This window comes from Streptomyces mobaraensis NBRC 13819 = DSM 40847, assembly GCF_017916255.1.
GTDB lineage: Bacteria > Actinomycetota > Actinomycetes > Streptomycetales > Streptomycetaceae > Streptomyces > Streptomyces mobaraensis.
The window spans coordinates 1,594,452-1,822,879 of record NZ_CP072827.1; the positions used below are offsets into that span (position 1 = coordinate 1,594,452).

Annotated in this window: 201 protein-coding genes, 3 rRNA genes, 3 pseudogenes and 1 riboswitch (2 of these 208 cut by a window edge); of the genes and pseudogenes, 90 read left to right on the forward strand and 117 right to left on the reverse strand. The window is 72.9% G+C overall.

What is annotated here, in order from left to right; genetic code table 11:
* Together J7W19_RS06345 and J7W19_RS06350 are read left to right on the forward strand one after the other, a co-directional pair.
* Positions 1–186 carry the 3' end of a hypothetical protein gene (locus tag J7W19_RS06345; RefSeq protein WP_004945997.1) on the forward strand. Its footprint begins 1,146 nt before the window's first position, so only the last 186 of its 1,332 coding nucleotides appear in the window; its start codon lies off the left edge, out of view; it ends in the stop codon at positions 184–186.
* 131 nt (positions 187–317) lie between these two features.
* Positions 318–935: a hypothetical protein gene (locus J7W19_RS06350; protein ID WP_040890078.1), complete on the forward strand. Its 618-nt coding sequence runs from the start codon at positions 318–320 to the stop codon at positions 933–935.
* A gap of 125 nt (positions 936–1,060) precedes the next feature.
* Here J7W19_RS06350 and soxR read toward each other — a convergent pair whose 3' ends face one another.
* Entirely contained in the window at positions 1,061–1,507 is a 447-nt protein-coding gene (gene soxR / locus J7W19_RS06355) for a redox-sensitive transcriptional activator SoxR (RefSeq protein WP_004945993.1), read from the reverse strand.
* A gap of 10 nt (positions 1,508–1,517) precedes the next feature.
* Entirely contained in the window at positions 1,518–2,156 is a 639-nt protein-coding gene (locus J7W19_RS06360; protein ID WP_004945991.1) for a TetR/AcrR family transcriptional regulator, read from the reverse strand.
* Positions 2,157–2,347: 191 nt separating this feature from the next.
* Between J7W19_RS06360 and J7W19_RS06365 the strand changes: the two genes are divergently transcribed.
* Positions 2,348–2,902 (forward strand): DUF2165 domain-containing protein, encoded by a 555-nt coding sequence (locus J7W19_RS06365; RefSeq protein WP_004945990.1) that lies wholly within the window; start codon positions 2,348–2,350, stop codon positions 2,900–2,902.
* A gap of 29 nt (positions 2,903–2,931) precedes the next feature.
* On the opposite strand, the gene J7W19_RS06370 is transcribed toward J7W19_RS06365, so the two are convergent.
* The 3 genes from J7W19_RS06370 to J7W19_RS06380 form a co-directional block, all read right to left on the reverse strand.
* Positions 2,932–4,011 carry a Zn-dependent alcohol dehydrogenase gene (locus J7W19_RS06370; protein WP_004945988.1) on the reverse strand — a complete coding sequence of 360 codons (1,080 nt, stop codon included), beginning with the start codon at positions 4,009–4,011 and terminating at the stop codon, positions 2,932–2,934.
* Between the two features lie 323 nt (positions 4,012–4,334).
* Positions 4,335–6,029, reverse strand: coding sequence for an aa3-type cytochrome oxidase subunit I (gene ctaD / locus J7W19_RS06375; protein WP_004945986.1), 1,695 nt, complete (start codon positions 6,027–6,029; stop codon positions 4,335–4,337).
* A 166-nt stretch (positions 6,030–6,195) separates the two neighbouring features.
* Positions 6,196–7,614 (reverse strand): aldehyde dehydrogenase family protein, encoded by a 1,419-nt coding sequence (locus J7W19_RS06380; RefSeq protein ID WP_004945985.1) that lies wholly within the window; start codon positions 7,612–7,614, stop codon positions 6,196–6,198.
* A gap of 218 nt (positions 7,615–7,832) precedes the next feature.
* Between J7W19_RS06380 and hmgA the strand changes: the two genes are divergently transcribed.
* On the forward strand, positions 7,833–9,158 hold the full coding sequence (hmgA, locus tag J7W19_RS06385) for a homogentisate 1,2-dioxygenase (protein ID WP_004945983.1): 1,326 nt from the start codon (positions 7,833–7,835) through the stop codon (positions 9,156–9,158).
* A 65-nt stretch (positions 9,159–9,223) separates the two neighbouring features.
* Positions 9,224–9,973 carry a GntR family transcriptional regulator gene (locus J7W19_RS06390; protein ID WP_004945982.1) on the forward strand — a complete coding sequence of 250 codons (750 nt, stop codon included), beginning with the start codon at positions 9,224–9,226 and terminating at the stop codon, positions 9,971–9,973.
* A gap of 180 nt (positions 9,974–10,153) precedes the next feature.
* Here the strand turns inward: J7W19_RS06390 and J7W19_RS06395 are convergent, their stop codons facing one another.
* Both J7W19_RS06395 and J7W19_RS06400 read right to left on the reverse strand, forming a co-directional pair.
* Positions 10,154–10,420 carry a hypothetical protein gene (locus J7W19_RS06395; protein WP_004945980.1) on the reverse strand — a complete coding sequence of 89 codons (267 nt, stop codon included), beginning with the start codon at positions 10,418–10,420 and terminating at the stop codon, positions 10,154–10,156.
* A gap of 368 nt (positions 10,421–10,788) precedes the next feature.
* A complete protein-coding gene (locus J7W19_RS06400; protein WP_004945977.1) occupies positions 10,789–11,604 on the reverse strand; it encodes an SGNH/GDSL hydrolase family protein in 816 nt (271 codons plus the stop codon).
* Between the two features lie 384 nt (positions 11,605–11,988).
* On the opposite strand from J7W19_RS06400, the gene J7W19_RS32770 reads away from it, so the two are divergent.
* From J7W19_RS32770 to J7W19_RS06430, 6 genes are all read left to right on the forward strand, one after another.
* Positions 11,989–12,531: a hypothetical protein gene (locus J7W19_RS32770; RefSeq protein ID WP_004945973.1), complete on the forward strand. Its 543-nt coding sequence runs from the start codon at positions 11,989–11,991 to the stop codon at positions 12,529–12,531.
* A 1-nt stretch (position 12,532) separates the two neighbouring features.
* A complete protein-coding gene (locus J7W19_RS06410) occupies positions 12,533–13,627 on the forward strand; it encodes a GNAT family N-acetyltransferase (protein WP_004945970.1) in 1,095 nt (364 codons plus the stop codon).
* 416 nt (positions 13,628–14,043) lie between these two features.
* Positions 14,044–14,913, forward strand: coding sequence for a glycosyltransferase family 2 protein (locus tag J7W19_RS06415; protein WP_004945965.1), 870 nt, complete (start codon positions 14,044–14,046; stop codon positions 14,911–14,913).
* Positions 14,910–15,959 carry a glycosyltransferase family 2 protein gene (locus J7W19_RS06420; protein WP_004945962.1) on the forward strand — a complete coding sequence of 350 codons (1,050 nt, stop codon included), beginning with the start codon at positions 14,910–14,912 and terminating at the stop codon, positions 15,957–15,959. The genes J7W19_RS06415 and J7W19_RS06420 overlap by 4 nt, the downstream gene beginning before the upstream one ends.
* Positions 15,956–16,762: a polysaccharide deacetylase family protein gene (locus J7W19_RS06425; RefSeq protein WP_004945959.1), complete on the forward strand. Its 807-nt coding sequence runs from the start codon at positions 15,956–15,958 to the stop codon at positions 16,760–16,762. The genes J7W19_RS06420 and J7W19_RS06425 overlap by 4 nt, the downstream gene beginning before the upstream one ends.
* A 208-nt stretch (positions 16,763–16,970) precedes the next feature.
* Complete coding sequence (locus tag J7W19_RS06430; RefSeq protein WP_233478234.1) at positions 16,971–21,107, forward strand: lipopolysaccharide biosynthesis protein; 4,137 nt, start codon at positions 16,971–16,973, stop codon at positions 21,105–21,107.
* Between the two features lie 291 nt (positions 21,108–21,398).
* On the opposite strand, the gene J7W19_RS06435 is transcribed toward J7W19_RS06430, so the two are convergent.
* Positions 21,399–22,766: a glycoside hydrolase family protein gene (locus J7W19_RS06435; protein WP_040891471.1), complete on the reverse strand. Its 1,368-nt coding sequence runs from the start codon at positions 22,764–22,766 to the stop codon at positions 21,399–21,401.
* 208 nt (positions 22,767–22,974) lie between these two features.
* On the opposite strand from J7W19_RS06435, the gene J7W19_RS06440 reads away from it, so the two are divergent.
* The gene (locus tag J7W19_RS06440; RefSeq protein WP_004950318.1) at positions 22,975–24,060 is read left to right on the forward strand and encodes a hypothetical protein; all 1,086 of its coding nucleotides are present in this window, start codon (positions 22,975–22,977) and stop codon (positions 24,058–24,060) included.
* Between the two features lie 66 nt (positions 24,061–24,126).
* On the opposite strand, the gene J7W19_RS06445 is transcribed toward J7W19_RS06440, so the two are convergent.
* Together J7W19_RS06445 and asnB are read right to left on the reverse strand one after the other, a co-directional pair.
* On the reverse strand, positions 24,127–24,501 hold the full coding sequence (locus tag J7W19_RS06445; RefSeq protein WP_004950321.1) for a GntR family transcriptional regulator: 375 nt from the start codon (positions 24,499–24,501) through the stop codon (positions 24,127–24,129).
* A 104-nt stretch (positions 24,502–24,605) separates the two neighbouring features.
* Positions 24,606–26,462 carry an asparagine synthase (glutamine-hydrolyzing) gene (gene asnB / locus J7W19_RS06450; RefSeq protein WP_004950326.1) on the reverse strand — a complete coding sequence of 619 codons (1,857 nt, stop codon included), beginning with the start codon at positions 26,460–26,462 and terminating at the stop codon, positions 24,606–24,608.
* A gap of 398 nt (positions 26,463–26,860) precedes the next feature.
* Here asnB and J7W19_RS06455 point away from each other — a divergent pair, with 398 nt between their 5' ends.
* Positions 26,861–27,751, forward strand: a complete 891-nt coding sequence (locus tag J7W19_RS06455; RefSeq protein WP_004950327.1) for a S41 family peptidase — start codon at positions 26,861–26,863, stop codon at positions 27,749–27,751.
* 110 nt (positions 27,752–27,861) lie between these two features.
* Here J7W19_RS06455 and J7W19_RS06460 read toward each other — a convergent pair whose 3' ends face one another.
* Entirely contained in the window at positions 27,862–29,727 is a 1,866-nt protein-coding gene (locus J7W19_RS06460; protein ID WP_004950330.1) for an IucA/IucC family C-terminal-domain containing protein, read from the reverse strand.
* A 466-nt stretch (positions 29,728–30,193) separates the two neighbouring features.
* Here J7W19_RS06460 and J7W19_RS06465 point away from each other — a divergent pair, with 466 nt between their 5' ends.
* Genes J7W19_RS06465 through J7W19_RS06475 form a run of 3 tightly spaced genes read left to right on the forward strand, consistent with a single transcriptional unit; the run spans position 30,194 to position 33,551 of the window.
* Complete coding sequence (locus J7W19_RS06465) at positions 30,194–30,400, forward strand: hypothetical protein (RefSeq protein ID WP_004950333.1); 207 nt, start codon at positions 30,194–30,196, stop codon at positions 30,398–30,400.
* Positions 30,401–30,430: 30 nt separating this feature from the next.
* Complete coding sequence (locus J7W19_RS33410; RefSeq protein WP_078588179.1) at positions 30,431–31,378, forward strand: DUF4158 domain-containing protein; 948 nt, start codon at positions 30,431–30,433, stop codon at positions 31,376–31,378.
* A gap of 25 nt (positions 31,379–31,403) precedes the next feature.
* Positions 31,404–33,551: a Tn3 family transposase gene (locus J7W19_RS06475; protein ID WP_106429703.1), complete on the forward strand. Its 2,148-nt coding sequence runs from the start codon at positions 31,404–31,406 to the stop codon at positions 33,549–33,551.
* A gap of 547 nt (positions 33,552–34,098) precedes the next feature.
* Here J7W19_RS06475 and J7W19_RS06480 read toward each other — a convergent pair.
* Positions 34,099–34,824 (reverse strand): response regulator transcription factor, encoded by a 726-nt coding sequence (locus J7W19_RS06480; RefSeq protein ID WP_004950341.1) that lies wholly within the window; start codon positions 34,822–34,824, stop codon positions 34,099–34,101.
* A gap of 56 nt (positions 34,825–34,880) precedes the next feature.
* A complete protein-coding gene (locus tag J7W19_RS06485; RefSeq protein ID WP_004950343.1) occupies positions 34,881–36,509 on the reverse strand; it encodes an FtsX-like permease family protein in 1,629 nt (542 codons plus the stop codon).
* Between the two features lie 53 nt (positions 36,510–36,562).
* Between J7W19_RS06485 and J7W19_RS06490 the strand changes: the two genes are divergently transcribed.
* The gene (locus J7W19_RS06490) at positions 36,563–37,735 is read left to right on the forward strand and encodes a YncE family protein (protein WP_004950344.1); all 1,173 of its coding nucleotides are present in this window, start codon (positions 36,563–36,565) and stop codon (positions 37,733–37,735) included.
* Between the two features lie 538 nt (positions 37,736–38,273).
* Here the strand turns inward: J7W19_RS06490 and J7W19_RS06495 are convergent.
* The 3 genes and pseudogenes from J7W19_RS06495 to J7W19_RS32780 form a co-directional block, all read right to left on the reverse strand.
* Positions 38,274–39,173: an alpha/beta hydrolase family protein gene (locus J7W19_RS06495; RefSeq protein ID WP_158688814.1), complete on the reverse strand. Its 900-nt coding sequence runs from the start codon at positions 39,171–39,173 to the stop codon at positions 38,274–38,276.
* A gap of 744 nt (positions 39,174–39,917) precedes the next feature.
* Entirely contained in the window at positions 39,918–40,115 is a 198-nt protein-coding gene (locus J7W19_RS06500) for a hypothetical protein (RefSeq protein WP_004950349.1), read from the reverse strand.
* Between the two features lie 5 nt (positions 40,116–40,120).
* Positions 40,121–40,288 (reverse strand): annotated as a pseudogene (locus J7W19_RS32780) (DedA family protein); the annotation flags it as partial.
* Between the two features lie 183 nt (positions 40,289–40,471).
* Between J7W19_RS32780 and J7W19_RS06505 the strand changes: the two are divergent.
* A complete protein-coding gene (locus J7W19_RS06505) occupies positions 40,472–41,275 on the forward strand; it encodes a polysaccharide deacetylase family protein (protein ID WP_078588181.1) in 804 nt (267 codons plus the stop codon).
* Positions 41,276–41,475: 200 nt separating this feature from the next.
* Here J7W19_RS06505 and J7W19_RS06510 read toward each other — a convergent pair whose 3' ends face one another.
* Both J7W19_RS06510 and J7W19_RS06515 read right to left on the reverse strand, forming a co-directional pair.
* Complete coding sequence (locus J7W19_RS06510) at positions 41,476–42,855, reverse strand: ricin-type beta-trefoil lectin domain protein (RefSeq protein ID WP_158688815.1); 1,380 nt, start codon at positions 42,853–42,855, stop codon at positions 41,476–41,478.
* A gap of 99 nt (positions 42,856–42,954) precedes the next feature.
* Positions 42,955–44,439: a DUF6056 family protein gene (locus tag J7W19_RS06515; RefSeq protein ID WP_233478073.1), complete on the reverse strand. Its 1,485-nt coding sequence runs from the start codon at positions 44,437–44,439 to the stop codon at positions 42,955–42,957.
* A gap of 327 nt (positions 44,440–44,766) precedes the next feature.
* Between J7W19_RS06515 and J7W19_RS06520 the strand changes: the two genes are divergently transcribed.
* The 3 genes from J7W19_RS06520 to J7W19_RS06530 all read left to right on the forward strand — a co-directional run bounded on the left by J7W19_RS06520 (position 44,767) and on the right by J7W19_RS06530 (position 47,893).
* A complete protein-coding gene (locus J7W19_RS06520; protein WP_004950363.1) occupies positions 44,767–46,272 on the forward strand; it encodes a glycosyltransferase in 1,506 nt (501 codons plus the stop codon).
* Positions 46,232–46,768 (forward strand): hypothetical protein, encoded by a 537-nt coding sequence (locus J7W19_RS06525; RefSeq protein ID WP_004950366.1) that lies wholly within the window; start codon positions 46,232–46,234, stop codon positions 46,766–46,768. The genes J7W19_RS06520 and J7W19_RS06525 overlap by 41 nt, the downstream gene beginning before the upstream one ends.
* A gap of 231 nt (positions 46,769–46,999) precedes the next feature.
* Positions 47,000–47,893 carry a recombinase family protein gene (locus J7W19_RS06530; RefSeq protein ID WP_004950369.1) on the forward strand — a complete coding sequence of 298 codons (894 nt, stop codon included), beginning with the start codon at positions 47,000–47,002 and terminating at the stop codon, positions 47,891–47,893.
* Positions 47,894–47,973: 80 nt separating this feature from the next.
* Here the strand turns inward: J7W19_RS06530 and J7W19_RS06535 are convergent, their stop codons facing one another.
* From J7W19_RS06535 to J7W19_RS06555, 5 genes are all read right to left on the reverse strand, one after another.
* On the reverse strand, positions 47,974–48,351 hold the full coding sequence (locus J7W19_RS06535; RefSeq protein WP_004950373.1) for a hypothetical protein: 378 nt from the start codon (positions 48,349–48,351) through the stop codon (positions 47,974–47,976).
* 207 nt (positions 48,352–48,558) lie between these two features.
* Positions 48,559–49,134 (reverse strand): hypothetical protein, encoded by a 576-nt coding sequence (locus tag J7W19_RS06540; RefSeq protein ID WP_040891481.1) that lies wholly within the window; start codon positions 49,132–49,134, stop codon positions 48,559–48,561.
* A 545-nt stretch (positions 49,135–49,679) separates the two neighbouring features.
* Positions 49,680–50,585: an esterase/lipase family protein gene (locus J7W19_RS06545; RefSeq protein WP_004956408.1), complete on the reverse strand. Its 906-nt coding sequence runs from the start codon at positions 50,583–50,585 to the stop codon at positions 49,680–49,682.
* Between the two features lie 226 nt (positions 50,586–50,811).
* Positions 50,812–51,939 (reverse strand): DNA polymerase Y family protein, encoded by a 1,128-nt coding sequence (locus J7W19_RS06550; RefSeq protein ID WP_411848827.1) that lies wholly within the window; start codon positions 51,937–51,939, stop codon positions 50,812–50,814.
* A 140-nt stretch (positions 51,940–52,079) separates the two neighbouring features.
* On the reverse strand, positions 52,080–55,808 hold the full coding sequence (locus J7W19_RS06555; RefSeq protein WP_004949228.1) for a DNA polymerase III subunit alpha: 3,729 nt from the start codon (positions 55,806–55,808) through the stop codon (positions 52,080–52,082).
* A 206-nt stretch (positions 55,809–56,014) separates the two neighbouring features.
* Here J7W19_RS06555 and J7W19_RS06560 point away from each other — a divergent pair, with 206 nt between their 5' ends.
* Together J7W19_RS06560 and J7W19_RS06565 are read left to right on the forward strand one after the other, a co-directional pair.
* Positions 56,015–57,067 carry a YhgE/Pip domain-containing protein gene (locus J7W19_RS06560; protein ID WP_040891119.1) on the forward strand — a complete coding sequence of 351 codons (1,053 nt, stop codon included), beginning with the start codon at positions 56,015–56,017 and terminating at the stop codon, positions 57,065–57,067.
* A gap of 459 nt (positions 57,068–57,526) precedes the next feature.
* Positions 57,527–57,973, forward strand: a complete 447-nt coding sequence (locus tag J7W19_RS06565; RefSeq protein ID WP_004949231.1) for a subtilase-type protease inhibitor — start codon at positions 57,527–57,529, stop codon at positions 57,971–57,973.
* 917 nt (positions 57,974–58,890) lie between these two features.
* On the opposite strand, the pseudogene J7W19_RS33760 reads toward J7W19_RS06565, so the two are convergent.
* Positions 58,891–59,674: pseudogene (locus J7W19_RS33760) on the reverse strand (slipin family protein); the annotation flags it as partial.
* A gap of 292 nt (positions 59,675–59,966) precedes the next feature.
* On the opposite strand from J7W19_RS33760, the gene J7W19_RS06575 reads away from it, so the two are divergent.
* The gene (locus tag J7W19_RS06575; RefSeq protein ID WP_004949235.1) at positions 59,967–60,269 is read left to right on the forward strand and encodes a hypothetical protein; all 303 of its coding nucleotides are present in this window, start codon (positions 59,967–59,969) and stop codon (positions 60,267–60,269) included.
* A 177-nt stretch (positions 60,270–60,446) separates the two neighbouring features.
* Here the strand turns inward: J7W19_RS06575 and J7W19_RS06580 are convergent, their stop codons facing one another.
* Entirely contained in the window at positions 60,447–61,382 is a 936-nt protein-coding gene (locus J7W19_RS06580) for a S1 family peptidase (protein WP_004949237.1), read from the reverse strand.
* Positions 61,383–61,867: 485 nt separating this feature from the next.
* Complete coding sequence (locus tag J7W19_RS06585) at positions 61,868–63,142, reverse strand: DUF5685 family protein (protein WP_201768244.1); 1,275 nt, start codon at positions 63,140–63,142, stop codon at positions 61,868–61,870.
* 242 nt (positions 63,143–63,384) lie between these two features.
* Here J7W19_RS06585 and J7W19_RS06590 point away from each other — a divergent pair, with 242 nt between their 5' ends.
* Positions 63,385–63,822 (forward strand): cell division protein SepF, encoded by a 438-nt coding sequence (locus tag J7W19_RS06590; protein ID WP_004949241.1) that lies wholly within the window; start codon positions 63,385–63,387, stop codon positions 63,820–63,822.
* A 178-nt stretch (positions 63,823–64,000) separates the two neighbouring features.
* Here the strand turns inward: J7W19_RS06590 and J7W19_RS06595 are convergent, their stop codons facing one another.
* Together J7W19_RS06595 and J7W19_RS06600 are read right to left on the reverse strand one after the other, a co-directional pair.
* Positions 64,001–65,278 (reverse strand): acyl-CoA dehydrogenase family protein, encoded by a 1,278-nt coding sequence (locus J7W19_RS06595; RefSeq protein ID WP_004949243.1) that lies wholly within the window; start codon positions 65,276–65,278, stop codon positions 64,001–64,003.
* A gap of 159 nt (positions 65,279–65,437) precedes the next feature.
* The gene (locus tag J7W19_RS06600; protein WP_004949245.1) at positions 65,438–67,024 is read right to left on the reverse strand and encodes an MFS transporter; all 1,587 of its coding nucleotides are present in this window, start codon (positions 67,022–67,024) and stop codon (positions 65,438–65,440) included.
* A gap of 158 nt (positions 67,025–67,182) precedes the next feature.
* Here J7W19_RS06600 and J7W19_RS06605 point away from each other — a divergent pair, with 158 nt between their 5' ends.
* Together J7W19_RS06605 and J7W19_RS06610 are read left to right on the forward strand one after the other, a co-directional pair.
* Positions 67,183–68,463: a glycosyltransferase family 39 protein gene (locus tag J7W19_RS06605; protein ID WP_004949247.1), complete on the forward strand. Its 1,281-nt coding sequence runs from the start codon at positions 67,183–67,185 to the stop codon at positions 68,461–68,463.
* A 325-nt stretch (positions 68,464–68,788) separates the two neighbouring features.
* Positions 68,789–69,790 carry a phosphatase PAP2 family protein gene (locus tag J7W19_RS06610; RefSeq protein WP_004949249.1) on the forward strand — a complete coding sequence of 334 codons (1,002 nt, stop codon included), beginning with the start codon at positions 68,789–68,791 and terminating at the stop codon, positions 69,788–69,790.
* Positions 69,791–69,863: 73 nt separating this feature from the next.
* Here J7W19_RS06610 and J7W19_RS06615 read toward each other — a convergent pair whose 3' ends face one another.
* On the reverse strand, positions 69,864–70,079 hold the full coding sequence (locus J7W19_RS06615; RefSeq protein WP_004949250.1) for an I78 family peptidase inhibitor: 216 nt from the start codon (positions 70,077–70,079) through the stop codon (positions 69,864–69,866).
* A 492-nt stretch (positions 70,080–70,571) separates the two neighbouring features.
* Here J7W19_RS06615 and ctaD (J7W19_RS06620) point away from each other — a divergent pair, with 492 nt between their 5' ends.
* Entirely contained in the window at positions 70,572–72,248 is a 1,677-nt protein-coding gene (ctaD, locus tag J7W19_RS06620; protein WP_004949251.1) for an aa3-type cytochrome oxidase subunit I, read from the forward strand.
* A gap of 21 nt (positions 72,249–72,269) precedes the next feature.
* Here the strand turns inward: ctaD (J7W19_RS06620) and J7W19_RS06625 are convergent, their stop codons facing one another.
* On the reverse strand, positions 72,270–73,190 hold the full coding sequence (locus tag J7W19_RS06625; RefSeq protein ID WP_004949253.1) for a hypothetical protein: 921 nt from the start codon (positions 73,188–73,190) through the stop codon (positions 72,270–72,272).
* Entirely contained in the window at positions 73,187–74,437 is a 1,251-nt protein-coding gene (locus J7W19_RS06630; RefSeq protein WP_004949255.1) for a glycosyltransferase family 4 protein, read from the reverse strand. Before J7W19_RS06630 ends, J7W19_RS06625 begins: the two co-directional genes overlap by 4 nt.
* Before the next feature lie 270 nt (positions 74,438–74,707).
* On the opposite strand from J7W19_RS06630, the gene J7W19_RS06635 reads away from it, so the two are divergent.
* Together J7W19_RS06635 and J7W19_RS06640 are read left to right on the forward strand one after the other, a co-directional pair.
* On the forward strand, positions 74,708–75,520 hold the full coding sequence (locus J7W19_RS06635; RefSeq protein WP_004949257.1) for a hypothetical protein: 813 nt from the start codon (positions 74,708–74,710) through the stop codon (positions 75,518–75,520).
* Positions 75,521–75,740: 220 nt separating this feature from the next.
* Positions 75,741–76,079 (forward strand): hypothetical protein, encoded by a 339-nt coding sequence (locus J7W19_RS06640; RefSeq protein ID WP_063825810.1) that lies wholly within the window; start codon positions 75,741–75,743, stop codon positions 76,077–76,079.
* Positions 76,080–76,259: 180 nt separating this feature from the next.
* Here the strand turns inward: J7W19_RS06640 and der are convergent, their stop codons facing one another.
* The 4 genes from der to J7W19_RS06660 all read right to left on the reverse strand — a co-directional run bounded on the left by der (position 76,260) and on the right by J7W19_RS06660 (position 80,363).
* Complete coding sequence (der, locus tag J7W19_RS06645; RefSeq protein WP_004949260.1) at positions 76,260–77,720, reverse strand: ribosome biogenesis GTPase Der; 1,461 nt, start codon at positions 77,718–77,720, stop codon at positions 76,260–76,262.
* 64 nt (positions 77,721–77,784) lie between these two features.
* Positions 77,785–78,372 carry a lysophospholipid acyltransferase family protein gene (locus tag J7W19_RS06650; RefSeq protein ID WP_078588137.1) on the reverse strand — a complete coding sequence of 196 codons (588 nt, stop codon included), beginning with the start codon at positions 78,370–78,372 and terminating at the stop codon, positions 77,785–77,787.
* A gap of 50 nt (positions 78,373–78,422) precedes the next feature.
* On the reverse strand, positions 78,423–79,151 hold the full coding sequence (gene cmk, locus J7W19_RS06655) for a (d)CMP kinase (RefSeq protein WP_040891126.1): 729 nt from the start codon (positions 79,149–79,151) through the stop codon (positions 78,423–78,425).
* A gap of 129 nt (positions 79,152–79,280) precedes the next feature.
* A complete protein-coding gene (locus J7W19_RS06660) occupies positions 79,281–80,363 on the reverse strand; it encodes a prephenate dehydrogenase (protein ID WP_004949266.1) in 1,083 nt (360 codons plus the stop codon).
* A 251-nt stretch (positions 80,364–80,614) separates the two neighbouring features.
* Here J7W19_RS06660 and J7W19_RS06665 point away from each other — a divergent pair, with 251 nt between their 5' ends.
* A complete protein-coding gene (locus J7W19_RS06665; protein ID WP_004949267.1) occupies positions 80,615–80,977 on the forward strand; it encodes a DUF952 domain-containing protein in 363 nt (120 codons plus the stop codon).
* Positions 80,978–81,030: 53 nt separating this feature from the next.
* Positions 81,031–81,723: a nucleotidyltransferase domain-containing protein gene (locus J7W19_RS06670; RefSeq protein ID WP_004949270.1), complete on the forward strand. Its 693-nt coding sequence runs from the start codon at positions 81,031–81,033 to the stop codon at positions 81,721–81,723.
* Positions 81,724–81,906: 183 nt separating this feature from the next.
* Here the strand turns inward: J7W19_RS06670 and J7W19_RS06675 are convergent, their stop codons facing one another.
* The 10 genes from J7W19_RS06675 to J7W19_RS06720 all read right to left on the reverse strand — a co-directional run bounded on the left by J7W19_RS06675 (position 81,907) and on the right by J7W19_RS06720 (position 93,986).
* A complete protein-coding gene (locus J7W19_RS06675; protein WP_004949272.1) occupies positions 81,907–82,707 on the reverse strand; it encodes a nucleotidyltransferase domain-containing protein in 801 nt (266 codons plus the stop codon).
* 90 nt (positions 82,708–82,797) lie between these two features.
* On the reverse strand, positions 82,798–84,003 hold the full coding sequence (locus tag J7W19_RS06680) for a pseudouridine synthase (RefSeq protein ID WP_004949274.1): 1,206 nt from the start codon (positions 84,001–84,003) through the stop codon (positions 82,798–82,800).
* On the reverse strand, positions 84,003–84,650 hold the full coding sequence (scpB, locus tag J7W19_RS06685) for an SMC-Scp complex subunit ScpB (protein WP_004949275.1): 648 nt from the start codon (positions 84,648–84,650) through the stop codon (positions 84,003–84,005). Before scpB ends, J7W19_RS06680 begins: the two co-directional genes overlap by 1 nt.
* Complete coding sequence (locus J7W19_RS33765) at positions 84,647–85,372, reverse strand: segregation and condensation protein A (protein WP_411848828.1); 726 nt, start codon at positions 85,370–85,372, stop codon at positions 84,647–84,649. The genes scpB and J7W19_RS33765 overlap by 4 nt, the downstream gene beginning before the upstream one ends.
* A gap of 604 nt (positions 85,373–85,976) precedes the next feature.
* Complete coding sequence (locus J7W19_RS06695; protein ID WP_201768265.1) at positions 85,977–86,549, reverse strand: hypothetical protein; 573 nt, start codon at positions 86,547–86,549, stop codon at positions 85,977–85,979.
* Positions 86,534–87,658, reverse strand: coding sequence for a ParA family protein (locus J7W19_RS06700; RefSeq protein ID WP_078588259.1), 1,125 nt, complete (start codon positions 87,656–87,658; stop codon positions 86,534–86,536). The genes J7W19_RS06695 and J7W19_RS06700 overlap by 16 nt, the downstream gene beginning before the upstream one ends.
* 342 nt (positions 87,659–88,000) lie before the next feature.
* The gene (ald, locus tag J7W19_RS06705; RefSeq protein WP_004954062.1) at positions 88,001–89,116 is read right to left on the reverse strand and encodes an alanine dehydrogenase; all 1,116 of its coding nucleotides are present in this window, start codon (positions 89,114–89,116) and stop codon (positions 88,001–88,003) included.
* A 219-nt stretch (positions 89,117–89,335) separates the two neighbouring features.
* Entirely contained in the window at positions 89,336–91,510 is a 2,175-nt protein-coding gene (locus J7W19_RS06710) for a tetratricopeptide repeat protein (protein WP_004954061.1), read from the reverse strand.
* 114 nt (positions 91,511–91,624) lie between these two features.
* A complete protein-coding gene (locus J7W19_RS06715; protein ID WP_004954059.1) occupies positions 91,625–92,251 on the reverse strand; it encodes an NUDIX domain-containing protein in 627 nt (208 codons plus the stop codon).
* 82 nt (positions 92,252–92,333) lie between these two features.
* Positions 92,334–93,986 carry a CTP synthase gene (locus tag J7W19_RS06720; RefSeq protein ID WP_004954057.1) on the reverse strand — a complete coding sequence of 551 codons (1,653 nt, stop codon included), beginning with the start codon at positions 93,984–93,986 and terminating at the stop codon, positions 92,334–92,336.
* Between the two features lie 432 nt (positions 93,987–94,418).
* Here J7W19_RS06720 and J7W19_RS06725 point away from each other — a divergent pair, with 432 nt between their 5' ends.
* Positions 94,419–96,221, forward strand: coding sequence for a glycoside hydrolase family 15 protein (locus tag J7W19_RS06725; protein WP_004954056.1), 1,803 nt, complete (start codon positions 94,419–94,421; stop codon positions 96,219–96,221).
* A gap of 55 nt (positions 96,222–96,276) precedes the next feature.
* Here the strand turns inward: J7W19_RS06725 and J7W19_RS06730 are convergent, their stop codons facing one another.
* On the reverse strand, positions 96,277–97,848 hold the full coding sequence (locus J7W19_RS06730; protein ID WP_004954053.1) for a hypothetical protein: 1,572 nt from the start codon (positions 97,846–97,848) through the stop codon (positions 96,277–96,279).
* A 234-nt stretch (positions 97,849–98,082) separates the two neighbouring features.
* Between J7W19_RS06730 and J7W19_RS06735 the strand changes: the two genes are divergently transcribed.
* On the forward strand, positions 98,083–99,696 hold the full coding sequence (locus tag J7W19_RS06735; RefSeq protein ID WP_152265986.1) for a PucR family transcriptional regulator: 1,614 nt from the start codon (positions 98,083–98,085) through the stop codon (positions 99,694–99,696).
* Positions 99,697–99,916: 220 nt separating this feature from the next.
* Here J7W19_RS06735 and J7W19_RS06740 read toward each other — a convergent pair whose 3' ends face one another.
* Together J7W19_RS06740 and recN are read right to left on the reverse strand one after the other, a co-directional pair.
* Positions 99,917–101,044 carry a glycosyltransferase family 4 protein gene (locus tag J7W19_RS06740; RefSeq protein WP_004952777.1) on the reverse strand — a complete coding sequence of 376 codons (1,128 nt, stop codon included), beginning with the start codon at positions 101,042–101,044 and terminating at the stop codon, positions 99,917–99,919.
* A gap of 354 nt (positions 101,045–101,398) precedes the next feature.
* Entirely contained in the window at positions 101,399–103,150 is a 1,752-nt protein-coding gene (recN, locus tag J7W19_RS06745) for a DNA repair protein RecN (RefSeq protein ID WP_004952774.1), read from the reverse strand.
* A gap of 196 nt (positions 103,151–103,346) precedes the next feature.
* Here recN and J7W19_RS06750 point away from each other — a divergent pair, with 196 nt between their 5' ends.
* Positions 103,347–104,804, forward strand: coding sequence for a S41 family peptidase (locus J7W19_RS06750; protein ID WP_004952771.1), 1,458 nt, complete (start codon positions 103,347–103,349; stop codon positions 104,802–104,804).
* Positions 104,805–104,903: 99 nt separating this feature from the next.
* On the opposite strand, the gene J7W19_RS06755 is transcribed toward J7W19_RS06750, so the two are convergent.
* The 3 genes from J7W19_RS06755 to J7W19_RS06765 are packed head-to-tail and all read right to left on the reverse strand — an operon-like array spanning position 104,904 to position 107,030.
* Positions 104,904–105,842 (reverse strand): NAD kinase, encoded by a 939-nt coding sequence (locus tag J7W19_RS06755; RefSeq protein ID WP_004952768.1) that lies wholly within the window; start codon positions 105,840–105,842, stop codon positions 104,904–104,906.
* A complete protein-coding gene (locus tag J7W19_RS06760) occupies positions 105,839–106,645 on the reverse strand; it encodes a TlyA family RNA methyltransferase (protein WP_004952764.1) in 807 nt (268 codons plus the stop codon). Before J7W19_RS06760 ends, J7W19_RS06755 begins: the two co-directional genes overlap by 4 nt.
* Before the next feature lie 13 nt (positions 106,646–106,658).
* Positions 106,659–107,030, reverse strand: a complete 372-nt coding sequence (locus J7W19_RS06765; protein WP_106429748.1) for a hypothetical protein — start codon at positions 107,028–107,030, stop codon at positions 106,659–106,661.
* 69 nt (positions 107,031–107,099) lie between these two features.
* Between J7W19_RS06765 and J7W19_RS06770 the strand changes: the two genes are divergently transcribed.
* On the forward strand, positions 107,100–107,447 hold the full coding sequence (locus J7W19_RS06770; protein WP_004952758.1) for a hypothetical protein: 348 nt from the start codon (positions 107,100–107,102) through the stop codon (positions 107,445–107,447).
* Here the strand turns inward: J7W19_RS06770 and J7W19_RS06775 are convergent.
* From J7W19_RS06775 to J7W19_RS06785, 3 genes are all read right to left on the reverse strand, one after another.
* Positions 107,425–108,288: an ABC transporter ATP-binding protein gene (locus J7W19_RS06775; RefSeq protein ID WP_004952756.1), complete on the reverse strand. Its 864-nt coding sequence runs from the start codon at positions 108,286–108,288 to the stop codon at positions 107,425–107,427. The two genes, J7W19_RS06770 and J7W19_RS06775, sit on opposite strands and share 23 nt — an antisense overlap.
* 172 nt (positions 108,289–108,460) lie before the next feature.
* The gene (locus tag J7W19_RS06780) at positions 108,461–109,489 is read right to left on the reverse strand and encodes a FecCD family ABC transporter permease (RefSeq protein WP_004952754.1); all 1,029 of its coding nucleotides are present in this window, start codon (positions 109,487–109,489) and stop codon (positions 108,461–108,463) included.
* 41 nt (positions 109,490–109,530) lie between these two features.
* Entirely contained in the window at positions 109,531–110,577 is a 1,047-nt protein-coding gene (locus J7W19_RS06785; RefSeq protein ID WP_040892150.1) for a FecCD family ABC transporter permease, read from the reverse strand.
* Positions 110,578–110,642: 65 nt separating this feature from the next.
* On the opposite strand from J7W19_RS06785, the gene J7W19_RS06790 reads away from it, so the two are divergent.
* Both J7W19_RS06790 and J7W19_RS06795 read left to right on the forward strand, forming a co-directional pair.
* Positions 110,643–111,668: an ABC transporter substrate-binding protein gene (locus J7W19_RS06790; protein ID WP_004952748.1), complete on the forward strand. Its 1,026-nt coding sequence runs from the start codon at positions 110,643–110,645 to the stop codon at positions 111,666–111,668.
* Positions 111,665–112,501 carry a siderophore-interacting protein gene (locus J7W19_RS06795; RefSeq protein ID WP_004952745.1) on the forward strand — a complete coding sequence of 279 codons (837 nt, stop codon included), beginning with the start codon at positions 111,665–111,667 and terminating at the stop codon, positions 112,499–112,501. Before J7W19_RS06790 ends, J7W19_RS06795 begins: the two co-directional genes overlap by 4 nt.
* A 171-nt stretch (positions 112,502–112,672) precedes the next feature.
* On the opposite strand, the gene J7W19_RS06800 is transcribed toward J7W19_RS06795, so the two are convergent.
* A complete protein-coding gene (locus tag J7W19_RS06800; protein ID WP_004952742.1) occupies positions 112,673–113,701 on the reverse strand; it encodes an HAD-IIA family hydrolase in 1,029 nt (342 codons plus the stop codon).
* A 75-nt stretch (positions 113,702–113,776) separates the two neighbouring features.
* Here J7W19_RS06800 and J7W19_RS06805 point away from each other — a divergent pair, with 75 nt between their 5' ends.
* Positions 113,777–115,063, forward strand: a complete 1,287-nt coding sequence (locus tag J7W19_RS06805; RefSeq protein ID WP_040892148.1) for a DUF1015 family protein — start codon at positions 113,777–113,779, stop codon at positions 115,061–115,063.
* A gap of 87 nt (positions 115,064–115,150) precedes the next feature.
* On the opposite strand, the gene J7W19_RS06810 is transcribed toward J7W19_RS06805, so the two are convergent.
* The 8 genes from J7W19_RS06810 to J7W19_RS06845 all read right to left on the reverse strand — a co-directional run bounded on the left by J7W19_RS06810 (position 115,151) and on the right by J7W19_RS06845 (position 124,711).
* A complete protein-coding gene (locus J7W19_RS06810; RefSeq protein WP_201768261.1) occupies positions 115,151–115,936 on the reverse strand; it encodes a tetratricopeptide repeat protein in 786 nt (261 codons plus the stop codon).
* A gap of 50 nt (positions 115,937–115,986) precedes the next feature.
* Positions 115,987–117,309 (reverse strand): hypothetical protein, encoded by a 1,323-nt coding sequence (locus J7W19_RS06815; RefSeq protein WP_210455303.1) that lies wholly within the window; start codon positions 117,307–117,309, stop codon positions 115,987–115,989.
* Positions 117,310–117,325: 16 nt separating this feature from the next.
* Positions 117,326–117,442 (reverse strand): 5S ribosomal RNA (gene rrf / locus J7W19_RS06820).
* 105 nt (positions 117,443–117,547) lie between these two features.
* Positions 117,548–120,671, reverse strand: a 23S ribosomal RNA gene (locus J7W19_RS06825).
* A gap of 275 nt (positions 120,672–120,946) precedes the next feature.
* Positions 120,947–122,472 (reverse strand): 16S ribosomal RNA (locus J7W19_RS06830).
* Together the 16S, 23S and 5S rRNA genes form the textbook arrangement of a ribosomal RNA operon.
* A gap of 547 nt (positions 122,473–123,019) precedes the next feature.
* Positions 123,020–123,682, reverse strand: a complete 663-nt coding sequence (locus J7W19_RS06835; RefSeq protein WP_004955496.1) for a DNA-3-methyladenine glycosylase — start codon at positions 123,680–123,682, stop codon at positions 123,020–123,022.
* Between the two features lie 109 nt (positions 123,683–123,791).
* Entirely contained in the window at positions 123,792–124,235 is a 444-nt protein-coding gene (locus J7W19_RS06840; RefSeq protein ID WP_004955494.1) for a barstar family protein, read from the reverse strand.
* Entirely contained in the window at positions 124,232–124,711 is a 480-nt protein-coding gene (locus J7W19_RS06845; RefSeq protein ID WP_051072781.1) for a guanyl-specific ribonuclease, read from the reverse strand. The genes J7W19_RS06840 and J7W19_RS06845 overlap by 4 nt, the downstream gene beginning before the upstream one ends.
* 128 nt (positions 124,712–124,839) lie before the next feature.
* On the opposite strand from J7W19_RS06845, the gene J7W19_RS06850 reads away from it, so the two are divergent.
* On the forward strand, positions 124,840–125,400 hold the full coding sequence (locus J7W19_RS06850) for a YbhB/YbcL family Raf kinase inhibitor-like protein (RefSeq protein WP_004955490.1): 561 nt from the start codon (positions 124,840–124,842) through the stop codon (positions 125,398–125,400).
* 402 nt (positions 125,401–125,802) lie between these two features.
* Positions 125,803–126,309, forward strand: a complete 507-nt coding sequence (locus tag J7W19_RS06855) for an HNH endonuclease (RefSeq protein ID WP_004955488.1) — start codon at positions 125,803–125,805, stop codon at positions 126,307–126,309.
* A gap of 54 nt (positions 126,310–126,363) precedes the next feature.
* Here J7W19_RS06855 and J7W19_RS06860 read toward each other — a convergent pair whose 3' ends face one another.
* The 4 genes from J7W19_RS06860 to J7W19_RS06875 all read right to left on the reverse strand — a co-directional run bounded on the left by J7W19_RS06860 (position 126,364) and on the right by J7W19_RS06875 (position 129,761).
* Positions 126,364–127,134, reverse strand: coding sequence for a sulfite exporter TauE/SafE family protein (locus J7W19_RS06860; RefSeq protein ID WP_004955486.1), 771 nt, complete (start codon positions 127,132–127,134; stop codon positions 126,364–126,366).
* A gap of 142 nt (positions 127,135–127,276) precedes the next feature.
* Complete coding sequence (locus J7W19_RS06865) at positions 127,277–128,221, reverse strand: SPFH domain-containing protein (RefSeq protein ID WP_004955485.1); 945 nt, start codon at positions 128,219–128,221, stop codon at positions 127,277–127,279.
* Positions 128,222–128,446: 225 nt separating this feature from the next.
* Positions 128,447–128,869, reverse strand: a complete 423-nt coding sequence (locus tag J7W19_RS06870; RefSeq protein WP_040892740.1) for an NfeD family protein — start codon at positions 128,867–128,869, stop codon at positions 128,447–128,449.
* Positions 128,870–128,951: 82 nt separating this feature from the next.
* Positions 128,952–129,761 carry an ABC transporter ATP-binding protein gene (locus J7W19_RS06875; protein ID WP_040892738.1) on the reverse strand — a complete coding sequence of 270 codons (810 nt, stop codon included), beginning with the start codon at positions 129,759–129,761 and terminating at the stop codon, positions 128,952–128,954.
* Positions 129,762–129,851: 90 nt separating this feature from the next.
* Between J7W19_RS06875 and J7W19_RS06880 the strand changes: the two genes are divergently transcribed.
* Together J7W19_RS06880 and J7W19_RS06885 are read left to right on the forward strand one after the other, a co-directional pair.
* Positions 129,852–130,667, forward strand: a complete 816-nt coding sequence (locus tag J7W19_RS06880; RefSeq protein ID WP_004955478.1) for a hypothetical protein — start codon at positions 129,852–129,854, stop codon at positions 130,665–130,667.
* A gap of 138 nt (positions 130,668–130,805) precedes the next feature.
* Positions 130,806–132,020: an IS30 family transposase gene (locus J7W19_RS06885; RefSeq protein ID WP_004956531.1), complete on the forward strand. Its 1,215-nt coding sequence runs from the start codon at positions 130,806–130,808 to the stop codon at positions 132,018–132,020.
* Positions 132,021–132,088: 68 nt separating this feature from the next.
* Here J7W19_RS06885 and J7W19_RS06890 read toward each other — a convergent pair whose 3' ends face one another.
* The 4 genes from J7W19_RS06890 to J7W19_RS06905 form a co-directional block, all read right to left on the reverse strand.
* On the reverse strand, positions 132,089–132,343 hold the full coding sequence (locus J7W19_RS06890) for a chaplin (protein ID WP_004949874.1): 255 nt from the start codon (positions 132,341–132,343) through the stop codon (positions 132,089–132,091).
* A 198-nt stretch (positions 132,344–132,541) separates the two neighbouring features.
* The gene (locus J7W19_RS06895) at positions 132,542–132,790 is read right to left on the reverse strand and encodes a chaplin (RefSeq protein WP_040891334.1); all 249 of its coding nucleotides are present in this window, start codon (positions 132,788–132,790) and stop codon (positions 132,542–132,544) included.
* A 166-nt stretch (positions 132,791–132,956) separates the two neighbouring features.
* Positions 132,957–133,637, reverse strand: coding sequence for a response regulator (locus tag J7W19_RS06900; protein ID WP_004949878.1), 681 nt, complete (start codon positions 133,635–133,637; stop codon positions 132,957–132,959).
* The gene (locus tag J7W19_RS06905; RefSeq protein WP_004949880.1) at positions 133,630–134,778 is read right to left on the reverse strand and encodes a GAF domain-containing sensor histidine kinase; all 1,149 of its coding nucleotides are present in this window, start codon (positions 134,776–134,778) and stop codon (positions 133,630–133,632) included. Before J7W19_RS06905 ends, J7W19_RS06900 begins: the two co-directional genes overlap by 8 nt.
* Before the next feature lie 107 nt (positions 134,779–134,885).
* Here J7W19_RS06905 and J7W19_RS06910 point away from each other — a divergent pair, with 107 nt between their 5' ends.
* Together J7W19_RS06910 and J7W19_RS06915 are read left to right on the forward strand one after the other, a co-directional pair.
* The gene (locus J7W19_RS06910; protein WP_051072686.1) at positions 134,886–135,584 is read left to right on the forward strand and encodes a nitroreductase family protein; all 699 of its coding nucleotides are present in this window, start codon (positions 134,886–134,888) and stop codon (positions 135,582–135,584) included.
* 373 nt (positions 135,585–135,957) lie between these two features.
* Positions 135,958–136,683 (forward strand): transglycosylase SLT domain-containing protein, encoded by a 726-nt coding sequence (locus J7W19_RS06915; protein ID WP_004949884.1) that lies wholly within the window; start codon positions 135,958–135,960, stop codon positions 136,681–136,683.
* A gap of 150 nt (positions 136,684–136,833) precedes the next feature.
* Here the strand turns inward: J7W19_RS06915 and J7W19_RS06920 are convergent, their stop codons facing one another.
* Positions 136,834–139,500, reverse strand: coding sequence for an ABC transporter ATP-binding protein/permease (locus J7W19_RS06920; RefSeq protein WP_420877662.1), 2,667 nt, complete (start codon positions 139,498–139,500; stop codon positions 136,834–136,836).
* A 244-nt stretch (positions 139,501–139,744) separates the two neighbouring features.
* Between J7W19_RS06920 and J7W19_RS06925 the strand changes: the two genes are divergently transcribed.
* Together J7W19_RS06925 and serB are read left to right on the forward strand one after the other, a co-directional pair.
* Positions 139,745–141,754: a streptophobe family protein gene (locus J7W19_RS06925; protein WP_004949889.1), complete on the forward strand. Its 2,010-nt coding sequence runs from the start codon at positions 139,745–139,747 to the stop codon at positions 141,752–141,754.
* A gap of 77 nt (positions 141,755–141,831) precedes the next feature.
* Complete coding sequence (serB, locus tag J7W19_RS06930; protein ID WP_040891337.1) at positions 141,832–143,064, forward strand: phosphoserine phosphatase SerB; 1,233 nt, start codon at positions 141,832–141,834, stop codon at positions 143,062–143,064.
* Positions 143,065–143,164: 100 nt separating this feature from the next.
* Here serB and J7W19_RS06935 read toward each other — a convergent pair whose 3' ends face one another.
* From J7W19_RS06935 to J7W19_RS06945, 4 genes are all read right to left on the reverse strand, one after another.
* Positions 143,165–143,683 (reverse strand): SixA phosphatase family protein, encoded by a 519-nt coding sequence (locus J7W19_RS06935; protein ID WP_004949892.1) that lies wholly within the window; start codon positions 143,681–143,683, stop codon positions 143,165–143,167.
* Positions 143,684–143,756: 73 nt separating this feature from the next.
* Positions 143,757–143,987: a hypothetical protein gene (locus J7W19_RS06940; RefSeq protein WP_004949894.1), complete on the reverse strand. Its 231-nt coding sequence runs from the start codon at positions 143,985–143,987 to the stop codon at positions 143,757–143,759.
* Between the two features lie 241 nt (positions 143,988–144,228).
* On the reverse strand, positions 144,229–144,345 hold the full coding sequence (locus J7W19_RS33415; RefSeq protein WP_004949896.1) for an SGM_5486 family transporter-associated protein: 117 nt from the start codon (positions 144,343–144,345) through the stop codon (positions 144,229–144,231).
* A gap of 108 nt (positions 144,346–144,453) precedes the next feature.
* Positions 144,454–145,959 (reverse strand): CynX/NimT family MFS transporter, encoded by a 1,506-nt coding sequence (locus J7W19_RS06945; RefSeq protein WP_078588158.1) that lies wholly within the window; start codon positions 145,957–145,959, stop codon positions 144,454–144,456.
* A gap of 42 nt (positions 145,960–146,001) precedes the next feature.
* Here J7W19_RS06945 and J7W19_RS06950 point away from each other — a divergent pair, with 42 nt between their 5' ends.
* The gene (locus J7W19_RS06950) at positions 146,002–146,691 is read left to right on the forward strand and encodes a FadR/GntR family transcriptional regulator (RefSeq protein ID WP_004949900.1); all 690 of its coding nucleotides are present in this window, start codon (positions 146,002–146,004) and stop codon (positions 146,689–146,691) included.
* Here J7W19_RS06950 and J7W19_RS06955 read toward each other — a convergent pair.
* The 3 genes from J7W19_RS06955 to fabG all read right to left on the reverse strand — a co-directional run bounded on the left by J7W19_RS06955 (position 146,676) and on the right by fabG (position 148,690).
* Positions 146,676–146,957, reverse strand: coding sequence for a hypothetical protein (locus J7W19_RS06955; protein WP_004949901.1), 282 nt, complete (start codon positions 146,955–146,957; stop codon positions 146,676–146,678). The two genes, J7W19_RS06950 and J7W19_RS06955, sit on opposite strands and share 16 nt — an antisense overlap.
* A gap of 237 nt (positions 146,958–147,194) precedes the next feature.
* On the reverse strand, positions 147,195–147,965 hold the full coding sequence (gene fabI, locus J7W19_RS06960; protein WP_004949904.1) for an enoyl-ACP reductase FabI: 771 nt from the start codon (positions 147,963–147,965) through the stop codon (positions 147,195–147,197).
* A 5-nt stretch (positions 147,966–147,970) separates the two neighbouring features.
* Complete coding sequence (gene fabG / locus J7W19_RS06965) at positions 147,971–148,690, reverse strand: 3-oxoacyl-[acyl-carrier-protein] reductase (RefSeq protein WP_004949905.1); 720 nt, start codon at positions 148,688–148,690, stop codon at positions 147,971–147,973.
* A 202-nt stretch (positions 148,691–148,892) separates the two neighbouring features.
* Between fabG and J7W19_RS06970 the strand changes: the two genes are divergently transcribed.
* The 3 genes from J7W19_RS06970 (at position 148,893) to tyrS (ending at position 153,477) form a co-directional block, all read left to right on the forward strand.
* On the forward strand, positions 148,893–150,413 hold the full coding sequence (locus J7W19_RS06970) for a TldD/PmbA family protein (RefSeq protein WP_004949907.1): 1,521 nt from the start codon (positions 148,893–148,895) through the stop codon (positions 150,411–150,413).
* Between the two features lie 49 nt (positions 150,414–150,462).
* Positions 150,463–151,923: a metallopeptidase TldD-related protein gene (locus tag J7W19_RS06975; protein ID WP_040891339.1), complete on the forward strand. Its 1,461-nt coding sequence runs from the start codon at positions 150,463–150,465 to the stop codon at positions 151,921–151,923.
* A 138-nt stretch (positions 151,924–152,061) separates the two neighbouring features.
* Positions 152,062–153,477 (forward strand): tyrosine--tRNA ligase, encoded by a 1,416-nt coding sequence (gene tyrS, locus J7W19_RS06980; protein WP_004949910.1) that lies wholly within the window; start codon positions 152,062–152,064, stop codon positions 153,475–153,477.
* 79 nt (positions 153,478–153,556) lie between these two features.
* On the opposite strand, the gene J7W19_RS06985 is transcribed toward tyrS, so the two are convergent.
* On the reverse strand, positions 153,557–153,835 hold the full coding sequence (locus J7W19_RS06985) for a GlsB/YeaQ/YmgE family stress response membrane protein (RefSeq protein WP_004949913.1): 279 nt from the start codon (positions 153,833–153,835) through the stop codon (positions 153,557–153,559).
* A gap of 237 nt (positions 153,836–154,072) precedes the next feature.
* On the opposite strand from J7W19_RS06985, the gene J7W19_RS06990 reads away from it, so the two are divergent.
* Together J7W19_RS06990 and J7W19_RS06995 are read left to right on the forward strand one after the other, a co-directional pair.
* Positions 154,073–154,435 carry a DUF3099 domain-containing protein gene (locus J7W19_RS06990; RefSeq protein ID WP_051072687.1) on the forward strand — a complete coding sequence of 121 codons (363 nt, stop codon included), beginning with the start codon at positions 154,073–154,075 and terminating at the stop codon, positions 154,433–154,435.
* A gap of 282 nt (positions 154,436–154,717) precedes the next feature.
* Positions 154,718–154,951, forward strand: a complete 234-nt coding sequence (locus tag J7W19_RS06995) for a hypothetical protein (protein WP_004949918.1) — start codon at positions 154,718–154,720, stop codon at positions 154,949–154,951.
* Between the two features lie 23 nt (positions 154,952–154,974).
* Here J7W19_RS06995 and moaA read toward each other — a convergent pair whose 3' ends face one another.
* The 3 genes from moaA to J7W19_RS07010 all read right to left on the reverse strand — a co-directional run bounded on the left by moaA (position 154,975) and on the right by J7W19_RS07010 (position 158,130).
* Complete coding sequence (moaA, locus tag J7W19_RS07000) at positions 154,975–155,976, reverse strand: GTP 3',8-cyclase MoaA (RefSeq protein ID WP_004949920.1); 1,002 nt, start codon at positions 155,974–155,976, stop codon at positions 154,975–154,977.
* 118 nt (positions 155,977–156,094) lie between these two features.
* Positions 156,095–157,744, reverse strand: a complete 1,650-nt coding sequence (locus J7W19_RS07005) for a solute symporter family protein (RefSeq protein WP_004949922.1) — start codon at positions 157,742–157,744, stop codon at positions 156,095–156,097.
* Positions 157,741–158,130 (reverse strand): DUF485 domain-containing protein, encoded by a 390-nt coding sequence (locus J7W19_RS07010; protein WP_004949924.1) that lies wholly within the window; start codon positions 158,128–158,130, stop codon positions 157,741–157,743. The genes J7W19_RS07005 and J7W19_RS07010 overlap by 4 nt, the downstream gene beginning before the upstream one ends.
* 238 nt (positions 158,131–158,368) lie before the next feature.
* Between J7W19_RS07010 and J7W19_RS33420 the strand changes: the two genes are divergently transcribed.
* The gene (locus J7W19_RS33420) at positions 158,369–158,497 is read left to right on the forward strand and encodes a hypothetical protein (RefSeq protein WP_267939122.1); all 129 of its coding nucleotides are present in this window, start codon (positions 158,369–158,371) and stop codon (positions 158,495–158,497) included.
* 283 nt (positions 158,498–158,780) lie between these two features.
* Positions 158,781–160,307, forward strand: coding sequence for a S8 family peptidase (locus J7W19_RS07020; RefSeq protein ID WP_004949929.1), 1,527 nt, complete (start codon positions 158,781–158,783; stop codon positions 160,305–160,307).
* On the opposite strand, the gene J7W19_RS07025 is transcribed toward J7W19_RS07020, so the two are convergent.
* Both J7W19_RS07025 and J7W19_RS07030 read right to left on the reverse strand, forming a co-directional pair.
* The gene (locus tag J7W19_RS07025; protein WP_004949931.1) at positions 160,268–161,113 is read right to left on the reverse strand and encodes a lysoplasmalogenase; all 846 of its coding nucleotides are present in this window, start codon (positions 161,111–161,113) and stop codon (positions 160,268–160,270) included. The two genes, J7W19_RS07020 and J7W19_RS07025, sit on opposite strands and share 40 nt — an antisense overlap.
* On the reverse strand, positions 161,110–162,003 hold the full coding sequence (locus J7W19_RS07030) for a sterol desaturase family protein (protein ID WP_004949933.1): 894 nt from the start codon (positions 162,001–162,003) through the stop codon (positions 161,110–161,112). The genes J7W19_RS07025 and J7W19_RS07030 overlap by 4 nt, the downstream gene beginning before the upstream one ends.
* A gap of 187 nt (positions 162,004–162,190) precedes the next feature.
* On the opposite strand from J7W19_RS07030, the gene J7W19_RS07035 reads away from it, so the two are divergent.
* From J7W19_RS07035 to J7W19_RS07045, 3 genes are all read left to right on the forward strand, one after another.
* On the forward strand, positions 162,191–163,192 hold the full coding sequence (locus J7W19_RS07035) for a DEDDh family exonuclease (RefSeq protein WP_004949934.1): 1,002 nt from the start codon (positions 162,191–162,193) through the stop codon (positions 163,190–163,192).
* A gap of 130 nt (positions 163,193–163,322) precedes the next feature.
* Complete coding sequence (locus J7W19_RS07040) at positions 163,323–164,240, forward strand: SURF1 family cytochrome oxidase biogenesis protein (protein ID WP_004949937.1); 918 nt, start codon at positions 163,323–163,325, stop codon at positions 164,238–164,240.
* Positions 164,241–164,288: 48 nt separating this feature from the next.
* Positions 164,289–165,044 carry an SDR family oxidoreductase gene (locus J7W19_RS07045; RefSeq protein WP_152264189.1) on the forward strand — a complete coding sequence of 252 codons (756 nt, stop codon included), beginning with the start codon at positions 164,289–164,291 and terminating at the stop codon, positions 165,042–165,044.
* Between the two features lie 115 nt (positions 165,045–165,159).
* Here the strand turns inward: J7W19_RS07045 and amaP are convergent, their stop codons facing one another.
* The 5 genes from amaP to J7W19_RS07070 are packed head-to-tail and all read right to left on the reverse strand — an operon-like array spanning position 165,160 to position 167,482.
* Positions 165,160–165,756 carry an alkaline shock response membrane anchor protein AmaP gene (gene amaP / locus J7W19_RS07050; protein WP_004956265.1) on the reverse strand — a complete coding sequence of 199 codons (597 nt, stop codon included), beginning with the start codon at positions 165,754–165,756 and terminating at the stop codon, positions 165,160–165,162.
* 7 nt (positions 165,757–165,763) lie between these two features.
* Entirely contained in the window at positions 165,764–166,387 is a 624-nt protein-coding gene (locus J7W19_RS07055) for a DUF6286 domain-containing protein (protein WP_004956267.1), read from the reverse strand.
* Positions 166,384–166,758: an Asp23/Gls24 family envelope stress response protein gene (locus tag J7W19_RS07060; protein ID WP_004956269.1), complete on the reverse strand. Its 375-nt coding sequence runs from the start codon at positions 166,756–166,758 to the stop codon at positions 166,384–166,386. Before J7W19_RS07060 ends, J7W19_RS07055 begins: the two co-directional genes overlap by 4 nt.
* A 21-nt stretch (positions 166,759–166,779) precedes the next feature.
* Positions 166,780–166,983, reverse strand: a complete 204-nt coding sequence (locus tag J7W19_RS07065) for a hypothetical protein (RefSeq protein WP_004956272.1) — start codon at positions 166,981–166,983, stop codon at positions 166,780–166,782.
* Between the two features lie 58 nt (positions 166,984–167,041).
* Positions 167,042–167,482: an Asp23/Gls24 family envelope stress response protein gene (locus J7W19_RS07070; protein WP_004956275.1), complete on the reverse strand. Its 441-nt coding sequence runs from the start codon at positions 167,480–167,482 to the stop codon at positions 167,042–167,044.
* Between the two features lie 257 nt (positions 167,483–167,739).
* Here J7W19_RS07070 and J7W19_RS07075 point away from each other — a divergent pair, with 257 nt between their 5' ends.
* Entirely contained in the window at positions 167,740–168,654 is a 915-nt protein-coding gene (locus J7W19_RS07075; RefSeq protein WP_233478074.1) for a hypothetical protein, read from the forward strand.
* Positions 168,655–168,806: 152 nt separating this feature from the next.
* Positions 168,807–169,523 (forward strand): hypothetical protein, encoded by a 717-nt coding sequence (locus tag J7W19_RS07080; protein WP_004955672.1) that lies wholly within the window; start codon positions 168,807–168,809, stop codon positions 169,521–169,523.
* Positions 169,524–169,564: 41 nt separating this feature from the next.
* Here J7W19_RS07080 and J7W19_RS07085 read toward each other — a convergent pair whose 3' ends face one another.
* The 3 genes from J7W19_RS07085 to J7W19_RS07095 all read right to left on the reverse strand — a co-directional run bounded on the left by J7W19_RS07085 (position 169,565) and on the right by J7W19_RS07095 (position 172,736).
* Complete coding sequence (locus J7W19_RS07085) at positions 169,565–170,356, reverse strand: enoyl-CoA hydratase/isomerase family protein (protein ID WP_004955674.1); 792 nt, start codon at positions 170,354–170,356, stop codon at positions 169,565–169,567.
* 120 nt (positions 170,357–170,476) lie between these two features.
* Positions 170,477–170,698 (reverse strand): helix-turn-helix domain-containing protein, encoded by a 222-nt coding sequence (locus tag J7W19_RS07090; RefSeq protein WP_004955677.1) that lies wholly within the window; start codon positions 170,696–170,698, stop codon positions 170,477–170,479.
* 439 nt (positions 170,699–171,137) lie between these two features.
* Positions 171,138–172,736, reverse strand: coding sequence for an ABC-F family ATP-binding cassette domain-containing protein (locus tag J7W19_RS07095; protein ID WP_004955679.1), 1,599 nt, complete (start codon positions 172,734–172,736; stop codon positions 171,138–171,140).
* Between the two features lie 348 nt (positions 172,737–173,084).
* Here J7W19_RS07095 and ypfJ point away from each other — a divergent pair, with 348 nt between their 5' ends.
* Positions 173,085–173,975, forward strand: coding sequence for a KPN_02809 family neutral zinc metallopeptidase (ypfJ, locus tag J7W19_RS07100; RefSeq protein WP_004955683.1), 891 nt, complete (start codon positions 173,085–173,087; stop codon positions 173,973–173,975).
* Positions 173,976–174,012: 37 nt separating this feature from the next.
* Positions 174,013–174,438 (forward strand): VOC family protein, encoded by a 426-nt coding sequence (locus tag J7W19_RS07105; RefSeq protein WP_004955686.1) that lies wholly within the window; start codon positions 174,013–174,015, stop codon positions 174,436–174,438.
* A 253-nt stretch (positions 174,439–174,691) separates the two neighbouring features.
* Here the strand turns inward: J7W19_RS07105 and J7W19_RS07110 are convergent, their stop codons facing one another.
* From J7W19_RS07110 to J7W19_RS07120, 3 genes are all read right to left on the reverse strand, one after another.
* Positions 174,692–176,149 (reverse strand): hypothetical protein, encoded by a 1,458-nt coding sequence (locus tag J7W19_RS07110; RefSeq protein ID WP_004943209.1) that lies wholly within the window; start codon positions 176,147–176,149, stop codon positions 174,692–174,694.
* 88 nt (positions 176,150–176,237) lie between these two features.
* Positions 176,238–177,392, reverse strand: coding sequence for an alpha/beta hydrolase (locus tag J7W19_RS07115; RefSeq protein WP_040889345.1), 1,155 nt, complete (start codon positions 177,390–177,392; stop codon positions 176,238–176,240).
* Positions 177,393–177,487: 95 nt separating this feature from the next.
* Entirely contained in the window at positions 177,488–178,159 is a 672-nt protein-coding gene (locus J7W19_RS07120) for a class II aldolase/adducin family protein (protein ID WP_004943213.1), read from the reverse strand.
* 112 nt (positions 178,160–178,271) lie between these two features.
* Between J7W19_RS07120 and J7W19_RS07125 the strand changes: the two genes are divergently transcribed.
* The 8 genes from J7W19_RS07125 (at position 178,272) to J7W19_RS07160 (ending at position 187,317) form a co-directional block, all read left to right on the forward strand.
* Entirely contained in the window at positions 178,272–179,513 is a 1,242-nt protein-coding gene (locus tag J7W19_RS07125) for an inorganic phosphate transporter (protein ID WP_004943216.1), read from the forward strand.
* A 10-nt stretch (positions 179,514–179,523) separates the two neighbouring features.
* Positions 179,524–179,736: a hypothetical protein gene (locus J7W19_RS07130; RefSeq protein WP_004943219.1), complete on the forward strand. Its 213-nt coding sequence runs from the start codon at positions 179,524–179,526 to the stop codon at positions 179,734–179,736.
* A 132-nt stretch (positions 179,737–179,868) separates the two neighbouring features.
* Positions 179,869–179,955, forward strand: a riboswitch (cobalamin riboswitch).
* A gap of 130 nt (positions 179,956–180,085) precedes the next feature.
* Complete coding sequence (locus J7W19_RS07135; RefSeq protein ID WP_004943224.1) at positions 180,086–181,084, forward strand: cobalamin biosynthesis protein; 999 nt, start codon at positions 180,086–180,088, stop codon at positions 181,082–181,084.
* Positions 181,077–182,897, forward strand: coding sequence for a cobyric acid synthase (locus J7W19_RS07140; RefSeq protein ID WP_004943226.1), 1,821 nt, complete (start codon positions 181,077–181,079; stop codon positions 182,895–182,897). The genes J7W19_RS07135 and J7W19_RS07140 overlap by 8 nt, the downstream gene beginning before the upstream one ends.
* A complete protein-coding gene (locus J7W19_RS07145; protein WP_004943229.1) occupies positions 182,894–184,996 on the forward strand; it encodes a putative cobaltochelatase in 2,103 nt (700 codons plus the stop codon). Before J7W19_RS07140 ends, J7W19_RS07145 begins: the two co-directional genes overlap by 4 nt.
* A complete protein-coding gene (gene cobO, locus J7W19_RS07150; RefSeq protein WP_004943233.1) occupies positions 184,996–185,604 on the forward strand; it encodes a cob(I)yrinic acid a,c-diamide adenosyltransferase in 609 nt (202 codons plus the stop codon). The genes J7W19_RS07145 and cobO overlap by 1 nt, the downstream gene beginning before the upstream one ends.
* Complete coding sequence (locus tag J7W19_RS07155) at positions 185,598–186,962, forward strand: cobyrinate a,c-diamide synthase (RefSeq protein WP_004943237.1); 1,365 nt, start codon at positions 185,598–185,600, stop codon at positions 186,960–186,962. The genes cobO and J7W19_RS07155 overlap by 7 nt, the downstream gene beginning before the upstream one ends.
* A complete protein-coding gene (locus J7W19_RS07160; RefSeq protein ID WP_040889346.1) occupies positions 186,955–187,317 on the forward strand; it encodes a cobalamin biosynthesis protein in 363 nt (120 codons plus the stop codon). The genes J7W19_RS07155 and J7W19_RS07160 overlap by 8 nt, the downstream gene beginning before the upstream one ends.
* A gap of 224 nt (positions 187,318–187,541) precedes the next feature.
* On the opposite strand, the gene J7W19_RS07165 is transcribed toward J7W19_RS07160, so the two are convergent.
* From J7W19_RS07165 to J7W19_RS07175, 3 genes are all read right to left on the reverse strand, one after another.
* Complete coding sequence (locus J7W19_RS07165; RefSeq protein ID WP_004943243.1) at positions 187,542–189,737, reverse strand: xanthine dehydrogenase family protein molybdopterin-binding subunit; 2,196 nt, start codon at positions 189,735–189,737, stop codon at positions 187,542–187,544.
* 66 nt (positions 189,738–189,803) lie between these two features.
* The gene (locus tag J7W19_RS07170; protein ID WP_004943245.1) at positions 189,804–190,793 is read right to left on the reverse strand and encodes an FAD binding domain-containing protein; all 990 of its coding nucleotides are present in this window, start codon (positions 190,791–190,793) and stop codon (positions 189,804–189,806) included.
* Positions 190,786–191,310, reverse strand: coding sequence for a (2Fe-2S)-binding protein (locus tag J7W19_RS07175; RefSeq protein WP_004943248.1), 525 nt, complete (start codon positions 191,308–191,310; stop codon positions 190,786–190,788). Before J7W19_RS07175 ends, J7W19_RS07170 begins: the two co-directional genes overlap by 8 nt.
* A 238-nt stretch (positions 191,311–191,548) precedes the next feature.
* Between J7W19_RS07175 and cobC the strand changes: the two genes are divergently transcribed.
* On the forward strand, positions 191,549–192,601 hold the full coding sequence (cobC, locus tag J7W19_RS07180; RefSeq protein ID WP_004943250.1) for an Rv2231c family pyridoxal phosphate-dependent protein CobC: 1,053 nt from the start codon (positions 191,549–191,551) through the stop codon (positions 192,599–192,601).
* A gap of 48 nt (positions 192,602–192,649) precedes the next feature.
* Here cobC and J7W19_RS07185 read toward each other — a convergent pair whose 3' ends face one another.
* The 4 genes from J7W19_RS07185 to J7W19_RS07200 form a co-directional block, all read right to left on the reverse strand.
* Positions 192,650–193,633, reverse strand: coding sequence for an SCO1860 family LAETG-anchored protein (locus tag J7W19_RS07185; protein ID WP_004943253.1), 984 nt, complete (start codon positions 193,631–193,633; stop codon positions 192,650–192,652).
* Positions 193,634–193,843: 210 nt separating this feature from the next.
* Positions 193,844–195,145, reverse strand: a complete 1,302-nt coding sequence (locus tag J7W19_RS07190; RefSeq protein WP_004943255.1) for a ricin-type beta-trefoil lectin domain protein — start codon at positions 195,143–195,145, stop codon at positions 193,844–193,846.
* Between the two features lie 279 nt (positions 195,146–195,424).
* On the reverse strand, positions 195,425–196,528 hold the full coding sequence (locus J7W19_RS07195) for an amidohydrolase family protein (RefSeq protein WP_004943259.1): 1,104 nt from the start codon (positions 196,526–196,528) through the stop codon (positions 195,425–195,427).
* Positions 196,529–196,679: 151 nt separating this feature from the next.
* Positions 196,680–197,723, reverse strand: coding sequence for a methyltransferase (locus J7W19_RS07200; protein ID WP_004943262.1), 1,044 nt, complete (start codon positions 197,721–197,723; stop codon positions 196,680–196,682).
* A 394-nt stretch (positions 197,724–198,117) separates the two neighbouring features.
* Between J7W19_RS07200 and J7W19_RS07205 the strand changes: the two genes are divergently transcribed.
* Complete coding sequence (locus J7W19_RS07205; protein WP_004943265.1) at positions 198,118–199,329, forward strand: sensor histidine kinase; 1,212 nt, start codon at positions 198,118–198,120, stop codon at positions 199,327–199,329.
* On the forward strand, positions 199,326–200,000 hold the full coding sequence (locus J7W19_RS07210) for a response regulator transcription factor (protein ID WP_004943267.1): 675 nt from the start codon (positions 199,326–199,328) through the stop codon (positions 199,998–200,000). Before J7W19_RS07205 ends, J7W19_RS07210 begins: the two co-directional genes overlap by 4 nt.
* Before the next feature lie 48 nt (positions 200,001–200,048).
* On the opposite strand, the gene J7W19_RS07215 is transcribed toward J7W19_RS07210, so the two are convergent.
* Positions 200,049–201,200, reverse strand: coding sequence for a serine hydrolase domain-containing protein (locus J7W19_RS07215; protein ID WP_004943271.1), 1,152 nt, complete (start codon positions 201,198–201,200; stop codon positions 200,049–200,051).
* A 166-nt stretch (positions 201,201–201,366) separates the two neighbouring features.
* On the opposite strand from J7W19_RS07215, the gene J7W19_RS07220 reads away from it, so the two are divergent.
* On the forward strand, positions 201,367–202,623 hold the full coding sequence (locus J7W19_RS07220; RefSeq protein WP_004943277.1) for a TerD family protein: 1,257 nt from the start codon (positions 201,367–201,369) through the stop codon (positions 202,621–202,623).
* A gap of 57 nt (positions 202,624–202,680) precedes the next feature.
* Here J7W19_RS07220 and J7W19_RS07225 read toward each other — a convergent pair whose 3' ends face one another.
* A complete protein-coding gene (locus J7W19_RS07225) occupies positions 202,681–203,085 on the reverse strand; it encodes an SgcJ/EcaC family oxidoreductase (RefSeq protein ID WP_040889364.1) in 405 nt (134 codons plus the stop codon).
* A gap of 182 nt (positions 203,086–203,267) precedes the next feature.
* On the opposite strand from J7W19_RS07225, the gene J7W19_RS07230 reads away from it, so the two are divergent.
* Positions 203,268–203,594, forward strand: coding sequence for a hypothetical protein (locus tag J7W19_RS07230; protein ID WP_004943283.1), 327 nt, complete (start codon positions 203,268–203,270; stop codon positions 203,592–203,594).
* Between the two features lie 54 nt (positions 203,595–203,648).
* On the opposite strand, the gene J7W19_RS07235 is transcribed toward J7W19_RS07230, so the two are convergent.
* The 3 genes from J7W19_RS07235 to J7W19_RS07245 form a co-directional block, all read right to left on the reverse strand.
* Positions 203,649–204,653 carry an MsnO8 family LLM class oxidoreductase gene (locus J7W19_RS07235; protein ID WP_004943286.1) on the reverse strand — a complete coding sequence of 335 codons (1,005 nt, stop codon included), beginning with the start codon at positions 204,651–204,653 and terminating at the stop codon, positions 203,649–203,651.
* Between the two features lie 154 nt (positions 204,654–204,807).
* A complete protein-coding gene (locus J7W19_RS07240) occupies positions 204,808–205,419 on the reverse strand; it encodes a restriction endonuclease (protein WP_004943287.1) in 612 nt (203 codons plus the stop codon).
* Between the two features lie 170 nt (positions 205,420–205,589).
* Positions 205,590–205,799 (reverse strand): hypothetical protein, encoded by a 210-nt coding sequence (locus tag J7W19_RS07245; RefSeq protein WP_040889348.1) that lies wholly within the window; start codon positions 205,797–205,799, stop codon positions 205,590–205,592.
* Positions 205,800–206,680: 881 nt separating this feature from the next.
* On the opposite strand from J7W19_RS07245, the gene J7W19_RS07250 reads away from it, so the two are divergent.
* Entirely contained in the window at positions 206,681–207,610 is a 930-nt protein-coding gene (locus J7W19_RS07250) for a hypothetical protein (protein WP_158688765.1), read from the forward strand.
* Positions 207,611–207,663: 53 nt separating this feature from the next.
* Positions 207,664–209,352, forward strand: coding sequence for a glycosyltransferase family 4 protein (locus J7W19_RS32785; protein WP_233478076.1), 1,689 nt, complete (start codon positions 207,664–207,666; stop codon positions 209,350–209,352).
* Here the strand turns inward: J7W19_RS32785 and J7W19_RS33770 are convergent.
* Both J7W19_RS33770 and J7W19_RS07265 read right to left on the reverse strand, forming a co-directional pair.
* Positions 209,333–209,569 carry a DUF397 domain-containing protein gene (locus tag J7W19_RS33770; protein ID WP_078587946.1) on the reverse strand — a complete coding sequence of 79 codons (237 nt, stop codon included), beginning with the start codon at positions 209,567–209,569 and terminating at the stop codon, positions 209,333–209,335. The genes J7W19_RS32785 and J7W19_RS33770 overlap by 20 nt on opposite strands.
* A complete protein-coding gene (locus tag J7W19_RS07265) occupies positions 209,557–210,348 on the reverse strand; it encodes a helix-turn-helix domain-containing protein (RefSeq protein ID WP_233478077.1) in 792 nt (263 codons plus the stop codon). Before J7W19_RS07265 ends, J7W19_RS33770 begins: the two co-directional genes overlap by 13 nt.
* A gap of 161 nt (positions 210,349–210,509) precedes the next feature.
* On the opposite strand from J7W19_RS07265, the gene J7W19_RS07270 reads away from it, so the two are divergent.
* The 6 genes from J7W19_RS07270 to J7W19_RS07295 all read left to right on the forward strand — a co-directional run bounded on the left by J7W19_RS07270 (position 210,510) and on the right by J7W19_RS07295 (position 214,801).
* A complete protein-coding gene (locus J7W19_RS07270) occupies positions 210,510–210,821 on the forward strand; it encodes a hypothetical protein (RefSeq protein WP_004943299.1) in 312 nt (103 codons plus the stop codon).
* Positions 210,818–210,973: a hypothetical protein gene (locus tag J7W19_RS07275; protein ID WP_158688766.1), complete on the forward strand. Its 156-nt coding sequence runs from the start codon at positions 210,818–210,820 to the stop codon at positions 210,971–210,973. The genes J7W19_RS07270 and J7W19_RS07275 overlap by 4 nt, the downstream gene beginning before the upstream one ends.
* Positions 210,974–211,134: 161 nt before the next feature.
* A complete protein-coding gene (locus J7W19_RS07280) occupies positions 211,135–211,338 on the forward strand; it encodes a hypothetical protein (RefSeq protein WP_004943302.1) in 204 nt (67 codons plus the stop codon).
* Positions 211,339–211,386: 48 nt separating this feature from the next.
* A complete protein-coding gene (locus J7W19_RS07285; RefSeq protein WP_004943307.1) occupies positions 211,387–212,160 on the forward strand; it encodes an AraC family transcriptional regulator in 774 nt (257 codons plus the stop codon).
* Positions 212,161–212,232: 72 nt separating this feature from the next.
* A complete protein-coding gene (locus tag J7W19_RS07290; protein WP_004943310.1) occupies positions 212,233–213,426 on the forward strand; it encodes a 4-hydroxybenzoate 3-monooxygenase in 1,194 nt (397 codons plus the stop codon).
* A gap of 187 nt (positions 213,427–213,613) precedes the next feature.
* Positions 213,614–214,801 (forward strand): serine hydrolase domain-containing protein, encoded by a 1,188-nt coding sequence (locus J7W19_RS07295; protein WP_040889350.1) that lies wholly within the window; start codon positions 213,614–213,616, stop codon positions 214,799–214,801.
* A 127-nt stretch (positions 214,802–214,928) separates the two neighbouring features.
* Here the strand turns inward: J7W19_RS07295 and J7W19_RS07300 are convergent, their stop codons facing one another.
* The 3 genes from J7W19_RS07300 to J7W19_RS07310 form a co-directional block, all read right to left on the reverse strand.
* A complete protein-coding gene (locus J7W19_RS07300) occupies positions 214,929–215,462 on the reverse strand; it encodes an RICIN domain-containing protein (RefSeq protein WP_004943315.1) in 534 nt (177 codons plus the stop codon).
* Positions 215,463–215,779: 317 nt separating this feature from the next.
* Positions 215,780–216,511 carry an ABC transporter permease gene (locus J7W19_RS07305; protein ID WP_004943318.1) on the reverse strand — a complete coding sequence of 244 codons (732 nt, stop codon included), beginning with the start codon at positions 216,509–216,511 and terminating at the stop codon, positions 215,780–215,782.
* Positions 216,511–217,467, reverse strand: coding sequence for an ABC transporter ATP-binding protein (locus J7W19_RS07310; protein WP_106429592.1), 957 nt, complete (start codon positions 217,465–217,467; stop codon positions 216,511–216,513). The genes J7W19_RS07305 and J7W19_RS07310 overlap by 1 nt, the downstream gene beginning before the upstream one ends.
* Before the next feature lie 169 nt (positions 217,468–217,636).
* Here J7W19_RS07310 and J7W19_RS07315 point away from each other — a divergent pair, with 169 nt between their 5' ends.
* The 3 genes from J7W19_RS07315 to J7W19_RS07325 all read left to right on the forward strand — a co-directional run bounded on the left by J7W19_RS07315 (position 217,637) and on the right by J7W19_RS07325 (position 220,057).
* Positions 217,637–218,185, forward strand: a complete 549-nt coding sequence (locus tag J7W19_RS07315) for a hypothetical protein (RefSeq protein WP_158688767.1) — start codon at positions 217,637–217,639, stop codon at positions 218,183–218,185.
* 1 nt (position 218,186) lies between these two features.
* Complete coding sequence (locus J7W19_RS07320; RefSeq protein ID WP_004943326.1) at positions 218,187–219,542, forward strand: M48 family metalloprotease; 1,356 nt, start codon at positions 218,187–218,189, stop codon at positions 219,540–219,542.
* A gap of 89 nt (positions 219,543–219,631) precedes the next feature.
* Positions 219,632–220,057 carry a pyridoxamine 5'-phosphate oxidase family protein gene (locus J7W19_RS07325; protein ID WP_004943329.1) on the forward strand — a complete coding sequence of 142 codons (426 nt, stop codon included), beginning with the start codon at positions 219,632–219,634 and terminating at the stop codon, positions 220,055–220,057.
* A 33-nt stretch (positions 220,058–220,090) separates the two neighbouring features.
* Here the strand turns inward: J7W19_RS07325 and J7W19_RS07330 are convergent.
* Positions 220,091–220,198 (reverse strand): annotated as a pseudogene (locus J7W19_RS07330) (zinc-binding dehydrogenase); the annotation flags it as partial.
* Positions 220,199–220,593: 395 nt separating this feature from the next.
* Here J7W19_RS07330 and J7W19_RS07335 point away from each other — a divergent pair.
* Positions 220,594–221,646 (forward strand): GlxA family transcriptional regulator, encoded by a 1,053-nt coding sequence (locus J7W19_RS07335; RefSeq protein ID WP_004943335.1) that lies wholly within the window; start codon positions 220,594–220,596, stop codon positions 221,644–221,646.
* Here the strand turns inward: J7W19_RS07335 and J7W19_RS07340 are convergent.
* Positions 221,636–222,337, reverse strand: a complete 702-nt coding sequence (locus J7W19_RS07340; protein ID WP_004943338.1) for a DUF4097 family beta strand repeat-containing protein — start codon at positions 222,335–222,337, stop codon at positions 221,636–221,638. The genes J7W19_RS07335 and J7W19_RS07340 overlap by 11 nt on opposite strands.
* A gap of 253 nt (positions 222,338–222,590) precedes the next feature.
* Complete coding sequence (locus tag J7W19_RS07345; RefSeq protein ID WP_051072563.1) at positions 222,591–222,998, reverse strand: winged helix-turn-helix transcriptional regulator; 408 nt, start codon at positions 222,996–222,998, stop codon at positions 222,591–222,593.
* Positions 222,999–223,149: 151 nt separating this feature from the next.
* Between J7W19_RS07345 and J7W19_RS07350 the strand changes: the two genes are divergently transcribed.
* On the forward strand, positions 223,150–224,010 hold the full coding sequence (locus J7W19_RS07350) for an NAD(P)H-binding protein (RefSeq protein WP_004943343.1): 861 nt from the start codon (positions 223,150–223,152) through the stop codon (positions 224,008–224,010).
* A 157-nt stretch (positions 224,011–224,167) separates the two neighbouring features.
* On the opposite strand, the gene J7W19_RS07355 is transcribed toward J7W19_RS07350, so the two are convergent.
* Positions 224,168–225,676, reverse strand: coding sequence for a hypothetical protein (locus J7W19_RS07355; RefSeq protein WP_004943346.1), 1,509 nt, complete (start codon positions 225,674–225,676; stop codon positions 224,168–224,170).
* Between the two features lie 437 nt (positions 225,677–226,113).
* Between J7W19_RS07355 and J7W19_RS07360 the strand changes: the two genes are divergently transcribed.
* Together J7W19_RS07360 and dapA are read left to right on the forward strand one after the other, a co-directional pair.
* A complete protein-coding gene (locus J7W19_RS07360; protein ID WP_040889377.1) occupies positions 226,114–228,015 on the forward strand; it encodes an endonuclease/exonuclease/phosphatase family protein in 1,902 nt (633 codons plus the stop codon).
* Between the two features lie 107 nt (positions 228,016–228,122).
* On the forward strand, positions 228,123–228,428 hold the start of the coding sequence (gene dapA / locus J7W19_RS07365; protein WP_210455305.1) for a 4-hydroxy-tetrahydrodipicolinate synthase. Its footprint extends 588 nt past the window's final position; only the first 306 of its 894 coding nucleotides appear in the window; its start codon is at positions 228,123–228,125; its stop codon lies off the right edge, out of view.

Genomic DNA, 228,428 nt, shown 5'->3' on the forward strand with positions numbered 1-228,428 from the left:
ATGCCGGGCTGCCCGGCCGTCCCCCTGGCCGAGGCACTGGGGGACGGGATGCCCACGGACGGCTGTGTGAACGTCGACGCCTCGGAGGTCGTCCGGAGCGGCGGTCCGCCCGCCGGCGCCCACAGCGACATCTGCCACGAAGAGCTCGCACGTGTCGTCCTCCGCGCCGGACTGGGCATGCGCTAGCGGACGGGACCGACCCGCGCCGCGCCGGAGGGATCCGAATCGCGCCGCGATACGTCCCTACCGTGTCGGCCCTCAGCGGCCGGCGGCGCCAACAGAGGACGTCCGAGTCCGCTCGCCGGAGGTGGGAAGCAGTGGCAGGTTTCAGAGCTCTCGCACGAGAGGTGCGCAACCCGGGGAACACCATCGCTCTGCGACGGACGTCGCTCCGCAAGTGCCTCGAACGCTTCGCCCCGTACGGACACCGGGCCACCTGGCACCACCTGTGCGCCGGGGCCGGCCTGGCCCCCGACGACCGCGCGCCCGACCCCGTGCGGCTGATCCGGGCCCTGGAGGAACTGGAGGAGGCGCGGGAGGTGTGGCTGGCCTACGAGGTGGAGTTCGCCGGCCGCCGCCGCCGCGAGAAGCACGACGGCATCCGCCAGCCCTCCGCCCTCGACGACTGGCACCGCAACACGTGGGGCGGGTGTGACATCGTCCCCTGCGCCTCCCCCGACCTCCAGCCGCACGCCCGGCTGGCGGACGTGCTGCGGCGGGTGATCGACGCCATGGAGTCGGCGCCCGGGGACTGCTGCCCGGTCTGCGCACAGGAGCGCATCGAGTGGCGGACGGGACTGGAGCGGCATCCATGGGAGGGGCCGGTGTGCACGGACTGCGGGATCGTGGTGCCGGTCGCCGTCCTCACCCCGGCGGCGCTGGCCGCGGCCCGGCGGTACGCGTTCGCCCCCCGGTACGCGGACGCGGTGGCGTGAGGACGTGAGGAGGGGACGGCGGGTGCGCGGGCGTCCCCGGTGGGCGGCGCCCGCGGCACCCCCGCCGCCCGTCCCCGTCAGCACCCGTCAACGCCCGCCAGCACCGGTCAACTCGGCAGCGCCCGTCAGCTCAGCAGCGAACCACAGCCGCGCCCGCCGAAGCGGTCGTCCGGATTGGACAGCGCGCACGTCTCCAGCGAGAGGCACCCGCAGCCGATGCACCCGTCGAGCCGGTCCCGCAGCCGCTCCAGCCGTTTGATCCGCTCGTCGAGTTCGCCGCGCCACGCCTCGGACAGCTCCGCCCAGTCCTCGGCGGTGGGCGTGCGCTCCTCCGGCAGCCGGGCCAGCGCCTCGCGGATCGTCGCCAGCGGGATGCCCACCCGCTGCGCGGCCCGGATGAATGCCACCCGGCGCAGGGTGTCGCGCTCGAACCGGCGTTGGTTGCCGGCCGTGCGGCGGCTGCTGATCAGCCCCTTCGCCTCGTAGAAGTGCAGGGCCGAGACGGCGGCGCCGCTGCGGGCCGCCAGTTGCCCGACGGTCAGTTCGTGCAGGGTGGTCGGTATCTGTGGCACGCTCCCGACCCTACGTCAGCGTGCCGGCGTCCGGCGCGGGCCGATGGCCGACCATGCGCAGGGCCAGCCCCGCGTAGAGGTCGCCGACCTCCTCCGGGGTGCGCTCGCCGCCGTCGCGGAACCAGCGGGCGACGTCGACGCAGAGGGAGAGCAGCGCCAGGCTGGTGCCGCGCACATCGGGGACGTCGAACTCCCCGGTCCGCACGCCGTCTTCGACGATGGAGCGGAGTACGGCGTCGGTCTCCCGGCGCAGCGCGGTGATCTCGGCCCGGTGCTCCCCGGCGAGCGCCCCCAGTTCGTACTGGACCACCCGGGCGGTGGTGTGGTGCTCGGCGTGCCAGCGCACGAACGTCCGTACCGCGTCGGCCAGCCGCTCCGCCGGACCGCCGGACCCGTCGCGGGCGCGGGTGAGGAGGGAGAGCGCGAGCCGGTGGCCCACTCCGCTGATGCGGTGGAGGAGGTCCTCCTTGGTGCGGAAGTGGATGTAGAGGGCGGCGGGGCTCATACCGGCCCGGCCGGCGATGTCCCGGGTGGTGGTGGCGTGGTAGCCGCGCTCGGCGAACGCCTGGACGGCCGCGGTGAGCAGCCGCCGGGCGGCGTCGGGCGTGACGTCGGCCCACTCCTCGGTCCGTGCGCCCCCGGCGTCCATACGGCCCCCCTCTGCTCGGCTCTCCCCGGCCCCTCCCCCTCCGGAGGGAACGACACCTTATCCCGCCCCTGAGCAGCCGCTCCGTCCGCGTACGGGCGGGCGGGCGCGGGCATGCTGCCCTCAGGCGGCGGACGGTTCGAGCGCGGGATCGAGCCCGGACGAGCCCGACGGGCACGGACAAGGGGGATGGCATGGCGGGAGGACGGTTCAGGACGGCGGTACGGGGCCGGGCGGCCGGGGCGCGGCGGGACGGGCTGCCCCTGGCGGCGGCCGTGCTGACGGGCACGGTGGCGCTCCTCATGCTGCTCGTGGTCTTCGGCAACGTCACGGACTTCGACACCAACCGGCAGTTCGTCCGGCACGTCCTCGCGATGGACACGACGTCCGGCGACGACCACCTGACCTGGCGGGCCGTCACCTCGCACCCCCTCCAGGACGCCGCCTACCTGCTGATCATCGCCTGGGAGGCGCTGACGGCGGCGGTCCTGACGGTGGCGACGGCGCGGTGGCTGCGCGGGACACGGCACGGTCCGCTCGGACCGGCCCGGCGCGCCACGACGCTGGGGCTGGTGCTGTACCTGCTGCTGTTCGGGGTGGGCTTCCTGGCCGTCGGCGGCGAGTGGTTCGCGATGTGGCAGTCGTCGCGGTGGAACGGGGTGCCGGCGGCGGAGCGCCACGTGGTGCTGGGCGGGCTGACGCTGCTGGTCGTCCACCTGCCGGGGCTGCGGGACGACGTCGCGGGCTGAGCGTGCGGGCCTCCCCGGCGGCCGGGACGTCAGAAGACCACCAGGGAGCGCCCGCCGCGCCCGGCGAGCATGGCGTCGAACGCGTCGGGGATGTCGTCGAGCCCGATCCGCCGGGTGATCAGTGCCGACAGGTCGAACCGTCCCTCCCGGACGTGCTCGGCGAGGACGGGCAGGTCGCGGGCGGGGTCGGTGTTGCCGTAGACGCAGCCGGCCAGGGTGCGGCCGGAGTGGAAGAGTTCCAGGGGGGAGAAGGCGACCCGCTGGTCCCGGCCGCCGACGCCCACGACGGTGGTGCGTCCGCCGCGCCGGGTGGCGGTCCAGGCGGTCCGGATGGTCTCGGGCCGGCCCACGCACTCGATCGCCACGTCCGCGCCGTGCCCGCCGGTCAGTTCGCGGACCCGCGCGACCGCGTCGTCGCCGGCGGGGACGAAGTCGGTGGCGCCGCAGGACCGGGCCAGTTCCTCCTTCTCGGGGGAGACGTCCACGGCGATCACCTGTCCCGCGCCCGCGAGGCGCGCGGAGCGCACGGTGGCGAGCCCGACCCCGCCGACGCCGACGACCACCACCGACTCCCCCGCCCGCACCCGGGCGCTGTGGTGGACCGCGCCGTAGCCGGTGAGCACGGCGCAGCCCAGCAGCGCCGCGTCGGTCAGCGGCACGCCGGCGGGCAGCGGCAGCACGGCTGCCGCCCGGACCACGGTCTCCTCGGCGAACACGGCGGTCCCCAGGGCCGGGTGGAGCGGCGTGCCGTCGCCGCCGAGCGTGGCGTAGGGCTCGGTGGGGGTGAGGGACTCGGCGCACAGCCACGGCTCGCCGATCCGGCAGAAGTGGCAATCCCGGCAGGCGGGCGCCCAGTTGAGCACCACCTCGTCCCCCGGCGCCACATGCGTCACGCCCTCCCCGACGGCGGTGACCGTCCCCGACCCCTCGTGTCCGAGCACGGCCGGGACAGGCTGCCGCAGTGTCCCGTTGGCGAGGGACAGGTCCGAGTGGCACACCCCGGCGGCGGCGATCCGCACCCTCACCTGCCCCGGCCCCGGGTCCGGCAGTTCGATCCCGGTCACGCGGAGCGGGGCACCTATGGCGGTCAGGACGGCGGCGCGGGTCACGGGCGGTCACCTCTCGGTCGGGGGCCCGCCCGGCGCGCCGGGCGCACCGGGGACGGGCCGGCGGGACGTGCGCGGACGGGGGGTGCCCCGACCGGGCCACGGGCCTCGGGCGCCCCCCACAAACCGTGGCTCAGCCTAGGCCCCCGGCCCTCGGCCGTCACGACCGCCCGTGGCCCCTCCCTGGGAGCGCGCCCCGGTCCCGCCCTTTCACCGTTTCGTGCGGGGGCAACCCCCCGCACCCCCGCAACCGCGCTCCGCGCGGTTGTCCTCAATCGCCGGACGGGCTGAAATCAGCCCGTCCGGCGATTGGGACCGGGGCACCCTCAACCCCCCGGCTCCACCACATCCCGCTCCCCCACGTTCTCCACCTGATCCTGCTGAGCGATGTCCGGATGATGCAGATCGAACGCCGGCGACTCCGACCGAATCCGCGGCAGCGTGCAGAAATTGTGCCTCGGCGGCGGACAAGCGGTCGCCCACTCCAGCGACCGCCCGTACCCCCACGGATCGTCCACGTCGACCCGCTTCCCGTACCGCCCGGTCTTCCAGACGTTGTAGAGGAACGGCAGCGTGGAGAGCCCCAGCAGGAACGAACCGATCGACGAGACGGTGTTCAACGCCGTGAAGCCGTCCGCGTCGAGGTAGTCCGCGTACCGGCGCGGCATCCCGGAGGCGCCCAGCCAGTGCTGGACCAGGAAGGTCATGTGGAACCCGGCGAAAAGCGTCCAGAAATGCATCTTCCCCAACCGCTCGTCCAGCATCTTGCCGGTGAACTTCGGCCACCAGAAGTGGAATCCGGCGAACATGGCGAAGACGACGGTCCCGAACACCACGTAATGGAAGTGCGCGACCACGAAGTACGAGTCCGTCACGTGGAAGTCCATCGGCGGGGAGGCCAGGATGACGCCGGTCAGGCCGCCGAAGAGGAAGGTGACCAGGAAGCCGGTCACCCAGAGCATCGGCGTCTCGAAGGAGAGCGAGCCCCGCCACATGGTGCCGATCCAGTTGAAGAACTTCACCCCGGTGGGGATGGCGATCAGGAACGACATGAAGGAGAAGAAGGGGAGCAGTACCGCGCCCGTGGGGAACATGTGGTGCGCCCACACCGTCACGGACAGCCCGGTGATGGAGACCGTCGCGCCGATCAGCCCGGCGTAGCCGAAGATCGGTTTACGGGCGAAGACCGGGATGATCTCGGTGACGATGCCGAAGAACGGCAACGCGATGATGTAGACCTCGGGATGGCCGAAGAACCAGAACAGGTGCTGCCAGAGGATCGCCCCGCCGTTGGCCGGATTGTAGATCTGCGCGCCGAATTTCCGGTCGGCCTCCAGGGCCAGCAGGGCGGCGGCCAGGACCGGGAAGGCGAGCAGCACCAGGACGCCGGTGAGCAGCACGTTCCAGGTGAAGATCGGCAGGCGGAACATGGTCATGCCGGGTGCCCGCATGCAGATGACGGTGGTGATGAAGTTGACCGAGCCGAGGATCGTGCCGAAGCCGGAGAAGACCAGTCCCATGATCCACAGATCGGCGCCGACGTTCGGCGAGTGCGCCCCGTCCGACAGTGGCGTGTAGGCGAACCACCCGAAGTCGGGCGCGCCGTCCGGGGTGAGGAACGAGGCGACGGCGATCAGCGAACCGAGCAGGTACAGCCAGTAGGCGAACATGTTCAGACGGGGGAACGCCACGTCGGGCGCGCCGATCTGCAGCGGCATGATCCAGTTCGCGAACCCGGCGAACAGCGGGGTGGCGAACATCAGCAGCATGATGGCGCCGTGCATCGTGAACGCCTGGTTGAACTGCTCGTTGGAGACGATCTGGAGGCCGGGGCGGGCCAGTTCCGCGCGCATCACCAGGGCGAGGATCCCGCCGATGCCGAAGAAGGCGAACGACGTCGCCAGGTAGAGGGTGCCGATCTTCTTGTGGTCCGTCGTGCCGAGCCAGTCGATCGCCGCCGCGCCCACGCCCCGCGCGGGGTCCCGTTCGGGTGCCTCGTGCCGCGTCGTCGTACTCGCCATGCGCGTCCTTCCGCCTGTCTCCGAAGGCGGAAGGGCACGCCGCCCCCACCACCCGCCGGGCCGCCCGCGTGAGCGGGACCCGTCACCGTGATAGGGCACGGCCGTGAAGGCGGCCGTTGATTGCGCCGGGCGTGGGCGCGGCCGTGCGCCGCGCCCGCACCGCGGCTCAGAGCTGGAGCGACTTCGTCTTCAGGTACTCCAGGAGCCCGTGGACGCCCAGCTCGCGCCCCACGCCCGACTGCTTCCAGCCGCCGAAGGGCGCCAGGATGTTGAAGTCGCCGCCGTTGACGTCGACCCGGCCGCACTCCATCCGGCGGGCGAAGGCCACGGCCTCGTCGCGGTCGGCCGCCCAGACGGCGCCGGACAGGCCGTACTCACTGTCGTTGGCGAGGCGCAGGGCCTCCTCGGTGTCGCGGTAGCGGAGGAAGGACAGGACCGGGCCGAAGATCTCCTCGCGGACGACGGTCATGTCCGGGGTGACGTCGGCGAGGACGGTGGGGCGCACGTAGTAGCCCTTGTCCAGGCCCTCGGGTGGCTCGGCGCCGCCGGCGGCCACGCGGGCGCCCTCCTCGGCGCCCTTGCGGAGCAGTTCCCGCACCCGGTCCCGCTGCCGGGCGCTGACGACCGGGCCCAGCCGGCGGTCGGGGTCGGTGGGGTCGCCGGGCACGTACGCGGCGACGGCCTCGACGGCGAGGGCCACCGCCTCGTCGTAGTGGTCGGTGTGCACCAGGGTGCGGGTGAGGGCGTTGCAGGACTGGCCGGCGTTGCGGACGACGTCGGCGACGTTGGCGCGGACGGCCGTGGCGAGGTCGGCGCCGGGGAGGATGACGTTGGCCGATTTGCCGCCGAGTTCGAGGGCGACGCGTTTGACGGCGCCCCCGGCGAGGGCGCCGATCCGGCGGCCGACGGCGGTGGAGCCGGTGAAGGAGACCAGGTCGACGTCCGGGTGCTCGGCCAGCGGCTGCCCGGCCTCCGGGCCGTACCCGGTGACCAGGTTGAACACCCCGGCGGGCAGGCCCGCGGCGGCCACGCACTCGGCGAAGAGGCGGGCGGTGAGCGGGGTGTACTCGGCGGGCTTGAGGACGACCGTGCAGCCCGCGGCGAGGGCGGGCGCGACCTTGGCGACGATCTGGTGGAGCGGGTAGTTCCAGGGGGTGATCGCGCCGACGACGCCGGCCGGCTCGTGGAGGACGGTCGAGGTGCCGATCCGCTCCTCGAAGGCGAAGCCCGCGGCCAGCTCGGCGTAGGAGCGGGCGACGGCGACCGGCAGTCCGGCGTGGACGCGCCGGGCGAAGCCGATGGGCGAGCCGAGTTCGGTGGTGACGGTGGCGGCGATCTCCTCCTGGCGGGCGGCGAGGGCGTCGGCCAGGGCGGTGAGGTGGGCGCCGCGCCGGGCGGGCGCGGTGCCGGCCCAGCCGGGCAGGGCGGCGCGGGCGGCCCGGACGGCGTCGTCGACGTCCTCGGCCGTGCCGGCCGGCACGCTCGCGACGACCTCCTCGGTCGCGGGGTTCTCCACCTCGATCCGGCCGGTCCCCCGGGCGGGCCGCCAGGCTCCGTCGACGAACATCCCGTCATACGCGGTCACAGGGCGTCTCCTCGCGTTCGCGGTGGGCGTGGGTGCCGGGGGCGCGGGGTGCCGGGCCCACGGCGGGACTGCCAACCTAACCGGCCCCCCGGTCGGCACCAAGAGGCGGACCGGCTTCATCCGTTCCGCGCGGAACACGGCGCTCAAGGTCCATTGACGCACCGGGCCCCGCAATCCTACGGTCTTGCAGAGGATTCCTCCGGCAGTGGGAGCACACGATGACCGGCACGGACAGAGAGCGGGCGCGCAAGACGGCCGAAGGGCTGGTCTACGCCTCGGGGTTCGGCAACGAGCACAGCGGCGAGGCCGTCCCCGGCGCGCTGCCGCACGGGCGCAACTCGCCCCAGCGGGCGCCCCTCGGGCTCTACGCGGAGCAGCTCAGCGGCTCCGCCTTCACCGAGCCCCGGCGGCACAACCGCCGGTCCTGGCTCTACCGGATCCGCCCGTCGGCCGCCCACCCCCCGTTCACCCGGACCGACAACGGCGGCCTGCGCGGCGCCCCCTTCACCGAGACCGTCCCCGACCCCAACCGGCTGCGCTGGAACCCGCTGCCGGAGCCCGCCGAGGGCACCGACTTCCTCGCCGGGCTGTGGACGCTGGGCGGCAACGGCGACGTCACCCAGCGCACCGGCATGGCCATCCACCTCTACGCGGCCAACGCCTCGATGACGGACCGGGTGTTCAGCGACGCCGACGGCGAGCTGCTGATCGTCCCCGAGCGCGGCGGGCTGCTGCTGCGCACCGAGTTCGGGCTGCTGCGCGCCGAGCCGGGGCATGTGGCGCTGATCCCGCGCGGGGTGCGCTTCCGGGTCGAGCTGCTCGACGAGACCGCGCGCGGCTACGTCTGCGAGAACTACGGGCAGCCGTTCACCCTGCCCGACCTGGGCCCGATCGGCGCCAACGGCCTGGCCAACGCACGGGACTTCCTCGCCCCGGTGGCCGCCTACGAGGACACCGAGGGGCCGGTCCGGGTGGTGAACAAGTTCTGCGGCAACCTCTGGGAGGCGGTCTACGACCACTCGCCGCTCGACGTCGTCGCCTGGCACGGCAACCTCGTCCCGTACGTCTACGACCTCCGCCGGTTCAACGTCATCGGGTCGATCAGCTACGACCACCCGGACCCGTCGATCTTCACCGTGCTCACCTCGCCGTCGGACACCCCGGGGCTGGCGGGCGTGGACTTCGTGGTGTTCGCGCCGCGCTGGCTGGTGGGCGAGGACACCTTCCGGCCGCCGTACTTCCACCGCAATGTGATGAGCGAGTACATGGGCCTGATCGAGGGCGCCTACGACGCGAAAGCGGAGGGCTTCGTGCCCGGCGGCGGCTCGCTGCACAACATGATGTCGGCGCACGGGCCGGACCGGGAGACCTTCGACAGGGCCAGCGCCGCCGAGCTCACGCCGCACAAGGTGGACGACGGGCTGGCCTTCATGTTCGAGACCCGGTGGCCGGTCACGCTCACCGCCCAGGCGGCGGGCGCCGGACATCTCCAGTCGGGGTACGACGACGTGTGGCAGGGTCTGGAGCGGCACTACCGCCCCTGAGACCCCCTGGGCCACCCATGAACCGCCCATGGGTCCCCCTGAACCACCGCAGAGCCGGAGCCCCCGTGACCACCTTCGCCCCCGACTCCCTGGCACTCAACCGCAAACTGCCGCTCTGGTACCAGGTGTCACAGTCGTTGCGCGCCTCCATACTCGGGCGCCGCCCGGACGACCCGCTGCGCCTGCCCACCGAGGACGCGCTCGCCGGGCACTACGGCGTGAGCGTGCTGACCATGCGGCAGGCCCTGAAGGAGCTGGAGGAGGAGGGGCTGATCAGCCGGCACCGGCGGCGCGGCACCTTCATCGAGCCGAGCGCCCGCCGGGGCTCCCCGGTGCGGCTGCTCGGCTCGGTGGACGCGATCGTGGCCCAGCAGTCGGGCGAACGGACCACCGTACTCGGCCACGGCCCGGCGCCGGTCCCCGGCGAGCTGGCCGAGCACTTCCCCGGGCTGGCGGAGGCGGTGGCGTTCCGGCGGTTGCGCCGGGACGGCGAGACGGACGAACCGGTCAACTGGGCGGAGAACTGGGTGCACCCCGAACTCGCCGGCCGGATCGACCTGGCGGACCTGGCCCGCTGGCCCATGACGAAGGTGCTGCGCGACGCCCTGGGGGTGCGGATCAGCCGGATCACGGACACCGTGGAGGCGCGGCTGGCCGACCCGGAGACCGCGCGGCTGCTCCAGGTGCCGCTGCTCAGCCCGATCCTGCACTACACGGGGATCACGTACGACGGGGACGGCCGGGTGGTGGACGTGGCCCGGATCCACTACCGCGGCGACCGCTTCTCGTTCACGGTGACGGTCGAGGCGCACTGAAACGCCCCCACGCGGGCGCGTAGGCGTGCGGACACGGTGGGTACGCGCACGGGTGCGCGCGAGCTCATGCCCGTACGAGCACGGGCGCACACGAGCACAGCCGCGTACGAGCACGGGGAACGCCGAGGAGCGTAGTCGGAACGCCTGGACCGCTGGACCGCCGAGCGCCGGGTGGGACGGTCAGGGGCGGCTGCCGAACAGCGACCGGCGGAGCCGGCGCAGGGGCGCGAAGAGGGCGACCCGCGCCGTGCGGCCGGAAGCGTCCGCCCGCGCGTGGTCGCGCGAGGTCAGCTCGCGCATCAGCAGAGTCGCGCCCTCGGTCTCGCGCTGCGGCACGGCAGGGCCGGCGAGCACCGCGAGATGGCGTTCGAGACGGGCGCCTGAGGCGCCGCTCCCGTACTCGATGGCAGGCACACGCGGCCTGCTGCGCATTGTTATCTGGTCCATGAGACTCCCCACCCGTACGAGGCACCCGGCCAAGGCAGGGTAACCCTATCGCCCCATCGCGTCACCCGCGCATTCGCGAACGGATTCACCACCCCGTCAAGGGGGTTGACGACACTGGCCTGAACCTGTCGGACGGTGGCGGCTGACGGCCCGTCGGCAGCGGGGCTCGGCGGGCGGAAGTCACCCTCCGTCGCGGCGCGTTCACGCGGGCCGGAGGGACCGGCCACCCCGGTCCCCCGCGACGGCGGTCGCGGGGAACGGGGCGGCCGGGGCGGGACTCGGGCTGCCTCATACCACCTCAAGCAACCCCAGGCCGCCACAGGCCACCTCAGACAGCCTCAGGCGACCTCAGGCGACCTCAGGCGACCTCAGGCGACAGAGGAGAACACCGGCAGGTATCCGCCGGACTGCCCGGCGGCCGTCGGGTGGTAGGACTCGTCGACCGGCAGGGTCACGCTGCGCAGCCACGGGCTGCCCGAGCACAGCTCGTGGCCGGCGAAGGTGGTGTTGACGTCGCCGAAGGCGAAGCCGTGGTCGGCGGCCCGCTTGGCGGTGACGGAGTCGAGCAGGTCGGCGGCGTTGTTGATGGCCTTCCGCTTGGCCTCGCTCAGACCGACGCAGACCGCGTCGAGCTTGTAGAAGCGGGGGTAACCGAGGACGACGACGCGGGCCTTGGGCGAGCGGGCGCTGATGGCGGAGTAGACGGCGTCGAGCTTGGCGGGCAGTTCGTCGCGGATGAAGGCGCTCGCGGTGGCGATCCGGTCCAGGCAGACGCTGTCGCTGTTGAGGACGCAGGTGCTCATGGCGTCCGCGAAGCCGGCGTCGTTGCCGCCGACGCTGATGCTGACGAGGCCCGTCGTGGGGGTGAGGGGGGCCAGTTGCTTGCTGAGGACGTCCCCGGTGCGGGCGCCCGAACAGGCGGTGAAGGCGAACGACGCGGGTCTGTGCGCCGCCGACCACAGGGCCGGGTACGCCTTGTCACTGCGTTTGCAGTCGCCGCTGGACGACTGGTAGGAGCCGGCGCCGACGCCGGACGAGTACGAGTCGCCGAGGGCGACATAAGAAGGGGCCGCCCCGGGGGACGCGCCCTCCGGTGCGGCCTGGGCGGCGCCGGCGCCGCCGAGGGCGAGGGTCAGGGCGAGGGCCACGGCCGATGCGGCACCCGTGATGCGGTGCGATTTCATGGATCCTCCCTAGCAGGGGTCTCTGCCACCCCTGTGGTAGCAGCGACACGGAGCTGCCGGAAGTGTCCATGACAAAACTTGCGGCACACCCCCACTCCGGTGGCCGTCCGGTGAAGGAAGAAGGACGTGGCAGCCGCCCAGGACCGCGCGCCACCACCCGTCGAGGGTCAACGAGCGAACCGCACGATCACCCGAACAGCCGTCGCCCGAAAGCGCGTTGACGATCGCGCGGACGCGCCGGGCGTTCACCGGGAGGCAAGGCTCCGTTTGTGGCCGGGCACCGCGTCCAGAAGCCTGTTCGCCCGTCCTTCACGTCTTGACGGCCTTCGCCCGTTGCGCGACATTGAAGCCCGGCATCCGGCGCTTCGGGGGGCTAAGTCGCCAATGCAGAGCTTCAGCGATCCCATCGGTCTCGATGACAGCGATCTCCGTACCGCGGGCCGGGAACAGCCCGACGGGCCGCCCGGTGGACCGTCCGGCGCGAAACCGCCCGACGGACCGCCCGGTTCGGGACCACCGGGGCGTCCCGGAGCGGGCAGAGGCGGCGGCCCCCTCTCCCGTCCGGCCGCGGACTCCCTGCCCGTCGTCGCCGGGGCCGCCGCCGCGATGGCCGGGGCCGGCGCGGCGCTGGCGCTGCTGGACATCGGCTCGCCGCTGCGCGCGCCCTTCACCCTCTTCTTCCTGATCGTGGCGCCCGCCTGCGGCGTGGCCGCCGCGCTGCGCGGGCTCGACCCGCTCAGCCGCGCCGTGGTGGCCGCCGGCGGGGCCGTCGCGGTCGACCTGCTGACCGCCCAGACCATGCTCGCGCTGCACAGCTGGACGGTGCGCGGCGGGGTGGCCGCGGTCGCGGCGGTCAGCCTGCTCCTCTTCCTGCTGGCGCACGCCTGGCGCCACCGGGGGCGCGGCACGAGCGACCGGACGACCTGAGGTGGAGGTCAGTGTCCACCGCCCGGGTGAACTCACCGCGGCCGACCGGGCGGCGTGGTCGGCCATGCAGGCGCGGGCGGTGGAGGATGGTGCGCCGCAGCTCGGAAACCCTTTTCTGGCACCGGAGTTCGCGCTGGCGGTGGGCCGCTGCCGGCGCGGCGTCCGGATCGCCGTCGTCCGGGAGGAGGGTGCTCCGGCCGCCTTCTTCCCTTTTCAGCGTTCGGCGTTCGGGATCGGGCGGGCGATCGGGCTCGGCGTCTCGGACGCGCAGGGGCTGGTGCACCGGCCCGGGTTCCAGTGGGACGCCAAGGAGTTGCTGACGGCCTGCGGGCTGTCGCTGTGGGAGTTCGACCACCTGGTGGAGGGGCAGAAGCCCTTCGAGGAGGGGGCGGTCGGCGCCTTCCCCTCCCCCGTCATCGACGTCGAGCAGGGCTTCGACTCCTATCTGGCGGCGCTGCGCAAGCAGTCGCCCAAGTTCACCCGCACCACGCTGGCGAAGGAGCGCCGGCTCGGCCGGGACGCGGGCGGGGTGCGGTACGTGCACGACGAGCGGGACCCGGCCGTGCTGCGCACGCTGATCGGCTGGAAGTCGGCGCAGTACCGAAGAACGGGGCGCAGCGACCGCTTCGCGCGCCCGTGGATCTCCCGGCTGGTCGAGCAGCTCTTCCACACCCGCGCGGAGGCGTGCGGCGGCCTGCTGTCCGTGCTCTACGCGGGTGGCCGGCCGGTCGCGGCGCACTTCGGGCTGCGGTCGCGGACGGTGCTGGCGTGCTGGTTCCCGGCGTACGACCCGGTGTTCGCGAAGTACTCGCCCGGTCTGGTGCTGCATGTGCGGATGGCGGAGGGGGCCGCCGCCGCAGGGCTGGCCTATCTGGACCTCGGGCGGGGCGGCAAGGCGTACAAGGACTCCCTCAAGACACGCGAACTCGCCGTGACGGAAGGATGGGTGATGCGACGTCACCCCGTCGCGCTGGGGCACAAGGCCCGGCGTGCGCCGGTGCGCGCGCTGCGCAACACCGTCGTCGCACGCCCCCAACTCTTCGAACCCGCCGACCGGCTGCTCAAGCAGGTGGGACGGTTGCGGCGGAGCATCTGAGCCACGGCGGACGTCACGCGCCGGTGCGCTCCGGGTGTGCGTTCGCACAGCGGACGGCGCGTCAGGAACAAAGGACACCAAAGGAGGAGGCTCCGACTCACCTCTTGCCATACAGTCTCAAGCTTCAATACCGTCGTACATCTACCCGCATCGGTCCATCAGTTCATGCGGCTCCGGGGAGGGGCTCCAGTCGCCGCGATGGATCCGGGGCGGGGCGCGGCAGGGGGTGCCGCGCTCGGCCGGGGAGATCCGTGTCGAGTCGCGTGCCGCGCGGCCTGTGCTATTCGCCAACTCACCCTGTGCGCGCGGTGGTTGCCCGCCGCACCGGACAGGGCGAGACCCCCTTTTCGAACCGGACACACCATGGGACCGCTCGGGGGCGGGCGGTCCACCGGACGAGAGGGAAACCGAGACTCATGAGTTCGTTCCTGCGCCCGGCGGCCGGTCAGGACCACGACCGGGACCCCGGGACCGACGCCGGCGGCGAGACCGCCCGGCCCCTCGAACCACCCGCCCAGTACCGCCCGGTGTCACCGCAGTTCGCGATAGCACCGCCGGTCAGCGTGGTGATCCCCGCGATGAACGAGGCGGAGAACCTGCCGTACGTCTTCAAGACCCTGCCGTCCTGGATCCACGAGGTGGTCCTCGTCGACGGCAACTCCACCGACGACACCGTCAAGGTGGCCCGGGAGCTCTGGCCCGGCGTCAAGGTCGTCGAGCAGCAGGGCAAGGGCAAGGGCGACGCCCTGATCACCGGGTTCGCCGCCTGCTCGGGCGAGATCATCGTGATGGTGGACGCCGACGGCTCGGCCGACGGCAACGAGATCGTCAGCTACGTCTCGGCCCTGGTGGGCGGCGCGGACTTCGCCAAGGGGTCCCGGTTCGCCAACGGGGGCGGCACGGACGACATGACGCCCATCCGCAAGCTGGGCAACCGCGTCCTGTGCTCGATCGTCAACCACAAGTTCGGCGCCCGCTACACGGACCTGTGCTACGGCTACAACGCCTTCTGGAAGCGCGTCCTGGACGACATCAACCTGGACTGCGCCGGCTTCGAGGTGGAGACCCTGATGAACATCAGAGTCGTCAAGGCCGGCCTGCGGGTCCAGGAGATCCCCAGCCACGAGTTCGTCCGCATCCACGGCGCCAGCAACCTGCGGGCCGTGCGCGACGGGCTGCGGGTCCTCAAGGTCATCCTGCACGAGCGCGGCTCCCGGCGGCGCAAGCGCCCGGCCCGCCGGCCGCTGGCCATCGCGCCGGCCGCGAGCCGCGGGGAGGTGTCTTGAGCACAGCGCCGGCGGAGCGGACCGCGGCGCCGGACGTCTCGGTGGTCGTCTGCGTGTACACCGAGGACCGCTGGGACGACATCCTCGCCGCGGTGGCCTCGGTGGCCGCGCAGTCCTACCCGGCGCGCGAGACCCTGCTCGTCGTGGACCACAACCCGGCGCTGCTGCGCCGGCTGGCCAAGGTGTACGGCGACGACGGGCTCGGCGCGCCGGGCCGCGTCCGGGTGCTGGCCAACGCCGGCCCGCGCGGCCTGTCCGCCGGCCGCAACACCGGCGTCGCGGCCTCGTCCGGGGAGGTGGTCGCCTTCCTGGACGACGACGCGGTGGCCGAGCGCGACTGGCTGCTGCACTTCGCCCGGGCGTACGCCGATCCGCGCGTGATGGCGGTCGGCGGGCGAACCCAGCCGGTGTGGGCCTCGCGGGCCCGGCCCGCGTGGTTCCCCGAGGAGATGGACTGGGCGGTCGGCTGCACCTACCGCGGCCTGCCGCCCGGCCGGGTGCGGGTGCGGAACGTCCTCGGCGGCAACGCCTCGTTCCGCAGATCGGCGCTGGCGGCCGTCGGCGGGTTCGCCTCCGGCATCGGCCGGGACGGCCACCGGCTGCCGCTGGGCTGCGAGGAGACGGAGCTGTGCATCCGGCTGGCCCGGGCGGTGCCCGGGGCGGTGCTGCTGATCGACGACCGGGCGGTGATCCACCACCGGGTCCCGGCCGAGCGGGAACGGTTCGGCTATCTGCGGACCCGGGCGTACGCCGAGGGCCTGTCGAAGGCGCTGGTGGCGCACAGCGTCGGCGCGCGCGACGGGCTCGCCTCCGAGCGCCGCTACACCACCCGGGTGCTCCCGGCGGGCGTGGCGCGCGGTCTGCGCGACGCCCTGCTGGGCCGGCCCGGCGGTGCCGGGCGGGCCGCGGCGATCCTCACCGGGGTGGCCGCCGCGGCGGCAGGCTACGCGCTCGGCAGCGTCCGGGCGCGCCGGGGCGGCGGGCGGTTCACGGTGGCGGCGACCCCGGTGGACGGGCCGTCCGACGCCGGGGAGGGGGGCGTATGACGACGCCACCCGCCGAGGTGCCGGTCCTCATGTACCACTCGGTGGCGTACTCCCCCTCCCGGGCGGCGCACGCCTTGTCCGTCGCGCCGGAGGCGTTCGCCGAGCAGATGCGGCTGCTGGACACGGCCGGGTTCGTCCCGCTGACGGCCCGGGAACTGGCCGGGGCCTGGCGGGACGGCCGTCCGCTGCCGCCGAGACCGGTGCTCATCACGTTCGACGACGGCTACGAGGGCGTGCACCGGCACGCCCTCCCCGTCCTCGCCGAACACGGTTTCGCGTCCACGGTGTTCGTCTCCACGGGCTGGCTGCGCGGGCCGTACGACACCGGGGGCGCGCTCGACCTCATGCTCACCTGGGAGCAGGTGCGCGAGCTGGCCGAGGCCGGCGCCGAGATCGGCGGGCACAGCCACACCCACCCGCAGCTCGATCAACTGCCCGACGCGGGGCTGGCGTTCGAGCTCGGCCAGTGCCGGGAGATCCTCACCGGCGAACTGGGCCGGCCGCCGGTTTCGTTCGCCTACCCCTACGGGTACTCCACCCGCCGGGTGCGCCAGGCGGTGCGCTCGGCCGGCTTCGGGATCTCCCTGGCGGTGGGCAACGGCCTGGCCGCCCGCCGGCAGGGGCCGTACGCGGTGCGCCGGGTGACCGTGCGCCGGACGACGGGGATCACCGACTTCGAGCGCATGGTCCACGGCCGGGCGCTCGGCCGGCTGTTCGCCGCCGACCGGGCCCTGACCAAGGGGTACGCCGTCGTCCGCAGGGGCCGGCAGGCGATGAGAAAGGCAAGAGGGGCGCGTGGCTGACACGTCCACCCAGGACCCGTCCGCCCGGGACGTGTCCGCACGGACCGAGGAGCGGGCGGTGGCACCGGCGGGCCGCGGATTCCGGCTGCCGGGACGGGGCGGGGGCGGCGGGCGCAGCGGGCCCGGCGGGCACGACGGAGGGGGCCGCGGCGGCGGTGGCCGGGGCGGGCGCGGCGGGAGCCCGCTGTTCCGCAACGCGTTCGCCCTGATGCTCAACACCGGCATCAGCGCCGTGCTCGGCGTCGGCTTCTGGCTGGTCGCCGCCCGCTACTACAGCGAGGACGCGGTCGGCCGCGGCTCGGCCGCCATCGCCGCCATGAAGCTGCTCGCCGGCCTCACCGCGGTCACCCTGACCGGCGCGCTGGCCCGCTTCATACCGCTCGCGGGCCGGACGACGGGCCGGCTGGTGGTCCGTACGTACACGGCGAGTTCCCTGGTCGTCGCCGTCGCCGCGGGCGTCTTCCTGCTCACCCTCGACCTCTGGGGCCCGTCCTACGAGGCGCTGCGCGGGCCGACGCACGGCCTGGTGTTCGTCGCCGCCGTCGTCGCCTGGTCGCTGCTCACCCTCCAGGACGGCGTGCTGACCGGGCTGCGCCAGGCGGTGTGGGTGCCGGTGGGGAACACCGCGTTCTCCGCCGCCAAGCTCGCCCTGCTGATCGCCCTGGCGGCGGCACTGCCGGGGACCGGGGTGTTCGCCTCCTGGGTGGTGTCGATCGCCGTCTCGGTGCTGCCGCTGGGCTGGCTGGTGTTCCGCCGGCTGGTCCCCGAGCACGTCCGGGCGACCGAGGCGTCCGCGCGGCCGGCGTCCGCCCGCGAGATCGGCCGGTTCCTGGCCGGGGACTACACCGGGTCGCTGTTCTCGCTGGCCGTCGTCTACCTGGTGCCGGTGCTCGTCGCCTCGCAGATCAGCTCCGCCCAGAACGCGTACTTCTACATCGCGTCCACCATAGGAGGGACGGTCAACCTGCTCGCCATCAACATGGGCGCCTCGCTGACCGTCGAGGGCTCGCACGACCCGGAGCGGCTGGCGGAGAACTGCCGGGCCGCGCTGCGCCGGATGGCCAAGATCATGCTGCCGGTGTGCGGGCTGCTGTTCGTCCTGGCGCCCTGGATCCTGGGCGTCTTCGGCCCCGCCTACACGGAGGCGACGCCGCTGCTGCGCTGGTTCGCGGTGGGCGCGGTGCTGCGGGTGGTCATGGAGACGTACTTCGCCGTGCTCCGGGCTCAGAGCCGGACGGCGGGACTGGCGTGGCTCCAGGGGCTGTTGTGTGTGCTGGTACTGGGATTGACGCTTCTGCTCCTCCCCCGCATGGGGCTGACGGGGGCCGGGGTGGCGGAGATCTCCAGCCTCACGGTGATCGCCTCGGTGGCGGCGGCGAAGCTGTGGGGCGTGCTCCGGGCTCCCTCCCGGCGGCGCGCGGTACCGGCGGAACGCGCCGCCGAGGCCGCCCCCGACGGCGACCTGGCCGACCTCGCGTCCCGCCGCCACCGCGCCCGGACCGCGGAGCCCGGCTACGGCACCCGCTGGGCCCTGCGCGCCGCCCTGGACGCGGACACCCTCCCCTTGGGCGTCCGCCTGGACTTCGACCACCTGGAACGCCGCCCGGACGTCCGCCTCTCCCCGGAGCCGCTCGCCTTACGTACGGAGGGGGCGGGCCGGGGGGCGGCGGCGGGCCGGGGGGCAGCTCCGGCGCGGGGGGTTTCTGCGGCCGGGGGGACGTCTCCGGCCCAAGGCGCGTCCACAGTCGGCGAGACGGCTCCGCCCCAGGGCACCTTCGCGGCCCGAGGGGACGGTACGCCCCCCGCGACACCGGGCGCCGCGCCTCGGGCCGGTGGCGGACACCCGGCGGAGACGCATGACCGGACGGCGGCAGACGGGCACGGGGGCCAGGAAGGCATGGACACACCGAACGACACCGACGACCACCGGCCCGCACCCGCACCCGCGCGCGGGGGCGTACGCCTCCGCAAGGAGCGGACGAGCGCGGCGGAGAGCGGGGACCAGACCGTCAGAGCGCGCGGACGCGTCCGGGCGGACGGGGACGCGGGTACGGGCCCCGGCGGCCGCCCCGCGGCACCCGCCGCCCCGCCGGGCCCGGCCGGAGACGCCGCGGGGGACGCGGCGGCGGAGGCGGAGGCGGAGGCGGAGGCCCGTCCCGCCGAAGCCGCCGGCCAGGCCGCCGCGCCCGCGCCGCGCGGCCCGTCCGGGCCGGACGCGCCGGAGGCCACCGTGACGCTCTCGGGCACGCCGTGGCGCGCCGCGCGGACGGTGGACGCCCAGCCGGCCGAATCGGTGGCGGAGGAGGCGCCCACCGGCCGGGCTACGCGGTGGGCCGACCGGTGGGCAGGTCGGCGGTGGCCCGAAGTCTGGATCCGGCTCCTGCCGGCCGCCGCGCTCGCCCTCTACTGGCTCCCCCTGCGCGCCCTCGGCGAGGTGAACCTCGAAGGGATGGGCGGCCTCGGCCTGGTCTCGGTGCTGCCGGTGACGACGCTGGTGGGGGCGGCACTGCTGGTCGTCTCCTTCGCCGCCGCGCTGGTCCCGGCCCGGCCGCGCACCTGGTTGCTCACGGCCGTCCTGCTGGCGACGGTCGTGTCCCTGCACGCCGTACCGGCGGTCCTCGAGGACCGCCCCCGCTTCGCGACGGCCTGGCAGCACCTCGGCTTCCTCGACTACATCGACAGAACGGGCACCGCCGCGCCCGACCTGGACGCGCGCTGGAGCTGGCCGGGCTTCTTCGCGCTCGCCGCGTTCGCCGCGCGGGCGTGCGGCGTGGACGACCTCACCGAGGTACTGCGCTGGTGGCCGCTCGCCGTCCAGTTGCTCACCCTCGCCCCGCTGGCGCTGCTCCTGCGGGCCGTGCGGGCGCACTGGCGGGCCAAGTGGACGGCGCTGTGGCTGTTCGCGCTCTGCGGCTGGGTCGGGCAGGACTACTTCTCCCCGCAGTCCCTCAACTACGTCTTCTACCTCCTCTTCGTGGCCGTGCTGCTCGTCTGGTTCCGCTGGCCGGGCGAGCTCCCGGGCAGGCGGCTGCCCGGCGAGCGCCGGGTGGAGGAGACGGACCGCCGGACCCGGACCCTCCTGCTGGGCGTACTGATCGCCCTGTTCGCGGCGTCGGTCGCCAGTCACCAGCTCACGCCGTTCGTCATGCTGGGCGTGCTGACGGCTCTGGTCCTGGTGCGCCGCTGCACCCTGCGCGGCCTGCCGCTCCTCTGCGGGGTGATGCTGGCGGTGTGGGTGGGCTTCCTCGCGGAGCCGTACTGGTCGGGGCACTTCGACGAACTGTTCGGCGGGCTGGGCTCGTTGGGCGGCAACGTCTCGTCGTCCGTCTCCGGCCGCATCGAGGGCGGCAACCCGGTGCACAAGCTGGTGCTGTACACCCGGGTGGCGCTCGCCGGAGGGGTCTTCGCGCTCGCCGCCCTCGGCTGGTGGCGCCGCCGCCGCGCCGGGGTGGGCGACACGGCCCTGCTGGTCCTGACGTGCGTACCGTTCCTGGCGTTCGGCATGCAGTCGTACGGCGGCGAAGTGGCCCTGCGGGTCTTCCTGTTCGCGGTGCCGGGCGCCTGCGTCCTGGGCGCCCTGGCCCTCTTCCCGGCGGCGGGCCGCACACCCCGCCCCCTCGCCGCGCCCTTGTGCGCGCTGACGGCCGGCCTGGTCCTGCTGTTCGGCTTCCTGGTGGCCCGCTGGGGCAACGAGGACTTCGAGCGCGTCCGGCCGGGCGAGGTCGCGGCCATGGACTACGTCTACGCGCACGACCGCCCGACGGTCCGGCTGCTGTGGATGAGCAGCGACACGGTCAACAACGTGACCCCTGCCATGCCCTGGGGCACCCGTGACATGGAACGCGTCCTGTACGAGCCGACGCTCGCGCCCCGCGACCCGTCCGGCGGCGCGCCGGACCTGGTCACGGCCCTCCGGGCGGCGGGCCCGAACGCGTACCTGGTCCTCGACCACGGCCAGTCCACCTACCTGGAGCTGAGCGCCGGCTACACCGCGGACTGGGACCACCGCATGCGCCGGGCCCTGGACGGCCGCCCGGAACTCCGCCGCGTCCTGACCAACACCGACGCGGCCCTCTACGAACTCCGCGACAAGCCCCCCGGCACCCCGGACCCCCCTCGCCCCGGCCCCACCGGTCCCCACATCACCTGGACCCCCGTCTCCCTCATCGGCGGCTTCATGGCCCTCGCCCTGCTGCTCCTGCTGACGGCCCGGGAACTCACCCGGGTGGGGATGCGGCCGGGAGTCCGGCAGGTGCGCTGGATGCAGGGGTCCTTCTGGTTCGCGATGCCACTGCTGGCGGTACTGGTGGCGGTCCTGGTACAGCGACTGGCGACGATGTCGTGAGCACGCCCGGGTCCCGGCCTCAGCCCTCCGCCAGCAGGCGGGGAATCTCGCCCCGCGCCCACCGGGAGACGCCACCGAGGTGACCGACGGCCGCTTCGGGTGGAACAGGTTGCCCAGTGGGATCGAGTAGACCTGACACGGGGCAGTACCTCCTGCTCCGCGAGCGGATGACCCGGCGCCTCGGTCATCTGCCGGGGCCCGCCGTCTGATCGGGCGACGTCCTGGGAGCGCGGGGGCCGGGGGCGCAGCCCCCGCGGAAACGGAGAAAGGGCGGGCCGGTGGCGACGTCCCTCACCCCAGCCACCGCACCTCGTACCCCTTCAGCTCCACCGCCCGCCCGTCCACCCGCACCTGGACGTCCGTGTCCCGCGTGTTGACGACCACCGTCGCGTCCCGCGACGCGAGCGCCTGGGCGCCGTCGCCCTTCACGTCCGGCCGACGGACCTCCTTCCCCGGGGGGAACTCCCGGGCGAAGCGGGAGAGGAGGTCCATCATGGGCAGGCGGGTGCCGCCGCCGGGGACGGCGGTGCTGCTCCAGAGGCAGCCGGGGCAGGTGCCGTTCTCGGTCTCGGGGTTCCAGTAGAAGGCGGCGGAGACGCCGGATTCGGCCATGTTCATCATGGCGGCGGCCTGGACGGCGACGCGGTGTTCCTCGGTCCACCCGGCCCGGTTGTCCTGGGCGTCGGGGGGTTCGACGTACCACTCGGCCCACCAGACGGGCAGGCCGGTGGTCTTCCGCAGCCAGGCGGTGACGTCGGCGAACTTGCGGGTGGCGCGGAACTCGTCGGGCAGCAGCCGGTTGCCGTCCCGGGTGTAGCTGGAGCCGTCGACGACGACGAAGTCGGCGCCCGCCTTGTGGCGGTTCCAGTACTCCAGGGCGTCGACGGCGCGCTGGTCGACGATGCCCCACGGCCCTTGCAGGGACGAGATGTTGGAGGCCGTGTCGGGCGGGTTGCTGTCCATGACGACGTACGGGCCGCCGATGAGGACGTCGTCCCGCTGTTTTCTGATCTCCTCGTAGACGAGGTTGTAGAGCTCGGTGTACCCCTCGTAGTCCCAGCGCTTACGGGATTCGTCGTAGAAGCCCTTGAGTTCGTTCCAGACGATGAAGTGGTGGACGTCCGGGTAGCGCTTGGCGACGACTCCGGCCAGCCGGGCGAAGTCCCGGTAGTGGCCGCGGTCCGGGGCCTTCTCCAGGGACTTCTGGGACCAGTCGGTCCGCGCCCCGCCGCCCTTCATCCAGTCGGGGGCGCAGCAGAGGGTGAGCACGGGCGACCCGCCCGAGCGGCGCATCAGCGCGACACGGCGGTCGAGGTCGGCGAAGTTGTAACTCCCGGGCCGCGGCTCGGGGTTGTCCGCGCCCCAGCCCATGATGTGCTGGTTCTGCGGCAGCGACTCGGCCGTGAGCAGCCTGGCGGCGGTACGGCGGGCGGTGTCCTCGCCGCGGTCGGCGCTGTACTGGGTGTGGGTGAAGCCCCACCCGACCTCGGCCCGCTCGTCGTGCGGCGTGCCGTCGCGGGAGTGCCAGTCGGCGAGGATCGCGGCGAGCAGCAGGGCCAGGGCGCAGGCCACGACCGCGAGCAGGGCGGCCGGCCGCCACCGCCCCCGTTTCGGCAACGCCGGTCCCCCGGAAGCCGGTCCCCCGGCATGACGTCCCATCACCGGCAAGGGTATCGGCCGGAGGGCCCGGTCCGGGGGCTTCCGCCGGAACGGTGACGGTGAGCGGGCGGAGGACGGCGGCCCACCCGTGGCCTGGGTACCCGTACTCAGTCCCGGTTGAGTAACCCACCTCTGCCGGCGGGTGGGGCAGGTGGCGTGGAATCATCGCGTGGAGAAACACCCGCCCCAAGAGTCGAACAGCGCCTCAATGGACGCATCGGCCAAAGAACCGATCACAGAACCGCCCACGGACGGCCCGGCCGCGTTCGACCAGACCGCGGAGCCCCCGGCCGCGGAGACCCCGGCCGGCAAGGCCGACCGCCTCGCGGCGACGTGGCGGTGGCTCGCCGCCCTGGCCGCGGTCGCCCTGATCTGCTGGGGGTTCACCGCGGTGATCGGCTTCTTCGAGGGCCTCGGAGGCGGCCCCGTGCGCCCCGCCGCGGACTACCGCACACAGGACATCAGGACCCGGGCGGCCGGGAAGGCGGTCATCGGCCGGCTCCGCCCGGGTGCCGGCGGCCCCGACCGGATGCACGCGGAGGGCAGCACCTCGTGCGTCGACGACCTGGGGTTCGACGGCGACGGAGTGACCCGGGACCAGCCCCACTACATCTGGAACCTGGAGTACGCCCGCGAGGCCGACTACCTGGCCGACCTGGACAAGGTCCGCGCGGCGTGGCGGGAGCACGGCTGGAAGGTCCGGGACACGCCGGAGGAGTCCGCGTCCCCGGACGCCGGCCGGCGGAAGCCCGCGCGCCGGCCCGGCATCACCACCGTCGCCGACCACGGCATCACCCTCTTCATGGGCCCCGACTGGTTCACGGGCAAGCCCATCCTGTCCGCCGACGGCGGCTGCGTCCGCTACCGGGCCGACCAGGGAGTCGCCGCCCGCGAGAGTTCGGGCGCGGCCCGCGACGGGTCCCCCGCCCGGGAGGGCGTGATCACCTACGACGACGGGGTCCGCGTCTCCATCGGCCCCGTCCGCCCCACCACCCTCTCCCCGAACGAGCGGGGCCCCGACGCACCGTCCGCCCACGCCTACCGCGTGACCGTCACCGTGACGAACGACAGCGGCGCTCCGGTGGAGCTGAGCAGTTCGGACATCGGGAGCTACGCGAACGCGAACCCCGGCGTCAAGTTGCTCGGCTACGAGCCGCCGCAGGTGGTGTCGGAGGGCCGGTCGACGCGTCTGGAGCTGGTGTACGCGGCGGCGGAGCGGCCGTCACACCTGGACATCGTCTACGGCCCGGGCAAGTTCCACAGGCACTACTCCTGGAACCTGTCCGTCCCCTAGCCGGGCGCTCTTCCCGCCCGGAACCCCTCCCGGGCGGGAAGCCCCCCGGCCCCGCGCCCCCGCCCGTCAGTCCCCGTACACCGCCCGCAGCGCCTCCTCCGCCGCCGCCAGCGCCGCCTCCCGGCCCAGGCCGAGCCGGTGGGCCCGTTCGGCGTAGGCGCGGGCGGCGGTCGCGGCCTCGCGGTCGGCGGTGTCGCCGGGGGCGGCGACGAAGGTGCCGTTGCGGCCGTGGGTCTCGATCACGCCGTCCGCCTCCAGGGCCCGGTAGGCCTTGGCGACGGTGTTGGCGGCGAGGCCCAGTTCCTCGGCGAGGCCGCGGACCGTGGGCAGCCGGTGGCCGACGGGCAGCGCGCCGGAGCGGGCCCGGTCGGCGATGTGGGCGCGGATCTGCTCGTAGGGCGGTTGGGGCGCTTCCGGATCGACGGTCAGGTGCAAGGCCACGTGGGTCTCCTGGCTGGCTGGGCGGTGTGCGTCACCCATTGTGCGCCGTCCGCCGTCGGCGTCCGGCGTCCGTCGCCCGCGTCCGGCGTCCGAACCCCCGCCCCCTACACCCGCAGGTCGATCCCGCCCGTCCGCAGCCACGCGTCCAGCCCGAGGACGAGTTCGACGGCTCCCCGGTAGTGGTCGCCGGACTCCTCCGACAGGGCGTCCCGGAGCGCGTCCTCGCGGAGCAGCGGCCGGACGGGGGCGTCCCGGTCGGCGGCCAGTTCGCGGAGTTCGGCGCGGAGGGCGGCGCCGTAGCGCGGGTCCTGCGTGGCGGGGTACGGGCTCTTGACGCGGTCGGCGACGACGTCGGGCAGGACGTCGCGGACGGCGGCGCGCAGCAGCGACTTCTCGCGCCCGTCGAACGTCTTCATCGACCAGGGGGTGTTGAACACGTACTCGACCAGCCGGTGGTCGCAGAACGGCACCCGCACCTCCAGCCCGGTGGCCATGCTGGCCCGGTCCTTGCGGTCGAGGAGGATCTGGACGAACCGGGTGAGGTGGAGGTAGCAGACCTCGCGCATCCGGCGTTCGAGTCCGGTCTCGCCGGGCAGCCGGGGCACCTCGTCGAGGGCCTCGCGGTACCGGGCGTCGACGTATCCGGGCAGGTCGACGGCGTCGAGGACGTCCTTGGCGAGGAGCGAGCCGAGGGCGCTGTCGCCGCCGGCGAAGGTGTGGGCGACGCCGGCCGCGACCCAGGGGAAGGTGTCGGCGTGCACGGCCGCCGGCTCGTGGAACCACTTGTAGCCGCCGAACACCTCGTCGGCGGACTCCCCCGAGAGGGCGACCGTGGACTGCTCGCGTATCGCCTTGAACAGGAGGTAGAGCGAGGTGTCGCCGTCGCCGAAGCCGGTGGGCAGGTCGCGGGCGGTGAGCACGGCCCGCCGGTGGCCGCGGTCCATCAGGGCGGCGGTGTCGAGGACGATGTCGCGGTGGTCGGAGCCGACGTGCGCGGCGAGGGCGTGCGCGTACGGCCCGTCGGGGGTGCCGCGCAGGTTGTCGGGGACGAAGTGGTCGGTCTGGCCGACGAAGTCGACGGAGAAGGAGCGGACCGGCCCGTGGCCCGCCGCCGCGAGGCCCTTGGCGGCGAGGGCGGTGACGGCGGAGGAGTCGAGTCCGCCGGAGAGCAGGGTGCACAGCGGGACGTCGGCGATCAGCTGGCGTTCGACGATGTCGTCGAGGAGGCCGCGGACGCGCGCGACGGTGGTGGGGATGTCGTCGGGGTGCTCGCGTGCCTCCAGCGCCCAGTAGCGGCGGACGGTCGTCCCGTCCCGCCGGACCCGTACGGTGTGCCCGGGCCGCACCTCGTGCAGCCCGTCGTAGACGCCGTGGCCCGGCGTCTTGACGAAGGCCAGCACCTCCGCCAGCCCCTCCGCGCCGACGGACGCGCGGACGGCGGGGTGGGCGAGGACGGCCTTCTGCTCGGAGCCGAAGAGGACGCCGTCGGGCGTGGGGTGGTAGAAGAGCGGCTTGATGCCCATCCCGTCGCGGACGAGCAGCAGTTCCTCCGTCCGCGGGTCCCAGAGGGCGAACGCGAACATGCCGTTGAGCCGCTCGGTGAACGCCTCGCCCCATTCGAGGTAGGCGTGGAGGACGACCTCGGTGTCGCTGCTGGTGCGGAACGTGTGCCCGCGCCCGGCGAGTTCGGCGCGCAGCTCGCGGTAGTTGTAGACCTCGCCGCTGTAGGTGAGGGCGAGCCGGGTGCGGCCGTCGTGTTCGACGAGCATCGGCTGCCGGCCGCCCTCGATGTCGATGACGGCCAGCCTGCGGTGGCCGAACCCGGCGTGGGTGTCCTGCCAGATCCCCGAGGCGTCCGGGCCCCGGCACTCCATCGTCCGCGTCATCGCCTCCAGCGCGGCGCGCGCCCCGGCGGTGGTGAGGTCCTGGTCGTAAGCGATCCATCCGGCGATTCCGCACATGGTCGCGGTGTCCCCTTTCGGCAGTCGCCCAGGGCGCTTTCGAGCGCTCCAGGGCATGGCTCGACCCCCGTCCGACGCGGACCGCCGCGTTCCGCGAGGGTCCGCGGCGGTTCGCGTGGGTGACGCTACGCCTTATAGATGCATGTACCAACCATGCGTACGGAAAAATTTGGGGAATCGCGGCGGCGAACGATCCGGCTGAGGCGTGCGATCCGGCCGAGGCAGTCGCTCCGGTCGAGGCGGGCGGCCCGGTCGAGGCGAGCGGCCCCCAACGGGCCGCCGCGCGGCGTCCAGTACGAGCGGTCGCATCACCGGAGAAGGAGCCGACGAGCTGAGCACCTGGAGGGGGCCGTGAAATCCGATGGGCATCTGTTCGACCCGGACCTACCATCGCGCGCATGACGACCCACCACGACCTGCTCGAAGCCGCGCTGGCCCGGATCACCACCGGCTACGTGTTCCCCGAAAAGACGGCCGCCATCGACGCGGCGATCCGGCGCCGGCTGGACGAAGGCGCATACGAGGATCTGGACGTGCGGGAGCTGTGCGACCGGGTCACGGAGGACCTCCAGAGCGTCTGCCCGGACAAACATTTGCGGTTGCTGTGGGTCGAGGAGCCGCAGTCGATGGACGAGGAGCCGGAGGACGTCGCCCGCGCCCGCTTCGCGCGGTATGCGAAGAGGAACAACTACGGCGTCCGGCGGGTGGAGCAGCTCGACGACAACATCGGCTACCTCGACCTGCGCATGATCGCCCCCGCCGACGTGGGCGGCCCCGCGATCGCCGCAGCCATGCAACTGCTCGCTCCCACCGCGGCGTTGGTCATCGACCTGCGGCAGTGCCGGGGCGGCGCCCCGGAAGGCGTGCAGTTGTGGTGCAGCTACTTCTTCCCCGACGACCGGGTACACCTGAACGACATCTACGAACGGGCCACCGACTCGACCCGCCAGTACTGGACCCTCGGGCACCTCGCCGCACCGCGCTACCTCGACCGTCCGGTCACCGTGCTGACCAGCGACACCACCTTCTCCGGCGGAGAGGAACTGGCGTACAACCTGAAGGCGCTGGGCCGCGCCACCTTGATCGGCGAGACCACCCGCGGCGGCGCCCACCCCACGGACCGCATCCCGGTCGCTCCGCACGTCACCGTGACCGTTCCCGCCGCCCGCTCGATCAACCCGGTCACCGGTGCGAACTGGGAAGGCGTCGGCGTCGAGCCCGACCTGGCCGTCCCGGCCGGGGACGCACTGAAGGCGGGGCTGGAGCACCTGCGCACGCGGCTCGGCTGAGCGGGGTCTCGCGCTTTGCGGGAGGGAGCGGGGGCGGGTACGGGTACGGGCGCGATGACGGGACGGGGAACCCGCGCACCGCAGCGCACATCCCCTCACCGCCGGCGACCTCAACCCATCGGCGCCGTCAGATAGTTGGGCACGTTCACGTACGGCGGCGCCCCCGGCCGCAGGAGCGGGGTGAGAACGGCGCGGACCGGCAGCCGGCCCGCGTCCAGCAGGCGGGTGCGGAGGACGGCCGCGGCACCGGACGGGATCCGGTGCAGCGCGTCGTCGAGGCGGTCGCGCAGCAGCCGGAGGCCGTCCGCGCGGTCCGCGCCGTCCGTTCCGGTGAGCGCGGCCAGGGGTTCCACCGCGCACCGCCGCAGGGCGCCCGCGGCGAGGAGGTCGGCGACGGGACCGTCGTGCCCGGCGAGGACCGCCCGGTCGGCGAAACCGAGGAGGTCCGCGACCTCCCCGCCGAGACGGGAGGCGAGCCGCACCCCGTTCACGCGGAGGCCGGCGTGGTCCCGGTAGACCAGTCGCAGCCGGGTGCGGCCACTGTGTTCGTCCAGTACCAGCGCGAGGTCCCGGGGGTGGGTGTCGAGCGCGACGCCGTAGGAGAAGAGGGTGGCGCACCAGTCCAGGAGCAGCGTCAGGTAGGCGTCGGCGAAGGCGTGCGCCGAACCCCCGTAGTAGCGCCGGGCGAGCGCGCCGGCGACCGGTTCGCCGTCCGGCGCCCGGGCGGCCAGCGCGGCGACGGGTACGACGTGGGCGTCGGCGGGCTCGTACGGGTCGCGGCGCACGCGGGTGGTGAGCAGCGGGTGCCCGGCATGCAGGTAGGTGTCCGCGTCGGCGGGGAGGACGGATCCGACGAAGCCCGGCTCGCACAACAGCACTTCTTCCAGCAGCCGTTGGGTCACCACGCCGTCGGCGAGCGCCGCGGGGGTGGGCGGCATGCCGTCGGGGAGCGGCAGTTCGAGCCGGTTCTCCGGCGCGTCGACGAGGGCGACGACACCCGCCCCCGCGGCGCTCGCCGACCGCGTCGGCACCACGTCCGCCCAGGGCTTCTCGGCGAGCCGCGCCACGTCGTCCAGGCCGGCGGCGCGCAGCGCCCGGGCGAGCGGCGGGCCGGCGGTCAGCGGGTGGACGGGCAGCATCGTGTGGGTGGCGGCCAGTTCGGGCAGCCCGAGGGCGTCGGGACCCGGCCACCACTCCGGCACCTCCCCCGGCCCACGACGGACGGCCGCGCCGGGCAGGGCCACCCAGCGGAGAGCGAAGCAGGGGTGGAACTCGGGTGCGTGATCGAGCACTTCGACGGAACCGGGACGGCCCGTAGGGGGTTCGGGACGGCTTATCGGGGATCCGGGGCGGGCCGTCGGGGGGTCGGGGTGGCTCGTCGGGGGGTCGGGACGATCCGCCGGGGGTTCAGGACGACCCGCCGAGGATCCGGGACGGCTCGTCGGGGGCCCGGGACGACCGGCCGGGAATCCGGAACGACCCGCCGGAAGCTCGGGATCGGGCCGGCGGGCGGCGAGGACGTCGTACGCGAGGGCGCCGCGCGGCCCGGTCCACGCCGTGGCGCTGCGCCCGTACGCGGCGGCCAAGCGTTCGGTGGCCTCCTCGTGGGTCCGCTCGCGGAGCCGCAGGGCGGCGAGTTCGGCCGTGCACGCGGCGGCGAAGGCGTCGAATCCGGCGCGCTCCCGGGGGTCCGTCGCGGGGCGCAGCCGTGCCAGTACGGCGTGCAGGCCGGTGACCGGGCCGTCCGCGGTCTCCAGCAGGGGCGCGCGGACCCGCGCCACGCCTCCCGGACCGTCGTACGCCACCGGCAGCAGGATCGTTTCCCCGGCGACGGTCAGCGCCAGCCGCTCCCCGTCCGGCCGGCTCACGGCCCGCGCCGTACCGCGCAGTCGGCAGACGTCCTCGCGCAGCAGGGCGTCGAGGACGCGGACGACGAGCCCGTCCTCCGGGCCGCCGCCCGGGAGCCGCCCGCTCATACGCCCCCCTCCCACGCGCGGCGCACCGTGAATCGGGCCGACAGGTCGGAAGTACGGAAAGGGAAGGGGAAGAGAAAGGAGACGGGGAAACGATCGGTCAGCCGCACGGGAACGCCTTTCGGGCCGAGGGCGAGGTCGGGTGCCGCGGGGGACGCCGCGGATACGCCGAGGAGACCCACGGCGGGCCGGGGTCGTTTCGGAAGCTCTACGGAAGTGCCGGGTGCCGGGCGCCGGATGCCGCTAGACGGGGATCACGACGCCGACGGCGATCGCGTGCAGCGGCGCGGGGCGCCTGCGGAGGCGGCGGAGGCGGTTCTCACTCACGAGACCGACCTTAGGTTAGGCAACCCTAATCCTGTCAACGAGGTTGAGCGATATACCCACTTACACCCTATATATCCCGACGAAGCGAGACGAAGCGAAAGTCGCTTGCCCTCACCACCCCACCCCTGGAACGGTCGTCCCCATGCCGCAGACCACCGTCCGCCCCCTGCACCCCGACGAATGGCGGCTCTACCGCTCCGTCCGCCTGGCCGCACTCGCCGACGCGCCCGAGGCATTCGGCTCCACCTGGGCCGCCGAACACGCCTTCACGGAGCGGAAGTGGCGCGAGCGCCTCGCCCGGCGCAACACGTTCCTCGCGGAACGCGACGACGCGGGGTCCCGCCGGTAATGCTGTTGGATTGAACGCTAAGGAACGATCATGGTTCGGGGGTATCGGTTCGATCACTGCCGGGACTACTGTCATACCTGTTGCCTAGCGTCACGAGCTGTGAATGTTGAGTATCTTTCAGGGGATCAGATAGCTCGCTACGGGCGCTTCGCCGGGGAACCGTCGGCGCAGGAGTTAGAGGAGTTCTTCCGGCTGGACACGGTGGCGCTGGAGCAGGCGGCGTCCAAGCGTCGGCCTCGCAACCGGCTAGGCTGGGCGGTTCAGTGGGGCACAGTGCGGATGATGGGAACCTTCTTGTCGGCGCCGGCCGAAGTGCCGCCTGGCGTGGCCGAGTTCGTCGCGGAGCAGTTGGGTGTCGATGATCCGTCGTGTCTGAAGCTGTATCCGGAGCGGCTGCCGACCCAGCATGAGCACGCCCGGGAGATCCGGAAGCTGCTGAAGATCCGGGATTTCGACGACGGCGACCTGGCGCTGCGGGAGTACATCGCGGGGCGGGTGTGGGTGTCGAACGAAGGGCCGCGTGCGCTGTTCGACCGGGCGGTGACGTGGCTGCTGCGTAACCGGGTGCTGATGCCGGGGCTCACTCTGCTGGCCCGGCTGGTGGGTGAGGTCCGTACCGGCGAGCAGGCGCTGATCTACGCGGTGGTGGACGCGCCGGTGGATCCGGGGTTCCGGCGGGGGCTGCTGGAGCTCCTCGACGTCCCGGAAGGGGCGGCACGGTCGGTGCTGGAGGGGTGGCGCAAGGGCCCGCGGGATGTGTCGGGGCGGGGGCAGAAGGCCGCGTTGGAGCGGGCGCGGGACATCCGCGGGGTGGAATCGGGCGAGTTGGACTTGTGGCGGGTGCCGCCGGTGAAGCTGGCGGAGCTGGCCCGGTACGGGATGAGCACGCACGCGCCGACGCTGCGCAGGCTGGCGGAGCCGCGGCGTACGGCGACGGTACTGGCCACGATGCGGCATCTGGAGGACCTCGGTCGATGACGCGCTGACGCTGTTCGACACGTTGATGGCCACGAAGCTGCTGGCCCGTGCGGAGCGCGAGGAGGACAAGGCGAAGCTGAAGGGGCTGCCACGCCTGCGGAAGGCCGCGGCGAAGGTGAGGGACGCGGTCTCCGTGTTCCTCGATGTCCCCATCGAGAGTGACGGCGGCGAGGGCGGCGGGGAGCCGGTGCCGCTGAGTGTGGCCCAGGCGTGGGAGCGGATCGAGCAGCTCGTCAGCCGCGAGGAGCTGGCCAAGGCGATCGTGGAGCTCGGCGAGTTGCTGCCCGAGGGCACGGGGGAGGACGCGGATACCGCGTGGCGCAAGCAGTTGCTGGAGCGGTACGCGACGGTGCGGCCGTTCACCTCGCTGCTGGCCGAGGTGATCCCGTGGGGTGCGACGCAGGCCGGTACGCCGCTGGTTCAGGCATTGCGGGAGCTGCCGAAGGTGCAGGCGAGGCGCAAGCCCGGCCCCGAGCACATCGACGTGTCGCTGCTGGACGGCACGTGGCGGCGCTTGGTGCTGGGCAACCCGCTGCTGGCGGTGAAGGGGTACATCGACAAGCACGCGTGGACGTTCTGCGTGCTGGAGGGGCTGCACACGGCGCTGAAGCGCCGGGATGTGTTCGCCAGGGGTGCGGACAACTGGGGTGACCCGCGCGCGCGGCTACTGTCCGGGCCCGACTGGCAGGTCAACAAGCCGAGGGTGCTGACAGCGCTGGAGCTCTCGGGCAGCGCGGAGGAGCACCTGGGCGAGCTGGAGGTGCTGCTGGACGAGATGTACGCGCATGTCGCCGAGGGTCTGCCCCGCAACGCGGCGGTGGACGTCGTGGACGGGAAGATCCGGCTGGACCGTCTGGAGGCGGAGCCCGAGCCCGCAGGGTTCAAGCCGGTGCACGACGCGGTGCAGGCGATGATGCCGAGGATCGACTACCCGGAGCTGCTGCTGGAAGTCCACGCCCGTACCGGCATGTTCGACCCCTTCGAGCACATCGGCGGGAAGGTCGCCCGGCCACAGGATCTTGACCTCACGCTCACCGCGCTCCTGGTCAGCAAGTCCACGAACATCGGGATGGAACCGGTCATCAAGCCCGGCGAGAAGGCGCTGACCCGCTCGCGCCTGGCCGCCGTTGAGTGGGGCTACTGGAACCTGCCCGGGATGAGTGCCGCCTCCGCTCTGCTGGTCGCCCGCCAGGGTGACATCGACCTCGCCTCCGACTGGGGTGGCGGGCACGTCGCCTCCGCCGACGGGATGCGCTTCACCGTCCCCCTCAGATCCATACATACCAGGCCGAACCGGAAGTACTTTTCGACGGGACGCGGGGCGACCTGGCTCAACGTCGTCTCGGACCGGGTGATGGGCCTGGGCGGCATCGTGATGCCCGGCACGCTGCGGGATTCGCTCGGCATCCTGGACGCGATGTTCAATCTCGACGGCCCGGTCCGCCCGGAGATCGTCATCACCGATACCGGTTCGTACAGCGACCTGGTCTTCGGGATCTTCGCGATCTGCGGATACCAGTTCTCCCCCAGGATCGCCGACATCTCCGACGCCCGGCTGTGGCGGCTGGACATGTCCAGGGACTACGGGCCGCTCCAGCCGGTCTCCCGCCAGCGCGTACAGGTCGAGCGGATCCGGCAGAACTGGGAGGACATGCTCCGCGTCGCCGGGTCGCTCACGACCGGCAAGGTGCGGGCGTACGACCTGCTGCGGATGATGACCAGCGGCGACCGCATGACAGGTCTGGGCGACGCGTTCGCGCACTACGGCCGGATCTTCAAGACCCTCCACCTGCTCCAGTTCATCGACTCCGAGGCGTACCGGCGCATGATCGGCGTCCAGCTGAACATCGGCGAGGGCCGCCATGCGCTGGCCCGGAGCATCTTCTTCGGGCGGCTCGGCGAACTCCGGCACGCCTACCGGGAGGGGATGGAGGATCAGTTGGGGGCGCTGGGCATGGCGCTGAACGCGGTCCTCTGGTGGAACACCCTCTACATGGACGCCGCCGTCAAGGAGCTGGAGGCCGGCGGGCTGGCTATCTCACCGGAGATCCGCTCCCGGCTCTCTCCGCTGGTCCATGAACACATTAATTTCCATGGCCGCTACCCGATCGTCCGCTCCCACGGTGACGGCTCCCTGCGCCCGCTGCGCGACCCGGCCGCCTCCGAGGAATAGCCCCGGGCGGCAGTCGGCCCCGGCGCCGCGTCCCACGGGGGAGGATGCCGGGGCCGACTGCGAACACCCCGACGTGGCGGCCGGCCAGCCGACGGGGATGACGCACGCGCGGGCGGAGTGTATGCCGGGTCGCCCGAAGGACCCGGGGCCTGCTGGCACATCGCCTCCTGCGTACCGACGGGCGTTCATGATCCAGGCAGTCGGGCGGCGGAGCCTGCGGTTGTTCTTGGACGCCACCGAGGCGGCCCGCCGACGGGCGGTGTGACGGGCCGCTCGTGTGGCTGATTATGCACTGTCGATGAGGTCGAAGGCGGATTCGCTGGGGTGCGGTTGAGCAACGATGTGGCGTGCTTCGTTCGGGTGGGCGGTGGGGTGTGGGGCGACGGGCCGGTGATGAACCGGCAGAACTCGTTCAGCTCTGCGAGACGACGGCGTGTGAAGCCTCTGGGTCCGTCAGTCTCGGTAGCGGCAGCCCGGGCATCTGCGGTGGGGCAAGATCGATCGGGCCGCTCGGCTACCGGCTCGGCTGCTCTCCGGGCTGGGGATGTCAGCTCTCCAGGCGGTAGCCGTGTCCTCTGAGCGTGGTGATACGGGGCAGGCGGGCCGGACGGGAGGCCGTTTGGGTGGCTTCGGTGAGGCGGCGGCGCAGGCTGGCCATGGTGACGTCGAGGGTTTTGGTGGAGCCGAACCAGTTCTCGTCCCAGACCTGGGCCATGAGGGTCTCACGTGAGACGGCTTGTCCTGCGTGGCGCCCGAGGAGGGCGAGCAGTTCGAACTCCTTCGGGCGCAGGGGGAGGTCGGCGCCGTGCAGGGTGCAGCGGCGGGCTGCGGTGTCGACGACGAGGTCGCCGAGCCGGAGCGGCATCGCAGAGGTGGCGTGGGTGCGGCGGCGCAGGTGGGCGCGGAGGCGGGCGAGCAGGACGGTCAGGCTGAAGGGTTTGACGAGGTAGTCATCGGCTCCGGCGTCCAGTCCGGCGATGATGTCGATGTCGTCGGTGCGTGCGGTGAGGATGATGATCAACAGGCCGGGGAGGCGGGCCCGCAGGGTGCGGGCGATGTCGATGCCGTCCGCGTCGGGCAGGCCGAGGTCCAGGAGGAGGGCGTCGTACGGGGTGCGGGCGGTTTCGGCCAGGGCGCCCTCGCCGGTGGTCGTCCAGTGGGCGGTGTAGCCGTTGCTGCGCAGGCCGGTTTCCAGGTGGCAGCCGATGGTGTCGTCGTCCTCGACGACGAGGACGCGGGGGCGGTCGTGGTCTGGCATGGCGGGGGTGCGCATGCCCGACAGCGTAGGAGCAGGTCTCGTGGCCAGCGTGGTCGGCGGCCGTGGTGCGGTCACAGGTCTCGCAGCTCCTCCACCGCGGGGCGCTTGGCCCGCCGGATGCCGTTCAGGGCCGCGGCCAGTACGGCCAGCAGCGCGGCGAGCGCGGTGAGCGCCAGGTAGGAGCCGGGGACGGCAAGGCTCGCGGGTGGCGGGTCGAAGACGCCGGTCAGTACCTTGACCAGCATTTCGGACAGGGCCCAGCCGATGAGCGCGCCCCCGGCCAGCCCGCCGGTGATCAGCAGGAGGGCTTCGGTGAGGACCATGCCGCGCAGCTGGTGGTTCTTCGCGCCGAGGACGGTGGCGATGGCGAAGGTACGGCGGCGTTCGGCCAGTCCGAGGGCGAGGACCAGTCCTCCGGCTCCGGCGGCCAGCAGGACGGCGAAGGCGAGTTCGATGCGGGTCAGGCCGGCCAGGTCCACCGAGGTGAGGCTGGTGCCGACGGTGCCGCGGGTCTGGGTGAGGTCGGTGACGGTGGCGCTGGTGCCGAGCTGGTGGCGCAGCTGTGCGGCGATCTGCTTCTGGTGGGTGCCGCCGGTGTTGAGCAGGAACGCTCCGACGCTCTCGCTGCCGGTGGTCTTGGCGATGTAGGAGGCGTTGGCGACGAAGAAGCTGTCCTTGGGGGCGGTGGGGAACTCCTTGACGATGCCCGCGTAGTGGAACGGGACGGTGCGCAGAGCCTTGGTGCGGGCGTCCTGGATGCGCAGGTTGACCGTGTCGCCCGGGGAGAGCTGGAAGTCCTTGACGGTCTCGGCGCTGACCAGCAGGTTGTCGGGCCGCTGGGCGAGCTGCTGCATCAGCTGGGCTTCGGTGCCTCCGGAGAAGTAGGCGTCCTGCAGGGAGGTGGCCTGCGCGATGGTGTCGGGGCGGACGCCGTAGAGGTCCTGCAGGTCGGAGCCGACGTAGGCGAAGCGGTGCTGGAGCGGCTCGACGTGCCGCACACCGGCGACCTTCAGTGTGCTTGCGGCGCTGGGCGGGATGGGCGCGCCAGGGGGTTGGGTGACGGTGACGTCGGCCCCATTGGTCAGCCGGGCGTCGACCTCGGCCTGCTGCTTGTAGGTGGAGTTGAAGACGGCGGTCGACACGGCGAAGGACACGGCCAGGGCGAGGAGGACCACCGAGCGCGCGAGCGGGCGCCGGCGCCGGGAGAGAACAGCGGCCGTGGTCCCGGCGAGCGTCGCGGTCAGAGGGCGGGCCAGCCGCGCCAGGACCGGGCGGCCGTGGGTGAGGGCGAGGAGGGTGAGCCGCCACAGCAGCAGGGCGGCGCCGATCCACAGCAGGGCGGGGCCGAGGAAGGCCCAGTACGACACCGAGATGCTGGGGACGCCTTCGGGGGCCAGGACGAGGGCGTACTGGTTCCCGGACGAGGCTCGGAAGACGAGCCAGGAGCCGATCAGTAGCAGGAAGTCCAGGCCGTACCGCATCCACCACGGGTTGCGGGTGCTGCGGGCGCCCGCCTCCTTGCGGGTGTCGGACACGGTGAGCGTGCGCAGATCACGCAGGGCGGGCACGAGGACGGCGCCGGCGGCGACGGCAGCACCGAGAACGAAGGCCAGGGCGTACCAGAGGGCCCAGGTGCCTGCGCCCGCTCCGAACGATGTGGCGCCGAAGGCGAGGCGACCGGCCAGCGCGGCTTCCTCCACCAACTCGACCGACGCGGTTTGCGCGCGGTGACCAGCAGGGAGCTGCTGAGCTGATGCATCCCACGACCATCGCCCGCCTGCTGATCACCGGCGCCGTCCTCGTCGCGCTCGCCAGCTGCAGCAGCGCAATCTCCCACAAGGACGAGGCCCTCGCTTCCAAGGCCCCCCTCGCCCCCGCCCAGCAGCAGAAGATCCGGGGCCTGAGGGGCATGCCGCCCGTGCTCGACCCGAACGACCTCTACGCTGCCGACCGCCCGAACCAGCTCTCACCGGCGGTCAGGGACTTCCCGTCCCGCGTGTACGTCCCCAACACCAACTCCGATACCGTGTCGGTCATCGACCCGAAGACGTACCAGGTCATCGAGACGATCCCGGTCGGCAGGCAGCCGCAGCACGTCGTGCCGTCCTGGGACCTGAAGACGCTGTGGGTCAACAACGACCTGGGCAACTCACTCACCCCCATCGACCCGAGGACCGGCGAGGCGGGAAAGCCGGTCGCCGTGCATGACCCGTACAACCTGTACTTCACCCCGGACGGCAAGTACGCGGTCGTGATGGCATCCAACGACCGGCAGCTGGTCTTCCGCGACGCCCACACCATGAAGACGGTCAAGGCTGTCCCGGTCAGCTGCCACGGCGTCAACCATGCCGACTTCTCCATGGACGGCCGCTACTTCATCGTCTCCTGCGAGTTCAGCGGCGAGCTGCTCAAGGTCGACACCGAGAAGATGGCGGTGACCGGCCGGCAGAAGCTCCCCTTTCACGGTGCCATGCCGCAGGACGTGAAGATCTCTCCGGACGGCAAGAAGTTCTACATTGCCGACATGATGGCCGACGGCCTGTGGGTCCTGGACGGCGACACCTTCGCCAAGCCGTCCCTCCTGCCCACCGGAAAGGGCGCGCACGGCCTCTACGTCAGCCGTGACTCCCGCGAGATGTACATCTCCAACCGGGGCGAGGGCACCATCTCTGTCTTCGACTTCAAGGAGGGCCGGCTGACCAAGAAGTGGCGCCTGCCGAACGGCGGCAGTCCCGACATGGGCGGCGTCTCAGCGGACGGCAAGGTCCTGTGGCTGTCCGGCCGCTACAACTCCGACGTGTACGCCATCGACACCGCCAGCGGTCAACTGCTCGCCCGCATCAGGGTGGGCAGCGGCCCGCACGGCCTGGCGGTCTATCCGCAGCCGGGCCGCTACTCGCTGGGCCACACGGGCATCTTCCGCTGACGTAAGGGCGCTGCTCTGGGACGACCACCAGATGCATCACGAGCCGCGGCCGCGCCCGGCGAGGATCGGCGCCGCGCTTCCCGCGCGGCGAGGTCTGGCAGAATTCACTGGCGCGATACTCGTCATGCTCCTGCCGAGCAAGGTCCTTCAGCGCACCGGCCATTGCCGCCCGGCCCGGTGGGTCTCACCGCAGGCGTCGCCACCGCCACACTCGGAAACACGCAGAAGGACCCCCGATCTCCTTCGACCGATCTCAGGGGGTCCTTGCGCGGAAATCCACCAGAGCGTCAGGAGTGACTTCCGCATACTCAGCGTACGAGTGGGCCCGCTGCCGCGGCACGTCCCGCGCCCGCGTGTGAGGAGCCGCTGGCACACGGCTGCCGTTCGGCGCCTCGCCCCTGGACACCGCGCGGTGCCTGGAGCCGGACCCGGCCCTGCCGGAGATCACGCGGAGCAACGGGGTCTTCGGTGGCGCACCGCCCGGAGAAGGCGTCCGAGGTCCGCTGTGCCCGCCCGGAGTCCCCCTGCCTGCTGCACCTCAGCCGGCATCGGTGCGGAAGGGGGTGCAGGGGGCGGGCGTGCGTCCTGCGTGTGTGTTGAGGAAGGCGAGGAGGTCGCAGATGGACTGGCCGAGGACTTGGTCGTGACCCGCGCCGGGATACGTGCGGGCGATGGTCGCGGGCGAGCCGAGGCGGCGCAGGTTCTGGACCACGGCAGCGGTCCACGCGGGCGGCACGTCGTGGTCGTCCTGGCCTTGGATGACCAGGACCGGGGTGGAGATGGCGGCTCGGTCGGGGTCCCCGTAGGCGCCCATCTGTTCTCCGATCCTGGAAAGTTGGCCGGTGCTCAGCGGCAGGGCCTGCTCGGTGTCGAGGCGACCGAGCGCCTGATAGCCGTCCGCCTGGCACTGGGCAAGGAGTCGGAGGGCGACGTCCGCCGCCGGGGCCCCGAGCAGCGACCGCAGTGTGCGGGAGGTGTCAGTGGCACTCAGACCGGCCAGTGCGTAGAAGGCGAAGGACAGCTCGCTGGGCACGTGCGAGGCCTTGACGCCGGGCAGCATCGCTTCCAGGTGGCTGGCCGGGGCGATGGCGACCGTACCGGCCAGGCGGGTAGCACCCGTTCGGCGGGGAGCCTGGGCGGCGAACAGCGCGGCCTGCCCGCCCTGGGAGTGCCCGACCGCGAACCAGAGGTTTCCCAGGCCGGGCAGGAGCTGGTGGGCGGCGGTGACGATGTCCACGACCGCGTTGCCTTCGTCCGCGCCCACCAGGTAGGTGTGCATGCCGGGGGTGCCCAGCCCCGGATAGTCCGAAGCGGTCACCGCGTAGCCGGCCCGCAGCAGCGCGCGCACTTCCTCGGTATAGGCGTCGGACCCCAGGTTCGCCCTCTGCGAGGGTGCACAGGAGTCGGCGACGCCCGTGGTGCCGTGCGCCCAGGACACCACCGGCCACCCGCCGCGAGGCGATGCGCCCGGCGGGAGAAGGACCGTGCCGCTGACGGGGACGTCGGCTCTGCGGGCGTTCACCGAGTGGTAAAGCACGGTCCAGCGCCGGGCGCCACCGAACCGGGTGTCACTTCCGTGGTCGGTTGCGGCGATCAGCGTGCCCGGGGGGCGATCGGGCAGCGGCTGCGGCACCCGGTAGGTGTGGTCGACCACTGAGACCTGTGGCAGGGCTGGGCTGTCGGACGCCGCACTGGCAGCCGCGTTCGCGACGGGTCCGGACGGCTCGCCGGCACAGCCGCCTGCCGCCATGACGAGCACGACCGTGACTGCCGCCGTGAGAAGCTTCCCGGCGAGGTGCACCGCCCGCGCAGCAGGGCAGCGCACCCAGGAGTGGAGGCTGCTCGGCGTCCTCACGTGACCGTCCCTCCACAGCCGCTGACTGTGATCACCCTGGCATCCACAACATCGGGGCGCACCCGGGACGCCGCTATCGGGGTGCGTTGGCGCGCAGTTGGTGGGAAGGGATCTGTACCGGCGTCGCTCCGTGTGGGAATGGCGCCGACGGTCTCCGCGTCGTGCAGGTCGCGCCGGAGAACTCGGCGGTGGCTGACCGCCTAGGAGAGCAGGCCGTCGTCCATGCACAGTGACCACGACCACCGCCAGCACGTTGAACGCTGTCCACGTGTGTCCACGCTCCGAGGCCCGCGCTGCCCGCCAGGCCGGCAGCGTCCCTTTGGCCGTTCATGAGGCGAGCAGCAGCGGCCGCAACCGCAGGGCTGTGAGCCACCGGGCCGAGTATTCCGATCGCTGCCGCAGCACCTTCGTCGGGCTTCCGGCGACGGCGTCGCCGACGAGGATCCAGGCGACGATGTCGTGCCAGGAGTGCCCAGCAAGGTCCACCGCTGCGGCGGGGGCCGAGCCGTCGAGGACAAGGAACATTTGCGGGCCTCCTTCGCCCTGGCGCTGCGGCGGGCGCGGCACTCCTCCGAGGCGAGCAGCAGCCGCGACACGACGACGATGAGCGCGACCACGGGCAGCAGACAGTGGCCGACGTTCGGGATGGATGAGCCCAGGGCGTATCCGACGAGTGTCAGTCCCAGGCTCCAGACGAGTCAGGTACGCGCCCGGACGGCCTCGGTGGCGGATGTGCTGCGCGCCGTGCCACCGGGTTCCACTCCTGCCGGTACCGTTCTCAGCACGGTGGACTATGACACGGCAATTCGGAGTCCGGTGCGGTGAAGCGGCATCGTCGGCCCGGCAGCTCCTGCGGGCCGCTGACAGCAGTGATCGCGGTCATGGCAGTCCTGGCAGTCGGTGGTTGTGCAGGACACGACGGGGCCGCCCCGTCGGCCAGCACCCCCGCGGAGCCCTCCCCCAGCGATGCCTCCGTCGCCGCGCCGAGCGTCGCTGCCTGGCACAGGTGGGGGCTCACCCCGATGCGCGTGGCGCCGAAACCTCCGGCGGACAAGCCCATCGCGCTCTCCGCCACTGGTGAGGTCCCGGTGTTCGCACAGGTATCGACGTCGCAGCGGGTCGTTTTCATCACCATCGACGACGGAATGGAAAAGGACCCCGCGTTCGTCGGCATGATGCGTGACTTGAAGACCCCCATCACGATGTTCTTGATGAACGACGCCATCAAGTCGGACTACGCGTACTTCAAACCGCTGCAGGCGTTGGGCAACCACATTCAGAACCACACCCTGCATCACCCCGCGATGACTCACCTCTCGCTGGCCCGCCAGGAGAACGAAGTGTGCGGAGACCAGAAGGCCCTCACCGAGCACTACGGCACCGCGCCTCTGCTGTTCCGCCCGCCCTACGGGGTGTACGACAAGAACACCGAGATTGCGGTGCGCGAGTGCGGGCCCCGGGCGATCGTCTGGTGGCGAGAGACCGTTCGGATCACCAGCCTCCAGTACCAACGGCCGGACAAGAAGTTGCACGCGGGCGACATCATTCTCGTCCATTTCCGCGGGCCCGAGCAGCTCCAAGGCGCCACCATGACACAAATGTTCGCCAATGTGCTCAGGCAGATCGAGAAACAGGGATTCGCCGTGGCACGCCTGGAGGACTACATCCGTGCACCGAGCAGGTGAGGGTCCCTGCCCGGGTGTGACCTGGAGAATCATCGGGTTGGCCGGGCAGTGACGCGGTGGCGGTGCGCCCGCAGCCGTGTGAGCAACTGCGGAGAGGTTCGTGTGCCGGACTGAGGCATCCGGCTGCCTCCACGGCGGTGGACCGGCGGATCTGTGGAGCCGGCCGGGCCGGACGCCATGCGGCCTGTGTCGCCGCCGGGTCACGGCCGCCAGAGCCAGGTGTTCTCCGGTCCCACAGGCAGGCACAATCCGAGGTGGAGGCGGGGGACGCGCCGTGCTGTGTCGTCCTGGATCAGACATTCGTCGCCCGAGACCAGCTGCCCACTGGGATCCATCCGCCACCGCTGGTCAGGGGCCTTGCTGCTGCATGGCGAGACACGCGGGGACGGCGCGGCGGTCAGGCAGCTTCCGTGAGCCGTTCTGGACTGCCACTGGCCTGTGGGGAGATGACGCCAGGACTGTTTGGAACTGCCGTTGCAGCGGGCGGTCCGCACGGCACCTTCTGCTGTCCCCGGCACCTTGTTCGCAGCCTCGAGGCAGAACTCCGCGCCGCCCGTCCGGGAGAGGATCGCGCCGGGGCGGGCATGCTGCTGGGGGCGGGGGTACTGCCGATGCATCCAGTTCTGGTATGCGGGGGTAATCAAGGAAGACGCGTTGCAGCTTAGCGGATCACAGTACACCGCGTGCAGGTACGTCTCGAAGATCCGCTGCTTGGCCCGGGCCTGTGCCGGTGCGAGGTTGTCCGGCAGGAGCGCCATAGGATATCCGCGGTAGGCGATGATGCCGCCTCGCAGGTGCAGAGGGAAGCCCGCCATCCGGAAGTACCGCGCTGTCACTCCGTGGTCGCTGTGGTCCGCGCCTCGTGTGTGCGTGTGCCCGAAGAAAGCATTGTCGAAGTCCAGAGTACGAATGCGCTCGGTCTTCCATCGTCTGGCCAGACCGGTGATTGTTGCGATGAGAGATCGCTCCGTGTATCGCGCCGGGGAGTCGACAGTGCTGATGCTGGAGATTTCGCCACGGAAAAGCCTCAGGAGACTCTCGTGCCGGTAGGCAGAGCTTCCTTTCCCTGTTGGAAGCCCGTCGGGCAGCCGGAAGAAGGAAAGCCGAATTTCGGGTCGTTCACGGAAGGAGAAGGAGGTGATGTTGTGGTTGTTGACTGTGATGGACTCGGCGACGGTGTGCTGCCCGGAACCCGCCATGGCCGCATAGGCGGCGATCATGCCGTATTCGCGGCTCTTCGGGTAGGGACTGCGGCTGTAAGATTTCCCGGCGTCCCCTGCGGTCAGGTAGACCACGTCCAGGTGGCATCCGGCGGTGATGAGCTCCTGGATCTGGGGGTTGAGGAAGAGGAGGTCATCGTCCTCGTGGGCCACGCCAATCATTTCCCGCAGGCAGGAGCCCGATGGATTTCTGTACGCATCGCGTCGGGCGGCGTCTCCGGAGTGACCGGTTTGTCGGGGCGGCTGGAGGGACGGCACGCCGAGAAGAGCCGGCACTGTGACGAGAAAGAGGCACAGGACGGCAGCGGAAAATGCTGTCGGAGCGGAGATTGCGCTTTTCCTTCCGGGGCTTTTGCTCACGTGCTCAACCTTTCCTGGGCGCAGTCGCCACCGCCGTCTCCAGGCGCCCGCCAAGGATGCTCGGGCGTGGGACCTCCTACTCACGCGCTCCCCGCCCGCTCAAGGCTTGCCGGTCGCGTTGGTGATGTCCTGGACCCTGTAGTAGCGGGCGATGCATTGCGCCGGCCACGTCTTTCGACCGTCCTGGCCGAACGGCTCGGTCATCTTTCTGATGGGGAGCCGCCTGTACGCAAGAACCGGGACCCCCGCTGCGGCCTGGGACCGCATCCGCGTGTCTTGCTGGTCCCATGCTCGGGCGCGTGCGGCCATATCGGAGTCCAGGACCGCGAGCGATGCCGCCAGGCCGAGACAGACGACGGCGTACACAGCCGTTCCCGCGGCGAGGGCGGTGGCGACCTTTCGGCCTCGCCGGTGCCATGCGCAGGCGGCGAGCGCACCCGCGTAGACGAGGAACAAGACGTACAGAAGCAGGTAGTCGTTCCACAGGCGCGTCGATGTCATCACGCCGGTACGGAAGGCGGGGTAGGCGATGACGGTGCAGGCGTAGCCGGCGACCAGGAGAACCACGACGCATGATCGGATCAGCAACGCCTCGTTCTTCGCGCGGGTGACACGCTCCGGAGAGGCACGTACGAGAAGACAGCCCAGGATGAGGCCGCCGGCGAATGCTGCCAGGTACGGCCAGGCCGTGAGACACCGCAAAGTGATGTAGGTGAATGCGTACCCGGACTCCCACAGGGACGCAGGGGCGAGCATGATTGATGCGTTCTTCGTCTGGCGCCGGTGCAGTGCACCGGGCGACGTGTAGAGGATCAGCATTCCAATCACGAGGCCGGTGATTGCGACTGCGCACCACAAGCGGACGAAGCTTCGCCGTGTGGCGTGGATGGCACGGCCGCTGATCACCACCGTGCACCCGAGGGCGACCAGTGCCACCACGGTGGTTTCCTCCGACAGCATCCCCAGTGCTGCTCCCGTCGTGCCGGCAGTGCACAAGGCTAGGGCGCGGCCCCGCAGTGAGGTGGCCCTCAGGAGCGGGACGATGGCTGCGCAGGCGAATACCGGGGGCAGCGTGTGCGAGACGGATGCCGCCGGCCAGTAGAACGTCTTATAGGTATTCAGGGAGCCGAAGAGGAAGACGGCGGTCACCGTGGCCGCCACAAACAGCGCTGTTCCGCGGGGCAGCCTTCTTTCCGTGGCAGGCAGCGCGGCGGCACAGAACGCCCACAGCAGCAGAAGAGTCAGCACCCCGCTGGCCGGCGCGAACCACTGCTGTCCAGCGACGCCGAAGCGCGCGTAAGCCCATACGAGCACGGCGTTAACGACGCGCCCGTTGTCCTTGAAATAGAACTTGTCCACCATGGCGGACAGCCCGCCGTCACGGACCACCGGCAGGAAACACCAGTCGTCCCCGCCGGGCCGCACCCAACGGGCGGCCCAAGCCGCGTAGGCGAGCAGAACCAGTGGAATGACACAGAGCAATACCGGCCACCAGCGTCCCCGTTTCACCAGCATGTCCGTATTCAGGGCGTCTTTGGCCCGCTGACCCCAGCCAGTTCTTCCCGGTAGGCGTTCCACGCCCACGCCCGTTCTCCCTTCCGGCGGGTATCGCAAGTGACGCCCGTTCATCGGCATTCCGGAGCGTTGCAGGAACAGGAGGAGGAGCGCGGCACGGAAACGCCTGGTACGTCCAGCTTGCCAGTCAGCGCCGGGGAGCGCAGCCCACCGTGGCACACGGGTGAAATGGTCAGGCAATTCACCCGCTCGGCCCCAATGGGTCGCTGGGCAGTCCGGCGGAGTGCATGGTCGTTTACGGCAGTGTGACATTTACGAGGCAGGTCTTCGCTCGAGACGCGTCGGACGGGGCGTAGGAAACGGTCTTGAGGCTGCCCCGACTCGCCGGGAATCCGTATGCCAGAATGCAACATCTCCATCGTCGTCCCGTGCTACAACGAAGACGAGGTGATCGACACTTTCCACGCCACACTGCTGTCCGTCCTGGAGGCGACACAGCAGGCCTTTGAGATCTGTTATATCGACGACGGCAGCAGCGATGACACCCTTCGATGCCTTTGCGCCCTCGCTGCCGGGGACCGTCGCATCCGCTACACCTCCTTCAGCCGCAACTTCGGCAAGGAAGCGGCGATCCTCGCCGGACTGCGCATGTCCCGCGGCGAGGCTGTTGTCCTCATGGATGCCGACCTTCAACACCCGCCCAGTCTCGTCCCGTACATGCTGCAACTGCGCCAGCACGGTTACGATCAGGTCGTGGCCCGCCGCGACCGTGCGGGAGAGGGCGTGCTACGCAGCCTGATCAGTTCCGCCTATTACCGGGCGATGGGTCACGGCATGGACGTCGACATCATCGATGGAGAGGGAGACTTCAGGCTGCTGTCGCGATCGGCTGTCGAGGCCGTACTTTCCATGCCGGAGACGAACCGGTTCTCCAAAGGAATCTTCGCCTGGATCGGCTTCGAGACCGTCAGTTTCACGTACCACAACGTCGGTCGCGCAGCTGGCCGGTCGAAATGGGGCGGCAGGCGGCTGCTCAACTACGGGATCGACGGTCTCATTTCGTTCAACAACCGTCCGCTGCGGCTGGCTTTCTACTCCGGTCTAGCGTTGTCTTTCACTGCGGCCGTCTATGCGCTGTGGACGATCGTGAACGTTGCCTTGCACGGTGTAGAGGTGCCTGGTTACACCACCCTTCTGACAGTGGTCATCGCGCTCGGCGGAATCCAGCTCGTCACGGCCGGCATCGTCGGGGAATACGTGGGACGCATCTACTACGAGGCGAAACGCCGCCCACCCTATGTAGTGCGGGCGACGTCCGACGCTCCGCCGCCCGCACAGCCCGCCGACGCTGTTGCCGTGTCACGCTCGGGGGCGCACCGGCCGGGGCCCGGATCTTCACCGGTCGGGCCAAGGACGAGGAGCAGAGCGCGCACGATGCGCCAGTTCCTCACCTTCGCAGCGATTGGGATCGTCAACACCTCCGTCTACCTGACCGTGTACGTCGCTCTCAACAGCTGGCTGCCGTACCTCGCCGCCCATGCAATCGGTTTCGCGGTAAGCGTGGTCGGATCATTCTTCCTCAACACGCATATCACCCTCCACGCGAAACCGACCTGGCGCGCGTTCGTTCGCTATCCCCTATCGAGTATCGTCAATATGCTGGCCAGCGGAATCCTGCTCTTCCTCGGTGTGGACACGCTGGGATTGAACAAAAACTCCGCCGCCGTGATCGCCGGAATCCTAGCCACCCCGCTTTCCTTCCTTCTGGCCCGCTGGGCGATCGTCTCCGGTGCCCGGGGCCGCCGACCCTCGGCCGCACCGTATAACGCGGCGGCCGACACGGAGCACGAACAGACGGTTGATGCGCGGCGCGAGTGCAGGCGCGCGGGCGGCAGATGGTGAAGCGGTCGGGGTCGTCACCGAACAGGCCGCCTTCGGGTTTGGTGAGGATGCCGCGGTTGACCAGGCGTTTCAGCTTGGCGCGCATGCCTTCGGTGTGCCGCGGCTCGGTGCCGGTGCCGAGGGTGCGACAGACGTCCCTGGCGCGCAGCCCGTTCCCGTTCTGCTCGAAGAGGGCCAGGATCTCGCGATAGCCAGGAGGCAGCGGCTCGGGCGGTGGGGTGCCGTCCTCGGTAGCCAGTTCCAGCACGGTCTCGCGGGTGGTCTCCAGCCGTTCCAGGGCGCGCTCGGCGGCGGCAAGTTGCCCGGTGAGCTCGGCGATCTGCTCCCGCAGCCGTTCGATGGTCCCGCGCACCAGCCGCTGCCGGGCCTCGATCTTGTTCAGAAGCTGTCTCACTGCCCGCTCCCGCTCGCCTGGGATACATCGCGCCAGGTCGGGCTGGCGGTGCGGGTGAGGCGACGGAGCATGACGTCGGGCATGGGGTGGAATCCGGAATAAGAGCGAAACGTGCCACACGCCAGCGGGCTGTACGTCACAGGCACGAACCGGTGTCATAGGCGGCGGGGACGTCCGCCGACTCGAAGAGACGACAACGCGGACACTGAGGTTGTTTCATAGGTGGTCCCCGTTTCAACAGCGGGCGCCATCGAGGTCACCGCAGGTCGATTTGTTTCACGGTCCGTTTCCTTCCTCTTGACCCGTGAAACGTACTCCTGAAACGATCCCGGCATGATCACCGATCCGCACCGGCTCGTCGAGTCGCACGCCTGCCCGATGTCGACCTGCCAGGCCCCGGTGGGCTCGCCCTGCCGCACCACTTCAGGCAAGGTCGCACTCAAATACCACACCGCCCGCTTCCAACTCGTCCCCGCACTCCGCTCCGAACTGCACGTCGCCACCCCTGCCGTACGGCACCCCGGTTCCGTCTGGACGGCCCTGCCGGTGCAGAAGCTCGCGGTGCCTGCCGTGCCGATGGAGGTCCGGCTCGCGTACGCCCGCGTCTCCAGCCGCACCCAGGAGATCCAGTCCCAGATCGACGCCCTCGAAGCATCCGGCGCGCACCGGCTGTTCCAAGAACAGATCAGCACCCGGGTCAGGGAACGCCCCGAGATGAAGGCCGCCCTGGCGGCAGCCCGCGAGTACCGCTCGCTGGGCGCGAAGGTCACCCTCGTGGTGCACGAGATGAAGCGCCTGGGCCGCGGCGCCCTAGAACTGCTGAAGGTCGCCGAGGAACTGCGGGACGCGGAGATCGAGCTGGAGTTCCTCACCGGCCCCCTGGCCGGGAAGCACGACCCGGCTGGCCCCGGGGCAGCCCTGTTCGCCTTCTTCGCCGCCATGGCGGAGTCCGAACGCGACTACATCCGCGACAAGACTCTCGAAGGCCAGGAGACCGCCCGTACGAAGGGCAAGGCGATCGGCGGCGTCAAGGTCTCCGACGAGGACATGCTCGCCACCGCCCTCCGGCTGCGCGACCAGGAACATCTGTCCCTGCGCGAGATCGCCTCACGGCTCGTGATCCGCACCGGCAAGAAGCGCGGCCAGCACCCCTCACCGGCCACCGTCATGCGCATGCTGCGCGAACACGACGAGCAGACGGCCGCTGATGGAGCCAGCTCGCGGTGAACCGCGGCTCCAAGACGTGCTGCTGTCCCTTCCGGCTGTTTACCTCGGCCCGGCCCTCATCAAGCGACGTCGGAGCATGATCATTCCTTACCGTTCAATCCAGCAGCATTACCGGCGGGACCCCGATCCCGCGCGACGATCCAGCGGTGCGCGGGGCGGTCCCCTCCGTGGAAGCCCGTGGCCCAGCCGTACCCGGACATGACGAACGTCCCGGGACGCCCGGGCGCGTAGCGCATCACCGCCGTACCGGAAACGTCCCGGTCGACGGACTTGCCCGTCCGCAGATTGGTGGCCCGCAGCACCAGGGCGCCGGATTCGACCGCGTAGCGCGGTCTGCCCTCGGCGTCGTTCCAGGTCCTCAGGGTCAGGTCACTCACCGGGAACTCGGCGCGGGCGGGGAACGCGCAGACGTCCCCGGCCGCGTACTCGAACGGCACCGACCCCGGATGCGTCACCACCGGCCCCCGCTCCCCACCGGAAGCGGCCTGCCCGACACCCCCGAAGCCCGCCAGCACCCCGAGCACAACGCCCCCGACAACCGCCGCGCACCCGCCTTTACGTCTCGCCCCTCGCACGGCCCCTCCCCGAAACGGCGACACCGGCAGATTAAATCCGCCTCCGATGCCCGAACCACCGTTCCACGCAAGGCACACAAGCGGCCGCGCTCACTCCCGCACGGGAACCCCGCGCTCCCACAACTCCTCGGCATGCTCCGCGAACCGGTCGAACAGCCCGCCGTCACCTTGCCTCCGCAGGTGCAGCAGGGGCGAGTCGTGTCCGACGAGGCTGGCCAGATGCGGGGTCACGAGCGCACTGTCGTCGAACCGGAAGACCGACAGGCTCACGTGGTTGACCGCGTCGGCGGACGCGCTGAACCGCGCCTCCACGACGCCCGCCAGCTCGCCCAGCTGCCGCAACGTCATCCTGATGCGCGCCGAGACCGTCAGCGCCGCGTCCTCGACGACCTCCCGGTTGCGCGTCACCTCGCCGTCCGGATCGCCGACCAGAAACCGCACCCGGCACCCGGCGGCGGCCTTGCGGCGCAGTACATCGGAAAAGACAGGCACCTGGGTCCACAAGAAGTAGTCGGTGTACCCGGCGAAGAAGAGCTCGTCCCTTGCCTCGGCGACCAGTTCGCCCCACAGGGTGGACGGGCAGGCCGAACGATAGGGATAACTGCGCACCAACTCGCGGTCGTGGCCGGACTTGATGCGGTCCTTGACGAGGTGCGGCCCGATCATCTCTTCGTCCACTCCCAACGCCCGACAGGCGTCCTCTCGGTTGCGTGCATGAGGTGTCAACGCAGCGTCCGCCAGCCACCGCTCGACGGTCTTGCTCGTCACGCCTACCCGGACGGCAAGCTGTCGCGGCGAAAGACGAGCGTCCGCCACAGCCGAACGTAGAGCGGAGTTCAAGCTGTCTCCTGGGGACGTTTGGGCCTTTTCCTGGACCGTACTGCCCCAGCGCCCAATTGTCCGCCGTATGACGGTGATACCTCCCCGAGCGGACCGCACGATGCGGTCATGACGGAACGACAGTCTCTCCTCACCGCGACAGACCCACCTCGGCGCTGCGCCGAGTGTTCAAGGATCAAGGAGGAGTACGCGAAGGCAACGGGAGTCCGTGACCTGAGCCGTGCCACGGATCTGACCGTTCTCATGGGGCGCCACCTACGGGCGTCACACCCCTGAGCCGCATACGGCAGGGGCGTCCGCACCGGCCGTCATGCCGGTGCGGACGCCCGCGGAGCTGAGCAAACGTTTCTCCAGCAGTGAAGCGCAGCGCCTCAGCTCACCATGTCCGCGCACGTCGCCGGGGTGGCGTGGGCCGGGTCGAGGGCGTTGGCGACCTCCTTGAAAGCGACGCGGTCGATCATGCCGGTCGCGACGTGTTCGGAGAGGTCGATGGAGCACCGCTCCTGGAGGAGGATGTTGCGGACGTTCGGGCCGGAGAGGTACGAGGTCTGGTACGGGGTGACGACCTCGTCGTACTTGGTGGCGACGACCGTGTAGCGGACGCCGGGGGCCGTGTCCGGGCGGGAGTTGAGCCGCTTGAGGAACTCCGAGCCGACGGCCTGGTCGGTGAGGCCGGGGGTGAGGCCGTGGATCGCGTCGCGGGCGCCCGGGATCTTGTCCATGAGCTTGGTGAGGCCCGAGAGGGTCGTGCCGTGGTTGGACGGGGCGAGCGCGGTCAGGGAGTTCACCTTGCCCGCGCCGTCCAGGAAGTTGAGGTAGTAGCGCGGCATCACGCCGCCGCCCTGGGAGTGCCCGACGAGGTCCACCTTCGCGGCGCCGGTGGCCGTGCGGACCTTGTCCACGTAGGTCGAGAGCTGGGCCGACGACTTCTCGACCGGGCCGAGGCCGTTGAACAGCGGGACCCCGGGAAGCTGGCCGTAGTCCAGCGAGAAGACGCAGTAGCCGCGGTTGACCAGGTAGGGCGCGAGGAAGAGCCAGTTGTCCACCGAGTTGCCGAGGGTGCCGTGGATCAGGACGACAGGTCGGGGGTGGGCGGACGACGGCTTGCAGGAGAAGTCGTTCCAGCCACGGCTGACCGTCCGTTCGCCGCCGGCGGTGGCGGCCGGCGCCGCCGCGCCCGCGGCCAGGACCAGGCCCAGGGCGGGCAGCAGGGTGGCGAGGCCCTGAAAGAGACGGCGGAGGCGGCGGGCGCGGGGCAGTCTTCGGATTCCGGTCACGGGGGGAACCTCGCAGGTGGGAGAGGGCGCACGGCGGCGACGCGACGGCCAGTGGGGAGCCTCGCGCTGAAAAGGCATCAACTTACGTGCGAGTAGGTTGCGGGAAGGTCATGACTTCGTCAATAAGTTCGTCATCTCTTCGTTCGCACGAATTCGGCCAGTTACGTGGCGGTAACAGTGAGGTGGTACAGGCGAGATGGTGCAGCACTCTCGCCACCGGCCCCTCTCAGGCGACGTGCAGCGCCGCCGCCGGGACCACCGCCGACGGGCCGAAGCGGGCCCGCGCCCGGTCCACGGCCGCCTCCACGCGGCGCGCCTTGTCGTCGGCCGCGTCGAACGTGAGCTGCAGCGGCGCCCCTTCGGCGGCGGTGAGCCCCTCGGCGCGCAGCGCCACCGCCCGGACCCGGGCCCGCTGCAGGCCGAGCGCGCCGTGCAGTTCGTACGCCACGGCGGTCAACGCCGGGGTGTGGGCGGTCGGTTCGGCGAAGGTACGGGTACGGGTGGTGGCGGAGCCGTCGGCGTACCGGACGGTGAGGGTGAGGCCGCGGGCCACCTGGCCGTCGCCGCGCAGCCGGGCCCCGAGCCCGTCGGCGAGCGCGAGCAGGGCGCGGCGGCGCCGCTCCGGGTCCAGTTCGTCGGTGCGGAACCGGTGTTCCGCGCCCATCGAGCGGGCCCGCGCCTCCGGGGTCACCGGCGTGGGGTCGATGCCGTGCGCCCTCTCGTACAGCGTCCGCCCGGCCGCGGCGCCCAGGATGCGCTGGAGCGCGGGCAGCGGCGCCGCGGCGATCCGGCCGACGCTGTCGAGGCCGTACGCGCAGAGGGTACGGGCGGTGGCGGGGCCGACGCCGTGCAGGGCCGCGGCCGGCCTGCGGGCCAGGAAAGCGGCCACCCCGGCGTCGTCCGCCGGCAGCACGCGGACCGCGCCGGGCGGCGCGTCCTGGGCGGCCATCCGCGCCAGCATCGGGTTCGCCGCGACGCCGACCGCGCAGTCGACGCCGTACCGGGCGAGGCTCCGGACCCGCAGCAGGGCCGCCAGCCCGGCGGGGGCGCGGCCGAAATACCGGGTCGCGCCCCGGACGTCGGCGAGCGCGGCGGCGGGCGGCAGCGCCTGGACGACGGGGGTGACCTCCGTGAGCAGGGCGAGGAGACCGTCGTAGACCTCCTCGTCGAGGGGGGCGCCCTCGGCCGCCGGCTGGAAGCGGACGTACAGGACGGGGGTGGCGGGGGTGGCGGGGGTGGCGGGGGTGGCGGGGGTGGTCGAAGTGACCGGGGCGGCGGGGGCGTTCCCGGCGCCCGCGCCCCACCCACCCGCGCTCTCGCCCGCCACCCGCAGCCGACGAGCCGGCCGCGCCACGGGCGGGCCGGAAGCGAGGCCGGGGGCGGGGGCCGGAACCGGCCCAAGGTCCGAGCCCGGCCCTGACCCCAGAACCGGCCCCGAAACCGCCGCCAGTCTCCGCCTCACATCGTTCACCTCGCTCGCCTCGCTCACCTCGCTCACCGCCCCGCGCTCCCTTGACTCGCGTGCCACAACTTCCGTCCCGTGGCCGCCCCCTCGCCCGCCGGCCGGAGGTCGGCCCACGGGTGCATCGCGTAGCCGGTCGGCATCTCGACACGCCGTCGCGGAGCGGTCCCGTCGGGCTCCTCCGCCGGGCGGGCCAGCACCTCCGCCACCGCCTCCAGGCCGCCCTCCGCCCGGAGCGCGGCCAGTTCCGCCAGGTTCCAGGCCCGGACGCCGACGACGCTCAGGCTGCGCGGGCCGCGCCGTTGGACCGTGCCGCGGACCAGCAGCAGCCAGGAGTGGAAGACCGTATGGGCGCAGGCCGCGTGGGAGTCGTCGAAGAAGGCGCAGTCGACCAGACCGGTGCCGTCGTCCAGGGTCGCGAAGACCACCCGCCGGCCGGAGCGGATCGGCGGGGTCTGGGTGGCCGCCTTGGCGCCCGCGACCAGGACGGTCTCACCGTGCCGCGCGTCACGCAGCCGGTTCGCCGGAAGCGCGCCCAACTCCCGCAGAAACGCGCGGTGATCGGTCATCAGGTGGCGCGAGGTGTCCATCCCGAGCACGTTCAGCTCGGCGCCCAGCCGCTCCTTCGCGTCGAGGTCGGGCAGGCCGATCGGCTCGGTCCGCGCGTCGTCGACCAGGGTCGGCTGGGCGGCGGCGGGCCCCCGCCGGTGGGGCCCGCGCTGGTGGCGGTGGAGCTCGGCGAGGTGCAGGAGCAGGTCGCGCCGGTTGGCGCCGAACGCGTCCAACGCGCCGACGCGCGCCAGCCGTTCGGCGACGGGCAGGCCGGGCCGGGCCCGCTGCCACAGGTCCGGGAGGGAGGTGTACGGGCGGCCGGCGACGATCCGTTCGGTCTCGGCCTCGCTGATGCCGTGCACGTCGGAGAGGGCGAGCCGGATCCCGAACCGTCTTTCAGACACCAGTTCGATCCGATAGGCGGCGTCCGACCGGTTCACGTCCAGCGGCAGCACCGGCACCCCGTGCCGTCGCGCGTCCGCCAGCAGCAGCCGCTTGGGGTACATCCCCGGGTCGTGGGTGAGCAGTCCGGCGTAGAAGGCGGCCGGGTGGTGGGCCTTCAGCCAGGCCGACTGGTACGTGGGCACCGCGAAGGCGACCGCGTGCGCCTTGCAGAAGCCGTACGAGCCGAACGCCTCGACGATCTCCCAGGTGCGGCGGACGACCTCGGCCGAGTAGCCGCGCTCCGCCGCCCGGGCCGCGAACCAGGCGCGCACCCGGCCGAGCACCTCGGGCCTGGAGAGCGCGCGCCGGGTCTCGTCCGCGTAACCCCGGTCGCAACCGGTCATGATCCGAAGGATCTCGATCACCTGTTCATGGAAGACGACCACGCCATGGGTCTCGCGCAGCACCTCCGCCAGGTCCGGATGCGGGTAGCGGGCGGGCGCGCGGCCGTGCCGGGCCTCGATGAAGGGGCGCACCATGTCGGCGGCGACCGGGCCCGGCCGGAACAGCGAGATGTCGACGACGAGGTCGTGGAAGGTCTCCGGCTGGAGCCGTCCGATCAGATCGCGCTGGCCGGGCGACTCGATCTGGAAGCAGCCGAGCGTCTCGGCGGAGCGGATCAGCGCGTAGGTGCGCGGGTCCCCGGGCCGTACCTGCGCCGGGTCGTCGAGGTCGATACGGCGGCCGGTGGCCCGTTCGACCTCGTCCACCGCGTGCGCCATCGCGGACTGCATCCGCACGCCCAGCACGTCGAGTTTGAGCAGGCCCAGCTCCTCCACGTCGTCCTTGTCGAACTGGGACATCGGGAAGCCCTCGCCGCTGGTCGGCACGACGGGGGTGCGGGCGCGCAGGGTCGCGTCGGACAGCAGGACGCCGCAGGGGTGCATGGCGACGCCGCGCGGCAGCGCGTCCAGCGCCTCGGTCAGCTCCCACAGCCGCCCGTACCGCTCCGGCCGGATGCCGCGCAGCTCGGGCAGCTCGGCGAGGGCGGCCCGCGCGTCGCGCGCCCGGATGTGCGGGAACGCCTTGGCGAGCCGGTCCACCTCGGCGGGGTCCATGCCGAGCGCCGCGCCCACGTCGCGCAGGGCGTGCCGGACCCGGTAGGTCTCGGGCATGGCGACGGTCGCGACCCGCTCCGGGCCGAACCGGTCGAAGATCGCGCGGTAGACGTCCAGCCGGCGCGCGGACTCGACGTCGATGTCGATGTCGGGCAGCGCGGCGCGGCGGGTGGAGAGGAACCGCTCCATCAGCAGGCCGTGTTCGACCGGGTCGGCGCCGGCGATGCCCAGCAGGTGGTTGACCAGCGAGCCGGCGCCGGAGCCGCGGGCGGCGACGCGGACGCCGAGCTCGCGGGCGTCGTCCACGACCCGGGCGACGGTGAGGAAGTACGAGGCGAAGCCGCGCCGCGCGATGACGTCCAGCTCGTCGTCCAGCCGGTCCCGGTAGACGCGGCCGCGGGCGCCCCGGTCGTAGCCCCGCAGCACCAGGCCGGCGGTGCAGCGGGAGCGCAGCACGCGGTCGGCGGTGCGTCGGTCCGCGCCGACCAGGCGCGGCTCGGGGAAGTGGACGGAGCCCAGGCCGATGTCGTCCTCGGGATCGACGCGGCAGGCGGCGGCGGTCTCGGCGGTGGCGGCGAGCAGTCGGTGGGCGGCGTCGCGCCGCAGCCCGGCGGCCTCCGCGATGCGCTCGGCGGCGGCGGACATGGCGCCGGGGTCCTTGAGCCAGCGCTCGCCGCCGTCCAGCGCCTCGGGCCGGCGGAAGTCGACGGGCACCAGCCGGCGGGCCGCGTCGAGGACGTCGGCGACGGGTCCCTGGCCGGGGTCGGCGTAGCGCACGGCGTTGGTGAGGACGGCCGGGACGCCCTGCTCGACGGCGAGGCCGAGGGTGCGGGCGGCGAGCCGCAGCGAGCCGGGGCCGGTGCCGGTGCGGCCGTGCCAGACGACTTCCAGGCGGAGCGCGCGACCGAACGTTTCACGCCACGGCGCGAGCAGCCGGGCGGCCCGGTCGGGGCGGCCGGCGGCGAGCGCGCGGCCGACCTCGGAGTCCGGGCCGAGCAGCACGAACACCGGCGGGCGCGGCCCGGCCGCGGCGGCCGCGGCCTCCGCCCAGGGCAGCTCGGGCCGCTCGGCGGGGCCGGTGTGGCCGGCGGACCCGGTGGGCCCGGCGTGCCCGCCATGGGCGGTGTGCCCGCCGTGGGCGGCGGTGACCAGGCCGCACAGCGCGGCCCAGCCGAGCGCGCCGTCGCGGGCGAGGAAGACGGCGCGGGGCGCGGACTCGTCGACGAACGCCCCGCCGCGTACGGGCGTGCGGCGGCGGACGGTCTCGCCGGGCGCGGGCTCCGGGCCGCGGACGGCCAGGTCCACGCCGAACAGCGGGCGCACCCCGGCGGCGGCCGTGGCCCGGGCGAACCGGACGGCGCCGGCGAGGGTGTCGCGGTCGGTGAGGGCGAGCGCGTCCATGCCCCGCTCGGCGGCCCGCTCGGCCAGCCGCTCGGGGTGCGAGGCGCCGTACCGCGCCGAGAAGCCGGAGGCGGTGTGCAGGTGGGTGAACGAGGGAACGGCCCTCCGGGCGCGCGGGGTCCCGCTCCGGACGGCCGGACGACGGGCGGAGGTGGCGGGAGCGGTCGACACGGCCGGGGAGGAAGCCGGGGAGGAAGCCGGGAAGGAAGGGGCGGCGGCAGCCGTGGAGGGCCCGGGGAAGGCCGGGAACGGCTGCGACGACCCCGGACGCGTCGGTTCCGACGGGAACGCCGAACGAGCACCCATCGCACCTCCCGCCGTTCCAAGCCCGTCATGACCCCCTGGCCGATTTCCGCCCCTCACCTCCACCATAAACCACGCATCGAACATTCGTACGAACATGCGAACGAACACCCCGCACGCCCCTCACTCCCCTCACGCTCCCCACTCCCCGATCCCCCGATCGGCCCGCCCCGCCTGCGTCGCCCCTTCCCACCCCCCACGCTCAGGGCATGAGCTCTTTCGTCCGGGAGGTGCGCGACGCGGTCACCGGCCGGGCCGCCCTCCTGGTGACCGGCGTCCTCGTCCTCCAGCTCGCGTTCATCGCCTCCTACGTGGGGGCCTTCCACCACCCGAAGCCGCAGGACATCCGGCTGGGCGTGGTGGCGCCCCGGCAGGTGGCCGGTTCGCTGGCCGAACGGCTGGGAGGGCTGCCGGGCGATCCGCTGGAGCCGGAGGTCAAGGCCGGCCGGGCGGCGGCCGAACGGGGGCTGCGAGAGCGCGATCTGGACGCGGCCCTGGTGGTCGACCCGCGCGGCACCGAGGACACCCTGCTCGTGGCGAGCGGCGCGGGCGCCTCGCTCGCGCAGGCCGCCGAGGCGGTCGTCACCCGGGCGGAGGCGGCCGAGCACCGGTCGGTGAGGACCGTCGACGTCGCTCCCGCCGCGGCCGGCGACTCCCGCGGGCTGACCTCGTTCTACCTGGTGGTGGGCTGGTGCGTGGGCGGCTACCTGTGTGCCGCGATCCTCGCGATCAGCGCGGGCGCCCGTCCCGCCAACCGCCACCGCGCCGTCATCCGGCTGGGCGCGCTCGCGGCCTACGCGGCCGTCTCCGGCCTGCTCGGCGCGGTCGTCACCGGGCCGGTCCTGGACGCGCTGCCGGCCGGCGTCGCCCCGCTGTGGGGGCTGGGGGCGCTGGTGGTGTTCGCCGTGGGCGCCCTCACCCTGGCCCTGCAGAGCCTGGCGGGCGTCGTCGGCATCGGGCTGGCGATCGCGATCGTCGTCGTCCTCGGCAACCCGAGCGCGGGCGGCGCCTACCCCTATCCCCTGCTGCCGCCCTTCTGGCGGGCGATCGGCCCGGCGCTGCCGCCCGGCGCCGGCACCTGGTCGGCCCGCTCCCTCGCCTACTTCGACGGCAACGCCCTGACCTGCCCCCTTCTGGTGCTCTCCGCTTGGGCGGTGGCCGGTGCCGCGGTCACCTGGGTGGGCGCGATCATCCGTGAACGGAAGAAGACCATCGCCGAACGGAACGAGGGCTTCGGCGAACGGAAATCGACCGCCGGGTGACCTGAACAGCCATACCAGACGGTCGGGATGGCACCTCTTCGGTCATTACCGAGCCCACCGCAAGGCGTCCGGAATCCCTCCCCCACCCCGGCCGGCCCTCTTTTCAGCCGGACCCTCCCCGGAGCCAAACCCTCCGCCCTGGACTCTGGAATCATTGAACCGACACCCTGTCAATCCTTAGTTTCCAAGGGGCAGTTAAAGTCCGATCAACGATGGCAAGGGATTACCGCAGGTCAATACTCCTGAAACATTAAATCCACCCATTACCGGCAGACCAGACAGTCCGCGATGCCCCGGTCGCATACGACGCCTCTCCCACCCCTCGGCGAACAGCGAAAACACGCCACTACTCAACGCTTTCAACCAGCGACCGAAAGCGATCGATCCATGTGCGTTCACTCAGCGCATGGGCCAAACTTCCGAGCGTTATCAGAACCCACGAACAAGGGAGTGTTCGGAATGCGGTACATCACTGGGGGGATCGCCCTGGGGTCAGCGTTGATCCTGGGCAGCCTGGTGGGGGCCGGGGCCACCGCTAGCGCGACGCCCGCGCCCGCACCCGCCGCCCAGCAGAGCCTGTACGCACCCTCGGCACTGGTGCTCACCGTCGGCCAGGGCGACAAGGCGGCCTCCGCCGGCGTCCAGCGCGCGGTGACCCTCAACTGCATGCCCAAGCCGAGCGGCACCCACCCGGACGCCCGTGGGGCCTGCGACCAACTGCGCGCCGCGAGCGGCAACTTCGCCGAGATCACCAAGATCAAGTCCGGCACGGCCTGCACCAAGGAGTGGAACCCGTTCGTCGTGACGGCGGAGGGCGTCTGGGAAGGCCAGCGCGTCAAGTACGAGCACACCTTCGCCAACCCGTGCGAGATGAAGGCGGGCAAGGGCACCGTCTTCGAGTTCTGACGCCCTTCGCGCTCCGCCGCCGGAGGGCACCGAGCCCGGCGGACCCCGAGCCCGCAGGCACCGCAAGCCCGTAGGCCCCGCGCGTGAGGCGGCCCCCGGACACCGTGGAGGTGTGTCCGGGGGCCGCCGCTCGTAGCCGGGCGGAACGGGTAACGCCCGCTTCCGTCCCGGGAGTTCGGCAGAAGCGCCCACCCGGAACCCACGTCGTCGGGGGTACCGGGGGCATCGGCCGGCGGTGGGTCGCCCCGTCCGAAGGGGCAGGGGTCGCGTCCGTGTCAAGACTCACGCCAAGTCGTCCTTGGCAAGTACGTGCGTCCGAGTGTCCCCACCCGGGGCGGGGGTGCACAAGGGCTACTTCCGGTCGCGCGCATGACCATGCACGCGCCCTCCGTACCGACGGCCGAGGGGGCGGCCAGAAGAGCCGGGAACTCAGACTTCACCGGATCCGCCGGCCCCCCGCCTCGCCCCGGGCCCGCCGTCGTCCAACTCCGCTGAATCCAAGCCGGGTTCACCGGTGGCCGATTCCCCGGTGTTCTCCGGGACGGCGCTCTCCGGAACGGCGTTCTCCGAGACGACGTTCTCCTGAGGCCGATCCCGGTCGGCATTCTCCGGGGGCCGATCCCGGTCGGCATTCTCCGGGGGCCGATCCCGCTCGACCCGTTCCCCGGCAGCCCGTCCCTTCGGCTCCCAGTCCTCGACCGTCCACTTCTCCGGCGCCCGCCCCTCGACGGCCCGCTCGCCGAGCGCCCGTTCCCCGGGAGTCCCGGCTCCAAGGGCCTGCTCCCCGAGAGCCCGCTCCACGGCGGCCCGTTCCTCCGCCGTCCGCTCTTCCACCGCCGGCTCCCCGGCACCCCGCACGCCCTCCCGCCGGACCCCCTCATCCGGCCCGCCCGGCTCTTCCGGCCCGCGCACCCCGGCCGCCCGGTCACCCGTCGGCACCCCGGCCCCCGCGCGTTCCAGGAACCGCAGCAGCTCCACGGGGAACGGCAGCACCAGCGTCGAGTTCTTCTCCGCCGCCACCGCCACGATGGTCTGGAGCAGGCGCAGTTGGAGGGCCGACGGCTGTTCGGACATCGTCGCGGCGGCCTCCGCCAGCTTCTTCGACGCCAGCAGCTCCGCGTCCGCGTTGATCACCCGCGCCCGGCGCTCCCGTTCCGCCTCCGCCTGCCGCGACATCGAGCGCTTCATCGTCTCGGGCAGCGAGACATCCTTGATCTCCACCCGGTCGATCTGCACGCCCCACCCGATGGCCGGACTGTCGAGCATCAGCTCAAGGCCCTGGTTGAGCTTCTCGCGGTTGGACAGCAGATCGTCCAGATCGCTCTTGCCTATGATCGAACGCAGCGAGGTCTGGGCCATCTGCGAGACCGCGAAGCGGTAGTCCTCGACCTGGATGACGGCCTCGGCCGCGTTGACGACCTTGAAGTAGACGACCGCGTCGACCCGCACCGTGACGTTGTCGCGGGTGATGCCCTCCTGGGCGGGTACGGGCATGGTCACGATCTGCATGTTCACCTTGCGGAGCCGGTCCACGCCCGGAATGATCATGGTGAAGCCCGGTGGCCGGACCTCACTGCGCAGCCGGCCCAGGCGCAGCACCACGCCGCGTTCGTACTGCTTGACCACCCGGGCCGCCGCCATCAGGTATACCGCTCCGGCGGACGCCGCGGCCACGACCGCCACCACGAGGTCTTCGACCATCACGGCCCCCTGTGTCCCACGACAGGTGATATGTCCACGGTATTCCTCGCCGGTCCCGGGGTCGAGCCCTGCGGAGGGGCGGGACGGCCGCCCCCGCCGCCTCCGTCGTGGCGCCGCTCCTCCGAGGACCGGAGCGACGCGGACCGGCCGGGCCCCCTCAGCCCTGGGGCGGCAGTTACGAAACGTGTTTGTACATCGTGCAACCACTGTCGCGGCGCGCGAGGTTGCCCTAGATTCCGTCGCGTGCGACGTAACTACCGTTTTTGACAGGAAAGTTGATGGGGAGGATTTCGTGAACGGAAGACTTGCGACGGCCGGGCTCGCCGCGGCCGCGGCGACCCTGCTGGCCGGGGCGGCGCTGACCACCCCGGCGTCGGCCGCCCCCGCCGCACCGGGCCGGGGAGCGGTGACGGCGGACTTGTCCACCTACTACGTCTATGTCACCGGAGTCGCCGGCTCGCTGGACGGCGCCCGGGCGAACGCGAACCACAAGCTCCCGGAGAACTGCTACCCCTGGGGCATCGTGGCCAGTGGTACCACCCCCGACAACAACATATGGGTGACCGTCCAGGGCAACTGCACCGGGCCGCAGTGACGCCGCAGTGACCAGGGGGCGGCACTCGCGTCACGGTGAACCGAGGGACGCCGGCCCGACCGGCGCCCCTCGGGGCTTGGCCGGAGGGACCCCAGCGCCCCGCGGCCCTTCCGTCCGGCGTTTCGGCTGTCCGCCCGGGCCACGCTCACGAGGAGGGCCCGGAGCGGGCGCCCGGGCTCAGAAGAGGCGGACGCCGTAGGCGTCGAGCGCCGCGACGACGGGCTGGTAGAAGGTCGTCCCACCCTTGCGGCAGTCGCCGCTGCCGCCGGAGGCCAGGCCCAGCGCGGTGGAACCGGAGAAGAGGGCGCCCCCGCTGTCGCCGGGCTCCGCGCAGACGTCCGTCTTGATCAGGCCGCGGACAACCTGCCCGTTGCCGTAGTTGACCGTGGCGTTCAGCCCGGTGACCCGGCCGTCGCGCACCCCGGTGGTGGAGCCGCTGCGGCGGACGCTCTGCCCGACGCGGGGCGTGCCGGCGGAGGTGATGCGCTGGGACCGGCCGTCGTAGAGGTCGACGGCGGACGGGTGGGGCAGCGAGCCGTTGGCGTAGCGCACGAGGCCGTGGTCGGCGCCGGGGAACGTGCTGCCGGCGGTGGGACCGACGGACATGCGGTGCCCGGGGTCCACGAAGTACGCGGGTTTGCCCTGGGTGCAGTGACCGGCGGTGAGGAAGTAGTAGGTGGTGCCCTTGCGGACGTTGAAGCCGGCCGAGCAGCGCCAGTCGCCGGCGTGCACCGCGTCTCCGCCGGCGATCAACGGCCGGAAGGCGCCGGGGGCGCGTTCGACGCGTATCGCGTCGGTGTCGGGCCCGGCCGCCCGTCTGATCCGGGCGACGCCCTCGGCCGGGACGGTCGCGTCGGCAGTGACGACGACCTCGTGGGACCGCTCGTCGACCGCCCAGGCGGTGCCCGGGACGTCGGCTTCCCCGACCGCGGTGCTCAGTGCGGCGAGCCGGGCGGCGGAGGGCACTTCCGGGGCGCCGGGGGCCGCCCCGGCGGGGGTGGAGGTGAGGGCGGAAACGGCGAGCAGCGCGACGGCGAGGGCGGCGGCTCTCCTGACGGACGGGGTGACGAGGGCGGCGGGGACGGTGGTGCGGGCGATGCGCTTGTTCCTCACGCTGCTGTCCTCACGCTGGTGACTTCAGGTCTTCGCGCTGGTCACTTCAGGTCTTCGCGTGGTGTCCTCACGCTGGTGTCTTCAGGTCTGCACGCCGATGTCTTCACGCCGACGTCTTCACTCCGATGTCTTCACTCCGACGTCCGCACATCGGCTGTCCACACATCGACGCCTTGGCGCTGACGCGTTCCGCCGGAGCCGACACGTTCTCCCGGAACGGATCGGGGCCGCACACGGCACGGCGCGGCACGGCGCGCTCCGTTCCGCGCCGCGCCCCTGACAAGCACTGAAGAAGTACTGATGAAGCACTGATGAGGGAGTATTCGACCGAAGCGGCCCCGGGCGCAAGGGTCGAACCGGTCGTTCCGGGCACTTCCCCGCCCGGCGGGCACCCCACCCGCCCCCGCCGCCCCGTACACCCCTCGCAGAACGGACAACGCCCCAGGCGGACCCCAACCCACCGCCGGGGCGCCGCCCTCATCCCCTCAGCAGTCGCACCCGCACCCGTCACACCCACAACCGTCCCCGCAAGAACAGCAGTTGCCGCAGCAGTCGCAACAGTCGCAGCAATCACCGCAGTCGCTACAGTCATCGCAGTCGCACTTGTGGCACCACCCCTCGCGCGGCTGTCCGCTCCACGGGTCGTGGTACGGATCCCGGCAGCACACCTGGCAGGTGCAGAAGAGCCCGGCCCACACCGCGCATCCGGCCAGCAGCCCGCGCTGCCGGCCGCGTCGCGGGGGCTCCGGCGGCGCGGGCGGCGGCGGCATGACGGGCGGCGGCCCGAACGCGGCCCGGACGCCCGCCTCCTCGCTCCCGCCGTGCTCCCCTGCCCGCCCCTGTCCCTGCTCATGCCCCCGCGCATGCCCGGGGTGTCCGCACCCCTCCGTGGCGAACGCCCGGTCGACGGCGCGCGGGAGTTCATGGACGAGCAGCAGGTGCGCGAGCCGCCCCTGGGCCTTGCTCGCGAACGCGACGTCGGCGAGCGCGAGCCGCACGCCGTGCACCGCGTCGTCGCACAGCCGCCGGACGTCCGCGAGGTCGGCGCCGGTGGCGGCGATCGGGTTCCAGGCGCCCGACTCCGCGTCGGCCTCCAGGTCCTCGACCGCGTCCAGCAGGTGCGCGAGCCGTCCGAAGAGGCGGCCCGCCTCCTCCAGCGGCTCCCGGTTCTCCGGACGGCCGGCCAGTACGGCGGTATGCCCGAAGGCGGCGGCGGTGGCGGTCTCGGTCGGTTCGGTGAGCGAGACCAGCGGGGTGCCGGGTCCGGCCAGGGCCTCCAGGCCGGTCTGCCGCTCGACCGCGTCGACCAGCAGCGCGGTGTCGAAGCCCAGGTCGGAGCCGGTGCGGGCGCCCGCGCGGTCCCAGGAGGCGGCGACCCGGCGGGCCGCCGCGGCCACCGGGCGGCGGGCCATCGCCCCGTCCCCGTCGGCGGCGTGGTCCCGCAGCTTCGCGGAGGCGAGGACGAGGGAGACGGACGCGGCCAGCCGCGCGCCCTCCCCGGTGGCGACCGACGCCGTACGCATCCCGCGCAACGGGCAGGGCCCCGCCTTCCGCCGCCACCCCGTCGTCTCCCCGGCCTGCCGCGGGGATTGCGCCTCGACCAGGACGGATATCACCAATCCGTCATAGTTCGTCGCTATTCGGGCGAACTGCCCGTGATCTCCCCTCAAAGCCAGGCAGAGACCGCACAGATGAGCCATCCACTCCGTCCGCATGGCCTCCGAGAGCCGATGCCGACACGGTCTGATGATTCCGAACAATGACGCCCCCGTGTTGGTGCCGAGCAACTGGCGCATCCTAGCCATAGGCTCGGTACAGGCCGGTCACGGCCGAGCGGGGGGCTCGCATCGGGGGCTTCGGGGTTTCTGACGCACCGCCACCTGCTTTGCACCAGATGCGTCACGAAATCCTCGCTTGGCCCCTATCCACTTGGCACACCATCCGCATCATGGACGACCATAGAGGGGCGGGCGGAACACACCGCGTGTGAGAGGAGGCGTCCATGGGTTCGGTGCGTAAGGCGAGTGCCTGGCTTGGCCTCGTCGACGACAGCGATGACGAGCGCTACTACGACGACGAGTACGCCGAGGGGCCCGAGCCCGGTGACTCCTGGGTGACGAGCCCGAGAGTCCGTGTCGCCGACGAGGCGGCCCAGGAACAGGGCACCCGGATCGCCACGGTGACCCCCGACGGCTTCCGCGACGCCCGCGGCATCGGCGAGCTCTTCCGCGAGGGCGTCCCGGTGATCGTCAACCTCACCGCGATGGAACCGAGCGACGCCAAGCGGGTGGTGGACTTCGCGGCCGGTCTGACCTTCGGCCTCCGCGGCTCCATCGAGCGGGTCGCCAACCGGGTCTTCCTGCTCACCCCGGCCGACTACAAGGTGGTCAACGGGGAGCCGGTGGGCCGGGTGAACGGGGGCTTCTTCAACCAGAGCTGACCCCCGGCTCCCACCGGAGCCGGCCTCGGCTCCCACTGGAGCCGATCCACCCGGCCGGCCCCCGCGGACACCGGGACCGGTCGACGCGGCGCGCGGGCCGCGTGTCCTCACGCGTCGGACCGGCACACCTCCGGCGCCTGAGGACGAGCCCGGGGCCCGGAAGCCCCCGGCGCCACCCTCACCGGAACGCGTCGATCCCCGTCAACGCCTTCCCCAGCACCAGCTGGTGCATCTCCACCGTCCCCTCGTAGGTGAGCACCGACTCCAGGTTCGTCGCGTGCCGCATCACCGGGTACTCCAGCGAGATCCCGTTGGCCCCGAGGATCGTCCGGGCGGTACGGCAGATCTCGATCGCCTCCCGCACGTTGTTCAGCTTCCCGAAGCTCACCTGCTCCGGCCGCAGCCGCCCCGCGTCCATCCGCAGCCCCAGGTGATGGGCGAGCAGGACGCCCTTGTGCAGCTCCACCGCCATGTCGGCCAGCTTGGCCTGGGTGAGCTGGAAGCCGCCGATCGGCCGGCCGAACTGCTCCCGGGTCCGCGCGTAGTCCAGCGCCGCCTCGAAGCTCGCGCGCGCCGCGCCCATCGCGCCCCAGACGATGCCGTACCGGGCGTGGCTCAGACAGCTCAGCGGCCCGCGCAGGCCGACGGCCTCCGGGAGGACGGCGTCGGCGGGCAGCCGCACCCCGTCCAGGACGAGCTCGCTGGTGACCGAGGCGCGCAGCGACCACTTGTGCTTGATCTCGGGGGCCGAGAAGCCGGGGCGGTCGGTGGGGACGACGAAGCCCCGGATGCCCTCGTCGGTCCGCGCCCAGACGACGGCGACGCCGGCCACCGAGCCGTTGGTGATCCACATCTTGCGGCCGGTGAGCACCCAGTCGCCGCCGGCCTCGCGCTTGGCATGGGTGCGCATGCCGGCGGGGTCGGAACCGTGGTCGGGCTCGGTGAGCGCGAAGCAGCCGATCGTCTCCCCGGCGGCCATCGGCGGCAGCCAGCGGCGTTTCTGCTCCTCGGAGCCGAAGCGGTGGATGGCGTACATCGCCAGCGAGCCCTGCACGGAGACCAGGGAGCGCACGCCGGAGTCGGCCGCCTCCAGCTCCAGGCAGGCCAGCCCGTACTGCACGGCGCTCGCGCCGGCGCAGCCGTAGCCGGTGAGCGACATCCCGAGCGCGCCCAGCGAGCCCAGCTCGCGGGCGAGCTCCCGGATGCCGGGCAGTTCGCCGCGCTCGTACCACTCGGCGATGTGCGGCAGGACGCGGTCGGCCGCCCACTGCCGCATGGTGGCGCGGACGGCGCGGTCCTCGTCGGTCAGCAGGTCGTCGATGCCGAGCGGGTCGTACGGGTCGAACGCGGCGGGCTTCGCCGGCTTGACGGGCTTCACGGGCCCGGCGGGCGTCACGGGCCGGTCGGCCCCGGCGGCCTGGTCGGCCTCGACGGGCTGGTCGGGCATGGCGGGCATGGCCCCCTCCACCTGGGTGCGGTCCTGCGGCTCGCTCCGACGCTACGGGCCGGTAACCGCCCCGTCCAGAGCGAACCCCTGTGACCTCGCCGGACTACCGCCCGGACCCGGCGCCCGGGCCCGCCGTCGTCCACCCAGCGCCGTCCCCCCGACCCCCACCTACCCCCCGCCCTGCTCCCCCTCCGCGGTCCGCGGCAGGCGGAGTGCCGCCGCCGCGCCCGCCAGCAGGATCACCGCGCTGACGCCGAGCGTCATGTGCAGTCCGCGCACGTACGCGTCCCGCGCCGCCGTCCGCAGGGCGGCGCCCGGGGGGCCGCCGAGCCGGTCGGCGACCCGGTACGCCTCGCCGAGGGAGTGGCCCGCCGCGGCGCCCGCCGCGCTGGGCACGCCGGGGACGCCGGTCACTCCAGGCGCGTAGACCGCGTTCATGACACTGCCGAGCAGGGCGATGCCCATGCCCGCGCCGAGCTGGTACGAGGTCTCGCCGATCGCCGCCGCGCCGCCGGCCGCGCCGGCCGGGGCCTCGCCGAGCATCGACTCGTACGCCCCGAACAGCGTGGTCTCCAGGCCCAGGCCGAGGACGACGAAGCAGCAGACGAGGAAGGCAGGCCGGTCCTCGCGGCCCATCGCGGTGAGGGCGAGGACCGCGGCCGCCGTGAGCAGGAAGCCGCCGGCCACCATGGCGCGCGGCCCGAAGCGGTGCAGCACCCGGGAGCCGGCCAGGCCGGCGGCCATCGCGGCGAGGGTCAGCGGCAGCAGCCGCAGCCCGGTCTCCAGCGGGGTGAGGCCGAGGACGAGCTGGAGGTACTGGGCGGCGACCAGCTCCAGACCGACCAGCGCCAGCATGGCCAGCACGATGCAGCCCACCGACATCCCGAAGGCGGGCCGGGCGAACAGGTCCAGGTCCACCAGGGGGTGCTCGCGCCGCCGCTGCCGCCGGACGAAGAGGACCAGCAGCGCCACGCCGACGGCGGCGGGCACCAGGGTGAGCAGGGACAGCGGCTCGGCGCCGCCGATCCGCTTCACCCCGAGGACCACGCCGAACAGCCCGAACGCGGCCATCAGCGCGCCGAGCACGTCCCACGGCCCGTCCCCGTCGCCCGTCGACTCGGGCAGCAGCCGACGGCCGACCGGGAGGCTGACCGCCATCAGCGGCAGGTTGATGAGGAAGACCGAGCCCCACCAGAAGTGTTCGAGCAGGAACCCGCCCAGCAGCGGACCGACGGCCGCGCCGACGGCGGCCACCCCGGTCCAGACGCCGATGGCCAGCGCCCGCTCCCGCCGGTCGGGGAAGACCTGCCGCAGGATGGACAGCGTCGCCGGCATGATCATCGCACCGCCGACGCCGAGCAGCGCCCGGGCGGCGATCAGCACCTCCGGCCGTCCGGCGCACGCGGCCAGCAGCGAGGCACAGCCGAACAGGCCGTAGCCGAGCAGCAGCACCCGCCGCCGGCCGACCCGGTCGCCGAGCGTGCCGAAGAGGATCAGCAGCGAGGCGCAGACGAGCGGATAGACGTCGACGATCCAGAGCAGCTGGATCGGTCCGGGGCGCAGGTCCTCCGAGACGGCCGGGACGGCGACGTGCAGCACGGTGGCGTCCACGGCGACCAGCAGCAGGCTGGCGCAGAGGACGACGAGCACGGCCCAGCGGTTGGTACCGGCCCCGGGGCCGGGCCCTCCGGTGCGCTGCCGCTGCCGGGGAACACCGGCGGTCCACCGGGGGCGGGCCGTCGCCGTTCCGGACATTCACCCACCTCCGTATCGGGCCCCGGCGGTCGTGCGCGGACCCGAGGGGGGACGGTGGGCCGCGGTGCCGGGGGACGAGTGAGACGACAGCGTACGCGAGTCCCGGCAGGTCACCGGCGGCAGCACCGGCCCGGCGGCGCGGTCGGTCACCGTCCCGGATGCTGGACAATTGGCCGGTGACCGAACCCGCTCCCCCTTCCGCCCCCTCCGGCATACGCACCGCGCCCTCCGTACGGCCCGCACCGGCGGCCGGCCCCGGCCCGGCCGTCGCCGGCGCGCTCCGGCGGGCGGCGCCGGCCCTGTGGGCGTACGCGGCGGTCCGGGTGCTGGGGGTGGCGGTCCTCGCGCTGTGGGGGACGGCGACGGGCAAGGACGCGCACCATCTGCTCTCGGGGCGCTGGGACGCGGTCTGGTACTCCCGGATAGCGGAGGACGGCTACGGCTACACGCTGGCCCTGGCCGGCGGGAAGGTCCACTCCGACCTGGCGTTCTTCCCGCTGCTGCCGTGGCTGGAGCGGGCTCTGTCGGCGGTGCTGCCGCTGTCGGCGGCGGACGCGGGGCTGCTGGTGAGCGCGGTCGCCTCGCTGGCCGCCGCCGCGGGGATCTTCGCGATCGGCGAGCGGCTGCACGGCCGCCGGGCCGGGGTCGCGCTGGTGGTGCTGTGGGCGGTGCTGCCGGTGGGGGTGGTGCAGTCGATGGCGTACTCGGAGTCCCTGTTCACGGCGCTGGCCGCGTGGAGCCTGTACGCGGTGCTGACCGGCCGCTGGCCGGCGGCCGGGGTGTGCGCGGCGCTGGCCGGGCTGACCCGGCCGGTGGGCGCGGCGGTGGTGGCGGCCGTGTGGGTGACGGCGGCGGTCGCGCTGCTGCGGCGGGACCGGCGCCCGGGGCCTCCGGACGTTCCCGAGCCCCGGCGGGACCGGCATCCGGAGTCCCCGGACCGCCCCGGGCCGCGGCGGATGCTGCTCGGGGTGGCGCTCGCCCCGCTGGGCTGGCTCGGGTACGTCGTCTGGGTCGGCGTGCGGACCGGCGACCCGGTCGGCTACCTGGACGTCCAGGGCGGCTGGGGCAACGGCTTCGACGGCGGTGTGGCGTTCGGTTCCTTCATCGCGGGCCGGTTCGCCGGCGCGGCCTGGCCGGCCGGGCTCGGACTGCTGGTGGGCGTGGTGCTGGTGGTGTGGCTGTATGTGGCCGGGGCGCGGCGGGGGCAGCCGCTGCCGCTGCTGGTCTACTCGGGGACGGTGCTGCTGCTGGCGCTGACCGCGAAGGGCTACTTCGGCTCCAAGCCGCGGCTGATGCTGCCGGCCTTCCCGCTGCTGCTGCCGCTCGCGACGGCCCTGGCCCGGCTGCGGACGGCACGGGCGGCGGCGACGGCGGGAGCGCTGGCGCTGGCGGCGGCCTGCTACGGAGCGTTCTGGCTGAACGGCTCGGGACCGCCCTGATCATTTCCATGATCATTTACGGGTCCGGCCACCACCCCGTACGGATCATCCGACCGGACGGGCGGACCCTCCGGAAAAGCAGGCACGGAACTCCCACCACGCGCCGATAAACATCCGCACACACTTAATTAAAGGATGTCCCGCCCTCCCGGCGACCTCTCGGAGGGGCCTTCTTTAGGTGTTTCTTATTTCTCGGCAAGCGGTTCCGGATCCGCCGTATCAAACGTGCCGAAAGTCGTGTTTGAGACGCATTCCACATCACATCGTCATCACAAAGCGGCGAGATCGGCCGGAGCCTCCCATCACGCAATGTAACGTCGATTGAGTGCGTACCAACGACGAGCTCGTCCCCGCGGAGGAGCGCCCGACCGAGCCCCCGCGCCCGCGGATGACCAGAACCCGCCTGGGCATCTTCGTGGCGACCTCCGTGGTCTACGCGGCGATCGTGGTCGGTGTGCTCACCACGTCCTGGCCGGTGCGTTTCGACTGGCAGGTCATGCTCTTCCGGCCGTACAAGCAGTGGCCCGAGATCCACACCTTCCTCGACTACTTCGTGGTCCTGGGCCAGCGCGGCCCGACCGCCGTCGCCGTGGCCGCCTGGCTGGGCTGGTGCTGCCACCGCCGCGGGACGCTGCGCCCGCTGCTGGTGCTGGGCACGTCGCTGCTGCTGCTCAACGCGACCGTCGGCGCCGCGAAGATAGGGATGGGGCGGCTCGGACCGCACTACGCCACCGCCATCGGCTCGAACGAGATGTTCGCCGGCGGCGACATATTCCCCTCCGGCCACACCGCCAACGCGGTGGTCACCTGGGGCGTCCTCGCCTACCTGGCCACCACGCCGCGGGCCCGCAGGATCGCCTCCGTCTGCGCCGCCCTGCTGGCGCTCGGCGTCGGCATGACCACGGTCTACCTCGGTACGCACTGGATGAGCGACGTGACGCTCGGCTGGACCGCCGGACTGCTGGTCCTGCTGGCCCTGCCCTGGTTCGAGCCGCTGATGGAGCGCGCCGAGACCTGGCTGCTGGCCACCTGGGCGCGGCTGCGCGAGCACGGCGCGGCCCTCGCCCCGGCCGCCGCGGCGACGCCGGTCGGACTGTGGGCGCCCCGCCCGCCCGTCGACGACACCCTCCCGGTCCGCGAACCGGCGGGCGCCGGGCGCGCCGGACGCGCGGCGGAGCCCCGGCCGCGCGCCGCGGCCCGGCCGCACACCACCCGCTCGGAGCGGACGCCGGTCACCCCGGCGGGCAGCCGCCGTCCCCCGCACGCCGACCGGACGCCGCGCACCCCGCCGCTGCCGGCCACCGGCCGCGGCCGGACCGTCGGCTGAGCGGAAGCCGCGTACGCACACGAAGGGCCGCCCCGGAACTCCGGGCGGCCCTTCCACGTACCCAGGGGGCCGCTCAGCCCTTCCAGCCGCGCAGCACGGTCCCGTCCGCCACTTCGAGGTTGAGCCGGCCCACCACGTACTCCAGCGTGATCACCGCGCCGGGCGGCAGCGTGCGGACGGTCGTCCAGCCCCGCTCCCGCGCGCGGGCCGCGGCCCGTTCGGCGTCGAGGCCGGCGTAGGCGTCGGGGTCGTCGTCGGGGTCCTGGGGGAGGTTCGGCAGCGGCACCATGCGGCCCACCGTAGCCCGCCCACGGCTCGCGAACACCGGGCGGCGGCCGGTACCGGCCGCCGCCCGGGCCCCACGGGTCACACTTCTGTCACAGAAATCCGGGACCGCGTTTAGCGCGTCCCCCATCACTCCCGCGGGTTCTTTCCCGGTCCCCGGGACACCGCCGGAGGACGCCCACGGGAAACGGTCCCGGAATTCACCGCTCCCGCACCACGACTTCCGCATTCCTCCGGGAAACCCACACCCCTACCCCCGGTAAGGGAATTCCCGCCGTCTTGTGGACGCAACGCCACCGGCGCCGCCGCGTTCCGCCGAATTCTGCGGAATATTAAATTCCGGTCGGCCCCACCCCTCTCCCCCGGCCTCCGAGGCACCCTCGCGCGGCCCCCGTCCCCGCGAGCATCATGACGGTGCCCCGGGGCAGGAGGGGGACGGGGTACGAGCCGTACGGACCGGAGCGGCCGGGCACGCGCCGAGAGCGAGGGGGCACGGATGGAGAGCGACACCGCACGGGAAGCCGCCGTCCCGGCACGGGAGCGGCGGCCCGGAGCGACCGTGGTCGACTGGCTGACCACCACCGATCACAAAAAGATCGGCAGTCTCTACCTCATCACCTCGTTCGGCTTCTTCCTCGCCGCCGGCCTGCTGGCCCTGGTGATGCGCGCCGAACTGGCCCGCCCCGGCCTCCAGATCCTCAGCAACGAGCAGTACAACGAGGCGTTCACCGCCCATGGCACGATCATGCTGCTGCTGTTCGCCACCCCGGCCTTCGCCGGCTTCGCCAACGCGATCATGCCGCTCCAGATCGGCTCGCCGGACGTGGCCTTCCCCCGGCTCAACATGCTCGCCTACTGGCTCTACCTCTTCGGCGGCCTGATCGTGGTGAGCAGTCTGCTGACGCCCGAGGGCGGCGCCTCCTTCGGCTGGACCGCCTACGCGCCGCTGAGCGGCGGCGAGCACTCCCCCGGCGTCGGCGCCGACCTGTGGATCATGGGACTCGCCCTCTCCGGCTTCGGCACGATCCTCGGCGCGGTGAACTTCCTGACGACGGTCATCTGCATGCGCGCCCCCGGGATGACCATGTTCCGGATGCCGGTCTTCACCTGGAACGTGCTGTTCACCTCGATCCTGATCCTGCTGGCCTTCCCGGTGCTGGCCGCCGCGCTGCTCTGCCTGGAGGCCGACCGGCGGTTCGGCGCGGTGGTCTTCGACGCGGCCGACGGCGGCTCGCTGCTGTGGCAGCACCTCTTCTGGTTCTTCGGCCACCCCGAGGTCTACATCATCGCCCTGCCGTTCTTCGGCATCATCACCGAGATCATCCCGGTCTTCTCCCGGAAGCCGATCTTCGGCTACACCATGCTGATCGGCGCCACCATGGCGATCACGGCCCTGTCGGTGGTGGTCTGGGCGCACCACATGTTCGCCACCGGCGCGGTGCTGCTGCCCTTCTTCTCCCTGCTGTCGTTCCTGATCGCGGTGCCGACGGGGGTGAAGTTCTTCAACTGGATCGGCACGATGTGGCAGGGCTCGCTGTCCTTCGAGTCACCGATGCTGTGGTCGGTGGGCTTCCTGGTCAGCTTCCTCTTCGGCGGCCTCACCGGCGTCATCCTCGCCTCGCCGCCGCTGGACTTCCACGTCACCGACACCTACTTCGTCGTGGCGCACTTCCACTACGTGGTGTTCGGCACGGTGGTGTTCGCGATGTTCGCCGGCTTCTACTTCTGGTGGCCGAAGTTCACCGGCAAGATGCTCGACGAACGGCTGGCGAAGGTCCACTTCTGGACCCTCTTCACCGGCTTCCACGGCACCTTCCTGGTCCAGCACTGGCTGGGCGCCGAGGGAATGCCGCGCCGCTACTCCGACTACCTGGCGGCGGACGGCTGGACCGTGCTCAACACCGTCTCCACCATCGGCTCGTTCCTGCTCGGCCTGTCGACGCTGCCGTTCCTCTACAACCTCTGGAAAACGGCACGGTACGGCCGGCGGGTCGAGGTGGAGGACCCCTGGGGCTATGGCCGTTCGCTGGAGTGGGCGACCTCCTGCCCGCCGCCCCGCCACAACTTCGTCACGCTGCCCCGGATCCGCTCCGAGTCCCCGGCGTTCGACCTGCACCACCCGGAGACGGCCGCCCGGAAGGAGCCGCAGGTGGCGCGGGACCCGGCCGGCTGACGGAACCGGCCGGGCACGGGTTCAGGAGACCGGCGGCCGCTCGTCGACGCGGATCGCGAGGTCGTTGTCGGCCGTGTAGTACGGGCCCGCCTGGGCAGGCGCGTAGGGGGCGTCGACCGGCTGGGCCGGGTAGACGAAGATCTGCTTCTTCTCCGCGACGTCGTCCAGCAGCCGGGCGACCCGGGCCTCCCCGGACCCGTCGGTGCGCCGCAGCCACAGGTCCCAGGCGTCGGGGCCGCCCTCCCAGCGCTCGCACAGCTCCTGGTGGGCGATGGTGAACGAGAATCCGTGGCCCTCCGTCTCCAGCGGCACGGCGCACACCAGTTCCGGATCCCGGCGGCAGCGGGCCTCGGCCACCGCCCCGGCCAGCCACTCCGCGGGGTCCTCGACGCGGTGCAGGGTGCCGTGGACGGTGACGCCCTTGGCGTCCAGCCCGAGGTCGCCCGCCTCCGCGTGCGGGGCGCGCTGCCAGCTGCGCAGCGAGAGGTTGCCGTGCTTCGTCGCGTAGGGGATGCGCACGGCCAGCGGCGAGGTGCTCGGGCCCGGCCGGCGGTCGACCAGCGAGCGCAGGTCGGCGAGGCCGGGCAGCAGCCGCCGGGGGTCCGCCTCGCCCGCGTCCACGTACGCGTCCCAGCGGCCCTCGGGCAGCGGCACGGTGCTCGGCAGCACGGCGCGCAGCCGGCCGTCGCCGTTGGGGGTGAGCGGCAGGCGGACCTCATCGTCGGCGTTCTCGACGGCGTCGCCGCCCCGGCGGAGCAGCACCAGCGCCGCCGACCAGTGGCCGGAGGCGTCGGCCCCCTCGGGGGCGTCGAGGTCGAAGGTGAGTCCGCCCGCGGAATCCGCGATGCAGTCGGCGCGCGGCGCGGCAGACACGATGGTGAACTCCTCGGGGACGGGCGAGCCCGCGTTCGCGGGCCCGGCGGGGGTCGGGACGGGTGTCATGCGGCACGCACCCGGCGCAGCGCGGGGCGGACGGCGTCCTTGGTCCGCAGGGCCCCGCTGAGCAGGGCGCCGCGGGTCCGGTGCAGGGAGCCGCGCAGCGCGCCGCGGCCGGTGAGCTCGGCGAAGAGGCGCTCGTAGCGGCCGGCGATCTCGGCGGGGTCGAAGCGGGCCGAGTTCTCCAGGGCGGCCCGGCCCATCCGGCGGCGCAGTTCGTCGTCGTTGATGAGCTTCAGCAGCCCGGCGGCGATGGCGTCCGTCTTGCCGACCGGCACCAGCAGGCCGTCGACACCGTTGTCGATGATCTCGCCGGGGCCGTGCGGACAGTCCGTGGAGACCACGGGCAGGCCACAGCGCATCGCCTCGACGATGGTCATCCCGAAGGACTCCAGGCTGGAGGTGACGGCACCGATGGAGCCCTTGACCCACTCCGGGTCCAGGGGGTTGGCGGGGCCCATGAGGAAGACGTGGTTGTAGAGGCCGAGCTTGTCGATCAGGGCGCGCAGCTTGGCCTTCTCGGCGCCGCCGCCGTAGATCCGCAGCCGCCAGTCGGGACGCTCGGCGACGACCTTGCCGAAAGCCTTGATCAGCACGTCGTACCGCTTGGCGGGGGCCAGCCGGCCGGCCGCGACGACCCACTTGCCCGTGGAGTCGGCGGGGGCGACGACGGGGGCGGGGATGCTGTTGGGCACGGCCTCGACCCGTACGCCGGGGAGCCGCATCAGCTTGCGGTAGGTCGCCGCGTCCGCCTCGGTGACCGTGGTGACCGCGTCCAGCCGCGGGTAGTGGGTGCGCAGCGTCAGCTTCAGCGGCGCCGAGTGGGTGCTCAGGGTCAGGTGCTCCTGGCCGACCCGGGCGATGCCGCGCCGGGCCTGCTGGGCGATGTGCACGTTCAGGCCCGGGCGGGTGCCCACCACGACGTCGCAGTCCAGCGAGCGCAGGTGGTCGGCGATGCGCCGGTCGGTGAGGGCGCTGTACTGCTTGTAGCGGCCCTCGGTGGACGGGAAGACGGTCGCCGGACGCTCGTACTCCGGATCGTTCCCCTCGTACCCGGGGCTGTCCTTCCGCAGATCCACGAGGTGGCGCAGCCGCACGCTGCCGGACGGCGTGAAGACGGGCTCGTCCCGGTGGCGGAACACCGAGACGATCTCCACGTCGTGGTGCTCGGCGAGCGTCCCCGCCAGGTTGAACGTGGTGCGGATCGTGCCGCCGATGCCGTAGGCATTGTGAATCAGGAATGAGATGTGCATTCGTCCCCGCAGCCGGTGTGCGCGCCTGATGGCCCGCCTCCTGAAGATTAGACCGTACTGACGATCAGGAGGTTGGCCCCGATCATCAACTCGATCTCGGAAAGATGAGCATTCCATGACGGGACCGGGTGTTTTCGGCCACCGTCCCCGATGCCGTGAAGCGCCCCCGCACAGGGCGTGACCCCGGCCGCGCGTCGTCCGTTGTCTTCGTGACGCGCCGGGAACCGCCCGGCGCGCGCGCAACCGCACCGGAAGTCCGAGGAGCCCCCCGTGCCTCGCATGCTCGACGTCAGCGACGAAGTACGCGCCGAGATCGGCGACGAAGAAGCGGACCGACTGCTCGGGGGCGACAACGCCCCGGGCACGTACGACTGCACCTCCTGCCGCACGCCCGGCGACAGCGAGCGGGAGCGCACCAGCACGGTGCTCTTCGTCGGGGAGGAGACGGCCGTCCTGGCCTTCGCGCACGCCTCCTGCATCCCCTCGCAAGTGGTGCCGGTCTCCGAGGAGCAGCTCCAGGGCGCCGTACGGTCCATCACCGGCGGCGACGCCGGACAGCAGGGGCAGCCGGGGCAGCAGGGCGGCGAGCAGACCGTGGACGGCCTGCCGCTCCAGGCCGAGCTGGGCGTCACCAGCGGACTGCTGCTGATCAACGGCGAGGTGCAGCCGGCGCTCGTCGTGGAGCCGCTGGTGCCGATCGCCCGGCCGGGCACCACCGGCCCGGTGGACGTCTTCCTGGAGCTCCTCAACGAGCAGGGCTTCGCCCCGGTCACCGCCATCGACCAGCTGCCCGACCCCATCTCCGGCTGGTCGGTGCTGCTGGTCATGGGCAAGCTGCACGCGGTCCTCCAGCCGAACGCCAACGGAGGGCAGCCGGTCGCCTGGTGGCAGGCGCACCAGCCGATGCAGGTGGCCGAGGAGTGGCGGTCGGCGGTCAACAAGTCCGGGCGGGTCCTGGTGTACGCGGCACCCGTCGGCACGATCGGCCAGCAGCCGCGCGAGGACCTGCTCCGCGAGGCGATGGACCGCGCGGCGGCCTCGGGGCGGCTGGTCGGCGCGGCGATGCCGCTCGCGGGCACCTGACGGTCGTACGTACCGGCGGTGGTCGCGCGGGGTCGGTGGTCGCACGAACGGCGGGCACATGACCGGTGGCGTGCGCCCCGCCGTGCACCCGGCGCACCCCCGGTTCCCGCGTAACCCGGCGCGGTCCGCCCCGCATCCGAAGCGGCCCGGGGTCGTTGGCAGGGATGTGTACTCTTACGAACCCGCTTCCCGGACCTCGTACCAGAACTACATCCCCGGCATGCGCCCACCCCGCGAAGCCGATCGCGGCCGTACGGAGTCGGTGACCCCGATCTACGACGCCCTCTGCTCCGAGTACCGCCGGGCCTTCCGGACGCTCCCCGGCGACCGGGCGGGCGAGGAGGAGCTGGCGTTCAAGGGCTTCGGACCCCAGCCGCAGCCGTACGGCGGCGGCACCGGCCAGGGCTACTACGGCCGGCTCACCGGGCACTCCCCCTACCCCGGCCAGTCCGGCTGGACGGATGGCTGGGACGGCGGCTACCCCGCCCAGGGCCGGGGCCGCACCGGCCTCCAGGCCCTCCCGCCGGGCAACCAGGACGGGCGCCGACGGGGATACTGAGCGCCCCGTCGGGCAACGGGCCCCCGTCCTCAGGAGCGGGCGGGGCGACGGCCCGCAGCTCGCTCCCGAGCCGCGCGGCCGCCCACTTCTCGCGGCTCCGCTTCTCCCGCACCGGCCGCCTTCTCCCGGGAGCAACCCCCGGACCCCCGGCCGGACACCCCCTCGCCCAGCCGCCGTCTGCTACTTCTTCCGGCCGCGCTTCTCCCGCACCCGCACCGAGATGTGGATCGGCGTCCCCTCGAAGCCGAACTCCTCCCGGAGCCGCCGCTCGACGAAGCGGCGGTAGCCCGCCTCCAGGAAGCCGGAGGCGAAGAGGACGAACCGCGGCGGGCGGGTGCCCGCCTGGGTGCCGAAGAGGATGCGGGGCTGCTTGCCACCGCGGATCGGGTGCGGGTGGGCCGCGACGAGCTCGCCGAGGAAGGCGTTGAGGCGCCCGGTGGGCACCCGGGTCTCCCAGCCGGCGAGGGCGGTCTCCATGGCCGGGACCAGCTTCTCCATGTGCCGGCCGGTCTTCGCGGAGACGTTCACCCGCGGCGCCCAGCCGATCTGGCCCAGCTCCGTCTCGATCTCCCGCTCCAGGTAGAAGCGGCGCTCCTCGTCGAGGGTGTCCCACTTGTTGATCGCGAGCACCAGCGCACGCCCGGCCTCGACCGCCATGGTGACGATCCGCTGGTCCTGGACGCTGATCGACTCGCTCGCGTCGATGAGGACGACGGCCAGCTCGGCCTTCTCCACGGCGGCGGCGGTGCGCAGCGAGGCGTAGTAGTCGGCGCCCTCCTGGAGGTGGACGCGGCGGCGGATACCGGCGGTGTCCACGAACTTCCAGGTCTTGCCGCCCAGCTCGACGAGCTCGTCGACCGGGTCGCGGGTGGTGCCGGCCAGCTCGTTGACGACCACCCGCTCCTCGCCGGCGACCCGGTTCAGGAGGGACGACTTGCCGACGTTCGGGCGGCCGACGAGGGCGATCCGGCGGGGGCCGCCGACGGCGGTGCCGAAGGTCTGCGCCGGGGCCTCGGGCAGCGCCTCCAGCACGGCGTCGAGCATGTCGCCGGTGCCGCGGCCGTGCAGCGCCGAGACGGGGTGCGGCTCGCCGAGGCCCAGCGACCACAGAGCGGTGGCGTCGGCCTCGCCGGACGGGCCGTCGACCTTGTTGGCGCAGAGCACGACGGGCTTGCCGGCCCGGCGGAGCAGCTTGACGACGGCCTCGTCGGTGTCGGTGGCGCCGACGGAGGAGTCGACGACGAAGACGACCGCGTCGGCGGCCTCGATGGCGAACTCGGCCTGGGCGGCGACGGACGCGTCGATGCCGAGGACGTCCTGCTCCCAGCCGCCGGTGTCGACGACCTTGAAGCGGCGGCCCGCCCACTCGGCCTCGTAGGTGACGCGGTCGCGGGTGACGCCCGGGCGGTCCTCGACGACGGCCTCGCGGCGGCCGATGATGCGGTTCACCAGCGTCGACTTGCCGACGTTGGGGCGGCCGACGACGGCGAGGACGGGCAGCGGGCCGTGGCCGGCGGCGGCCAGCTCGCTCTCGATCTCGTCGGCCTCGAAGCCCTCCTGAGCGGCGAGCTCCATGAACTCCGCGTACTCGGCGTCGCCAAGCTCACCGTGCTCGTCGCCGGTGTGGATCTGGTCGTTCATGGAGTCCGTTCCTCGTTCTTCTTCGTCGTCGGCGGCCCTTGGGGGGTCCGCTACTCAGTGTGGGTCAGCGGCCGGTGAAGCGCTTGGCGTCCGCCAGGTGCGCGCTCAGCCGCCGCTGGATGCGTACGGTCGCCTCGTCCAGCGCCGTGCGCGTGCGCCGCCCGCTGCCGTCGCCGGCCTGGAAGGCGTCGCCGAAGACCACGTCGACGCGGGTGCGCAGCGGCGGCAGCCCCGGGACGAGGCGGCTCTTCCGCTCGGCGCTGCCGAGGACGGCGACCGGGACGACGGGCGCCCCGGAGCGCACCGCGAAGTACGCCAGGCCGGCCCGCAGCGAGGCGAAGTCGCCTTCGCCGCGGGTGCCCTCGGGGAAGATCCCGAGCACTCCGCCGGCCGCCAGGACGTCCAGCGCGCCGGTGATCGCGGCCCGGTCGGCGCCGGAGCGGTCGACCTTCAGCTGGCCGATGCCGCGCAGGAAGGGGTCCAGCGGACCGACGAACGCTTCCTTCTTGATCAGGAAGTGCACCGGCCGGGGGGCGGTCCCCATCAGCATCGGGCCGTCGAGGTTGTGGGAGTGGTTGACGGCCATGATGACCGGCCCCGCGGCGGGCACCCGCCAGGCGCCCAGCACACGGGGCTTCCACAGCCCGTTCATCAGGCCGATGCCGATCCGTCTCCCGACGGCCGCACCGGCGGCGGAGGCGGTCACGCGGAACGCGCCTCCGTGGACCGCTTCTCCTCTACCAGGGTCACCACGCACTCGATCACCTGGTCGAGCGTGAGCTCGGTGGTGTCGACCTCGACCGCGTCCCCGGCCTTGGCGAGCGGGGAGGTCTTGCGGCCGGAGTCGGCGGCGTCCCGCTTGATCAGGGCGGCCTGGGTGGTGGCGAGGTCGGCGGCGTCCTTGCCCTTGAGCTCACCGGCGCGGCGGGCGGCGCGGGCCTCCGGCGAGGCGGTGAGGAAGATCTTGAGGTCGGCGTCGGGGAGCACGGTGGTGCCGATGTCCCGGCCCTCGACGACGATGCCGAGCGGCGCCTCGGCGGCCATGGACCGCTGGAGCTCGGTGAGCCGCGTCCGCACCTCGGGCACCGCGCTGACGGCGCTGACCGCCGCGGTGACCTCCTGGGTGCGGATGGGCTGGGCGGCGTCCAGGCCGTCGACCGTGATGGTCGGCGCGGACGGGTCGGTGCCGGAGACGAGGTCGGGCTTGCCCGCGGCGGCGGCCACGGCCGCGGCGTCGTTCACGTCGACGCCGTTGCTCAGCATCCACCAGGTGATCGCCCGGTACTGGGCGCCGGTGTCCAGGTAGCGGAGGCCGAGCTTGGCGGCGACGGCCTTCGAAGTGCTGGACTTGCCCGTGCCGGAGGGGCCGTCGATGGCGACGATGACTGCTGCCGGTGCGGTCCGGGCGGCGGTTTCCACGGTGTCTGACACCTTCCTCGTGCACGGCGGCGGGTCGTCGCTGCCTGGCTGGGCCCGTTGGGGGCTCACCCAAGGTTACTGGCTCGCCGGACCGGCCCGTACAGCCGCGCTCCCCGGCCCCCGCCCGCCGGCCCCCGCCGGTTACTGGCGGAGCGACCAGCCGCGCTCCCGGAGGGTGTCCGCGAGACCGTCGGCGGCCTTCGGCTCGACCATCAGCTGGATCAGGCCGCTCTGCCGCCCGGTGGCGTGCTCGATGCGGACGTCCTCGATGTTGACGCCGGCCCGGCCCGCGTCGGCGAAGATCCGGGCCAGCTCGCCCGGCTGGTCGCCGATGAGGACGGTCACCGTCTCGTACGTCGCCGGGGCCGAGCCGTGCTTGCCGGGGACGCGGGCCCGGCCGGTGTTGCCGCGGCGCAGCACGTCCTCCAGGCCCGCCGCCGCCTCGTCCGCGGCGCCGTCCGCCGCGTCCAGGGCGCGCAGGGCCCGTACCGTCCCCTCCAGGTCGGCGGCGACCGCCGCGAGGACGTCCGCGACCGGGCCCGGGTTGGCGGCGAGGATCTCCAGCCACATGCGGGGGTCGGAGGCAGCGATCCGGGTCACGTCCCGGATGCCCTGGCCGCACAGCCGGACGGCCGTCTCGTCGGCCTCCGCCAGCCGGGCGGCGACCATGCTGGAGACGAGCTGCGGGGTGTGCGAGACGAGGGCGACGGCCCGGTCGTGGGCGTCGGCGTCCATCACGACGGGGACGGCCCGGCAGTGGGAGACCAGTTCGAGCGCGATGTTGAGGACCTCGGTGTCGGTCCCCCGGGTGGGGGTCAGCACCCAGGGGCGGCCCTCGAACAGGTCGGCGGAGGCGGCCATCGGGCCCGAACGCTCCCGGCCGGCCATGGGGTGGGTGCCCAGGTAGCCGGAGAGGTCGCAGCCGAGCGCCTCCAGCTCCCGGCGCGGGCCGCCCTTGACGCTGGCGACGTCGAGGTAGGCGCGGCCCCGGCCGGCCCCGATCGCGTCCGCGAGGGTGGCGGCGATGTGCGCGGGCGGCACGGCGACGACGACGAGGTCGCAGCGGCCCTCCGGCTCCGCCTCGGTGCCGGCGCCCCGGGCGGCGGCCATCCGGGCCCGGTCGGGGTCGTGGTCGCTGAGGTGCACCTGGACCCCGCGGCCCGCCAGGGCGAGCGCGGCGGAGGTGCCGATCAGTCCGGTGCCGATGACGAGAGCGGTTCTCACGGGCGGGTCCTTGCGCAGGGCCGCGGCGGGGCCCGGGGCACGGGCCGGTCGCGGGACGGGCGGTCACGACGGGCGCGGGAGGGCCGGTCCTCCGGGGCGCGGCCCCGGCGGCGTCCCGGAGAGCCCCCGCGGGCCCAGCCTAGGACGTCCCGGGCCGGGCCGGGCGCGGGGCCGCTTCCGTCCCGCCGGACGCGGGCCCGCGCGGGGCGGGCCGCCGGGACTGCGGCGGCCCCTTCGGGTAGAAGGGGGGCATGATCTTTCACGTGGTGCCCCTGGACGACTGGCTCGCCGTCCCCGACCGCCCCTTCGCCCCCGCCTCCCTCGACGAGGAGGGCTTCGTGCACTGCTCCCCCGACGAGGAGACGACGCTCGCCGTGGCCTCCGCGTTCTACCGGGACGTCAAGGGGCCGCTGATGGCGCTGCTGATCGACGAGCACAAGCTGGGCGTCCTGGTCCGCTGGGAGGCGGCCGACCCGGCACCGCCGCCCGGCACCGCGCCGGGGACGCTGTTCCCGCACGTCTACGGGCGCATCAACCGGGACGCGGTCGAGGGGATGATGGAGATCCGGCGGGACGAGGACGGGCGGGCGGTGGAACTGGCCGTGTGGTCGTGAGGCGCGGAACGCCGGCGAAACCCGTGTGACGCGCCGTGCCGCCGGCGGCCACAATGCGGATCATGCACGCGCTGGTGACCGACCACACGATCTACTCCTGCGTCATGGGCTCGCGCGCCTTCGGGCTGGACACGGAGGCGAGCGACACCGACCGGCGCGGGGTGTACGTGGCGCCCACCGCGCTGTTCTGGGGCTTCGACAAGCCGCCGACGCACGTCGAGGGACCCGCACCGGAACAGTTCTCCTGGGAGCTGGAACGCTTCTGCGAACTGGCCCTGCGGGCCAACCCCACCGTCCTCGAATGCCTGCACTCCCCGCTCGTCGAGCACACCGACGAGCGGGGCCGCGAACTGCTCGCGCTGCGCGGGGCGTTCCTGTCCCGGCTGGCGCACCGGACGTTCACGGGCTACGCGGACGCCCAGCGGGCGAAGTCCGACGCCGCCGTGGCGCGGACCGGCACCCCGAACTGGAAGCAGGTCATGCACCTGATGCGCATCCTGGAGAGCGCCCGCGACCTGCTGCGCACCGGCGTCCTCACCCTCGCCGTCGGCGACCGGCGCGGGGAACTGCTGGCCGTCCGGCGGGGCGAGCTGCCCTGGCCGGAGGCGGAACGCCGGCTGAACGGCCTGCGGGACGAGCTGGAGGCGGCCGCGGCCCGCACCGCGCTGCCGGCCGAGCCGGACCGGGCGCGGGTCGAGGACTTCCTGATCCGGGTGCGCCGGGCGTCGGCGGCGGCGACGGGCTGAGGGCCCGGACGACGGGCCGGGAGCGACGCAGGCGGGGGCCGCGCCACGGCCCGGTCCCGCCGCGAGCCGGGGCGACCGCCCCGGGTCGGTCCCGGCCGGCCGACGTCACCCGTACCCGACCGGAAGCGTCGCTTTCGCGGGCCCGGGCCACCCCGGCCCGTCCCGCCCCCGCCCGGCGGCCCGCTAGCCGACGACCCCGCCCCGCGCCCGTACGACGAGGTCGTGCAGCGCGTCGTACGCCGCCGGGGCCACGGTCTCCGGCAGCCGGGACGCGGCCTGCGCCGCGTCCAGCCCGGCGTGCAGCGCCTCGACGTCCGCCGCGAGCCGCGCGGCGTCCACCAGGCCGCCGGTCGCGCCGTGCTCGGCCTCCGCCTTCGCCGCGACGAGGTCGGGCAGGTAGCCCGGGGCGTCCGGCACCAGGCCGAGGAGGGTCGGCAGGTGGGCCACGACCTCGCCGGCGCGCATCAGATGGATGCCGGTGAGCAGCACCCGGAAGGTGTAGAGCAGCGGCTTCAGCTCGCCCGTCCGCTCGAAGAACCGCCACTGCGTGCCGGCGAAGCCCCGGTAGTGGTGGGCGTGGTGGCTGGTGAGCACGGCGGGCGCGAGGGCCGTCAGCTCGGCGTGGACGGCGGAGGTGCGGACGACCAGGGGCGACAGCAGCTGCTCCAGCACATAGCCGTTGCGGCGGAGCAGCAGCCGGGCGAACTTGCGCAGGTCGTGGGTGACGAGGTCCATCTCGACGCCGTCCCGGACGCCCATGCGCGTGACGGTCTCCTCGCCCTCGCGCAGCCCTATGAGGTCGGCGACGGGCAGCAGGTGGACGCCGCGCAGGTCGACGTCGGAGTCGCGGGACGGGAAGCCGTAGAGGTGGGCGCCGGAGACCGTGGCGAAGACCAGCGGGTGGCCGGGCTCGGCCAGGACGGGTGAGAGGTCGGCTGTCGGAAGGCCGGCGGCGCGCAGCACGGCCGTGTCGGAGTCACGCATCGGCCCAGGATGGCAGCGGCCCCGGTACGGCGGTCCGGCGGGTGCCGGGGCCGTCGTACCGGGGCCGTCGTATCGGGGCCGGGGACGGGCCTAGAGCTCGACCTCGCGCATCAGCATGCCCACCTCGGTGTTGGTGAGCCGCCGCAGCCAGCCGGACTTCTGGTCGCCCAGGGCGATCGGCCCGAACGAGGTGCGGACGAGCTTCTCGACCGGGAAGCCGGCCTCGGCGAGCATCCGGCGCACGATGTGCTTGCGGCCCTCGTGGAGGGTGACCTCGACCAGGTAGTTCTTGCCGGTCTGCTGGATGACCCGGAAGTCGTCGGCGCGTGCCCAGCCGTCCTCCAGCTCGATGCCGCTCTTGAGCCGCTTGCCGATGTCGCGCGGCAGCGGCCCGGTGATGGCGGCCAGGTAGGTCTTCTGGACGCCGTAGCGGGGGTGGGTGAGGCGGTGGGCCAGCTCGCCGTGGTTGGTGAGCAGGATGATGCCCTCGGTCTCCGTGTCGAGGCGGCCGACGTGGAACAGCCGGGTCTCGCGGTTGGTGACGTAGTCGCCGAGGCACTGGCGGCCGTCCGGGTCCTCCATGGTGGAGACGACGCCGGCCGGCTTGTTGAGCGCGAAGAACAGGTACGACTGGGTGGCGACGGTCAGGCCGTCCACCTTGATCTCGTCCTTCTCGGGGTCGACGCGCAGCCCCTGCTCGGTGACGATCCGCCCGTTGACCTCGACGCGGGCCTGCTCGATCAGCTCCTCGCAGGCGCGGCGGGAGCCCATGCCGGCCCGGGCCAGCACCTTCTGCAGCCGCTCGCCCTCCTGCTCGCCGAACGTCTTGGGCAGCTTGACCTGCGGCTTGTTGTGCCGCTCCCGGTTGCGCTCCTCGATCTTGGCGTCGAGCTCGCGCGGGCGCGCCGGGGCGGTGCGCCGGTCGGCGCCGGCCGACGGGCTCCGGCGCGGGCCGCCCTTGGCGCCGCCGCGGGCCGAGGGGCCCCGGCCGGAGGACGGACCGCGGCCTCCGCTGCGCTCGCCCTCGGGGCCGACGTCGTAACGGCGCTCCTCGGGGCGCGGACGGCGCGGACGCTGCTCCTGCCGGTCGTCACGCCGGCCGTCGGAGCGGGGGCCGTCGTAGCGCCCGCCCTCGGAGCGGCCGGCGTCGTAGCGCCCGCCGCCGGAGCGGCCGCCGCCCGCACGCCCGCCGCCGGAGGACGGGCGGGGGGAACCGCCGCTCCGGCCGCCACCGCTCCGGCCGCCGCCCCGGTTGTCCCGGTTGCCGCTTCCGCTGTTCCTGCCGCTGCTTCGCATCAAAGTTCCGTCTTGTCGTCCGCTTCGGTGTCCGGGGCGTCCGGATCGAACGACGGGACCCCCTCCTGGGAGTCGCCCTCGACCGCGTCCGCCTCCGGGAGGAACGGTGCGAGCTCGGGAAGCTCGTCCAGACCGCGCAGGCCCATCCGCTCCAGGAAATAGTTCGTCGTCCTGTACAGGATCGCACCTGTTTCGGGTTCCGTCCCCGTCTCCTCCACGAGACCGCGCTGGAGGAGGGTGCGCATGACGCCGTCGCAGTTCACCCCGCGCACCGCGGAGACCCGCGAACGGCTGACCGGCTGACGGTACGCGACGACGGCCAGGGTCTCCAACGCGGCCTGCGTCAGCCGGGCCTGCTGCCCGTCCAGGACGAACGCCTCGACCGCGTCCGCGTAGGCGGGCCGGCTGAAGAACCGCCACCCGCCGCCGACCTCCCGCAGCTCGAAGCCGCGGCCCTGCGCGGTGTACTCGTCGGCCAGCGCGCGCAGCGCGGCGCCGATGTCGCGGCGCGGGCGTTCCAGGATCCGGGCGAGGTGCTCCTCGGTGACGGGCTCGTCGACGACCATGAGGACGGCTTCGAGGGCGGGCCCGAGCGGAAGCGCGCCCACCGTCCCGGTCTCGTCCTCCGTACCGCTGCCAGCGCTCACTCCGCCGCCTCCGTTTTCTTGGGTTCCTCGGGTTCCTCGGGTTCCCTGTCGAACTCGTCCGTGACCACAGGCGTGCCGCCCTCCGCTCCCGTCCAGCGGACGGTCAGCGTCCCCAGCGCCTCCTCCTGGTCCAGGGCGACCGCCCGCTCCCGGTAGAGCTCCAGGAGGGCGAGGAAGCGGGCGACGACGGTGAGGCTGTCGGCCGCGTCGGCGGCCAGCTCCCCGAAGGTGACCTCGCCCGCCTCCCGCAGCCGGGCGATGACGACCCCCGCCTGCTCGCGGACGCTCACCAGCGGCGCGTGGATGTGGTCCACGTACACCTGCGGCGCCGGTTTCGGCTGCATCGCCTTCACCGCGAGCGCGGCGAACCGCTCCGGCCCGATCCCGAGCACGACCTCCGGCAGCAGCTCCGCGAACCGCGGCTCCAGGCCGACGGTACGCGGGTGACGGCGGCCCTCGGTGGCCATCCGCTCCTCAAGGATCGCCGCGATCCTCTTGTACGCGCGGTACTGCAGCAACCGGGCGAAGAGCAGGTCCCGTGCTTCCAGGAGGGCGAGATCGGCCTCGTCCTCCACCTCGGCGGCGGGCAGCAGCCGGGCCGCCTTGAGGTCCAGCAGCGTGGACGCGACGACGAGGAACTCGGTCGTCTGATCGAGGTCGAAGTCCGGGCCCATGGCACGGAGGTGGGCCATGAACTCGTCGGTGACCTGGGAGAGGGCCACTTCGGTGACGTCGAGCTTGTGCTTGGCGATGAGCTGGAGGAGGAGGTCGAAGGGGCCTTCGAAGTTGTCGAGGTGCAGCGTGAAGCGGCTGCTGTCGGGGGTGGGTTCTTCCCCACCCCCGCCCTCCCCCGAAACCGCGGGCTCCGCCCCCGTCCCCCCGGCCCCTCCGCCGGCGGCAGCACCCGCGCCAGCGGCAGCACCCGCGCCAGCGGCAGCACCCGCGCCAGCGGCAGCACCCGCGCCAGCGGCAGCACCCCCCTCGCGGCGGAGCCGCTCGGGGGGTCGGGGGGCTTGCCCCCCGGAAACGGGAAGGGGCGGGGTTGGGGAGAGCTCCTCCTCGGGCGCCGTAGGCGCCCCGAGGGGCGCGGCGGCGGCCGGGCCGCCAGCCGCGGCCTCCGCCGCGGTGAAACCTTCCGCCTCCGCCGGAGCGGGCCGCGCGCCCGGCCCCCGCCCCAGAGGGCGGCGGGCAGACGGAGGAGGGGGCGGCGGCACGGGGGTGGGCATGCGGGAGTGGTCCAGGGGAGCGAGATGATCCGGCGCGGCCCGTCGGGGCCGGTGCGGCGCGGGCGGGGGCCCGCCCGTGGCAGGTTAGCGGCGAAGGCGGTCAGCGACCGCGCAGGCGCCGCACGAGGATGCTCGCGTCGCCACGCGCCTCGAGGTCGGCGAGGACGACGGCGACGGCCTCGCGCACGATCCGGCCGCGGTCCACCGCGAGCCCGTGCTCGCCGCGCAGCACCAGCCGCGCGTGCTCGAGGTCCATCAGTTCCTCGGCGGAGACGTAGACGGTGATCTTCTCGTCGTGGCGCTCCCGCCCGCTGGGGCGGCGGTTGGCGGCCCGCCCGCGGCGCCGGGGCGCGACCGGCTCGGCGGCCCGGGAGGCGCCGGCAGCGGCGGCGGCACCCCGCTGCACCGGGCGCTCGCGCCCGTCCGCGGCCGGCCGGCGCTCGGCGGCGTCCTGGTCGGCGGTCCCTTCGGAGGCGGGCGAGGGAGCGGACGCGGTGTCGGGCTCCGCGGCGGCCGGCCCGGGCACCCGCGCGGCGGCGGGGGCGGGGGCGGGGGCGGAAGCGCCGTCGGCGGGCGTCTTGGCCTGTCTGCGGGGGGCCGAGGACTGGAGCCCCACCCCTCCGGTGGTGCGGAACAGCTCGTCGGCGCCGGGCAGACTCACTCGGCGTGACACCGGGCGAGCACCTCCCTGGCGAGCTGGCGGTAGGCGGCGGCGCCCACGGAGTTGGACGCGTACGTGGTGATGGGCTCGCCGGCGACGGTGGTCTCCGGGAAGCGCACGGTCCGGCCGATGACCGTGTGGTAGACGTGGTCGTCGAACGCCTCGACCACCCGCGCGAGCACCTCGCGGCTGTGCACGGTCCGCGAGTCGTACATCGTCGCGAGGATCCCGTCGAGCTCCAGCTCGGGGTTGAGCCGCTCCTGCACCTTCTCGATGGTCTCGGTGAGCAGGGCGACCCCGCGCAGCGCGAAGAACTCGCACTCCAGCGGGACGATGACCTTGTGAGCGGCCGTCAGGGCGTTCACCGTCAGCAGGCCCAGCGACGGCTGACAGTCGATCACGATGTAGTCGTAGTCGGCCATCAGCGGCTTGAGCGCGCGCTGGAGCGTGGACTCCCGGGCGACCTCGCTGACGAGCTGGACCTCGGCGGCGGACAGGTCGATGTTGCTGGGGAGCAGGTCCATGTTGGGCACCGCGGTCTTCAGCAGCACCTCGTCGGCCGACATCCCGCGCTCCATCAGCAGGTTGTAGACCGTCAGATCGAGCTCCATCGGGTTGACGCCCAGTCCGACGGAGAGCGCGCCCTGCGGGTCGAAGTCGACGAGCAGCACCCGGCGGCCGTACTCGGCGAGCGCGGCGCCCAGGTTGATGGTCGAGGTGGTCTTGCCGACCCCGCCCTTCTGGTTGCACATCGCGATGATCTTCGCCGGACCGTGGTCGGTCAGCGGGCCCGGGATGGGGAAGTACGGCAGCGGGCGGCCGGTGGGGCCGATGCGCTCGCGGCGCTGGCGGGCCGCGTCGGGGGCCAGGGTGGCCGCGTACTCCGGGTCGGGCTCGTACTCCGCGTCGGGGTCGTAGAAGTGCCCGTCGGGCACTTCCTCGTAGTCGGCGAGACGGGCGGGATCACCGCCGCGGTCGCCGGCCATGGCGTTCACGTGTAGACCGTCCATGCTCGGGTGGGCTGTCGTCATGCTCTGGATGTCCTGCTGTGCTGCGAAGGTCTGGACAGCGACGGAGCCGACAGCGTGGAGCCCCACGGGACTCCGGCCCTGCGCAGGCATTCCTGGGTGACCACCCCCGGGAGCAAATGTCGACTCATTCACAAGTCGTCCTACCTCCTTGGTGACCAGGAAACATCTAGATAGGTCAGCGTGGCACCATGCCGACGGTCTGCGACTCTATGGCGTGTCGGCGGTCCGCAGCAACACAATCCGCCGGAGACGGCACGATGTGTCGGCAATCGAACACCCTTCTGTCAAGGGTGTTCGGGGTATCACCCGCAAGTTTTCCGAACGGCGGTCACCTCGGGAAAACCGGTCCGAATCCGGCACCAAACACGGCCGGCAGGGCCTTGCGGACAAGGCCCTGCCGGTGGTGATTCCCCTCAGGGGCGGTTTGACGCCTCAGCCGAGCAGCGCGCTCAGTTCGACGTGCGCAAGGCCGTGCGCCTCGGCGACCGGGCCGTAAACGACCTGTCCCTCATGGACGTTGAGGCCCTTGGCGAGCGCGGCGTCCCGGCTCAGCGCCTCCTGCCAGCCGCGGTTGGCCAGCTCCACGATGTAGGGCAGCGTGGCGTTGGTCAGCGCGTAGGTGGAGGTGTTCGGCACCGCGCCCGGCATGTTGGCGACGCAGTAGAAGACGGAGTCGTGGACGGTGAAGGTCGGCTCCGCGTGGGTGGTCGGCTTCGAGTCCTCGAAGCAGCCGCCCTGGTCGATCGCAATGTCGACAAGTACACTTCCGGGCTTCATCTTGGCGACGAGCTCGTTGGTGACCAGCTTCGGGGCCTTGGCGCCCGGGATCAGGACCGCGCCGATGACGAGGTCGGCCTCGACGACGGCCTTCTCCAGCTCGTAGGCGTTGGAGACGATCGTCTGCACCTTGGTGCCGAAGACCTTGTCCGCCTCGCGCAGCTTGTTGATGTCCTTGTCGAGCAGGGTCACGTGGAAGCCCATGCCGACGGCGATCTGCGCGGCGTTCCAGCCGGAGACGCCACCGCCGATGACGACGGCCTTGCCGGCCGCCGTGCCCGGGACACCGCCCGGCAGCACGCCGCGGCCGCCGGCCGAGCGCATCAGGTGGTAGGCGCCGACCTGCGGGGCCAGCCGGCCCGCGACCTCGGACATCGGGGCGAGCAGCGGCAGGGCGCGGTTGGCGAGCTCGACGGTCTCGTAGGCGATGGCCGTGGTGCCCGACTCCAGCAGCGCGTCCGTGCACTCACGGGAGGCGGCCAGGTGCAGGTAGGTGAAGAGGGTCTGGCCCTTGCGGAGGCGGTGGTACTCCTCGGCGATCGGCTCCTTGACCTTCAGGAGCAGGTCGGCGGTGGCCCAGACCTCGTCGGCGGAGTCCAGGATGGCCGCGCCGGCGCCGGTGTACTCGGCGTCCGTGATGGAGGAGCCCAGACCGGCCCCCTTCTCCACGAAGACCTGGTGGCCGTTGCGCACCAGCTCGTGCACACCGGCGGGGGTGATGGCCACGCGGAACTCGTTGTTCTTGACCTCGCGGGGGATACCGACCTTCACGTCGATCACGGTCCTTGAATCAGGGGTTTTCAGGCTAATCCGGAAATGCCACGGCATACCAGAGCAGACCGCGTCGATCGCGGCGCAACCAGTCTAATGAAGGATGTCGAGCTGTCTAGCCTTGCAAAGCAACAAACTTTTCCGGAACCGCCATCGCTTTCGCAGGTTACCCGGCGTCTACCCGTCAGGCGTTCGGCTCAAGCCCGCCCGAGCGCCCGATCACGCCTGGACCGCTCCCCCGGCACCGTCCGCCTCGACCGTCTCAGCCGTCCCCATCGGCCCCGCCGTCTCCACTGCCCCCACCGGCCCCGCCGGCTCCCTGAGCAGCCCTTCCGCCGTCCGCCGCTGCGCCTCCGCGCCGGCCGGGTCGGCCAGCCGGTCCAGGGTGTCCGCCAGCCGCAGCCGGACGGCGGCCTCCAGCCGCCCGTCGCCGGCCCGCCGGGCGCCCTCCGCCGCCTCCAGGCCGGTCCGCACCGCGTCCTGCGGCCGGCCGAGGTGCTCCAGCGCCACGGCGGCCTCGCTCAGCGCCCGGGCGTGCCCCGGCAGGTCGCGCAGCCGGCGGCAGGCGGCGGACGCGGCCCGCCAGGTGCGCAGCGCCTCGCCCCACTCCCCCGCCAGCGCGTGCACCGCGCCGAGCCGCCCGTACAGCCGTGCCTCGTCGGCGAGTTCACCGCGGGTGAGCCGCAGCTCCAGGGCCCGCCGGTACCAGTCGGTGGCCCGGGCCCAGTCCGCGAGCTCCTGGTAGGAGGCGGCGATCGACTCCATGGAACGGCTCGTCGCGTACGGGTCGCCGCACGCCCGCGCGGCCTGCAGCGCCTCGCGGTAGCGGTCGAGGGCCATCCGGACGCGTCCGGCCCCGGTGTCCAGGTCGCCCAGGTTGAGCAGGGCGGCGGACTTCTCCAGGGCCATCTCGCGGCGGTCGGCCACGTCCAGGACGAGCCGGTGCAGCCCGTACTGCTCGGGCCCGGCCTCCTCGGGGGGCAGGTGGGCGGAGAGCGCCCTGGTCAGCGCGGAGACCAGGCGGCGCGCGAGGGTGTCCAGGCCGCCGTCCTCGACCGCCAGCCGGGCGGCGGCCAGCAGCGCGGGCAGCCGCGAGCGCAGCCACTCCTCCGCGACCCGCGCCGAGGGGAAGCGCAGCGGCCGGGGCAGCTCGGCCACCCGGCGGCGGACGGAGGGGTCGGTCAGCTCGGCGGCGGCCCGGCAGGAGTGCAGCTGGCGGACGACCCGTTCGAGCATCCGGGCCCGGGCCAGCTCCACCTCGGCGGGCCGGTCCTGGGTCTCCAGCAGCGCCCGCAGCAGCGGGGCCAGGCAGCCGGGCACCTGGTACTGCGGGGGCAGCGCCCCGGGCGCCCCCGGTACGCCGTCGACGGGCACCGGCCGCAGCAGGCCGCGGGCGACGAAGTCGTCCAGCGCGGCCTGGGCGGCGGAGACCGAGCACCCGGCCAGCGCGGAGGCGGTGTGCGCGTCGGCGGGACCGGCGGGGGCCAGCGCGAGCAGCCGCAGTATGCGGGCGTTCAGCGCGGGCAGCGCCTCGTAGGCGAGCCAGAGGGCGCGGGCGAGGGGACGGCCCGTGGTGCCGTCGTGCCCTGCGGGCACAGGGAGTTCGCGCAGCCGCCGGGCCGCGTCGGCGACGGACATCTTGGGGTGGGCGGCCAGCCAGCCGCCGACCAGCACCAGCGCGGCGGGCTGCCCGGCGCACTCCTCGACGACGGCGCTGGCGGCCATCGGGTCGCAGGTGATGCGGGTGGGGCCGGCGAACCACTCCAGGAGGTCCACGGCGGCGGCGGTCTCCAGCCCGCCGAGGGTGCACGGCCGGACGTCGGTGACGCCGGTCAGCGGCCCCCGGGCGACGGCGACGACCAGGCAGCCCGGTTCGTCGGGCAGCAGCGGCTCGACGGAGGCGGCGCCCGAGGCGTCGTCCAGGAGCAGCAGCACCCGGCGGCCGGCCAGGGCGGCGCGCAGGGCGGCGGTGAGTTCGTCCTCCTCGGCCCCGGCGGGCGCGGTGGCGGTGGCGCCCAGGTCGGCGAGGAGGGCGCGGGCCGTGCGGTCGGTGGGGACGGAGGTGCCGTCGGCGTCGGTGAGGCGCGCGCGGAGTACTCCGTCCGGGTAGTCCCGCTCCAGCCGCCGGGCCAGTTCCTCGGCGAGCGCGGTGCGCCCGGAACCGGGGCGTCCGGCGATCAGCAGGACGCGGCTGCGGGGCGGTTTGCGGCCGGAGAGGGTGTCCAGGCCGGTACGGGCGATGTCCGCCCGAAGCTCTTTCAGTTCCCGGTCACGGCCGGTGAACAGGCCCGCGCCGGTGAGCGCGACGCCCGTCACGGGCGCGTCCGGCCGGCGCGGGCGCACGCCGGGGCCCACCCGCTCCGGGTGGACCGCCGCGAGGTTGTCGGTCTCCACGAGCCGAGGGTAGTTGAAACGCAGCCGGGGCCGCGGAAGCCGGGCCCCGACTCGTACGACAATCAGCCCGTCCGGCGTTCGAGGACAGCGCGGCGCTTCGGCGCGCGGGCTCCTCTACGCCTCGAACGGCCGCGCGGGCCACGGCGCGTCGGCCGGCCGCAACGCCTCGATCCCGTCCCCGGCCCGAGCGGCACTCAACGCGAGAACGCCCACGGCGAGACACGTGTTGTGCAGCTCACCCGAGAGCACCCCGCGGACCAGGTCCGCGAGCGGCACCCGCGCCACCTCCATGTCCGCCTCCTCCTCGGCGACCTCGAACCGCTCCCCCTCCACGTCGGACAGGTCCCGGGCGAGGTAGATCCGCAGGGCCTCGTCGCAGCCGCCGGGCGAGGTGAAGACGTCGGTGAGCACCCGCCAGTCCTCGGCCTTGACGTGCGCCTCCTCGTAGAGCTCCCGGTGGGCGGCGGTCAGCGGGTTCTCCCCGGGGACGTCCAGCAGCCCGGCCGGGAGCTCCCAGAGCCGGTGCCGGACCGGGTGCCGGTACTGGTTGATCACCAGTACGCGGTCCTGCTCGTCGAGCGCGAGGACGGCGACGGAGCCGGGGTGCACCTGGTAGTCGCGGTTGACGCTGGTGCCGTCCGGCATCACGACGACGTCCGTGCGCGCGCTGGTCTTGTTGCCGACGAACGGCGTCTCCGTGGCGGTGATCCGCCACTCCTCGGCGGTGTCCTTGATGCGCATCTGCGTCCTCCAGCTCCAGAAACACGAAAACCGGGGTGAGACCCTCCGGAACGGAGGGGCTCACCCCGGTCAACCGTACAGATCAGCCCTGCTGGCGCCGAACCGCGGCCTTCACCAGGCCGGCGAACAGCGGGTGCGGCCGGGTCGGCCGGGAGCGCAGCTCGGGGTGGGCCTGGGTGGCGACGAGGTACGGGTGCACCTCGCGCGGGTACTCGACGTACTCGACGAGCTTGTTGTCCGGGGAGGTGCCGGAGAAGACGATGCCCGCCTTCTTCTCCAGCTCCGCGCGGTACGCGTTGTTGACCTCGTACCGGTGACGGTGGCGCTCCTCGACGTACGGCTGGTCGCCGTAGACCTCGCGGACGATGGAGCCCTCGGCCAGCTTGGCCGGGTACATGCCCAGGCGCATCGTTCCGCCCAGGTCGCCCTCGCCGGCGACGATGTCCATCTGCTCGGCCATGGTGGAGATCACCGGGTGGGCGGTGGCCGGGTCGAACTCGGTGGAGTTGGCGTCCGTGATGCCGGCCAGGTTGCGCGCGGCCTCGACGACCACGCACTGCAGACCGAGGCAGAGGCCCAGCAGCGGGACCTTGTTCTCACGGGCGTAGGTGATGGCGCCGACCTTGCCGTTGACGCCGCGCTCGCCGAAGCCGCCCGGGATGCAGATCGCGTCCACGTCGGAGAGCTGCTTCTTGGCACCGGCGGGGGTGACGCAGTCGTCCGACGTCACCCATTTGATCTTCACCCGCGCACGGTTGGCGAAGCCACCCGCTCGGATGGCTTCCGTGACCGAGAGGTAGGCGTCCGGCAGGTCGATGTACTTGCCGACGAGCGCGACGGTGACCTCGTGGTCCGGCTGGTGGACGCGGTCCAGCAGGTCGTCCCACTGCGCCCAGTCCACGTCGCGGAACGGCAGGTCGAGCTTGCGGACGACGTAGGCGTCCAGGCCCTCGGCGTGCAGCACCTTGGGGATGTCGTAGATCGACTTGGCGTCGATGGCGGCGACCACCGCGTCCTCGTCGACGTCGCACATCAGCGAGATCTTGCGCTTGATGGCGGTCGGCACCTCGCGGTCGGCGCGCAGCACGATCGCGTCGGGCTGGATGCCGATGTTGCGGAGCGCGGCCACCGAGTGCTGGGTGGGCTTGGTCTTCAGCTCGCCGGAGGGGCCGATGTAGGGCAGCAGCGAGATGTGCACGACGAAGACGTTGTCGCGGCCGACCTCGTGGCGGACCTGGCGGACGGTCTCCAGGAACGGCAGCGACTCGATGTCGCCGACCGTGCCGCCGACCTCGGTGATCACGACGTCGACGTCCTCGGTCGCCATCCGCCGGATGCGGTGCTTGATCTCGTTGGTGATGTGCGGGATGACCTGCACGGTGTCGCCCAGGTACTCGCCGCGCCGCTCCTTGGCGATCACGGAGGAGTACACCTGGCCGGTGGTGACGTTGGCCGAGCCGTCCAGGTCGACGTCGAGGAAGCGCTCGTAGTGGCCGATGTCCAGGTCGGTCTCGGCACCGTCGTTGGTGACGAAGACCTCGCCGTGCTGGAACGGGTTCATCGTGCCCGGGTCGACGTTCAGGTACGGGTCGAGCTTCTGCATCGTCACGCGCAGACCCCGGGCCTTGAGCAGCGCACCCAGGCTGGAGGCGGTCAGCCCCTTGCCGAGCGAGGAGGCGACACCCCCGGTGACGAAGAGGTGCTTGGTCGTCGTGGGCTTAGCGGCAATGGCCAAAGGGGGTCTCCCGTGGTCGCGAGGTGGAGGTGCGTACCGGCGCTCACCCGGCGTCTTTGCGGGGGTGCCGTCGCTGCGGTCGAGGGGTCTTGCGCCCACCGGTCCACGGGGTACCAGGGTATCAGCGCCCCGGGGCGGGCGCCGCCGGTGACGCGGCGCGACGGGCTCGCGGACCGTGCGTCACGGGCGCGCGGCACCTGTGTCCCGGGCCACCCATTCGGCACAGATTCCCCGGCCAACCGTCGCGCGTCGCCCAACTCGGCGTCGTATCCTGCACGGACACACGGAGCGAGCCGGCCGGCACGGCACCCCTGAGCCCCAGCCACCGCTGGGAGGTGTGCACCCACCCCTTCCGGAACATGAGCTCGTCGAAGATCGCTTGACCGCCAGAGGCCCCCTTGGGGGTCACGATGCCGTTCGACTGGAGATGACGTGGCCGGGCGTATCGAGGATTACGCACTCATCGGCGACATGCAGACCGCCGCCCTGGTCTGCAGGGACGGCACGGCCGACTGGCTGTGCCTCCCACGGTTCGATTCCCACGCGGCGTTCGCCGGGCTGCTGGGTACAGAGGAGCACGGCTACTGGCGGATCGGCCCGGCGCACCCCTCGGGTGCCGCGCCGCCGCGCGCCGACCGCCGCCGCTACCGGGGCGACTCCCTGGTCCTGGAGTCCGAGTGGGACACCGCCCGCGGGACCGTCCGGATCATCGACTTCATGCCCCCGCGCGACGGGGCGCCGCAGCTCATCAGGATCGTCGAGGGCGTCAGCGGCCGGGTGCCGATGCGCTCCGCGCTGCGGATGCGGTTCTCCTACGGGCGGGTGGTGCCCTGGGTGCACAAGGTCGGCGACCGCACGGTGGCCGTCGCCGGGCCGGACTCCGTCTGGCTGGACACCACCGCCGAGACCTTCGGCAAGGACCTCACCACCTACTCCGACTTCACCGTCTCGCCCGGCGAGCGGGTCGCGTTCACCATCAGCTGGCAGCCCTCGCACGGCGGCCCGCCGGCCCTGCCCGACCCGGACGGCTCGCTGGAGGCCACCGAGGAGTTCTGGCGCGAGTGGGTCGAGCACTGTACGTACCACGGCCCCTACCGGGACGCCGTCGTCCGCTCGCTGATCACCCTCAAGGCGCTGACCTACGCGCCCACCGGCGGCATCGTCGCCGCCCCCACCACGTCCCTGCCGGAGGAGATCGGCGGCGTCCGCAACTGGGACTACCGCTTCACCTGGCTGCGGGACGCCGCGATCACCCTGTCGTCGCTGCTGCGCACCGGCTACCGCGAGGAGGCCCGCGCCTGGCGCGAGTGGCTGCTGCGGGCCGTCGCCGGCGACCCCGAGAACCTCCAGATCATGTACGGCATCGCGGGCGAGCGGGAGCTGAGCGAGGCGGAGCTGTCCTGGCTGCCGGGGTACGAGAACTCGCGGCCGGTCCGGGTGGGCAACGGCGCGGCCGGCCAGCTCCAGCTGGACGTCTACGGCGAGGTCACCGAGGCGCTGCACCTGGCGCACATGACGGGCCTGGCCCGCAACGACTACGCCTCCCTCCTCCAGTTGCGGCTGATCGGCTACCTGGAGGACCACTGGAACGAGCCCGACGAGGGCATCTGGGAGGTCCGCGGCCCGCGCCGGCACTTCGTCCACTCCAAGGTGATGGCCTGGGTGGCGGTGGACCGCACCATCAAGCTGATCGAGTCCGGTGACGTGGACGGCCCGCTGGAGCGCTGGCGCGAGCTGCGCGACGACATCCACCGGGACGTCTGCGAGAAGGGCTACGACAAGGAACGCAACACGTTCACGCAGTCCTACGGCTCCAAGGAGCTGGACGCCTCGCTGCTGCTCATCCCGCAGATGGGCTTCCTGCCGCCGGACGACAAGCGCGTCATCGGCACCATCGAGGCGATCCAGCGCGAGCTGTCCACCCCCGACGGCTTCGTGCTGCGCTACCCGACGGCGGGCCAGGACGCGGGCGTGGACGGGCTCGAGGGCGACGAAGGGGCCTTCCTGGCCTGCTCGTTCTGGCTCGCCGACGACCTGGCGATGATCGGCCGGGTGGACGAGGCGCGGCAGCTCTTCGAGAAGCTGCTGGCCCTCCGCAACGACCTGGGGCTGCTCGCGGAGGAGTGGGATCCGCATCTGAAGCGGCAGGTCGGCAACTTCCCGCAGGCGTTCAGCCACGTCCCGCTGATCGACACCGCGCTGCGGCTGACGGCGTCGAGCGCCTTCGGCGGCTGACGCCGGACGGACGGGCGGGCCCGACGGCCCGCCCGGGCCTCCCGAGCCCCGGGGCTCAGTACTTCTTCACCCCCACGTGGTCCACGATCAGCCGCCGCTTGTCGTGGTCGAACGCGAAGTGGATCCGGCCGACCTCGTTGTGGGACGTGGCGTCGCGCACCTTCACGTGCGGCAGTCCGTCGCGCCGGTCGTCGCCGTCGAAGGAGAAGTAGCGCAGCTTCCGGTCCTTCTTGATGGTCAGGTCGCTGGTGGCCACCGTCAGCCCGTGCTGCTCCTTGAACCACTGGGTGATGCGGGGCATCTTCTCGGGCCGCCCGTTCGGCTGGTCGTAGAGGTCGACGGCGGCCTTGGCGAGGGTGACCAACTGGGCGGTCATCTCGTCCGGATGCGGATAGCCGGACGCCCGCCAGGACCGTTCCGCCCCGGCCGTGAACACGATCCGGTGGTCGGCCGCCTCCTCCAGGGCCCGGTAGGTGGCCTCCGGGTCGGCGCGGTCCAGTTCGGGCACCTCCTCCCAGGGGTCCGCGGGCTCCCCGGCCTTGAAGTCGTCGCGTTTCACCTCCCGCACGTAGAGGTCCCTCCAGTACTCGGCCTCCCGGCGGGCGGCGTCGGCGTCCCCGGCGGCCTCCAGCCGGGTGGTGAGCGTCTGCGCCTCGGCCTCCCAGAAGGCGACGTCCGCCTCCAGCCGGGCCACCCGTTCCTCGTAGACGTCCAGTTGGCGGGCGACGTCGCCGGTGGCGCGGGCCGCCGCGAGGCGTTCGGCGGCCCGCCGGGCGGCGCTGCCCCGGGCGGCCCGGCGCGCGGCCTCCCAGCCGCGGTCCGATCCCCGGGCCACGACGGCGAGTTCACCGAGGGTGCGCATCCAGCGGAAGCGGGTGGCGGGGTCGGCGACCTCGGCGCGCGCGTACGCGGGGTGGGCCGGCGCCGGCAGCGGCCACACCAGCCGGGCGCCGCCGTCCGGGACGGCGGCCTCGGGCAGCAGCCGGCGCAGCTCCCGGGCCGTGCCGTAGTTGAGGGTCACGACCTGGGCCAGCCCGATCAGCTCGCCGGCCGCCTGCCGGGCGGCCGTCCAGGCGGCGTCCTCCCGAGGGTGCACCAGCAGGATGGGCAGCCGGGTGCGGCCGGCCAGCGACTCGGCGAGCACGGCGGTCTGCGCCGTCTCCCGGATCGGCTCGTACCGCCCGGTCACCCGCTGCCCGAGGACGTGCAGCCGGAGCCCCTCGTCGGCGGCGACCGTCCGCAGCAGCCCGGGCCGGCGCAGCAGCGGATCCTGCACCGGCGCGATCCACCCCCCGTCGACCTCCCGGCCCATCACCACCCGCAGCCCCACCCGTCCCGCGACGGACGACACGGTGATCCGGGTGACGAACCGGCCGACGTCCCCGTCCAGCGGCTGCGTGACGGTGACCCGCACGGCCGTCGCGTCCGGTGGCCCCTCGACGGCCCACTCGACCGTCCGGCCGCCGTGCAGCGGCCGCGGCCCGCCGGCGACCGCCAGCTCGACCGCGCCGGGCCCGTCCCCCGCGGGCCCGCACAGCCAGGCGCCCACGTGCTCGCGCACCAGCGGGAAGGGGTCCGCGCCGGGCAGGGCGCTGACTTCGGCGTCGAAAACGTAGAGCGGCTGCATCGTCGTCCCCCGAGGTCCTGGCTCGACCGGCCGTCGCCGGATCCGGGTCACACTGCCTATCACGCGACCGCCGCGATGACGCCGACTATGCGGCAACTCCCACGAGGGCGGGGGCTTTTCTGCTACGGGCGCCGGAGGCACGGGGGCGCCCGTAGCAGAAAAGCCCCCGTCGCCCGCCGCGGCGGGCCCCTCGCCGCCTCCCGGCCACCGGTACCCGTCCCGTAAATTCACGTCATGCACGCCCCGCCGCCGATACCCGCGATCCCCCCGAGCACCGTGACCGTCGCCCGCGCCCTGGAGCTGCCCGCCCTGCGCCGGGGCCTGCCCGAGGTGCTGGCCGGTGCCGACCGCCTCGACCGTCCGGTGCGCTGGGTGCACGCCGGCGAGGCACCGCACATCGCGGCGCTCCTCAAGGGCGGCGAACTGCTGCTGACCACCGGCCTGGGCCTGGGCGCCCGCCCGGCCGAGCAGCGCGCCTTCGTCCGCGCCCTGGCGGAACGGGACATCGCGGCCCTGGTGGTGGAGCTCGGCACGCGGCTGCCCGCGCTGCCCGCCGCCGTCGTGGACGCGGCCCGCGCGGCCGGGCTCCCGCTCGTCCAGCTGCACCGGGAGGTCCCGTTCGTCGCGGTCACCGAGGAGGTCCACACCGAGCTGGTCAACGCCCACTACGCGCTGCTCCGGCGCGCGGACGGCGTCCACCGCCGGTGCACCGAGGCACTGCTGGACGGCGGCGGGGCACCCGAAGTGCTGCGGCTGCTGGCCGACTTCACCGCCAACCCGGTCTTCCTGGAGGCCGCCGACGGACGGCTCCTCTACGCGGCCGGGCCCGACCCCGCGCCACCGGGCGCGGCCGAACCGCTCCAGGTGTGGGACGGGCTGCGCCGCACCGACCTGGCCGGACGCGTCACCGTGGACGTCCCCGGGCAGGCCCCCGGCGGCCCGCGGGCCCGGCTGACCGTCCTGCCCGTGCACGCCCCGCTCGCGCCGGTGCACCGCGCCGCCGCCGACCGGACGGCGGGCCTGCTGGCCGTCGTCCTGCTCCAGGCCCGCCAGGAGGAGGAGCTGGCGGCCCGGGGACGCGGCGACTTCCTCACCGACCTCGCCGAGGGCCGGCTCGACCCGGCCGACGCCCCCGCCCTGGCCCGCGTCCTCGGCTTCCGCCCCGGCCCGGGGCCCCTGCTGCCGGTCGTCCTCGGCGCCCCGGCGGGCCCCGGCCGGGACGCCGGCCCGGCGGCCCTGACCCACGCGGTCCAGGAGGAACTGGCCGCGGTCGGGGTGCCCGTCCTGCTGGGCGTCCGGCTGCCCGAGGGCCGGATCCCGCTGCTCGCCGGCCTCCGGGACGCGGCCGACCGCCCTGCGGTCGCCGACCGGCTGGCCGCCGCCCTGCGCGCCGGGGCGCGGCGGGTCCGCTCCCGGCCGCCGGTGGTCGTGGTGGGTTCACCGGCCGACTGGACCACCGCGGGCGGCGCCCTGCGGCACGCCGCCGAGGCGGCGACGGCCGCGGCCGGCCTGCCCGACCGCCCCTGGTACGACGCCCGTGCCCTCGACGTCGACCTGCTGCTGTCCCGCCTGCGCGCCCCCGACGACCTCGCGTCCTTCGTCGACCGCGTCCTGGGCCCCCTCCTCACCCACGACACCACCGCCCGCACCCCCCTCCTCCCCACCCTGGACACCTACCTCCGCCACGCGGGCCGCAAGGCGGAGACGGCACGCGAACTGCACGTCAACCGACAGACCCTGTACGACCGGCTGGCGCGGATCGCCTCATTGCTCGGCACGGACCCGGACGAGCCGGAGGCGCGGCTGGCGCTGGGGGTGGCGCTGCGGGGGCGGCGGCTGGTGGGGTGAGGTGCCCCGGTCCCGCCCTTTCGCCGTTTCCTGGGGGCTGCGCCCCCAGACCCCCCTTGTCGCGGCTCCGCCGCTCGTCCTCAAACGCCGGACGGGCTGCATCCAGCCCGTCCGGCGTTTGAGGACAACCGCGCGCAGCGCGGTTGCGGGGGCGCGGGGGCCCGCCCCCGCAAGAAACGGCGAATGGGGGTGCCCCCTCTGGGGGAGGGACCGGGGCACCTCACCCCCACAACTCGTCGTACACACTCAGCACATGAGCAACCGCATCATCCTCCGAAGGCCACCCCGCCCCCATCCGCCGCCCCGCGGCCACCAACTCCCCCCGCCGCCGCGAATCGACAAGCACACGCGACACCGCGCAGGCCAACGCCGAGGCATCCCCATAAGGCACAAGCTCCGCCGCGTCGCCGACAAGGTCGGGAACACCCCCCACCGCCGTGGCCACCAACGGCACCCCCACCCGAAAAGCCTCCTGCGCCAGCACCGCCCGCCCCTCCCACCGACTCGGCAGGATCACCACATCCGCCGCCGCCACCAGTTGCGGCACATCATCCCGCCGCCCGACGAGCCGCACGGGCAGCCCCTCCTCCTCGATCCGCCGTTGCAGCGACGGCCGCTCGGGCCCCTCGCCGGCGACGACGAGCAGGGGTTCGGGGTCGAGCCGCCGCCAGGAACGGGCGGCGTCGAGCAGCGGACCGTACCCCTGGTCGGGTTCGAGCCGTCCGACGGCGAGGAGCAACGGCCGCCCCAGAACGCCGAGTTCCGCGAGCACCTTGTCCCGGGGGACGTCGCCGTCCGGCTCCGCGCCGACGGGAGCCGCGCCTTCCGCCCCGGGCAGCCCCACCGGCGTCAGCCGGGCGTCCCGCGCCCCCCGCGCCCGCGCCTGGTCCACCAGATCCGGCGTGGCGCCGAGCACGACCGCGGCGGTCCGCACGGCCCGTCGTTCCATCAGCCGTACGACGTGGGCCCGGGCGCCCGCCGCGCGGACCCGCCGGTGCCAGGTGAGCACCAGCGGCGTGGAGCGCCCGCGCAGGGCGAGCGCGGCGAGGAGGCCCCAGCGCAGGCCGTGCGCGTGGACGACGTCCGCGTCGGCGGTGGCCGCCCGGATCGCGGCGACGAGGAGCGCGTCCGTCCCGCCCGGCAGCGGTGTGAACGAGGCGCCCGCCTCGGTGAATCCGTACCGCTCCTCGGTCCCTCCGGCCGCGCACACCGTCACCCGCAGCCCCCGCGCGACGAGGCCGGCGGCCAGCGACCGCACATGGGCGCCGCTGCCCACGCTGCCGCCGCCCAGCACCTGGACGGCGTGCAGGGGCGGCCGGCCGTGGGACGTGCCGGATGAACTGCTCACGCGGGAGAGACTCCTGGATCGGCGGGACCGGCGGGATCGGCGGATCGGCGTCGGACGGAAGGAGACGGGCGGAGACGGGTGAGGGCGGCGACGGCGCGGTGCCGCTGCCCAGGATGCCAGCCGCCACCGCCGTCCGGGCACCACCGCTCCGCGCCCGGCCCGCCCTGTCTCGCCCGGGCGACTCCGGATTCACCCGGTTTGGGGATTAGGAGCCGTTGGCCCGGAGGTCGCCCGACACCACCGAAAGCACCGGCCTGTTACCCGGTGACCGTTTTCGCCCGCACACCGCCCAGCGCCCGCACACCGCCCAGCGCCCGCACACCGCCCTGCACCCGCACACCGTCCGGCGCCCGCTCACCGTCCGGCCCGCGCCGCCTCCAGCAACTCCTCGGCGTGCGCGCGAGCGAGCCGCGAGTCCTCCTGCCCGGCGAGCATCCGGGAGAGTTCGCGGATCCGGTCCTCGCCCTCCATGGCCTGCACACCGCTGCGGGTCACGGACCCGTCGTGGGTCTTCTCGACCACCAGGTGCCGGTCGGCGAACGCGGCCACCTGCGGGAGGTGGGTGACGACGACGACCTGCGCGGTCCGCGCGAGCCGGGCCAGCCGGCGGCCGACCTCGACGGCGGCCCGGCCGCCGATGCCCGCGTCGACCTCGTCGAAGAGGTAGGTGGGCACCGGGTCGGAGCCCGCGAACACCACCTCCACCGCGAGCATCACCCGGGACAGCTCACCGCCCGAGGCCCCCTTGGCGATGGGCCGCGGATGGGCGCCGGGGTGCGGGGCGAGCAGCAGCTCGACGTCGTCGGCGCCGTGCGGGCCGTAGGCGACGGCGCGTCCGCCGACCTCGATGCCGGACGCCGGGTCGGCGACCTCGTTCTGCCGGACGGCGAACGAGACGCGCGCGTGCGGCATCGCGAGTTGCGCCAGCTCCTCCGTCACGGCCTCCGCGAATCGTTCCGCCGCCTCGGTGCGCGCGTCGGTCAGCTGCCGGGCCAGGGCGCCCAGTTCGTCGCGCAGGGCGTCGCGTTCGGCGGTGAGTTCCGTGATGCGGTCGTCGTCGCCCTCCAGCTCGCCCAGGCGCGCGGCGCTCCGCTCGGCCCAGGCGAGGACGGCAGCGGCGTCCTCGCCGTACTTGCGCGTCAGGTGGGCGAGGGCGGCCCGCCGCTCCTCGACGGCGGCCAGCCGCCGCGGGTCGGCGTCGAGGTCGGAGGCGTAGCCGGCGAGCTCCCCGGCCACGTCGCGCAGCAGGATGCCGAGCTCACCCGCCCGGTCGGCGAGGGCGGCCAGCGCCGGATCGTGGGAGCGGACGGCCTCCAGCGCCCGGTGGGCGCCGGCGACGAGCGAGGCGGCGTCCACGCCCTCCGGGTCCTCGGGGTCCCCGGCCAGCGCGGCGTGCGCGGCGGTGGCGGCGGAGGCGAGGGACTCGGCGTGGCCCAGCCGCTCGGCCTCGGCGGCGAGTTCGGCGTCCTCGCCGGCCACCGGCGCGACGGCGGCGATCTCGTCGAGCCCGAAGCGCAGCAGGTCCGCCTCCTGGGCGCGCTCGCGGGCCCGGGTGGTCAGCTCGTCGAGCTCGGCGGCGACGGCGCGCAGCCGCCGGTAGGCGTCGGTGTACTTGGCGAGCGGCGCGGCCACCGCGTCCCCCGCGTACCGGTCGAGCGCGGCGCGCTGCCGGGCCGGGCGGAGCAGCCCCTGCTGGTCGGTCTGGCCGTGCACGGCGACGAGGTCGTCGGCGAGCTCGCCGAGCAGTCCGACGGGCACGCCGCGCCCGCCGACGTGGGCCCGGGAGCGCCCCTCGGCGGACAGCGTCCGGCTGACGAGCAGCGTCCCGTCGTCGAGCTCGGCGCCCGCCTCCTCGGCCCGCACGGCGGCGGGCGACGCCCGGTCGACGGCGATCCGCCCCTCGACCACCGCCGCCTTGGCCCCGACCCGCACCAGCGCCGGGTCGGCCCGGCCGCCGAGCAGCAGCCCGAGGCTGGTCACGACCATGGTCTTGCCGGCACCGGTCTCACCGGTCACCGCCGTGAAACCTGGTGACAGCTCGACCACCGCGTCGTCAATGACGCCCAAGGACCGGATCCGCATCTCCTCCAACACGGATACGACCATACGAGGTTCCGGGGCCCCCTCGCGACGGCCGCCCCCGCGGGCCGTGTCGGAAGGGCCGCGGAAGCCCCTGGGGAAGGCCGCGAGGCCCCCGCGGAGAACTCCGGAGAAACCCCCGGCCCGCCCCTGGGGGCAACCCCACCCCGTCCGGGGTGCCCACCGCATGGCCCGGCGGCCCCGCCCCCGCCAGGCTGGAGGCATGACCGAACACCGCCGCGGCCGGCGCCGCCGCCCCTCCGTCACCGCCCTCCTCCTCGGCACGACCGTCGTCCTCGCCACCGGGGTGTACGGCAGCGGGACGGTGGCCGGCGCGTCCCCCGCCGGCAGCCGGCCGCCGACCGCGCCGACCCGTGTGCCGGACGGCGTGTGGCGGACGGACGGCTACGGCATGCTGGTCTCCGTCGAGGGCGGGGGCCGCCGCCTGCGGACCTACGACACCACGGCGGTGAGCTGCCTGCCCGGCCTGCTGGAGGCGAAGGGGAACGGATCCGGTCGCTTCACCGACGCCCGGGACGAGGGCCTGACGATCGCCCCCACCGGCCCCGGCCGGGCGCGGCTGAGCTACGACGGGAGCGTCGGCCACGTCACCCTGCGCCGCGCCGGAGCGCTGCCCGCCGACTGCACGGCCGGCCCGAAGCCGGGCGAGGGCGGGCGGCCCGACCCGCGCCGCGTCTTCGACGTCTTCTGGCGGACGTACGCCGAGAACTACCCGTTCTTCAAGGCCCACGGGGTCGACTGGACGGCGGTGGGCGACCGCTTCCGGCCCCGGGTCACGGCGCACACCACCGACGACGAGCTGTTCGAAGTCTTCCGGCGGATGATCGAGCCGCTGCACGACGGGCACACCTACCTCGCCGCGGGCAAGGACAAGCGCTTCGGCGGCCACCGGGCGGACACGACGATGCCGACGCCGGAGTCCATGGCCCGGATGGACAAGGCCGTCGCCGAGGCCGTCGGCGTGCCGCTGCGCACCTGGGCGCAGGGCGCCCTCTCGTACGCCGACCTCCCCGACGGCACGGGGTATCTGCGGATCACCCGCTTCACCCGGTTCGCCGCGAAGGGCGGCCCGAAAGCGGACGAGGCCGAGCTGGACCGGGCCCTGGACCACGTCCTCGCCCGCTCCCCGCGCGGTCTGATCCTCGACGTCCGCTTCAACGGGGGCGGCTCGGACCGCCTCGGTATCCGCATCGCGGAGCGCCTCACCGACCGCCCGTACACGGCCTACCTGAAGCACGCCCGGAACGACCCGGATGATCCCCGGAAGTTCACCCCGGCCGTCCCCGTGAAGGTCACCCCCTCCGGCTCCCCCCGCTACACCGGCCCCGTGGCCGTCCTCACCGGCCGCCTCACCATCAGCGCGGGCGAGACCTTCACCCAGGCCCTGATGGGCCGGTCGCCCGCCCCCGCCCGCATCGGCGAGAACACCCAGGGCGCCTTCTCGGACATCCTGGAGCGCAGGCTCCCGAACGGCTGGACGTTCGGGCTCCCCAACGAGGAGTTCATGCGTCCGGGTGACCGGCGGACCTACGACGTGACGGGCATCCCGCCGGTGGTCCGGACGCCGGTCTTCACGGAGGAGGAGTTCGCGGCACACCGGGACTCGGCACTGAAGCAGGCGCGGCAGCTGCTGGCCCACCCCAGCCCGTCCGGCACTTGAGGACGAACGGCGAAGCCGCGAAAAAGGGGGGTCTGGGGGCGCAGCCCCCAGGAAACGGAGAAAGGGAGGGCCAGGGGCACAGCCCGCCGCAGGCGCCCCCTAGTGCGGAGCCCCCCGCCACCCCGCCACCGGCAGCGCGAACTTCGCGACCAACCGGTCGGTGAACGAGGCGTGATGCAACCGCGCCAAGCGGACGGGCACAGCCCCCCGCCGCACCTCCACCCGGGCCCCCGCCGGCAGCTCCACGCTCCGCCGCCCGTCACACCACAGCACCCCATGGGGCGTCTGCGGCTGCACCTCCACGGCCAGCACCGAGTCCGGCGCGGTCACCAGCGGCTTGGCGAACAGCGCATGCGCGCTGATCGGCACCATCAGCAACGCCTCCACCTCAGGCCAGACGACCGGCCCGCCGGCGGAGAAGGCGTAAGCGGTGGACCCGGTGGGCGTGGCGCACACCACCCCGTCCCCTCCGAACCGCGAGACGGGCCGCCCGTCCACCTCGGTGACGACTTCGAGCAGCCGCTCCCGCGCCGCCTTCTCCACGGACGCCTCGTTGAGCGCCCAGTCGGTGTGCACGACGTGCCCGTCCGTCCGGACGAGCACGTCGAGGGTCATCCGCTCCTCGACCTCGTACTCCCGCGTCACGACCCGGTCCACGACCTTGTCGAGGTCGTCCCGCTCGGCCTCGGCGAGGAAGCCGACCCGGCCGAGGTTGACGCCCAGCATGGGCACCCCGGAGCTGCGCGCGAACTCGGCGCCGCGCAGCAGTGTGCCGTCCCCGCCGAGCACGACGATCAGCTCGCACCCGTCCAGCACGTCCGGCCGCTCGGGCCCGGTCTCGACGCGTTCGACGGACGGGGGCAGCGGCAGGTCGGCGGCCTCCTCGGCGAGCACCCGCACCCCGATGCCGCACCGCAGCAGCCCCTGGACGACGAGTTCGGCACTGCGGACGGCCGCCGGCCGCCCGGTGTGCGCGAGCAGGAAGACCGTCCGGCCGTCGCTCCGCGATGTCTCCGATGTCGCTTCTGTAGTGGTCACCGAGGCCCCTCCGCCACTGCACGGTCAACGTCCGCCGGGTCCAGTTCGGGCGCACCGGCGCGCAGCCACAGAAAGTACTCGACGTTGCCGGACGGCCCGGGCAGCGGGCTGGCGGTGACGCCGAGGACGCCGAGTCCCAGTTCGGCGGCGCGGCGGGCGACTTCGCGCACCGCCTCGGCGCGCAGCTCGGGGCTGCGGACGACCCCGCCGCTGCCGAGCCGCTCCTTGCCGACCTCGAACTGCGGCTTGACCATCATCACCAGGTCGGCGCCGGGCGCGGTGCAGCTCACCAGGGCGGGCAGCACCAGGCCGAGCGGGATGAACGACAGGTCCCCGACGACGAGGTCGACGAGCTCGCCGTCGAGGTGCTCGGGCGTCAGCTCCCGCACATTGGTCCGGTCCTTCACCGTGACCCGCTCGTCGCTCTGCAGCGACCAGGCGAGCTGCCCGTACCCGACGTCGACGGCGACGACGTGTGCGGCGCCCGCGCGCAGCAGGACGTCGGTGAAACCGCCGGTCGAGGCCCCGGCGTCGAGCGCGCGCCGCCCCTCGACCTTCAGCCCGAGCGGGACGAACGCGGCGAGCGCGCCCGCGAGCTTGTGCCCGCCGCGCGAGACGTAGTCGGGGTCGCTGTCGTCCTGGGTGACGACGATCGCGGCGGCGGTCTCCACCTGGGTGGCGGGTTTGGTCGCCGTCGCGCCGCCGACGGTCACCCGGCCCGCGGCGATCAGCTGGCTCGCGTGCTCGCGGGAACGGGCCAGCTTGCGGCGCACCAGCTCGGCGTCGAGGCGGCGGCGGGTCACTCCCACGGGCGGTTCAGCTCCTGTTGTCGTACGGACGCGTGGGGACCGGCGGTCGGTCGGGGCGCTCGTCGAGGGCGGCGAGCGCGGACCGCAGGCCCTGGTGTACATCCTCGTACACGGCCAGGTGTCCGTCGGCGGCGAGGTGGTCGGCGTCCGCGAGCCGGGCCAGGTGGGCGTCCACGCCGGGGTGCCCGGTGGGGGTGCGGTCGACGCCGAGGGGCCGCGGCCCGGCGGGCCCGGCGGCCTCCGCCGCCCCCGCTGCCTCACCCTCGTCGGCCGGGAGCACCCCGGCCCCGGCCTCCCCGGCCCCCGCTTCCCCGGCCCCCGCTTCCCCGGCCCCCGCTTCCCCGGACATGGCCTCTTCGCTCACGGCCTCTTCGCTCATGCCCCCGACGCTACCCCGGTCCGCCCGCTTCTCCGGTGTTCGCCTCCGCGCGGTGTACCGTCCAGGGCAATGGCGACCATCGAGGAGTGCCGCAGCGCGCTCGACAGACTGGCCCGGAACCTCGCGGGCGCGGACGAGAGGCTCCGCGGCGCCGCGATGCTCGACCGCTCCCTGAGCTGCCACGTGACCGACCTGGACATCACCTTCGTGGGGCACCTGCGCGAAGGCCGGCTCATGGAGGTGCGGGCGGTCCCGGGCGTCCCCGAACGGCGGGCCGAGATCGGGCTGGAGATGTCCGGCGACGACCTCGTCGGCCTGGTCGACGGCCGGCTGAACTTCGCCCGGGCCTGGGCGAGCGGCCGCGTGAAGATCAGGGCCGGCCTGGTGGACGTCCTCAGGCTGCGCTCGATCCTGTGACCCCGGCCCCGGCGGCCACCACGGCTTCCGGCGCGGCCGCCTCCTTCCGACCCCGCCGCGCCTGCCGCGCGGCCGGTACGACGAGCGGCGTCCCGGTCTGCGGATCGTCGATGATCTGGCAGCTCAGCCCGAACACCTCGGCCACCAGCTCGGACGTGACGATGTCGTTGGGCGCGCCCTCCGCGACGACCTTCCCGCCGCGCATGGCGATCAGGTGGGTCGCGTAGCGGGCGGCGTGGTTGAGGTCGTGCAGGACGGCGACGAGCGTCCGGCCCTGCTCCTCGTGCAGCTCGGCGCAGAGGTCGAGGACCTCGATCTGGTGCTGGATGTCGAGGTAGGTGGTGGGCTCGTCGAGCAGCAGCAGCGGGGTCCGCTGGGCGAGGGCCATGGCGATCCAGACGCGCTGCCGCTGCCCGCCGGAGAGCTCGTCGACGTGCCGGTCGGCGAGTTCGGCGACCCGGGTGGCCTCCATCGACTCCTGGACGATCAGCTCGTCCTCGGGCGACCACTGCCGCAGCAGCCCCTGGTGCGGGTACCGGCCGCGGGCGACGAGGTCGGCGACGGTGATGCCGTCCGGCGCCACGGACGACTGCGGCAGCAGGCCGAGCGTCCGGGCCACCTTCTTGGCCGGGTACGAGCCGATGGCCTGCCCGTCCAGGAGCACGGACCCGGTCGTCGGCTTGAGCATCCGGGAGAGGGCGCGCAGCAGCGTGGACTTGCCGCAGGCGTTGGGGCCGACGATGACGGTGAAGGAGTTGTCGGGGATCGCGACGGAGAGGTCTTCCGCGATGACCCGCCGGTCGTAGGCGAGGGTGACGGATTCGGCCTGCAGTCGGCTCATGGTGTGGTCTCCTTGTCCGTACGTGATCGTGTGCGCCGTTTCGCGTGCCCGAGAGCCCGTCCCGGGAGCGCCGTTTGCGCGTCCCCGAGCGCCATAAGCCCGCCCGCGCGCGTCCCCTCGTGCCCACAGGACCCGGCGCCCCGGCGGTCCCGCCCCCGCGGGCCGGCCGCCGTCATCCCCGCCCCGCCCGGCGTTCCGTGTGGAGCAGCCACAGCAGGTAGCAGCCGCCGAGCATGCCGGTGAGGACGCCGACAGGCAGCCGGTCGGCGCCGAAGAGGTGCTGCGAGGCCCAGTCGGCGGTGACGAGCAGGGTCGCGCCGGTGCAGGCGGCGGCGGTGAGGCAGGGGCCCGGGGAGCCGGTGAGGCGGCGGGCGACCTGCGGGGCGGAGAGGGCGACGAAGGCGATGGGCCCGGCGGCGGCCGTGGCGGCGGCGGTCAGCAGCACGGCCGCGGTCAGCGACACCAGCCGCGTCCGCTCGACCCGCACCCCGAGCGCGTACGCCGTGTCGTCGCCCATCTCCAGCATGCGCAGGTCGCGGCCCTGGCTCAGGACGACGGGGACGAGGACGGCGCAGACCGTGAGCAGCGGCCACACCTGGTTCCAGTCGCGCCCGTTGAGGGAGCCGACCATCCAGGTGGTGGCCCGCGTCGCGTCGTTGAGGTCCGCCTGTGTCAGCAGGTACCCGATGACGGACGTGAGAATGGCGGTCATGGCGATGCCGATGAGCACGAACCGCTGCCCGTGCACGCCCTTTTGCCACGCGAGCAGGTAGATGGCCGCACCGGCGAGCAGCCCGCCGGCCAGCGCGCCGCCGGAGACGGCGGTGGGCGTGCCCTGGAACAGCACGATGACCGACAGCGCCCCGACGGTCGCCCCCTGCGCGATGCCGAGCACGTCCGGGCTGCCCAGCGGGTTGCGGGAGACGGACTGGAAGACCGCGCCGGCCAGCGCCAGCGCCGCGCCGACGAGCAGGGCGACCAGGACGCGGGGCAGCCGCAGGTCGTGGACGATGAACTCCTGCGCGGGCGTGCCGCCGCCGGTCAGCGTGCGGACGACCTCGCCGGGCGCCAGCGGGTAGTCGCCCGTGCCGATGAGGGCGACGGACGCGGCCAGCGCGGCGGCGGCCAGGAGCAGCACGGCGAGCACCGCGCGGGGCGCGACCCGCACGGACAGCCCGCCGGGGGTGCGGACGACGTTCATGGCCCTTCTCGCTTCTCCGGGGACGTCCCGGCGGCGGGCGCTCACAGCCCGGCCGTCCGTCGGCGCCGGATGAGGCGGATGAACAGCGGGCCGCCGACGAGCGCGGTGACGATGCCGACCTGGAGCTCGGAGGGGCGGGCGACGACGCGGCCCAGGATGTCCGTGCCGAGCAGCAGGGCGGGCGCGAGGAGCGCCGCGTAGGGCAGCACCCAGCGCAGGTCGGGCCCGGTGAACGAGCGGACCATGTGGGGCACCATCAGCCCGACGAAGACGATGGGTCCGCAGGCGGCCGTCGCCGCGCCGCACAGCAGGGTGACGGCGGCGAGACCGAGGACCCGGGTGACGGCGGGCCGGGTGCCGAGCGCCCGGGCCTGGTCGTCGCCGAGGGCCATGGCGTTGAGCGGCCGGGCCAGCGCGAGGGCGAGCGCGACGCCCGCGGTGATGAACGGCGCGACCTGCCCGACCAGCGTCGCGTTGGCGGACGCCAGCGAGCCGACGGTCCAGAACCGCATCCGGTCGAGCGCGGCCGAGTCGGTCAGTTCCACCGCGTACACATAGCCGTTGAGGACGGCGGTGACGGCGGTGCCCGCGAGCGCCAGCCGGACCGGCGTGGCGCTCCGGCTGCCGCCCAGCACATGGACGACGACGGAGACGACGGCCGCGCCGAGGAACGCGAACCACACATAGCCGGTGAGCGAGGTGACGCCGAGGAAGCTGATGCCGGACACGACGGCCGCGGCGGCCCCCGAGCTGATGCCGAACAGCCCCGGATCGGCGAGGGGGTTGCGGGTCAGCGCCTGCATGACGGCCCCCGCGAGACCGAGCGCGGCCCCGGTGAGGATGCCGAGGAGGGTGCGCGGGACCCGCAGGTCCCGGACGACGACGTCGGTCTCGCTCCCCGTGTAGTGGAAGAGTCCGTGCCAGACCTGGTCCAGGGGAACCTGTTTGGCGCCGACGGCGACCGACGCCATGGCGACGGCGAGCAGGAGGCCCGCGGCGACCGGCAGCCCGAGGGCGCGTACGGCGTTGCGGCGGGGCACTGCCTCGGGGGAGGTGCCCGGTGGTACGTGGGGTGAGACGACGTCCAACACGCGGTTAGGTTAGCCTACCCTCAACATCGCCATCGTCCCTGACCGAGAGAAGCACCAACCCCATGAGCACCACCCGCACCACCGTACTGTCCCGACGCGGCCTCCTCGCGGCCGGTGGCGCCCTCGGCCTGGGCGCCCTGCTCACGGCGTGCGGCAGCGGCGGCTCCTCCGGTTCCGGCTCGGACGACGGCGCGGGCAAGAGCGGCCCCTGGACCTTCAAGGACGACCGCGGCACCACGGTGAAGACGGGCAGCACCCCCAAGCGCATCGTCGCCTTCACCGGCACGGCCGCCGCCCTCCACGACTTCGGCGTCGAGTGCGTCGGCGTCTTCGGCCCGACCACCCTCAAGAACGGCAAGCCCGACCCGCAGGCCGGCGACCTCGACGTCGCCAAGCTGAAGGTCCTCGGCAACACCTGGGGCGAGTTCAGCGTGGAGAAGTACGCGAGCCTCAACCCCGACCTGCTGGTCACCAACATGTTCGAGCCCGGCGCCCTCTGGTACGTGCCCGACGACAGCAAGGACAAGATCCTCGGCCTGGCCCCCAGCGTCGGCCTCACCTCCGCCCGGGTCTCGATGCTCAAGCCCATCGAGCGCTACGCCGAACTCGCCGCCTCCCTCGGCGCCGACCTCAAGGCGAAGAAGGTCACCGACGCCAAGGCCCGCTTCGAGAAGGCCGCCGAAACCCTGCGCCGGACCGCCAAGTCCCACCGGATCAAGGTCATGGCCGCCTCCGGCAGCGCCGACCTCTTCTACGTCTCCAACCCGGCCGTCAACGCCGACCTGATGTACTTCCGCGAGCTCGGCGTGGACCTCGTCGTCCCCCAGAAGCTCGACAAGGGCGGCTACTTCGAGAGCCTCAGCTGGGAGAACGCCGACAAGTACGAGGCCGACCTGATCCTCCTGGACAGCCGCACCTCGGCCCTCCAGCCCAAGGACCTCTCCGCCAAGCCCACTTGGGCCAAGCTCCCCGCCGTCGAGGCCGGCCAGGTCAGCCCCTGGCTCAGCGAGCCCCGCTTCTCCTACGCGGGCTGCGCGCCGCTCCTGGAGAACCTCGCCGCCGCCATCGAGAAGGCCAAGAAGCTGTGACCGCCCCCGCCGTCCTCCCCTACCGCTTCTTCGACGTCCACGTCGTGCGCACCGAACGCATCGGCACCGCCCTCATCCGCGTGACGCTCGTCGGCGACCGCCTCGGCGAGGTGGTCACCGACGGCCGGGACCAACGCTTCAAGCTCTTCCTCCCCCACCCGGACCAGGACGCACCGGTCCTCCCGGAGCCCCTGGACGAGAACTGGTACGCCCACTGGCGAGCCCAGGACCCGTCCACCCGAGCGGTCATGCGCACCTACACCGTCCGCGCCCTCCGCCGGCTCCCGGACGGCACGACGGAACTGGACGTCGACTTCGTCCAGCACGGCGACGCGGCCCACAGCGGCCCGGCCTCCCTCTGGTCCCGCACGGCCCGCCCGGGCGACCGGGCGGCGATCCTCGCCCCCGTCGTCCACGACAACGGCGGCGCCGACTACCGACCGCCGCCCGGCACCGACTGGACCCTCATCACGGCCGACGAGTCCGCCCTCCCGGCGGTGGCGGGCATCCTCGCCTGGCTGCCCCCGGGCATGCCGGCCCGCGTCTGGATCGAGATCCCGCACCCGGACGACATCCAGCCCCTCCCGACGGCCGCGAACGCCGACATCACCTGGCTGATCCGCGACCAGGACCCCATGCTCACCGACGCCGTCCGGACGGCCGCCTTCCCCGAGGGCACCCCCTACACCTGGCTGGCCGGCGAAGCGGGCACCATCCGCACCCTCCGCCGCCACCTGGTCAACGACCGCGGCCTCGACCGCAAGACGATCACGTTCACGGGCTACTGGCGCAAGGGCAAGACGGAGGAACAACTCCTGGAAGAGCTGAGCTGACCCCACACCCCCTCCAGCCCGGCGCTTGAGGACAGCGCGCGGAGCACTCCCCACCCACCCCCGCCCCCTCCAGCCCGTCCGGCGCTTGAGGACAGCGCGCGCAGCGTGCTGCGGGGGTGCGGGGGCGTAGCCCCGGCAAGAAACGGAGAAAGGGCGGGTCTGGGGCACCCCCTACCAGCCCAAGCGCCCGAGCGCCTCCCCCGCATCCGCACCACATACCCCATCGCCGGCAGCACTCCACGCCACCCCGCACAACGCCCGCAACCCGTCAATCCGCTCCCCGTCCCCCTCGAGGACAAGAAGCCCATCCCGCAGGGAAGCGGTCCACCCGCCGCACCGGAAACCACCGTCTCCCTCGGAGACGGGAGGCTGCGCCTCCAACAACCCCCGCAAATCCTCGGCGACATAAGTCGCCCGATGCTCCGGCCGAGCAGCCAGCACCTCAGCCGCCGTGGTCACCCCGGTAAGCACCAGCAACGAGTCGACACCCCCCGCGAACGCCCCCTCGATATCCGTATCGAGCCGGTCCCCCACGACGAGCGGCCGCTCAGCCCCCGTCCGCAGCACGGTCTCCCGATGCATAGGAGGCAGCGGCTTCCCCGCAACCTGCGGCGCCCGCCCAGTAGCGATCTTCACGACCTCCACGGCGGCACCGTTCCCCGGCGCGATCCCCCGCCCGCTCGGAATCGTCAGATCCGTATTGGACGCGAACCACGGCAACCCGCGCGCCACCGCATACGAAGCCTCCATCAGCCGGGACCAGGGCATATCCGGCCCCCCGTACCCCTGAGCGACGGCGGCCGGATCGTCATCCACGGAATCCACGGGCACCAGCCCGCGCTCCCGCAACGCCACCCGCAACCCCTCCGCACCGATCACGAGCACCCGCGACCCGGCCGGCAGCTGCTCCGCTATCAGCCGGGACACCGCCTGCGCGGAGTTGATGACGTCTCCTGGTTCGGCCGGGATCCCCAGCTCGGTCAGGTGCGCCGCCACCACGTCGGGCGTCCGGGCCGCATTGTTCGTCACGTACGCCAGGTGCATCCCCTCCTTCCGCGCCGTCTCCAGCGACGCGACGGCGTGCGGGATGGCCTCTCCCCCGGCGTACACCACGCCGTCGAGATCCAGCAGGGCGGTGTCGTAAGCCTCGCTCAGCCGGCGCTCGCTGCCGCCGGGCCGGGTCCGGACGCTCTCGTTCATACGGAGTTCGCTCCTTGTGCTGTTCGTCTCTGTCTCGATCATTGCTCATCCGGCCAGGGGACATAACATTTACTGATGAGCAATCCGGATCCTGCCGGGCACGGCCTCCGACTCGCCCCCTTCCGAGGTCTGCGCTATGTCCCGGAACGGGTGGGCAGCCTCGCGGCCGTGACCTCGCCACCGTACGACGTCGTCGTCCGGCCCGACGGGCTGCGCCACCTGGAGACCGCCGATCCGCACAACATCGTCCGGTTGATCCTCCCGCAGGCCGCCACCGCCGCCGACCGGCACCGCCGGGCCGCCGACACCCTGCGCCGCTGGCAGGAGGAACGCATCCTGGCCCCGGACCCGGAACCCGCGCTCTACGTGTACGAGCAACAGGGCGACGGCATACTCCAGCGCGGCCTCATCGGCGCCCTGCGCCTCACGCCCCGCGAGGAGAAGATCGTCCTCCCCCACGAGGACGTCATGCCGCACATCGTCGAGGACCGCGCCGCCCTGATGCGCGACACGGGCGCCAACCTGGAGCCGCTGCTCTTCGCCTACCGGGGCGACGGCACGGCGACCGGCGCGGCGGCCGTCATCGAACGCGTCACGGGCACCACCCCCCTCCTCTCCACCACCACCGACGACGGTTTCGCCCACCGCCTCTGGTCCGTCACGGACCCCGACGACCTGACCCGCATCGGCGACGACCTCTCCCGCCGCCAGGCCCTGATCGCCGACGGCCACCACCGCTGGGCCACCTACCTGCGGCTCCGCGCCGAACAGCCGGCGCCGGGCCCCTGGGACTTCGGCCTCGTCCTCCTCGTGGACACCGCCCGCTACCCGCTGCGTGTCAGGGCCATCCACCGCCTCCTGCACCGCCTGCCGCTCGCGGACGCGCTGACCGCCGTTTCCGGCGCCTTCCGCGTCCGCACCCTGGACACCCCGCTGCCGGCGGCCCTGGAGGCCCTGGCGGAGGCGTCGGCAGCCGACGAGCACGGCAACGCCTTCCTGCTGGCCGGCGACGGCCGCTTCCACCTCCTGGACCGCCCGGACCCGGACCTGCTGGCCCGTACGGTCCCGTCCGGCCGCCCCCGGGCCTGGCGCGAGCTCGACGCCACGGTCCTGCACTCGGTGCTGCTGGAACACGTGTGGCGGGTGAGCGACGACCCGGAGCACATCGGCTACATCCACGACACGGCGGCGGCCGTCGCCCAGGCAGAGCGGCACGGCGGCACGGCCGTGCTGATGCACCCGGTCCGCGAGGAGGTGGTCCGCGAACTCGCGGCCCAGGGCGTGACGATGCCGCGCAAGTCGACCTCCTTCGGCCCGAAGCCGGCCACGGGCCTGGTCCTGCGCAGCCTCACCCTGGACTGACCGGACCGGCGCCGAACGGAGAACGGCGGTGGGGCGGGACCCTCACGGATCCCGCCCCACCGCCGTTCAGTCAGGGAACTCAGCGCCTCAGCGCGCGTCGCCGCCCTCGACGGGCTTCTCGCCGTCCTTCTCGTCGGCGGCCTCGGCCGCCTCTTCCTTCGCCTCGTCCTCCTTCGCCTCGTCGGCGTCCTCGATCACCGCGTCCTCGGCGTCCTTGACGTCCTCCGCCTCCTCGACGTCCGCCAGGACGTCGGTGAACTCGACACCGTCGAGCTCGGCGAGCCGGTCGGAGGCGTTGGTGGTACCGCCCTGGTCGGCCTCCAGGGCCTTGGCGAACCACTCGCGGGCCTCGGCCTCCCGCCCGACGTCGAGCAGCGCGTCGGCGTAGGCGTACCGCAGCCGGGCCGTCCAGGGCTGGACGGAGTTCGACGCCAGCTCGGGGCTCTGCAGCGTGACGACGGCGGCCTCGGCCTGCCCCATGTCCTTACGCGCACCGGCGGCCACCAGGCGCATCTCCACCTGGCCGGCCTTGTCGAGCTTCTGCACCTCGGGCTCGCCGGCCATGGCCAGCGCCCGCTCCGGACGGCCCATGCCGCGCTCGCAGTCCGCCATGACGGGCCACAGCTCGACGGAACCGGTCATCCGGCGGGCGGCACGGAACTCGGCCAGCGCCTCGGAGTACCGGGCGGTCGCGTACGACGCGAAACCGGCGGCCTCACGGACGGCGGCGACGCGCGAGGCGAGCCGCAGGGCCACCCGCGAGTAGCCGTACGCCTGCTCCGCGTCCTCGTCCAGCAGCTTGGCGACCATGACGAGGTTGCGGGCGACGTCCTCGGCGAGCGTCTTCGGCAGGCTCATGAGCTCCTGCCGCACGTCCGCGTCGATCTCCTCGCCGGTCACGTCGTCCGGGATGGGCAGCCGCTTCACCGGCTCCCTCTCGACGCGGTCCCGGTCCCGGTCGTCCCGGCGGCCGTAGCCACCGCGCGAGCGGTCGTCCCGGCCGCGGTAGCCACCACCCTGCCGGTCCCGGTCCCGGTCGTCCCGACGCCCGTAGCCGCCACCGGAAGGCCGGCCGCCACGGTCGTCACGCCGGAACCCGCCACGGTCGCGGTCGTCACGGCGGTCATCGCGCCGGAAGCCACCCCGGTCGTCGTCCCGACGCGGGCCACGCTCGTCACGCCGCTCGTCACGACGGAAGGAGGGCCGGTCGTCCCGCCGGAAGCCACCGCGGTCGTCGTCCCGACGCGGGCCACGGTCATCACGCCGCTCGTCACGACGGAACGGGGGACGCTCGTCGCGACGGAACCCACCGCGGTCGTCGTCGCGCCGCGGGCCACGGTCGTCACGGCGGTCATCACGCCGGAAGGACGGCCGGTCATCACGCCGGAACGAGGAACGCTCGTCATCCCGACGCGGACCGCGGTCGTCACGACGGTAGGACGGCCGATCGGCGTCACGGCGCTCGTCACGCCGGAACCCACCGCGCTCGTCGTCGCGCCGCGGGCCACGGTCGTCACGGCGGTCATCACGCCGGAAGGACGGCCGGTCATCACGCCGGAACGAGGAACGCTCGTCATCCCGACGCGGACCGCGGTCATCGCGACGGTCGTCACGGCGGTACGACGGCCGGTCAGCGTCACGACGCTCGTCACGCCGGAACCCACCGCGCTCGTCATCGCGACGCCCGTAACCGCCGCCACCAAAGGACCGGCCACCCCGGTCATCACGGCGGTCGTCACGGCGGTCATCGCGTCGGAAGCCACCACGGTCGTCATCGCGACGGGGGCCACGGTCGTCCCGCCGGTCATCACGCCGGAACGGGGGACGCTCGTCGCGACGGAACCCACCACGGTCGTCGTCCCGACGCGGACCACGCTCATCACGCCGGTCATCACGACGGTAACCGCCGCGGTCGTCATCGCGACGGCCGTAGCCGCCACCGGAAGGCCGGCCGCCACGGTCGTCGCGGCCACCGCGGTAGCCGCCGCGGTCGTCGTCACGTCGGCCGTAGCCGCCGCCGGAGGGACGACCGCCACGGTCGTCACGGCGGAAGCCGCCCCGCGGCCCGCCGTGGCGGTCGCCGCCCGAACGGTCGTCGGGAGAGTTGGTGGACATCGACGTGACTCCTGTCTTGAGGTACCGCAGTCATTCTCGCGCAGCCGGCGTGCGGACGCGCTTCGACAAAAACGCTGCACTTGAATAAAAAGCAAAAGGACCCTTGGTCCCAGCGTGAACGCTGGGACCAAGGGTCCTTGAAATATTGTTCGGCGGCGTCCTACTCTCCCACACGGTCCCCCATGCAGTACCATCGGCGCTGAAAGGCTTAGCTTCCGGGTTCGGAATGTAACCGGGCGTTTCCCTAACGCTATGACCACCGAAACCCTATCGGTTTCGAGCGAACAAGCACACTTTTCAATTAAGTGGTTCTGCTCTTACCGGCAACTGTTCGTTGCCTCAGAACTTACACAGTGGACGCGAGCAACTGAGGACAAGCCCTCGGCCTATTAGTACCAGTCAGCTCCAACCGTTACCGGTCTTCCACACCTGGCCTATCAACCCAGTCGTCTACTGGGAGCCTTACCCCATCAAGTGGGTGGGAGTCCTCATCTCGAAGCAGGCTTCCCGCTTAGATGCTTTCAGCGGTTATCCCTCCCGAACGTAGCCAACCAGCCATGCCCTTGGCAGAACAACTGGCACACCAGAGGTTCGTCCGTCCCGGTCCTCTCGTACTAGGGACAGCCCTTCTCAAGACTCCTACGCGCACAGCGGATAGGGACCGAACTGTCTCACGACGTTCTAAACCCAGCTCGCGTACCGCTTTAATGGGCGAACAGCCCAACCCTTGGGACCGACTCCAGCCCCAGGATGCGACGAGCCGACATCGAGGTGCCAAACCATCCCGTCGATATGGACTCTTGGGGAAGATCAGCCTGTTATCCCCGGGGTACCTTTTATCCGTTGAGCGACGGCGCTTCCACAAGCCACCGCCGGATCACTAGTCCCGACTTTCGTCCCTGCTCGACCCGTCGGTCTCACAGTCAAGCTCCCTTGTGCACTTACACTCAACACCTGATTGCCAACCAGGCTGAGGGAACCTTTGGGCGCCTCCGTTACCCTTTAGGAGGCAACCGCCCCAGTTAAACTACCCACCAGACACTGTCCCTGATCCGGATCACGGACCCAGGTTAGACATCCAGCACGACCAGAGTGGTATTTCAACGACGACTCCACACACACTGGCGTGCATGCTTCACAGTCTCCCACCTATCCTACACAAGCCGAACCGAACACCAATATCAAGCTATAGTAAAGGTCCCGGGGTCTTTCCGTCCTGCTGCGCGAAACGAGCATCTTTACTCGTAGTGCAATTTCACCGGGCCTATGGTTGAGACAGTCGAGAAGTCGTTACGCCATTCGTGCAGGTCGGAACTTACCCGACAAGGAATTTCGCTACCTTAGGATGGTTATAGTTACCACCGCCGTTTACTGGCGCTTAAGTTCTCAGCTTCGCCTGGACGAATCCAAGCTAACCGGTCCCCTTAACGTTCCAGCACCGGGCAGGCGTCAGTCCGTATACATCGCCTTACGGCTTCGCACGGACCTGTGTTTTTAGTAAACAGTCGCTTCTCGCTGGTCTCTGCGGCCACACCCAGCTCAAGGAGTAAATCCCATCACCGGACATGGCCCCCCTTCTCCCGAAGTTACGGGGGCATTTTGCCGAGTTCCTTAACCATAGTTCACCCGAACGCCTCGGTATTCTCTACCTGACCACCTGAGTCGGTTTAGGGTACGGGCCGCCATGAAACTCGCTAGAGGCTTTTCTCGACAGCATAGGATCATCCACTTCACCACAATCGGCTCGGCATCAGGTCTCAGCCTTAACGTGTGACGGATTTGCCTACCACACGGCCTACACCCTTACCCCGGGACAACCACCGCCCGGGCTGGACTACCTTCCTGCGTCACCCCATCGCTTACCTACTACAAGTCTGGATCGTCGGCTCCACCACTTTCCATTCCCCGAAGGGTCCGGAACGGCTTCACGGACTTAGCATCGCCTGATTCGATATTGGGCGTTTCAAAGCGGGTACCGGAATATCAACCGGTTGTCCATCGACTACGCCTGTCGGCCTCGCCTTAGGTCCCGACTTACCCTGGGCAGATCAGCTTGACCCAGGAACCCTTAGTCAATCGGCGCACACGTTTCCCACGTGTGTATCGCTACTCATGCCTGCATTCTCACTCGTGAACCGTCCACAACTCGCTTCCGCGGCTGCTTCACCCGGCACACGACGCTCCCCTACCCATCACAACAGGCGTTAGCCCTCATGCTGCAATGACACGACTTCGGCGGTACGCTTGAGCCCCGCTACATTGTCGGCGCGGAATCACTTGACCAGTGAGCTATTACGCACTCTTTCAAGGGTGGCTGCTTCTAAGCCAACCTCCTGGTTGTCTCTGCGACTCCACATCCTTTCCCACTTAGCGTACGCTTAGGGGCCTTAGTCGATGCTCTGGGCTGTTTCCCTCTCGACCATGGAGCTTATCCCCCACAGTCTCACTGCCGCGCTCTCACTTACCGGCATTCGGAGTTTGGCTAAGGTCAGTAACCCGGTAGGGCCCATCGCCTATCCAGTGCTCTACCTCCGGCAAGAAACACACGACGCTGCACCTAAATGCATTTCGGGGAGAACCAGCTATCACGGAGTTTGATTGGCCTTTCACCCCTAACCACAGGTCATCCCCCAGGTTTTCAACCCTGGTGGGTTCGGTCCTCCACGAAGTCTTACCTCCGCTTCAACCTGCCCATGGCTAGATCACTCCGCTTCGGGTCTTGGGCGCGCTACTAAAATCGCCCTATTCGGACTCGCTTTCGCTACGGCTTCCCCACACGGGTTAACCTCGCAACACACCGCAAACTCGCAGGCTCATTCTTCAAAAGGCACGCAGTCACGACATGACAGGCAAGCCTGCCATGCGACGCTCCCACGGCTTGTAGGCACACGGTTTCAGGTACTATTTCACTCCGCTCCCGCGGTACTTTTCACCATTCCCTCACGGTACTATCCGCTATCGGTCACCAGGGAATATTTAGGCTTAGCGGGTGGTCCCGCCAGATTCACACGGGATTTCTCGGGCCCCGTGCTACTTGGGTGTCTCTCAAACGAGCCGCAATGATTTCAGCTACGGGGGTCTTACCCTCTACGCCGGACCTTTCGCATGTCCTTCGCCTATCACTACGGTTTCTGACTCGTCCCGTCGCCGGCAGACGACAGAAGAGAGATCCCACAACCCCGCATGCGCAACCCCTGCCGGGTATCACACGCAAACGGTTTGGCCTCATCCGGTTTCGCTCGCCACTACTCCCGGAATCACGGTTGTTTTCTCTTCCTGCGGGTACTGAGATGTTTCACTTCCCCGCGTTCCCTCCACACTGCCTATGTGTTCAGCAGCGGGTGACAGCCCATGACGACTGCCGGGTTTCCCCATTCGGACACCCCCGGATCACAGCTCGGTTGACAGCTCCCCGGGGCCTATCGCGGCCTCCCACGTCCTTCATCGGTTCCTGGTGCCAAGGCATCCACCGTGCGCCCTTAAAAACTTGGCCACAGATGCTCGCGTCCACTGTGCAGTTCTCAAACAACGACCAGCCACCCGTCACAACCCACCAACAGGCGGACCTTTACCGGGGCCGGCAGAAGGCAACAAGCTCACGCTCGCACCCTCAGACACCCAACAGCGTGCCCGACCCGACCAGCTCACGATCACGTTCCACGCCGAAGCAGTACTAGCGATCCCTCACCGATCGTGCCGAATAGTCAACGTTCCACCCATGAGCAACCGTGCAGAACGTTTGTCTGCAGTCGGCTATGTGCTCCTTAGAAAGGAGGTGATCCAGCCGCACCTTCCGGTACGGCTACCTTGTTACGACTTCGTCCCAATCGCCAGTCCCACCTTCGACGGCTCCCTCCACAAGGGTTGGGCCACCGGCTTCGGGTGTTACCGACTTTCGTGACGTGACGGGCGGTGTGTACAAGGCCCGGGAACGTATTCACCGCAGCAATGCTGATCTGCGATTACTAGCAACTCCAACTTCATGGGGTCGAGTTGCAGACCCCAATCCGAACTGAGACCGGCTTTTTGAGATTCGCTCCACCTCGCGGTATCGCAGCTCATTGTACCGGCCATTGTAGCACGTGTGCAGCCCAAGACATAAGGGGCATGATGACTTGACGTCGTCCCCACCTTCCTCCGAGTTGACCCCGGCAGTCTCCTGTGAGTCCCCATCACCCCGAAAGGCATGCTGGCAACACAGAACAAGGGTTGCGCTCGTTGCGGGACTTAACCCAACATCTCACGACACGAGCTGACGACAGCCATGCACCACCTGTACACCGACCACAAGGGGGCACCCATCTCTGGATGTTTCCGGTGTATGTCAAGCCTTGGTAAGGTTCTTCGCGTTGCGTCGAATTAAGCCACATGCTCCGCTGCTTGTGCGGGCCCCCGTCAATTCCTTTGAGTTTTAGCCTTGCGGCCGTACTCCCCAGGCGGGGAACTTAATGCGTTAGCTGCGGCACGGACGACGTGGAATGTCGCCCACACCTAGTTCCCAACGTTTACGGCGTGGACTACCAGGGTATCTAATCCTGTTCGCTCCCCACGCTTTCGCTCCTCAGCGTCAGTATCGGCCCAGAGATCCGCCTTCGCCACCGGTGTTCCTCCTGATATCTGCGCATTTCACCGCTACACCAGGAATTCCGATCTCCCCTACCGAACTCTAGCCTGCCCGTATCGAATGCAGACCCGGGGTTAAGCCCCGGGCTTTCACATCCGACGCGACAAGCCGCCTACGAGCTCTTTACGCCCAATAATTCCGGACAACGCTTGCGCCCTACGTATTACCGCGGCTGCTGGCACGTAGTTAGCCGGCGCTTCTTCTGCAGGTACCGTCACTTTCGCTTCTTCCCTGCTGAAAGAGGTTTACAACCCGAAGGCCGTCATCCCTCACGCGGCGTCGCTGCATCAGGCTTTCGCCCATTGTGCAATATTCCCCACTGCTGCCTCCCGTAGGAGTCTGGGCCGTGTCTCAGTCCCAGTGTGGCCGGTCGCCCTCTCAGGCCGGCTACCCGTCGTCGCCTTGGTAGGCCATCACCCCACCAACAAGCTGATAGGCCGCGGGCTCATCCTGCACCGCCGGAGCTTTCCACCACCGAGCATGCGCTCAGCAGTCGTATCCGGTATTAGACCCCGTTTCCAGGGCTTGTCCCAGAGTGCAGGGCAGATTGCCCACGTGTTACTCACCCGTTCGCCACTAATCCCCTCCCGAAGGAGGTTCATCGTTCGACTTGCATGTGTTAAGCACGCCGCCAGCGTTCGTCCTGAGCCAGGATCAAACTCTCCGTGAATGTTTCCCCGTAATCGGGGCGACACCACGAGAGCGGAACGACCAGGCGGAATAGGCCCGGTCGTTCACAGCGTCCTCGCTGTGTTTTTCAAAGGAACCTCATCCAGGACCACAAGGATCCGTGGACGGGGTTGTTTTATAGTCTGGCGTTGACTTTTGGCACGCTGTTGAGTTCTCAAGGAACGGACGCTTCCTTTGTACTCACCCGAGAGACTCTCTCAGGCTTTCCTCCGGGCGCTTCCCTTCGGTGTTTCCAACCTTACCAGATCCTTTTCCGTTCCGTTTCCGGCCCGGATTCGAAATCCGATCCCCTGTTGGCGGGGTGTCCACTACTTTAGCGGAATTTCCCGCCGGCTCTCAAATCGAGCCGCGAAGCCGGAATCCGGTACGCAAAAGCGCAACAGAAACCGGACCCCTTCGGGGATCCCTCGTCAGTAGTGGTGGTGCCGCCTACCGGTGCAGACGCTCACGGCGCTGCCCCCGTCTCCAGCGGCTCGGGCTACGTTAGGCGCTCGGGCGCCCGGAGTCAAGCACCGGTTCTCGGCTCGTCAGACGTCGCTGGTGGCGCGGTTCTTGCCGCGGTTGCGGGGGACGTGGGCCCGGTAGGGGCTCACCGTCGGGTCGCCGTCGATCCAGAAGCGCCAGGGGTGGACGGCTCCCTCACCGCCGACGCCCGTGCGGGGGCCGTTGCGGATGCGGTCGGTGAGGGCGGGGGTGCCCTGGAGGACGGAGAGAGGGGCCGTGGGGCCGGCGCAGATGTCGGTGCCGTTCAGGGTGCGGTCGACGTCGAGGGCGGTCGCGAGGCGGGCCGGGCCCTGGGCGAGGTCGCGGTCGTCGCGCGACTTCGGACGGCGGGCGCGGGCCAGGTCGTGGCCGGTGAGGATCTCGCCGGCGCGGAGCAGGACACCACTGGCCGTGCCCTCGGGGCCGCAGACCAGGTTGAGGCTGAACCACATGCCGTAGATGAAGTACACGTACGCGTGGCCCGGCGGGCCGAACATGGACGCGTTGCGCTCCGTCCGCCCCCGGTAGGCGTGCGAGCCGGGGTCCAGCTCGCCCGCGTATGCCTCCACCTCGGTGATGCGGAGCTCGATCGGCCCGTCGGGGCTGGTACGGACGAGGGTGCGCCCGAGCAGTTCGGGTGCGACCTCCAGTACGGGGCGGTCGAAGAAGGCGCGGTCGAGCGGGGTGCGGTGGTCGGAGGACGACATGCGGGCCGAGGGTACTGGACCGGACGGGCATGTGCCGGTCGGAGCGACGCCGTCCGGCCAGGTGGGGGCGGCGGCCGGGGCCGCCCTCCCCTCCTTCCGGCCCTGGCGGTCACGTCCGCAGGACGGCCATCGGGGTGTCCCGGTCGCGCCAGAAGGCGACCGCGTCGTCGAGGATCTCCGCCGCCGTCGCCGCCGTGTCCGGGGCGGCCGCGCGGAAGGCGTCCCAGTCCTCCGCGAGGAGCAGGTAGCCGCGGGGGTCGCCGTCCTTGCGCCACCAGGAGAGGTCCGTGAGGCAGTCGGCGAGGGCGTCCCAGTTGTGGCCGAACCAGCCGGGGAAGCCCAGGTCGGCGGCGCAGCGGTCGAGGAAGGCCGCCTTGCCGTCGATGTCGCGGAGGCCCAGGTGGGCGGCGTGCCAGCCGGCCTCGGCGGCGAGCTTCGCCGCGTGGGAGGGGGATTCGGTGGCGGGGAGCCGGTAGGTGCCCGGTGGGATCGTGCCGTCGAGGAGGCCGGGAACGCCGGGGGCGGGGAGTTCGCCGGTCGTGCCGGTCGTCATGGTTGCACCACCGCTTCGAATGTCTTGTAGTGATCGCCGGTGTAGTAGCGCTCGGAGTGGCTGCCGGTGACGATGCGGCGGGCGCCGCGGTTGCGGGCGTCCGGGGTCGGGACGGTGTACTCGTGGTAGTACCCGCGCTGTTGCTTGGGCAGCCGGTTCTCGTAGTTGCCGAAGACGGTCCCGTCCTTGGGGTACGGGAAGGGGCCTCCCTTCGCGATGAGTTCGAGGGTGCGCCGGGCCTCGGGGGGAAGCCTGTCCGGGGTGACGGTCTTCATGCCCTTGGCCCAGGCGGGCGTCGGGCCGGCGCCCCGGGTGCCGTCGCCGGCGGACCCGTGGGGCGATGTGGTCGCCTTCGAGGTTTTGCCGTGACTGCCGGACGAGCAGGCGGGGAGGAGGAACAGGGGCAGGGCGGCGAGGAGGGCCGTCAGGGCGCGCAGGGCACGGCCAGACGGTCGTCGTCCGCATCGTTGTGACACGTGGCGGGCCACATGTCGGAACACACGTCGAAGCACGCGCCTTATGGTCTCAGTCCGGACCGTCCCCGCCTCGCTAGGCTGGCGATTTCACGTATCCGCGCGTTTCCGGAGGTGTCACCGTGTCAGACGTGTCGTCCGCGTCGTCCGCGTCCCCTGCGCAGGACCGTCCGCCGCTCCCCCATGACTTCCTGCCGCCCGTGCCCTCGTTCACCGTGGTGAGCGACGACGTCCGGGCGGGGGCCCGGCTCGCCGACGCGCAGACGTTCGGCGGCGCCAACCGCTCGCCGCACCTGCGGTGGGAGGGGTTCCCGGAGGGGACCAAGAGCTTCGCCGTCACCTGCTTCGATCCTGACGCGCCGACGGGCAGCGGTTTCTGGCACTGGGTGCTGTTCGACATCCCGGCGGACGTCACCGAGCTGCCCGCCGGGGCGGGTGGCGGGGAGATGAAGGGGCTGCCCGCGGGCGCCGTGCACGTCCGGAACGACTACGGGACGCGTGACTTCGGCGGTGCCGCGCCGCCGCCCGGGGACGGTCCGCACCGCTACGTCTTCACCGTGTACGCCGTGGACCAGGAGAAGCTGGGTCCCGACGCGGACGCGTCCCCCGCCGTCGTCGGCTTCAACCTGCGCTTCCACACGCTGGCCCGGGCGCAGCTGATCGGTGAGCACGAGACGCCGGCGAACGGCTGACCCCGCGTCGTCGGTCCCGGTGGCGGTCGCCCTGCCCGGGCGGCCGGAAATTCCGTTGCGCGGTGTCCGCCGCGGCCCGCACAGTGGTGGGGGCCGACGGCTTCGCATGCGGCCGTCGGGCAGTGGGCACCGCAGTGGCGGGGAGGGTTCGAGCGCGTTCCGCGCCGGCCGTCTGCCGGAGTTCCGGGCGTGGGCCCGGAGCGGCCGCGTCCGCTGCCGTACGCTCCGGGCCCGGTTTCGACACGGGGGAAGGGCCCGGAGCGTCCCCGCCTGCCTTCCTTCTCCTCTTCTCCCCAACTGCCTTGTGACCTGCGGGAATTGCGTTGTCGCGGTCCTTCCCTCCCGGCACAGTTGAGCCATCTCCGCCACCGGGGCGGGGTGACGGCCGGGAGGTGGAACGGAATGCGGGAGACGCTGGTCCTGAACGCGAGCTTCGAGCCGCTGGCGACGGTGTCGCTGCGGCGCGCGGTGGTGCTCGTCCTGCAGGACAAGGCCGTTGTGGAACTGGCCCGCCCCGGTCTGCGCCTCCATTCGTCCGCGATGGAGCTGCCGGCGCCCCAAGTGATCAGGTTGCGCCGGTACGTACGGGTGCCGTTCCGAAGACGTGCGCCGTGGTCCCGCCGGGGGGTGCTGGCGCGCGACCGGCACCGGTGCGCGTACTGCGGGCGGCGGGCCACGACCGTGGACCATGTGCTGCCGCGGTCCCGTGGCGGCGGGGACACCTGGCTGAACACCGTCGCCGCCTGCGCCGAGGACAACCACCGCAAGGCGGACCGGACGCCGGAGCAGGCAGGGATGCGGCTGCTGCGGCGTCCCTTCGAACCGACGCCGTCCGACGCGCTGTTGCTGTCGGTGGGGGTGTACGACGGGGAGCGGCTGCCCGAGTGGCCGGCGGTCCCCGCCGCGTAGGCGATACCGAGGGGGCCCGCCGTGCGGCGGGCCCCCTCGGCGTCGCCGCCGCTGCTACTTCCGCAGCAGCAGTTGGGCGATGGCGACGACGCCCACCACGACGATGACGCCGCGCAGCATCTGCGGCCGCAGGCGGCGGGCGACGCGGGCGCCCAGTTGGCCGCCCAGGGTGGAGCCGGCGGCGATCAGCAGGACGGCAGTCCAGTCGATGTGGGCGACGAAGAGGAAGAAGAGGGCGGCGACGCCGTTGACGACGACGCCGAGGACGTTCTTGAGCGCGTTGACGCGCTGGAGGTCGTCGTCGAGGAGCAGGCCCATCAGGGAGAGGTAGAGGACGCCCTGGGCCGCGCCGAAGTAGCCGCCGTAGGCGCTGGCCAGGAGCAGGCCGAGGAGGAGGGCCACGCCGCCGTCGGCGTGCGGCCGGGTGCCGGCGCGTTCGCGGCGCCGGGCGAGGGCGCGGGCGAGGCGGGGCTGGAGGACGACGAGGACCAGCGCCAGGGCGATGAGGATGGGGACGATCGCGTCGAACGCCTTGGACGGCAGGGTGAGCAGCAGGGCCGCGCCGGTGAGGCCGCCGGCGAGGGCGACGAGGCCGAAGCGGATGATCCGGCCGCACTGGCCGCGGAGTTCGCGGCGGTAGCCGACGGCGCCGCTGATGTTGCCGGTGACGAGGCCGAGGGTGTTGGAGACGTTGGCGGTGACCGGCGGCAGTCCGGTGGCGAGGAGCACCGGGAAGGTGAACAGGGTTCCGGAGCCGACGATGGCGTTGATGGTGCCGGCCCCTATGCCGGCCGCGAAGACCGCGAGTGCTTCCCAGATGGACAAGGCCATCTCCTTAGATCGGTTGACGCCTCCCCGCCGTCAGAGGTCGGGGGGCCGCACCGATCATGCACGAGAACGGCCGGTGAAGCGATGATCGCGGAGGCCGTTCCGTGCGGGAGGCGGGATGTGCGCGGGGCGCGTCGCGTCAGTCGATCGGGGGCTGTTCGCGGCGCGGGCTCTCCTTGGCGCCGGCGGACTTGCCGCCACCGCCGCCGCCCATGGGGCCGAAGTTGCCGACGGCTCCGCTGAGGCCCTTGAGGGCGTCGCCGATCTCGCTGGGCACGATCCAGAGCTTGTTGGCGTCGCCTTCGGCGATCTTCGGGAGCATCTGGAGGTACTGGTAGGAGAGCAGCTTCTCGTCGGGGTCGCCGGCGTGGATGGACTCGAAGACCGTACGGATGGCCTGGGCCTCGCCCTCGGCGCGGAGCGCGGCGGCCTTGGCCTCGCCCTCGGCGCGGAGGATCGCGGACTGCTTCTCGCCCTCGGCGGTGAGGATCTGGGACTGGCGGATGCCCTCGGCGGTGAGGATGGCGGCGCGCTTGTCCCGGTCGGCGCGCATCTGCTTCTCCATCGAGTCCTGGATGGAGGTGGGCGGTTCGATCGCCTTGAGCTCGACGCGGTTGACGCGGATGCCCCACTTGCCGGTCGCCTCGTCGAGGACGCCGCGCAGCGCCGCGTTGATCTCCTCGCGGGAGGTGAGGGTGCGTTCCAGGTCCATGCCGCCGATGATGTTGCGGAGGGTGGTGACGGTGAGCTGCTCGATGGCCTGGATGAAGCTGGACACCTCGTAGGTCGCGGCGCGCGCGTCGGTCACCTGGTAGTAGATGACGGTGTCGATGTTGACGACGAGGTTGTCCTGGGTGATGACCGGCTGCGGCGGGAAGGGCACGACCTGTTCGCGGAGGTCGATGCGGTTGCGGATGGAGTCGATGAACGGGACGACGATGTTGAGGCCGGCGTTGAGCGTGCGGGTGTAGCGGCCGAAGCGCTCGACGATGGCGGCGCTGGCCTGTGGGATCACCTGCACCGTCTTCATGAGGGCGATGAAGACGAGCACCACCAGGATGATCAGGACGATGATGATCGCCATGTCGTGGCTCCTCGTGCCTTTCTCGTGGGTCGGCCGGCCGTCGCTCGGACGGGTCCGCGTGTTGGGGGAGTCTGTCAGAACCGGCGGTGCGGCGCAGGCGCCGGACCGGGATCGATCACATCGCCGTTCCCCCTCCGCCGCGGACGGCCGCCGGCCGCCGTACGGCCGCTGCCCGTACGGTCGTTGCCGGAGCGGTGCCCGCACCGGGCCCACCGGGCGGCCGTCTCACATGACCACCGCCGTCGCGCCGTCGATGTCGACGACGTCCACCTGCTCGCCCACCTCGAAGGTCCGCTCGCCGTCGAGGGAGCGGGCCGACCAGATCTCGCCCGCCAACTTGATGCGTCCGCCCCGGCCGTCCACCCGTTCCAGGACGACGGCCTGGCGCCCCTTCAGGGCGTCGATGCCCGAGGCGTGCGTGGGGCGGCCGGCGCGCTGCCGGTTGGCGATCGGCCGGACCACGGCGATCAGGGCGACGGAGACCACGGCGAAGACGATGAACTGCAGCACCGTGCCGCCCCCCAGGGCGTCGGTGACGGAGGCGGCGACGGCCCCGATCGCCAGCATGCCGAACTCCGGCATCGCGGTGACGACCAGGGGGATACCCAGTCCGACGGCGGCCACGAGCCACCACGCCCATGTGTTCACATGGTCATGGTAGGCGCGTGGGCGGGGTCACCGACAGGGCTCCTCGGTCCCCCGGGAGGGGGGACCGGGGGCGCGGGCGGGGTCAGGAGAGCGGCAGGCCATGGGCAGTCCAGCGGTCGCCGCGGCTCTCGACGACCAGCGGGAGGCCGAAGCACTTCGACAGGTTGCGGGAGGTGAGTTCGAGCTCGATGGGGCCGGCGGCGAGCACCTTGCCCTGACGGAGCATCAGGACGTGGGTGAAGCCGGGGGCGATCTCCTCGACGTGGTGGGTGACCATGATCATGGAGGGTGCGAGCGGGTCGCGGGCGAGCCGGCCGAGGCGGCGCACCAGGTCCTCGCGGCCGCCGAGGTCGAGGCCCGCGGCGGGCTCGTCCAGCATCAGCAGCTCGGGGTCGATCATCATCGCGCGGGCGATGAGGGTGCGCTTGCGCTCGCCCTCGGAGAGGGTGCCGAACTTGCGGTCCAGGTACTCGGTCATGCCGAGCACGTCGAGGAAGGCGCGGGCGCGCTGCTCGTCGACGGACTCGTAGTCCTCGTGCCAGGTGGCCGTCATGCCGTAGGCGGCGGTGAGCACCGTCTGCAGGACGGTCTGGCTGCGCGGCAGCTTGTCGGCCAGGCCGATGCCGGCGATGCCGATGCGCGGGCGCAGTTCGAAGACGTCCACGGCGCCGAGCTTCTCGCCGAGGATGCGGGCGGTGCCCTTGGTCGGGAACAGGTAGCTGGAGGCGACATTCAGGAGGGTGGTCTTGCCCGCGCCGTTGGGGCCGAGGATGACCCAGCGCTCCCCCTCCTTGACCGACCAGGAGACCTGGTCCACCAGAGCCCGGCCCTCGCGGACCACGGATACGTCCACCAGTTCCAGCACATCGCTCATGAGCGCGTTGTCTCCCATTGCAGTTCGTCGTCGCTGGCGCCTGTCGGCGCAGCCCCCAGGGAAAACCTACGCCACCGGCCGTCATCGCCGGTCCCTAGGCTGGGGCCCATGCTCGACGAACATCGATCGGGGCGGTTCACCGCCTGGGGAAATGCCCTTCTTGCCGGTTATGCCGCACCTGATGACGCTGCGCACCACATCACGGGGAGTGACGCGATCCACCGGGTGACCGGTCTGCCGGGCGAGTCCGGCCCGGTGGGGCTGACGCTGGCGCTGGGCCGGCTGCGCGCGCTGGGAGCCACCGGGCTGCGGCTGGCGCTGCCGGTGCCGGGGCATCCGCTGGGGCTGAGCGGGCCGCCGGAGTTCAACGCGCTCGCCCTGGAGGCGGAGGAGGCCGTGCTGGCCCCCGAGGCGGGGGTGGGGCTGGTGCCCGAGGTGCGGGCGGCGGGGTCCGGGCCGGACGCCGCCGACCTGCACGTGGAGGTCGTCTGGCGGTGCTCGCCGGTACGGGACGCGCCGCCCGCCGACGTGCCGTCGCTCGGCGAGGCGGAGCGGGAGCTGGCCGAGGCGCTGCGCGAGGCGACCGAGGCGCTGACGCGGCTCGACGTGGCGGGAGCGGGCCCGGCGGCCCGGGCCGCGCTGGAGGCCTACCGGGCGCGGGCCGAACGGGACCGCGCGATCCTGGCCCCCGGGTATCCGCAGCGCGCGGCCCGGGTGCTGGAGCTCGCGCAGCGGGTGGCCGCGCTGGTCTCCCTGGCGTCCGGGACGGGGGACGGCGGGAGCCATGAGCACGGCGGCGCGATGAGCGCGTCGGGGATCGCGGCCCGGGCGGCGGCGCTGCGGCCGGTGGAGTGGACGGCCCGGCGGGCGCTGGTGGCGGCGTACAACGCGCCGGTGGAGCGGCGGGAGCGCGGCCGGCCGTAGCGGGGGCGGGACGGGCCGGAGGACGGGCGGGGCCGGTCGCGGCCGGGAGGGGACCGGCCGTGGCCCGGACAGCGGGAGGCCCCGCGAACCGTGCTTGGGTTCTAGTGGTCGTCGCAACACCCCAGCTCAGGGGATGCGATGGACTTCAAGATCCGTGAGAGCCGCAGGGAACAGGGCCCACGGAAGCTGCACCGGGAACGGGAGGAATACTTCCGGCTCATGCAGCTGGGATTCGGTAACGCGGAGGCGAGCCGACGCGTAGGTGTCAACCCTCGGACCGGCCGTGAGTGGCGCAACGGCCGGCCCGAGGGCCGCAGGAAGCCGCCGAGGCTGCCCGCACACGCTGTGCGGGCGCCCTCGCTATCGTCCCGGTACCTGACCGAGACCGACCGGATCCACATCGCCGACCGGCTGCGGGAGAAGGCATCGGTGCGGGCGATCGCGGCCGAGCTGGGCCGCAGCCCCTCCACGGTCAGCCGCGAGATCCGCCGCAACCGCCACCCCGTGGGCGGGCAGTACCGTCCCCACGCTGCCCAGGCCCGCGCCGATGCCCGCCGGCCCCGCCCCAAGCAGGGGAAGATCGCCCGCAACCCGGCACTCCGGGACTTCATCCAGCGCCACCTGAGACGGCGGTGGAGCCCGGAACAGATCTGCAACGCTCTGCGGGCACAGTTCCCGAACCGGCCGGAGATGCACGTGGTCCACGAAACCGTCTACCAGGCCCTCTACATCCAAGGACGCGGCGAACTGCGCCGCGAAGTGGCCCGCTCCCTGCGAAGCGGCCGGGCCATGCGCAGGCCACAGCGCCAGGCCGCCTCGCGCCAGCCGCGCTTCACCCACCCCATGGTCATGATCAGCGAACGCCCCGCCGAGGCCGAGGACCGGGCGGTGCCCGGCCACTGGGAAGGCGACCTGATCATCGGCAAGGACAGCGGTTCCGCGATCGGCACCCTGGTCGAGCGCGCCACCCGCTACGTGATGCTGGTCCATCTGCCGGACGGCCGCGGTGCCGAGCAGGTCCGCGACGCGCTCCAGGAGACCGTGCAGCGGCTTCCCACCCACCTGAAACGGTCCCTGACCTGGGACCAGGGCAGCGAGATGGCCGCCCACCACGCTTTCACCATCGCCACTGATGTCCCGGTCTACTTCTGCGATCCCGCCAGCCCCTGGCAGCGCGGCTCGAACGAGAACACCAACGGCCTCCTGCGGCAGTACTTCCCCAAGGGCACCGACCTGTCCGCCCACAGCCGTGAAGACCTCGACGCCGTCGCAGCCGAACTCAACGGCCGCCCACGCAAAACGCTCGGCTGGGAAACCCCAGCCGAGCGCCTGCATAAACTGCTTGCGGCCTGATCAACACGACCACGTGTTGCAACGACCCCTAGAAACCGCCCGTGTGGTCCGCGGGGCCTTCCGGAGCGTCACTTGACGACGCAGACGTTCCCGAACGTCGGGTTCAGGATCCCGAGCAGGATGTCGACCGTGTTGCCGCAGGCGTTGATCGGGACGTCCAGGGGGATCTGGATGACGTTGCCCGAGATGACGCCGGGCGAGCCCTTGGCGATGCCGTGGGCGGTGGCGCCGTCGCTGTCGTGCGCGGCTGCGGTGCCGACAGAAGCGCCGACGGTAACGCCTGCCGCGGCCAGAACGAGGGCGGCCTTTTTGGCACTGTTCATGGGTGGCTTCCTTTGCTGGTGACCTCGCGACCCCGGTGACGGAGTCGCGCCCTGATGAACGTCACCACTCCGCCGACGGCACGCCGATCGTGGAGTTTGCCCTCATTCGGACGATTGATCACCCTTGACGGCCGGTCCCGCCGCGGCGGGACCGGCCGTCCGGAAGCGCCGGGAACGGCGCCGTCCGTCACCCGTCGGTTACTCGTTGACGCAGACGTTGCCGTGGGTGGGGTTCATCGAGCCGATCACGCTGATCGTGTTGCCGCAGAGGTTCACCGGGATGCTGACCGGCACCTGGACGACGTTGCCGGAGGCGACGCCGGGGCTGTTCTTGGCGATGCCCGCGGCGGCCGGGGCTCCCCCGTGGGCCGACGCGATGCCGGCACCGGCGAGGGCGAGACCGCCGGCCGCGATCGTGACGGCAGCGGCCTTCTTCATGTTCTTCACTCTTCGTCTGACCTTCCTGGAACGCTGCCACGGCCAGCCGCCGTGGCTACGTCATGGAAAACGGGCCGCCACCGAACGGGTTTCTGGGGTCTCCCGACAATCACACGACCGCATGAATCGATGGTCGGAATGAGACGTTCCGGTGGACGGCGCCCCCGCGGCGCGGTCAGTCGCCGATGCCGTGCCGGACCGCCCAGAGGGCCGCCTGCGTGCGGTCGGCGAGGTCGAGCTTCATCAGGATGTTCGAGACGTGCGTCTTGACCGTCTTCTCCGACAGCACCAGTGCCCGCGCGATCTCCCGGTTGGACCGGCCGTCGGCGATCAGGGCGAGGACCTCCCGCTCCCGCTCGGTCAGCGCGTTGCCCCGGCCCTGGGAGCCGCCCGTGTCCTCCTGCGCCAGCAGCGCGCCCGCCACCTCGGACTGCAGGAGGACGTGCCCGGCGTGCACGGACCGGATGGCGCCGGCGAGCGCGTCCGGATCCACGTCCTTGTACACGTAGCCCGCCGCGCCCGCCTTCAGCGCCGGGATCACCGTGCGCTGCTCGGTGAAGCTGGTGACGACCAGCACCCGGGCCGGGCTGTCCAGGGCGCGCAGCCTGCGCAGCGCCTCGATGCCGTCCGTGCCGGGCATCTTCACGTCCATGAGGATGACGTCGGGGCGCAGTTCCTCGGCGCGCGCCACGCCCTCCGCGCCGTCGCCGGCCTCCCCGACGACCTCGATGTCGTCCTGGATCTCCAGGAAGGTGCGCAGCCCCTTGCGCACCACCTGGTGGTCGTCGACCAGCAGCACCCGGATCGTCCGGCCGCTCGCGGTCCCCTGTTTCCCGTGCGGGTTCTCCTCAGCCACCGGGCACCTCCATCTCGATCGCGGTGCCCTCGCCGGGCTCCGAGTCCACGTTCAGCCTGCCGCCGACCCCGTTGGCCCGGTCGCGCATGGAGACCAGACCGAGATGCCGGCCGGCCCGCCGGACCGCGGAGGGGTCGAATCCGCTTCCGTCGTCGGCCACCCGCAGCACGGCGCCCTGACCGCGCCGGGCGAGGGTGACGTCGACGTGCTCGGCGCCGGAGTGGCGCAGGGCGTTGTGCAGCGCCTCCTGGGCGACCCGCAGCAGCGCCTCCTCCTGGGCGGCCGGCAGGGCCCGCATGCCGTGCGAGGTGAAGGAGACGTGCGCGGCGTGCGCCCGGTCGAGCACCTTGACCTGGGTGCGCAGGGTGGCGACGAGCCCGTCCTCGTCCAGTCCGGCCGGGCGCAGCTCGACGACGGCGGCGCGCAGCTCGTCGGTGGCCTCGGCGGCGAGCCGGGCGACCTGCTGGAGCTCGTCCTTGGCGCGGACCGGGTCGCGGTCCACCAGGGCGGTGACGGCCTGGGCGGTCAGGCGCAGGGAGAACAGCTTCTGCGCCACGGCGTCGTGCAGTTCGTGGGCGAGGCGGGCGCGCTCCCCGGCGATGGTCAGCTCGCGGCTTCGCTCGTAGAGCCGGGCGTTGGTCAGGGCGATGGCGGCGTGCTGGGCGAGGACCGAGAGCAGCTCCTCGTCCTCGTCGGTGAAGGCGCAGCCGCCCGGGGGGCACTTCCGCCCCTCCTTGTCGGCGAGGAAGAGGACGCCGAGGTTCTCGTCGCCGTCGGCGATCGGCATGCCGATGAAGTCCGACATGTCCGGGTGGGCGTCGGGCCAGCCGCCGAAGCGCGGGTCCTGGCGGACGTCGGGCAGCCGCTGCGGGGCCTTCTCCTGGAGCATCGCGGCGAGGATGCCGTGCTGGCGGGGCAGCGGGCCGATGGCCTTCCACTCCTCCTCGCTGACGCCGTCGACGACGAACTGGGCGAAGCCGCCGTGGTCGTCCGGCACCCCGAGGGCGGCGTACCGGGCGCCGAGCAGTTCACGGGCGGAGACGACGATGGTCTGGAGGACGTCGCGGACCTCCAGGTGTCTGCTCATCGCGAGGATCGCGGTGCTCACGGCGGGCAGGCCGGAGCGGGGGCCTTGGCTCATGCGGTCACCGTAACCGGCGGCGTCCGCGGGCGGATCGGACCGCCGGTGGCCGCGGGGTGGGCCCCGGGGCCTAGGCCGGAGGGCCCTGTCCCCGCCAGACTCGGTCCATGTCGACCTCAGTGCAGTGGACACCCACCCATGGCGAGCCCTACCGGCCGGTCCCCTACCGGCCCGCGCGGATGCCCGCCGAGGAGTCGCTCGCGCGCGCCGCGGAGCTGCGGGAGCGGATGGCGGACCGCAGGACCGTACGCCGGTTCTCGGCCGATCCGGTGCCGGAGCGCGTGGTGCGGGACGCGATCGCCTGCGCGGCCACGGCGCCGTCCGGGGCGCACCAGCAGCCGTGGACGTTCGTCCTGGTGAAGGACCCCGAGGTACGGGCGCGGATCCGGGCGGCGGCCGAGGAGGAGGAGCGCGTCTCGTACGCCGGGCGGCTCGGCGAGGAGTGGCTGGCGGCGCTGCGTCCGCTGGGCACGGACGAGGTGAAGCCGCATCTGACGGACGCGCCGGCGCTGATCGTGGTCTTCCAGCAGCGGTACTGGCTGGGGCCGGACGGGGAGCGGCGCAAGCACTACTACGTGGACGAGTCGGTGGGCATCGCGGTCGGGATGCTGCTGTCGGCGCTGCACCTGTCGGGGCTGGCGGCGCTGGTGCACACGCCGAGTCCGATGCGCTTCCTGGGGGAGGTGCTGGGGCGGCCGGTGAACGAGAAGGCGTTCGCGGTGATCCCGGTGGGGTATCCGGCGGACGACTGCCAGGTGCCGGACCTGGTGCGGAAGAGCCTTGACCAGGTGCTGGTGGAGGTCTGACCGGCCGGCCGGGAACCCCGCCCGACGGGTGCCTGAAAACCTCGTACACACCGTGCGGAGGCGGTCACACCGAGTGTGAGGGGGCGCTGCTCGGTGTGACGCCGCGCATAGGACGCACATCACCTACGACATCCGGTAGTGGAGACCTAAAAGCGCCGTAAGAGGGGGGCTGAGCGGGTGCGGGGCGCTTTCCGGCGGACCGCGCCCGGAGTACCGACAACGAAGTCGGATAGTACGTCACACCTTTGCCAGCGCATTTTGCAGCCGCTAACAATTGCCCCGTCGCAGGGCGCCGTAGATCGAGAAACGGCGCTTCATCCGCGCCGATCCGGGCCACTGCGACTCACGCGATTGGAAGAGGTTCAGCACAGTCATGCGCTCCACCATCTCCGGCTATAGCCGTCTCACCAAGGTCCACAAGTTCTCCGCCGCGGGCATCGCCGCGGCCGGCCTGGCGGCGGTGGCGCTCGCCGTCGTCCCGAGCGGCTCCACCGAGGGTGAGCAGCAGGCCGCGATCGGCGTGAAGCCCGTCGCGTGGAACGCCAAGGCGTTCGGCACCGAGGCCCAGCGCGACGAGCTGGTGAAGCAGTCCGACACCGCCGCCGGCAAGGCCCGCGCGGAGGCGGAGGCCAAGAAGAAGGCCGCCGCCGAGGCGAAGGCCAAGGCGGAGAAGGAGCGCGCCGAGAAGGAGGCCGCGAGCCGGTCCGCCGCGCGCCAGCCGGTCAAGGCCGCGCCCGCCGCGCCGGCCAAGACCGCCGCCCCGGCGCCGAAGACCTACGCGAACAACCTCGACGGCTGGATCCGCGAGGCCCTGGACATCATGAAGGCCAAGGGCATCCCGGGCACCTACGACGGCATCTACCGCAACATCATGCGGGAGTCGACGGGCAACCCGCAGGCCATCAACAACTGGGACTCGAACGCCGCCGCGGGCATCCCCTCCAAGGGCCTGCTCCAGGTGATCGACCCGACCTTCAAGGCGTACCACGTCGACGGCACCTCCTGGGACATCTACGACCCGGTCGCCAACATCACCGCCGCCTGCAACTACGCGGCCGCGGTCTACGGCTCGATGGACAACGTCAACTCGGCTTACTGAGCCGGTCGCTGACGGCACAGCGGTCGCCGGTACGGGATAAACAGAAGGGCGGCGACATCCGGGATTCCGGATGTCGCCGCCCTTTTTGCCGTCGCAATTCACAAGACGGCGCTCTCTGATTCCCGGCCGATTTCCCGGGCCGATTCCGGGTTACTTCCGCATGACCTCGGGCTCGTGCCGGCGCAGCAGTCGCGCGACCGCGAAGCCGCAGGCGACGCCGAGCGCGAGGAGGACGAACAGGTCGATGCCCCACTGGCTGACCGTGTGCGCCCAGAGCGGGTCGAGGTTGGACGGGTTGTTCTTGTCGAAGGGGGCCATGAGGTGGGCGAGGTCCAGGGTGGCGCCCGCGGCGCCGATGGCCCAGCGGGAGGGCATCAGCCAGGCCACCTGCTCGACGCCCGGGGCGTCGTAGACCTTGAACATGATGCCGGTGAAGACGACCTGGACGATCGCGAACATCACCAGCAGCGGCATGGTCTTCTCCGCGGTCTTCACCAGGGAGGAGATCACCAGGCCGATCATCATGGACGTGAAGCCCAGCGCGATGATCACCAGGCAGAGCTCGGCGGCCGGGAGCGCCTTGAGGATCAGGCCCTCCGTGGGCAGCTTCCGGACGGAGAAGCCGATGGCGCAGATGATCACGCCCTGCAGCGCGGTGATCGCGCCCAGCACGATGACCTTGGACATCAGATAGGCGGACCGGGAGAGGCCGACCGCCCGTTCCCGCTCGTAGATCACCCGTTCCTTGATGAGCTCACGGACGGAGTTGGCGGCCCCGGAGAAGCACATGCCGACCGCGAGGATCAGCATGATCGTGCCGGCGTCCTGGTTGTGGCCCTTGGGCGGCGCCGAGAGTCCGAAGTCGGACGGGATCACACAGCTCACGCCGCCGAGGACGGCAGGCAGGATCAGCATCAGGCCCATGAAGCCGCGGTCGGAGGCGATGACCGAGACGTAGCGGCGCATCAGCGTCCACAGCTGGGAGCCCCAGCTCTGGGCCTTGGGCGGCCGGACCATCTGCGGCTGGACGTGCACCGACTGCGGGGCGACGGCGTCGATGTCCGCGGCGTACATCTGGTAGTGCTGCGAGCCCTTCCAGCGGCCCGCCCAGTCGTAGTCGCGGTAGTTCTCGAACGCCGAGAAGACGTCCGCCCAGGTCTCGTAGCCGAAGAAGTTGAGCGCCTCCTCGGGCGGGCCGAAGTAGGCGACGGAGCCGCCGGGGGCCATGACCAGCAGCTTGTCGCAGAGGGCCAGCTCGGCGACGGAGTGGGTGACCACCAGGACCGTACGGCCGTCGTCGGCGAGGCCGCGCAGCAGCTGCATCACGTCGCGGTCCATGCCCGGGTCGAGGCCCGAGGTGGGCTCGTCCAGGAAGATCAGTGACGGCTTGGTCAGCAGCTCCAGGGCGACGGAGACGCGCTTGCGCTGGCCGCCGGAGAGGGAGGTGACCTTCTTGTCCTTGTGGACGTCGAGCTTGAGCTCGCGGAGCACCTCGTCGATGCGGGCCTCGCGCTCGGCGGGCGCGGTGTCGCCGGGGAAGCGGAGCTTGGCGGCGTAGCGGAGCGCCTTCCGGACGGTGAGCTCCTTGTGCAGGATGTCGTCCTGCGGGACCAGACCGATGCGCTGCCGCAGCTCGGCGAACTGCTTGTACAGGTTCCGGTTGTCGTAGAGGACGTCGCCCTGGTTGGCGGGCCGGTAGCCGGTCAGCGCCTTGAGCAGGGTGGACTTGCCGGAGCCGGACGGGCCGATGACGGCGATCAGCGACTTCTCGGGGACGCCGAAGGAGACGTCCTTGAGGATCTGCTTGCCGCCGTCCACGGTGACGGTCAGGTGGCGGGCCGAGAAGGAGACGTCGCCGGTGTCGACGAACTCCTCCAGGCGGTCGCCGACCAGCCGGAACGTGGAGTGACCGACGCCGACGATGTCCTGGGGGCCGATGATCTGCTGCCGGACCGGCTGGCCGTTGACGTAGGTGCCGTTGTGGCTGCCCAGGTCGACGATCTCGAAGCGGCCGTCGGGCGTGGCCCGGAACTCGGCGTGGTACCGGGAGACCTGGAGGTCGGCGACGACCAGCTCGTTCTCCAGGGCACGACCGATGCGCATCACCCGGCCCTGGGCGAGCTGGTGGAACGTCGTCGGGCTGCGGTCGCCGTAGACGGGCGGGGCGCCGGCCCCCGCGCCCTGGGGCGGCCGGCCCTGCTCCGGCGAGGACGCCTGGTGCGGGATGTGCGGCTGAGCCTGCTGCGCGTGCGGGGCTTGGGCCTGCTGCTGGTGCTGCCCTTGCTGTGCCTGCTGTGCCTGCTGTGCCTGCTGCGCTTGTTGCCAGGGCGCCTGGGCGGCGGCCTGCGGCTGCTGCCAGCCGCCGTGGGGCTGCTGGTACTGCGGGTGCTGCTGGTACTGCTGGGGTCCGCCGTGCTGGGGCTGCTGCCACATGCCGGGGGCCTGCTGCTGCGCCGGGGCCGCGTGTCCGGGCTGGGCCGCCAGCGCGGTCTGCGCGCTGTACAGGTCACCGGCGGGCGGCGCGGCGGCGCCGGCGGCGCTCAGCCGCGGGCCGTCGGTCGCGTTGCCCAGGTGGACGACCGAGCCGGGGCCGATCTCCACCTGGTGGACCCGCTGCCCCTGCGCGTAGGTGCCGTTGGTGCTGCCCTGGTCCTCGAGCACCCAACTGCGGCCGTCCCAGCGGACGATGGCATGGCGCCACGAGACCCTGGCGTCCTCCAGCACCATGTCGCCCTGCGGATCGCGTCCGAGGGTGTACGACCGGGACGGGTCGAGCGTCCAGGTCTGTCCATTCAATTCCAGTACGAGTTCAGGCACTCCATGCCCCACTACTTGTCCCCCGATGTACCCCCTGCACAGGGAGTCTAGGGATGGCGAACATCGGGAGGAACTATTTCAGGCACAGTCCCCCGATCGAAAGTCGGGGATTGGCGCCCCCCGCTTTCCGAGCGCCGTTGACGGGCCGGAAACACCACCGGAGAGTGGTAATCACCCACGGCCGCCCGGGAGTCACTCACCCCCGGGGCCGGGGGCCGGGGCGGGGACGGACCGGGGGGCCGTGATGACCATCACCAGCGGACGGCGCCCGGCGCGGGGCGTCCACATGATCGTCTTCGCGGTGGCGGGGGTGGGCTGGGCGTTCCTCGCCATGGCGGGGGTGGCGGCGCTGGGGCTGCACCTGCTGGGCGCGGACGCGGCCGGTGAGCTGGGGCCGATGACGGCCGCGGTGACCGTTCTCGCGGTGGGCGGGTCCGTCGAGCCGTCGGGGGCGCTGGAGGCGTTCGGGATCCGGGGCGCCGACGCGCACACCGCCATCGAGCTGACGCCGTTGGGTGTGAGCCTGGTGGGGGCGCTGGTGCTGGGCTGGTCGTTCGCCCGGTCGCTGCGGGCGGCGGGGCCGGTGGTCGGCGGCCGTGAACTCGCCTTGCGCGCCGGGGCGGTGGCCTCGGTGTTCCTGCTGCTGCTCGGCGGACTGGCCTGGGCCGGCTCGTCCACCCTCACCTTCCAGGGGGAAGGGCTCGGCCTCGGCGACGCGGCGAAGAACGGGCCGAAGCTGGAGATTCCCGGTGTCGGCGACATCGGGGACATCGGAGGAATAGGGGGCGGCCTCGCCGACCGGCTGGCCGACCTCGCCCGGGCCAAGGCGGACGTCGGATTCTCCGTACGCACCGGGCCCTCCCTGCTGGGCGGCGCGCTCTGGGTGGCGGCCGTGCTGCTGGTCGCCGTACTCGCCGCGCGCCGGTCACCGCTGCCGCGCGGCGCCGGCGCCCTCCACCGGACGGTACGGCCGGCGGCCTCGGCGCTGGTCACCGTCCTCGTCCTGGCCGTCGCCGCCGGGTGGGCCGCGGCGCTGGTCGCCGCGGTCGGCGACGACCACCCCCGGCGGGTGGCCGGCGGCGCGCTGCTCGGGGCGCCGAACGGGGTGTGGCTCGGGCTGCCCCTCGGCCTCTTCGTCCCCTGGCACGGCCGGGCCGCGGGAACGCTGACCAAGGTCCTCCCCTCCCCGTTCGACGAGCTGCTGGCCGGGGGCACCGACCGGCAGATCACCGTGGGCCGGCTGGCGGAGTACGACGGGCGGGTGTGGCTGCTGGCGGTCGGGTGCGCGGTGGCCCTGCTCCTGGCCGGGGTGCTCACGGCGGTGCGGACGCCTCGGGGGGCTTCGCACGGGGCTTCTCCGGGGGTTTTCCCGGGGGCTTCTCCGGGAGCGCGGGGCGCGGTGGCGTACGCGGTGCGGTGCGGGCTCGCGCTGGGCGCGGTGACGGCCGCGGCGCTGCCGCTGCTCGTCCTGGCGACGCGGGTGAAGGCGGACGCCGGGCTTTCGGTGCTGGGCGTCGACGCGGTGGGCGCCGGGCTCGACCTGCGGGGGAACGGGCTCCTCGCGGCAGTCCTCGGAGCGGCGTGGGGCCTGGCGGCCGGGACGGTGGGCGGGCTGCTCGCGTGCGCCACGGGGGCGGCGGGGCGGGGGGCCGTGGCGTACGCGCGGGAAGGGCGAGGAGAACGCGTAGGACGAGGAGGCCGAGAAGAAGGGGACGGGTGGGGGCAGGGAGGGGCAGCACCGGTATCGGGAGGGGCGGGGAGGCCGGGCGCGGGATACGACGGCTCGGGGTATGGCGGCTCGGGGTATGGCGGCTCGGGGTATGGGCACCCGGCCGGTGGGACGGCGGGTGGAGGCGCGGGCGGTTCGGGCGGCGGAGCGGACGGCGGAGCGGACGGCGGGGGCGGAGGCGGCGGGGGCGCGGGAGGTTCCGCCGGTGGGGGTGGGGACGACGTGCCCGGGCCGCACCGGCCGTCGCCCGGCTACCGTCCGGCGCGGGACGACACCAATCCCTATCTGCGCCCGGAGCCCCGGCCCCGGCCGGGTACTCCGCCGGGCCCCCGGGTCGACCCCTCGGCCACCACCTCGACCGGGCCCGCGGCCGACCCGTCCCCCGGTGCCCGGCGCGGGCCGCGGCCCGCGCCGCCGCAGGAGCGTCCCCGCCGTCCGTACGGGAGCCCGCCGCCGCCTCCGCCGCCGCCACCGCCCGCACCCCGGGGGTGGCCGGGACCGGACGGCCGGCCGCCGCGCGGGTAGCGGTGCGGTGAACAGTCGTCCCGCGGTCCGCCTCCCCCTGCGACCGCCTCACGGGCACCGGATACGGTAGAAGGACCATGAGCGCACCGTTGCCCCCGCCCGTCACCCCCGCCGCCGGTGACGACGTGCCCACCCTCCTCGTCAAGATCTTCGGGAAGGACCGGCCGGGCATCACCGCCGGTCTCTTCGACACGCTCGCCGCCTACGCGGTCGACGTCGTCGACATCGAACAGGTCGTCACCCGAGGCCGGATCACCCTCTGCGCGCTGGTCACCGCGCCCGCCGGAGGTGCCGCGGCCGAGGGCGGCCTGCGGTCGACCGTGCACAGCTGGGCCGAGTCCATGCACCTCCAGACGGAGATCATCTCGGGTCGCGGCGACAACAGGCCGCGTGGCACGGGCCGTTCCCACGTCACGGTGCTGGGACACCCGCTCACCGCCGAGTCCACGGCCGCCATCGCCGCCCGTATCACCGGCACCGGCGGCAATATCGACCGTATCTTCCGTCTCGCCAAGTACCCCGTGACGGCCGTGGAGTTCGCGGTCTCCGGCGCCGAGACGGAGGCGTTGCGCACCGCGCTGGCGATAGAGGCGGCGAAGCTCGGGGTGGACGTCGCCGTCGTGGCCGCCGGGTTGCAGCGGCGGGCGCAGCGCCTGGTGGTGATGGACGTCGACTCGACGCTGATCCAGGACGAGGTCATCGAGCTGTTCGCGGCCCACGCGGGCTGTGAGGCCGAGGTGGCCGAGGTGACCGCGCGGGCGATGCGCGGCGAGCTGGACTTCGAACAGTCGTTGCACGCGCGGGTGGCGCTCCTGGAGGGCCTGCCCGAGTCGGTGGTGGACAAGGTACGCGCGGAGGTGCGGCTGACGCCCGGCGCCCGGACCCTGATCCGCACCCTGAAGCGGCTGGGGTTCCAGGTGGGCGTGGTGTCCGGGGGGTTCACCCAGGTCACCGACGACCTGCGGGAGCGGCTGGGGCTGGACTTCGCCTCGGCCAACACCCTGGAGATCGTGGACGGCAGGCTGACCGGCCGGGTCACCGGCGAGATCGTGGACCGGGCGGGCAAGGCGCGACTGCTGCGCCGGTTCGCCGCCGAGGCCGGAGTGCCGCTCTCCCAGACGGTCGCGATCGGTGACGGCGCCAACGACCTCGACATGCTCAACGCGGCCGGCCTGGGCGTCGCGTTCAACGCCAAGCCGGTGGTCCGGGAGGCGGCGCACACGGCGGTGAACGTGCCGTTCCTGGACACGGTGCTGTACCTGCTGGGCGTCACCCGTGAAGAGGTCGAGGCGGCGAACACGCACGAGTGACGCCGGGACGGCGACGGGTGACGCGTCGGCTGACACGTCGGCGCCACCCGCCCGCTCGTCGGGGACCTCTTTCCGGCTCGTCAGGCGTGCGGCGCCCTCGTCAGGCGTGCGGCGCCCAGAAGGCGACCAGTCGGCCGACCCCGTGCTCGACGCTCTTCCACGAACCGGTGAAGCTGATCACCGCGATGGCCGAAGTGGGGTACCCCGAGCGGTTCATCCGGGCCAGCAGGTCGCCGTCGGCCTCGCCCGACAGGGCGTCCGCCAGGGCGTGCATGCCCGGGTTGTGTCCCACCACGACGAGGTCGCCCACCTCGTCGGACACCTCGTTGAGCAGGGCGATCAGCTCGCCGAGGGATGCCTCGTAGAGCCGCTCCTCGTACACCGTCCGGGGGCGCTGGGGCAGCTCGGAGACGGCGAGCTTCCAGGTCTCGCGGGTGCGGGCCGCTGTCGAGCACAGGGCCAGGTCGGGGACGACACCCGAACCGGCGAGCCAGCGGCCCGCGGCGGGAGCGTCCTTGCGCCCGCGGTCGGCGAGCGGTCGCTCGTGGTCGTCGACGTCGGACCATTCGGCCTTGGCGTGGCGGAAGAGGACGATCCTGCGGGTCATGTCGGCGCTCATGCCGTCCAGCTTCGCATGAAACCAGCCGTGAGGCGCGGGGTGTTGGGAGGCTTGCCCTCCTCGGGGTAACGCTTCACGATATCCAGCCGTCCAGGGTGTGCCGGACGACGCGGACGACCTGCGCGACGGCGCTCTGCGACGCCGTCCCGTCGCCCTCCGCCGCCGGGGCCGCGGACGCCTCCGGAACGGGCAGGGCCAGCAGGGCGAAGAGCGCGGTGAAGGCCAGGGCGGGCAGGACCGCGGCCCACCACGGCAGGCGGGTCTGCGCGGCGCCTCGGGTGCGGGTGTGCCTGCCGGCGGGCATGGTCTCCTCCGTGGATGTCTCGGCGCACCGCCGCGTCGCGGTGCACTACGAATCTACGGAGCGGGACCCCTGAGATCCCATCCGGGAAACCACCCACTCTTCCCGGAGGCAGACCCCCTAGGGGACGGGGGTTAACCCCACCCTCCAGGGTGGGGCGGAGGAGAGAAGAGCGCGTCGGCCGAGCCCGGCCGGCCGGCGGTCGGGCGCCGGCCGGGCCTTGGCCGAGCGGGTCGGGCGGCGATCAGCCGGCGGCGATCGTCGCGATGATGCCGATGACGACGGTGATGCCGAGCATCGCGCCGAGGATGGCCAGGAGCGTCTTCTGGCCGTTCTGGGGGTTGGGTTCGAGGACGGGCATGGCACCAGTGTCGCAGCCGCCGCGCCCGGCCGGGCACCGGGGTGGGGCGTGGCGCACCACCGCCCGGCCGGGGGCCGGCCGGGCCGGACGTACCGGGTCCGCGGCGGATCAGCGGATCCGGAACTCGTCCTCGACGCTCCGGTTCCGGCCGGCCAGCACCCCGGCGACGGCCTGCGGGACCATCAGCGCGGCCAGCAGGGCGATCGGCAGGCCCCAGCCGCCGGTCTGCTGGTAGAGCCGGCCCACCAGCAGCGGCCCGGGAATGGAGATCAGGTATCCGACGCTCTGGGCGAAGGCGGACAGCCGGACGACCCCGGCGCCGGTCCGCGCACGCATCCCGATCATCGTCAGGGCCAGCGGGAAGGAGCTGTTGGCGATGCCGAGCAGCACCGCCCAGGCCCAGGAGCCGCCCACCGGGGCGAGCCACAGCCCGGTGTACCCCGCCAGACCGCAGGCGACCAGCGCGACGACGAGGGGGCCCTGGTTCCGCAGCCGGGCCGCGAGGCGCGGCAGCAGGAAGGAGAACGGGACGCCCATCAGCATCGTCACCGCCGCCAGCAGTCCGGCGGTCGAGGCCGAGACGCCCGCGTCGCGGAAGATCTGGGGCATCCAGCCCATGGTGATGTACGCGCCGGTGGCCTGGAGGCCGAAGAAGACCGCCAGGGCCCAGGCGGTGGGGCTGCTGGTGATGCGCGGGGCGCGCGCGTCGTCGGCGTCGGCGCTTCGGGGGGCGTGCGCGCCGTGCGGGGCGGCGTTCGGGGTGGTCGCTTCGGCGCGTTCCGCACCCTTTGGCGCGGTCCCGGTGACCGGGCGCTCGGACGTGGTTCCGGTGGCCGCGCCCTCTGACGCGATCCCGCCGGACGGACGATCCGGCACGGTTCCAGCGACCGCCGCCTCCCGCGCGGCGCGTTCCGGCCGTTCGCCCGGACGGCGGGAGATGACCGCCCAGGGCAGCGCGGCGGCCAGGGCGAGCAGCGCCCACACGGCGAGGCCCGGCCGCCAGCCGCCGCCCATCGCGTCCGCCAGCGGCACCGTGCCGGCCGCGGTGATGGCCGCGCCGCCGGTGAGGGCCATGGAGTACAGGCCCGTCATCGGGCCGACGCGGTCCGGGAACCAGCGCTTCACCACGACCGGCATCAGCACGTTGCCCACCGCGATACCGGCCAGCGCCAGCGCGCTGAGCAGCAGGAACCCCGCGACGCCACCCGCGAACGGGCGGAGCGCCAGCCCGGTGGCGACGGCCGCGAGACCGGCGCAGACGACGGCCGCCGGGCCCCAGCGGCGGGCCAGCCGGGGGGCGGCGGGGCCGAGGACCGCGAAGCAGAGGGAGGGGATGGAGGTGAGCAGTCCGGCGACGGTGCCGTTCATGCCGAGCCCGTCCCGCACCTCCTCCATGAGGGCGCCGAGGCTGGTGACGGCCGGCCGGAGGTTGAGGGCCGCCAGCACCAGGCCGAGGGCGAGGAACCGCCGCGGCCAGGGCGAAGCGGCCGCCCGCGCGGTCCCTGTCACGATGCGGTGGGGCGTCCCCTCGGAAAGGGGCTTCTCTTCGAGGAGGGGCGTCTCCTCGGAGGCCGTGGCCGTCGTGGGCTCCTTGCCTGCTGCTGAACCTGTCATACAGGCAATCATAGAATCATGGGATGAATTGAACGGAGGGCTATGCCACTGACCTCGCCCCACAAGGCCCCCTTGGTCGATCAGGTCATCACACAACTGCGGACCCAGATCACGTCCGGTGAATGGCCGGTCGGCTCCCGCATCCCCACCGAGCCGGAACTCGTCGAACGGCTCGGCGTCGCCCGCAACACCGTCCGGGAGGCGGTGCGCGCCCTCGCGCACAACGGGCTGCTCGCGATCCGGCAGGGCTCCGGCACCTACGTCGTCGCCACCAGCGAACTCGCCGGCGTGATGAGCCGGCGCTTCGCCCGGGCCGATCCGCGGCACGTCGCCGAGCTGCGCAGCGCCCTGGAGACGAAGGCCGCCGCGCTGGCCGCGGAGCGGCGGACCGACGCGGACCTGCGCCAACTCGAGCTCCTGCTGGAGCGCCGGGCGACCGCCTGGCGCTCGGGGGATCTGGAACGGTTCGTCGAGGCCGACGCCACGTTCCACACCACCGTCGTCGCCGCCGCGCACAACGAGGTGCTGGCCGCCCTCTACGCCGATCTCGGTTTCGTCGTACGGGAGTTCCTGCGCGCGGACGTCGGTACCGAGCCGCGGCCTCGGGCGCTGACCGATCACGGGCGGCTCGTCGAGGCGATCCGGGCCGGGGACGCGGTGGCCGCGGCGGCGGAGGCGAGCGAGCATCCGTACGTGTCGCGGGAGGAGCGTGGCGGTCAGCCCGGCGCGTGACTCACCCACGCCTCACGTATGCGCAGCCAGCAGCGCTGGGAGAGGGTGACGTGGCGGAGGGGGTCCACGGTCGCGGGGGCCGTGTCCATGGCCGGGTCCCACCAATGGGCGCAGCGGAGGTGCAGCTGGACGCGGTCGGGGGTGGCGTTGCCGTTGTAGCAGTCCGCTGTGGCGTGGGAGTTGCGGACGCGGGTGTGACACTCGGCTGGTGCGGGCGGGGTGGGGGCGGCGGACGCCGGCTCGGGGGTGGCCAGGGTCGTCGCCATCAGGAGTAGGGCTGCGGCTCTTGCCGCGGTGCGTATCACTGCCGTACCTCCTCCCACGTGGTGGTGCGGTTCTCTTCAGTGTGGGGGTGGACGGCCTGGTTCTCGACTCGGGGCTGCGCCCCGGGGGGTGCCCCGGCCCCTCCCCCAGAGGGGGCACTCCCAACGGGCTGGCAAAAAGGGCCGCGGTCCGGTTTCCCGGACCGCGGCCCTCTCCACGCGCGGAGCTACGCCGAAGCGTCAGGCACCCATCATGTGCACGCCGCCGTCGACGTGCACGATCTCGCCCGTCGTGCGCGGGAAGAAGTCCGACAGCATGCCGACGACGCCGCGGCCGGCCGGCTCCGGGTCGGCCAGGTCCCAGCCGATGGGGGCGCGGTGGTTCCAGACGTCCGCGAGCTCCTCGAAGCCCGGGATGGACTTGGCGGCCATCGACTTGATCGGGCCGGCCGAGACCAGGTTGCAGCGGATGCCCTTGGGGCCCAGGTCACGGGCGAGGTAGCGGTTGGTGCCCTCCAGGGCCGCCTTGGCCACGCCCATCCAGTCGTACTTCGGCCAGGCGATCTGCGCGTCGAAGGTGAGGCCGACGATGGAGGCGCCCTCGCGCATCAGCGGCAGCAGGGCCATGGCCAGCGACTTGTAGGAGTACGCCGAGACCTGGACGGCCGTGGAGACGTCCTCCCAGGTGGCCTCGAGGAAGTTGAAGGCGCCCTGGGGGCCGAAGGCGATGGAGTGCACGATGCCGTCGAGGGGCACGTCGTCGCCGATGTGCTCGCGCACCTTGGCGGCGAGGCCGTCGAGGTGCTCCTGGTTGGTGACGTCCAGCTCGATCACCGGCGCGGGCTTCGGGAGCCGCTTGGCGATGCGCTCGACCAGGGAGAGCCGGCCGAAGCCGGTCAGGATGACCTCGGCGCCCTCGTTCTGGGCCACCTTGGCGGCCTGGAAGGCGATCGACTGCTCGGTGAGGACACCCGTGACCAGGATGCGCTTGCCTGCGAGGATTCCACTCATGGCGATCAGTGACCCATGCCCAATCCGCCGTCGACAGGAATGACGGCTCCGGTGATGTATGCGGCCTCTTCGGAGGCGAGGAAGCGGACCGAGGCGGCGATCTCCTCGGGCTGCGCGTAGCGGCCCAGCGGAACGTTGGCCACGATCCCCGCGCGCTGCTCGTCGCTGAGCACGCGCGTCATGTCGGTGTCCACGAAACCGGGGGCGACGACGTTGACGGTGATGTTCCGGGAACCCAGCTCGCGGGCGACGGAGCGGGCGAAGCCGATGAGGCCGGCCTTGGACGCCGCGTAGTTCGCCTGCCCGGCCGAGCCCAGCATGCCCACCACGGAGGAGATCAGCACCACGCGGCCCTTGCGGGCGCGGAGCATGGGCCGGGAGGCGCGCTTGACGACGCGGAACGTCCCGGTGAGGTTGGTCTCCACGACCGAGGCGAAGTCCTCCTCGGACATGCGGAGCAGCAGCTGGTCGCGGGTGACGCCGGCGTTGGCCACCAGCACCTCGACCGCGCCCTGCTTCTCCTCGATCTCCTTGAACGCCTGCTCGACCTGCTCCGGGTCCGTGATGTCGCACTTGACGGCCAGGCACCCCTGATCCAAGAGCGCGGCCGGGGGTTCGCCCGAGCGGTAGGTGACGGCGACCTTGTCGCCCGCGTCGGCGAACGCGCGCGCGATGGCGAGGCCGATGCCCCGGTTTCCTCCGGTGACGAGAACCGAGCGGCTCAAAGGATCACCCTTCCGTTGACGAATCCGTACAGGGACGGAGCTGGACTACATGAACGTATCGGTAGAGGTCGCCGGGGCGACAATCGGGCACTGACAGGCGGCGTGGCCGGTCGCTGTCGGATCTCTACAGAATCTCCCGGATCTCCCGCTGAAGGCCACCGGGAGCTGGGCATGATGCTCGGCGACGACCCCGGGAGGTTCCGTGCCGCACGCCATCGACGCGTCATTCCTCGCACTGCCCCTGCGCCCGCTCGCCGACGCCGCCCTCGCCCGCGCCCGCGCGCTGGGCGCCGACCACGCCGACTTCCGTCTGGAACGGGTGCGCAACGCCTCCTGGCGGCTGCGGGACGCCCGGCTCGCGGGGTCCGCGGACACCACGGACCTGGGGTACGCGGTGCGCGTGGTGCACGGCGGGGCCTGGGGTTTCGCCGCCGGGACGGAGCTGACGATGGACGCCGCCGCCCGGGTGGCCGGCCAGGCCGTGGCCATGGCCCGGCTGGCGGGGAAGGTGACCGCCGCGGCCGGTTCCGGCGACCGCGTGGAGCTGGCGGACGAGCCGGTGTACGCCGACCGGACCTGGGTGTCGCCGTACGAACGGGACCCCTTCGCCGTACCGGCCGCCGAGCGGACCGCCCTGCTGGCCGACTACAGCGCCCGGCTGCTGGCCGCCGACGGGGTCGCGCACGCCGACGCGTCGCTGGTGGCCATCCACGAGAACAAGTTCTACGCGGACACGGCGGGCACGGTCACCACCCAGCAGCGCGTCCGCGTGCACCCCCAGCTGACGGCGGTGGCCGTGGACCCGGCCGGCGGCGTGGAGACGATGCGCACCCTCGCCCCGCCGACCGCCCGCGGCTGGGAGTACCTGACGGGCACCGGCTGGGACTGGGACGCCGAGCTGGCCGAGCTGCCGGAGCTGCTGGCGGCGAAGGTCCGCGCGCCCAGCGTCAGGCCGGGCGCGTACGACCTGGTCATCGACCCGTCGAACCTCTGGCTGACCATCCACGAGTCGATCGGGCACGCCACCGAGCTGGACCGCGCGCTCGGCTACGAGGCGGCGTACGCGGGCACCTCGTTCGCCGCCCCGGACCGGCTGGGGACGCTGGTCTACGGCTCGCCGCTGATGAACGTCACCGGCGACCGGACGGCCGAGCACGGGCTGGCGAGCGTCGGCTACGACGACGAGGGGGTGGCCGCACAGGAGTGGGACATCGTCAGGGACGGGATCCTGGTCGGCTGGCAGCTCGACCGCCGGATCGCCCGGCTGCACGGCCTCGGCCGGTCCAACGGCTGCTCGTACGCGGACTCGCCGTCGCACATGCCGGTGCAGCGGATGGCCAACGTCTCGCTGCGGCCCGCGCCGGACGGCCCGTCGACCGAGGAGCTGATCGCGGGCGTGGACCGGGGGATCTACGTCGTCGGCAACCGGTCCTGGTCGATCGACCAGCAGCGGTACAACTTCCAGTTCACCGGCCAGCGCTTCTACCGGATCGAGCGTGGGCGGCTCGCGGGGCAGCTGCGGGACGTGGCGTACCAGGCGACCACCACCGACTTCTGGGGCTCGATGACCGCGGTGGGCGGCCCGGAGACCTACGTCCTGGGCGGGGCGTTCAACTGCGGCAAGGCCCAGCCGGGGCAGATCGCGGCGGTGTCGCACGGCTGCCCGTCGGCGCTGTTCCGCGGGGTGAACGTGCTCAATACCGTGCGGGAGGCGGGCCGGTGAGGCGCGGCGGGGCACGGTACGGGATGAGGACGACGAGGGGAGCCCGCTCATGACAGCACGTCGGAACAGGCCGCAGGAGATCGTGGAGCGGACCCTCGCGCTGTCCCGCGCGGACGGTTGCGCGGTGGTCGTCGCCGAGCGCTCGTCGGCCGATCTGCGCTGGGCGCGCAACGCGCTGACCACCAATGGCACCGCGCGCGGGCGCGCGGTGACCGTGATCGCGACCGTGGGCGGCGGGCAGGGGACGGCCGCCGGGGTGGTGTCGGGTTCGGCGGTGACGGCCGACGACGTGGAGCCGCTGGTGCGGGCCGCCGAGGAGGCCGCGCGCGGGGCGGGGCCCGCCGACGACGCGCAGCCCCTGGTGGCGGACGTCCCGCACTCCCCCGCGTACGCGGAGCCGCCGGCCGGGGCGTCCGCCGCGGTGTTCGACGCGTTCGCCCCGGCGCTCGGCGAGTCCTTCGCCCGGGCCCGGGCCGAGGGCCGCGAGCTGTACGGCTACGCCCGGCACCAGACGGTCACCTCCTACCTGGGCACCTCGACCGGGCTGCGGCTGCGGCACGACCAGCCCATGGGCCGGGTGGAGCTGAACGCCAAGGACGTACGCGGTACCGGCTCGGCGTGGCTGTCGCGGGCCACGGATGCGTTCGCGGACGTCGATCCGCGCGAGCTGGACGCCGAGCTGGCCCGGCGGCTGGTCTGGGCGGCCCGGGGCCGGAGCGAGCTGCCCGCCGGGCGGTATCCGACGCTGCTGCCGCCGGCGGCCGTGGCGGATCTGGTGTGCTACCAGCAGCTGCGGGCGGACGCGCGGGACGCGGCGGAGGGCCGGACGGTGTTCGCGCGGCCGGGCGGCGGCGCAGGGCCGGGCGGCCGTACGCAAGAGGGCGGCGGTACGCGACAGGGCGGCCGTACGCGCGTGGGCGAGAAGCTGTCCGGCCTGCCGCTGACCCTGCGCAGCGATCCGTACGCCCCCGGCCTGGAGTGCGCGCCGTTCGTGCTGACGGACGGCTCGGACACCCGGTTGTCGGTCTTCGACAGCGGTCTGCCGCTGGCGGCGACGGACTGGATCCGCGACGGGGTGCTGGAGCGGCTGACCGCCGGGCGGCACACCGCCGCGCTGACGGGCCTGCCCGTCGCCCCGTACACGGACAACCTGATCCTGGAGGCGGGCGGGGCCCGGTCGCTGGACGAGATGGTCGCCGCGAGCGGGCACGAGGGTCCCGAGCTGCTGCTCACCTCGCTCTGGTACATCCGTGAGGTGGACCCGGCGACGCTGCTGGTCACCGGGCTGACCCGGGATGGCGTCCTGCTGGTGCGGGACGGTGAGGTCGTCGGGGAGGTGAACAACTTCCGGTTCAACGAGTCGCCGGTGGACCTGCTGTCCCGGGCGGTGGAGGCGGGCCGCACCGAGCGCACGGTGCCGCGTGACCTGGCCAAGATCTGCCCGCGCGCGGCGATGCCGGCGCTGCGGGTGCCCGACTTCCACATGAGCTCGGTCAGCAAGGGGGTGTGAGGGGCGGGGCCCGGGGGGCGGTACGGGCGGGGGCGCCGCGCGCACGGCCGAATAGACTGGCGCACGACCGACCTGTTCCGCCCCCGCGCCCCCTGGGCCGCCGGGGACCAACCGTCCGCTACAGATCTCAGGAACGCCATGACACGCCTCGGCGAATCCGTCGCCCGCGCCAGTGAGCTCCTCGCGCAGGACCTCTCCCTCGACTCGACCGTGGAGCAGCTGCTCACCGAGACCAAGGCGCGGCGTTATCTGGACCTGTCGGACCTCTCGGCGCGGGAGCAGGCGGAGCTGATCGCCGGTCGCGCGGTGGAGGTGCTGCCCGGCACGGACAAGCTGGCCGAGCGGATCGACGAGCGCCGGGCCGCCGGTGAGAACCTGCACATCAAGCTGGGCATCGACCCGACGGCGGCCGACGTGCACCTCGGGCACACCGTGCCGATGATCGTCCTCAACCGCTTCCAGCGGATGGGGCACGACGTCACGCTGCTGATCGGCGACTTCACCGCCAAGATCGGCGACCCGACGGGCCGGACGGCCGAGCGCCCGCCGCTGACCGACGAGGACATCGAGAAGAACCTCGCGGGCTACCGCGAGCAGGTGCGGCCCTTCTTCGACTTCGAGAAGGTCAGCTTCCGGCAGAACAGCGAGTGGCTGGCGCCGTTCACCTTCCCCGAGCTGCTGGGCCTGCTCAACCAGGTGCCGGTCTCGCAGCTGCTCCAGCGCGAGGACTTCCGCAACCGCCTCGCCGCGGGCTCGGGCCTGACCATGTCCGAGCTGATGTACCCGATCGCGCAGGGCCTGGACTCGGTGGCGCTGGACTGCGACGTCGAGCTCGGCGGCGCCGACCAGCTGCTCAACCTGCAGATGGGCCGCAAGCTGATGGAGCTGCGCGGGCAGCGTCCGCAGCTGGTGGTGACCATGCCGCTGATCGAGGGCACCGACGGCACCGGCGCGAAGATGTCCAAGTCCAAGGGCAACTACGTGGGGCTGACCGCGACCGCCGACGACGTCTTCGGCAAGATCATGTCGGTCCCGGACCGGCTGATGGAGCCGTACCTGAAGGCGTGGACCGAGTGGACGGACGCGGAGATCGCGCTCGCGCTCGGCCGGGTCGGGGAGCGTTCGCTGCACCCGATGGACCTGAAGAAGGTCCTCGCGGGCGAGGTCGTGGCCGCGCTCTACGGGGTCGAGGCCGCGATGGCCGCCCGGGCCGGGTTCGTCGCCCAGTTCTCGAAGAAGAGCTTCACCGACGTCGGCGACCTGCCGGTGGTGGAGGTGGCCGAGCACGGCGCCGAGCCGGTCACGGCCGTCCTCAGCAAGGTGCTGGGCTTCCAGCCGAGCGCCTCGGCCGCGCGCCGGGTCGCCAAGCAGAACGGCCTGCGGCTGGTCGTGGAGACCGACGGCGGGCAGCAGGCGATCGTGCTGGCCGAGGCGGACGCGATCCGTCCGCTGGCCGAGGTGGTGCCGGAGCTGCTGTCGGGCGCCGGGCTTTCGGCGGCGGGCGCCGTCTACCTCAAGACGGGCCGGCGGATCGCGGAGCTCCGCGGGCTGTAGCCACCCCTCACGCGGACGGGCGGGCCGGGTCTTCCGGTCCGCCCGTCCGCGTTCCCGGGGGCGGCGGCGTGCCGCCGGGCTAGGCCCGCGCTCCCCTCCTGCCCCGGGTCCCGACCCAGAGCCGGTCTCCGATGGCGACGACGATGACGGCGCCGGCCAGCTGGAGCAGGTGCCGGATCCAGTCGATGCCGCTGGTGTGCCGGACCCCCAGCGCACTGGCGGCCCAGTTGCCCAGGAGGGAGCCGACCATGCCGCAGATGATCGTCAGCCAGATGGGGATCGCTTGCTTGCCCGGCAGGATCGCCTTGGCGATCAGGCCCAGAATCAGACCGACGATGATGGCCCACAACCAGTTCATGCCGCCTCCTCGTGCGACGCTGCGGAGCGTGCTCACGCCAGTGTCGGCCCGCCACCCGTCCGGCGCACGTCGAACCCTTCCGCACGCCGTCCCGTGCACGTCGAGCGCCGTCCCGGCGGCGAAAACGGAGGTGCCCCGGCCTCGTCCCGGCGGGGGCCGCGGCGTAACGTTGAGTACACACCGGTGCGAGGAACGGACCGAGCCGGAGGCAGTGAGGCGAATCGGGTGGTGGATGTGATGCGGAAGCGCGGCCAGACGGAGACCTTCCGGATCACCGGAGCCCGCCAGGGACTGGCCGAGGACGTACGCGGCCGGCAGCGCCGCTATGTGATCTCGATGGGGATCCGCACGGTGTCCGTGATCCTGACCGTGGTGCTCTGGAACGTGGAGCGTTACGTGGCGATCGGCACGCTGGTGCTCGGCGCACTGCTGCCGTACATCGCGGTCGTCATCGCCAACGCGGGCCGGGAGAACGCCCCTTCGCTGCCCGGGACGTTCATACCCGCGCCGACGCGGCCCGCCCTGCCGCAGGGGCCCGGTGGAGCCGAAGAGTCCGCTGATGAGAGCGGCCGTGTGGGTCAACAGGGCGGCCAGGGCTGAGGCTTGGCCCCGGTGCCCGATAAGGGCAAGCTCAGGAAAAGCTCAAATCAATCATGTCTTTCGGTGCCCTTCAGGGGGCTCTCCGTGACATACTTCGTAGGCGCTCCGCATCCCCCGTCGGAGCGAATGATCGACGCCGGGCGGCTTCCCCCGTGGCTGCCCGGCGTCGTCGTGTCCGCGGGACGGTGGAATGAGGTGCCGCGGGACGGTGGAATGAGGTGCCGCGGGCCGGTGAGTGAGCTGCCGGGACGCCAGGGTGGCGTGGTTACGTAGAGTTGACGTGTGAACTTCCCCGAGACCGCCCCGAACTCCCCTGAGGCCGCCCCGATCTGCTCCGCCAAGGGCTGCCGCGCCCCCGCCGTGTGGGTGCTGGCGTGGAACAACCCCAAGCTGCACACCCCCGAGCGCCGCAAGACCTGGCTGGCCTGCGACGAGCACCGCGAGCACCTGTCGGACTTCCTGGGCCTGCGCGGCTTCCTCAAGGACGTGGTGCGGTTCGAGGAGTGGGAGGGCTGAGCCCCCCTCGACGCCGGCGGCGGTCAGCCGCCGATCGCCGACATCGGGCGGCGCGGCTGGAGGAACGCCGGGTCGTCGAGGCCCGAGCCCGCCTTCTTGCCGCGCATGGCCCGCCGCCACAGCTCGGCGATCTCGTCGTCGCCGGCCCCCGCGCGCAGGGCGCCCCGCAGGTCCGTCTCCTCGGTGGCGAACAGGCAGGTGCGCACCTGCCCGTCGGCGGTGAGCCGGGTGCGGTCGCAGGCCGCGCAGAACGGACGGGTGACGGAGCCGATGACGCCGACCCGGGCCGGTCCGCCGTCGACCAGCCAGCGCTCGGCGGGCGCGGAGCCGCGCTCGGGGCCGGGCTCGGGGGTGAGGACGAAGCGGGTGCGCAGGCTCGTCAGGATGTCCCCTGCGGTGATCATCCGCTCGCGGCGCCAGCCGTGCTGGGCGTCCAGCGGCATCTGCTCGATGAAGCGCAGTTCGTAGCCGTGCTCGACGGCCCAGGCGAGCAGGTCGGGTGCCTCGTCCTCGTTGAGCCCGGGCATCAGCACGGTGTTGACCTTGACGGGTTCGAGGCCGGCGGCGCGGGCCGCGGCGAGGCCGTCGAGGACGTCCTGGTGGCGGCGGCGCCGGGTGAGCGCGGCGAAGACGTCGGGGCGCAGGGTGTCGAGGGAGACGTTGACCCGGTCGAGGCCGGCGGCCTTGAGGGCGTCGGCGGTGCGGGCGAGGCCGATGCCGTTGCTGGTGAGCGACAGCCGGGGGCGGACCCCGCCGTCGGCGCGGAGGGCGGAGCAGCGCGCCACGATGTCCACCAGGCCCGGCCGGAGCAGCGGTTCACCGCCGGTGAAGCGGACCTCGGTGACGCCGAGCAGGGTGACGGCGATCCGCACCAGGCGGACGGTCTCGTCGTCGGTGAGCAGCTCGGGCTTGGCGAGCCAGCTCAGGCCCTCCTCGGGCATGCAGTAGGTGCAGCGCAGGTTGCACCGGTCGGTCAGGGAGACCCGCAGGTCGGTGGCGACGCGGCCGTAGGTGTCGATGAGCACGGCGCTGCCCCTCCCTCTGCATCCCGCTGATCGCCGATGTGCCGATGCCCGCAGCGTACGCGATGCCCCCTGAGCACCGACAGTTCCCGGGACCGCCGGTGCTCAGGGGGCGTACGGGTCAGTGCGCGCCGTAACCGGTGAGCGAACGGACCTCCAGTTCGGCGTACTTCTTGGGGTCGGCGGCCTCGCGGGAGAGCAGCGAGCCCAGCCAGCCGAGCAGGAAGCCGAGCGGGATGGAGACCAGGCCGGGGTTGCCGAGCGGGAACCAGTCGAAGCTCATGCCGGGGAAGAGGGCCTTCTCGTTGCCGGAGACGACCGGCGAGAAGATCACCAGGGTGACGGAGCTGACGAGTCCGCCGTAGATCGACCACAGGGCGCCCTGGGTGGTGAAGCGCTTCCAGAACAGGCTGTAGAGGATCGTCGGCAGGTTGGCCGAGGCCGCGACGGCGAAGGCGAGCGCGACCAGGGCGGCGGCGTTGAGCCGGTGGGCGAAGATGCCCAGCGCGATGGAGATCCCGCCGATCACCACGGCCGCCACCTTGGCGGTGAGCAGTTCCTCCTTCTCGCTCGTCCGCCCCTTGCGGATCACGTTGGCCCACAGGTCGTGGGCGAACGAGGCGGAGGAGGCGAGGGTGAGTCCGGCGACCACCGCGAGGATGGTGGCGAAGGCGACGGCCGAGATCACCGCGAGCAGGATGGCGCCGCCGGTGGAACCGGCGCCTCCGCCGACCTCCTCGGCGAGCAGCGGCGCGGCGGTGTTGCCGGACTCGTTCGAGGCGATGATCGTCTTGGAGCCGACCAGGGCGGCGGCGCCGAAGCCCAGCGCGATGGTCATCAGGTAGAACGCGCCGATGATGCCGATGGCCCAGTTCACCGACTTCCGGGCGGCCTTGGCGGTGGGCACGGTGTAGAAGCGGATCAGGATGTGCGGCAGGCCGGCCGTGCCCAGGACGAGCGCGATGCCCAGCGAGACGAAGTTGAGCTTGGACGTGCCGTCCTTGCCGTACTGGAGTCCGGGCTCCAGGAACGCCTTGCCCTTGCCGCTCTTGTCGGCCGCGGCGCCGAGCAGCTCGGAGAGGTTCCAGTGGAACTTGTTGAGCACCAGGATGGTGATCAGCAGGGTGCCCGCGATGAGCAGGACCGCCTTGACGATCTGCACCCAGGTGGTGCCCTTCATCCCGCCGATCGTCACGTACAGCACCATCACCAGACCGACCAGGGCGATGATCCAGCGCCGCGACCCCTCGCCGCTCGCGCCCAGCAGCAGGGCCACGAGGGCGCCCGCGCCGACCATCTGGGCCAGCAGGTAGAAGATCGAGACGACGATGGTGGAGGTGCCGGCGGCGGTGCGCACCGGCCGCTGGTTCAGCCGGTGGGCGAGGACGTCGGCCATGGTGAAGCGGCCGGAGTTGCGCAGCGGCTCGGCGACGAGCAGCAGGGCGACCAGCCAGGCGACGAGGAAGCCGATGGAGTACAGGAACCCGTCGTAGCCGAAGAGGGCGATGGCGCCGGCGATACCGAGGAACGACGCGGCGGACATGTAGTCGCCGGAGATGGCGAGGCCGTTCTGGAAGCCGGTGAAGGAGCGGCCGCCGGCGTAGAAGTCGTCGGTGCCCTTGGTCTGCCGGCCGGCCCAGACGGTGATGCCCAGGGTGATGGCGACGAAGACGGAGAACAGCGTGATGATCAGAGTGCGGTGCTCCCCGGCGCCGCCGGTGGCGGCGAGCACCTCGGCGGCGGTCGGGACGGCGGTCGGTGCGCCGGTCATTCGGCGGCCTCCATACGGGCCTTGAGGGCTTCCGCCTTGGGGTCGATACGGGCCGCGGCGTGCCGCGCGTACCACCAGGCGATGAGGAAGGTGGTGAGGAACTGGGCGAGTCCGAGGACGAGGGCGACGTTGATGTGCCCGGCCACGGTGGTGCCCATGAAGTCGCCTGCGTAGTTCGACAGCAGGACGTAGAGCAGGTACCAGCCGATGAAGGCGACGGTCAGCGGGAAGGCGAAGGACCGGTGCGCGCGGCGCAGTTCGCCGAACTCGGCGCTGCCCTGGACGGCGGCGAACCGGTCGGGCTGACCGGGGATCCCGGGACGGGCGGACGTGCTCTCCGGGGGTGCTGTGGTGGGTGGGGTCTCCGCGACCTCTTCTGAGTCCACGGCCTCTCCTGACGGTGGGGTTGCGGGGTGCGAGTGGTGTCCGATGCACGAGGGACTGTGATTCGGATCACGCATCGTAGAGGGACACCGCAGTATGCGACAGGGGGAGGACGGTGCATGACGCAGCGCGGCCGGTCGGTACAAAACCCGCCGCGCGCCGCCTCGTTGACCTGGCGTGAGCACCGAGTCGCCGCCTCAGCCGCAGTCCCCCGGTCGACGCCCGTTCGGAGTCATCAGGTTGACGTCCCCCATCGCCGCCGTCCCCGCGCCCCGGCCCGCCGCCGTCCCCACTGCGGGGCGCTGGTACGGGCCGAGGGTGCCGCTGCCGCTGTTGAGCATCGAAGCCCTGCGCGGGGGCGGCGGCTGAGCGGTCGCCGCCCGTACGTCCGTGGCGGGGACCGGGCGGTTCCCGTCCCTCCGGCGAAGGCCGAGCCGCTTCCGCCCCAAGCCCCTCGTGGGAGCCGGCGAAGTGTCCGCGCCCGGGGCAGACCGGACGGACTGTCCTGTTCCCCTGGCTTGTGGCGGGCATGCGCCGGTTTTTTCTTGGGGAATTCATTGCTCATCGCCCATGATCGGCGCTAGCTTCACTCGTCATGTACCCGTCCGGCACGCCTGGTGCCCGACGGCTCCCCGGATGATGTGGAGTTCCCATGGCTCATCTGCGCCCCAGACGGCGGCACGCCGCCCTCGCGTTCCCCGTCGGTCTGGCCCTGACCGCCTCGATCGGTTTCCTGCCGGGCACCGCCTCGGCCGCCGGGCCGGCCGCGAAGGCCCCGCAGGCCAAGGTGCGGGCGGACGGGCCGCTGCTGTCGTACGTGGTGAACACCGGGACCGCGCGGGCCACGCTCGACCAGGTGAAGAAGGCCGTCGGCAGCAACGGCGGCAGCATCGTGGAGTCGTACGACAAGATCGGCGTCATCGTCGTCCACTCCAAGAACCCCGACTTCGCCAAGGCGCTGCGCGCGGTGCCGGGCGTCGAGTCGGCCGGAGCCACCCGGACCGCCCCCATCACCCCGGCGGCCACCACGGACGTCGGCAAGCCCGAGAAGCTGAAGCTGTCGAAGGCCAACGCGCTGGCCGCCGCGAAGACCGCCAAGCCGGGCAAGGAGCCGCTGGAGAGCCTCCAGTGGGACATGGCCGCCATCAAGGCGGACAAGGCCGCGAAGATCAACCCGGGCAGCCGCAAGGTCACCGTCGGCGTCATCGACACGGGCGTCGACGACACCCACCCCGACCTCGCCCCGAACTTCTCCCGCGCCCAGTCGGCCAGCTGCGTCACCGGCAAGGCCGACACGAGCGCCGGCGCCTGGCGTCCGTACAACCCCAAGACGGACTACCACGGCACGCACGTCGCCGGCACCATAGCCGCGGCCCGCAACGGGATAGGCGTCACGGGCGTCGCCCCGAACACCAAGGTCTCCGCCATCAAGGTGAGCACCAAGACCGGCAGCTTCTTCTACGCGGAGAGCGTGGTCTGTGCCTTCGTCTTCGCCGCCGACCACGGCATAGCGGTGACGAACAACAGCTACTACGTCGACCCGTGGATGTTCAACTGCGCGAACGACGCGGACCAGAAGGCGATAGCCGACGCGGTCGGCCGCGCCACCGCGTACGCCGACCGCAAGGGCGTCGTCAACGTGGCCTCCGCGGGCAACTCCAACTTCGACCTGGCCTCGAAGAAGATCACGGACAAGTCGAGCCCCAACGACACCAAGCCGGGCTCGCGTGACATCGACCCGTCCACCTGCCTGGACGTCCCGGCCCAGCTGCCCGGCGTGGTCACCGTGTCGGCGACCGGCGTCAACTCGCTGAAGTCGTACTACTCCAACTACGGCCAGGGCGTCATCGACGTCGCGGCCCCCGGCGGCGACGTCCTCCAGGTCCCGGACGCGCCCGCCAAGGACGGCCGCATCCTGTCCACCATGCCGGGAGGCGACTACGCCTACCTGCAGGGCACCTCGATGGCCGGTCCGCACGTGGCCGGTGTGGCGGCGCTGCTGAAGGCGACGCACCCGAAGTCGAACGCGGCCGAGATCCAGTGGATCCTCAAGGCCCAGGCGAAGAACCCGGGCTGCCCGGTCAAGGCCCCCGCGGACGCTCCCTGCGTCGGCACCAAGAACATCAACAGCCACTACGGCTACGGCATCGTCGACGCCCTGGCGGCCGTGAAGAACTGACGCACGACGTCTGACACGCGGAGGGGGTCCGGCCGGTGCCGGGCCCCCTCGGTGCTGTCGGCGGCTTCGAGCACGCCCTCCGCCAGCAGGTACTGGGCGCCCAGATAGGTCAGCATGATCCAGAACTGGGGTGCGGGCGGCTGCGGGCGGCCGGCGAGGCCGCTCGCGATGAGGCCGTCCGAGAGCAGGAAGAGCGCGCCGCCCGCCGCCGCCCGCCGCCCGGTCCGGAGGGCGCCGAACGCCGTGGCCGTCAGCAGCAGTCCGTAGAGCGCGACGGGCGGCCGGAGGCCGGCCGGCAGGCCCGGCCACAGCAGGGCGGTGGTGCCGGCCCAGGCGGCGGCGTAGCCGGCCGCGATGCGGCGGCTCGCGGCCCGGTCTCGACTCCCGTCTCCGCGCCGGTCCCCGCCCCCGTCCCCGCGCCGGTCCCCGCCTCCGTCTCCGCCCCGGCCTCCGTGCCTGGCGAACAGGGCGAGGTAGCAGCCGTGTCCGGCCGCGAAGGCCGCCATGCCCAGCAGGAACGGGAGTTCGCCGGCGACCTGGAGCAGGGTGTCGCCGGCGCAGCCGAGGAGCAGGGCGAGGGCCAGCGTCGGGGGTCCGCCTCGGCGGAGGACGTACTCGGCGAGCAGCGGCATCAGGACCGGTTTGGTGGCGCGGGCGACGGGCGCGGCGCCGCCGGCGAGCGCGCCCAGGTGAACGCCCGCGGCGGCGGCGAAGGCGAGCGGCGGTCTGCGCGACGTCCGGGAGCTCCCGTGGAAGGCCCGGAAGGTCCGGGAGGCCCGGTGGACGGTCCGGCGGAGGGCCCTCATCCGACGCTCTCCGGCGCCGCGGCCTTCTCGGCCCGGGGGCGGAGCGCCGGTGCCGCCGGCGGGCGCGGCTGCCAGCCGGGGCCGCGGAAGATCCGCCCGGCCCGTTCCCGCCAGCCGCGGGCCGCGCGCAGGTCGCGGGCGATGGCGGCGTACTCGTGGGTGGCGACGCGGAGCGGGTTGTACGTGCTGATGTTCTTCGTCAGCCCGTAGACCGGCCGTTCGGCCTCGGCGACGAAGGAGCCGAAGAGGCGGTCCCAGACGATGAGGATCCCGCCGAAGTTGCGGTCCAGGTAACCCCCTTGCGAGGCGTGGTGGACGCGGTGGTGGGACGGGGTGTTCAGGACGTACTCGAACGGCCGGGGCAGCTTGCCGATCCGCTCGGTGTGCACCCAGAACTGGTAGACGAGGTTGACCCCGGAGCAGAACGCGACCGCGGCCGGGTGCACGCCGACGGCGACCATCGGCACGTAGAACGGCCAGACCGTCCAGGTCGTCCACGGCTGGCGGAGCGCGGTGGTGAGGTTGAACTTGCGGCTGGAGTGGTGCACCACGTGGCAGGCCCAGAGGATCCTGACGACGTGGTGCCCGCGGTGCGACCAGTAGTAGAAGAAGTCCTGGGCGAGCAGCATCAGGGGCAGCGTCCACCAGAGGACGGGGACGCGCAGGGGCGTGAGCGCGTAGATCGCGCTGTAGATCGCCACGATCGGGATCTTCCAGAGCGCGTCGAAGGCGACGCTGCCCACGCCCATGCCGATGCTGGTCGCCGCGTCCTTGGCCTCGTACCCCTCGGCCTCCTCGTCCGGATGGATCCGGTAGCTCACCACTTCGATCGCGGTGAGCACGGCGAAGGCGGGGACCGACCACAACACGACATCCGGAAGGTGCGGCATGACGGCACCATAGGCACCCCTACGGGCCTGCCGCTAGGGGTTGTTACCGTCGGGTACCGATCGCGGGTTACCCGGGGTTCGGCAAGGCGGGGGCGGGTGCGCGGCCCGGAGGCGGGCGCGGGCCGCCGGGGCGGCCGGGACGGGGGCCGGGATCCGTTGTCAGTGGGGGCCCGTAAGCTCTGGGACCATGCTCGAAGACCGCACCGCAGCCGCATCGCCCGCCTCGTGGCCGGCCGCGTATCCCGACGGATACGCGGTCGTCGACGTGGAGACCACCGGTCTCGCCCGGGACGACCGCATAGTGTCGGCCGCCGTGTACCAACTGGACGCCAGAGGCCGGGTGGAGGACACCTGGTACACGATGGTGAACCCGCGGCGCGATCCCGGTCCCGTCTGGATCCACGGGCTCACCTCCGAAGTCCTCGCGGACGCACCGCTGTTCGAGGACGTCGCGGAGGAGTTCGCGCGGCGGCTGGACGGACGGGTGCTGGTCGCGCACAACGCGGCCTTCGACTGGTCCATGATCGCCAGGGAGTACGCCAGGGCCCGGGCCGAGGCGCCGGTGCGCCAGCGGCTGTGCACGATCGCGCTCTCCAAGGAGCTGCGGCTGCCGCTGCCCAACCACAAGCTGGAGTCGCTGGCCGCGCACTACGGGGTGGTCCAGCGGCAGGCGCACCACGCGCTCGACGACGCGCGGGTGCTGGCCGAGGCGTTCCGGCCGAGCCTGCACCTGGCGGCGGAGGCGGGGCTGCGGCTGCCGCTGCTGGCCTGCCAGCCGCTGACGGAGTGGTCGGACGGGCCCGCGGCCGTCCGCTCGGCGACGGTCGGCTACCAGCCGGACCGGCGGCACGGCGGTCCGGCCAACTGGCGGCCCAGCCGACGGCGGCCGGCCTGCCCGTACCCCAACCCCGGGCGGTACGAACCGGGCAAACAGCTCATCCAGGGCATGCGGGTGGCGTTCTCCGGCGACACCTCCATCGACCGCGAACTGCTGGAGGACCGCGCGACGGAGGCCGGGCTGCACGTGGCGACGAGCCTGTCGCGACTCACCAGCCTGCTGGTCACCAACGATCCGGACTCCTACACCTCCAAGACGGTCAAGGCCCGTCAGTTCGGGACGCCGGTGGTGGACGAGGCCGTCTTCATCCAGTTGCTGTCACACGTCGTCCCGGCGGACGCGACGCGCTGACGGGCGCGGCGGACGCGGCAGAGGCGGTGAGCGCGGCGGACGTGACGGACGTAACGGACACGCCCGCCGGCGCCCGGCGGCCCGGCACCCCGTGACCGGGCGGCCGGAGCCACCAGGTACCGTCACAGGGGTGTACCGCTTCCTGCTGACCCGGCAGTGGGTGATCCTCACGCTCGTGGGGCTCGTCCTCATCCCGGTGATGATCGAATTGGGCTTCTGGCAGCTCCATCGCCATGAGCAACGGGTGGCGCGCAACAACCGCATCGAACACAGCCTCACCCACCCGCCCGTGCCCGTCACCGAACTCACCGCGCCCGGGCGCGAGGTGCCGGGCGACAACGTCTGGCGCCGGGGCACCGCCCGGGGCCGGTACGACGTCAAGGGCGAGGTGGTGGCGCGACTCCGCACCGACAACTCCGGCAAGTCCGGATATATGGTCATCACGCCCTTCGTACTGGAGGACGGCAAGGCCATCCTGGTCAACCGCGGCTGGGTGCCGGCCGACGCGGGCCAGCGCGAGTTCCCCCAGGTACCCGCGCCGCCGTCCGGCACGATCGACCTGGTCGGCCGTCTGCGCGCGGACGAGGACCCGGGCAGCGGCATCCGTGACACGAAGGGGCTGCCGCCCCGGATGATCATGATCATCAACAGCCGTCGGCAGGGCGAGCAGTTGCACCGCCCGATGCTGGGCGGCTACCTGGAGCTCATCTCCCCCGCGCCCGCCGGCCAGCCGCAGACGATCGACGACCCCGATCACAGCAGCATCGGCAACCACATGGCGTACACCGTGCAGTGGTGGCTGTTCTCGGCGTTCGTACCGGTCGGCTGGGTGATCCTGGTCCGGCGGGAGCGCCGCGACCAGGTGGCCGCCGCGGCGGCGGCCGCGGCCGCGCCGAAGGACGCCGGGGACCCGGCCGGCCCGGCGGACCCGACCACCGCCGCGAAGCCCGAACCCGAGCCGAAGGCCGAGGCGCAGCCCGACCCCGGGCCGAAGCCCGAGCCCCAGCCCAAGGCCGGTGCCACCGCGGCCCCTCCCGCCTCGGACTGACCACCTCGCCCCGCTGACAAGCCATCCCCCGCCCGGCACACTGGCCGCATGGATCTTGGACTCAAGGACCGGGTGTACGTGCTCACCGGCGCGACCCGCGGGCTGGGCCTCGCCACCGCCCGCCGACTGGTGGCCGACGGGGCCCGTGTGGTGCTCTCCGGCCGGGACGCGGCGACGGCGGAGGCCGTCGCCGCGGACCTCGGCCCCGGCGCGGTCGGCGTGGCCGCCGACAACGCGGACCCGGCCGCGGCCGGGCGGCTGATCGCCACCGCGCGCGAGCGCTTCGGCCGCTTCGACGGCGTCCTCGTCAGCGTCGGCGGCCCGCCGGCGGGCCGGTTCGCCGACAACGACGACGACCAGTGGCGGGCGGCCTTCGAGTCCGTCTTCCTCGGCGCCGTACGGCTCGCCCGGACCGCCGCCGGCGAGCTGTCCGAGGGCGGGGTGATCGGCTTCGTCCTCTCCTCGTCCGTCCACGAGCCCATCACCGGCCTCACCGTCTCCAACGGCCTCCGGCCCGGCCTGGCCGGCTTCGCCAAGTCCCTCGCGACGGAACTCGGCCCGCGCGGCATCCGCGTCGTCGGCCTGCTGCCCGGCCGCATCGACACCGACCGGGTCCGCGAACTCGACGGCCTCACCGAGGACCCGGAGGCGACCAGGGCCGCCCGCGCGGCGGAGATCCCGCTCCGCCGCTACGGCACCCCGGAGGAGTTCGGCACGGTGGCGGCCTTCGCCCTGTCCCCCGCCGCCTCCTACCTCACGGGCGTCATGATCCCCGTCGACGGCGGAGCACGCCACGGCTTCTGACCCGCCGACGCGCCTCCGGCCCCGGCGACGGGGCGCGCACCCCGCCGCACAACCCCGCGCGCCCCGACCGGAGGCCGGTTGGGCTCCCCGTGGGGCCGCCCCTCGAACGCGGGCGTCAGCCCACCCGTTCCGCTCGGTGCCGTACCGCGCGCAGGCGGACCTTCGCCCGTAGGCGGGGCAGGCCCGCCGATGTGCGGGCGTGGTGGAGGGCCTCCGTGTTCAGGCGGCGCAGGGCCGTCGCCGGGGCCGCGTGGGGGGCCAGGGTGAGGGTGATCCGGGCCTCCGGGCCGCCGCGGCGGCGGGTGAGGACGACGCGGGCGTGGTCGACGCCGTCCAGCGCCCCCGCCTCCGCGGTCAGCGCCTCCTCCAACGCGCGCCCCCGCAGCCGGGCCACCTCGCCGTCGCCGCAGTCGACGGCGATCTCGCGCAGCCGGCGCCGCCGCAGTTGGGCGAGCAGCCACCACAGGGCCAGCAGCACCAGGACGGCGAGGACCCCGAACACCACGGCCCACCACCCGTCGCGCCCGCGCCACCGGCGCCGCTCGGCGTCGGTGAGCAGCACGTCGTCGGGGTCGGAGAACGGCCAGGCGGACGGCAGCGAGAAGTCCCAGTGCACGGGCAGGTCGAGGGCGCCGACGAGCACGGCGGCGCCGAGGGCCACGAGCAGGATCCCGGTCAGGCCCAGCAGCACCCGGTTGACGGTCCTCAGCACCGTACGCTCACCGCCTCGCCGGGCGGCGCACCCTGACCGAGAGGACGGGACGCCGGGCGAGGCCCAACTCCCTTACCCCGTCGGCGAGGACGCCGTCCACGTCGGTACGGACCTCGTCGAGGTCCCGGAAGTGCGCCTGGGCGCGGGCCCGTACGGCGATCCGGCCGACCTCGACGCGGACGGACTGCACGCCCGGCACCTCCATCACCCGGTCCCGGAGCACCAGCGCCGCCGCCCTCCGGTCGAGCCCCGCGCGGAGGTCGGGGGTCTCGCGGCGCATCGGCAGCACCGCCCGCCGCCCGGGCGTGACCGCCAGGACGAGCAGCCAGATCCCGGCCAGGACGGCGAGCACGGCGCCGGTCACGATCCAGCCGTCGCCGAGCGGCCGGTGGGCGAGTTCACGGGCGAGCCGGCGGCGCCAGCCCATCGCCGGGTGGCCCGCGCGGACGGCGGCCACGTCGTAGAGGAACAGCCCGGTCAGGCCGAGGACGACGAGGGCGATCAGGGCGGCGGGCAGCCGGCGGGCGGACCAGAAGCGGCCGGCGCGCCCGACGTCCAGCCGCTCCGTCCCCTCGGGGGGGTCGGGCGGTTCCGCGGGGTCCGGTGCCGGAGGCGCCGTGGGCTCGCTCATCGGACCCGCTCCATCGCGCCGCGCTCCATGTGCGGCGAGTGCAGCCGCTCCACCGTCACCACGACCTCCGGCACCTCCATGCCCGCCAGCGTCCGTACCCGCTCGACGATCCGCCGCCGGACCGCGCGGCAGTGCGCCCCGATGTCCGCCGGATACCCGAGCTCGACCGAGACGCGGACCCGGGCCGTCTCCTCATGGACGGTCACGGACGCGTGCGGGGGCGGGCGCCGGGCGTCCGCGCCGCCGCCCGCTCCCGTACCGCCGCCGGGCCCGCCCGGTTCCCCGTCGAGCGCCTCCCGCGCGGCCTGTGAAGCGATCTTCGCGACGACGCGGTCGGCGATCCGGGTCGCCCCGCGTGCGGCCGGTTCCACGGCCCGCCCTCCCGGCACCGCCTACCTCCGCCGGCCGTCGTGTTCACGGTCGCGGGCGCGCGGCCGGAAGAAGTCGCCGGGCTCCAGGTCTCCCTCCAGGAACCGGCCCACGACGAACCCGACGGCGCCCAGCGCCGCCACCAGCAGAAAAGCGCCGAACCCGCCGAAGTACCCGGCGAATCCCAGCGCCATGCCGACGATCAAGCCGACCACGGCCATGCTCATCGTGCGCTCCTCAACGAGTCGGACGGGCGGGCCGGCCCGGGGGGCCGGCCGGTGTGCCTCACTGGATCCTGGGCGGCGCCGGCTCCTCCTCTTCCTCGTCCGGCAGCTTCACATCGCTCACGGCGATGTTCACCTCGACGACCTCCAGACCGGTCATCCGCTCGACCGCGGAGATCACGTTCTCCCGCACGGCGCGGGCCACATCGGCGATGGCGACGCCGTAGTCGACGACGATCTCCAGGTCGAGCGCGGTCTGCACCTCGCCGACCTCGGCTTTCACACCCCGTGTGACGGATTTGCCGCCACCGGGCACCCGGTCGCGGACCGCGCCGAACGTCCTGGCCAGCCCGCCGCCCATCGCGTGCACGCCGACCACGTCACGGGCGGCCATTCCGGCGATCTTCTCGACGACGCCGTCGGCGATGGTGGTACGGCCCCGGTCGGCGGGGGCCACGAACTCCTTGGCGCCGCCCTCGCGGCCTTCCGCGGTGTCGGTCATGGTCGTTCGCCTCGCTTCCGAAGGAGTGTTCCTGGGACGGGAAAGGGAGGGGAAAGCGTTACCGATCCTGTTGCCACCATAGGCCCTGCTGGGGGGAGTTTCGCGGCGTGTGCGGCATCCCGGGCGTCCGCCGCCGTCTCCTCCCCGCCTCTCGCGCCGTCCGGCGCGCCGGACGGCGCGGAATGCGGCAGTCTGGTGCCTCCGGGACGGACGACCGACAGCGGTGGGACGACAGCGGTGGGACGACAGGGATGACCGTGGACACGCAGACCGGACCGGACCGGCCGGACGACGGGCACACCGACGGCGGGCACTCCACCGGCGAACGCGCCGACGGGCCCGACGCGCTCGCCCGCGCCGTCCGCCGGCAGCTCGGGCTCGGCTCGCTGCTGCCCCTGGGGGACCCGGCCGACGGCGCCTGGATCACCGAGGAGGCGGTGGCCGGGGTGCTGCGCCGCGCGGCGCGCGGGGTGGCGGGCGTCCGGCTCGGCGCCCTCCGCGTCACGACGGCCGGAAGCGCGTCCGGTGCCGTACCGCCATCCGGGTTCCCCGCCCCGCCCGGCGCCCTCCCGCCGGGCCCGCTGCGCTGCGCCGCGGACCTGACGGCGGCGCTCGTCCCCGGCGCCGTTCCCCACGAGTTCGCGCACGGCGTCCCCCACGAGCCGCTGTACGAGACGGCCGACCGGTTGCGCACCGCGCTGTGGGCGGTCTCCGAGGAACGGCTGGGGCTGGAGTGGGCGGCGATCGACCTGAGGGTGACGGACGTCCTCGCCGACCTGCCGCCGGAAGGGAACGGGACAGCCGAACCGGATCAGGGAACTCCGGCCCCTCCGGCCCCTCCAGCCCCTTCATCCGCCGGCTCCGGACCCGCCGCCCCCGTGCGGGCCGCCGCGCTCGCCGTCCCCGGCGTGGCCCGCGAGCACGCGGTGCTCGGCGCGGGCCGCGACCCCGCCGCCCGGGTGCAGATCGCCGTCGCCGGCGGGCACCGGGCGGCCGACGTGGCCCGGGCGGTGCGCGGCGCGCTGGGCCCGGCGCCGGTCGCCGTGGTCGTCACGGCCGTCGACCCGACGGAGGCGGGTGCCGAGGGCCACCGGGCACACCGGCGCACGGTGGACCCGGGGGCGGTACGGCCGGGGTCACCGGGCGGGCCGGGGCGCGGGGGCGCGCCCTAGAATCCCGGACGTCGACTTCGAGGGGGGCGAAGCACGTCATGACGCACACGGGTCCACGCCGTCCGGGACCGCACTGGCCACCGCCCCACGTGCCGCCGCCCGGGCCGTGGCCGCCGCGACCGCCGCACCGGGCGCGTAGGGGCGGCTGCGTCGTGGGGGTGTTCGGCTCCGCCCGCCGCAGAGCGCGGGCCGTCTTCGCCGCTCCCGGTCCCGGCCGGGTCGAGGACCCGCTGGTCACCCGGGTGCAGTCGGTGCGCGCCCTGCTGGGCGCGCTGGCGACGTTCGGGCTGATCTCGGTCTACGGGGTGGACGGCGGCTGGTCGGCGGTGGTCGACGACGGGCTGAGCAAGCTGTTCCTGGCCCCCGTGGTGCTCATCGTGCTCGGCCCGGTCGTCGTCGCCTGCTTCATCTGGTACGCGCCGCGGCGCCACCGCCCGCTGCTGCGGTCGCGGCTGCGGCACCCGCTGAAGGCGGTCGGCTGGTACCTGGGCGCGGTCCTCGCACTGGTCGGCTGCGTGACCGGGTACTCCTACCTCAACGGCACCAGGGCGCTGGGCTCGGCGACCGGCCTGCTGGCGCTGGTCACGGGGCCGTTGGCGCTGTGGCTGATCCTGTTCCTCGTGTTCGCCTCCGGCTCGGCCGCCCGGTACGCGTTCAACACCGCCGATGTGCACGCGGCTCTGCCGGCGGTGCTCACGGTGGTGCTGGTGTGGGCGCTCGCCCTGCTCTCCCTGGGCGACGGGCTGCCGAACGGGCCGACGGCGATCCGGGCCGCCGCGTTCCTCGGCGGCCCGGTCTCGGTGACGGCCGTGGCCTTGTGGGAGCTGTGGTTCCTCAGGAAGCGGTACGGCGTACGGATACGCGGCTGACCGCCGGGCGGTGCCCCCCGGCGGTCACCTGCCGCCGGCCCCTACTCCCCCAGCCCCGCCAGATCCCGCAGCCGTCGCCCCTGGGCGGCGCGTTCGGCGGCGCGCTGGTCGTCGTAGGTGCGGCCGGCCGCGTCGCGGAGCAGGGCCTTGGTCTCGACGACCGCGTCGCGCGGGGCCGCCAGCAGGGCCGCGGTGAGGTCGGCCACCGCCGCGTCGAGTTCCGCGGCCGGGACGACGAGGTTGGCCAGGCCGGTGCGCTCGGCCTCCTCGGCGTGGACGAAGCGGCCCGTGGCGCAGATCTCCAGCGCGCGGGCGTAGCCGACCAGCGCGACGAGCGGCCGGGTGCCGGCCAGGTCGGGCACCAGGCCGAGGCTGGTCTCGCGCATGGCGAACTGCGCGTCCTCCGCGCAGACGCGCAGGTCGCAGGCGAGGGCGAGTTGGAAGCCCGCGCCGATGGCGTGGCCCTGGACGGCGGCTATGGAGACGATGTCGTTCCGGCGCCACCAGGTGAACGCCTCCTGGTAGCGGGAGATCTCCGCGTCCAGGTCGGCGTCCGTGCCGCGTGCCAGGTCGAGGAACGACGGCTCGCCGTCGAAGCCCTCGGGGGTGAACGCCTGCCGGTCGAGGCCCGCGGAGAAGGACTTGCCCTCGCCCCGGAGCACCACGACCCGCACACTGCCCGGCAGCAGCCGCCCGGCCTCGGTGAGGGCCCGCCACAGGGCGGGCGACTGGGCGTTGCGCTTGGCGGGATTGGTCAGGGTGACGGTGGCCACCGCGTCGTCCACGGTGAGCCGGACGCCATCCTGGTCGAGCAGGGCCTGCGGGGCGGTCATGGGAGCCTCCGGTATCGGCATGCAGTCGGCAGTAAGTGACTGCACAGTAACCACCCGGCCGGTCGAACGGCCGACCGGGTGGCACTGCCCATGCTTTCGGTACCCGACAGGTGCGCGGTGTCAGACCGAGGCGGCCTTCTTGCCGCGCGTCGCACCGCCGCGACCCCGCAGGATCACGCCGGATTCGCTGAGCATCCGGTGGACAAAGCCGTAGGAGCGGCCGGTCTCTTCGGCCAGCGCCCTGATGCTCGCACCGGAGTCGTACTTCTTCTTCAGGTCTGCCGCGAGCTTTTCGCGCGCGGCGCCGGTCACCCGGCTGCCCTTCTTCAGAGTCTCGGCCACCCGTGCCTCCTCATGGGAGATGCGCCTCTTGTCTCTCATGATCACCCCTTGCCGGGATCCTGGCCACCCATTCGGCAAGGTCGATGACAGAAGGTTTCCGCGATTCGGGCTGCCGAAGCCGGGCGGAACAGGCGATTCCGTCTCGCCGGGCCCGTACACCCGTCCGGGTGGCGGGAGAAAGCGGCAGGTCAGGACGGGGCAGGGGAGCACGGGAGCACATGGCACCCGGTGCCGCTTCCGGTGCGTGCGCCGGAGCGTTCCACCACACCGGAGGATGAGCCGCCCTCACTCAGATGAAGGATCACGCATCGGCCGAATGATCGGGACGGCACCGATCGCCGGTGATCGCCGGCCGCGATCGGCCAGGAGGCGGGGCGGCTCCGCGCGGACCGCCGGACCGCGGACGGGCCCGGGTGGGGGCCCGGGTCCGCGGACCGGATCAGGCCAGGGCCACCAGATCCGCGTAGTCCGGGCCCCACAGGTCCTCGACGCCGTCCGGCAGCAGGATGATGCGCTCCGGTTCGAGCGCGTCCACGGCGCCCTCGTCGTGCGTCACCAGGACCACCGCGCCCTTGTAGGTGCGCAGCGCGCCCAGGATCTCCTCGCGGCTGGCGGGGTCGAGGTTGTTGGTGGGCTCGTCCAGGAGGAGGACGTTGGCGGAGGAGACGACCAGGGTGGCCAGGGCCAGCCGGGTCTTCTCGCCGCCGGAGAGGACGCCGGCGGGCTTGTCGACGTCGTCGCCGGAGAACAGGAACGAGCCGAGCACCTTGCGGACCTCGACCAGGTCGAGGTCGGGCGCGGAGGAGCGCATGTTCTCCAGGACCGTGCGGTCCGGGTCCAGCGTCTCGTGCTCCTGGGCGTAGTAGCCGAGCTTGAGGCCGTGGCCGGGGGTGACCTTGCCGGTGTCGGGCTGCTCGGTGCCCGCCAGCAGGCGCAGCAGCGTGGTCTTGCCGGCGCCGTTGAGGCCGAGGATGACGACGCGGGAGCCGCGGTCGATGGCCAGGTCGACGTCGGTGAAGATCTCCAGCGAGCCGTAGGACTTGGACAGTCCCTCCGCCATCAGCGGGGTCTTGCCGCACGGCGCCGGGTCGGGGAAGCGCAGCTTGGCGACCTTGTCGGAGACGCGCTCGGCCTCCAGGCCGGCGAGCAGCTTCTCGGCGCGGCGGGCCATGTTCTGCGCGGCGACGGTCTTGGTGGCCTTGGCGCGCATCTTGTCGGCCTGGGAGTTGAGGGCGGCGGCCTTCTTCTCGGCGTTCTGCCGCTCGCGCTTGCGGCGCTTCTCGTCGGCCTCGCGCTGCTGCTGGTAGAGCTTCCACCCCATGTTGTAGACGTCGATCTGGGAGCGGTTGGCGTCCAGGTAGAAGACCTTGTTGACGACCGTCTCGACGAGGTCGACGTCGTGGGAGATCACCACGAAGCCGCCGCGGTAGGTCTTGAGGTAGTCGCGCAGCCAGGCGATGGAGTCGGCGTCGAGGTGGTTGGTCGGCTCGTCGAGGAGCAGGGTGTCGGCGTCCGAGAAGAGGATCCGGGCCAGCTCGACGCGGCGGCGCTGACCGCCGGAGAGGGTGTGCAGCGGCTGGCCGAGAATGCGGTCCGGCAGGCCGAGGCTGGCGGCGATGGTCGCGGCCTCCGCCTCGGCGGCGTACCCGCCCTTGGTCAGGAACTCCGTCTCCAGGCGCTCGTACTTCTTCATGGCCTTCTCGCGGGTCGCGCCCTTGCCGTTGGCCATGCGGTCCTCGTTCTCGCGCATCTTGCGGAGGACGCTGTCCAGGCCGCGCGCGGAGAGGATGCGGTCGCGCGCCAGGTCGTCGAGGTCGCCGGTGCGCGGGTCCTGCGGGAGGTAGCCGACCTCGCCGGAGCGGCTGATGGTGCCGGCGGCGGGGATGCCCTCGCCGGCCAGGCACTTGGTGAGCGTGGTCTTGCCCGCGCCGTTGCGGCCCACCAGGCCGATGCGGTCGCCCTTGGCGATGCGGAAGCTGGCGGACTCGATGAGGACGCGTGCGCCGGCGCGCAGCTCGATGCCGGAGGCGGTGATCACGGGACTACTCCTGGGCGGGTGGGACGGCGGTCGAGGGGAACACCTCCCGGTGCCGCGCGGGCCGGGGAGGGGGCGAACACTGCCGCGCGGGCGGCCGCGCCGTCTAATGCACGAGGAGAGAAGCCATGGGGAAGATTCTAACGGGGGCGGGCAAGCGGGTTTCCCGGGCGGACGGCGGGCCTCCCCGTTCCCGCGGGGCCGCCGCCCCGTTCCTCACTGTTTCGTCCGTCACACTCCGGGCAGCCCCTCCTGCGGAGGACGGCGGGGCCTACAGGCTCCCGAAAGGGCACAGAACGGGTGATTAACGGATACTCGGGGTGATGTCCCCGGGTGGAGAGGCGGTCGTGCATGCAGTTCGACGACGACGCGGATCTCGACACCTCGCAGGTGCAGGACGAGCGGGGCAGCCGGATCCCCGGCGGCGGGCTGACCGTCGGCGGCGGGGTGGTCGGGCTGCTCGCCCTCCTCGCCGGCCTCTTCTTCGGCATCGGCCCGCAGGAGCTGGGCCTGTCCTCGGGCGAGCCGGGCGGCACACCGTCCGCGAGCACGGACGCGCAGGTGGCGCGGGACTGCCGCAAGGGCCGGGACGCCAACACCCGCGAGGACTGCCGGATCGTCGGCGTCGTCAACAGCGCCCAGTCGTTCTGGAGCCAGGAGTTCGCCCGCCGCTCCACCGCCTACAGCCAGGCGCAGACGAAGCTGTTCACCGGCCGGACGAACACCGCCTGCGGGGCCGCGACCTCCGCCGTCGGCCCGTTCTACTGCCCCGGCGACCACAAGGTCTATCTGGACCTGGACTTCTTCAAGGAGCTCACGAGCAAGTTCGGCGCCCGCGGCGGACCGTTCGCCGAAGCGTACGTCGTCGCCCACGAGTACGGGCACCACATCCAGAACCTCACCGGCACGCTCGCCCGCTCCCAGGACCGCCGGACCGGCGCCGGCAGCGACGCGGTCAAGGTCGAGCTCCAGGCCGACTGCTACGCCGGCGTCTGGGCCCACCACGCGGCCACCACGCCCGAGCGGTCGACCGGCAAGCCGCTGCTCAAGCCGCTGACGCAGACGGACATCGAGGACGGCCTGTCGGCCGCGGCGGCGGTCGGCGACGACCGCATCCAGGAGAAGTTCCAGGGCCGGGTCACTCCGGAGAGCTGGACGCACGGCTCGGCGGCGCAGCGGCAGCAGTGGTTCACCACCGGGTACCGGACGGGGAACGTGGCCGCCTGCGACACGTTCCGCTAGCCGGGGACCCGCACACGCGAGGAGTGGAGTCAGCGCCATGTCCGACCTCAGCCACACCATCCGACCCACCGTCACCCCGGCCCTCCTCTACCGCGACGCCAAGGCGGCCCTCGCCCAACTGACCACCGCCTTCGGCTTCGTCCGGTCCGCGCTCTACGAGAGCGAGGACGGCACCGTGCTGCACGCGGAGCTCGTCCACGGCAACGGCATGGTGATGATCGGCTCCGCCGGGCGGGGCGGACCCTTCGCCGACGCGATGGCCGACGCGGGGCCCGCCGGGATCTACGTCGTGGTCGACGACGTGGACGCCCACTGCGAGCGGGCTCGGCGGCAGGGGGCGGAGATCCTGGTGCCGCCGGCCGATCAGGTGTACGGCGCGCGGGATTACCTGGCGCGGGATCTGGAGGGCAACCTCTGGACGTTCGGGACGTACGCGCCGTCGGGGCCGGAGGTTGCCGGGTAACGCCTGCGGCGGGCTGGTGCCCCGGTCCCGCCCCTTCGCCGATTCCTGGGGCGAGCCCCCAGACCCCCTGAAACCGCGCTCCGCGCGGTTGTCCTCAAACGCCGGACGGGCTGGATTTCCAGCCCGTCCGGCGTTTGAGGACGCGCGCCGCAGGCGCGCTCGGGGGTGCGAGGGCCTGCCCCCGCAAGAAACGGTGAATGGGGGTGCCCCCTCTGGGGGAGGGACCGGGGCACAGCCCGCCGCAGGCGCCCGCTCAGCTCCCCCCGCGGTGCACCTGGAACGCCGCCCGGCGAACCGCCTTCGCCAGCGCCGGATCGGGATGCGCGGCCGCCAGGGCGACGAGCACCTGCACCGTCCGCGGATGCCCCACCGCCCGTACCTCCGCCAGCAACGCCGGCACAGTCCCCTGCACCGCCGACTCCAGATGCCGCACGAGCAGCCGACTCTCCCCGTGGTCGGCGACGGCCGCCGCCGTGTCCACCCACAGCCAGGTCGCCTCCTCCCGGGTGAGGACCTCCGCGGCCTCCTCCGCGTCGTGCCCCTCCTGTTCGGCGAGCCACAGCAGGGCGTAGGGGCGCAGCATGGTCTCGTCGACGACGGCCCGGACGGCGGGTTCGGCGGGGGCGCCGACGGCCCGCAGCGCCTCGAAGGCGAGGCCGCGGACCAGGGCGTCGTCGCCCCGGGCCGCCTCCAGGAGTTCGGCGACGGCGCTGCGCACCGGCCGGGCGGCGAGCCAGGCGCGGTACTCGGCGCGGGCCGGGCCGGGGCTGAGGTCGGCGCAGCCGCGGAGCATGGCCTCGGCGGAGAGTTCGATGTTCCCGGCGGGGCTCTGGGCGGCGACGCAGATCTGTTCGAGCTTGACCCACACCGCCCAGTTGCCGAGCGGGGTGAGCACGGCCTCGGCGTCCGGTCCGGTGCCGCCGCGCACCACGAGCGCGCCGACCGAGGCCAGCCCGTCGAGCGCCCAGGCGAGCAGATCGGGCAGCGGTCCGGTGGACTCGGCGGCCCCGTCGCGGGGCGCCGGGACGGACCCGCGGGCCGGAACCGGCTCGGGGCCGTCGTAAGGGATCTCGCAGCGCTCGGCGCGGATCTCCGCGACGCGCTGCCGGAGCAGGTTGAGCAGCATGGCGACGGAGACCGGCCCGGCCGACAGGTGCATGACGGACAGCAGTTGCGGGGCCGCCTCGACGACCTCGGCGGCCACGGTCGGGTCGGTGCCGGCCGGTTCCGGGTGGGCGAGCGACCACGCGTCGAACAGGGCGACCCAGCCGCGCAGTACGGCGCTGTCGTCGCGGTCCCAGGCGGTCAGCCGCCAGCCGGCGCGGGCGCTGCCGCCGTGCAGTTCGAGCAGTCCGGCGAGCCGGGCGCGGTCCCAGTCGGCCTGTACCTGGCGGGGTGTCAGGTCGAGGGCGGCGGCGGCCCGCTCGGCGGTCGCCGTCCCGAGCACGCCGGCCTCGCCGGTCCCGTCGGCGCCCGTGCCGGGGCCTGGACCGGCCCCCCGGGCGTACTCGGCCGCCGCCCAGCGGGCCAGGCGGACGGCGCCGGTGAGTCCGGCTCTCGCCTGCCGGGCGAGTTCCGGACGGCCCGGGATGCCGGCGGGTGGCCGGGGTGCCGGACGGGAGCCTCGGTCGGCCACCGCCTTGCGGGCGGCGGCGATCGGCTGCCGGGGTACGAGTCTGAGCCGGGAGTCGCGCGGAGTACGGGACGTCACAGGAGCAGTCTTGCCGTTCACGCTCCGAAAACCCAATCGGAATCAACCATGCAGTCACCCATGCCCCCTGGTGGCGACCGGTGACCGCCTACACAAGGGGCGTCAGGAACCGCCTCAGGGACTCCTCGTAGCCCTTACGGTCCGCGTTCCACAGGGCCGCGTGGCCGGCGTCGCGGACGGTGCGCAAAGTGACCAGATCCGGACGGTGCGCGGCCAGGTCCCGGGAGCGCGTCCAGGGCGCGAAGGTGTCGTCCGGGCTGTGCAGGAGGAGGACGGGCACGGTCAGCCGGGCGGGGTCGGCGGCGGCCCGGAGCCTGCCCTGGTCCAGTCCGGCGCGCACGCGGGCGGCGTGCACCGCGAGCGGGCGCAGGGCGGCGGGGAGCCGGCGCGCGGCGAGGGCGTGCAGCGCGGCGTCCCAGTCGAGCACCGGCGAGTCCAGGACGAGCCCGCCGATGTGCGGCCGGACCTTCGGGTCGGCGGCGGCCAGGAGGGCCGCGGTGGCGCCGGTGGACCAGCCGTGCAGCACCACGTGCCGGGCCCCGCGCCGGACGGCCTCCTCGACGGCGGTGACGACGTCGCGCCACTCGGCGGCGCCGAGCCGGTCGAGGCCGTCGGCGGGCCGGGGGGCTCCGGGGTCGCCGCGGTGGGCGGCGACGAGCGCGGGAACCCGCGACCGGCGCCAGAACGGCAGCAGGGCCGCGGGGTGTTCGCGGGTGGCACCGAGCCCGTGCGCGGTGACGACGTGGGTGTCGCGGGCGCCGGGCAGGAACCAGGCGGGCAGCGGGCCGGTCTCCCCGGTCAGCTCGGCGTCCTCCAGGCCCTTGAGGTCCTCGGGATCCTTGAGGCCCTCGGGGAGGAACGCCTCGCGCGGGTCGCCGTGGAGGACCTGCGGGGTGAGCCGGACCCCGAGGCCGGGCCGGAGGACCCCCTGGGTGATCCGTTCGAGCCGGCGGACGACCCGGTCGGGCGGGTGCGAGACGTCGGCGACCGGCGGTCCGACGACGGCCCGCACGCCCCGGCCGGTGAGCCCGTAGGTGCCGGGACGGCAGGAGGCGGGGGTGCGGTCCAGGGTGACGGTGGCGTCGTCGACGTCCCGCACGGTGAGCCGGGGCTCGCCCGGAAGGGGCCGGTCCGGGCCGCCTCTCAGCAGGCCGTCGCCCGCGTACCGCCCCACGGCCAGGGCCGCCGCCCCGGCACCGATCATGGTCGCCGCTGTCATCGCCGTCGTCCGGACCAGATGCATCCCTCCAGTGTCCGCACGTGGGTGCGACGAGGCCAGTCGGCATGGACGGGCGGTCGGGTGATCGCGGAGTCCGTCGGGCGGCTGATCGCGGCGCCTCAGTCGCTCCGCCCCTGCCCGTACCCGCGCAGCTTCTCCCCCGCCTCCGCGAGCTGCCCGGCGTCGAGCAGCGTCGGGGTCCGCCCCGGCACCCCCGAGGCCGCGAGCCAGACGCGGCACATCCACTCCAGCTGGGCGGTGCGGTCGTACGCCTGCTCCAGGGTCGTCCCGTAGGTGAGGGTGCCGTGGTTGCGCAGCAGGCAGCCGGTGCGGCCGTTGAGGGCGGTGAGCGTGTGGCGGGCGAGTTCGTCGCTGCCGTAGAGGGCGTAGGGGGCGACCCGTACGGGTCCGCCGAGGGCCGCGGTCATGTAGTGGACCGGCGGCAGCTCCGTCACCAGGGTGGAGACGGCGGTGGCGTGGACGGCGTGCGTATGGACGATGGCCGTGGCGTCGGTGGAGCGGTAGACGGCGAGGTGGAGGGGGAGTTCGCTGGTGGGGGTGAGGCCGCCGGGCGCGAGAAGGCGGCCGTCGAGGCCGACGGCGACGACGTCCTCCGGCCGGAGCCGGTCGTACGGCACCCCGCTGGGTGTGACGAGGACCACGTCGCCGACCCGGGCGGACACGTTCCCCGAGGTGCCCACCACCAGGCCGTCCGCGACCGTCCTCCGGGCCGTGGCCAGCACCTCCGCCCGCTTCCGGGAGATCGTCCCGTCGTCCTTCGGATCCCTCATCGATGGCCCCCTCCGGTTCGCGTCACCATGGATCCCGTCCCAGTTCACCTTCCGTTCACCCGGAGTCCCTACGGTCGCCGCGTACTGACCACCGGACTGATTGCCTGGGTGAATGGAACACATCACGCTTCTCATCGGGATCGTGATCGTCACGGCCTTGGTGTTCGACTTTACGAACGGCTTCCACGACACGGCCAACGCGATGGCCACCACCATTTCCACCGGGGCACTCAAGCCCAAGGCAGCGGTGGCGATGTCGGCGGTGCTCAACCTCGTCGGCGCGTTCCTCTCCGTGGAGGTCGCCAAGACGATCTCCGGAGGCATCATCGACGAGACCGCCGGAATCCGACCAGAGGTGATCTTCGCCGGACTGGTCGGCGCCATCGTCTGGAACCTGCTGACCTGGCTGGCCGGCCTGCCCTCCAGCTCCTCGCACGCCCTCTTCGGCGGCCTGATCGGCGCGACCGTCGCCTCCGTCGGCTTCGACGCGGTCAACGGCGACAAGGTCGTCATGAAGGTCCTGATCCCGGCGGTGGCCGCCCCGATCGTGGCCGGCGTCTCCGCCTGGGCCGCGACCAGGCTCACCTACCGCCTGGCGCGCGACCGCGACGAGGCCGACACCGCCAAGGGCTACCGCGCGGGCCAGATCGCCTCCGCCGCCCTCGTCTCGCTGGCGCACGGCACCAACGACGCGCAGAAGACCATGGGTGTGATCACGCTCGCGCTGGTCACCGGCGGCGTCGTCGCCCCGCACTCCGACCCGCCGCTGTGGGTCGTCGTCTCCGCGGGCCTGGCCATCGCGCTCGGCACCTACCTCGGCGGCTGGCGCATCATCCAGACGCTCGGCAAGGGCCTCACCGACATCCGCCCGGCGCAGGGCTTCGCCGCCCAGACCGGCGCCGCGACGGTGATCCTCGCCTCCTCGCACATCGGCTTCGCGCTCTCCACCACGCAGGTCTGCTCCGGCTCGATCATGGGCGCGGGCCTGGGCCGCAAGGGCGGCGTCGTCCGCTGGTCGACCGCCGGCCGCATGGTCGTCGCCTGGTGCCTCACGCTGCCGGCGGCCGGTCTGGTCGCGGCGGGCGCGGCGCTCCTCGCCGACCAGGGCACCTGGGGCGTGACGGCGGTGGCCGTGCTCGGCCTGGCCGTCAGCGGCGCGATCTGGCTGGTGTCGCGGCGCGAGCCGGTGACGCCCGACAGCGTCCAGGAGCCGGAGTCCGCCGTTCCGGCCGAGCCGGTCGGTGTCGTCACCGCCGCCCTCCAGGCCGTCGCCCCGCCGCCGGCGGGTCCGGTGGCCCCCTCGACCGTCACCCCCGAGCCCGCCCCGGCGCCCGCCGTGGCCGCGACCAGCTGAGGAATCCGCCATGCACATCGACTGGGCAGCTCTGGGCCAGGTCTTCGGCGTCAGTCTCGCGATGACCGTGGGGCTGGTGGGGGCCTTCACTCTCGGGATCGTGGGGACGTCGCCGGCGCGGGACGGGAAGTCCGCGTCCGCGGTGGTGCGGACCGGCGCTTACGCGGCGTTCGCGCTGTGTGCGGCGGCTGTGGGGTACGGGATCTATCTGATCGTCGCGTGAGGTTGCCCCTGACCCGCCCTTTCTCCCCCAGCTACCGCTGGGGGAGAAAGGGCGGGTCAGGGGCCCACCCACCGCGAGTTGACGCCCGCTCGCGGGCCGTGGTGGACTGCCGAGGCCAAACGGCGACACACAGAGGAAGCCGGTGAGAATCCGGCGCGGTCCCGCCACTGTCACCGGACGCCCGCCACCCGCGGGGCCCGTCCGGAAGCCAGGAGACTCTGGGTCGCCGGTCACGTCGAACCAGGGCGCGGACCCTGAGTGAGGACACCAGAAGACATGCGCGGCCGCCGCCGATCACCCGACGCCCTCCCGACCCGATCCCCCCGAGGCGCGACGGCGGTCTGAGCCGATGCGTACGGGTACGTCACGTCCCGTCGGTTTCGCGTGCGGCGCCGCGCTCGGCTTCCTCGCCGACCTCGTGGCCGCCGACCCCCGCCGGGGCCACCCCGTGGCCGCCTTCGGCCGGGCCGCGCAGGCCGTCGAACGCCGCTTGTGGGCCGATCACCGCGGCCGCGGCGCCCTGCACACGGCCGTCTGCGCGGGCGGCGCCGTGGCCGCCGCCACCCTGCTGGCCCGCGCCGTGCACCGATCGCGCAAGACCGACATCGCGCTGACCGCCGCCGCCACCTGGGCCGTCCTCGGCGGCACCTCGCTCGGCCGGGAGGCCCGGGCCATCGGCGGCGCGCTCGCCGCCGGCGACCTGGAGGTCGCCCGGGAGCGGCTGCCACACCTGTGCGGGCGCGACCCGCGGTCCCTCGACGCGCAGCAGATCGCCCGCGCCGTCGTCGAGTCCGTCGCCGAGAACACCTCCGACGCGGTCGTCGGCGCCCTCGTCTGGGGCGCGTTCGCCGGGGTGCCGGGCCTGGTCGGCTTCCGCGCCGTCAACACGCTGGACGCCATGGTGGGCCACAAGTCGCCCCGCTACCGCCGCTTCGGCTGGGCCTCCGCCCGGCTCGACGACGTCGTCGGCTGGCCCGGCGCCCGGCTCACCGCCGCCCTCGCGATCGTCGCCGGCCCGGACCCGCGCCGCGCCTCGCGCGTGGCCCGCCGCGACGCCGCCCGGCACCCGAGCCCCAACGCCGGCCCGGTGGAGGCCGCGTTCGCCGGCGCCCTGGGCGTCCGCCTCGGCGGCACCCTCGCCTACGGGGGCCGCGTCGAGCACCGTCCCGTCCTGGGCGCGGAGTTCCGCCCGGTGGCGACGGCGGACATCGAACGGGCCGTGCGGCTGTCGCGGCGGGTGTCGCTGCTCGCCCTCGGCGTCGCGGTCGCCGGCCGGTGGGCGGTCTCCCGAGCGTGCCGCGTGGGCAGATTCGAAGCGGGATCCATGACGGGGAGGAAGCGTGGCTGAGTCGGGCGGGGGCGGTCTGCTGGTCGCGGGGACGACCTCCGACGCGGGCAAGAGCGTGGTCACGGCGGGCATCTGCCGCTGGCTGGTCCGCCGGGGCGTCAGAGTGGCGCCCTTCAAGGCGCAGAACATGTCGCTGAACTCGTTCGTCACCCGCGAGGGCGCCGAGATCGGCCGCGCCCAGGCCATGCAGGCCGCGGCGGCCCGCGTCGAGCCGACCGCGCTGATGAACCCGGTGCTCCTCAAGCCCGGCGGCGACCGCAGCAGCCAGGTCGTGCTGATGGGCAAGCCGGTCGGCGAACTGAGCGCCCGCGGCTACCATTCCGGCCGCCAGGAGCAGCTGTTCGGCACGGTCACCGACTGCCTGGCGGAGCTGCGCCGCACCCACGACGCGGTCATCTGCGAGGGCGCCGGCAGCCCCGCCGAGATCAACCTGCGCCGCACCGACATCGTCAACATGGGCATCGCCCGGGCCGCCCGGCTGCCCGTCGTGGTGGTCGGCGACATCGACCGCGGCGGCGTCTTCGCGTCGTTCTTCGGCACGACCGCGCTCCTCTCCCCCGAGGACCAGGAGCTGATCGCCGGTTACGTCGTCAACAAGTTCCGCGGCGACGTCTCGCTCCTGGAGCCGGGCCTGGAGATGCTGCGGGGCCTCACCGGCCGCCGGACGTTCGGCGTGCTGCCGTTCGCGCACGGCCTCGGCATCGACGAGGAGGACGGCCTGCGGGTGTCGCTGCGCGGCGCGGTCCGCGAGTCGGTCGTCGCGCCGCCGTACGGCGAGGACGTCCTGCGGGTCGCCGTCTGCGCGATCCCGCTGATGTCCAACTTCACGGACGTCGACGCGCTGGCCGCCGAACCCGGCGTCGTCGTCCGCTTCGTGGACCGGCCGGAGGAGCTGGCCGACGCGGACCTCGTCGTCGTCCCCGGCACCCGCGGCACCGTCCGCGCCCTCGCCTGGCTCCGCGAACGCGGCCTCGCCGACGCGCTCGCCCGGCGCGCCGCCGAGGGCCGCCCGGTGCTCGGCGTCTGCGGCGGCTTCCAGCTCCTCGGGGAGCGGATCGAGGACGAGGTGGAGTCCCGGGCCGGTGTCGTCACCGGCCTCGGACTGCTCCCGGTCCGCGTCCGCTTCGCGCCGGAGAAGACGCTGGCCCGGCCGGTGGGCAAGGCGCTGGGCGAGCACGTCGAGGGGTACGAGATCCACCACGGCGTCGCCGAGGTGACCGGCGGCGACGAGGAGTTCCTCGACGGCTGCCGCGTGGGCGCGGTCTGGGGCACCCACTGGCACGGCTCCCTGGAGAGCGACGGCTTCCGCCGCGCCTTCCTCCGCCGGGTGGCCCGGCAAGCGGGCCGCCGCTTCGTCCCCGCCCCGGACACGTCCTTCGCCGCGCTCCGCGAGGAGCAGCTCGACCGTCTCGGCGACCTCATCGAGGAACACGCCGACACGGAGGCGCTGTTGCGCCTGATCGAGGACGGGGTCCCGGCGGGGCTGCCGTTCATCCCGCCGGGGGCGCCGGCGGCGGCGGGGGCACCGGCGCACGAGCGCCGCGCATCCACGGCCGAGGCCGACGGCCACACCCGGGAACCCGCCGCGGGGGCCGGAGGCTCCCCGCACGACGCCGACGCGGGAGCCGGGGGCTCCGCCCGCCACCCCGATGCGGAAGCCGGACGTGCAGCCCGCCACCCCTCCCGGGGGCCCGGGGGCTCCGCCCCCGAAGAATCGGTGAATGAGGAGTCCCCCCTTCGGGGGAGGGACCGGGGCACCCCCCTCCCCTCGCCCCGTCCAGCGACACCCTCCGAAGGAGCGATCACCGCATGAGCACTCCGTACCCCTTCGCCGCCATCGTCGGCATGGACAGCCTGCGGCTGGCGCTGCTCCTCAACGCCGTCTCGCCGTCCGTCGGCGGTGTGCTCGTGCGCGGTGAGAAAGGCACGGCCAAGACGACGACCGTCCGCGCCCTCGCCACCCTGCTCCCCGAGGTCGGGACCCACACCGACTGCCGTTTCGCCTGCGATCCGGCCGCCCCGGACGCCACGTGCCCCGACGGCCCGCACGAGGACGGGACCCGGTTCGTGCGCCCCGCGCGGATGGTCGAACTGCCGGTCGGCGCCTCGGAGGACCGCCTCGTCGGGTCGCTCGACATCGAGCGCGCCCTCTCCGACGGCGTGAAGGCGTTCGAGCCCGGCCTGCTGGCCGCCGCGCACCGGGGCGTGCTGTACGTCGACGAGGTCAACCTCCTGGGCGACCACCTCGTCGACTCGCTGCTCGACGCGGCGGCGACCGGCGCCGCCCACATCGAGCGCGAAGGCGTCTCCGTCCGCCACGCCAGCCGCTTCCTCCTCGTCGGCACCATGAACCCCGAGGAAGGCGAGCTCCGCCCCCAACTCCTCGACCGCTTCGGCCTGACCGTCGAGGTCGCCGCCTCCCGCGAGACCGACGAGCGCGTCGAGGTCGTCCGCCGGCGGCTCGCCTTCGACGAGGATCCGGCCGCGTTCGCCGCCAAGTGGGCGGCGGAGGAGGACGCGCTGCGGGAGCGCATCGCCGCCGCCCGCGCCCTGCTGCCGAGCGTGCGGCTCGGGGACGGCGCCCTGCGCCGGATCGCCGCCGTGTGCGCCGGCTTCGAGGTGGACGGCATGCGCGCCGACATCGTGACGGCCCGCACCGCGACCGCGCTCGCCGCCTGGGCCGGCCGTACGGACGTCGTCACCGACGACGTCCGGCAGGCGGCCCTGCTGGCCCTCCCCCACCGCCGCCGCCGCAACCCCTTCGACGCGCCGGGCCTCGACGAGGACAAACTCGACGAGATCCTCCGGCAGTTCGAGGAAGAGGACGAGGAGAACCAGGGCGAGGACGGCGATCCGCAGGGTCCGGACGACGACGGCCCGGGCGGCCCGGACGGTCCGGGCGACGGCGGCCCCGGCGACGGCGTACCGCCGCAGGAGACCACTCAGGAGGCGACCGACGCCGGGAGCGACACCGGCTCCGCCGCCGACCTGCCGCCCCAGCGCGAGCAGCCCGCCGCCGACTCCCCTTCCGCGCAGGAGGGTTCGGCCCCCGGAGCCGCACCCGAGGCCGCTCCCGTCGCCGCCGCCGACCCCTTCCGCACCCGCAAGTTCGACGTGCCCGGTCTCGGCGAGGGCGCGGCCGGCCGCCGCTCCCGGGCCCGTACCGCGCACGGCCGGACGACCGGAGCCCGCCGCCCGCGCGGCACGCTGACCCGGCTGCACCTGGCCGCGACGCTCCAGGCCGCCGCCCCGCACCAGCGGGCGCGCGGCCGGGCGGGCCGCGGCCTCGTCGTCCGCCGGGACGACCTGCGCGAGGCGGTGCGCGAGGGGCGCGAGGGCAACCTCGTCCTCTTCGTCGTCGACGCCTCGGGCTCGATGGCGGCCCGCAAGCGGATGAGCGCGGTCAAGGGCGCCGTCCTGTCCCTCCTCCTGGACGCCTACCAGCGCCGCGACAAGATCGGGATGATCACCTTCCGGGGTTCCGGCGCGGATGTGGCGCTGCCGCCCACCTCGTCGGTGGACGCGGGCGCCGCCCGGCTGGAGAAGCTGCCGACGGGCGGCCGGACGCCGGTGGCCGACGGGCTGCTGCGGGCGCGCGAGGTCCTGCGGGTGGAGCGGCTGCGCGATCCGTCGCGGCGCCCGCTCCTGGTCGTGGTGACCGACGGCCGGGCGACGGGCGGCCCCGAGCCGCTGGTCCGGGCGTCCCGCGCGGCGGGGCTGCTGGCGGCCGAGGGTACGGCGTCGGTGGTCGTCGACTGCGAGGCCGGGCCGGTCCGTCTGGGCCTGGCGGCCGAGTTGGGGCAGTCTTTGCGGGCGCCGGTCGTCACGCTCGACGAACTCCGGGCGGACACCGTCACCGCACTCGTCCGTACCGTCCGCACCACCACCGCCACGACCAGGGGAGCCGCGTAATGCCCAAGGGACAGCCGACCGTCGTTCCGGACGACGGTCTCACCACGCGCCAGCGCCGCAACCGGCCGCTCGTCTTCGTGCACACCGGCATCGGCAAGGGCAAGTCGACGGCCGCGTTCGGGCTCGCGCTGCGGGCCTGGAACCAGGGCTGGCCGATCGGGGTGTTCCAGTTCGTGAAGTCGGCGAAGTGGAAGGTCGGCGAGGAGAACGCGCTGCGCGTGCTGGGCGCCTCCGGCGAGGGCGGGTCCGTCGACTGGCACAAGATGGGCGAGGGGTGGAGCTGGATCCAGCGCGACCCCAAGGACGGGGAGCTCAGCAACGAGGAGAAGGCGCGCGAGGGCTGGGAGCAGGTCAAGCGCGACCTGGCCGACGAGCGCTACAAGCTGTACGTGCTCGACGAGTTCGCGTACCCGCTGCACTGGGGCTGGATCGACACGGCCGAGGTGATCTCGGTCCTCGGGGACCGTCCCGGGACGCAGCACGTGGTGATCACCGGCCGCAACGCGCCGCAGGAGCTGGTGGACTTCGCGGACCTGGTCACCGACATGTCGAAGGTCAAGCACCCCATGGACACCGGCCAGAAGGGCCAGCGGGGCATCGAGTGGTGACGTCCGCGCACTCCGTTCCACGACTGGTCATCGCGGCCCCCGCGTCCGGCACCGGGAAGACGACGGTGGCCACCGGTCTGATGCGGGCGTTCGCCGACGCGGGGCTGGCCGTGTCGCCGCACAAGGTCGGCCCGGACTACATCGACCCGGGCTACCACGCGCTGGCGGCCGGCCGCCCGGGCCGCAACCTCGACGCGTTCCTGTGCGGCCCGGAGCGGATCGCCCCGCTGTTCCTGCACGGCGCGGCGGGGGCCGAACTCGCCGTCATCGAGGGCGTGATGGGCCTGTTCGACGGCGCGAGCGGCCGAGGCGAGCTGGCGTCGACCGCGCACGTGGCGAAGCTGCTGCGGGCGCCGGTGGTGCTGGTGGTGGACGCGTCGTCGCAGTCCCGCTCGGTGGCGGCGCTGGTGCACGGCTTCGCCTCCTGGGACCCGGAGGTGCGGGTCGCGGGCGTCATCCTCAACAAGGTCGGCTCCGACCGGCACGAGGCGCTGCTGCGCGAGGCGCTCGGCGGCGCCGGCGTGCCGGTGCTGGGCGCGCTGCGCCGCGCGGCCGACGTGGACACGCCCAGCCGGCACCTGGGTCTCGTCCCGGTGGCCGAGCGGCGCGCGGAGGCGCTGGACGCGGTGGCCGCGCAGGCGGCGCGGGTACGGGAGGGCTGCGACCTGGACGCGCTGCTGGCGCTGGCGCGGAGCGCGCCGCCGGTGCCGGGGCCGGTCTGGTCGCCCGAGGCCGCTCCGGCAGCGGGTCCCCGCCCGGTGATCGCGGTCGCCGGTGGCCCGGCGTTCACCTTCTCGTACGCCGAGCACACGGAACTGCTGACGGCGGCGGGCGCGGACGTCGTCCCGTTCGACCCGCTGCGCGACGAGAAGCTGCCGGCGGGCACGGCCGGTCTGGTCGTCGGCGGCGGCTTCCCGGAGATGTACGCGCCCGAGCTGTCCGCCAACGAGCCGCTGCGCGCGGCGGTCTCGGCCCTCGCGGCGACGGGGGCGCCGGTGGCGGCGGAGTGCGCGGGCCTGCTGTACCTGTCCCGCTCCCTGGACGGCCGGCCCATGTGCGGCGTCCTGCCCGGGGAGGCCCGGATGACGTCCCGGCTCACCCTGGGCTACCGCGAGGCCGTCGCCCTCGCGGACTCGCCCCTCGCGGCGGCGGGGACGCGGGTGCGCGGCCACGAGTTCCACCGCACGATCGTGGAACCGGGCGCGGGCCCGGCGCCCGCCTGGGGCTTCACCACCCCCGAACGGCGGGTCGAGGGGTACGCGGCCGGGGGTGTCCACGCGTCGTACCTGCACGTGCACTGGGCGGGGGCGCCCGGGACGGCGGGCCGGTTGGTGGCGGCGGCGCGTTCCGGTGCCTGAACCGGTGTACGTGGGGCTGGGCGCGCGGCCTGGGGTGTCGGCGGACGAGGTGGTGTCCCTGGTCCGTCAGTGCGTGCCGGCCGGGTGCCGGGCCGTCGTCCTTGCGACGCTCGCTGCCAGGGCGGCGGAACCGGGGGTCGCGGGGGCGGCGGCTCGGCTCGGCGTACCGGTGCGGTCGTACGAGGCCGCCGAGCTTGCCGGAGTCGCCGTTCCGCACCCGTCCGCGGTCGCCGGCGCGGCGGTCGGCACGCCCTCTGTCGCCGAGGCGGCGGCTCTGCTGGCGGCGGGCGCGGGGACGGTTCTACTGGTGCCGAAGGTGGTGTCGGGGCGAGTGACGTGTGCGGTGGCAGGGTGAGGTGTGCCCCGGTCCCGCCCTTTCACCGTTTCCTGGGGCTGCCGCCCCAGACCCCGCTTTTCGCGGCTTCGCCGCTCGTCCTCAAACGCCGGACGGGCTGGATATCACGCCCGGGCGCACCATTCAGCCCGTCCGGCGTTTGAGGACAACCGCGCGGAGCGCGGTTTCGGGGGTGCGGGGGCCCGCCCCCGCAAGAAACGGCGAAAGGGCGGGACCGGGGCGCCTCACAGCACATCCTCGATCCTGATCGGCAACCGCCGAACCCGCACCCCCGTCGCATGAAACACCGCATTGGCAATAGCCGCGGCCGTCCCCGGAATGCCGAGTTCACCACACCCCTTGGTGCCATTGGGATTCGTGGGATCGGGACGCCCGACGAAGCGGACGTCGAGGCGCGGAATGTCGGCGTTCACGGCGACGAGGTAGTCGCCGAGCGTGGGATTGGCGATGCGCCCGGTGTGCGGTTCGGTGACGGTCTCCTCCAGGAGGGCCATGCCGATGCCGCCGACCGTGCCGCCGACGAGCTGGCTGCGGGCGGTCTTCTCGTTGAGGACGCGCCCGCAGTGCGCGGCGGTCACCAGGCGGGCGACCCGGATGACGCCGAGGTCCCGGTCGACGTGGACCTCCGCGAACTTGGCGGCGTACGGGCCGGTGGGGACCACCGCGCCGTCCTGGCCGGGCGATTCGGCCGAGCCCTCGGCGGACAGCGCGTCCCGCCCGTGCCGGGCGAGGATCGCCGTGTACGCCTCGCCCCGGCCGTCGTCGGTGCGCACGATCCGGCCGTCCTCGGCGCGGACGGCGTCCGACGCGACGCCCCGCAGGGGCGATTCGGCGTCGTCGCGGACGAGGTCGAGGAAGGACCGCAGCAGGTGCCGGGAAGCGGTGTGGACGGCGGTGCCCATGGCGCCGGTGAGGCCGGAGCCGCCGGCGGAGGGCGCCGCGGGGAGGGAGCTGTCGCCCATCACCATGCGCACCCCGTCCACCGGCAACCCCAGCAGTTCCGCCGCGAGTTGGGTCATCACCGTGTACGTGCCGGTGCCGAGGTCCATGCCCGCGCTCTCCACCACCGCTCCGCCGTCCGCCCTGACGGTGACACGGGCGGCGCAGTCGGCCTGGTAGAAGAAGAAGGACGTGCCGGCCATGCCGTAGCCGATCAGCGTCCGGCCCCGGCGCATGGAGCGCGGCTCGGGGTCGCGGCGCGCCCAGCCGAACATCTCGGCGCCGGTCTCGTAGCAGGCGCGCAGGTCGTTGCTCGACCACTGCTGTCCGGTGATCGGGTGCTCGTCGGCGTAGTTGCGCCGCCGGAGTTCGAGCGGGTCCATGCCCAGTTCGTGGGCGAGTTCGTCCAGCGCGCACTCCAGCGCGTAGTTGCCCTGGGCGTCGCCCGGGGCGCGCATGGAGCCGGGGGCCGGGACGTTGAGGCGGACCTGGACGTCACGGGTAGTGATGTTGGGGCTGGCGTAGGAGGACTGGGAGGTGTGCGAGACGGGCTCGTAGTTGCCGTCCGCCATCGAGAGGGACTGCCACGCGCGGTGTTCGAGGGCGGTGATCCGGCCGTCCCGGGTGGCGCCGATCCGTACGGTCTGCTTGGTGTCGGGCCGGTGCCCCACGGAGGTGAACATCTGCTTGCGCGTCAGCGCCAGTTTCACCGGCCGCCCCACCTGCCGCGCCGCGACGGCGGCGAGCACGGTGTGTCCCCAGGTGCGCAGCCCCGCGCCGAAGCCGCCCCCGAGGTAGGGCGCGAGGACGCGGACGGCCTCCGGTGGCACGCCGAGCGTCGCCGCGAGGTCGGCGCGGGTGCGGGAGGGGCCCTGGGTGCAGTCGTGCACGGTGAGGTGGTCGCCCTCCCAGCAGGCGACCGTCGCGAACGGGCCCATGGGGTTGTTGGTGTTCGCCGCCGTGCGGTACGTGCGCTCGACGCGGACGGGCGCGGCCTCCAGGGCCTTGTCGACGTCGCCGGTTTCGCCGTCGGTCCCGAACGGGTCCTGGTCGTGCTCGGCGTCCGGGTGGTCGAGGTCGGCGACGGGCGCGTCCGCCGCGTACTCGACCCGCACCAGCCGGGCCGCCTCGGTGGCCTGCTCGAAGGTGTCGGCCACCACGACCGCGACGGTCTGGCCGTGGTGGCGGATCCGGTCGTCCCGCAGCGGGGGCGGCGGCAGCGACGAGGACCGGTCGGGCGCTTCGTGCAGGACGGGGACGTTCTGGTGGCTGATCACCGTGAGCACACCGGGGGCGGCCTCGGCCGCCGCCGTGTCGAGGGCGGTGATCCGGCCGGCGGCGATCGTGCTCTGGACGAGGACGGCGTGGGCGAGGCCGGGGTACGCGGCGTCGGTGGCGTACTCGGCCCGGCCGCCGGTCTTCACCCGGGCGTCGACGCGGTCGATGCCCTCGCCGAGGCGTGCCGGTGTGGTCGTGCTCATGATCGCTCCTCCGGCGCCGGTGTGGTCGTGGTCACTGCCGTTCCTCCCGCGCCGGTGTCGTCATGCTCACGGCTGCTCCTCCCGTACCAGCGTGCTCAGTGCCCGGACGACCGCCCGCCGCCCCAGCTCCACCTTGAAGCCGTTGTCGGGCCGGCCCTCGGCGCCGTCCAGCGCGGCCTCCGCCGCGGCGCGCAGCACGTCGTCGTCCGGCCGGGCGCCGCGCAGCAGTTCCTCCGCCCGGGGCACGCGCCAGGGGACGGTGCCGACGCCGCCGAGGGCGAGCCGGGCGGAGCCGATCCGTCCCCCGTCGAGGACCAGGACGGCGGCGACGGAGGCGAGCGCGAACTCGTAACTGGCCCGGTCCCGGACCTTCAGATAGCCCGAGCGGGCCTCCGGCGGCGGCAGCGGGATCTCCAGGTGGGTGATCAGCTCCCCGTGCGCGAGGACGTTCTCGAGGTGCGGGGTGGTGCCGGGGACCCGGTAGAACTCGGCCAGCCGCACCGCGCGTTCGCCGTCCGGCCCGTGGACGCGCACCGAGGCGTCCAGCGCGAGCAGGGCGACGGCCAGGTCGGAGGGGTGGGTGGCGATGCAGTGCTGGCTGGTGCCGAGGACCGCGTGCATGCGGTGGTGGCCGTCGAGCGCGGCGCAGCCGGCGCCCGGCTCGCGCTTGTTGCAGGCCGTGCTCGGGTCGCGGTAGTAGCGGCAGCGGGTGCGCTGGAGGAGGTTGCCGCCGAGGGTGGCCATGTGCCGGAGCTGCGGCGAGGCGCCGAGCAGCAGCGCCTCGCGCACCAGCGGCAGCCGGGTGGTCACGTCCTCGTGGGCGGCGAGTTCCTCCATGGTGGTCAGCGCGCCGGCGGTCAGCACCTCGCCGTCCCGCCGGATCCCCCGCAGCGGCAGCCGGGTGATGTCCACCAGCCGGGCGGGCCGGAACACCTCGTCCCGCATCAGGTCCACCTGGGTCGTCCCGCCGGCGAGGAAGGCGGCCTCGGGGTCGGCGGCGACCTCCGCGACCGCCTCCTCGACGGTCCCGGCCCGGACGTACGCGAAGCTACGCACGCCGGCCTCCGGTGGCCACGTCGCGGATCGCGGCGACGATGTGCGGGTAGGCGCCGCAGCGGCAGAGGTTGCCGCTCATGAACTCGCGGACGTCGTCGTCCGAGCCGGCCCGGCCCTCCTCGATCAGGGCGACGGCCGACATGATCTGGCCGGGGGTGCAGTAGCCGCACTGGAGGGCGTCGTGCCGGGCGAACGCCTCCTGCATCGGGTGCGGCACGCCGTCCCGCGCCAGCCCCTCGATCGTCCGGACCTCGCGCCCGTCGGCGCTCGCGGCGAGGGTGAGGCAGGAGAGCACCCGCTTGCCGTCGAGGTGCACCGTGCAGGCGCCGCACTGGCCCTGGTCGCAGCCCTTCTTCGTGCCGGTCAGGGCCAGGGCGTCGCGGAGGGCGTCCAGCAGTGAGGTGCGGGTGTCCACCTCGATCCGCCGTTCGGTGCCGTTGACCCGGAGGCTCACCGGCACCCGGACGACGGGCCCGGCCGTCCCGTCGGCCGCCGCAGCGGAACCGTTCACCACCATCACCCTCCACGCTGGACAGATAGCCGCATAATCCGACATTCACGGCGAAGCAGGGCGATCCTATGGCCCGGGCGGCACGAAGGGGTGGCGACACGACGGCCGGACCGCGGCCGGACGACGGAGCCCGGGAGAGATCCACACCCCCCGAACCCGGTAACGTCTCCCCCACCGGAACATCACCGGGAACATGCGCCGGAGCGCCGCCGGACCACCGCACAGCGAGAAGGTATCCCCGCCCATGCACATATCCCCCGAGCCCGACCTGCGCCACCACGGGGACGCCGAAGTACGCGGCATGGGCGACGAGTTGACGGACCTGGCGGTCAACGTCCGGGCGGGTACGCCGCCGCGCTGGCTGCGCGAGCGCATCGCCGCCTCCGTCGAGACCCTCGCCGCCTACCCGGACGGCCGGGCGGCCCGCCGGGCGGTCGCGGCCCGGCACGGGCTGCCGGAGGAGCGGGTGCTGCTGACGGCCGGCGCGGCGGAGGCGTTCGTGCTGATCGCCCGGGCGCTGCCGGCGCGCCGCCCGGTGGTGGTGCACCCGCAGTTCACCGAGCCGGAGGCGGCCCTGCGGGACGCGGGGCACAGCGTGGAGCGGGTGGTGCTGGACGCGGCGGACGGGTTCCGGCTGGACCCGCGCGCGGTCCCGTCCGACGCGGACCTGGTCGTCGTCGGCAACCCGACCAACCCCACGTCCGTCCTGCACCCGGCCACGGCCCTCGCCCGGCTCGCCCGCCCGGGGCGGACGCTGGTGGTGGACGAGGCGTTCATGGACGCGGTGCCGGGCGAGGGCGAGTCCCTGGCGTCCCGTACGGACCTGCCGGGCCTGGTCGTCCTCCGCAGCCTCACCAAGACGTGGGGCCTGGCCGGCCTGCGGGTCGGGTACGTCCTCGCGTCGCCGGGCACGATCGCCCGCCTCGAACGCGCCCAGCCGCTCTGGCCGGTGTCGTCCCCGGCGCTGGTGGCAGCCGAGGCGTGCAGCGCGCCCCCGGCCCTCGCGGAGGCCGCGCACGCGGCCCACCGCATCGCCTCGGACCGGGCGCACCTGGAGTACCGGCTCTCCATGTTCCCGTCGGTGACGGTCTGTTCCCCGGCGGCCGGCCCCTTCGTCCTGATCCGCCTCCCGCACGCCACCGCGGTCCGCAGCCGCCTCCGCGGCCTGGGCTTCGCCGTCCGCCGCGGCGACACGTTCCCCGGCCTGGGCCCCGACTACCTCCGCCTCGCGGTCCGCGACCGCACAACGACGGACCGCTTCGCGGAGGCCCTGGGGAAGGCCCTGACGGAGGGCTGAGGGGGGCGGCCCTCCGGTGGGCCGCCCGCCCTCTCTCCCTTTCCCCTTTCAGCCGCGGCCCCGCGCCGCCGCCCGGCGGCGGGCGGCGATCACGGCGCCGCCGCCTCCCGCGACGAGGAGGCCGGCCGCTCCGGCGATCCACGGTGTGGCGGAGGAGCCGCCGGTTTCGGCGAGGTCGCGTTTGTCGGCGACGGTCTGCGGCTTGATCCCGTCTCCGGAGGTGCGGGTGGCCTCCTTGGCGGGGGCCTGCCGCGCGGGGGCCGGGGGCTGCTCGGCCGGTTTCCCGGCGCCCGCCGGGGTCTCGCAGCCGGCCCGGACGAGGGTGACCCGGCCGTGCACCTCGGCGACGCCGAGCTTCAACGGGTTGACGTCCACGGCCAGTTCGAGGGCGGTCGCGGCCCCGGTGTGCGAGGTGGTGGCGGTCTTCGACAGGTCGAGGCGGACCCGGCCGACGCCCGGGACGTCGACGTCGGTCGTGCCGCCGGTGCTCAGGGTGATCTTCTTGCCGAGCACGGTCACCGGGCCCAGCAGGTTGGACGTGGCCGTGGGCCGCTGCCCGGCCCGGCAGACCGCCTCCGAGGTGACCTGCCGCACCTCGATCAGGGACAGCAGTGGCAGGCCGGGCACGTGCACCTTGGCGCGGACGAGTTCGGCGCGGCCCGTCGCCGTACCCTCGTCGGCCGTGGCGCGGGCGGTGGCCGCGTCGGCGCGCAGCAGCTCCACGGGCCGGCCCTGCTCGGCACCTCCCACCCGCACGGAGAGCGCGGTCCGCGCCGCGTTCCCGGGGGCGTGGACGTCGTTGAGGGACGCGTTGACCGGCACCCGGACGGTCTTGTCGAGCAGCGAGACGTCGAGCCCGGCGCGGAGGACGACGGCGTCGGCCGCGCCCGTGCGGTGGTCGCCGGTGGCGGGGGCGGCGCTCGCCGGGGAGGCCGAGAGCGCGGTGAGAGCCGCGGCCAGGGCGGCCGCGGACGGCACGACGGCCCGCCGGGAAACGGGCATGCCGAAGGAGGATCTGGTGGTGCTGGACACGGGTGTGGAACTCCCCACGAGAGAAGGAGCCGACGGCGCGCCATGGGGGACATCACGCGCCGTCGGCATCGACCACGTCATGGTCGTTCTCGGGAGGGTGAACGACGAGCATTCTTGAGGGAGTTCACCCCAACGGGTGGTTTCCGCCTGCCAGTTCGAGACATGCGCAGCAGGGGAACCAGGAACGAACTCCCGCCCGCCCCGCCACGGTTACTTCGGCACGCTCCAGAGCTGCCGCTTCCCCGTGTTCGCCTTGTACAGCTGGACCTTCGTGCCGTTGGCCGTGCTCCCGCCCGTCACATCGAGGACCTTGCCCGACGCGACGTGCACGATCTGCCCCTTCGCGTTGACGGACCAGCGCTGCGAGGCACCGCCGTTGCAGTCGAACAGCTGGATCTTGTTGCCGTCGGTCGAGGCGTTGCGCGCGTCGTCCAGGCACTTGCCCATCACCCGGAACGTGCCGTCCTTGGCCAGGATCCAGGACTGCCCCACCGAGCCGTTGCAGGAGTACAGCTGGATCTGCGTGCCGTTGTCCGGCTTGCCGCCCTTGACGTCGAGGCACTTGCCGCCGAGGCCCGTGACCTTGCCCTGCGGCGGGACCGCCACCCCCGCGCCGGCCGCGAGCCGGCGCAGGCCCTGCGCGTCGAACTGCTGGACGTACGTGCCCGCGCGCTTGTCGTGGTAGCCGCTGTTCGTCTCGGTGCACATCACCGGCTTCTCGCCGGAGTCCTTGCCCACGACGCAGTCGCCGCGCTTCGCGCTGCGGTCCGCGTGCGTCAGCCCCATGGTGTGGCCGAGCTCGTGGCTGATGTGGTTCCGCATGAACGTCTCGCCCCAGGAAGGCAGGGGCTTGCCGTCCTTGGAGAAGAAGGAGCTGTCGATGTAGGCGTGTCCGCTGGTCACCGTGGACGGCATCGACGACGAGATGAAGCCGCAGCTCAGGTTGAGCGTGCCCGAGCCGTCGCGGACGACCTTCCAGCCCGTCTGGCCGCCGTTCGCCGGGGGCACGCACGGGCGCTTGAGCACCCCGACGACGATCTCGCCCTTGGGCCGGGAGTAGTTCCAGCCCACGGGCTTGGTGTCGACGGAGATGGGCAGGTTCGTGATGCGCTTGAGGTCGGCGGCGGACGCCTTCACGTACCGGCCCAGCCAGTCGACGGCCTGCTGGTCGTAGAACTTGATCGTGTAGCCGGTCGGCAGGGACTTGGTCACGCCGTCGGCCAGCTTCCACCCGTCGCCCTGCGGCGCCTTGGCCGCCGCCACGCCGGGCCGCACGGGCGCCGCGCCCAGCGACATGACGCCGTCGTGGAAGACCGTTCCGTCGGTCGCGGAGACACCCGAGTCCGCGCGGTCGGCCGGGCCGCCCGCCGGGCCGCCCGCCGATGCCGTGGTGGCCGGGGCCACGGCGGCCTCGGCGCCGAACGCACCGGAGGAGAAGTGCGTGGCCGCCGCGAGCGTCGCCGCCGCGCCCGCGGCGGTGACGGCTATGCGGCGCTTGCCGGTAAGTCGCATATTTTGGTGGGCCTTTCCCCGTTGTCTCACTGAACGCCGATTCACTCGACGCCGATTCGGTGACCGTCCACGCACCGACCGTCAGCAGATCGGCCGTTGGTCACCGACCGCCCCCGGCGTCCGTCTTCCGGGCGCCCGGGGCGGTGTGATCCTAGGCCGTCGGCCGGACGACCGATCACGCCGGGGCGGGACGGGTGCCCCTACGGTCCACGGGTCTCATCACCCCGTAGGGGCACCCCCTCCCCCGCAGAAGGCCCCTTCACCCACCGGCCCGGCCCCTCACCCCACCACCCGCCCCCGCAGGATCACCCGCCGCGGCGCGGCCAGCGCCCGGACGTCCTCCCGGGGGTCCGACCCGTACACCACCACATCGGCCGGCGCGCCCTCCTCCAGTCCCGGGCGCCCCAGCCACTCCCGCGCTCCCCAGGTCGCCGCGGCGAGCGCGGCGGAGGCCGGGAGCCCGGCCCTGACCAGTTCGCCGACCTCCTGGGCCACCAGGCCGTGCGCGAGCGAGCCGCCCGCGTCCGTCCCGACGTAGACGGGGATGCCGGCGTCGTACGCGGCGCCCACCGTCCGGTAGCGCCGCTCGTGCAGCCGCCGCATGTGGTCCGCCCAGCGCGGGAACTTCTTCTCCCCGCCCTCGGCGAGCCGCGGGAACGTGGCGATGTTGACCAGCGTCGGCACGATCGCGACGCCGCGCTCCGCGAACAGCGGGATCGTCTCCTCGGTCAGCCCGGTCGCGTGCTCGACGCAGTCGATCCCGGCCTCCACCAGCGGTGCCAGCGACTCCTCGGCGAAGCAGTGCGCCGTCACCCGGGCGCCCAGCCGGTGCGCCTCGGCGATGGCGGCCTCGACCTCGCCGCGCGGCCAGCAGGCGGCCAGATCGCCGGTCTCCCGGTCGATCCAGTCGCCCACCAGCTTGACCCACCCGTCACCGCGCCGCGCCTCCCGCGCCACGTACGCCACCAGGTCCTCGGGCTCGATCTCGTGGGCGTAGTTGCGGATGTAGCGGCGGGTCCGGGCGATGTGGCGGCCGGCGCGGATGATGCGCGGCAGGTCGTCCCGGTCGTCGATCCAGCGGGTGTCGGACGGGGAACCGGCGTCGCGCAACAGCAGGGCGCCGGCCTCCCGTTCGGTCAGCGCCTGCTTCTCGGCGGTCGCGGCGTCCACTGCGCCGTGCGCGTCCAGGCCGACGTGGCAGTGGGCGTCCACCAGGCCCGGCAGCGCCCAGCCCTCGACGGTCGTGACGTCCCGCGCGCCCACCGGGCGTTCGAAGGTGATCCGGCCGCCGGTCACCCACATCTCGTCGTGCACCCCGCCGTCGGGGTCCGGCCCGGTGAGCACCCGTCCCTTGATGTGCAGCACCGTGCTGTCGTGCGTCATGTCCTCTCCCGTCCGGCAGGCGTCCCCGCGCCACCGGTGGAACGGAGGTGTCCGGTCCGCGGGTGGCGATCGATCCTCGCCAGTCTCCCGCCCGGATCCGCCACCGCAAGTGTCACCCGTGTCACTACGGCCCTCGCCTTCGCGGGCGCGGTCACTTGCGGCCGGCGACCATCGTCTCCGCGCCCGCCAGGTGCCGCGACCAGGTCTCCCGGAACCCGGCCTCCGCGAGCCAGCCCCGGCAGTCGGCGGCGGTGCAGTCGAAGCCGCCCGGGGTCTCGATGAGCATGTTGAGGCTGCCGAGCAGCCCGACCAGGTTCTCCCGCCGGTCGTCGTCGATGAAGCTCTCGTGGATGACGACGAGGCCGCCCTCCGGCAGCGCCTCGTACGCCTTGCGCAGCAGCGTCCGCTTCGCGGCCAGGTCCCAGTCGTGCAGGATGTGGCCGAAGAGGAGGACGTCGGCGCAGGGCAGCGGGTCGGCGAAGAAGTCCCCGGCCGTGAACGTGAGCCGGTCGGCGGGGCCGCAACGCTCGCGGTGCCGCTCGAAGTTGCCGCGCACGGCCTCCAGGTCGAGGCCGGTGCCGCGCAGGTGCGGGTGGCGGTGGAGGAGGTGGCTGAGCATGGCGCCCTCGGCGCACCCGATATCGGCGACGGTGCGGTGCGCGGACCAGTCCACGGCCTCGGCGAGGGCGTCCGCGGAGCGCATGGTGAGCCCGGTCATCGCCTGCTGGAAGCAGGCCAGCCGCTCGGGGTCCTTGTAGAGGGTGCCGAACAGCTCGCCGCCGTCCTTGGTCTCGTTCTGCGGCTCGCCGGTGCGCAGCCCGTCGGCGAGGCTGCCCCAGAAGCCGTAGAGCCGGTTGTCGTACATCTCCAGGGCGCAGCCCACATAGCTGGGGCTGCCGCGGTCCAGATAGCGGGCCGTGACGGGGGTGTTGGCGTACCGGCCGTCGGGTCCCGGGCCGCGGTCGAGCAGTCCGAGGGCCACCAGCGCGTCGAAGAAGTCGCGGGCGGCGCGCGGGTGCAGGCCGAGCCGGGCGCGCAGCTCCCCGGCGGTGAGCGGCGCTTCGGCCAGTTCCGTGAAGACGCCGAAGCGGACGGCGGTGAACAGCACCTTCGACGCCTGGAAGCCGAAGGCGATGCGCAATATCGAGTTCAGTGCGCCGGAGCCGCCCCGCGGGGCGGATTCGAGATCGTTCACATGCACTCCTCGGGTGATCGGACGGTCGCGTGTGGTGTCGAAAGTGGACCATGCCGTACCGCTCCGTCCAGTCCCTGCTCCTCATCGGATGGATGCTGTGGCCGTTCTGACACCGAGTGGAGAGGCGGGCGGTGGTGGGGAGCGAACGCGCTCCCGTGAGGCGTATGCCCGTCGCCTACGCTGTGCCCGTGATCGACAGACCGCCGACCGGCGCACGGACGCCCGCGCACGCGCGCTCGTACGCCCGCACCGCGCCGTGACGGCCGGCTCGCGCCCGGAACCGCGCGCCCCCGAACCAAGCGGCGCGCCCGGCCCAAGCGCCTCCGCGGACAGCCCACGGATATCCGGCCTCCCCATCCGCGACCTGCTGGGCCGACGCGCACGCCTCCGCTGGGTGCACCTGCTGATCGGCGGCGCCCTGGTGATGCCGTACTTCCTCCTGGCGAACGTGCTGCTGTCGCTCGTCCGGGGCGGCCAGGGCGCCAACGTGTTCCTCTCCCCGCTCCTCCAGTTCACGACCTTCGCCGCGGCGCTGCCGCTCGCCGCCCTGTCCGCGCTGCTCTTCCCGCTGGTCCGCCCGCTGGAGAGCGCCATCGCCCGCGCCCTGTGCGGCGTCGGGGAGGCCGAACTCGCCACCGGACCGGCCCGTACCTGGGCCGAACGCGCGCGCCCCGCCCTCTACTTCACCCTGCACCTCGCCGTGGGCGGGATCGTCAGCGGCATGTCCCTGGCCGCGCCGCCCGCGGCCATCGCCCTGGGCACGATGCCGCTGCTGGACCCGGACGCGCCCGGCCGCCTGCCCTGGTTCCGCGTCCTCGGCGGCCCGATGCTGCCCCTGCTGGCGCCGCTCTGCGGGGTGGGGCTGCTGGCGCTGCTCGCGCTCACGTCCCGGGCGGCCGGCGCCCTGCTGGCGCGCTGCGCGCCCGTCCTCCTCGGCCCGACGGCGGCGGACCGGCTGGCGGCGGCCGAACGGCGGGCCCACGAACTCGCCCTCCGCAACCGGCTCGCCCGCGAACTGCACGACTCCGTCGGACACGCCCTGAGCGCGGTCCTCCTCCAGGCCAGTGCCGCCCGCCGGGTCCTCGACCGCGACCCCGACTTCGCCCGCCGGGCCCTCGCCTCGATCGAGGAGACCACGCGCGAGGCGGTCGGCGAACTCGACACCGTCCTCGGCCTGCTGCGCGAGGACGGCCCGGCCGCCGTCGCGCCCGCCCCCACCCTGGCGGACCTGGACGCGCTCGTGGAACGCACCCGCGCGGCCGGCGGCGAGATCGACCTGACCGCGCCCGAGGGGCTCGGCTCCCTGCCGCCCGTCGTCTCCCGCGAGGCGTACCGGATCGTGCAGGAGGGCCTCACCAACGCCCTGCGCCACGCGGGCCCGGTGCCCGTGCGGCTGAGCGTCACCACCGACACCGAGACCCTGGAGGTCACCGTGGAGAACCCCGTCGGGCGCGCCCCCGCCCCCCGCACCCGCCGCGGCGGCGGTCGCGGGCTGACCGGCATCGCCGAACGCGCCCGGCTGCTGCGCGGCACCAGCACCGTGGGCGCGCGGGACGGCGTCTGGCGCCTGTCCGTCCGCCTGCCGCTGAACGGCGGCCTCCGGTGACCCCCGCCGAGAGCGTCCTGCGCATCGTCGTGGCCGACGACGAACGCATGGTCCGCACCGCCCTGTGCGCCATCCTGAACGCCGAACCGGGCATGGAGGTCGTCGGCGAGGCCACGACGGGCGTCGAGGCCCTGTCCGTCGCCCGCGCCCTGCGCCCCGACATCGTGCTGATGGACGTCCGGATGCCCGAGGCGGACGGCATCCGGGCCACCGAACGCATCCTGGCCACCATGGACGACCCGCCGCGCGTCATCGTCGTCACGACCTTCGAGAACGACAGCTACGTGTACGACGCCCTGCGCGCCGGCGCGTCCGGCTTCCTCCTCAAGCGGGCCGGCGCCGACGAACTCGTCGACGCCGTACGCCTGGTGGCGCGCAGCGACTCCCTCCTCTTCCCGTCCGCGGTCCGCGCCCTGGCCGCGGCCCACGCCACCGAACGCACCACCCGCGCCGAGGCCGACCGCCTCCGCGCCCGCCTCTCCGACCGGGAGGCGGAGGTGCTGCGCCTCATGGCCGAGGGCCTCTCCAACGCGGAGATCGCGGAACGGCTGTTCCTGGGCGCGGCGACGGTGAAGACGTACGTGGCCGGGGTCCTGGCGAAGCTGGGCGTCCGGGACCGGACGCAGGCGGTGGTGCGGGCGTACGAGACGGGGTTCGTCTCCCCGCGGTGAGACAGCGCTCCGCGCGGTTGTCCCCAAGCTCCCCCGGAGGGGGCACCCTCACCCCACCGCGCACTCCCGGATCACCTTCGCGAGAGCGGACGTCTCGGGCGCCGCCCCGCCCGGGAACGCGAACCGCCGCCGGTTGTACCCGAAGGCCAGCCCGGCCCCCGGGTCGGCGAACCCCAGCGCCCCGGCCGCGCCGCTGTGCCCGAAGGACCGCGCCCCCAGGAAGGGGTACCGCTCGGACACCACCACGAACCCGAGCCCGTACGCCTTGTACTCGCGGTCGACCAGGTCGTGCCCGGCGGAGTGGATCTCGGCGACCCGCGCCGCCGTGTCGGGCGTGAGCAGCGCCCCCCGCCCGTCCACCCCGCTCACGGCGGCGGCGTACATCCGGGCCAGCCCCCGCGCCGAACCGACCCCGCCGATCGACGCGGGCCCGGCGGCCCGGAACTCCCGTGTGTTGGGCAGCTCCGCGAGCACCGTCGGCGCCTTCGCGTGGTTCCGGTTGCAGGCGATGCCCGGCAGACCGTCCGGCCCGTGGCCCGCCGCGGCCAACTGCCGCTTCTGGTCGGGCGTCGGGTCCATCGGCTGAGTGCTGAGCCAACGGCCCTCGTGCTCCTCGGGCAGCCCCATGAACAGGTCGATGCCGTACGGGGAGCGGATCCGCGTCTCGTAGACCTCCCGCAGGGTCAGCCCGGTGACGCGCCGGACGACCTCGCCGATCAGCGCGCCGATGACGAACGCGTGGTAGCCGAAGGCGGCGCCCGGCCGCCAGTACGGCCGCTGGGCGGCCAGCCGCTCGGCTATCGCCCGGTCGTCGCGCAGCTCCTCGGGCGTGAACCCGCCGTCCGCGCCGACCAGGCCCGCCTGGTGGGCGACGAGCTGCCGCAGGGTGACGTGCTCCTTGCCGGCCGCCGCGAACTCGGGCCAGTAGTGCCGCACTTCGCGGTCGAGGTCCAGCGTCCCGTCCTGGAGGAGCAGCGCGAAGACGAGGTAGGCGGCGCCCTTGGTGGCCGAGAAGACGCCGGTGAGCGAGTCCCCGTCGATCCCCGGCCCGCCCCACAGGTCGACCACCCGCCGCCCGTGCACATACGCGGCGAGCTGGGCGGCGTGCCCGGCCCGCTCCTCGGCGAGCGTCGCCGCGAACGCCTCGCGCACCGGCTCGTACCCCTCGGCTACCGTCCCGTGGACGATGGCGTCGGCCATCGCGTCCCCCCGTTCCCGCGTTCCCGCGCGCTCGCGTTCCCGCGTCGTCCTGAGCGTGATCGAAAATAAGGAAAGGCACGGTGCACAGCCGCGAAGATCCCCGCGGTATTCCGCCGGGTCATGGAACCGCAAAGCCCGATCACGCGTTGAACGGATCATGACCGCTATGACCCCCGGCTCGAACATTCCGCTCTCCGTCACCCGTGTGACGGTGGACGTCGCCGCGCCCGTGCGGCTCGACGTCTCGGGCCTGCTGCTCACCGCCGACGGCAAGGTGCGCTCCGACGACGACTTCGTCTTCTACAACCAGCCCACGGGCCCCGGCGTGACCCACCGCGCCGGAGCGGCCGGCGCGCCCGACTCGATCACCGTCGACACGGCCGCCGTGCCCGCCGGCATCGAGAAGATCGTCGTCACCGCGAGCCTGGACGCGCCCGGCACCACCTTCGCCGGCACCGAACCGACCGCGACCGTCCGGGACGCCGCCTCCGGTGCCCCACTGGCCACGTTCACCCCGCCGAGGCTCGGCACCGAGACGGCGCTGGTCGTCGTCGAGGTCTACCGGCGCAACGGCGCCTGGAAGGTACGGGCGGTGGGGCAGGGGTACGCGAACGGTCTGGCCGGCATCGCCACGGACTTCGGCGTGAGCGTGGAGGAGCCGCCGCAGGCCCCCACGGCCCCGCAGGCCCCGCCGACCCCGCAGGCCCCTCCCGCCGCCCCGCCGGCTCCCCCCATGCCTCCCACGGCCGCCCCCGCCCCGCAGCCCCCGGCCGGCGCGTTCGGCGCTCCCGTCCCGCCCGCTCCCCCGGTCCCGCCGGCGGCTCCGGCCCCCGTGCCGGGCACGGGCAAGGTCAACCTGGACAAGGGCCGGGTGAGCCTCCAGAAGAACCAGACCGTCTCCCTCGTCAAGGGCGGCCGCCCGCTGACGCAGTCGGTGCGGATGGGCCTCGGCTGGGAGCCCGCGTACGGCGGCCGGGCCATCGACCTCGACGCCTCCGTCATCGCCTACGGCCCCCAGCGGAACATGATCGACGCCTGCTACTTCGGCAAGCTGATGATCCTCGGCGGCGCGGTCCAGCACTCCGGCGACAACCTGACGGGCGACGGCTCGGGCGACGACGAGAGCATCACCGTCCACCTCGGCGGCCTGCCGCCGGAGGTCACCGGCCTGGTCTTCACGGTCAGCTCCTACAGTGGCCAGAAGTTCACCCACGTCGCCAAGGCGTACTGCCGCCTGCTCGACGCCCAGACCGGCGAGGAACTCGTCCGCTTCGACCTCACCGGCTCGGAGCCCAAGACGGGCGTCCTGATGTGCAAGTTCATCCGCCAGTACTCGGGCGAGTGGGAGATGACGGCCATCGGCGAGTACGTGAAGTCGAAGACCGTCCGCGACCTGGTCAACCCGGCGGCCCAGGCCCTCTGACGAACGCCCCGGGCGCCCTCGCCGCCGGAGGGCGCCCGGCGGGCGGGGGCGGGTGCGCTACTCGCCCGCGTGCACCTGGGTGTTCTGGCAGGCGTGCAGCAGCCAACGCCCGTCGCCCTGCTTGGTCAGGACGTACAGCGGAGCCCCCTCGGAGTCGCCCTCCGCCGAGTGGTAGACCTGCCGCACCTTGACGGCCGCCACGCCGGGCCGCAGGAACTGCACGTGTACGGGCTCGTAGGTGACGTCGCCGTCCCAGCTCGCCGCGGGCAGGACGGCGCGCGTGAACTCGGCGATCGCGTCGAAGCCGATCAGGACCTTGCCGTGGGCGGTCGTCCAGATCGCCTCGGGGTGGAACAGCGCGAGGAATCCCTCGGCGTCCTTGGCCCGTTGGGTCCGCTCGACCTCGGCCACTGTCCGGTGGATCGCTGTGATGTCCGCGGCTTCGGCGGTGTCGGTGTTCATGTGGATCACTCTGGTGCCTCAAGCGCACTTGAGGTCAAGATCGGTTCCACGCGTCCACAGCCGCCCCTGCGGTCATCCGTTCGGGTGGCAAGGGCCGCCGCCCCTTCAGGGAGCGGCCGGACCGTACGACCCTGGTGACGACCGGGGGCGCACGCCCCAGCGGACGTCCGGGGGGATCTGTCATGTGGCCACGAGGGAACGACATCGTCCGGACGGCCGTCGCCATCGGCGCCGCCGCCGCGCTGTTCTGCGGAATGTCCGCCAACGCCCAGGCGGCCACCGGGGACTTCACCTACGTGAACGTGAACGGAGACGACTTCACGCTGCACAGCCCTGTCGACGGCGAGTGCTTCCTGCTGGTCTCCGGCGCCAGGAGCGCGGCCAACCGCACGAACGCAACGGCGACGGTCTTCGCCGAGCAGGGGTGCGAGGGGTCGCGCGTGACGATGCCGCCGCACACGTCGACGGACTTCGGCGGCTCCGCTCCGCACAGCGTGATGTTCGGCTGAGGACGAGGCATCGGCGGGGATGAAGGCGGCGGAGGAGGAGGCGGCCAAGCCCGGTCAGGCGCCGCCCGCCAGGCCCGCCAGCCGCCGGTACGAGTCGAGCAGCGCCACACGGTCGTAGCCGCTGGTCGTGACCAGCACCTCGTCCGCGCCCGTCCGCTCCACCAGGGCGGACAGCCGGCGGACGACCTGCTCCTCCGTCCCGTACACCGGCCCGCGCAGCGCGGTCTCGAAGTGGCCGCGCTCGCGGTCGGTCATCGCACGCCCCTCGATCTCCTCGGCCGGCTCCAGGGGCGGGAAGACGCCGTGCGTGCGGGAGTAGGCGAGCGCCCACGCCTCCGGGACGAGCAGCCGGCGGGCCTCCTCCTCCGTCGCCGCGACGGCGATGTCGCCCGCGAGCACGACGTAGGGCTCGGCACGCCCGGCGGCCGACGGGCGGAACGCCTTGCGGTACCGCTCGACGGCCTCGACGAGCCGGCCCTCCTTGCGCAGCCCGCCGATCACCAGGGCGGCGCCCGCGCGGGCCGCGATGTCCGCCCCCGCGTCGTTGGCCAGGACGAAGAGCGGCGGCCGCAGCCTCTCGGCGGGCCACGCGTGCACCTGGGGGTAGGCGGCGGCACCGCCGTCGAACCACTCGACCAGTTCCCCGAGCCGCCCCTCGAACTCCTCCACCGCCTCCTTCCCGACCCCGAGCGCCCTCCGGACGCCGTCCGTGAACCCGACGGACCGCCCGACGCCCAGGTCGATCCGCCCGGGGAACAGCGACTCCAGCACCCCGAACTGCTCGGCGACGACCATCGGCCGGTGGTTGGGCAGCATGACCCCGCCGGTGCCGACGCGGATCCGCGACGTGGCGGCGGCGACGGCGCCCGCGAGCACGGTGGGGGCGGACCCGGCCACGCCGGGCACGCTGTGGTGCTCCGCGACCCAGAACCGCCGGTACCCGAGCGCCTCCGCCTCCCGCGCGAACCGGACGGTGTCCCGCAGCGCCTCCCCGGGCGGCCGTCCCCGCCGGGTACGGGAGCGGTCGAGAACGGACAGGGGGATACGCGTACGGGTCACGTTCCCTGACAACGTCAGGGCCGGGGGCCGGGATTCCCCCGCTCGGGGCCGAGCTTCCTCCGCTCGGGACGGGGACTCCTCCGCTCAGGACGGGGACTCCTCCACCCGGGCCGGGAAGGGAGCGCACCCGGTCGGCGAAGGATGAGGAACCCGCTCAGGAACCGCCGGTCCGCTCCCGGGACGGCGGGAGCGACGTGAGCAGCTCCCACAAGGGCCGGGAGCCGGACGCCCACACCCCGAGCGCGGGACGGTCGACGACGTGCAGCCGCTGCTGCCGGGCGAAGGCCACGGCCGGGCCGGTGACCCGCCCGTTCGTCACGATCACCGCGACGTCGGCGCCGTGCACGGGACGGGCCGTCCCGTTGAGCACCTGGAGGTCGGGCGTGCCCACCGCGGAACCGGCCGCCCCGTCGCGCCGGTGCTTGCACTGCACCACCCACCGCCTCCCGTAGGGGTCGGTGGCCGTCACATCGGCGCCCAGATCACCACGGCCGCCGACCCGTACCGCGTCCCGACAACCGTCCCGGAGCAGCAGATCCCGCACGGCCTCCTCGAACCGGGCATGGTGCAGGGCGTCCAACTGGGGCAGCGCGTACCGCAGCCCTCGCGCGCGGACGGCCTCCCACCGCGCCCGCTGCCGCTTGAGGTGGACAACGACGGCACCCGCGCCCGCCGCGAGCACCGCGACGACGGCCATGACCCACCAGTGGTCCAGCAGCCAGTCGACGACGGCCGCCACCAGCGCGACGGCCAGGACCGCGGCCACGAGCAGACCGGCCGCCCGGTCGCCGACGCGCTGCCGCCGCCGGCCCGGCCGCCGCCCGCGCCGCCGTACAGGCGACCGCCGGGACGCCGACGACCGCCCGGACGGTGACGACCGCCCGGACGGTGACGACCGCCCGGACGCCCCGGCCCGCCGCTCGCGCGCCCGGGGGCTCACCGGCCGGCCTGCGTGATGCTGTTGGCGAGCTGCCCCAGGATGTCGTGGATCGCCCGGCCCGCCGACGTGGGTGCGATCAGAACGCCCAGCGCCAGCACGATGACGACGGTCAGCTTCTCGTCGTTGCGACTTCGGGACTGCGTGCGCCGGCCCAGCCTCACCACCACGATGACGGCGAGCAGCACCGCCACGTCGATCGTCACCAACCGCCTCGACCTCCCCCAACCGCCGGCCGTCACCACCCCGGATCTCCTGTGTAGCCCCGCCCGCGCACAACCGGAGCCCGGTTGCCGGCGGATGGCACAAAGCGATCGGACCTGTGTCCGAATACGCGTGGCCGAAGGCCGACGTGCCCTCAACCGCGGGCGCCCCACAGGCCCGCTGACCGGCCGGCCGGTTGCCAGGGTGCGGAACCACCCGTCCCGCCTGGCCTGTTCGAGCCCCCTCGGGTCCCGGCCATCCTGGGGCGCTCCGCACTGCGGGTGCCCTGGTCAACAGTGGAACCAGGCTGCTCCATGGGGTCCATGTGAGGAGGCCAGTGAGAACCGGCGGCGCGGGAAGGGCGGTTGATGCCGGTGGGTTCAGGGGCGTAGGCGGGCAAATGTGTCAGGGACGGTTCTTTCCACGGTCTCCACCCCTTTCGCCGACGTCCGACCCGCGTCAGCCTGGTTCGACACGGCGAAGGCTCCCGTCAATCCGTGTCCCGTGTCCCTCCGCACGACGCAACAGGGCAGCCCTGCCCCGCGCGCGGCGCGCCGGACCCGCGGCATCGCAGACGAGGGCCTGGACCCGGGGGGAGGGCGACGCCGCATCGCACGCCGGCGTTCACGGCGCCTTTCCTCCGGGATCCCGCACGCGGCGCCGCGCCGCGCCGTCCGCAGGGGGCGGCGCGGCACGAGCACGGCACCCGGACCCTTCCGGGCCAACTCCCCGCGGTCCGGGGCGCGTCCGGGGTGCCGTCGCGCCATGCCGCCGTGCCGCCGTGATGGCCGCCCCAGCGTGCGCACGGAAAGAGCCGCGTCGTACACGAAGAGTCGTACACGAAGAGGAGAAGGGAAACGCCGTGCCCGAAACCGTGCCCGAAGACATGCCCGCACCCCCCGTCGAAACGCAATCCCCGCCCCCCACCGCGCCGTTCACCCTTACCCCGGGCGGCCCGCCCGACGTCGTGACGGCGGTCGGCGGCGAGACCGGCTATCCGGGTATACGGATAACGGCGACCGGCGACGAGCCGGTCCCGCCCCTCGACGCCTACGTGGCCCTCCCCCGGGGAATGGGCCTGGAATTCCACCCGGAAGGCGGCGCCAACTGCCTGCTGACCGTGCGGGACGCCCACGGGAAAACGACCGCCTACCCCGGGAATCCCTCACCGGACGGCCGCTCCCTCACCTTCCGGGGAGTCGATCCGGCACTGCCCGGAAAGGGATCGGCGTCCACGGCGTGGGTCGCGGTCAGGGCGAGCTGCGGCGCGCGCCCGGGAAACACCGCGCTCGTCTTCTGCCTGGGCGACGCGGCATCCCCGTCCACCACCGTCCGGATCGCCGACGACATCCCCTTCTCGGTGTTCCCCGGCGGCCCCCCGGACATCGTCCTCGACCACGACCACCCGGTCGGATATCCGGGCGTGCGGGTCCGGGCGGACGACGACGGGACGGTCTCCCCGCAGGACGTCTACGTCGCGCTCCCCCGGGAAAAGCGGCTGCGCTTCCACGCCGAGAGCGGCCCGAATCACGGGCTCACCGTGCAGGACGGACACGGCACACAGCACCTCTTCCCCGGCCACGCGGCACCGGACGGGCGGGCGGTCCTCTTCCCCGGAGTCGATTTGTTCCTCTCCGGAAAGGGCGCGGAATCGACGGTGTGGGTCGCGGTGACGGCGGAACCCGCCGGCGCCCCGGCCGGTTCCGCCCCACCCGACGCTCCCGCCGCACTCAAGGACCCCACCGCCCTCGCCTTCTGCGTCGGCGTCCGCACCGCCCGCTCCACACCCGTCGTCGTGGACGTACGGGCCCGGTGAACGCGAGCGCGAGCGTGAACCGGAACGTGAACGTACGGAAGGAGCACCAGCCCGTGGACCCGGTGACGGCCACCCGCCCGCCCAGGCCCGTCCTCCCCAAGCCCACCCCGTCGAAGAAGTCGCGCGGCATGTCCGTCACGGCCCGGGTGTACGGATACCCCCCGGCCCACAACGCGGGATCCGAATGGATGCTGCACTCGATGCTCCGGCCCCTGGCCGAACGCGGTCACCGTGTGACGGTCTGGCTCTCGCACCCCGGAACCATCGAGGAGAGTTACGAGATCGACGGAGTACGGGTCGTCCCATTCCAGGAAGGCTCCGACTTCGCCACCGAGGCGCAGAGCGCGGACGTCCTCCTCTCCCATTTCGAGAACGTCCCGCTCGTCTCCGGACTCGCCCGCGCCCGGCAGATACCCGTGGTCGTGATCTGCCACGACAATTTCGCCACCAGTTACCACAACGCGGCCGGGGCCGACCTCGTCGTCTACAACAGCGAGTGGATCCGGCGGGACGGCGAGATCCACTACGCCCGCTATCCCGCCGAATTCCTGCCCGGCCGCACGATCGTCGTCCGCCCGCCGGTCATCGCGGAGGACTACCGCACCGAACCCGGCGACCACGTCACCCTCGTCAACCTCAATCCCGACAAAGGCGGCGACATCTTCTGGCAGATCGCCGCCTGGACGCCCGAATGGCGGTTCCTCGGCGTCAAGGGCTCCTACGGGCCGCAGATCCTGCCGCCGACCCGCCTCCCCAACTGCGAGGTCGCCGACGGCGTTCCCGGAAACGACATGCGGGAACACGTATACAGCCGTTCCCGCGTCGTGCTGATGCCGAGCCTCTACGAATCCTGGGGACGCGTCGCCGTCGAGGCGATGGCCTCAGGCATTCCGGTGATCGCCCATCCGACGCCCGGCCTCGTCGAATCCCTCGGCGACGCGGGGATCTTCGCCTACCGCGACGACCTCACCGCATGGCTGCACGCGCTGGGTTCACTCAAGGACCCGGCGAACGCCGACCACCCCCTGTCCGCCCCGAAGGACACCCCCTTCGGCGCCTTCCGCGTCCGCTTCCTCGACGAGACCAACCAGCCCCTCTCCGTCCAGGACGTCACCCTCCGCCTGGAACCGCACTCCACCGGCTCCCACTTCTCCTACGGCGGCCAGGCCCCGCTGACGTACTCCGCCAAGACGGACGCGGGCGGCTGGCTCACCGTCCCCGCCGGCACGCTCCAGGCCGGGCCCCAGGAAGGTCCCATGCAGATCACCGCACTGCTGCGCGGTACGGACCTGAGCGGCCGGATCGACCTGAGCGTCGGCGCCGCCGCCTCACGCTTCTCCCTGTCCCCCGGCGGCACACCGGTCACCCTGACCCGCGCGGGCGAGACCCGCTACCCGGGCGTCGAGGTACGCGCCGACTCCGACCAGGCCATCCCGTCGCAGAAGGTCCGGGTGACCCTCCCGTCCTGCCCGGGCCTCGCCTTCGTTCCCGAAGGCGGCTACCAACTCACCATCATGGACGCCCGCCTCGCCACCACGGCCTATACGGGCACCCTGCAGGCCGACGGGCAGACCCTCACCTTCGAGGGCGTCTACCTCGCCCTCCACGGCAAGGGCGCGGTGTCCGCCGCCTGGGTCGCGGTCAAGGCCCTACCGAACGCACCCGTTCCGGAGGACACGGCCCTCACCTTCCAGGTGGGCGACCAGACGTCTCCGTCGACGCTCATCCACGTACGGGCGTGAGGGGCGCCTCCGTTCCGGGGCGCGGGAGCGCTCCGGAACGGAGGGCCTGGGTGAAGGCGCGCCAAGTGGGAATGGGGAAATGGAGGCGGGCGGCGTACGGGGACTTGCTGTCTCTTATCAAGACGAGGTCACGTATGACACACGATATTTCGATGCATTCGCCCTCTCCAGCGCTGTACGTGGACTTTCGCCACTCGATGACACTCATCGTGCGCATGCGTCGTATTCCTCCACCACTTGCTCGATCAAAGCAATCGATGCGCTGGGAGCCAATGCCGCGGCGTGCACCAGGTCGTAACGGTGGGAGTGACGCGCCACAGACACCCTGTCCCTCACCATCCGCCCGAAGAAATCACCTTCGAAGTAGACCATGTCCGGCATGGCACTGAACGACAGCACGGTCACCGAACCGCCCATGATGGAGTAGCACCCGGAGGTGAAGGGGAGAACCTGGACCTCGACGTTCGGGGCCTTCGCCGCCTCCAGTACGTGCAGCAACTGATCACGCATGGCGGCCGGGCCGCCCACAGGGCGCCTCAGGACCGACTCGTCGAGCACCGACCACAGAAGTGGCGGATCGGGTCTGGCGAGGAGTTTCTGCCGGTCGAGCCGTCCTTGTACCTTCACCTTCAGCTCGTCCTCGGACAGCCAGGGCTGGGCCTGCCCCATCACCTGGCGCGCGTACGTCTCCGTCTGCAACAGCCCGGGGATGTGGTGCGCCAGGTACTTGTGCATGGCGGTGGCTTTCGCCTCGTACTCGAAGTACTTCTGCAGCCAGTCGGGAAACGGCGTGTTCTCGATGGCCTCCCACATATCGATGAGCTCGCCATCGGCTCCCAGAATCTCGTCGAGCCGAGCGTTCACCTTTTGACTCGGAGATTCCTTGCCCAGTTCGTACTGGGCGATTCGACTGTGGGAAATGGGAACCTTGGCCGCCAGCTTCGGCTGCGTCAGCCCTGCCCGACGTCGCAGTCTGCGCAGCTTCGAGCCGTACAAGGCCGCGAGGGAAGCCGAGGGGTCAAGTTGCTTGGGTGGGGGCACAGTTGCCATCCATGTACGCATAGCGATCCCGAAAACGTCACCGCTGGTGAGCGTAGCGCCACTCCGGGATGCTGAGAACGGAATCGGAACAACCCCACCCCACGGAGTGCGCCCCCATGCCCAGAGACCACCGCTGCCCCGACACCCCCGGCTTCACCCCCGACCTCCCCGCTCTCCGGGAGACCGCCGCCCGCGTGGCGGCCGAGCTGCACGACGCGCTCGCGTCGTACGGGCTGGACGTGCGCGTCACGCCGGAACCGCCCCTGAACGGGCGGGTGTTCGTGTCGATCCTCGACCCGCTGGGCGGGGAGGAGGCGCGGACGCTGGCCGCCGCGCTGCGCGCGTACAAGGCGACGCGGCCGGAGACGCTGAGCCCGCGCGTCGCGGCGGCGAACGCGCGGAGCCGTCGCCGGGACGGCCTGCGGTGAGCGACCGGCCGGCCGGCTACCGGCCGGAAGCAGGGTGCGCGGAGTGCAGGCGGATCAAGGAGCTGTACTACCGCGCCTGGCGGGCGGGCGACCGTGAGACGGCGGTGGAGCTGACGGCGGAGATGGGCCGCCACCTCCGCCGGTCCCACTGAGGGGGCCCGCTCGGAGACGGACCCCCGACCGAGCGAATGCCGTCACTCACACGAGGGTGGCCCGTCAACGGCTATGGACGGAAAACCCTCAGAGTGGGACAACGGCTTCACGAGTCGCCGGGAGCCGCGTTCGCCTCGCTCCCCGGCCGGAAGGAGTCGACATGCGCCGTATCACCGCCACCGTTTTCGCGGCTCTGCTCACCGCCTCCCTTGCGGGACTCACGGGTACGGTCGCAGCCGTCGCCGCCCCCACGTCCGTCACGGCCAACCAGTGCATGCTCGGGGGCGGGGAGGTCCGCGTGATCTCGCCGAGTCTGAAAGTCTGCGTCGGCGGCATTTTCGACGGACAGAGGGTCGTCGGCTGACGGATCCCGCCCCTGACGCACGGACTCGCGTCGGTAGGCTCGTCGTCCGTGCCTCGCATCCACCGGAAGCCCGACCTCGACCATCCGGCCCCGGACAAGCGCGGGCTGCTCGCCCACGGAGACGGTGTGGCGCCCCACCGCCACACCGAAGGGCAGTTGCTGTACCCCTCGACGGGCGTTCTCGCCACCACGACGGACCGCGGCACCTGGGTCACTCCGCCCAACCGCGTCACCTGGACACCACCGGGGTTCGAGCACTACCACCGCGCGTACGGGCGGACGGACGTCCGGGTGGTGGAGGTCCCCGGCGCGCTGTGCGCCTCGCTGCCGGACCGGCCGATGGTGTTCACCACGTCACCGCTGCTGCGTGAGGCCCTGCTGGTCCTCACCGGTGGCCGCGAACTGCGGCCGGACGCGCGGGCGCGGCTCCGGGAGGTGGTCGTGGACGAGCTCGTCGACGTTCCCGACGAGGCCCTGCACCTCCCGGAGCCGGACGACGACCGGCTCCGCGCGGTCACGGACCTCCTCCACGCCGATCCCGCGACGCCTTCGACGCTGGCGGAGCTGGGACGGAGGGTCGGGGCGAGCGAACGGACCCTGAGCCGCCTGTTCGCGACCGAGCTGGGGATGAGCTTCCAGCGGTGGCGGAGCCTGCTGCGGGTGCAGCACGCGCTGGTCGGGCTGGCCGAAGGGGACGCGGTCATCGACACGGCCACCCGGCTGGGCTGGGCCAACCCCACGAGTTTCATCGAGGCGTTCACGGCGATCGTCGGCCAGACGCCGGGGCAGTACCGGAGGGAACTCCGGCGCCGGGACGGATGACTGGCGGGTTTCCGGAATACCCTGTCCGTATGCCGGTGCCACGCAGATGCCCCGTCTCGTGAGCATGGAGGCATGCCAACCGACACGAACACAGAGACCACCACCGTGGTCGTCGTAGGAGCGGGCGTCGCCGGTCTCACCCTCGGAAACCTGCTGCTGAGCAAGGGAATCGACTGCGTCGTCCTGGAGAAGCGCGACCGCGCGTACGTCGAGCAGCGGCAGCGCGCCGGCGCCCTCGACGCCAGGGCGTCCCGCATGTTCCGGGAGTGGGGACTCGCGGACCGGGTGATCGGCGGGGTCCCCCTGGAACCCGTGCTGAACTTCCGGATCGACGGCGAGACGCGTCCGCTCGCCCTCGTACCGGACGACGAGGGCGGCGGGCGCTTCTGCCCGCAGCAGGTCCTCGTCCGGAACCTCATCGACGTCTTCGTGGCCGACGGCGGAGACCTCCGCTTCGGCGCCGACGACGTCTCGTTCGAGAACATCGCCGACGGGCCGTCCCCCCTCGTCCGCTACCGCGACGGCACCGGTTCGACGAGGGAGATCCGCTGCGAGTTCGTCGCCGGGTGCGACGGTGACCGCGGCGTGAGCAGGACGGCCGTCCCCGACGGGATCCTCACCCGCCACGCCCACGCGTACGGCTACTCGTGGCTGACCGTCCTCGCGGAGGTTCCCGCCCGGCACCAGACCATGATGGCGCTGCACCCGCGCGGGTTCGCCGGGCAGTTCGGCCGCGGCCCGCACGCCAGCCGGTTCTACCTCCAGTGTCCGCCCGACAGCACGCTGCCGGACTGGCCGGAGGAGCGGATCTGGGACGAGCTGGAAACCCGCTTCGGTGAACCGATGGCCTCCCGGGGCCCGATCAGCAGCGCACAACTGGTGCCGCTGCGCAGCGTGGTGCACAGCCCGATGAGCCATGGCCGGCTGTACCTGCTCGGGGACGCCGCCCACATCGTCCCCCCGATGAGCGCGAAGGGCATGAACCTGGCCCTGTACGACGCCGAGGTCTTCGCCAGGGCGGTCGTGCACCACCAGACCCACGACGGAGACACGTCCCTGCTCGACACCTACTCCCCGACGTGCCTCCGCAACGTGTGGAACTACCAGGCGTTCGCGGCCTGGTGGACCGACCTCGTCCACAACGCGGGCGACGCCTCGTACCAGGGCGAGTTCCGGCACCGCATCGCCCGGGCGGAGTTCGCCCGCCTGTACGAGTCCGGCACGGCGAACCGCCTGCTGAGCGAGTTCATGTCCGGGCTGAACTAGGGCCCGGGCGTCCGTGTCCCGCGCCGGTTCCCGGCCGCTTTGTCGGTTTCCGGGGGAAAGCCCCACCCGCCGCCGGGTGGGCAGCCGGATCGTCGATGGGTGGCTTGTGCGGAAATGCTGGGACCGGCAGGCGGGGAAACGTTCCCGCCGAAGTGGTCCGGTTTTCCGAGTTCATGGGAGTCACCGCATGCGTGAGTGGAATGAGCGGCAGGTCCGGTCCCGTCGTCCCCTGAGGCGGCGCGGAGTGGTGGCGGGGGCGGTCGCGGTGGCCGCGGGCGTACTGGCGACGGGGGCTTCGGTGCCGTCCGCCGCGGCGGCGCCCACCGCCGCGCGGCACGACGCCGTACAGGGGGGTCTCGACGCGCTCGTGCGCGCCGACGGCATGCCCGCCGCCCTCGCGAGCGTCACGGACGGCGAGGGGCGCACCCGTACGTACACCGCGGGCGTCGGCGACCTCGCCACCGGCGCCCCGGTGCCGCGCGACGGGCAGGTCCGCATCGGCAGCAACACCAAGGCGTTCACGTCCGTGGTGGTGATGCAGCTCGTCGGCGAGGGCAAGGTGAGACTCGGCGACCACATCGACAAGTACCTGCCGGGTCTCGTCCACGGCGACGGGATCGACGGCGGCAGCATCACCGTCCGCCAGCTCCTCCAGCACAGGAGCGGACTGCCGAACTACACCAACCGGCTGAGCGACGAGATCCGCTCCTACGAGCCGCGCGAACTCCTCGCCCTAGCCCTCCGCGACAAAGCCGACTTCAAACCCGGCAGGGGCTGGAAGTACAGCAACACCAACTACGTGGTCGCCGGGCTCCTGGTGGAGAAGGTCACCGGACACTCCCTCGCCGCGGAGATCGAGCAGCGCGTCATCCGGCGCGCCGGGCTGCGCCACACCTACTTCCCCGCCCCCGGCGAGCTGCGGATCCGCGAACCCCACCCCAAGGGCTACTACCAGGCGTCCCCGGGCGCGCCGTTCGTCGACGCCACCGAGTGGGACCCCTCCTGGGCCTGGGCGGCCGGGCAGCTCGTCTCCACCAACTCCGACCTCAACCGCTTCTACGCGGAGCTCCTGCGCGGCCACCTCGTGGATGACCCGCAGCTCAGGCAGATGCGCAGGACGGTCCCCGCCGCCGACCCCTTCGCCGTCGGCGCCCGCTACGGCCTGGGGCTGGTCAGCACACCGCTCTCCTGCGGCGGCGTCTACTGGGGGCACGGCGGCAGCATGACGGGGTACGAGACGCGGGGCGGCGTCACGGAGGACGGCCGCGCCGTCAACGTGGCCGTCACCACGCAGCCGGGGCAGGCGGTGCGGAAGCGCATGGAGGACATCGTGGACAAGGCGCTCTGCTCGGCCGCGCGCGGGGGCGAGGGCTAGGGGGTGTCCGGCGGATCGCGTGACGGGGTCTTCCTGGGGACGGGGTGACACGACCGGACGACGGGACGGGCCGACCCCCGCACCATCCCCTGGAGGGACGAGAGCCCGCGCTCCGGGGGGCCGGTCCTTACCGGATGTACTTGAGGGTCCACTTCTGGTTCGGGAGCCCCTGGTTGTCGTTGGTCACCACTGGTGACTGGTTCGCGCCGCCCCAACCGCGGTCCGGCTCGAGGACACGGCCATAGAGGTTCGCGATGCGTGCCGGGCCGGACTGGGTGGCCGGGTCCACGTACCAGAGCTGGTCGACGTCGCTGAAGTCGGCGTCGCAGGTGGACAGCCAGGTCGCCCAGCCACTCGGCCCCTGTGCGTAACCCGCGAGGCACCGGCCGTCCCTGCGGTTCACCATGTGGTAGCGGCCCCGGCCGTCGGCGGCCAAGTCCCAGAGCTGGTAAGCCTCCGTGGTGCAATCCCACACTCGCACACGGTCGTTACCGCTCGGGAAGCCCATGCAGCGGCCAGTGCCCTGGTTTCTGACCTGGAACGGTCCGACCGCGCTGGGGGCGGAGGTCGCTGCGGCCTTCTCCGCGCGGGTCTGTGATTCGGCCGCCCCGACACCCGGCGCCGCCGTCAGGAAGACGGCGACCAACGCCGCGGCGAGCATGGCGCGTCGATTCCATGGCTTCACGAGTCTCCCCTGTCCGACTGTCCACGAGGCCGTCAGCGCAGGCTCTTCCCCCCGCTCTCCAGTTGAAAAGGGCTCCACCGTGAAACCCTCCTTATGGGTGGTGAGGGAGCCGCCGTCGCCGTGGCGCTGCGGCGCTTGCCGCATGACGTCGGCGTACGAGTACCGCACCGGGGCGAAGGCGTCACGCGACTCGTCGGACGGGCTCTGGGCGGCTTTCCACGGACGGGGCCGGCCACCTCGGGCCTCCACGTCGGCTCACCGACCCTGGACTTGCCGGCCCACCGCCTCCCTCCTCAGGCCGTCGCGCCGCCCTTGCGGTAGCCGAGGACGGCGAAGGCGGTGAGGGCGGCGCTCCACGCGAGCAGGACGGCCAGGGCGGTCATGGTCGGGGTATGGCCCAGGGCGAGGTCGGTGGCGATCTCCTTGTAGCGGTTGACGGGGGTCGCGCCCGAGATCCGGGACAGCCGGCGCGGCAGGTCCCGGGTGTCGACGAGCAGGCCGCCCGCCACGGCGAGCAGCAGGTAGGAGGCCAGGCCCACGGAGTGCGCCTTGGCGCCCTCGATCAGATAGCCACAGCCCAGGGCCAGCATGGCGACGGGCACGATGCCCAGCCACAGCACTCCGAGCAGGCCCGCCCACTCGGCGGCGCTCAGGGAGACGCCGTTGACGACGGCGGCAAGCAGACCGACCGCCAGCACCGGGGGCAGTGCCAGGAACATCGCGCTCACCCCGCGCCCGACGACCACCGTGACGGCGGGCAGCGGGGTCAGCCGCAACTGCCGCAGCCAGCCTGCCTTCTTGTCCTCGGCGATGCCGCCCGCCGCGGTCATCACCGCGCCGAGGGCACCGAAACCCGCCATCCCGGCGAGGGTGCGCACCTGCTCCGCGTGCGTGGGGTGTCCGCTGCCCATGTGGCTGAAGAGCAGGTACATCATCACCGGGGCGGCGAGGGACATGATCAGGAAGCCGCCGTCGCGCGCCGTCCGGCGCAGTTCCAGGCGCAGATAACCCAGCAGCGGCATCATCAGTGAGCACTCCCCGTGTGGAGGTCGCCGCGGGTGAGGGCGTCGCCGGTAAGGGCGACGAACGCCTCGTCGAGGCCGCCGCCGGTGACCTCGACGTGGCGCAGCGCGCCGCCCCGGGCCAGGGCCGTGACGGTCAGGTCGGCGTCGTCGGTGGTGAGGTGGACGCGTGCGCCCCGGACCTCCACGCGGGTGACGCCGGGCACCCGCGCGAAGGCGTCCGGCTCCCGGCCGCCGAGATCGACGCTGACCCGCCGGCCGCCGGCCCGCTTCTTCAGCTCGGCGCCGCTGCCGTCGGCCACGACCGCGCCCTGGGAGACGACGACGATCCGTTCGGCGTACTCGTCGGCCTCCTCCAGGTAATGAGTGGAGAAGAGGAGGGTGTTGCCGCGGGCGGCGTAGGCGGCCATGGCCTGCCACAGTTCCCGGCGCGCGGTGACGTCCAGGGCGGCGGTCGGCTCGTCCAGCACGATCAGTTCGGGGTCGCCGCACAACGCCAGGGCGAACCGGACCCGTTGGGCCTGCCCGCCGGACAGCCTGTCGACGCGGCGGTCGGCCAGCGCGGTGAGCCGGGCGACGTCCAGGACCTCGCCGAGCGGCATCGGGGCCGGGTAGGTGCCGCGGACGAACGACAGGAGCTCCCTGACGGTGACGCGCGGGATCAGCCCGCCTTCCTGCGGCATCGCGCCCACCTGCCCGGCGCGCACCGCCTCTTCCGGAGCGCGGCCCAGCAGTCTGACGTCCCCGTCGTCCGGGGGCAGCAACCCGAGCATCAAGGCGATGGCGGTGGACTTACCGGCACCGTTGGGGCCGAGCAGGGCGACCGTCTCGCCGCGGTCGACGGCCAGGTCGAGACCCCGTACGGCGTGGACGTCGCCGTAACTCTTCTTCACCGCAGCGAAGTCGACGGCGGTCCCGGCCCGCCGCGGGGCCCTGGGAGGGAGAACCGATGATGTCATGCGGACGACCCTAGGGATCACCCCACCAGCCCCGGCAGATGTGAACCGCCCCTCCTCATCAGGACATTCGTCATCACGGGAGGGTGATATCCGTCGGCGGGCAGTGGTTGTGCGCGTGGGTGGTGGAAAGCCGCTGCCGGTATCGCCGGGTTTCCCTATGCTCATGCGTATGCGGTGGCTGGAGGGTGCGCTGTGGGGCGCGTTCGGTGGCTTCGCCATGGAGGCGCTCGACTACATCATCGCGGTGCGCCGGTGGCGCAGACTGCCGTGGAACGTCGACGCGAGCACCCTCCGGGACGAGCGCCGGCCCCTCCCCGCTCCCTTCGAGCGGCCGGACGGCGAACTCCCCGCCCCGGGGTTCCTCGCGTACGCCATCGCGGGTCTGCTGCGGGCGGCGGTCGGCTGCGGGGTGGCCGCGGCGGTCACCCGGACGTCCCCGATGGCCATGTCCGCCTGGCTGGCGGTCGTGATCGGGGCGACCGCGCCCGTCGTCCTGGAGAAGATCACGATGTTCGTGCCGCTCGTCGTGCACGTCGGCAAGGAGGGCATCGCGGCGACGGTCCAGCAGGCGCAGCAGTCCGGCACCGGCCCGCCGCCCGTGAACGGGGTGCCCTCCTCCACGGCTGCGACGGGCCGGGCCGTTCCCCTCGCGGACGGCTCGGGCGCCGACCCGCACGGCCCGCAGGCCCCGCACGCTCCTTACGAGGGAGGGGTGTGACGTGCGGGCCGAGACCCTCGCGGGCCGCGTCGTCGCGGTCCTGTCGCGCCGCGCGCCCGCGTTCCGGGACGCGCCGGGAACGGGCGTGTCCCGGAACTGGGCGCAGGCCGTGGAACGCGGGCTGGCGCGGGCGCGGGCGGCCCACCGTGAACAAGCCGTCCGCGAGCAGCGCCGGTTCGTCGACGACGAGGCGAGGGCGGCGTCGCTCCGCCGCGCCCTCGCCGCCCGCGATCTCCGGCTCAGCCCTGCCGGGGAACCCGCGCTGCACGGATCGGCGAACGGGGCGGCGGACGGATCGACGGCCGGAGCGGCGGTCGGATCGGTGGACGGATCGGCGAGTGGCCCCAACCACGCCGCGGCCGACGCCACTTCGGTCGCCACCGGACCGTCGGCGGATCGGCGCACCGGGTTCGCCGACGCCACGTCGGCCGCGCGTCCGCTGACCATCTCCGCCCGCGGCGTCCGCGTCACGGTGATCATGCGGCAGAGGGGGACGGACGGATCCGCCGCCCGCCGACTGCTGCCGCACCTGACGGGTTTCCTCTGCGGCCTCCTCGTCGTCGTCCTGCTCACGCTCCCCTTCGGCATCGCGGGCCTCGCCGGTCTGCTCGCGTGGCTGGCGGCCGGTCCGCTCCTCCGGCTGGAGGCCGCCGAACGCGGCGCCGCCCGGTGGATCGGGCGCCTCCGCCGCCCGACGCCGCAGGAGGTCCACCGCCTGCAACCGGTGTGGCGGGAAGTGCGTGCGCGGGCCGGCCTGCCCCCGGACCCGTACGGCGTCTGGGTCGAGGACACGGACCGGCTGTTCGGCAGGATCCCGCCGGGCCGCGTCGTCGGCGTCACCCGCGGCGCGCTGTCGCGGCTGACCGACGGCGAACTGGCCGCGGTGCTGGCGCGGGAACCGGGCCGCCGTCGGCCGCGGTCCCCTCTCCCCTGGTACTGGTACGCGCTGCCCGGACGCGCCGTCTGGTGGCTCACCCGTGTGATCGTCCAGGGGGCGCGGCGGGTGGCACGGCCGCTCGCCTACCCGGCCGCCGCGCTGGCGGCGCTGTGCGTCGTCCAACTCGCCCTGATGACACGGCCGTCGCTGTACGGACTGCCGCTGCTGGTGCTGGGCGTGCCCCCGGCCGTGGAGGCCGTGGTCCGGTGGACGGAGCTGCGCGCGGACCGGGACGCGGCCGAGCTCGGGTTCGCGCCGCCGCTCGCCCGCGCCCTGGCGAGGGCCGAGGACGACCGCCCCGCCACGACCCGGCGCGCCCGCCTCACCGCGTCGCTGTCCCCGCTTCCCGCCCCGGCCGTCCGGCTGGCGCGCCTCCGGCCGTACCTGAGCCCGCCCACGCCGCACCCGCCAGGAGCGTGAACGGGCCGCGTTCAGGGCGTCTGGGTCGCGTTCAAGGCGTCTGGAGCGCCACGCTCCGGAAGCCGCCGGCCGTCGTTAGGGTCGGAGGCATGACGCTGACGACGCGAGAACGCGAACTGTTCCTGGCGGAGCCTCACATCGGTGCGCTGTCGGTGGCCGAACGGCCGGACCGCGCGCCGCTGACCGTCCCCATCTGGTACCAGTACTCGCCGGGCGGCGAGCTCTGGGTGCGGACCGGGCCCGACTCCCGGAAGGCGCGGGCGATCCGGGCGGCGGGCCGGTTCGCCCTGATGGCGCAGCGGACCGATCCGACGGTGCGCTACGTGTCCGTCGAGGGGCCGGTGACCAGGATCGAGGAGGACAGCCCCGAGCGCTCCCGGGAGATGGCCGCGCGCTACCTCCCGGCGGACAAGGTCGACGGCTTCGTCGAGTACGACCGGACGCGGCTCGGCGGGCACGTCCTGATCTTCATGCGGCCCGAGCACTGGATCTCCGCCGATCTCGGCGGTTTCTGACGGGCGGGCGGCCGCGCGGTATGGGGATCGCTCTCAAGAAGCGACGGAGAGAACGATCTTCCCCGTGGTCCGTCCGGTCTCCCCCAGCCGGTGCGCGGCGGCGGCCTCCGCGAGGGGGAAGACGCGGTCCAGGACCACCCGCCGCACCAGGACCTCGCCCCGGCCGGGCCGGGGACGGGGCGCCTCGACGATCTTGAGGACGTCGGGGCCACCGGGGCCGTCGACGGAGACGGCACGCATGGTGGTGGGGGCGGGGGTGGGGGCAGGTGGCGTCAGGGGCATTTTTCGGGATCCATTCGTGGGTGTTCTTCAGGGGCCCGGGGGGCTGTTCGAGGTTCGGGGCTACGGGTTGAGGGTTCCGGGTTCGGGGTTCGGAGTTCGGGGTTCCGGGGGGCGTCGCGGAACCCCGGGGGACCAACCCACCGCGTTCCGGGATTCGACGCGAGGCGTCCGCGCCCCCCGGCACCCCACCAGGCTGCCGGGGAGCCCGGCCCCCCAGTAGTGGCCCGATGGCCACGCCCTGAAAGGATCCGGCCATGCACCACGTAGGAGTCCTGGCCCTGGACGGGGTCGTCCCCTTCGAGCTCGGCATACCCGGCCGTGTCCTCGGCGCCGCCCGCGGCGCGGCCGGGGAGCCGCTCTACTCCGTCGCCACGTGCAGCGTCGACGGCGGCCCGGTGCGGACGGAGGCCGACTACGGGCTCACCGTCGCGCACGACGCCTCGCTGCTGGCCCGCGTGGACACCGTCGTCATCCCGCCCTCGCACGACCTGGGCCCGGTCCGGGAGGAGGGCCGGCTGCCGGACCCGCTGCGCGCCGCGCTCGCCGCGATCCGGCCCGGCACCCGGGTCGTGGGCATCTGCACGGCCGCGTACGTCCTGGCCGCCGCCGGGCTGCTCGACCACCGTCCGGCCACCACCCACTGGCGCGAGGCGGACCGGCTGCGGCGGATGTTCACCACCGTCAGGGTGGAGCCCGACGTGCTGTTCGTCGACGACGGCGACGTCCTGACGTCCGCCGGGGTGGCCGCCGGCATCGACCTGTGCCTGCACCTCGTCCGGCGCGACCACGGCAGCCGGATCGCCAACGAGGTCGCGCGGTCCTGCGTGGTACCGCCCTGGCGGGAGGGCGGCCAGGCCCAGTACATCCGCCGGCCCGTCCCCGAACCGGCGGCCACCGGCACCGCCCCGGCCCGGGCGTGGGCCGTGGAACACCTCGCCGAACCGCTCACCCTCGCCGACCTCGCCACCCGCGCCAACATGAGCGTCCGCACGTTCACCCGCCGCTTCCGCGACGAGACCGGCGCCACGCCCGGACAGTGGCTCACCCTCCAACGCGTGGAGTTGGCACGGCACTTGCTGGAGACGACGGACTGGCCGGTCGACGTCGTCGCGCACCGCGCGGGCTTCGGCACCGGCGTCTCGCTGCGGCGGCACCTGCACGCGGCCGTGGGGGTCACCCCGCAGGCGTACCGCCGCACGTTCCGGCCGCCGGGTGCGGGGACGGCGGCGTCCGCTTGGGCGTCCGTAGCGGAACGGCCCCGTCGAGGGCGCGTCCCGGCAACGGCGCCCGGAACCCCTACCGGGTGACGGAGACGTTCCCGCCCTGGGTGTGCACCTTGATCCGGTGCGGGGCGCCGGCGGTCGAGGGAACGGTGACCTTCCGGTTGCCGCCCGCCGTACTCGCGTCGACCGTGTAGTCCCCCTTCGGCACCCGGACGGTGATGTCACCGCCCTGCGTCCGCCCGTCGACCGCGTCGGGCACGGCCGTGAAGGCGGCCGTCACGTCCCCGCCCCGGGTGACCGCGCGGACCGAACGGGACGCGGAGTCCTCGACCCGGATGTCCCCGCCGCTGGTCTCGGCGTCGACACTGCCGGACGTCCTCTCGACGACGATGTCGCCGCCGGCGGTCTTGAGCTCGACGGCGACGGAGGGCGGCGCCAGCACGGTGAGGTGCACCGTGCACCGGTGGGAGGAGCCGCAGTCCGCCTTCTTCACCACGAACTTCCCGTCCCGCAGGCTGTGTTCGGGGCTCGGCTTCGGCCCGCTGTACTCGTACCGCTCGGTCACCTGCACCTTGTCCGCCCCCTCGGCGAGCGGACGCACTCTGATGTCACCGCCGAGCGTCTGGGCGTCGATCACCGTCACCTTCCCCCGCACGGTGTACGTACGCTCCGCCTTCTTCGTCGGACCGTCGCTCAGCGAACACCCCGTCACCAACAGGGCGGCACTCAGGGCGGCCCCGGAGAGAGCGAGGAGGGAGGTGCGGTTGCGGGACATGGGCTACGGGCTCCAGGTACGGACGAACGGACGGACCAGGCCGTGAAGACACGGCGACGGACAACACACGCCCCGAACACGAAAGGCCCCCTCCCGCCCCCGGCGCGCCCCACCACTCTCCCCCACCACAGACGACGAGTCGTCGGCACAGCGGATGATCCCCCACCACCCGATTCCCTAGGGGACACCCCCTCGGGGGGCGGGGGCCTTTGAGCCGCGAGAGCCGCGAAAGCCGTGAGAGTCCCGAGAGCGCTCAGGCCCGGCGCGCGTCGTACCGCTCCTGCGCGGCCGCGACCTCCTCGACATGCCCCTCGACCCAGCGGGCCAGCGACCACACCTGCCGGGCCGCCCGCTCCCCGAGCGGGGTCAGGGTGTAGTCGACGCGCGGCGGGATGACGGGGTGGGCGTGCCGGTGGACGAAGCCGTCGCGTTCCAGGGTCTGGAGGGTCTGGGCGAGCATCTTCTCGCTGACGCCGCCGATGCGGCGGCGCAGTTCGCCGAAGCGGTGGCTGCCGTCCAGGAGGGCGGCGAGCGCCAGGATGCCCCAGCGGCTGGTGATGTGTTCGAGGAGTTGCCGCGACGGGCAGTTCGCCGCGTTGACGTCGGGGGCCACGGCCCCCGGGTGCCGGCGGTCCGGGCACCTCTCTTCCCTTACGTCCATGCCAGAAGCTTACTTCAAAGTGGGTACTCACCATAAGTAAGTACAGCTCCTAGGGTGAGTGTCAGCGGACCGCCGCCTCATCAGGACCCGTCCGCGCGCGTTGCGGCCTGGCATGGCGTCAGCAGCCGCCCACCACACCCCAGGAGTACGTATGAGCATCGTCATCACCGCTGCTACCGGCCATCTCGGCCGGCTCGTCGTCGAAGAACTGCTGCGCAAGGGACCGGCCGACCGGGTCGTCGCCGCCGTCCGGAACCCCGCCAAGGCCGCGGACCTCGCGGAACGCGGCGTCACGGTCCGCGCCGCCGACTACGACGACCCCGCGGCGCTCAAGGAAGCCTTCCGGGCCGGCGACCGCGTCCTGCTGATCTCCGGCAACGAGATGGGGAAGCGGGTGGCCCAGCACACGGCCGTCGTCCGGGCCGCCGCGGCGGCCGGCGTCGCCCAGCTCGCCTACACCGGCATACTCGGCGGCCCGGACGCCGGGTTCGCGCTCGCCGACGACCACACGACCACCGAACGGGCCATCCTGGACGCCGGCGTCCCCTACACCTTTCTGCGCAACGGCTGGTACTCCGAGAACTACACGGAGGCCCTGGGTCCCGTCCTGGAGCACGGCGTGGTCCTCTCGAACACGGGCACCGGACGGATCGCGTCGGCGGCCCGCGCGGACTTCGCGGCGGCGGCAGCGGCCGTGCTGACCGGGGACGGGCACGTGGGGCGGGCGTACGAGCTGAGCGGCGACGTGGCCTGGAGCCTCGACGAGTACGCGGCGGAGGTGGGACGGCAGGTGGGACGGCCGATCGTGCACCGGAGCCTTCCGCCCGCGGAGCACCGGGCCGTGCTGCTCGGGGCGGGCGTGCCCGGACCCGTCGTCACCGCCATCGTCGGCGGGGAGGAGGCGGCGGCCCGTGGCGCCCTGGCCGCCGTGTCCGGCGACCTCCGCCGGCTGATCGGGCGCCCGACGACGCCGGTCGCGGACTCGATCGCGGAGGCGCTGCGGGGGGTTTGAGGGGGCCCGGGCGCCCATCAGTGCACGTCCTCAATCGCCGGACAGGCTGAAATCAGCCTGTCCGGCGTTTGAGGACAATCGCGCGGAGCGCGATTTCGGGTCTGGGGCGTCAGCCCCGGGAAACGGCGAAGGGGAGGGACCGGGGCACAACCCCTCGCTACCCCCGCGACCGCGCCTTGAACGCCGCCTTCCGCGCCGCCTTGGCGACCCGCTTCTCCGGGTGCAGCCGCCCCATCGCCTCCAGCACGTCCGCCGTGGCGGGGTGCTCGACCCGCCAGGCCGAGTCGAAGAACCCGCCGTGCTGTCCCACCAGCCCGATCACGAGCTCCCGCAGCTCCTCGGTGTCCCCCTCCGAGGCGAGCTGCGCGGCGATCGTGTCGATGGTGAGCCAGAAGACCATCGCCTCGCCGGGGTCGGGAATGTCCGTCGCGCCGCGTTCGGCGAGCCAGACGCGGGCGAGGCCGCCGAGCCAGGGATCGTCGAGGACCTCGCGGAACGCGGGCTCGGCGTCGAGGGGCACCAGGGTCAGGGCCTGCTGGCAGGCGAGCCGGCGCAGCGGGGCGTCCTCGTCGTCGCCGCGGGCGGCGGCGAGGAGTTCGCGGGCGGCGGTCAGCGGGTCGCGGCGGGCGAGCCAGAGTTCGGTCTCGGCACGGGCCGCGGGCCGGGGGTGGTGCGGGAGGGCGGCGAGGAGCGCGGCGGCGTCCTTCTCGGCGAGGTCGCCGACGGCCGGGGCGTCGACGCCCGCCTCCAGCATCCGGGTGCGGACGGCGAAGACCCCGAGCGGGGTGAGGGAGACCATGCCGTACCGGGTGACGTCCTCCTCCTCGGGCGCTTCGGAGTCGACGCCGTCGACGGACTCGCGGATGTGGCCCTCGCCGTCGACCTCCTCGATCAGCGCCTCGTCGACTGGCTGGTACGCGATGAGGCCGGTCGGGGCGAGCATCCGGAACTGGTCGTCCAGGCGCATCATCGCGTCGGAGACCTCTTCGAGGACGGCGTCGGTGGGCTCGTCCATGTCGTCCGGGACGATCAGGGAGGCGGCGAGCGCGGGGAGCGGGACGGGCCGCCGGCCGGCGGCATCGTCGTCGGAGTCGAGCGCGGTCAGCAGGTAGAGGTTGCCGAGCACGCCGTCGAGGAAGTCGGCCTCCTCCTCGGGGTTCCAGTCGATGGCGTCGAGGTCCAGGTCACCGCCGTCCGCGAGCTGGTCGACGATGTCGCCGAGGTCGGGGGCCGCCGCGTCGGCCAGGACGGTCTCCAGGCCGCCGAGCCACAGGTCGAGGACGTCCTGCGGGCTGCCGGAGGTGAGCGTGGCCAGCTCCTCGCCGGCGACGGCGGTGCCGCTGGGCTCGTCGGACGACGACTCGCCCGCCGCCCCGTCCTCCTCCGCGTGCTCGGTGAACTCGACCAGCCCCGTGTCCAGCGCGAGCTGCCACGCCTCGGCCGTGTGGGCCGGGCCGTCCTCGTCGCCGTCGAGTCCCAGCAGTCCGGTGGCGGTGCGCAGCTGGTCCGCGAGGAGTTCGCCGCCCGCGCCGACCGGGGTGCCCTCACCGGCCCAGCGGGCCAGTCGGGCGGCGCGGGCGAACAGCGGCGCGGAGAGCGCGTCGCGCGCGAGCTCCGCGTCGGGGAGGAGCCGCACCGGCGGCATGGTCGGGCGGTCTGCGGGCATCAGGGGGGTCATCTCCTCGGGGTGACGGCACGGGGGCGTGCCGGGGTGCGGGCGTGACGGAGGTCATGACCGGAGACCATGACCGGGAACAGCGTGGCCTCGGCCACCCGCCCGCGGCGGCGAGCGCGCGGGGATCGCCGACGGCGCACGTACCGCCCAGCGTAGACGGCTTTCCGGGCGCGCCGCCCGGTTCATCCGCCCGCCGGTGTGCGTACACCCACATGTCCTTGACAACTGACGTGCTCACGCCCGAAATTGACGCGCGTAGAAGTCGGTGCGGCGGGGGAACGGGCGGAATACCCGCTTCCGCCCGCGGCCACCGGCTCCTCTTCCCCTTCTCCACCCCTCACACAAGCCTCCGGAGGCTTCTCGTGCCCAGCAGTCGGCACCTCTCCAGCCGCGCCCGGCGTACCGGCCCTACCGGCCGCACCGGCCGTATCAGCAGCGCGTACGTCACCACCGGCACCCTCGTCGCCGCCGCCCTCGCGGCCGGCCTGCTCACCGCGCCCACCGCGGGCGCGGCGGGCACGACCGGTGCCACCGGCGCCGACGCGGGGGTTCGGATCCACGACATCCAGGGCACCACGCGCGTCTCCCCGCTGGCCGGGAAGCAGGTGACCGAGGTGCCCGGCGTGGTCACCGCGGTCCGCGCCTTCGGCTCCGCCCGCGGCTTCTGGTTCCAGGACCCGCACCCGGACCGGGACGCGGCCACCAGCGAGGCCGTATTCGTCTTCACGGGTGCGACGACCCCGTCCGTCACGGTCGGCGACGCCGTGCTCGTCTCGGCCACGGTGAGCGAGTACTACCCGGGCGGCGAGGCCGCCGGGCTGCAGTCGGTCACCCAGCTCACCAAGGCGACCTGGACCGTCACCTCCTCGGGCAACGCCCTGCCCGCCGCCGTCGAGCTCAACGCCCGTACGCTGCCCACCCGTTACGCGCCGACGTCCCGTGACGGCCACGACGGCTCGATCGAGAAGCTGCGGCTGAACCCGAACCGCTACGCGCTCGACCGCTTCGAGTCGCTGGAGGGCATGCGGGTCTCCGTCAAGGACGCGCCGGTCACCGGCGCCACCAGCAGCCACAAGGACCTCTGGGTCACCGCCGACCCCCGCCACCACCGCACCGCGCGCGGCGGCGTCCTCTACAGCTCGTACGCGGACCCCAACGCGGCCCGGGTGAAGATCTCCTCGCTGATCCCGTTCGCGCAGCGCCCGTTCCCGGTCGCGAACGTGGGCGACGAGCTGACCGGCACCACCGCCGGCCCGCTGGACTACGACAACTACGGCGGCTACACCCTCCAGGCCACCGAGCTCGGCACGCTCACCGACCGGGGGCTGAAGCGCGAGACCACGCGCCGGCAGCGGGACGGCGAGCTCGCCGTCGCCACGTACAACGTCGAGAACCTCTCCCCCAAGAACCCGCAGGAGAAGTTCGACCGGCTCGCCTCCGCCCTGGTGACCAACCTCGCCGCGCCCGACATCGTCGCCCTGGAGGAGGTCCAGGACGACAACGGCACCACCAACGACGGGACCGTCGACGCCAGCGCGACGCTGAAGAAGCTGACCGACGCCGTCGCGAAGGCGGGCGGGCCGCGGTACGAGTGGCGGCAGATCGACCCCGTGGACGGCAAGGACGGCGGACAGCCCGGCGGCAACATACGCACCGCCTTCCTCTTCAACCCCGCCCGGGTGAGCTTCACGGACATCGCGGGCGGCGGCTCCACGACCCCGGTGGACGTCGTCCGCGACCACGGCCGGGCCGCCCTCACCGCCTCCCCCGGCCGCGTCGACCCGGCGAACGCCGCGTGGGAGAACAGCCGCAAGCCGCTGGCCGGCCAGTTCACCTTCCGTGGCGAGCGGGTCTTCGTGATCGCCAACCACTTCAACTCCAAGGGCGGCGACCAGGGCGTCGACAGCCGCTTCCAGCCGCCCGCCCGCACCTCCGAGGTGCAGCGCGGCAAGCAGGCCGCGGTCGTCAACGCCTTCGTCAAGCGGATCCTCGCCGCGGACCGCAAGGCCAACGTGATCGTGGCGGGCGACCTCAACGACTACCAGTTCTCCCCCGCGCTGCGCGCCCTCACCTCCGGCGAGGTGCTGACCGACCAGGTGGGCCTGCTGCCCGCGAAGGAACGGTACGGCTATGTCTACCAGGGCAATTCGCAGGTGCTGGACCACATCCTGACCAGCCCGGCCATGAACGGGAAGGTGAGCGGGAAGGCCGGCGGGAAGGCTTCGCGCACCGGCCGGACGGACTACGACATCGTCCACATCAACGCCGAGTTCGCCGACCAGGCGAGCGACCACGACCCGCAGGTGCTGCGCTGGGCGCCGCGCGGCTAGCCGTTCCTTAAGCGCCGCTGAAACGTCGCGGTAGCGACTGTCCATGGACCGTACGGCAGAAGAGGCCCAGAATCGGGGCGAGTTCCCCGATTCCGGAGTGTGACGCGATGCCGCCCACCAGCCCCTTCGGCCGTACGGTCTGCGCGATGGTGACCCCCTTCACCCCCGACGGCCGGCTCGACCTCGACGGCGCCCAGCGCCTGGCCGACCACCTCGTCGGCGCGGGCCGCTGCGACGGGCTGGTCCTCAGCGGCACCACCGGCGAAGCGCCGACCACCACCGACGAGGAGAAGTCCGCCCTCATCCGCGCCGTCACCGAGGCGGTCGCCGGCCGCGCCCGGATCACGGCGGGCGTCGGCACCAACGACACCCGCCACACCGTCACCCTCGCCCGCGCGGCGGAGGCGGCCGGG

Bases quoted from the DNA above. Each gene is read 5' to 3' on its own strand.
- J7W19_RS33770 (WP_078587946.1), bottom strand. From the start codon at position 209,569: ATGCGCACGATGAGTGTCATCGAGTGGCGAAAGTCCACGTACAGCGCT.
- J7W19_RS06365 (WP_004945990.1), top strand. From the start codon at position 2,348: ATGGCGGGAGGACGGTTCAGGACGGCGGTACGGGGCCGGGCGGCCGGG.
- J7W19_RS06805 (WP_040892148.1), top strand. From the start codon at position 113,777: ATGAGCAATCCGGATCCTGCCGGGCACGGCCTCCGACTCGCCCCCTTC.
- J7W19_RS07310 (WP_106429592.1), bottom strand. From the start codon at position 217,467: ATGACATCATCGGTTCTCCCTCCCAGGGCCCCGCGGCGGGCCGGGACC.
- J7W19_RS07165 (WP_004943243.1), bottom strand. From the start codon at position 189,737: ATGAGCACGACCACACCGGCACGCCTCGGCGAGGGCATCGACCGCGTC.
- J7W19_RS07035 (WP_004949934.1), top strand. From the start codon at position 162,191: ATGCTCGAAGACCGCACCGCAGCCGCATCGCCCGCCTCGTGGCCGGCC.
- J7W19_RS07290 (WP_004943310.1), top strand. From the start codon at position 212,233: ATGCCAACCGACACGAACACAGAGACCACCACCGTGGTCGTCGTAGGA.
- J7W19_RS06910 (WP_051072686.1), top strand. From the start codon at position 134,886: ATGTCGACCTCAGTGCAGTGGACACCCACCCATGGCGAGCCCTACCGG.
- J7W19_RS07105 (WP_004955686.1), top strand. From the start codon at position 174,013: ATGTCCGACCTCAGCCACACCATCCGACCCACCGTCACCCCGGCCCTC.
- J7W19_RS06780 (WP_004952754.1), bottom strand. From the start codon at position 109,489: ATGAACGTCGTCCGCACCCCCGGCGGGCTGTCCGTGCGGGTCGCGCCC.
- J7W19_RS06530 (WP_004950369.1), top strand. From the start codon at position 47,000: ATGATCACCGATCCGCACCGGCTCGTCGAGTCGCACGCCTGCCCGATG.
- J7W19_RS07025 (WP_004949931.1), bottom strand. From the start codon at position 161,113: ATGAGGGCCCTCCGCCGGACCGTCCACCGGGCCTCCCGGACCTTCCGG.
- J7W19_RS06735 (WP_152265986.1), top strand. From the start codon at position 98,083: ATGCACGCCCCGCCGCCGATACCCGCGATCCCCCCGAGCACCGTGACC.
- J7W19_RS06935 (WP_004949892.1), bottom strand. From the start codon at position 143,683: ATGAGCGCCGACATGACCCGCAGGATCGTCCTCTTCCGCCACGCCAAG.
- J7W19_RS33410 (WP_078588179.1), top strand. From the start codon at position 30,431: ATGGTTCGGGGGTATCGGTTCGATCACTGCCGGGACTACTGTCATACC.
- J7W19_RS06865 (WP_004955485.1), bottom strand. From the start codon at position 128,221: ATGGCGATCATCATCGTCCTGATCATCCTGGTGGTGCTCGTCTTCATC.
- J7W19_RS06540 (WP_040891481.1), bottom strand. From the start codon at position 49,134: ATGATCGGGCCGCACCTCGTCAAGGACCGCATCAAGTCCGGCCACGAC.
- J7W19_RS07340 (WP_004943338.1), bottom strand. From the start codon at position 222,337: ATGTCCCGCAACCGCACCTCCCTCCTCGCTCTCTCCGGGGCCGCCCTG.
- J7W19_RS06500 (WP_004950349.1), bottom strand. From the start codon at position 40,115: ATGTTCCTTGTCCTCGACGGCTCGGCCCCCGCCGCAGCGGTGGACCTT.
- J7W19_RS06625 (WP_004949253.1), bottom strand. From the start codon at position 73,190: ATGACACCCGTCCCGACCCCCGCCGGGCCCGCGAACGCGGGCTCGCCC.
- J7W19_RS07145 (WP_004943229.1), top strand. From the start codon at position 182,894: ATGAGCACTCCGTACCCCTTCGCCGCCATCGTCGGCATGGACAGCCTG.
- J7W19_RS06955 (WP_004949901.1), bottom strand. From the start codon at position 146,957: ATGGCGACGACCCTGGCCACCCCCGAGCCGGCGTCCGCCGCCCCCACC.
- J7W19_RS06565 (WP_004949231.1), top strand. From the start codon at position 57,527: ATGCGGTACATCACTGGGGGGATCGCCCTGGGGTCAGCGTTGATCCTG.
- J7W19_RS07045 (WP_152264189.1), top strand. From the start codon at position 164,289: ATGGATCTTGGACTCAAGGACCGGGTGTACGTGCTCACCGGCGCGACC.
- J7W19_RS06765 (WP_106429748.1), bottom strand. From the start codon at position 107,030: ATGAGCGAAGAGGCCGTGAGCGAAGAGGCCATGTCCGGGGAAGCGGGG.
- J7W19_RS06600 (WP_004949245.1), bottom strand. From the start codon at position 67,024: ATGTCCGGAACGGCGACGGCCCGCCCCCGGTGGACCGCCGGTGTTCCC.
- J7W19_RS07315 (WP_158688767.1), top strand. From the start codon at position 217,637: ATGCGGTGGCTGGAGGGTGCGCTGTGGGGCGCGTTCGGTGGCTTCGCC.
- J7W19_RS06415 (WP_004945965.1), top strand. From the start codon at position 14,044: ATGAGTTCGTTCCTGCGCCCGGCGGCCGGTCAGGACCACGACCGGGAC.
- ypfJ (WP_004955683.1), top strand. From the start codon at position 173,085: ATGCAGTTCGACGACGACGCGGATCTCGACACCTCGCAGGTGCAGGAC.
- J7W19_RS06875 (WP_040892738.1), bottom strand. From the start codon at position 129,761: ATGGGAGACAACGCGCTCATGAGCGATGTGCTGGAACTGGTGGACGTA.
- J7W19_RS06750 (WP_004952771.1), top strand. From the start codon at position 103,347: ATGACCGAACACCGCCGCGGCCGGCGCCGCCGCCCCTCCGTCACCGCC.
- J7W19_RS07125 (WP_004943216.1), top strand. From the start codon at position 178,272: ATGGAACACATCACGCTTCTCATCGGGATCGTGATCGTCACGGCCTTG.
- J7W19_RS06730 (WP_004954053.1), bottom strand. From the start codon at position 97,848: ATGCAGCCGCTCTACGTTTTCGACGCCGAAGTCAGCGCCCTGCCCGGC.
- J7W19_RS06430 (WP_233478234.1), top strand. From the start codon at position 16,971: ATGCTCAACACCGGCATCAGCGCCGTGCTCGGCGTCGGCTTCTGGCTG.
- J7W19_RS07085 (WP_004955674.1), bottom strand. From the start codon at position 170,356: ATGACCGCCCCGCAGGCCCTGCTCGACCAGGATGGCGTCCGGCTCACC.
- J7W19_RS07120 (WP_004943213.1), bottom strand. From the start codon at position 178,159: ATGAGGGATCCGAAGGACGACGGGACGATCTCCCGGAAGCGGGCGGAG.
- J7W19_RS06460 (WP_004950330.1), bottom strand. From the start codon at position 29,727: ATGAGCGGGCGGCTCCCGGGCGGCGGCCCGGAGGACGGGCTCGTCGTC.
- J7W19_RS06440 (WP_004950318.1), top strand. From the start codon at position 22,975: ATGGACGCATCGGCCAAAGAACCGATCACAGAACCGCCCACGGACGGC.
- recN (WP_004952774.1), bottom strand. From the start codon at position 103,150: ATGGTCGTATCCGTGTTGGAGGAGATGCGGATCCGGTCCTTGGGCGTC.
- J7W19_RS06525 (WP_004950366.1), top strand. From the start codon at position 46,232: ATGCGCGGCGCGAGTGCAGGCGCGCGGGCGGCAGATGGTGAAGCGGTC.
- J7W19_RS06400 (WP_004945977.1), bottom strand. From the start codon at position 11,604: ATGAAATCGCACCGCATCACGGGTGCCGCATCGGCCGTGGCCCTCGCC.
- J7W19_RS06915 (WP_004949884.1), top strand. From the start codon at position 135,958: ATGCGCTCCACCATCTCCGGCTATAGCCGTCTCACCAAGGTCCACAAG.
- J7W19_RS07070 (WP_004956275.1), bottom strand. From the start codon at position 167,482: ATGACCGACACCGCGGAAGGCCGCGAGGGCGGCGCCAAGGAGTTCGTG.
- J7W19_RS07300 (WP_004943315.1), bottom strand. From the start codon at position 215,462: ATGCTCGCCGCGGCGTTGGTCGCCGTCTTCCTGACGGCGGCGCCGGGT.
- J7W19_RS07325 (WP_004943329.1), top strand. From the start codon at position 219,632: ATGACGCTGACGACGCGAGAACGCGAACTGTTCCTGGCGGAGCCTCAC.
- J7W19_RS06975 (WP_040891339.1), top strand. From the start codon at position 150,463: ATGACAGCACGTCGGAACAGGCCGCAGGAGATCGTGGAGCGGACCCTC.
- J7W19_RS06590 (WP_004949241.1), top strand. From the start codon at position 63,385: ATGGGTTCGGTGCGTAAGGCGAGTGCCTGGCTTGGCCTCGTCGACGAC.
- J7W19_RS07195 (WP_004943259.1), bottom strand. From the start codon at position 196,528: ATGACGCACGACAGCACGGTGCTGCACATCAAGGGACGGGTGCTCACC.
- J7W19_RS07355 (WP_004943346.1), bottom strand. From the start codon at position 225,676: ATGCCCGCAGACCGCCCGACCATGCCGCCGGTGCGGCTCCTCCCCGAC.
- J7W19_RS06840 (WP_004955494.1), bottom strand. From the start codon at position 124,235: ATGACGACCGGCACGACCGGCGAACTCCCCGCCCCCGGCGTTCCCGGC.
- J7W19_RS06700 (WP_078588259.1), bottom strand. From the start codon at position 87,658: ATGCCTGCGCAGGGCCGGAGTCCCGTGGGGCTCCACGCTGTCGGCTCC.
- J7W19_RS06940 (WP_004949894.1), bottom strand. From the start codon at position 143,987: ATGCCCGCCGGCAGGCACACCCGCACCCGAGGCGCCGCGCAGACCCGC.
- J7W19_RS06490 (WP_004950344.1), top strand. From the start codon at position 36,563: ATGCATCCCACGACCATCGCCCGCCTGCTGATCACCGGCGCCGTCCTC.
- J7W19_RS07030 (WP_004949933.1), bottom strand. From the start codon at position 162,003: ATGCCGCACCTTCCGGATGTCGTGTTGTGGTCGGTCCCCGCCTTCGCC.
- fabI (WP_004949904.1), bottom strand. From the start codon at position 147,965: ATGAGTGGAATCCTCGCAGGCAAGCGCATCCTGGTCACGGGTGTCCTC.
- J7W19_RS06880 (WP_004955478.1), top strand. From the start codon at position 129,852: ATGCTCGACGAACATCGATCGGGGCGGTTCACCGCCTGGGGAAATGCC.
- J7W19_RS06670 (WP_004949270.1), top strand. From the start codon at position 81,031: ATGCGGATCATGCACGCGCTGGTGACCGACCACACGATCTACTCCTGC.
- cobC (WP_004943250.1), top strand. From the start codon at position 191,549: ATGCACATATCCCCCGAGCCCGACCTGCGCCACCACGGGGACGCCGAA.
- J7W19_RS33415 (WP_004949896.1), bottom strand. From the start codon at position 144,345: ATGCCCGTCCTCGAACCCAACCCCCAGAACGGCCAGAAGACGCTCCTG.
- serB (WP_040891337.1), top strand. From the start codon at position 141,832: ATGAGCGCACCGTTGCCCCCGCCCGTCACCCCCGCCGCCGGTGACGAC.
- J7W19_RS06855 (WP_004955488.1), top strand. From the start codon at position 125,803: ATGCGGGAGACGCTGGTCCTGAACGCGAGCTTCGAGCCGCTGGCGACG.
- der (WP_004949260.1), bottom strand. From the start codon at position 77,720: ATGAACGACCAGATCCACACCGGCGACGAGCACGGTGAGCTTGGCGAC.
- hmgA (WP_004945983.1), top strand. From the start codon at position 7,833: ATGACCGGCACGGACAGAGAGCGGGCGCGCAAGACGGCCGAAGGGCTG.
- J7W19_RS06465 (WP_004950333.1), top strand. From the start codon at position 30,194: ATGCCGCAGACCACCGTCCGCCCCCTGCACCCCGACGAATGGCGGCTC.
- J7W19_RS07135 (WP_004943224.1), top strand. From the start codon at position 180,086: ATGCGTACGGGTACGTCACGTCCCGTCGGTTTCGCGTGCGGCGCCGCG.
- asnB (WP_004950326.1), bottom strand. From the start codon at position 26,462: ATGTGCGGAATCGCCGGATGGATCGCTTACGACCAGGACCTCACCACC.
- J7W19_RS06925 (WP_004949889.1), top strand. From the start codon at position 139,745: ATGACCATCACCAGCGGACGGCGCCCGGCGCGGGGCGTCCACATGATC.
- J7W19_RS06835 (WP_004955496.1), bottom strand. From the start codon at position 123,682: ATGTCGTCCTCCGACCACCGCACCCCGCTCGACCGCGCCTTCTTCGAC.
- J7W19_RS06520 (WP_004950363.1), top strand. From the start codon at position 44,767: ATGCCAGAATGCAACATCTCCATCGTCGTCCCGTGCTACAACGAAGAC.
- J7W19_RS07220 (WP_004943277.1), top strand. From the start codon at position 201,367: ATGACCCCCGGCTCGAACATTCCGCTCTCCGTCACCCGTGTGACGGTG.
- J7W19_RS06985 (WP_004949913.1), bottom strand. From the start codon at position 153,835: ATGAACTGGTTGTGGGCCATCATCGTCGGTCTGATTCTGGGCCTGATC.
- J7W19_RS06885 (WP_004956531.1), top strand. From the start codon at position 130,806: ATGGACTTCAAGATCCGTGAGAGCCGCAGGGAACAGGGCCCACGGAAG.
- J7W19_RS06630 (WP_004949255.1), bottom strand. From the start codon at position 74,437: ATGCACATCTCATTCCTGATTCACAATGCCTACGGCATCGGCGGCACG.
- J7W19_RS07190 (WP_004943255.1), bottom strand. From the start codon at position 195,145: ATGCGACTTACCGGCAAGCGCCGCATAGCCGTCACCGCCGCGGGCGCG.
- J7W19_RS06555 (WP_004949228.1), bottom strand. From the start codon at position 55,808: ATGGGTGCTCGTTCGGCGTTCCCGTCGGAACCGACGCGTCCGGGGTCG.
- J7W19_RS06775 (WP_004952756.1), bottom strand. From the start codon at position 108,288: ATGAGCCGACTGCAGGCCGAATCCGTCACCCTCGCCTACGACCGGCGG.
- J7W19_RS07175 (WP_004943248.1), bottom strand. From the start codon at position 191,310: ATGGTGGTGAACGGTTCCGCTGCGGCGGCCGACGGGACGGCCGGGCCC.
- J7W19_RS07345 (WP_051072563.1), bottom strand. From the start codon at position 222,998: ATGGACGTAAGGGAAGAGAGGTGCCCGGACCGCCGGCACCCGGGGGCC.
- J7W19_RS06640 (WP_063825810.1), top strand. From the start codon at position 75,741: ATGCGCCCACCCCGCGAAGCCGATCGCGGCCGTACGGAGTCGGTGACC.
- J7W19_RS07350 (WP_004943343.1), top strand. From the start codon at position 223,150: ATGAGCATCGTCATCACCGCTGCTACCGGCCATCTCGGCCGGCTCGTC.
- J7W19_RS07225 (WP_040889364.1), bottom strand. From the start codon at position 203,085: ATGAACACCGACACCGCCGAAGCCGCGGACATCACAGCGATCCACCGG.
- J7W19_RS07280 (WP_004943302.1), top strand. From the start codon at position 211,135: ATGCGCCGTATCACCGCCACCGTTTTCGCGGCTCTGCTCACCGCCTCC.
- J7W19_RS06800 (WP_004952742.1), bottom strand. From the start codon at position 113,701: ATGAACGAGAGCGTCCGGACCCGGCCCGGCGGCAGCGAGCGCCGGCTG.
- J7W19_RS06475 (WP_106429703.1), top strand. From the start codon at position 31,404: ATGGCCACGAAGCTGCTGGCCCGTGCGGAGCGCGAGGAGGACAAGGCG.
- J7W19_RS06605 (WP_004949247.1), top strand. From the start codon at position 67,183: ATGCTGGACAATTGGCCGGTGACCGAACCCGCTCCCCCTTCCGCCCCC.
- J7W19_RS06770 (WP_004952758.1), top strand. From the start codon at position 107,100: ATGGCGACCATCGAGGAGTGCCGCAGCGCGCTCGACAGACTGGCCCGG.
- ctaD (WP_004949251.1), top strand. From the start codon at position 70,572: ATGGAGAGCGACACCGCACGGGAAGCCGCCGTCCCGGCACGGGAGCGG.
- J7W19_RS06615 (WP_004949250.1), bottom strand. From the start codon at position 70,079: ATGGTGCCGCTGCCGAACCTCCCCCAGGACCCCGACGACGACCCCGAC.
- J7W19_RS06715 (WP_004954059.1), bottom strand. From the start codon at position 92,251: ATGCGCATCAAGGACACCGCCGAGGAGTGGCGGATCACCGCCACGGAG.
- J7W19_RS06595 (WP_004949243.1), bottom strand. From the start codon at position 65,278: ATGCCCGCCATGCCCGACCAGCCCGTCGAGGCCGACCAGGCCGCCGGG.
- ctaD (WP_004945986.1), bottom strand. From the start codon at position 6,029: ATGGCGAGTACGACGACGCGGCACGAGGCACCCGAACGGGACCCCGCG.
- cobO (WP_004943233.1), top strand. From the start codon at position 184,996: ATGCCCAAGGGACAGCCGACCGTCGTTCCGGACGACGGTCTCACCACG.
- J7W19_RS07305 (WP_004943318.1), bottom strand. From the start codon at position 216,511: ATGATGCCGCTGCTGGGTTATCTGCGCCTGGAACTGCGCCGGACGGCG.
- J7W19_RS06650 (WP_078588137.1), bottom strand. From the start codon at position 78,372: ATGAACGGGCTGTGGAAGCCCCGTGTGCTGGGCGCCTGGCGGGTGCCC.
- J7W19_RS06990 (WP_051072687.1), top strand. From the start codon at position 154,073: ATGCGGAAGCGCGGCCAGACGGAGACCTTCCGGATCACCGGAGCCCGC.
- J7W19_RS06425 (WP_004945959.1), top strand. From the start codon at position 15,956: ATGACGACGCCACCCGCCGAGGTGCCGGTCCTCATGTACCACTCGGTG.
- J7W19_RS32770 (WP_004945973.1), top strand. From the start codon at position 11,989: ATGCAGAGCTTCAGCGATCCCATCGGTCTCGATGACAGCGATCTCCGT.
- J7W19_RS07335 (WP_004943335.1), top strand. From the start codon at position 220,594: ATGCACCACGTAGGAGTCCTGGCCCTGGACGGGGTCGTCCCCTTCGAG.
- J7W19_RS07295 (WP_040889350.1), top strand. From the start codon at position 213,614: ATGCGTGAGTGGAATGAGCGGCAGGTCCGGTCCCGTCGTCCCCTGAGG.
- J7W19_RS06435 (WP_040891471.1), bottom strand. From the start codon at position 22,766: ATGGGACGTCATGCCGGGGGACCGGCTTCCGGGGGACCGGCGTTGCCG.
- J7W19_RS06480 (WP_004950341.1), bottom strand. From the start codon at position 34,824: ATGCGCACCCCCGCCATGCCAGACCACGACCGCCCCCGCGTCCTCGTC.
- J7W19_RS06945 (WP_078588158.1), bottom strand. From the start codon at position 145,959: ATGACAGGTTCAGCAGCAGGCAAGGAGCCCACGACGGCCACGGCCTCC.
- J7W19_RS06675 (WP_004949272.1), bottom strand. From the start codon at position 82,707: ATGCGTGACTCCGACACGGCCGTGCTGCGCGCCGCCGGCCTTCCGACA.
- J7W19_RS06395 (WP_004945980.1), bottom strand. From the start codon at position 10,420: ATGGACCAGATAACAATGCGCAGCAGGCCGCGTGTGCCTGCCATCGAG.
- J7W19_RS07115 (WP_040889345.1), bottom strand. From the start codon at position 177,392: ATGCATCTGGTCCGGACGACGGCGATGACAGCGGCGACCATGATCGGT.
- J7W19_RS06455 (WP_004950327.1), top strand. From the start codon at position 26,861: ATGACGACCCACCACGACCTGCTCGAAGCCGCGCTGGCCCGGATCACC.
- J7W19_RS07270 (WP_004943299.1), top strand. From the start codon at position 210,510: ATGCCCAGAGACCACCGCTGCCCCGACACCCCCGGCTTCACCCCCGAC.
- J7W19_RS07055 (WP_004956267.1), bottom strand. From the start codon at position 166,387: ATGAGCGAGCCCACGGCGCCTCCGGCACCGGACCCCGCGGAACCGCCC.
- J7W19_RS07065 (WP_004956272.1), bottom strand. From the start codon at position 166,983: ATGAGCATGGCCGTGGTCGGCTTGATCGTCGGCATGGCGCTGGGATTC.
- tyrS (WP_004949910.1), top strand. From the start codon at position 152,062: ATGACACGCCTCGGCGAATCCGTCGCCCGCGCCAGTGAGCTCCTCGCG.
- J7W19_RS07020 (WP_004949929.1), top strand. From the start codon at position 158,781: ATGGCTCATCTGCGCCCCAGACGGCGGCACGCCGCCCTCGCGTTCCCC.
- J7W19_RS06360 (WP_004945991.1), bottom strand. From the start codon at position 2,156: ATGGACGCCGGGGGCGCACGGACCGAGGAGTGGGCCGACGTCACGCCC.
- J7W19_RS07005 (WP_004949922.1), bottom strand. From the start codon at position 157,744: ATGACCGGCGCACCGACCGCCGTCCCGACCGCCGCCGAGGTGCTCGCC.
- J7W19_RS06890 (WP_004949874.1), bottom strand. From the start codon at position 132,343: ATGAACAGTGCCAAAAAGGCCGCCCTCGTTCTGGCCGCGGCAGGCGTT.
- J7W19_RS07250 (WP_158688765.1), top strand. From the start codon at position 206,681: ATGCCCGCACCCCCCGTCGAAACGCAATCCCCGCCCCCCACCGCGCCG.
- J7W19_RS06560 (WP_040891119.1), top strand. From the start codon at position 56,015: ATGAGCTCTTTCGTCCGGGAGGTGCGCGACGCGGTCACCGGCCGGGCC.
- J7W19_RS06950 (WP_004949900.1), top strand. From the start codon at position 146,002: ATGCCACTGACCTCGCCCCACAAGGCCCCCTTGGTCGATCAGGTCATC.
- J7W19_RS06790 (WP_004952748.1), top strand. From the start codon at position 110,643: ATGAGCACCACCCGCACCACCGTACTGTCCCGACGCGGCCTCCTCGCG.
- J7W19_RS06905 (WP_004949880.1), bottom strand. From the start codon at position 134,778: ATGAGCCAAGGCCCCCGCTCCGGCCTGCCCGCCGTGAGCACCGCGATC.
- J7W19_RS06665 (WP_004949267.1), top strand. From the start codon at position 80,615: ATGATCTTTCACGTGGTGCCCCTGGACGACTGGCTCGCCGTCCCCGAC.
- J7W19_RS07215 (WP_004943271.1), bottom strand. From the start codon at position 201,200: ATGGCCGACGCCATCGTCCACGGGACGGTAGCCGAGGGGTACGAGCCG.
- J7W19_RS07230 (WP_004943283.1), top strand. From the start codon at position 203,268: ATGTGGCCACGAGGGAACGACATCGTCCGGACGGCCGTCGCCATCGGC.
- J7W19_RS07130 (WP_004943219.1), top strand. From the start codon at position 179,524: ATGCACATCGACTGGGCAGCTCTGGGCCAGGTCTTCGGCGTCAGTCTC.
- J7W19_RS06505 (WP_078588181.1), top strand. From the start codon at position 40,472: ATGGCAGTCCTGGCAGTCGGTGGTTGTGCAGGACACGACGGGGCCGCC.
- J7W19_RS06680 (WP_004949274.1), bottom strand. From the start codon at position 84,003: ATGCGAAGCAGCGGCAGGAACAGCGGAAGCGGCAACCGGGACAACCGG.